Source organism: Plantactinospora sp. WMMC1484, assembly GCF_049315195.1.
In the GTDB taxonomy this organism is placed as follows: domain Bacteria; phylum Actinomycetota; class Actinomycetes; order Mycobacteriales; family Micromonosporaceae; genus Plantactinospora.
Map to the genome: position 1 here is coordinate 5,022,513 of NZ_CP186055.1, position 230,686 is coordinate 5,253,198.

The following is a 230,686-nucleotide window of genomic DNA, read 5'->3' on the forward strand; positions in this document are numbered from 1 at the left end:
GCTGGACCAACCGCCCGCCCGGCAGCCGGGACGGGGTGCCGCCCGCCTCGGCGGTACGCCCGGCGCTGCGTCGGGTGCCGCTGCGCGAGCACGCCCTCGACGGTCTGGCCGGGCTGGAGGCGGGCGACGGCATGGACCGCGGCGCCACCTACGCCATCCTGTTCGGTCGTGGTGACGGCCCCGGTGAACTACTCACCGGCGGTGAGGCGCTCTCCGCGCTGCTGCTGCACGCCGTCGTGCAGGGCCTTGCCACCGCCCCGCTGACCGACCCGATCGAGCTGGAATGGCCGCGCTGGCTGCTGCGCAACCTGCTCGCGGACGTCGGTGAACCGTACGTGGTGGTCCGGCTGGGTTTCGTCGCCGACCCGAGCCCGCCGCCGCAGGTGCCCCGGCGCGACGCGGCGGACGTTGTCGAGTTCGCGGACTAACGGGCCAGCGCCGGAGACCACCGACAGATTCTCTCGTCTTAACAGCTGGAATCCTTTTTTCAGCAAGGGCGTGTCTCCAGCAAGGCGTGCTGATCGGCAGCTACGAGCCGGCGGGCGAGATCGTCCTCGGCCCGTTCGGGCAGGGCTGACCGGGAACCTGGCGGTGCCGGCACCGCACCGGCAGGTTCACCGGTCGGGAGCGGTCCGGTGTGCGACGCGACTATCCGGGTAGGCGGGCCGGGACAGCCGCACCGGCAGAGCGGAGCGACCGATGAACGTGTCCCATCTTCCGCTGCGCGCCGCGATCGGCGCCTTTGTCCTGAATTCCGGGCTCTCGAAGTGGAACCTGGAGGGCGAGGCCGCAGAGGGCATGCACGGGATGGCCGTCGGCGCGATTCCGCCGCTCCGGCGTATCGGACCGGGGCAGTTCGCCCGGTTGCTGGCCGGAACCGAAGTGACCCTCGGCAGCGCCCTGCTGCTGCCGCTCATCCCGTCCGCCCTGGTCGGCCTCGGGCTGGTCGGTTTCGGCGGTGGCCTGCTCCGGTTGTACTGGGCGACCCCCGGCATGCACGAGCCCGGCAGTGTCCGGCCGACCCAGCAGGGTGTGCCGATCGCCAAGGACAGCTGGCTGGTCGGCGCCGGCCTGACCCTGCTCCTCGACGACCTGTTCGGGCGGATGGCCGGCAAGGGCCGCGGGGCGGGGCGGCGGAGCAGGCGGCGCGGTGCCAAGTGCCGCGGCTGACCGTGCCGCGACCGGCGTGGGACGGGACGGCGACTCTCGAGGAAGGGCGACGCCATGGCAGGAATCCTGATGCGCAGCCAGGCCTTCAACGACCACGACCGGTTGCCGGACCGGTTCTCGCGGGACGGCGGCAACGTCTCGCCACCTCTGGAATGGTCGGACATCCCGGCGGAGGCGACCGAGTTGGTCCTGCTCGTCGAGGACCGGGACGCGGGAAGGACACCGTTCCTGCACTGGCTCGTGACAGGAATCGAGGCGACCTCCGGCGGTGTTTCCGAGGGCGAGAACCCGCCCGGCGGCCGGGCCTGGCCGAACGGCTTCGGCACGGCGGGCTGGGGCGGCCCGCATCCGCCGATGGACGACGATCCGCACCGGTACTTCTTCCGGCTCTACGCGGTGAACCGTCCACTGGAGCTGCCCGGCGCCCCGCAGCCGCCCGACGTGCACGCCACGCTGCGGAAGCTCGAGCTGGCCAGCGGCAACATGGTCGGCACGTTCGCCCGCTGACCGGCGGATAATCCGGAGGCGGAGGTGACCGTCGGCGGGTTGGATGCTCGGCATGCGGTTGCCTCCCGGTTGGTCGGTGCGCCGGCCCGGCCTCGACGACGTGCCGGCGATCCTCGCCGTCGTACAGGCCAGCGACATCGCCGCCCTCGGCCATCCCGACTTCGGTGCGGACGACGTACGCGAGGCGTTGACCTCGCCGGACCTCGATCCGGAGCGGGACAGCTGGCTCGCGCTCGGGCCGGACGGCGAGGTGCGCGGCTGGTCCTATCTGGAGGACTCACACCGGGGTCCCCGGGAGACCGTCCAGGTGTACGTGCACCCGGAGCGGGGACTGCCGGCCCAGGTGCCGCTGCTGACGATGCAGCTCGCCCGCTCCGCCGAACGTGCCGCGGAGTTCGGCCACGCCGGGATGACCGTACGCGCCCTCGCGCTGCCCGGCGAGGAACGCTGGATCGGCGTCCTGCGTGACGCCGACTTCGCGCTCGTCAAGCGTTACGCCCGGATGCGCCGGTCGCTGGCCGGGGTGCCGGCCAGCCCACCGTCCCCGCCACCGGGGGTGCTGGTCCGGCCGGTGGTGGCGACCGACGACGCCGAGCTGCGCACCTTCCACCAGATCCTGGACTCCGCCTTCCGGGACACCCCGGACTACCAGCCGGCAAGCTACGAGCAGTGGCGTGCGCAGGTGGCCGCGCTGCCGAGCGTCGCCTGGGACGAGTGGTTCGTGGCGGAGATCGACGGCGAGCCGGTCGGCATCCTGCAATCCGCCGACCAGACCCTCGACCAGGCGGAGGGCTGGGTGAAACAGCTCGCGGTGCTGCGGGCGTACCGGCGCCGGGGCGTGGGCACGGCGCTGCTGGCCCGGGCCTTCGCGTGCTACGCCGGGAAGGGCCGGAGGTACGCCGGACTCGGCGTGGACCTGAGCAACCCGGTAGAGCCGGTCCGGCTCTACCGGTCGGTCGGAATGAGGCCGATCTACGAGGCGATCGTGTTCGAACGGAGCATCGCCGCCGCCAGCGACGGCTAGGGTGCCGGACGCTCCGGGCGGGCGCACTGTGCAGGCTCCGTGCGCGGAGGTCAGGCGTCGACCAGGTCGTCGACGACCTCGGCCCGGTCCAGGGAGCCGAGGAAGCGGCAGTCGTACCAGTCGACTCCGATCGCGTCGGCGGTGGCGTAGCAGCCGATCACCCGGCCGGTGAAGCCGCCGGCGACCTCGGTGGAGAGATAGCGCCCGTCGAGTTCGGCGAGGAGGACGAACTCGCCGTGCGGGGTCTCGTAGCCGAGCCGCACCATGTCCGGCTCCTGCCGGGGATGGTCCATGCCCGGCCCCGAGGACCACGTCTCGACGCGCAACACGACCGGGCCGGTGACCGGCCGGCTGTTGATCCGCTGGGCCAGCGGCCCGATCCGGGCCCGCACGCAGACCTCGCCGCCGCCGAGCTCCACCGCGTAGTGGTGCGCCTCGTCGAGGCGTACGGCCAGGCCGCCCCGGCCCACACCGGGGTCGACCATGGCGCGTACCCGGACGTCGTGCCGCTCCTGGCGGCGCCCCACGAAGGTCACGGCCGGGTCGTCGAGCGACCCGCCCCTGGCCCGCAGGGTCAGCCAGCCGGGGCGCTCGCGCAGCGAGACATCCTCCGGCGGGCGGCTCCGCAGGGAGATCCACCGGGGGTGCAGCTCGGCGGCGTCGAAGTCGTCCCGCGCCGACGCGGCACCCGTCGGCGCGGGGGACATGGCGGAGGTACGCGGCGCCGCGACGGTGGGCCCGATCACCGGCCAGCCGTCCGACCAGGTGACCGGGGCGAGGAAGGTCTCCCGGCCGAGCACGTGCCAGCCGGGTGTGCCGCCCCGGGTGCGTACCCCGAGGAAGACCAGCCACCACGAACCGTCCGCGGCCTGCACGAGATCGCCGTGCCCGGTGTTCTGGATGGCGTGGTCGGTGCTGCGGTGGCTGAGGATCGGGTTGGCCGGGCAGGGCTCGAACGGCCCGTCCGGGGCCGGGGCCCGGGCCACTGAGATGCCGTGACCACGCTCGGTGCCGCCCTCGGCAATCAACAGATACCAGGTGCCGTCGATCTGGTAGAGGTGCGGAGCCTCGGGTGCCTGCGCGCCCGGGGTGCCGGACCAGATCCGTTGCGGCCGGCTCAGCGCCGTCCCGGACAGCGGGTCGATCCGCAGTTGGTCGATGCCGGCGACGGTGCACCAGCAGGTCCCGCCGTCGTCCCAGGCGAGATCCGGGTCGATGCCTAGCACGTGGGGCAGGCGGACCGGCTCCGACCAGCAGCCGGCGGGATCCTCGGTGGTGACCAGCAGGGTGCCCCCGTGGGGCACGTTCGACGTGATCAACCAGAATCGGCCGGCGTGGTAGCGGAGGGTGGGCGCGTAGACCCCGCCGGAGGCGGGCGTGTTGGGTGGCAGGGCGAGCTGGCTGGGCCGGTCGAGGACGTTGCCGATCTGGGTCCAGCTCAGCAGATCGCGGCTGTGGAAGATCGGCACCCCGGGAAAGTATTCGAAGCTCGAACAGGCGAGGTAGTAGTCGTCGCCGGCCCGGCAGACACTGGGATCCGGATGGAAACCCGGGATGACCGGTTCGCCGGAGATCTCCATCAGAGTGGTGAGGCCGGGGTCGTGGCGGCGGGACGGGGCACCCACATAGACGATCCTCTCCGGCGTAAACTTTCCGGAATTGTTCCGTAACTCGATCGGAACGTTATGACCCGCCGTGCGGTCAGTCAACCCCGAGTGTGGGGCAAAATACTGGGAGGGCGCGCGACGGACACCGGTACAGCCTCGAAATAGTTTCGGTCGTAGGCTGAGGCCACAACGAAGGAGCTGCCTCGTGACGGTCGACGAAGGACGCAGGATCACCATCACCGCCATCGCCCAGGAGGCCGGCGTGTCGGTGCCGACGGTCTCCCGGGTGCTCAACGGCCGCAACGACGTGGCGCCGCAGACCCGGGAGCGGGTGGAGGAACTCCTCCGTCGGCACGGCTACCGGCGCCGGGCCACCCGGCCACGGGCCGGGGCGAGCCTGATCGACCTCATCTTCAACGACCTGGACAGTCCCTGGGCCGTCGAGATCATCCGAGGGGTCGAGGACGTCGCGCACGCCGCCGGGGTCGGCACCGTGGTCTCGGCGATCCACCGCCGGTCGACCTCGACCCGGCAGTGGTTACAGAACCTGCGCACCCGGGCCACCGACGGGGTGATCCTGGTCGCCAGCGACCTCGCCCCACCGGTGCACGCCGAGCTGCGTCGGCTGAACGTGCCGATGGTGCTGGTCGACCCCGCCGGCGTGCCCAACCTGGACATCCCGACGATCGGCGCGACGAACTGGGCCGGCGGGTTGCGGGCCACCGAGCACCTGCTCTCGCTCGGGCACCGCCGGATCGGCTTCATCGCCGGCCCGCCGCGACTGCTCTGCAGCCGGGCCCGCCTCGACGGCTACCGCGCCGCGCTGGACGCCGCCGGCATCCCGCTGCGCGACGAGCTGATCGTCCCCGGCGACTTCTACCACGAGTCCGGATACTCCGGCGGCGCCGCGCTGCTCGACCTCGACGAGCCGCCGACGGCGATCTTCGCCTCCAGCGACCAGATGGCGTTCGGGGCGTACGAGGCGGTCCGGCGGCGCGGGCTCAGGGTGCCGGACGACGTCAGCGTGGTCGGCTTCGACGACCTGCCGGAGGCGCGCTGGGCGTCGCCGCCGCTCACCACCGTGCGCCAGCCACTCGCCGAGATGGGGCTGCTGGCCGCCCGGACCATGCTCCGACTGGCACAGGGCGAACCGCTCGACACGCCAAGGGTCGAACTCTCCACCGACCTGGTCGTCCGGGACAGTTCGGCGCCGTACGCCAGCCGCTGAGCTGCGCGCTTTCCCGCCCCGAGCCAGTACCACCCGACCGGCAGGCCAGGTGGGACGCCACAATTACCGGGAGGTTTCCGGTACGGGGAATTGACCCGGGCCGCTTCGTCTGGCCGCGCCGGGCGGGTCGACGGCGCTCGCCCGGCCGCCGAGTGTCGGGTGGTGTGCCGGGGCGGCCGTCACCACACTGGTCGCGAATCACGCCACGGCGGGAGCGGACCGGTTTGCCGGGTTAGAGGTGATCGGGCGCGGGGTACCAGCATCCGCGTAGCGACGCCCGGGACGATCAGACCCGGGCGCTGGATCCGAGGGAGCACCGAATGAGACTGGACGACGACGATATCCGGAGCACCGGTGGCGGCGGAGGGGAGGGCCCGGCCGACGGTGGGGCCAATCCGATGGGCCGGGACGGCGGCGCCGACGGTGCCGCCGAGGGTCCGGCCGACGCCGGGGCCACGCCGGGGCAGCACGACGGCGGCGCCGACGGCGCGGCGGAGGGTCCGGCCGACGGCGGCGCGACCCCGGGGCAGCACGACGGCGGCGCCGACGGCGCGGCAGAGGGTCCGGCCGATGCGGGTGCGGCCCCCGGCCAGCAGGACGGCGGCGCAGACAGCGCCGCCCGGTGAGCCCGACCCCATGACCGAGTACGACGGATCGGCCGGCACGGTGCCGGAGCACGCGACCGGTAACCCGGCGACCGGCAGTTCGGGAGCCGGCGATCCTGCTCCGGCCGGCATGCCGGGAGATCTGGGAACGGAACCGACGACCGGGTCGGGCGGCGCCGGCCGCCCGACCCGCGCCGCCGGCGGAGCATCGGAGAGCCGTTCCGGCCCCGCCCACCGGCCGGCCCTGGCCCGCTGCGTCGCGGTCGAACCGGCGAAGTTCGCCGCCGCCCACTGGGGGCGGGCGCCCCTGCTCTCCCGGGCGGCCGAACTCGGCAACCCGGACGGGTTCCGCGACCTGCTCAGCCCGGCGGACGCCGACGAACTGCTGAGCCGGCGTGGGCTGCGTACCCCGTTCCTGCGGGTCGCGCAGAACGGGCAGGTCCGGCCGGCGGGGCAGTACACCGGCGGTGGCGGGGCCGGGGCCGAGATCACCGATCAGGTCCTGGACGAGCGGGTCCTCGCGCTCTACGCCGACGGCGCCACCCTGGTGCTCCAGGGTCTGCACCGGACCTGGCCACCGCTTATCGACTTCACTCGCGAGCTGAGCCTGCTCCTCGGCCAGCCGCTCCAGGTGAACGCCTATCTGACCCCGCCCGGAAACCAGGGCTTCGCCACCCACTACGACACGCACGACGTCTTCGTGCTCCAGGTCGACGGGCACAAGCACTGGCAGGTGCACGAGCCGGTGCTGCCCGATCCGTTGGAGCGGCAGCCGTGGGGCGGCCGGGCGGACGAGGTCGCCGCGGTCGCCGACGGACCGGCCGCCCTGGACGTGCTGCTCGGGCCCGGCGACGCGCTCTACCTGCCTCGAGGATGGCTGCACAGCGCCCGGGCGCAGGACGAGAGCAGCCTGCACCTGACCGTCGGCGTCCGGGCAGTGACCAGGTACGCGATGGTCGAGGCGCTGCTGGACCTCGCCGCCGAGGATCCGCGACTGCGTGCCTCGCTGCCGTTCGGGGTGGACGTCGCCGAGGTCGACCAGGTCGAACCGGAGCTGACCGAGACGGTCGACGCACTACGGGACTGGCTGTTGCGGGCCGATCCGGCCGCCGTCGCCGCCCGGCTGCGTGCCCGGGCCTGGCCGGCGGCCCGACCCGCGCCGATCCGCCCGCTCGCCCAGGCGGCGGCGATCGCCTCGGTGGACGCCGACACCCGGCTCGCACCACGGGACGGGCTGCGCTGGCAGTTGACCGCGGAGCCGCCCGCCCCCGGCGCCGACGGCGTCGACGGCGCCGGCCGGGTCGCGCTCGCACTCTTCGACCGCACCGTCACCTTCCCGGGCCAGTGCGCCCTGGCGCTGCGGGCGTTCCTCTCCGGCGCTGTGCAGCGGGTCGGCGACCTGCCCGGGCTGGACGACGACGTCGACCGGATCGTGCTGGCCCGCCGCCTCCTCCGCGAGGCGATCGCGGTTCCGGTGTGAGGCGGGGGCCCTTCTTATACAGAAAGCGATAAGAAGGGCCCCCGCCTTGCACGTCTCAGCGGAGCAGGCCGAAGAGGGCTGCGGTGGTGACCAGGCCGGCTACCACGACCACCAGGACCGCCCGCACATCCAGGCCGGCGTGCCGGCGGTCGGCGAGTACCCGCGCCGGTGCCAGCCCGACGACCGGACCGAGCAGCGTCACCAGCAGCCCGAGCACCGGCATGGCGACCGCCAGATCACCTCCGTAGCGATCGCCGACGGCACGGGCGGCGAGCCCGAGGGCGTACGCGGCGGCGGCGCCGAGCACGCCGAAGAGCGCCAGCAACGGCCCGGTCGCGGGGGCCAGCTCACCGGGCCGGCGGGCCCGCTCCAGCAGCTCGCGTACCCCGTCGAGCAGTGCCTCGACGTCGGCCGGTTCGCCGTTGCGCGGTACCGGCGGTTCACCGATGCGCCGGTCCGTGCCGAGCTGCCCGCGCAGGATGCTCCAGAGGTGGATCGACTCCGCCTCGGTGCGGTCGACCTCCTCCCGGGCCTCCGCCACCTCCGCCTCGGCCCGGCGTACCCCCTGCTCCGCGTCGCGTACCGCCCGGTCGGCGGCGGCCAGCTGGCGGGCGTACCAGGCTTCCGCCTCGGCACGTTCCTTTTCGGCCCGCCCGGTCAGCTCGGCGAGCCGGCGGATGGCCCGGGCGTAGTTCAGATCCGGTTCCAGGTCACCGCTCATCGTGGCGGTCCATAAGGGATGATCACCTGACCCGTGCGGTGTACCGAGCGGTCGAAGAAGAGTCCACGCCACGGCCTCGGGTACCAGTCGGGACCGCCGCCGGCGCCGGGGTAGAGCGCGGAGGTGAGCTCCGCGCCCTGCACGTCGAGCGCGACCCAGGCGCCGATCTGGTCGGTCCGGGAGGCAGGGCCGCCGAGGTCCGCCCGCATCCGGGCCACCCCCCGCCACCAGGCCAGGGTGTGGGTACGCCGCTCCGGCCCGTTGTGCAGGACGTGCCGGAGGTGGTCCAGCCCGGAGCGCCCGGCGATGGCGGTGCCGAGCTGGCCGGTCGCCGCGTCCACGGCGTACAGCAGGAGGTAGTGCGGTTCGCCGGGGGCACCGGCGGTGCCGAGCCCGGTCGCCGTCTCGGCCATCAGTTCGCCGATGTCCTCCTCGGAGTACCAGGCGGCGTCCGGGCCGAGCGCCTCGTAGAGCGTGCGGGCGGCGGAGTCGGCGTCCGGGTCGAGGCAGGCGATCGAGAAGCGCGCGCTGCCGGGCCGGTGCTGGCGGCGCAGCGACCGGGCGGCCGCGTCCAGCACCGCGCAGGCCTCGTCGACGCCGGTGCCGAGTACCGCCAGGTTCCGTCCCGGCGCCCGGGGGAGCCGCATTCCCGCAGACCGCGCCTGCACGTCGATGATCTCGCCGAGCAGCGCCACCGGCCCCCGGGCGCCGGCACCGGTCCGCTCCGTGCCGGCACCGGTCCGCTCCGTGCCGGCGCTGCCGCCGGTCCGCCCGGCACCGGCACGGTCACCGCCGGCCGGTGCCGGGGCACCGCCGGCCGACGCGGCGCTCCGCTCCGGGCCGACCCCCTCGGGCCAGATCGCCACGCCGGTCGCCCGGTCGGCGGAAACGCCGACCGGGATCGGCTCGCCCGGCGGGCGCAGCGCGACGAAGTCGGGTGCCTCGTCCAGCCGGGGGATCGCGTCACCGTCGAAGAGCCGGGCCGGCGCCGCGTCCGGCGGCCGCATCCGCCACAGCCGGTGTTGCAGGTCGCTCCAGGTGCCCCAGTCGCTGGCGGCCGGGATCCGGGCCACCTGGTTGCCCTCGACCATCCCGGACTCGGCGTTGACGATCGCGTGGTGCCGGGGCAGCACCTGCGCGGCGTCGTTGCGCTCGGCGAGGATGCGCAGCGCCTTGGGCAGCGCGATCCGCAGGGTGAACTGGGCGACCAGCGCCGGCCGCCCCCAGAGCGCCTCGATGCCCCGGACGTCCTGTGAGGCGAGCACCAGGTGGATGCCCTGGGAGCGCCCCCGCCGGGCCAGGTCCTCGAGGAGGTCGGCGGCCTCCCTGGCGACCGCGTCCCGGCCGGCCAGCAGCATCTGGAACTCGTCGACCACGGCGACGATCCGGGGCCAGCGCCCGCCCGGGTCCACGGCGCGCAGCTCGGCGAGCTTGGTCACCTCGTGCCGCTTGGCCGCGTCTGCCCGGCGGCGCAACTCCTCGGCGAGGAAGCGCAGCAGGGCGAGACCGAACTCGCGGTCGGTGTTGACGTTGATCCCGACCAGGCGCATGTGCGGCAGCCAGCTCGGGTCGCGGCGTCCCTGCGCGAACCGGGCGAACGACACCCCCTCCTTGAAGTCGAGCAGATAGAACTCCAGCTCGCTGGGGGAGTAGCGGGCGGCGAGCGAGCCGATCCAGGCGAAGATCAGGTTGGTCTTGCCGGTGCCGGAGGGGCCGCCGATCAGCGCGTGCGGCGGGTAGTCGCCGAGGGTCAGCGTCACCGGCCGGCCCTGCGGGCCGTCCCCGATCGGCGCCACCAGGCCGGCGGCGGAGTCCTCCCGCCACATCTCGTCGGCCGGTGGCAGCAGGTCGGTGAAGGGCGTCGGCGGCGGGCCCGCATTGACCAGAGTGGCGATCTGCCGGCAGGTTTCGGTGACCAGTCCGGGCGGCGGCGCCGGATCGGGGTCGACGGCGAGCCCGGGGCAACTGGAGAGCCGGGTCGCGTCGGCGTCGACCACCACCCGGTGCACGTGCCGCTCGTCGGGCAGCTCGATGCCGCGTACCACCAGGTGCACGCCGCAGGCGGCGCCGGTCCGGGCCACCCGGTCGAGCTGGCCCCGTTCGTGTCGGGAGAGCTCGTCGCCGCCGAGCAGCACCGCCACCCGCCACGGCTCCGGGCGCCGGCCGGTCGCCGCCGCCAGCTCGCGCAGCGACGCGTACTCGCCGGCCAGCACCGTCTCGTTGATCCGACGGATCTGGTCGACGAGGTCGTCGAGGAGCCGGGCCAGGCCGCCCGGCCCGACGAAGGTCAGCAGCCCGGCGGTGGAGAGCGGGGCGAAGCCGGCCAGGCCGCCACCGAGGTGCTCGGGGTCGTAGCCGACCAGCCGGACCGAGCCGGGATCGGCCCGGCCGACGGCCCGCAGCAGCAGCGCGGCGACGACCGCGTCGCAGCCGCTCCGGTCGGCCCCGGAGAGGTGTACGTGACCGGCGTCGAGCAGCGGCACCAGGGCCGGTACGGGCGGGCTGCCCGGCAGCCGTACCGTGCCGATCCGCAGCGGACCCGGTGCCTCGCCCCGGACGACTGGAGTGGGGCGCCAGCCGGACCAGTCGGCACCGGCGGCACCGGGTGCCTCCCGGGTTGCTGCCTCGGCGGCCCGGGAGGCGAGCCGGACGATTTCCGCGCCGTACCGGTCGGCCAGCTCGGTGACCCGGCGGTCCCGTTCCGCGCCTACCCGCTCCGGCACCCGGGCGGCCGCCTCCCGGATCCGGCGCAGCCGGTCCTCGGCGCCGCCGAGTTCGGTCCGGGCGCCCGCGAGCCGGGCCCGGGAGGCGCCCAGGGCGTGCGACAGCATGGTGCGGACCCGGGTGACGAGCTGGGTCCTCAGATCAGGCATGGGTTTCCCGGGGGCGGCGTGCGGTGACGGGGCGCTGGTCGAGGCCGAGCCGACGCATCAGCAGGCCGGTGAGGACCCCTGCGGCGACCGCCGGGTCGGCGGGATGGGGCTGCTCCGCCGGCTCCTTCGGCGGCGGCATCCGGCAGACCCGGCTGAGTAGCGTGTCGAGCACCCCGGGCGGCAGGTTGGGCACCAGGTCCCGGACCTGCCCGGTCACCTCCCGGCGCAGCCTCGGCAGGTCCGCGGCCCGGGGCGGGTGGCCGAGCAGTTTGCCCGCCAGGTCACGCAGCATCGGCGGGGCCACCGAGGCGAGCCCCAGCCCGACGTTCGCCTCCACCGCGCGCAGTTCGGTGTGCAGCCGGCTCCGGTCGCCGGAGCGGACGCCCGTGGTGACCCGACGGAGCAACTCCTCGGCGTCGGTGACCTGCTGGTCCGGCTCTGGCGCCGGGGTGTCCCGCGAGTCGAAGAGCTCGGCGACCCGGACCGACCACCAGCCGCCGGTCGCCGCCGGAGCGACCCGCCGGGCCGGCCCGGACGGTTCGTCGGCGATCCGGGCCGCGGGCCCGTCGGGTGGTCGCTGCGGTCCGGCCGTCGGCGGGCCGGCGGGGCCCAGGCCGATCGCCGCCAGGTAGGCGGCGAACTGGTCCTGGGCGAGCCGCAGGGCGTGTCCGGCGGTCTCCAGGTGCTCGGTGGCGGCCGACAGTTCGGGTACGCCCATCGGGTCGGCGGACTCCTGGCGTACCCAGCGCAGCCGCTCCGAGGCGGTCTTGAGCGAGTCGAGTCCCTTGATCACCAGCTCGACCGGCAGTTCGTCACAGGCCGCCCGGACCCGGGCCCCCAGCTCCTCGATGATGGACATCCGCTGCTCTACAGCGTCGAGACGTAGAGCTGGGCGTGTTCGACGGCGGCGAGTGTCGCGGCCAGGCACTCCTCCAACTCCTGCGCAGCCTGGGAGAGCGACGCCTGGGCGGCGTCGACGGTGGAGTGTCCGCTGCCCTCCAGCGCGCCGGCCAGGGTCTGCTGCGCCTCGGCGAGCTTGTCGCCGGCGGCCTGCACGGCGGCCTGGCTCTCGCCGATCTGCTGCAGCGCGGCGTCGATGGCCGCTTTCAGCTCGGCGACACTCGCCACGGCGAAACCTCCTGGGGGCGGGGAGGGCTCTAATTAGAGCTTATCCCGTTGGGCGGTCCGCGGCGCCCTGGGTGTTTGCTGCCCGGCTGTCCGTTCCCGGTTGATCAGGTCGGTGCCGGCCGGAGGCCGCCCATCCTCCTACTTTGCGTCACCGGGACGTCACTCAGTCGGATCTCCGACACTAGTCTGGTCGACTACCCGGAAGACCTGCTCAGGTGTGCAACTTCCAGCCGTGGTCTCACTCCTCCGCCGTCCGGTCCGGTGGGGCGACGAGCCAGCGTGGTCCGCGTACCTGCGCACCCAGCGCGGTGACCCGGTCCCGCAGTGCCCGATCGGCGGTGACCACGACGCAGCTGCGGCCGGCGGGGCACTCCGCCCGGAGCAGGCCGACGATCGCGTCGTCGCCGGAGCCCTCCGCCGCGACCACCCGAACCCCCTCGGTGGTCCCGACCCGGCGGGCGGCACCCTCCACGACCAGGACCACCTCGACCGGCGGCACCAGGCCGGGCAGGCCGTGCCGGCGGATCGGCGCCAGCCGGTCGCGCAGCCGGGCGGTGGCGCCGGCCCGGTCCCGCCACCAGCCGTCCGGCCGGGATCCCACCACGTTGGCGGCGTCGACGACGAGCAGCGGTTCCTCGGCCATGGGCATCCGCCCAGCCTGCCATCCCGGCCGTTCCAACGCGGCGTCGCCGCGACCGGTGCGGGTGGCGTCGCCACGACCGGTGCGGGTGGCGTCGCCACGACCGGCGCGGATGGGCCGCGCCGGGTGTGGCTGCTGTGGTTACGCGGTGTTTGTCGCTGCTGCGGCCGGGTAGCCGAGGCGATGCCAGTGTCCGCGCCCGTGAGGGGGACGAAAGATGACGCAGGGACCCGGCGACCTCGGCCCCGACCCGTGGGACGAGTTCCTGGCCCGGTACTTCGGCCGGGGGGAGAGCCGCCGGCAGGGGCAGCGGGTGGACATCACGAGGCTGATGACCGCGGACGCGCGGGAGATGCTCGCCGACGCGGCGCGGCGGGCGGCGCAGGCGAACAGCAGTGACCTGGACACCGACCACCTGCTCTGGGCCGCGTTGCAGCGGGAGCCGCTGCGGGACCTGCTCAGCCGGGCCGGCGCCGACCCGGACGCCCTGCTCGGTGCGCTCGGCGGCGAGCAGCGGGTGGAGCGACCGGCCACGCACGGCCAGGTGCCGTCGAACATGTCCCTCACCCCGGCGGCGAAGCGGGCGCTGCTCGACGCGCACCAGCTCTCCCGGGCGATGGGCGCCTCGTACATCGGGCCGGAGCACATTCTGATGGCGCTGCCGCTCAACCCCGAGTCGCCGGCCGGCCGGATGCTGGCGGCGGGCCGGATCCAGCCGCAGTCGTTGCAGGCCGCCAGCGCCAGCGGCGGTGGCGGGAACGGCGGGGGCAGGCCGGACCGGGGCACCCCCACCCTCGACCAGTACGGCCAGGACCTCACCGACCTGGCCCGGGCCGACGAGATCGACCCGGTGATCGGCCGGACGGACGAGATCGAGCAGGCGGTGGAGATCCTCTCCCGGCGGACCAAGAACAACCCGGTGCTGATCGGCGAGGCCGGGGTGGGCAAGACCGCGATCGTCGAAGGGCTCGCCGAGCGGATCTGCGACGGGGACGTGCCGCAGACGCTTGTCGGCAAGCGGGTGGTGCAGTTGGACCTCGCCGGCCTGGTCGCCGGCACCCGCTACCGGGGCGACTTCGAGGAGCGCCTGAAGAAGGTCATCGACGAGATCCGGGCGCACGGCGACGAGCTGATCATCTTTCTGGACGAGCTGCACACCCTGGTCGGTGCGGGCGGCGCCGGTGCCGAGGGCGGGATGGACGCCAGCAACATGCTCAAGCCCGCGCTGGCCCGGGGCGACATGCGGGTGATCGGCGCGACGACGCTCAACGAGTACCGCCGCAACATCGAGAAGGACGCGGCGCTGGCCCGGCGGTTCCAGCCGGTGCTGGTGCCGGAGCCGACAGTGGAGGACACCGTCGCCATCCTGCACGGGCTGCGGGACCGGTACGAGGCGCACCACCAGGTGCGCTTCACCGACGAGGCGCTGGTCGCCGCCGCCGAGCTCGCCGACCGGTACGTCACCGACCGGTTCCTGCCGGACAAGGCGATCGACGTGCTCGACCAGGCCGGTGCCCGGGTGCGGCTGCGTACCCGGACGCCGGCCGGGGACGTGCGGGAGCTGGAGCGCCAACTGGAGGAGGTCCGGCGGGAGAAGGACCAGGCGGTCGCCGACGAGCAGTACGAGCGCGCCTCGGAACTGCGCGACCGGCTCCAGGAGGTACGCGAGCGGCTCTCGGCGGCGAACGGCAACGGCGACCAACCGGCGGTGCCGGAGGTGGGCACCCAGGAGATCGCCGAGGTGGTCTCCAGGTCCACCGGCATCCCGGTGAGCCAGCTCACCGAGGAGGAGCGGGACCGGCTGCTCCGGCTGGAGGGATATCTGCACGAGCGGGTGGTGGGCCAGGACGACGCGGTGAGCGCGGTCGCCGAGGCGGTGCGGCGGTCTCGTACCGGGTTGGCCGACCCGGACCGGCCGATGGGGAGCTTCCTCTTCCTCGGCCCGACCGGGGTCGGCAAGACCGAGCTGGCCCGGGCGCTGGCCGAGGCGCTCTTCGGCGAGCAGGACCGGATGGTCCGGCTGGACATGAGCGAGTTCCAGGAGCGGCACACGGTGAGCCGGCTCGTCGGCGCCCCGCCCGGCTACGTCGGGTACGAGGAGGCGGGACAGCTCACCGAGGCGGTGCGGCGCCGCCCGTACGCTGTGGTGCTGCTCGACGAGATCGAGAAGGCGCACCCGGACGTCTTCAACATCCTGTTGCAGGTATTCGACGACGGACGGCTCACCGACAGCCAGGGCCGGACGGTCAACTTCCGGAACAGCGTACTGATCATGACCAGCAACCTTGGCTCCGAGCTGATCACCGGTACGCAGCGCAGCGTCGGCTTCGGCGGCGGTGCCGGAGGCGCCGGCGATGACGAGAACAACGAACTGCGGGACCGGCTGATGCGCCGGCTCCAGGAGCAGTTCCGCCCGGAGTTCCTCAACCGGATCGACGAGGTGATCATCTTCCGCCGGCTGGAGACCGAGCAGCTGCGGCAGATCACCGAACTCCTGTTGGGCGAGACCCGGCGACGGATGCACGCTCAGGACATCGGGGTAGACTTCACCACAGAAGGGGTGGATTGGATCGCCGAGCACGGCTACGAGCCGCAGTTCGGTGCCCGCCCGTTGCGCCGGACGATCCAGCGGGAGGTCGACAACCGGCTCTCCCGGATGTTGCTCGACGGGACCGTCCAGCCCGGACAGCGCGTCATGGTCGGCGCCCGGGACGGCGAGCTGACCTTCGAGGTGTCGGCGGGAGATCGGCCGGGCGGCCGCAGCCGGGCCACCACCACCCACGGCCGGTGAACCACCGGAAGGAGAATGGGAGAGTGACGTGAGTCAGCCCGAGGAGAATCGCGAGAAGAGCGCGAAGACCGACGCCGTACTGCGACCGCCGGCCGCGCCCGGCCCGGCCCGGCCCCGTCCACCGGCGGGGCGCCCGAACCGCGGTGCGGACGAGCCGGCGCGGCCCGCGTCGCCGCCAGAGGAGGAGGCGTGATGGCGCGACAGCAACGGGTGGAACCCGAGGTGGAGCAGCTGTGGCAGGAGTTCCACGCCCGGGTCAACGTCTCGTCGGAGCAGCTCCGCAGCTGGCTGCTCACCCAGGGGTCGGGGGAGCAGGCGTTCGGCGCCGACCCGGATCTCGGGTTGCCGGAGCCGGGCCGGCAGATCCTCGCCATCCTCGGCAAGCGCAAGGTCGATCTGACCGGCGGGGACATCCAGGTCATGCGGGAAACCGTCGACGAGATCCGGGATCTGATCGACAGCCGCCCGGACGGCGGCGCGACCGACGAGAACTGGCGGCGCTCCCTGCTCGACCTCGGCCACGACCCGCTGATCGAGCGGTAGTCGCCGGGCCGCTGATCGAGCGGTGGCCCGGGGGCGCCCCGGAGGAGCCGGACGTCCCGGGCGCCCCGGGGGAAGCGCCGGGCGCGCTGCCGCCGGCCCCGCCGGCCCGCCGGCTACGCGCCGCCGACGGTCGGCACGCCGAGTCCGGCCGCCTCGGCGGCGTCGGTCCGCTCGGTGCGCAGCGCCTCCTCCCGGGCCAGCAGGGCCGCGTACTCGGCGATGTCCGTAGCGGTCGGCACCTCCGGTATCCGGCGCAGGAAGGCCTCCACGTCGCGGGAGGCGGCGGTGTGTGCGGCGGCGACCCGGCGTACGGTCTCACCGTCGTTCTCGGGTGGGATCAGGTCGGTCATGCCGGTACCGGTACCCGCTTCCGGCCGGGATATCGCGGCGGACCGCCCCGGGCTCCCCGTGGGGAGCCCGGGGCGGTCCGCCGACCGGTCGATCCTCAGGGCGCCGAGGCGCCGAGGCTGTAGCTGCCCGATCCGCTGTAGGCGTGCACGGCGTACCGGTAGTAGCCGGCGGAGCCGTTGTACGAGACCGTCTCGTCCGGCCCCGGGGAGGTGCCCTGGGCCACGGTCACCCAGCTGCTGCCGCTCCACCGCTGCAGGTAGAGGTCGAAGTCCACCCCGGACGGTCCGTCGAGGCAGCCACGGTGGGTGCCGGAGCGGGTGGTCTGGTAGTAGCTCCCGTTCGGCTGGTACTGCACGGCGCCGGAGGAGAGCGAGCCGGTGAAGGTGCTGGCGTAGCCGCTGCAGGCACCGCCCGGCGGTGGCGGTTCCGGATCCCCGCCGCCGCTGCCGGTACGCAGCGTCAGCCCGTACACCGAGAGGATCTCGTTGACCGGCTGGAAGTAGGTGGTGCCGCCGGACGAGCAGTTGCCCGAGCCGCCGGAGGTGACGCCCTGGGCCTGCTGGCCGGAGAGCCACGAGCCGCCCGAGTCACCCGGTTCGGCGCAGGCGTTGGTCCGGGTCAGACCGCTGACCGACCCCTCGGCGTAGTTGACGGTCTGGTTCTTCGCCTGCACGGTGCCGCACCGCCAGCCGGTGGTCGAACCCGAGCGGCAGATCGCCGCGCCCACCGCGGACTCGGTGGAGCCGGCCACCGTCACGTTTCCGCCCGCGTAGTTGTTGACCCACGGCTGCGGCGTCCAGTTGCTGTTGGTCTGCACCCAGGCATAGTCGTTGCCCGGGAAGGAGGAGCCGCGGAAGGTGCCCTGGGCGACCTGGTTGTAGCCCTGGGTCGCGGTGCCGCTCCGGCCGCAGTGGCCGGCCGTGACGAAGCCGCCGGTGACGGAGAAGCCGACCGAGCAGCGGCCGCCCATGTAGTAGGCGTCGCCGCCCCGGACGTCGTAGTAGAGCTGGGGCGCCTCGGTCGTCGCCACGATCCGTACCGCGGCGGCGTCCACGCCGCTGGCCGTGACGAAGGTGCTCGCGGCGGCCGTACCGCCGTTGGCGAGCACCACCACGCTGTTGGTGGCGACGTCGACGTACCAGCCGGGGACCGACCGGGCCGGTGCCTTGGCGGCGGCGCGGTCGAGCCCGGACTTCACCCCGTCGAGCTGGGCGGCGCTGCGGCTGACCAGCTTCGCCTCGGCGCCGGCCGCCGTGACCCGGGCGGCCTGCGACCGGTCGGTGACCGCGACCGTCAGTTTGCCGTCCGCCTGGGAGATCCACCCGCCGGCGTACGCCCGGCCGAGCGACTTGCGCAGCCCGGCGTCGGCGAGGCTGGCCTTCTCGTCCCGGCTGATCCGCGCGCGGGCCTGCGCGGCGGTGAGCCCGAGGTCGCGCTGCATGGCGGCGAGCATCTCGGGGGATGCGGCGTCGGCGGTGGCCGGAGCCGCGCCCGGGGTTCCGGGGTCCGGCGCCGCGGCGGCAGGTGGGGCCACGGCGCCGAGGATCCCCACCGGCAGCAGGGTCACCGCCGCCAGTGTGGCGAGTCTTCGCTTCATCCGGTGTCTCCTTCGTGGAACAGACTTCGACGGGGGTAGGGACGTGCCGGCCACGGCCCGGCCCCACCGACCTGCCCCCGCCGCCGATCTCCTGCCCAGGGGGCGGGGCAGGACGTACGGCTGTCGTGGCGCGCGCCGACCGACCCGTGGGACGACTCGGCAGGGCTCGAGAGACGGGGGTGGGACGGGAGAACCGGGGCGGCCCGTGCGCCGCCCGGCCCGGAACCGGACGGCACACGGTGGCCGTTGCCCCGCCGACCGGGGGTCAGCCCCGCCGGCCCGTGGCGATGTCGACGGTCGCCGTCGGTACCGGCGGTTCTGGATCGGGCAGGGCATGGTTAAGGTAGCCGGCCATAATCGACCCAGGTATATCCCGCCTAGCTCATACCGCGCCGCGCCCGGCGGGCACTCCACCAGCCCGGAGCGGGCAGCCGCCACCGGCGGTCGGGCCCGGGAGGGCCGGGTGTCGTCCGTGCGAGGGCTGTCGGTGCGGGCGTCAGGCGGCGGCGAGGTCCTGCGGCCCGAAGGTGGGGTTTCGGGCCAGCCAGGCGAGATAGGTCGGGTTGCGGGAGAGCGAGTCGGTGTAGGCGGAGATGGCGTGCCCGAGCACCCGGTCGGCGATGCCGGCGGCCGGGGCGTCCGGATGCCAGCCGAGCAGCAGCCGCCAGCGCAGCGGCGTGTTCGCCAGCGGACGGGTGACCAGCCCGGAGACCGGCCGGAAGGTGGCCTGGGCGAGTGCGATCGCCTCGCCCGCCTCGACCAGGTCGATACAGCTGCGGATGTCGGTCTCGTAGATCTTCGCCGGGGTGAAGCCGGCCCGGGAGCAGGCCGCGACGAAGCAGTCGGCGAAGCAGCCGTCGCCCGGGGCAGCCGCCCACCGTTCCGCGGCGAGGGCGGCCAGGTGCACCTCGTCGTTCGCCGCCAGCGGATGAGCCTCCGGCAGCAGTACGAAGACGGCGTCCACCGCCACGGCCCGCCAGGTCAGCCCGAACTCCGCCGACGGCACGGCGTCGCCGCAGACGCCTGAGAGGACGAAGTCGAGACGGCCGCTGAGCACCATCTGGGCCAGCTCGTCCACCGACCACGAGGCGTGGGTGCTGATCTGCGCGTGCGGCTGGTCGGCCGCCAGCCGGTGCACCAGTCCACCGAGGATGGGGCTGTTCACGCCGCCGAACCGGAACCGGGTCATCGTCGAGCCCGTTCCGGCGAGCCGGGCCGCCTCGTCCTGCAGCCCCTTCATCGCGGGCAGCAGCACGCGGGCCCGGGCCAACACCAGCTCGCCCAGCGCGGTCGGTCGGGCGCCGCGCCGGTCCCGCTCGAAGAGCGGACCGCCGAGCGTGCGCTCGATGCGCTGGAGCTGTGCGGTCAGCGCAGGCTGTGCCAGGCCCAGGGTCGACGCCGCCTTCGTCACGCTGCCAGTCTCCGCGATCGCGCAGACCACCTTGAGGTGCCGCAGCTCCAGGTTCATAGCGTGACGGTAGGACCCGAAAGGGATCCACGGGAAGACCTTTGGCCAGTGAAAGATCCCCCAAAGGAAACCCAAACTGCGACCGAACGGACACCTATTTCTGACGGGCAGCCCAGAGGAGCCCCCGTTCGGTGATCGTCCGGACAGGTGGGAGGGTCAGGTCCGCCAGCCGGTGGCCGACCGTCGAGACGAAGACCCGGCCGCTGCCCCAGGTTCTGGTCCAGACCGCCGGCAGGGTGACCGAGCGGTCCCACGGCGTCGGCTCCGCCGTGCCGGCCCCGTCCGGTCCTGGGTCGAAGGTCACCGTCGCGAGGACGTCGTTGAGCGGATCGGTCAGCACCCAGTACTTCTCGGTGTGCAGCCGTACCTGGCCGACGCCCCGGACGATCGGATGGCCGGCCCGGTCCGGGCAGACCGTCAGGTCGTGGTCCACGAAGCCCGGTGGATGGTGCACGAAGACCCCGCCGGTGAGCTGCGCGTACGCGTTGTGGTGGAAGGCGGCGACGATCCCGCCGTGCCAGCCCGCGAATCCGGTGCCCGCGCGGACCGCCGCGACCAGACCTGCCGCCTGCTCGTCGCTGATGCTCCCCATCGACCAGCACTGCACCACCAGGTCGGCGGCGGCCATCCGGTCCGGGTCGGCGTAGACCGCCAGGTTCTCGTGCACCTCCACCCGAAAACCGGCGTCCCGGAGGAACGGGAGGAACAACTCGGTCGCCGCCACCGGTATGTGGCCCTCCCAGCCACCCCGGACCACCAACGCGTCTCGCACCGCCATCCTCCGTCCACCAGCGCCGTACCCGGGCAGGACCGTACCCCGGGGCGGGCCGCCCCGCGTCACGCGACGATCATCACACCGCGGGAGGCGCGGGTCACCGCGCAGGGAGGACCCGCGTGCCGTGCCCTGACCGCGCGCGGGGCAGCGTCAGGGCGCGGCCGGGGGAGTGAGGTCGTCGACGTACGTCCGCCGGCCGCTCACCGCGTCCCGTACCTTGTCGACGACGCCGAGCGCCGGTTCGACGACCCGGTTCCACGGCGGCGTGGCGGGCGCGTCCGGGTGCGGCCGGGTGGGTGCCGCCTCCTCGGCGATCTCCACCCGGTTGCCCAGCCGGATCAGGTCGGCGTCGCTGGCCGTTGCCCGCAACGCGGGGTAGATCTCCGTCGAGGCCGTCGAGGCGTGCCGGCGGAGTTGGCCGGTGACCTCGTCGGCGAGCTGGTCGAAGCGGGGCTCGCCGGGCGTGACGTGCTCGAGTTCGCGCAGCGTACGCAGCAGCTCGGTGTCTGCCGCGATCTCCCGGTCGGCCAGCGGACCGCCGTCGGGAAGCGCGCTGCGCACGGTCGGGTAGAGGTACTGCTCCTCGCCGGAGAGGTGGCGGGCAACGGTCGCGGTCAGCACCTCGGCGACCTGGCTGCGTCGCTCCGGGGTGGCGCCGTCGGTCAGCTCGCCGCAGAGCGCGGCGATCTGGTCGTGCTCCTCGGCGAGCAGCTCCACCATGCTGCGCCCGGCGGGCCGGTAGTCCTCGTCCTCACCGGTCGGGGGCAGCGGGGGCAGTGGCACGCTCACGATTGGCCTCCTCACTGGGCTGGTCCGCCGCTGCGGCGCCGGACCATCGACCGGCACCGTTCGCGGACATCCGCAGGTACCCTCCGGCCCGGATCGCGAAACCCGCCACCGGACGGGGGAGGCGCCGGCCCCGGAGCCGGGCTGGTATGAAGAACCGCATGAGTAGCCAGTCCGCGTCCCCGCTCCCGGGCGCCACCGACGAGGTCGTCGAGCTGTGCCGGGACCTGCTCCGGATCGACACCAGCAACACCGGGGACCCCGCGACCACCGCCGGCGAGCGGGTCGCCGCCGAGTACGTGGCGGAGAAGCTCGCCGAGGTGGGTGTCGAGGCGCAGCTGCGCGAGTCGGCGCCGGGCCGGGCCAGCGTGGTGGCCCGGATCCCCGGCACCGACCCGGGCCGGGGCGCCCTGCTCGTGCACGGGCACCTGGACGTCGTGCCGGCCGACGCGGGCGAGTGGTCGGTGCCGCCGTTCTCCGGTGAGATCGCCGACGGCTACCTCTGGGGTCGGGGCGCCATCGACATGAAGGACTTCGACGCCATGGTGCTCGCGGTGGTCCGGCACTGGCGGCGCACCGGGGTACGCCCGCCGCGCGACCTGGTGCTGGCCTTCACCGCCGACGAGGAGGCCGGCGGCGAGTACGGCGCGCACTTCCTGGTGGACCGGCACCCCGACCTGCTGGAGGGGTGCACCGAGGCGATCGGCGAGGTCGGTGGCTTCTCCTACACCGTCAGCCAGGATCTCCGGCTCTATCTGATCGAGACGGCGGAGAAGGGCCTCGAATGGCTGCGCCTGCACGCCCGGGGCCGTCCGGGGCACGGCTCGATGGTGCACGACGACAACGCGGTCACCGCGCTCGCCGAGGCGGTCGCCCGGGTCGGCCGGCACCGCTTCCCGGTCGTGGTCACCCCGACCGTGCGGGCCTTCCTGGAGCAGCTCTCCGAGGCGCTCGGCATCGAGCTGGACCCGGACGACCCGGAGCTGGCCATCGCCAAGCTGGGCCCGATCGCCAACCTGATCGGCGCGACGATCCGGAACACCGCCAACCCCACCCGGTTGGCCGCCGGCTACAAGGACAACGTGATCCCGAGCCGGGCCAGCGCCACCGTCGACTGCCGGAGCCTGCCGGGCCAGTCCGAACTGCTGATGGAGCAGTTGCGCGAGGTGATCGGGCCGGACATCGAGATCGAGCACATCCAGCGACAGCCCGCGCTCGAGACCACTTTCGACGGAGATCTGGTGGACGCGATGGCGGCGGCGCTGCGTGCCGAGGACCCGGGCGCACGGGCGGTGCCGTACATGCTCTCCGGCGGCACCGACGCCAAGGCGTTCGCCAAGCTCGGCATCCGCTGCTTCGGCTTCGCGCCGCTGCGGCTGCCGGCCGACCTGAACTTTTCCGCGCTCTTCCACGGCATTGACGAGCGGGTGCCGGTCGACGGACTACAGTTCGGCGTGCGCGTGCTCGACCGGTTCCTCCGCCAGAGCTGACCACCCGTCCGCCTGGCAGGCCGGCCGGCACTCGTCTACGGTGCCCCGGTTGATCCATCTACTTCCGGTCCATCCATCCCGGCCCGTGCGGGCGTCGACCAGACCGCCCGCACGGCAGTCGGCCGGTGGGCCGGCAACAATCGCACTGAAGGGACAGGCCACACCATGACCGACCAGCACGCCGAGCTGGACGCCGCCCTGGAGCGGGTCATCGAGACCGCCCGGGCGCATCTCGCCGCGGTCCGGGCCGCCGATGGCCGGATCGACGACGATGCCGTCTGGCAGGCGTACGTCGAGCTCAACAACGCGTCGTACGAGTACGACGAGCAACTGCTCGACGCCTTCGGCGAGGTCACGCCCTGGGACGTGGAGGCGATCGACCCCGACGAGGCGGACGAGCGCTTCGGGGTGGGGCTGGGTGGCGTCGACGGCGCCGAGCCGGACGACCCGCATCCGCTGGTCCTCTCCGTCCGGCACCGCCGGGACTACCGGGTGCCCAGCGTCGCCGCGCTGCTCCGGGTGGCCCAGGCCGCACGGCGGGCCGCCGTGCCGGCCGAGGAGGAGTCGCCGGCCGTGGAGGGTGTCGGCGAGGCGGTGCTGGAGCTCCTGCAGACCGGGGACGGTTCGCTCGGGGCCCTGGACATCCCGGAACTGGAGCCGCTCGACGGCGTGGTGATGGTGAGCGAGGTCTCGGTCCCGCTCGACCTCGAGTCCTTCGACGACGAGGACAGCAGCGGGCCGTTCACGCCCGGTGCCGACGACCGGCTCGTCGGCCGGCTCGACGAGCACCCGTTCCTCTCCGAGGGTGACGAGGAGACCGAGGAGGCCCGGTAACCGAGCGCCGGGCGGGGGAGGGGCCGGATCCTCAGTAGGAGAGGCCCGGTTGCGACTGGTTGACCACGCGGCGACGCAGCATCACCTGCCGCGTACCGTCGCGGAACAGTCGCACCCGGGCCAGCTCCCAGCCGGAGAACTCGGCCTGGATCGCCAGTTGCGCCATTGCGGCCGTCCGGTCGACATTCGGCGGTAACCGCAATGGCGCGTATTCGTAGTCCATGTCCTCTATCCTGCCCACCTCGCCGGGGCGACACCAGTCCTTCTCCCGGTGAGCGGAGGCCCGGCATCCCGACCCGGTCGGCTCGCCGACCGGCCGCCGTCCGTACGCGAGTTCGTCGGCGCCGACCGTCCCCGATCGGATCAGCCGTCCCGTTCCGGGTAGCCGACCGGCACGGACGACACGTCGTCGAGGGCCCGGGCGATCTCGCCCGGCAGTGTCATGCGCTCCACCTGGAGGGCGCCGAGCAGTTGGCCGACGGTGCGGGCGCCGAGGATCGGGGCGACCACCCCGGGCCGATCCCGTACCCAGGCGAGGGCGACCTCCAGCGGTGACACGCCGAGGCCGCCGGCCGCGGTGGCCACCGCCTCGACAATGCTCGAGCAGCGTGGCTCCAGGTAGCGGGCGACGAAGGGCTCGAAGTGTGCCGAGGCGGCCCGGGAGTCCGCCGGCCGACCGTGCCGGTATTTGCCGGTCAGCACCCCGCGCCCCAGCGGCGACCAGGGCAGCACGCCGAGCCCGAGGCCCGCGCAGGCCGGCAGCACCTCCCGTTCGATGCCGCGTTCGAGCAGCGAGTACTCCACCTGGGCGGCGACCACCGGCGCCCGGCCGGGAACCGCGGCCTGCCAGGTGGCGGCCTGGGCGGTCTGCCAGCCGGAGAAGTTGGAGACCCCGACGTAGCGGACCCGGCCGCTGCTCACGGCGTGGTCCAGTGCGGAGAGCGTCTCCTCCATCGGGGTCGCCGGGTCGTATCCGTGCACCTGCCACAGGTCGACGTGGTCGGTGCCGAGCCGGCGCAGCGACGCGTCCAGGGTGCGCAGCAGGTGCCCGCGGGAGGTGTCCCGCCGGCGGCCGGCACCCGGCCGCAGCCCCGCCTTGGTCGCGATCAGCACGTCGTCGCGGGGGACCAGCGTGCCGAGCAGGGAGCCGATCACCGCCTCGGCGTCTCCGTCGCCGTAGACGTCGGCCGTGTCGACGAGGTTGCCCCCCGCGTCCAGATAACTCTTCAGTTGCGCGGCAGCGTCGTCGGCATCCGTGTCCCGACCCCAGGACATGGTGCCGAGCGCGAGCCGGGAGACCGCCAGCCCGCTTCGGCCGAGCGGTCGCTGCTGCATGGCTTGAACTCTATTCAGAACATCGCGCCGCCGATATCCTCGCTCCCGCCATGGCCGTCCGGGTTTATCGGCACAAAGCAGACGTCGGGGCACGGGTCCGGCATCGGCGGGTCAGCGGAGAGCTTCCGGGGATCATTGCGTACCCTGATGCGACTTGCGGACGGATGGGGAGAAGGACCAGTGCGACTCGGGCTCAGCCTCGGCTACCAGACGGCGTGGAGCACCCCCGCGGACCATTTGGCGCTCGCCCGGGAGGCGGACCGGCTCGGCTACTCGGTGGTCTGGGCCGCGGAGGCGTACGGCTCGGACTCGCCCAGCATGCTGGCGTGGCTGGCCGGCCAGACCGAGCGGATCGACCTCGGCTCGGCGGTGATGCAGATCCCGGCCCGCAGCCCGGCGGCGACCGCGATGACGGCGGCCACCATCGACGCCCTCTCCGGCGGCCGCTTCCGGCTCGGCCTCGGCGTCTCCGGCCCGCAGGTCTCCGAGGGCTGGCACGGGGTCCGGTTCGCCAAACCGCTGGCCCGGACCCGGGAGTACGTCGACATCGTCAGACTCGCCGTCGGCCGCAAGCAGGTGGAGTACGCCGGCAACCACTACCGCCTGCCCCTGCCGGACGGGCCCGGCAAGCCGCTCCGGCTCGGCTTCCATCCGCCGCGCGAGGAGATCCCGATCTACCTGGCCGCGGTCGGCCCGAAGAACCTGGAGCTGGCCGGCGAGATTGCCGACGGCTGGCTGGCGATCTTCTTCGCGCCCGACCTCGCCGCCGAGCAGCTCGACACGGTGCGCGCCGGTCGGGCCCGGGCCGGCAGGGAGCTGGCCGGCTTCGACGTGGTGCCCAGCGTGCCGGTGGTGGTCGGCGACGACGTCGCCACCTGTGCCGAGCTGGTCCGCTGGTACGCCGCCCTCTACGTCGGTGGGATGGGCAGCCGGGAGCAGAACTTCTACAACCAGCTCGCCACCCGGATGGGCTACGGCGACGCCGCCCGGGAGGTCCAGGACCTCTACCTGGCCAGGCGGCCACGCGAGGCCGCGGCGGCCGTCCCGCTGGAGTTCATCGACCGGACGTCCCTGCTCGGGCCGAAGGAGCGGATCGCCGACCGGATGCGTGAGTACGCGGCGGCCGGCGTCACCACGCTCTCGGTGACCCTCTTCGCGGCCGACGCCGACAGCGGCATCCAGACCCTGCGCACCTGCGTCGAGGCGCTGGAACTCGCCGGGGTGGGCGAGTGATCCCGGCGGAACCCGCCGGCAGTGTGGCGATGAGCTGGATCGAGGCCATCGTGCTCGGCCTGGTGCAGGGGCTGACCGAGTTCCTGCCGATCAGTTCCTCCGGACATCTGCGGATCACCTCGGCGATCTTCTTCGAGCAGGACGCCGGAGCGTCCTTCACCGCCGTCACCCAGCTCGGCACCGAGGCCGCGGTGCTGCTCTACTTCGCCAAGGACATCTGGCGGATCACCCGGGTCTGGGTCGTCGGGATCTGGGACAGCTCGGTGCGGTCGAGCCTCGACTACCGGATGGGCTGGTACGTCATCATCGGGTCGATCCCGATCGGCGTCTTCGGCTTCCTCTTCAAGGACCAGATCCGCACCGCCGCCCGGAACCTCTGGCTGGTCGCCACCACGTTGATCCTCTTCGCCTTCGTGCTCGCCTTCGCGGAATACTGGGGCCGGCAGACCCGCCGGCTCGAGAACTTCACCCTCCGGGACGGCATCGTGATGGGCTTCGCCCAGGCGATGGCGCTGATCCCCGGCGTGTCCCGGTCCGGTGGCACCCTGACGGCGGGGCTCTTCCTCAACCTGACCCGCGAGGCGGCGGCCCGGTACTCCTTCCTGCTGGCCATCCCGGCGGTGGTGATGTCCGGCGTCTTCAGCCTGCCGGACGTCTTCGACACCAGCGGGGGCGGCTCGATCCCGTCCCCGGCCCAGATGGTGGTGGCGACGATCATCGCCTTCGGGGTCGGCTACGCCGCCATCGCCTGGCTGCTCCGCTTCGTCGCGCATCACACCCTCTACGTCTTCGTCCTCTACCGGGTGGCGCTGGGCAGCCTGGTGCTGGCGCTGCTGCTGACCGGGACGATCAGCGCCACCTGATCCGGACGGCTCCGCCGAGCGGGCCGGCGGCCGGGCCGTAGGGTGTGGTCGTGGCGACCCTTCTGCTCCTCCGGCACGGCCGGACCACGGCGAACGCCGACGGCGGCCTGGCCGGACGGCAGCCCGTCGAACTCGACGAGACCGGCCGGGCCCAGGCGACCGCGGTGGGCGGCCGACTCCGGGCGGTGACGCTGGCGGCGGTGGTGACCAGCCCGCTGGTCCGGTGCCGGCAGACCCTGGACCTTGCCCTACCGGACGCCGTGCCGGTGGTCGAGGAGGACCTCATCGAGTGTGACTACGGGGCGTGGCAGGGCCAGCCGCTGAAGAAGCTGGCCAAGGATCCACTGTGGCAGGTGGTGCAGCAGCACCCGAGCGCCGCCGTCTTTCCCGACGGCGAGTCGATGGCCGGGATGGCGGCCCGCGCGGTCGCCGCGGTACGCCGCTGGGACGCCCGGATCACCGCCGAGCACGGGCCGGAGGCGGTCTGGCTGGCGTGCAGCCACGGGGATGTGATCAAGGCCATCGTGGCCGACGCGATGGGGGTACATCTGGACCAGTTCCAGCGGATCGTGGCCGATCCGGGCTCGGTGACCGGGATCCGCTACACCCCGGTCCGCCCGTTCGTCCTGCGGCTCAACGACACCGGCGGCGATCTGTCCGGCCTCGTCCCGCCGCCCCCGGACCGGCGCCGCCGCTCCCGTGCGGTCTCCTCGGACGCCCCGGTCGGCGGTGGGGTCGGTGCGGCCGAGGCCGGATCGGACCCGGCCCAGGTCGAATCGGACCCAGCCGAGGTCGGGGCGGACGCCGCCCAGGTCGGGGCGGGTGCCGACGGGGCCGGATCCGGCCCGGCCGGGGGCGGGTCGGCTCGCGGTGCCGGCAGGGGTGACCGGACCCCGGAACGGGGCGTATGGTGATTCGGGTCGGTGGGCTGCGCGCTGTGGTATCCGGCCGGATAGGGTCGTGGGTATGACCCACCAGGTGCACGCATTCGAGCCGCCCGAGCGGTTCGTCGCCGGAACTGTGGGTCCGCCGGGTGAGCGGACGTTCTTCCTCCAGGCGCGCGGCGGAGGCCGACTGGTCAGCGTGGCCTTGGAGAAGGTTCAGGTCTCGTTGCTGGCCGAGAAGCTCGAGGAGCTGTTGACCGAAGCACATCGGCGGTTCGGCGTCGAGTTGCCCGAGCCGCCCCCGGTCACCTCCGACAACGAGCCGCTGGACACGCCGGTCGACGAGGAGTTCCGCGTCGGCACCCTCGGCCTGGCCTTCGACGTCGACACCGCCACGGTGGTGATCGAGGCGATCGCCGCCGGTGAAGCCGAGGCGGAGGTCGAGCTCGCCGGCGGCGAGGAGGAGATCGACGAGGAGGAGCCCGACGACGACCTCGACCGGCTGCGGGTCCGGTTGACCCCACAGGCCGCCCGCGAGTTCATCGAACGAGCCCGGCGGGTGGTGGCGGCGGGCCGGCCGCCGTGCCCGCTCTGCGGCCAGCCGCTCGACCCCGCCGGCCACCTCTGTCCGCGGCACAACGGCTACCACCGGTGACCGTCGCCGTCCGCCGTCCGGGACCGACCCGGTGACCTCCGCCGAACTGCGACCGGCGCTGGACGAGAGCGATGCCCTCAGGCTGCTGCGGGGAGGCGAGTTCGAGCTGGAGGGCCGGCTGGTGGACGCCTCCAACACGACCCTGCGCGGATTCCTGACCCTGGACGGGGTCACGGCCCGCTGCGTCTACAAGCCGGTCCGGGGTGAACGGCCGCTCTGGGACTTTCCGGACGGGACCCTGGCCGGGCGGGAGGTCTCGGCGTACCTGCTCTCCCGGGCCACCGGATGGGACCTGATCCCGCCCACGGTGCTCCGGGACGGGCCGCTCGGCACCGGAGCCTGTCAGCTCTGGATCGACGAACCGGAGCAGGTGGAGCCGCTGGTGGGCTTCGTGCCGGCCCGGAGCCTGCCGGCCCGGTGGTTCCGGGTAGCGGCCGCCCGCGACGAGGAGGGCGCTCCGTACGCCCTCGCGCACGCCGACGACCCCCGGCTGGCCCGGCTCGCCGTGCTCGACGCCGTGATCAACAACGCGGACCGCAAGGGCGGGCACGTGCTGGTCGGGCCGGACGACCGGATCTACGGCGTCGACCACGGGGTCTCCTTCCACGTGGAGGACAAGCTGCGGACCGTGCTCTGGGGCTGGTCCCGGCGGGACCTGCCGCCGGACGCGCTGGAGATGCTCGCCGATCTGGCCCGGGGGTTGGCCGGCCCGCTGGGCGAAGATCTCGCCGAGCACCTGACCGTCGGCGAGGTCGCCGCGACGGCACGCCGGGTGGAGAGGCTGCTGGGGACGGCCCGCTTTCCGGAGCCCTCCGAGGAGTGGCCGGCCATCCCCTGGCCGCCGATCTGATCACCTCGACCAGCTGTCGATCCGATCACCTCGACTGCCGGCCGGGCAACGAGGATTCGCCGGCTGGCTAGGGTGGTGACCATGGACACCTGGGTGGGTCACGAGATTCCGCGGCTGCCGGGCAGGGGACCGCGGCTCGCTCTGTACGACTCGGCGCGCCGCGCGGTGCACTCGACCCGGCCCTCCGGGCCGGCGACGATGTACGTCTGCGGCATCACCCCGTACGACGCGACCCATCTGGGACACGCGGCCACGATGATCACCTTTGACCTCGTACAGCGGGTCTGGCGGGACGGCGGCCATCCGGTCAGCTACGTGCAGAACGTCACCGACATCGACGACCCCCTGCTGGAGCGGGCCGAGCGGGACGGCGAGGACTGGGTCGTCCTGGCGATGCGGGAGACGGCGCTGTTCCGGGAGGACATGGAGGCGCTGCGGATGATCCCGCCTGCGCACTACGTCGGCGCGGTCGAGTCGATCCCGGCGATCGCGGAGAAGGTCCGGGCGCTGCTCGACGACGGTGCCGCGTACCGGCTCGACGACGGCACCGGGGACGTCTATTTCGACGTCGCCGCCGCGCCCCGGTTCGGTTACGAGTCCAACCTCTCCCGGGACCAGATGCTCGGATACTTCGCCGAGCGCGGCGGCGACCCGGACCGGGCCGGCAAACGGGACCGGCTCGACCCGCTGCTCTGGCGCGGTGCCCGGGACGGCGAGCCGGCCTGGGACGGCGGGCCGCTCGGTCCGGGGCGGCCGGGATGGCACATCGAGTGTGCGGTGATCGCGATGGCGCTGCTCGGGGAGACCATCGACGTCCAGGGCGGCGGCAACGACCTGCTCTTCCCACACCACGAGTGCTCGGCGGCGCACGCCGAGCGGCTGACCGGTGCGGAGCCGTTCGCCCGGCACTACGTACACGCCGGGATGATCGGCCTGGACGGCGAGAAGATGTCGAAGTCGAAGGGAAACCTCGTCTTCGTCTCCCGGCTGCGGGCCGACCACGTGGATCCGATGGCGGTGCGGCTGGCGCTGCTCGCCGGTCACTACCGGGCCGACCGCGAGTGGACCGACGACCTGCTCAAGGAGGGCACGCAGCGGCTGGCCCGCTGGCGGGAGGCCGCCGCCGCGCCGGCCGGACCCGCCGGCCCGGAGCTGCTGGCAGGGGTACGCGAACGGCTCGCCGACGACCTCGACACGCCGGGTGCGCTGGCCCTGCTGGACGGCTGGGTGGACGCCGCGCTGGCCCGTACCGGCACCGATCCGGCGGCGCCGGACCTGATGGCCGCCACCGTCGACGCGCTGCTCGGCATCAGGCTCTGAGCCGCCGGGCATAGGGGCGGCGGACGCCGGACGGCGCTCCGTGGCGGTGCGCACCGATGCGACGGCTGTCAGCCGAGCACGAGGCCGGGGTCCGGGTCGGCGTCGGGCGTGGGGCCGGGGACCTGATACTGCTCGGTGAGCGTGGTCATCGGGCCCGGCCAGGTCGCCTGGGCCACCTCGATCGGCCGGTGGGCGGCGTCGTAGGCGACGTGCAGCAGGTGCAGCACCGGGGTGTCCGGCCGGATCTGCAGGATCTCGGCCTCCTCCCGGCTCGGCTGGCGGGCGCTGATCTGGTCGGTCGCCGAGACGTAGCGCCGGCCGATCGCCTCCTCCGCCTCCTGGTAGAGCGGTCGGCCGTACGCCTCCATCCGCTCCAGGCTGGTGCCGGCGGCGTCGTCGGTGCGGAACCAGGAGGCGCCGACCTCGACCGGCACCTCCTCGGTGCGTACCAGGTGCCGGCGGACGACCAGCTCGGTGCCGTCCGGCACGCCGAACGCGTCGGCCACCTCGGGCGGCGCCGGTGCCCGGCCGACCTGCACCAACTGTTGCCGGTACCGGGCGGCCAGGTCGGCGTGGTAGCCGCGGTGCCCGCCGTACCGGCCCCGGGAGAGCCGGTTGAGGCGGCGGCGGGTGCCCCGGACGTATGTCCCGGAGCCCGGCTTGGTGATCAGGACGCCCTCGACCCGGAGCTGGTCGATGGCGCGCTGGACGGTCTGCTTCGCCACCCCGAACATCTCGGCGATGGCTGGGATGGAGGGGAGCCGGTCGCCGGCCGCCCAGTCGCCGTTGCGGATCCGCGCCCGCAACTGCGCGGCGATCTGCCGGTGAGGAAACTCGGCCGCTCCCGGGTTGATCTGCACCGACACCTCCTGCGTCAGAACATGACACTAGGTTCCTAGGATGCCGTACGGGGTGTGCGCCGGGCAACCGCAACACGCCCTCGGCGCCGGAGAGCCGATGAGGAGCCCTCAGCTTTCGGGGGATGCCGGCCATGGTGTGACAGGCGACCCATGGTGTGACAGGCGACCGTGCTGGTCAGCGCCGGCTGGAGCGTCGGACGCTCACGACGGGCGCAAGCCGACGAGCGCCCGACGCGCGCAAGCCGACCAGCGCCCGCCAGCCGCGGCCGTTGCTTGCGAGCCGGCCGTTGGCTACCCGGAGCCGGTTACCAGGAACCGGCGGTCGGACCGGCCGAGCCGCCGCGACGGCGCAGGTACTTCTCGAACTCCTGGGCGATCTCGTCGCCGGTCAGCGGCTGGATGCCGGCGTCGCCGACCCGTTCCTCCAGCTCACGCACGTATTCGCCAAGCTCCGCGTCCTGCTCGGCGGCGGTGCGGACGCGCTGCTCCCACTCGGCGGCCTCCTCGGCCAGCTCCGACATCGGCACCGGCAGGTCGAGCACGTCCTCGACCCGGTGCAGCAGCGCCAGGGTGGCCTTCGGGCAGGGCGGGTTGTTGGCGTAGTGCGGCACGTGCACCCAGAACGACACGGCTTCGAGCTCGGCCCGGGTCGCGGCGTCGTGCAGCACCCCGACGATGCCGGTCGGGCCGTCGTAACGGGTCGGGGTGAGCTGGTAGCGCTCGGCGGCGCCCTTGTCCGAGGCGCTGCCGCTGATCGGCAGCGGCCGGGTGTACGGCACGTCGGCCAGCAGCGCACCGAGCAGCACGATCCGGTTGATCTCCAGGCTGTGGCAGAGCTCCAGCACCTGTTCACAGAAGGTGCGCCAGCGCATGCTGGGCTCGATGCCCCGGATCAGCACCACGTCCCGGTCGGTACCGTCCGGGCTGGCCCGCATGAACCGCGTGGTCGGCCACTCGACCCGGCGGGTCTCGCCGTCGGCCATCGTGATCGTCGGTCGGCTCACCTGGAAGTCGTAGAAGTCCTCCGGGTCCAGTTCGGTGATCTGGCGCGCCTGCCACACCTGTTCGAGGTGCTCGACCGCGGCCGTGGAGGCGTCCGCCGCGTCGTTCCATCCCTCGAAGGCCGCGATCGCGACCGGCGAGCGCAGCATGGGCAGCCCGTCGAACTCGGTCACGCCCTACCCCCAGCGTGCGTGCCGCGGCCGAGCCGTGCGGCCCGGTGCCGTGCGGCTGTTTCCCCGATGTGCCTGGTACTGCCGTCCCTGTTGTCCCTCACGTCCGTCAGCCTACGTCCCTGACCCGGATGCGGCCCGCCGGCCGCGCCGGCTCCGCCCCGCCCGGCGACGGAAACCCGGCAGGCCGACCATCGCCCCGACGGTCGGGACAACCCGCACGGAACGGGTGATTGGCGGAGGACTTGCGTGTGGTGAGCGCCGGTGCGCCGTCGTGCAGGTGTCGGCGGCGACCTGCGGCGGGGTGTTCGCCATCCACCGGGCCAGTGAGATGTCCTCGAACCGGGGTGCAGGCCGACGGCGGCGGGGATGGCGAGACACGCCACGACCAGCACCAGCAGCGTCCACAGTGGTGCGCCGCCCAGCGCGGCGCCGATGGTCAGCAGGGTGAGAGCCGCGAGGTTGCGCCGGACCCGTCCCAACGGCACGATCATCGGAAAGACCTCCTCCCGGTCGCCGGTCGGCGGGGTGCGCGGGTCGCCGCGGAGAGGATCTAGCCGAAAACCGGGGCGCCAATCTCACGTGATCGCGGGAAACGCATCGTCCGTCGGCGACCGCGGCCCGGGGGCGGGTGGTGGTGGCGGGGTTTGACCCGGTCACCGCCCTGGGAAGTGTTCTGCTGCGTCGACCGAGTGGGAGGCCCCCGATGCGCGGTACCGACCGGTTCTGGCGGCTGATCGCGCTGATGGCGGTGCTGGTCGCCGCGGTCGCCTGCGCGTTCGGCGGACCGGACCCGCAGGACGATCGGGGCGCCTCCGGCGAGAACGATGCGACCAGGGCCGACGGCACCATGACGGTGGAGGAGTTCCGCAGAGACATCGACGGTGCCGTACAGGTCGCCGAGGAGTACTGGACCCAGCGGTTCGAGGCGTCGGGGGAGCGGTTCCAGCCGATCCGCCGAATCGTCGGGTACCAGCGGGAGGGCGAGGTGGCCTGCGCCGGGCAGGGGCTGCCCCGCAACAACGCCGTCTACTGCTCGGCGGGCGACTTCATCGCGTACGACGTCAACTGGGCGGTCGCCGCCTTCCGCCAGGTCGGCGACGCGTTCCTCTATTACCTGCTGGGCCACGAGTACGCGCACGGCGTGCAGGTGCGGCTCGGCATCCGGTACGACTTCACCATCCAGCAGGAGTTGCAGGCCGACTGCATGGCCGGTGCCTACCTCGGCGACTCGGTGCGGTCGGGGGCGCTCACCATCGAGGAGGGCGACCTCGACGAGCTGGCCGCCGGTCTGCGGGCGGTCGCCGACGATCCGGACCAGCCGTGGTTCGCGGAGGGGGCGCACGGCAGCGCCGAGCAGCGCACCGACGCCTTCTTCGGCGGCTACGAGCGCTCGCTGGAGGCCTGCGGCCTCCGCTGACCGTGACCGCCGGCCGGGCCGGGTCGGTGCTGAGGCATCCGCCACACTTGCCCACCGGCCCGGCGACGGTGACCGGCGGCGTTGGCAGGATCGGTCCCGCCGGGCCACGTCGGCTACGGTCCGGGTCGTGTCCTAGTCCGGGAGGAACCCCTGAACAGGCAGCATCCCGCCGCGGTGCTCTTCGACATGGACGGCACGCTCGTCGACAGCGAGCGGTTGTGGGACGTGGGGCTCCAGGAGCTTGCCGCGCACTACGGCGGGACGCTCTCCGAGGAGGCCCGGCTGGCGATGGTCGGCACCAGCATGGGCGTCTCGATGGAGATCCTGCACACCGACCTGGCCCAGCCGTGGCGGGATCCGGCGGTCAGTGCTGCCTGGCTCGACCGCCGGGTCAGCGAGATGTTCCTCACCGACCTGGTCTGGCGGCCCGGTGCGCTCGCCCTGGTCACGGCGGTACGCGCCGCGTCGGTGCCGGCCGCGTTGGTCACCTCGACCCGGCGCGCGGTGGTCGAGATCGCGTTGGAGACGCTCGGCCGGGACACCTTCGAGGTGGTGGTCTGCGGTGACGAGGTGGCCGCCCCCAAGCCGGACCCGGAGCCGTACCTGACCGCGGCCCGGCTGCTGGACGTGCCGATCGCACGCTGCGTGGCGATCGAGGACTCGCCGGCCGGGGTGGCCAGTGCGCTCGCCGCCGGTGCCGCAGTGCTCGCGGTGCCGCACGCGGTGCCGATCGACCCGGCCGACGGCGTACGCCTGCTGGAGACGCTGACCGGCGTGGACCTGGAACTGCTCGCCGACCTGCTGGCCCCGCTCGACCTGCCGCGCCGACCGGATGCCGGCTCGCCCGGGACCCGCCTGCCGGCGGCGCCCGGGCCGGACCGCCCGTAGCCGCCGGGGGTGGCGCCCCGTCCCGACGCCACCCCCGGCTCCGTCGCCCACGGCCACCCCCACGGCCGTGGGCGGGCCCTCACTCGTGCGCGATCGCGCCGAGCACGTTCAGCCGGGCGGCACGGATCGCCGGCAGTACCGCCGCGACCACCCCGACCACCGCCGCCAGGCCGAGGAAGAGTCCCATCTCGGTCCAGGGCAGCACCAGGTTGCTGATCCCCTCGTCCCGCAGCGCCCGGACCACGGCCGCGCCGAGGCCGGCGCCGACGGCCACCCCCAGCAGGGCACCGAAGACCGAGATCACCACCGCCTCGACCGTGATCATCCGCATCGTCTGGGCACGCCGCAGCCCGATGGCCCGCAGCAGACCCAGCTCCCGGGTCCGCTCCAGCACCGACAGGGCCAGCGTGTTCACGATGCCGAGCACGGCGATCAGGATCGCCAGCGCCAGCAGGATCTGGATCATCGTCAGCAGCCCGTCGAGCTGGCTGGTCTGCTGCTCGATGAAGTCCGCCCGGTCGGCGACCGACACCTCGGGGCTCTCCGCGAGCAGCGCCTCGACCCGGGGTAGCACGTCGTCGACCGAGGCGCCCGGGGCCAGCTTCAGGTACGCCTGCGTCGGCTGCGGCATCGCGAAGTCGGTCGCCGCCCCCACCGGCAGCAGGAAGCCGCCGAACAGGTCGGACTCGGCGTATATCCCGGTCACCGTGTAGGTCTGCGCCTCACCCCGGGACAGTTGCACCGGCACGGTGTCGCCAACCGCCAGGCCGCGGTCCTGGGCGGTCCCGGAGTCGACCAGGAGTTGGTGCGGCCCGAGCGTGTCGATGCTGCCGGCGGTCGGGGTGGCCTGATAGATCTCCCGCAGCGCCGTCACGTCACTGGTCGCGGTGATCCAGCCCTGCTCGCCGCCGACCAGCGCCCGGTCGCCGTAGATTCCGGCGACCATGGCGACCCCGGGCAGCGCGGCGGCCTGGTCCAGCACCGCCGGGTCGAAGCTCGGTGGCCGGGGACCGGACTGCGCCCCGGAGATCACCAGCTCGGCCTGGATGGTCTCCTCGGCCAGCGCGGTGATGCTGCTCTTGGCCGAGTCGAGGATCACCGTCACTCCGGTGACGAGAGCGATGCCGACCATCAGCGCGGCGGCGGTGATCGCGGTCCGCCGCGGGTTGCGTCCCGAGTTCAGCCGGCCCAGCTTGCCCGGCACCGACCAGGAGAAGAGCCGGCCGAGCAGCCCGACCACCGGGCGGCTGATCAGTGGCGTCAGCAGCGCCACCCCGACGAAGGAGAGCAGGACGCCACCGAGGATGGTCAGCAGGGTGTTGTCCCCGGTGTTGCCGCTCAGGCCGAGCGCCATCAGGGTGCCGCCGACCGCGGTCACCACCGCGCCGGCGGCCGAGATCTTCGTCAGCGGCCGGTCCGGGGTCGCCACGTCCTGCATGGCGGCGACCGGAGGGATCCGGGACGCCCGCATCGCCGGGAGCACCGCGGCGACGACCGTGACGATCAGGCCGACCGCGAAGGAGCTGATCACCGCGGCCGGTGGTACGCCGAGCCCGGCGAGCTGCAGCCCACCGGCGGTCTGCCCGAAGACGTACGCCAGCAGCGCGCCCACGCCGATGCCGGCGCCGAGGCCGAGTACCGAGGCGAGCAGGCCGATCGCGACGGCCTCGACCAGCACCGAACCGATCACCTGGCGGCGGCCCGCGCCGATCGCCCGCAGCAGCGCGAGTTCCCGGGTCCGCTGGGCGACGATGATCGAGAAGGTGTTCAGGATCAGGAAGATGCCGACGAAGAGGGCGACCCCGGCGAAGCCGAGCAGGATGTTGTTGAAGAAGCCGAGGCCCTCCTTCAGCCCGGCGGAGGCGTCCGCGGAGAGCTGCTCGCCGGTCTTGACCACGTAGCCGTCGCCGAGGGTGGCCGCGATGTCGTCGCGCAGCGTCGCCGGGGCGACCCCGTCGGCCGCCTCGACGCTCAGCTCGGAGTAGACACCTGGCTGGCCCAGCATCAGCTCCTGGGCGACCGGCTCGGTGAACGCCACCTCCTGGGCGCCGCCCAGGCTGTCCCGGTCGCCGCTGTAGCCGAAGATCCCGACGACGGTGAAGTCGCGCCTCGGCTGGAGGGTCAGGATCCCGACCCGGTCGCCGACGGCGAGCTTGCCGGCCTTGGCCACCGCCGCGTTGACCACCACCTCGTCCGCGGCGGTCGGCCCGCGCCCCTCGCGCAACCGCACCAGGTCGCTCTCGCCGGTCCAGTTCGAGCCGAACTGGGGTGGGCCGAACGAGGTCAGCACCTTGCCGTTGCTGCCGATCACCCGGGCGCCGTCGGCGGCGGCCACGCCGGTGACGCCGGCCACCCCCGGCACCGCGCGCACCTGGTCCAGGGCGCTGGCCGGGAACGGAGCGGCGATCTGCTCGCCCTCCATCTCGGCCACCTCGATCTTCGGCTTGGCGCTGACGCCGACGTCGGTTCCGGCGTACGCGTCGTTGAAGATGGTGTCGAAGGAGCGGCCCAGGGTGTCGGTGAGGACGAAGGCGCCGGAGACGAACATCACGCCCAGCACGACGGCCAGGCCGGAGGCGACCAGCCTGGCCTTGCGGGCGAGCAGGCTCTTCAGGGTGGCGCGCAGCATCAGAGTCCCGCCTCGGCGAGCCCGTCGAGCTTCTTCATCGTGTCCAGCACGGTCTCCGGGGTCGGTTCGACGAGTTCGGAGACGATCTGGCCGTCGGCGAGGAAGATGACCCGGCCAGAGTACGAGGCGGCGACGGGGTCGTGGGTGACCATGACGATGGTCTGCCCGTACTCGGTGACGGAGCGGCGCAGGAAGCCGAGCACCTCCGCACCGGCCCGGGAGTCGAGGTTTCCGGTCGGCTCGTCGGCGAAGATCACCTCGGGGCGGGAGGCGAGCGCCCGGGCACAGGCGACCCGCTGCTGCTGCCCGCCGGAGAGCTGTGCCGGGCGGTGGCCCAGCCGGTCCCGCAGCCCGACGGTGTCGATGACGGTGTCCAGCCATTCCTGATCGGGCTTGCGGCCGGCGATCGAGAGCGGAAGCAGAATGTTTTCCAGTGCGGTCAGCGTCGGCAGCAGATTGAATTGCTGGAAGATGAAACCAATTTTGTCCCGGCGCAGTTTGGTGAGACCCGCGTCACCGAGTCCGGTGACGGCGGTGTCGCCGATATGGATGCTCCCCCTGGTTACCGAGTCGAGGCCGGCAAGGCAGTGCATCAGGGTGGACTTGCCGGATCCGGACGGGCCCATGATGGCGGTGAATCGGGCCTGTTCGAATTCCGCATTGATGCCGCGCAGGGCGACGACCTGTGCCTCGCCGCTGCCGTACACCTTCCACACGTCGCTGGCCCGGGCCGCCGTTCGCGCACCTCGGGCTACCGTCGCGGTCACCTTCATCTCCCCCTAGACAAATTGTGGTCCGGCCGGACCCGTGATCCGGCCGGCAGCATCCATGGTCCGTGACGCGGGCGGGCCCGACGTCCGACCCGCGACGGATTTCGACGCGGATAATCCGCTGCGGGTGGGCCCTGACAACGGATCAGGGTTGTCCCTGACTGATATGTGTCGGCGTCGTTAACTGTGCGGCGTCGCCGTTACCGAAGGGACCGCCCGTCGTCCCGGCTTCCGTCGGCGGGGGATCCCGCCGCCATCGCCGGCTACCTCTGAAACGATAGGCCGGGCAAGCGGTGGCGCCGTCGTGCGCCGGGATGGTCTTCGGGTACGCCCTCCGTCCGGCCCGCTCCTCCGGCAGTACGACCCGGGGACCCGCCGGTCGTACGCCTCCGGTGCCTGCGGCGTACGCCGGAAGGGGTAGGCGGGGCGGCCTCCGCGGCGAGGCGGGGCGGCGGCGAGGTCAGGCGCCGGGGCGGACGAGGCCGGTCTCGTAGGCCAGCACCACCGCCTGGACCCGGTCGCGGAGCCCGAGCTTGGTCAGCACGTGCCCGACGTGGGTCTTGATGGTGGTCTCGCTCACCGTCAGCACTCGGGCGATCTCCGCGTTGGAGAGTCCCCGGGCCACCTGGACCAGGACCTCCCGCTCCCGCTCGGTGAGCACACCGATCGCCTTCGGCGGCGCCGCCTCCGGATCCGGCAGCGACTCCGCGAACCGGTCCAGCAGGCGCTTGAGGATGCGCGGCGCGACCACCGCCTCGCCGACGGCGACGGTACGGATGGCGGTGACCAGGTCCTCTGCCGGCACGTCCTTGGCCAGGAAGCCGCTCGCCCCGGCGCGGAGCGCCCCGACGACGTACTCGTCGAGGTCGAAGGTGGTCAGGATGAGCACCCGCACCGGCAGCCGGGCGTCGATGATCGCCCGGGTGGCGGCGACGCCGTCCATCCGGGGCATCCGGATGTCCATCAGCACCACGTCGGGGAGAAGCCGCCGGGCCAGGTCCACCGCCTCCACGCCGTCGCCGGCCTCGCCGACGATGTCGAGGTCGTCCTCGGCACCCAGCACCATCCGGAAGCCGGTACGCAGCAGCGGCTGGTCGTCGGCGAGGAGGACGCGTACCGGCCGGGTCGACTCCCTGCCGTCGCCGGTGTCCCTGCCGTCGCTCATGCCGCCCCCTTGTCCATCGGCGCACCCAACTGCTCCATCGGCATCTTGGCGTAGACCCGGTAGCCGCCGCCGGGGCGGGGACCGGTGCGCAGGGTTCCACCGTAGAGGGCCATCCGCTCCCGCATCCCCACCAGGCCGTGCCCGACCCGGCCGCTCTCCGGGGGCGGCCCCCGGCCGGTGTCGGAGATTTCGACGATCAGCCAGTAGATCCCGAAGCTGAGCCGCACCTGCGCGGTTGCCGTGCCGGCGTGCTTGAGGGTGTTGGTCAGCGCCTCCTGGACGATCCGGAACACGGTCAACGCCACTCCCGGGTCCAGCGGGCCCGGGGTGCCGTCGACCCGCAGGGTCACCGGCAGTCCCGCCTCCCGGACCTGCTCCACCAACGCCTCGATGCCGGCGAGTCCGGGCTGCGGGGCGAGTTCCGCGGCCGGTTCGGTGTCGGTGCGCAACACGTCCAGCAGCCGGCGTAGCTCGCGCAGGGTCGTCCGGCTGGTCTCCTCGATGCTGCCCAGCGCCCCGTCGGTGGCCGCCGGGTCCCGGTGCAGCACCCGGCGCGCTCCGGTGGCCAGCACGCCCATCACGCTGACGTGGTGGGCGACCACGTCGTGCAGCTCCCGGGCGATCCGCCGGCGCTCGTCGGCGACCGCCTGGTCGGCCAGGGACCGCTGGTTCTCCTCGGCGGCCCGGGCCCGCTCCTCCAGCGCCCGGATGGTGGCCCGCCGCGCGTGCACGGTGCGCCCGACGAAGAAGCAGACCAGCGCGAGCAGCACCTGGGTGAAGACCAGGTAGGCCGGGGAGGGTTCGGTGAAGTCGGGCGGAGGCGGTTCGAGCAGGGCGACGGTGATCGAGGGTGCCCAGATCGTCGCGGCGGCGAGTGCGGCCTCGCGGAGGGGGAGCAGCGCGGCGGTGCTGTAGGTCAGCAGCACGAAGGTGGCACCGGCGGCGACCGGCTGCGCGCCGACCAGGACCGAGGCGACGAAGGCCGGGACCGCCAGACCCACCGCCGACCAGGGCGCGGCCCGGCGCAGCGCGATCGGGGCGGCGCAGAGGACGCTCCAGACGAGCAGCCCCGGCCAGCCCTGCGGCGCCAGTCCGGTCGGCGCGGTGCCGACGAGCGTCACCTCCAGCGCGACGGCCGCCACCGCCAGCAGCCCGTCCCGGATCAGCCACCGCCGCTGCTCCGGCGTGGGCCGGAAGCGGCGCCGGCCGCCGATGTCCCGGCCGCCGGCCGGGCGGGCGGCGGCATCGGTACGGGTCATGCTGGCGACGCTAGCCGGTCTGTGGCGCGACAGGTCGTCGCCGACGGCGAGCCTGCACTCCTCCTTCAGGAGGAGGTTGCCTCCTCCGGCTCAGGAATTGGCGCCGCCGCCCGGTGGCACCGGGAGGTCCCGGGCCGGCCCGACCGGATGCGACCCGGTCGGCTGGACGGGCACCGCCAGGCCGCCCCCCACGCTCACCGGAGCCGGAGCGGCTCCGGGCCGGGCCGGTGGTGCGGCCGGTGCCGACGGATCTGCCGGCGCCGTCGGCTCCGGAAACGGCGGGGGCGTCCCGCCGAAGGCGGGACAGTGCGCCTGGTGACTGCACCAGTCACAGAGCCGGCTCGGCTTGGGCCGGAACTCGCGGGCCCGGGTCGCCTGCTCGATGGCGCGCCAGAGCGCCAGCACGGTGCGCTCGAACCGGACGAGCTCCTCGGCGTCGGGGGTGTAGTCGCAGACCTCGGCGTCCTTGAGATAGAGCAGCCGCAGCACCCGGGGCACCACGCCCCGGGTGCGCCAGAGCACCAGGGCGTAGAACTTGAGCTGGAACAGCGCCCGGGCCTCGAACGCCTCGCGGGGCGCGCCACCGGTCTTGTAGTCGACCACCCGCAGCGCGCCGTCGGGGGCGACGTCCAGCCGGTCGATGTAGCCCCGGATGAGCAACTGGTCGTCGACGACGGTGGAGACGAGGCTCTCCCGCTCGGCCGGCTCCAGCCGGCGCGGATCCTCCACGGTGAAGTAGCCGTCGAGCAACTCACGGGCCGAGGCCAGGAAGCCGGTCGGGTCCTGGTCACCGCCGGTGAAGAGTGCGGCCAGCTCCGCCTGCTCGGCCACCAGCCGGTCCCACTGCGGCGCCACCAGCTCGGCCGCGGCGGCCGGCGTCCGCTGCTCGGCGGGCAGGTCGAAGAGACGCTCCAGCACCGCGTGCACCAGCGTGCCCCGGGCCTGCTCGACGCTGGCCCGCTCCGGCAGCCGGTCGATGCTGCGCAGCCGGTAGAGCAGGGGACAGGTCTTGAAGTCGGCCGCCCGGGACGGCGAGAGCGAGGCGGTGACCTGCGGGACGGGCGGAGTGTCGGCCGGCGGATCCGCCGGGCCGTGCGAGGCTGTCTGCGATGTCACCGTCTCCGCCGCCATGTCCGGAAGGCTATGTCACGGGTACGACCGAACCGGGCCCGCCCGCCCCGCCACGCGTACCGGCCCCGACCGGCCGCACCGGCGGACCTGTCCGGCGGAAAGTTCCGTAGCATCGGACCGGTGGAGGAAAACTCGCGACCACGGCCCGCCCCGTCCCGACGGCCCGGGCTCACCGTCGGCCGGGTCTTCGGCGTGCCGGTCTACCTCAACCCCTCCATGCTGCTGCTGGTGGCCCTGATCACCGTCATGTACGGCGAGTTCGTCCGGCAGCAACTCGAGCTCTCCCCACTCGCCGGCTATCTGGTCGGCTTCGGCTTCGTGGTCTTCCTGCTCGGCTCGGTGTTGCTGCACGAGTTGGGGCACGCGCTGACCGCCCGCAGGTTCGGCATCGGGGTCCGGGGCATCACCCTGGAACTACTCGGCGGCTACACCGAGATGGAGCGGGACGCGCCGACGCCCCGGGTGGACCTCTTCGTCTCCCTCGCCGGTCCGGCGGTCTCGCTGGTGCTCGGGCTGGTCGGTGTCGCCGCCACCCTCGCCCTGCCCGACGGCACCCTGGCCAACCAGGTCGCCTTCCAACTCGCCGCGAGCAACGTGCTGGTCGCGGTCTTCAACATCCTGCCCGGACTGCCGCTGGACGGTGGCCGGGCGCTGCGGGCCGGGGTCTGGGCGCTCACCCGGGACCGGCACCTCGCCACCGAGGTGGCCGGCTGGTTCGGCCGGGCCGTCGCCATCGGCACCGCCGTGCTCTTCACGCTGCTGACCTGGCTGGGCGGGCTGCCGTGGCTGGGACTCGGGCTGGTGCTGCTGGTCGCCTTCACTCTCTGGCAGGGTGCCGGGCAGACGATCCGGGCGGCCCGGATCAGCCGGCGGTTCCCCCTGATCGACCTGGCCCGGCTGGCCCGGCCGGTCTTCTCGGTGCCCACCGGCACGCCGCTGGCCGAGGCGCAGCGCCGGGGCGCTGACGCCGGCCGGAGCGGCTCCGCGCTCGGAGTGGCGGACTCGTCGGGCCGGCTGGTGGCACTGGTCGACCGGGGTGCCGCCGACGCCGTACCGGTGGAACGGCGGCCGTGGGTGGCGGTGGACGCGGTCGCCCGGGGCGTGGACGCGGTGCCCAGTCTCGCCGTCGGGCTCGGCGGGGAGCAGGTGGTGCACGCCGTGCAGGCACACCCGGGCACGCAGTACCTGGTGACGTCAGGCGAAGATGTGGTCGGCGTTCTGCACATCGCCGACCTGGCGCAGCTCCTGGAGCCGAAACGAAAGATGACTCAGTGACCGCACAGCCCACCGCCGTACCCGCCGCCCCGCCCGCACCGGTGCCGGCCCGCCGTGGCCCGTTCCGCCCCGGTGACCGGGTCCAGCTCACCGACCCGAAGGGGCGGATGCACACCGTCACGCTGGAGCCCGGTCGCGCGTTCCACACCCACCGCGGGGCGCTGGAGCACGACGCGTTGATCGGGCTGCCGGAGGGGAGCGTGGTCACCTCGACCGGCGGTACGGCGTACCTGGCGCTGCGACCGCTGCTGGCCGACTACGTCCTCTCGATGCCGCGCGGCGCCCAGGTGATCTATCCCAAGGACGCCGCGCAGATCGTGACGATGGGAGACATCTTCCCTGGCGCGAAGGTGCTGGAGGCCGGCGCCGGCTCCGGCGCGTTGACCTGTTCGCTGCTGCGGGCCGTCGGTCCGGACGGCGAGGTGCATTCTTACGAACTGCGCGAGGACTTCTCCGAGATCGCGCGCAGAAATGTGGAATCCTTCTTCGGTGGACCACATCCAGCCTGGACACTCCGGGTGGGCGACGTGGGGACCTGCCAGGAGTCCGGTTTCGACCGGATCATCCTTGACCTCCTCACCCCCTGGGAGGCACTCGACCTGGTCGAACGCGCGCTGGTGCCGGGCGGGGTCTTCATCGGCTACGTCGCCACCACGCCCCAGCTCTCCGAGCTGGTCGAGGCGCTGCGGGAGCGTGGCGGGTTCACCGAGCCGCGCGCCTGGGAGTCGCTGGTGCGGGACTGGCACGCCGACGGGCTCGCCGTACGCCCGGACCACCGCATGATCGCGCACACCGCCTTCCTCGTCTCGAGCCGCCGGCTCGCGCCCGGGGTCACCGCGCCGCCGCGCCGGCGCAAGCCCAGCAAGGGCGCCGAGGCGTACGCGCTGCGCCGCCAGGCGCGGCTGGACGAGGCGACTTCGGGGCGGGCCGCGGAATGACCCCTTTCCGCCGGAGTCGACGCATCAGCGGGCGTGCCGAGCGCGGCGAGGAGACGGCATGAGTCGGCCGGCGTTCGGCGGGGGAGATCTGCCGGCCGTCTTCCCGGACTGGTCGCCCTACCAGGATCTGGAGTCGGCCGCCCGGGCTTACCTGCGCGATCCGGACGTCGCGATGGAGGCGTTGAACGGCGTGCTGAAGGGCGCCGCGGTGCTCGGCTTCACCCTGGAGCGGTTCGTCAACGAGGTGAACGGGGTCTGGCAGGAGGTCGCGATCTGCGACGGCAGCCGGCTGATTCTCTGGCACGGCGAGGACGTGCCGCCCGACGACGGCCCGGCCGGCTCGATGACCTCGTCGTTGCGGGTGGTGCCGGTCTCGACGGTGAGCGAGGTGGGCTGCCGGCGGCGGCTGAGCCGCACGCAGAACGGCCAGATCCGGGTCGACAGCATCGACGTCTACCTGCTGCTCAGCTCCCTCGACGAGGGCGTGCCCGGCGACGAGGCGCACCTGCCGCCCCGGCACGACGCGCTGCGGTTCGGCAAGACGCTCGACGACGGCGGCGCGGGGCAGATCGCCCGGCTGGAGGAGTTCGCCCGGCTGGTCGCCTCGGTGGTCGGCCGTCCCACCCTCTGACCACCGGTGCCGGGATGCCCGGAAAGTGGCCTACATTACGGTTTTCACCTGCCGCTCCGGCTTCCCGGGCATCGGGCCGGCGCGCGATAACGACCGGGGGTAGCCTTGCGGCACCGTTGCGTGACTCTGTCCCGACCGCCGCACGGTCGGGCCCGTCGGGGGCGGAGTGCCTGGTCAGGAAGGGCTTCCCGGTCGACGGCGGTCGGCGTGCCGCGGCCCGGGTGCGGGCGGCGCGGGCCGGTCCGAACGGTGCAGGAGCGCCGCGACGCCACCGCCGTCGGTCGGCCCGGAGCTTGTCGCGGTGATCAAGCTTCGGCGACGAGGGTGTTGCGTGGAACCGAATCAGCGTCATAGCGGTTAGTGTTAGGGCAGAACGTTCAAGCCCCCGGGGAGGTGGGACGTGGCACGCAGCGACGACGCGGACTCGCGCGCCGCACGGTGGGAGAAGGAGGCCCACGATCTCTCCACCCAGGTCGCGTTTCTTCAAGAGGAACTCGCTCTGGTGCGGCGCAAGTTGACCGAAAGCCCTCGACACGTCCGGCAGCTTGAGGAACGGCTGGCGGCGACACAGGCGCAGCTGGCTCGACTCACGGAGAACAACGAGCGGCTCGTGAACACCCTCAAGGAAGCACGCGCCCAGATCGTCACTCTCAAAGAGGAGATTGACCGGCTGGCGCAGCCGCCGAGCGGTTACGGTGTCTTCCTGGCCCGGCACGACGACGGCACCGTCGACGTCTTCACGGGTGGTCGCAAGCTCCGGGTGGCGGTGTCACCCTCGCTCGACGTGGCGGAGTTGCGGCGTGGGCAGGAGGTCCTGCTCAACGACGCACTCAACATCGTCGACGCGTTCGGCTACGAGCGGGTCGGCGAGGTCGTCATGCTCAAGGAGGTGCTGGACAGCCCCTCCGGCGGCGTCGGCGACCGGGCGCTGGTGATCTCCCACGCCGACGAGGAGCGGATCGTCCACCTCGCGGAGACTCTCATCGGCGCGCCGCTGCGGGCCGGTGACTCGCTCATGATCGAGCCGCGCTCGGCGTACGCGTACGAGCGGATTCCGAAGAGCGAGGTCGAGGAGCTGGTCCTGGAGGAGGTGCCGGACGTCGACTACACCGACATCGGCGGCCTGCAGGCCCAGATCGAGCAGATCAGGGACGCGGTCGAGCTGCCCTTCCTGCACGCCGACCTGTTCCGGGAGCACCAGCTCCGGCCGCCGAAGGGGATCCTCCTCTACGGCCCGCCGGGCTGCGGCAAGACGCTGATCGCCAAGGCGGTGGCGAACTCGCTGGCCAAGAAGATCGCCGAGCGACGGGGCGAGGAGAAGCACACCAGCTTCTTCCTCAACATCAAGGGTCCGGAGCTGCTCAACAAGTACGTCGGCGAGACCGAGCGGCACATCCGGCTGATCTTCCAGCGGGCTCGGGAGAAGGCCGGCGAGGGCACTCCGGTCATCGTCTTCTTCGACGAGATGGACTCGGTCTTCCGGACCCGGGGCTCCGGCGTCTCCTCCGACGTGGAGAACACCATCGTCCCGCAGCTGCTCAGCGAGATCGACGGTGTCGAGGGCCTGGAGAACGTGATCGTGATCGGCGCCTCCAACCGGGAGGACATGATCGACCCGGCAATCCTCCGGCCCGGCCGGCTCGACGTGAAGATCAAGATCGAGCGGCCGGACGCCGAGGCGGCGAAGGACATCTTCTCCAAGTACATCCTCACCGGACTGCCGCTGCACCCGGACGACCTGACCGAGCACGGCGACGACCCGCAGTCCACGGTCGCCGCCATGATCGAGGCGGTCGTGCTGCGGATGTACTCGGAGACCGAGGAGAACCGCTTCCTCGAGGTCACCTACGCCAACGGCGACAAGGAAGTCCTCTACTTCAAGGACTTCAACTCCGGCGCGATGATCCAGAACATCGTCGACCGGGGCAAGAAGATGGCGATCAAGGAGTTCCTCTCCTCCGGGCGCAAGGGGCTGCGGTTGCAGCACCTCCTCGACGCCTGCGTCGACGAGTTCCGGGAGAACGAGGACCTGCCCAACACCACCAACCCGGACGACTGGGCCCGGATCTCCGGCAAGAAGGGGGAGCGGATCGTCTACATCCGTACCCTCGTCTCCGGCGGCAAGGGCGCGGAGGCCGGCCGGTCCATCGAGACCGCCAGCAACACCGGCCAGTACCTGTAACGTGCGACGGCATCTGTGGGCGCCGCGATCGCGGCGCCCACAGTGCTGTTCCGGGGACCCCGCCGGGCGCCGGGATCCCCGACACCGGAGCGAGGATGTCGGCACCGGAACGGGCAAAGGGGCGTTGAGGGCGTACCGTGGCCGTGTCGACACACCGGGCGAACAACCCGGCGACGGTGCGGACTAGGCTCGACAGCATGGGTGAGCGGAGCGAGGCGGCGGCATGAGCGTACGGCGGATCATGGGCACCGAGGTGGAGTACGGCATCTCCGTGCCCGGCCAGGCCGGAGCGAACCCGATGGTGACCTCCTCGCAGGTGGTGAACGCCTACGGCGCCCGCCCGGAGCTGGCCCGGGGTGGTCGGGCCCGGTGGGACTACGAGGAGGAGTCGCCGCTGCGGGACGCCCGCGGCTTCACCTACTCCGGTGCCGCCTACGACCCGGCGGAGGCCCTCGCTGACGAGGATCTCGGGCTGGCCAACGTCATACTGACCAACGGCGCCCGGCTCTACGTCGACCACGCCCACCCGGAATACTCCACCCCGGAGGTGACCAACCCGCTCGACCTGGTCCGCTGGGACAAGGCGGGCGAGCGGGTGATGGCCGAGGCGTCCCGGCGCGCCGCCACCATCCCGGGCACGCACCCGATCCACCTCTACAAGAACAACACCGACAACAAGGGTGCCAGCTACGGCGCGCACGAGAACTACCTGATGCGCCGGCAGACCCCGTTCGCCGACATCGTGGCGTACCTGACCCCGTTCTTCGTGACCCGGCAGATCGTCTGCGGTGCCGGCCGGGTCGGCATCGGCCAGGACGGCTCGCAGCCCGGCTTCCAGATCTCCCAGCGAGCGGACTTCTTCGAGGTCGAGGTCGGCTTGGAGACGACGCTGAAGCGGCCGATCATCAACACCCGGGACGAGCCGCACGCGGACGCCGACAAATACCGCCGGCTGCACGTCATCATCGGCGACGCGAACCTGTCGGAGATCTCCACCTATCTCAAGGTCGGCACCACCGCCCTGGTCCTTACCATGATCGAGGAGAAGGCGCTCAGCCCCGACCTGGCGATCGCCGACCCGGTGGGCGAGCTCAAGGCGGTCAGCCACGACCCCTCGCTGGCGCACCGGCTCCGACTCCGCGACGGCCGCCGGCTCACCGCACTCGACCTGCAGTGGGCGTACCTCGAACGGGCCCGTTCCTTTGTGGACGACAGGTATGGCGACGACGTCGACCCCGACACCGCCGACGTGCTCGACCGCTGGGAGAGCGTGCTGGACCGGCTCGGCCGGGACGCGATGCTCTGCGCCGGCGAGCTGGACTGGGTGGCGAAGCTGCGCCTGCTGGAGGGCTACCGGGAGCGGGAGAAGCTCGGCTGGGCGTCGCACAAGCTGCAACTGGTCGACCTGCAGTATTCCGACGTACGCCCGGAGAAGGGCCTCTACCACCGGCTGGTCAGCCGGGGTTCGATGGCGACACTGTTGCCCGACGAGCTGACCCGCTCGGCGATGACCGAGCCGCCGGAGGACACCCGGGCCTACTTCCGGGGCCGCTGCCTCGCCCAGTACGCCTCCGAGGTGGTGGCGGCGAGTTGGGACTCGGTCATCTTCGACGTCGGTCGGGAGTCGCTGGTGCGGGTGCCGATGATGGAGCCCGAGCGCGGCACCCGCAAGCACGTCGGCGCGCTCTTCGACAGGTGCGCGAGCGCGAAGGACCTGCTGGAGACCATCACCGGTGGCTGAGCCGGGCCGGTCGGCCGGCGGCCGGGGCGGTGCCGGCCGATTCGTCGGCCATCCGAGGTAAGTTTTCCCCAGGCGATCGTGGAGGAGGCAGCAGCATGGCTACCCGTGACACCGGCGGTCAGTCGCAGTCCGGCAAGGCACGCCGCGACCAGGAGGTCGACGAGGTCACCACCGAGGCGAACCCGGAGGTCGCCGAGCGGCACGCGGAGATCACCGAGGACGTCGACGACCTGCTGGACGAGATCGACTCGGTACTCGAGGAGAACGCGGAGGAATTCGTCCGGGGCTACGTCCAGAAGGGCGGAGAGTAGCCATCCTCCCGGCAGGTGCGGTCGCATCGTGCCGGGCGGGCGGGGTCCGAGCCGGCCGCATCGGCCGGCTCGTCGGCGCTGGCGCAACACGGTGGTGGCGATCATCGCGCTGCGGAGATCCGGAGGATACTCTGCTTCAACCGCAACGGTGGCCTCGCCCCGGCTCCCGCTGACGTGGGATTCCGGGCGACGTGACGAGAGAGAGCTGAAAGGAAGCACGTGGCAGCGGCTTTTGATCCAACCGGGCGTCTACCCGACGCGTTCCTCAACGTGGGGACGTCCTCGTTCAGCCAGTTCCTGAGCGCGGCAGCCCCCGACCTGCTGCCCGGTCGCCGCCCGCTGCCGCCCGGATCCGCCAGCGACCTCGTGCCGCACGCCACCACCATCGTCGCGCTGACCACCGCCGAGGGCGTGCTGATGGCCGGCGACCGGCGCGGCACGATGGGCAACCTGATCTCCAGCCGGGACATCCGCAAGGTGCACCCGGCCGACGAATACTCCCTGGTCGGCTTCGCCGGCACGGCGGGCATCGCCCTGGAGATGGTGCGACTCTTCCAGGTGGAGTTGGAGCACTACGAGAAGATCGAGGGAGCGATGCTCTCCCTCGACGGCAAGGCCAACCGACTGGCCGCGATGATCCGGGGCAACCTCGGCGCGGCGATGCAGGGGCTGGCGGTGATCCCGCTCTTCGCCGGCTTCGACCTGGCCGCCACCGACCCGGCCAGGGCCGGCCGGATCTTCAGCTTCGACGTGGCTGGCGGGCCGTACGAGGAAACCGGATTCGACGGGATCGGCTCCGGCTCGCTCTTCGCCAAGGCCGCGCTGAAGAAGCGGTACCGGCCCGGCCTCAGCACCGCGGACGCCGTCCGGATCGCCGTCGAGGCACTCTACGACGCCGCCGACGACGACAGCGCCACCGGCGGCCCCGACCTGAGTCGCCGCATCTATCCGGTGGTGATGACGGCGACCGCGGAGGGCACCAACCGGCTCTCCGACGCCGAGGCGGCCGAGGTCGCCGAGGCGGTGGTCGCCGCCCGGATGGAGAACCCGGGCGGCTGAGCCGCCGTCACAATTCCGCAAACCGCCGTCGCCAGCAGAACCGGACAGGAGAACCGCCGCCGTGGCCATGCAGTTCTACGCCTCACCCGAGCAGATCATGCGCGACCGCTCGGAGCTGGCCCGCAAGGGCATCGCGCGCGGCCGGAGCGCCGTGACGCTCAGCTACTCCGGCGGCGTGCTCTTCGTGGCGGAAAACCTCTCCAGCGCCCTGCACAAGGTCAGCGAGATCTACGACCGGGTCGCCTTCGCCGCCGTCGGCCGCTACAACGAGTTCGAGAACCTGCGCCGGGCTGGCGTCCGGATGGCGGACGCCATCGGGCTGAGCTTCGACCGGCGGGACGTCACCGGCCGGGCGCTGGCCAACGCGTACGCCCAGACGCTCGGTGCGATCTTCACCGAGCAGTCCAAGCCCTTCGAGGTGGAGATCTGCGTCGCCGAGGTGGGCGTCACGCCGGAGGCCGACGAGCTCTACCGAATCACCTACGACGGCTCGGTCAGCGACGAGCCGGGCCGGATGGCGATGGGCGGCCAGGCCGAGGCGGTCACCGGGGCGCTGCGCGAGGAGCACCGGCCGGACATGTCGCTCGACGACGCGGTCCGTTTGGTGGTCCGGGCGCTGGGCAGCGTCGGCGGCGACGGCGGCGCCCCCCGGACCATCGCGGCGAGCCAGCTCGAGGTGGCGATCCTCGACCGGCGGCGGGTCGGTCGCACCTTCCGCCGGATCACCGGTGCCGCGCTGGACTCGCTGCTCGGTGGGGCACCGGCCTCGGCCGACGGCGGGAAGGAGCCGCCGACCGAGCCGAAGGCACCGGCTCGCGGTCCGGACAAGCCGGCCGAGTCCGCCGGTTCGGCGGACCTGGAGGGCAAGGGCAAGGGGAAGCAGAAGCCGGCCGGCGGCACCGGCGAGGAGAAGCCGAAGTAGGACCGGCCGGCCGGGGCGAGCCGCTACCTCCGCGATCCGGCCGCCGCCCGCTTCTCGCCGGCCGGTACCGGCTGCACCGCCCGGGTGGCGGCGCGGAGCGCTCCGCCGGGTTGAAACGCCTCGGCGAGCATCGACCGCCACTCCGCCAGCGGCGGCAGGCCCGCCCGTGACCAGCCGCCGTGCCCGAGGACGCTGTAGCCGGGGCGACGGGCCGGGCGGGGGAAGCGGTCACTGCCGACGGGCCGGATCCGGTCGGGGTCGAGTCCCGTGCGGGCGAAGATCTCGCGGGCCAGGCCGTACCAGCTGGTCTGGCCGGTGGCCGTGCCGTGGTAGGTCCCGGCCGGTGCGGCGCCCCGCCAACCGGCCGCACCGAGGTCGGCCAGCCGCTCCGCGAGCGCGTACGACCAGGTCGGCTGCCCGGTCTGGTCGTCCACCACGTCGAGGTGGTGACGCTGCGCCGCCAGCCGGAGCATGGTGGCGACGAAGTTGGGACCGTGCGCCCCGTAGAGCCAGGCGGTCCGGACCAGGTAGCCGGTCTCCGGCAGCAGCCGGCGCACGGCGAGTTCCCCGGCGAGTTTGCTGCGCCCGTACGCGTTGACCGGGGCGGTCGGGGCGTCCTCCGGATAGGGCCGGTCGGCGTCGCCGGCGAAGACGTAGTCGGTCGAGACGTGCAGCAGCCGGGCACCGGCCTCGGCACAGGCTGCGGCCAGGTTGGCCACGCCTGCGCCGTTGACCTCGGTGGCGGCCGCCTCATCCCGCTCCGCGCCGTCCACGTCGGTCCAGCCGGCCGCGTTCACCACGAGCTGGTGGCCGGCGACGGCGGCCCGGACCGCGGCCCGGTCGGTCACGTCGAGCTCGGCCCGGGTGGCGGCGGTGACCCGCCCCGCGTGCCGGGCCGAGAGCACGGCCACCAGGTCCCGCCCCAACATCCCGCCGGCACCTGTCACCAGCCAGCGCGGCGGCTCCGCTCCCCGCCGCCCGGTCACGGTACGCCCGGTCACGGTACGCCCGGTCACGGTACGCCCGGTCACGGTACGCCCGGTCACGGTACGCCCGGACCGGAGTGGCCGATCTCGGCACCGGTGAGCCGCGCCTTGAGCGGCTCCCACCAGGCCCGGTTCTCCCGATACCAGGCGACGGTCTCGGCGAGGCCGCGGTCGAGGTCGATGCTGGGCGCGTACCCGAGCTCTTCGCTGATCTTGGTGATGTCCAGCGAGTAGCGGCGGTCGTGCCCCATCCGGTCGGCGACCGGCCTGACCCGGTCCCAGCCGGCGCCGCAGGCGGCGAGCAACCGCCCGGTCAGCTCGCGGTTGGTCAGCTCGGTGCCGCCACCGATGTGGTAGACCTCGCCCGGCCGCCCCTTGTCCTGCACCAGGGCCACGCCGACGCAGTGGTCGTGCACGTGCAGCCAGTCCCGGACGTTGCCGCCGTCGCCGTAGAGCGGCACGGTGCCGCCGTCGAGCAGGTTGGTGACGAAGAGCGGAATGACCTTCTCCGGGAACTGGTACGGCCCGTAGTTGTTGGAGCAGCGGGTCAGCACCACGTCCATCCCGTAGGTGCGGTGGTAGGCCAGGGCGAGCAGGTCGGAGCCGGCCTTCGCCGCCGAGTAGGGGGAGTTCGGCGCCAGCGGCGTCGTCTCGGTCCAGGAGCCCCGCTCGATCGAGCCGTAGACCTCGTCGGTGGAGACGTGCACGAACCGGCCGACCCGGTGCCGCAGCGCGGCCTCCAGCAGGGTCTGCGTGCCGAGCACGTTGGTGGTGACGAAGGGCGCGGCGCGGTGGATGGAGCGGTCGACGTGGGACTCGGCCGCGAAGTGCACGACGACGTCGTGGCCGGCCATCACCTCGTCGACCAGGGCCGGGTCGCAGATGTCCCCGACCACCACCCGGAGCCGGGGGTCGGCGCGTACCGGGTCGAGGTTGGCCAGGTTGCCGGAGTAGGTGAGCTTGTCCAGCACGGTGACCGCGCCCGGGGCGAGCCGGGGAGCGGTCCCGGTCAGCAGCATGCGTACGTATTCAGAACCGATAAATCCGGCTCCACCGGTCACGAGGATCCTCATGATTCGGAAAGTCTACGCGCCGCGGGGCGGCCACGGCGGTAGCCGGCACTGTCGGCGAATTGACTTTCGGGCGGGTCCATCCCCGGTAACCTGCGCAAATGCGCGGAATCCTGCTGGCGGGCGGCACCGGATCACGACTCTGGCCGATCACCCAGGCCGTCTCGAAACAGCTCATGCCGATTTTCGACAAACCGATGATCTACTATCCGCTCTCCACTCTGGTGATGGCCGGAATACGGGAAATACTCATCATCACCACCCCTGACGACCAGGCACAGTTCCGGCGCCTGCTGGGTGACGGCGCCCAGTGGGGGCTTGCCCTGGAATACGTCGCCCAACCGAACCCGGACGGCATCGCACAGGCGTTTCTTCTCGGCGAGGAGTTCCTGGCCGGGGACTCGGTCGCGCTGATTCTCGGCGACAACATCTTCTACGGTGCAGGGCTGGGTAGGAGCCTGGCCCGCAACGGTGACCCGGAGGGCGGCCGGATCTTCGCCTATCCGGTGGCGAACTGCGAGGGATACGGAATTGTCGAGTTCGACTCCGACGGGCGCGCGTTGTCGATCGAGGAGAAGCCGGAGAAGCCCAAGTCGCGGTATGCCGTGCCCGGCCTGTACTTCTACGCCAACGACGTGGTGGAGATCGCCAGAGGGCTGATCCCGAGCGACCGGGGCGAGCTGGAGATCACCGCGGTGAACCAGACGTACCTGTCGGCGGGACGGCTCCAGGTCACCACCCTGGACCGGGGCACCGCCTGGCTGGACACCGGCACCTTCACCTCGCTGGTCCAGGCCGGCGAGTTCGTCCGGGTGATCGAGGAGCGGCAGGGCCTGAAGGTGGGGTGTATCGAGGAGGTGGCCTGGCGTAGCGGACTCATCTCCGACGACGAACTCCGTGAGTTGGCCGAGCCGCTGTGCCGGAGTGGCTACGGCGAGTACCTCTTCGGCATCCTCGAAGATCCCGGACGGTGACCCGTGCGGCGCGTTGGGTGGCTCGATTCCCGGGCAACTCCGCGACCCGACAGTGACCAACTCCGGCTCCGGGCGACTAATCTCCAAGCATGGAGCGGCGAATCTTCGGCCTTGAAACCGAGTACGGTGTCACCTGCACCTACCGCGGCCAACGGCGGCTGTCCCCGGACGAGGTCGCCCGTTACCTCTTCCGCCGGGTGGTCTCCTGGGGGCGCTCGAGCAACGTGTTCCTGCGCAACGGCGCCCGGCTCTACCTCGACGTCGGCTCCCACCCGGAGTACGCCACCCCCGAGTGTGACTCGGTCTCCGACCTGGTCGCCCACGACCGGGCCGGCGAGCGGATCCTGGAGGGGCTGCTGGTCGACGCCGAGAAGCGGCTGCACGACGAGGGCATCGCCGGTGAGATCTACCTGTTCAAGAACAACACCGACTCGGCCGGCAACTCGTACGGCTGCCACGAGAACTACCTCGTCTCCCGGCACGGCGAGTTCGGCCGGCTGGCCGACGTGCTGATCCCGTTCCTGGTCACCCGGCAGCTCATCTGTGGCGCCGGCAAGGTGCTGCAGACCCCGCGCGGTGCCGTCTACTGCCTCTCGCAGCGCGCCGAGCACATCTGGGAGGGCGTCTCCTCGGCCACCACCCGCAGCCGGCCGATCATCAACACCCGGGACGAGCCGCACGCCGACGCCGAGCGCTACCGGCGGCTGCACGTCATCGTCGGGGACTCGAACATGAACGAGGTCACCACCCTGCTCAAGGTGGGCAGCGCCGACATCGTGCTGCGGATGATCGAGGCCGGGGTGGTGATGCGCGATCTGTCCCTGGAGAACCCGATCCGGGCGATCCGGGAGGTCTCGCACGACATCACCGGGCGGCGCAAGGTCCGGCTCGCCTCCAACAAGGAGATCAGCGCGCTGGAGATCCAGCAGGAATACCTGGCCAAGGCGACCGAGTTCGTCGAGCGGCGCGGTGGCGACCAGACCGCGAAGCGGGTGGTCGAACTCTGGGGTCGGGTGCTGCGTGCGGTCGAGACCGGCGACCTGGACCCGGTGGCCCGGGAGATCGACTGGGTCACCAAGCTCCAGCTCATCGAGCGCTACCAGCGCAAGAACGACCTGCCGCTCTCGCACCCGCGGATCGCCCAGATGGACCTCGCCTACCACGACCTGCGCCGGGGGCGCGGCCTCTACGCACTGCTGGAGCGGCGCAAGCAGGTGGACCGGATCGCCACCGATCCGGAGATCTTCGAGGCGAAGGAGACCCCGCCGCAGACCACCCGGGCCCGGCTGCGCGGCGAGTTCATCCGGCACGCCCAGGAGAAGCGCCGGGACTTCACCGTCGACTGGGTGCACCTCAAGCTCAACGACCAGGCCCAGCGCACGGTGCTCTGCAAGGACCCCTTCCGGGCGTACGACGAGCGGGTCGAGCGGCTCATCGCGAGCATGTGAGCCGGCGCGGCCGGTGCGCGGCCGGTGCCCGGCGCGATTGGTTAGGCTGACCCCCGCTATGACGCATCCGACGGGCCCGAACGACGACGACGAGCACCGCCGCCCCGATCTGATCCGGCAGAACCGGGTCGAGCGGCGGCGGGCGAAGATCCGCGAGGAGATCGAGCGCAACCGGCGGGGCGAGTACACCGTGCCCACCTGGGTGCTGACGCTCATCCTCGTGCTGGTCGTCGCCGGCTGGCTGGCACTGGTCTTCCTGAGCTGACCGGCGCGGGGGTCCGCTCGGGCGAGGGATCAGCGCAGGCTGGCGGCGTGCCGGCCGGCGGCGGCCGCGGCCAGGAAGTAGGCGTGCTCCTCGGCCAGCCCTCGACCCATCGTCGAGAGGGTGACCGGTGCCGCCCGCAGCGCCTCGTCGAGCCCGTGCACCGGCACCCGGACGATCCGGTGCCGGTCGGCGAGCGGGGCCACAGCGGGCTCGACCAGCGCGGCCAGCTCCGGCGGCAGCTCCGCCGGCAGGACCAGGTCGGCGGCGGCCAGCGCCACCCGGCCGTACGCGGTGGCGCTGTGGTGCGAGAGCCCGCGATGCCGCTCCCGGGGGTCGGCGCCGGAGATCCGCAGCGAGCCGACCGGCCGGCCACCGAGCGCCGCGACCGCGTTGACCGCCTCGCCGACGGCCACCCCGGAGAAGCCCCACCGGGTGCCGGTGCCGAGGTTGCCCGGCCCCTGCGCCACGATCGCCACCTCGGCGCCGAGCACGTGCCGGGCGGCGAGCAGCCCGCTGTGCAGGTTGGTCGCCTCCAGGTCACCGCCGAACGCCTGGCCCACGGTGACCGTGCCGGCGAGCTGCCCGCGCAGCCCGTCCAGGGTGCGGGAGAACCAGGCCGGCAGCGCGCCGCCGTCGGTCATCAGGTAACCGATCCGGGCGTCGGGCGCGTCGGCCCGGATTCCGGCCACGATCGCCGGCAGCGCCGAGTGCAGGTCGGCGGTGACCACCGGCAGCCCCGCGAGGTGGTCGGCGTCGACCAGTGCCGCCCGGTGCGGGGAGGCCTCCTCGTCGACGCCGAGCACGATCGGTTGCAGCGGCGTGTAACGGGCCTTGACCAGGTGCCCGGCGTCTCGGGTGGCGACGGTCTGCGGCGGGTCGGGCGGCAGCCGGTCCGGTAGCGCCACCACCAGGGCGTACCCGCCGGTGCCGAGCCCCATCAGCAGCGCGCCGACGTTGATCAGCACCCGGTCGCCGGGCCGCGGGTCGCCGACCAGCTCCGGATAGGCCAGCGCCCGCACCGGGGTGCCGTCGGCCTGCCGGACCTCCAGCTCGACGGCGCCGCGCCAGTGCCGCCGCAGCGCCGTGACCGTGCCGGACCGCCATCGCACCATGGCCGGCAGGGTAGCCGGCTACGGCTGGCCGGTCCGGGTCGGGTCGAGGAAGACGTACCGGATGTGCGGGAAGCGCCCGACCAGCCGCCGCTCGGCCTCCTCGGCACCGGCCTCGATGTCGGCGCCGGTCGCCTCGTCCCGGAAGTCGACCTTCGCCGCGACCAGGATGTCGTCCGGGCCCAGGTGCATGGTGAGCAGGGTGTCGACGCGCTCCACGGTGGGCAGCGCCGACAGCTCGCGGTGGATCTGGTCGTACATCGCCTGCGGCACCGCCCGGCCGACCAACAGCGAGATGTTGCTCCGGGCCAGGATGGTGGCGACCGCCAGCAGCAGCAGGCCGATCACGATCGAGGCGACCCCGTCCCAGAGCTCGCTACCGGTGGCCTGGGAGAGGGCGAGTCCGGCCGCGGCCACCGAGATCCCGATCAGCGCGGCGGTGTCCTCCAGGAAGACCGCCTTGACCGTGGTGTCCGCGGTGTTGCGCAGGTAGCGGGCCCCGCTGATCCCGCGTTCCCGGGAGGCCCGGCGGATCTGCCGGACCGCCCGGGTCAGCGAGACCGTCTCGATCAGAAACGAGATCACCAGTACGACGTACGCGACCAGGAACTCCCCGGTGTGCTCACCGGACCGGATCGTGTTCACCCCGTGCGTGATCGAGAACCCGGCGCCGACCACGAAGGTGAAGACCGCGGCGATGAACGCCCAGACGTAGCTCTCCTTGCCGTAGCCGAACGGATGCACCCGGTCGGCGGGCCGGGCACCCCGGCGCAGCGCGGTGAAGAGCAGCACCTCGGTGGTGGTGTCGGCGATCGAGTGCGCGCCCTCGGAGAGCATCGCGGCCGAGCCGGAGATCACCCCGGCGACCAGCTTGGCCAGCGCGATCGCCAGGTTGGCCAGCCCGGCCACCACGACCGTGCCGACGCTCTCCGAGGTGCCGCTCCGTTCGGCCATGGCGCCAGCCTAGGAGCCGGCCGCCGCTGGTGGGCCTGCAGACCGGCCGTCACCCGCCGCGCGGGTACCCGCTTCGTGATCCGACACTGCTAGCGTCTGTGTCGTGTCGCGGACCCGTACCGAACGCCTGGTCAACCTGGTGATCTGTCTGCTCTCCACGCGACGGTTCCTGACCGCCGCGCAGATCGCCGCGACCGTGCCGGGCTACGAGCATGATCCGGACGATCCACGTGACCACGAGGCCTTCCAGCGCAAGTTCGAGCGGGACAAGGCCGAGCTGCGGGAGCTGGGGGTGCCACTGGAGACCGGCACGGCCAGCGCCTTCGACGCCGAGCCGGGCTACCGGATCGCGCACCGGGAGTACGCGCTGCCGGAGATCCCGCTGGAGCCGGACGAGGCGGCGGCGGTGGGGATCGCCGCCCGACTCTGGCGGCACGCCGGGCTGGCCGCGGCGGCCTCCTCCGGGCTGGCCAAGCTCCGCGCCGCCGGCGTCGACGTCGACCCGCAGGCCACCCTCGGGATGGAGCCGGTGGTCACCGTCGATCCGGCCTTCGCGCCGCTGACCGCCGCCGCCCGGGAGCGGCGCACGGTCCGCTTCGACTACCGGGTTCCCGACGGCGACGCCCCGACCAGCCGCCGCCTGCAACCGTGGGGTGTGGTCTGCTGGCGCGCCCGCTGGTACGTGGTCGGGCACGACCTCGACCGCGACGCACCCCGCTGCTTCCGGCTCTCCCGGATCGTCGGCGGTGCCGTCCGGATGCTCGACGGCCCCGACGCGTTCGCGCCGCCGGCCGGCGTCGACCTGATCAGCCACGTGGCGAGGTGGTCCGGCCCGGTGGAGCGGACCGGCCGGGCCACCGTGCTGGTCCGGCCGGGCCGGGCCGCCGGGCTGCGCCGGTGGGCCGAGGAGGTGACCAGCGGTCCGGACGGCGACCGGCTGGTGCTGCCGTACGCCGACGCCGAGTCGCTGGCCGGTAGGCTCGTCGGCTACGGCCCGGATCTCCGGGTGCTCGAGCCGCCGGAGATCCGGGACGCCGTCATCCAGCGACTCAAGGAGATCACCGCCCGGTACGACGAGCTGGCCACCGCCCGGGCGTCGACGTAGGCGGGGGGAGCGGGGCTGGGGGCCCCGGGACTGAACCAGAGGGGGGAGCCGGCGTGACTCGTCCGGCGCAACGGTCCGGCGGCGGCGCACGGACCTCGGTCGATCGGCTGGCCCGACTGCTGAATCTCGTGCCGTACCTGCTGGCCCGGCCCGGGATCGAGCTGGCCGAGGCGGCGGCCGACCTCGGGGTGACCGAGCGGCAGCTCCGCGAGGACCTGGAGCTGCTCTGGGTCTGCGGCCTGCCCGGATACGGCCCGGGCGACCTGATCGACATGGCCTTCGACGGCGACCGGGTGACAATCACCTACGACGCCGGGATCGACCGGCCGCTGCGACTCACCCCGGACGAGGCGCTGGCGCTGGTGGTGGCGCTGCGGATGCTCGCCGAGACGCCGGGGATGGCGAACCGGGACGCGATCGAACGGGCCCTCGCCAAGATCGAAAACGCGGCCGGCGAACTCGCCGACGCTCCCGTCGCGGTGCGGATGCCCGGCGACAGCGACCGGGTCGCGGCGCTGCGCGGCGCGGTGCAGCGGGGCCGGGCGTTGCGGATCACCTACTACGCCGCGACCCGGGACGAGACCACCGAACGCACGATCGACCCGATCCGGGTACTGATGGTCGGCGGCCTCGCCTACCTGGAGGCGTGGTGCCGGCGGGCGGAGTCGATGCGGCTGTTCCGGGCCGACCGGATCGACGCGCTCGTCGAGCTCGACGACCCGGCCGCACCGCCCCCGCAGGCTCGGCTGCACGACCTGAGCGCCGGCATCTTCCGGCCCGACCAGGACCTGCCGCTGGTGACCCTGCGGGTCGGCCGGGCCAGCCGGTGGATCACCGAGTACTACCCGTGCGAACGGGTCGAGCCGGATCCCGGCTCCGTCGCCGGGTCGCGGGACGCCGACCGGCCCGGCCAGGAGTGGCTGGTGTCGTTGCGGGTGACCGACCTGGCCTGGGCCCGCCGCTTTGTGCTCGGGCTCGGACCGGACGTCACCGTGGTCGCCCCGCCGGAACTCGCCGACCAGGTCCGCGACCGGGCCGCCGCCGCCCTCGACGCGTACGCCAGCCCGCCGCCGGAGGGCGCAGCCCACGACCCGGGGTCGGACGTCGGGTTGGTACCCGGTGCCGCGGCGCTGCCGGGCGCCGAACCGGCGGCCCCGGCCGGCAGCCACTAGGCTGGCCGACGTGGTGAAGTGGATCGTGCTCGCGGCCCTGGTGGCCGGGCTGCTGGTGCTCGGGTTGGCGGTTCGCCGGGTGCTGATCCGGCTGCCCCGGCTGCGCCGGGCCGCCCTGGCGTTGCAGCGCCGGCAGGAGCAGGCCGAGGATCTCCAGCGCGTCGCCCTGTCGGTGCAGGACCGGGCGGAGGCCATGCAGCAGCAGGTCGAGGTGCTCCAGCAGCGGCTCGTGCTGATCCGGGCGAAGCGCGGGGGCGAGGAATAGCCCCTGTTGACGGATGCCCGGCGTTGGTCAAGACTTCACCAGCCGGCCGGAAAGACACCAGCCTGGCAGGTGGCAGTACCTCCCGACGCACGTACGATGGGCCAGGACACCCCATCACCGGACGAACATCGAACTGGAGCTTCCATGGGCGCCCTCAAGCCGTGGCACATCTTCGTACTCGTCGCTGTGCTGATCCTGCTCTTCGGCGCGAAGCGGCTTCCGGACGCGGCCCGCTCGCTCGGCCGCTCGCTGCGGATCATCAAGGCCGAGACCAAGAGTCTCTCCGAGGACGACAAGGACCTGGCGGAGAAGGCCGACGCGCAGGCGGGACGGCAGCCGTTGCCGGGTGACTCCGCGGTCCACCCGACCAGCGTGCACCAGCCTGGTTACCAGCCGCCCGCGCCGCCGGTCAACGACCCGGTGCAGCGCGTCCGCGACAACTGACCGGGGCCGGTCGCCGTGGCCTTCGCCCTGCGCCGGCGTGGTTCGAGCAAGTTCGAGCGAGCCGCCGACGGCTCGATGACGCTCATCGAGCACATCCGGGAGCTGCGTGACCGGCTCTTCCGGGCCTCCATCGGCATCGTGGTCGGCTTCGGGCTCGGCATCTGGCTGGCCCGGCCGGTCCGCAGCCTGCTCCAGGAGCCGTACTGCCAGCTCGACGGCTCGGTCGTGGACGGCAAGTGCCAGTTCACCCAGCTCGGCCCGGCGGACGTCCTGCTGCTCGACCTGAAGATCGCGCTCTGGGTCGGACTCATCATCGCCGCACCGGTCTGGCTCTACCAGCTCTGGGCGTTCATCGCCCCGGGCCTGCACCGGCACGAGCGGAAGTACGCCTACATCTTCACCGCGCTGGCCGCCCCGCTCTTCGCGGCCGGCGCCGTGCTGGCCTTCTTCGTGGTCTCCAAGGGGCTCGAATTCCTGGTGGGGATCGCCGGCGAGGACGTGGCGAACACGCTGGAGATCACCCGGTACATCTCCTTCGTCACGAACATGATCCTGATGTTCGGGGTGGCGTTCGAGTTCCCGCTGATCGTCCTGATGCTCAACTTCGTCGGCCTGGTCAGCGGCCGCAAGATGCTCGGCTGGTGGCGGATCGCCGTCTTCATCTTCTTCCTCTTCGCCGCGATCGTCACGCCCACGCCCGACCCGTTCGGCATGACCGCGCTGGCCATCTGCCTCTGCGCCCTCTACTTCGCGGCGGTCGGGGTGGCGATGCTCAACGACCGGCGGCGGGGACGCGGCCGGGAGATCTACGCCGGGCTGGACGACGACGAGGTCTCCCCGCTGGACACCGAGCCGGAGCCGGTGACCGCCGGTGGGCGGGTCGACGCCAGCGAGCCGATCACCGGCCCGGAACCGGTCGCGGCGCCGCAGCCGATCGAGCGGCGCTACGACGACATGACCTGAGTCGGTCTGTCGGAGCCGGGCCCGGCGGCGGTACGGTGCACGCCGTGACCGCCGATGATCAGCTACCCGGATCCGTCCCCGCTGGTCGGCCCGGCGACGGGCCCGTGGCGGTGCTGGCCAACCCCACCGCCGGGCGGGGGCGTTACCGAGGGCTGCTGCCGGCTGTCCTGGAGCGGCTCGGCGCGGCGGGACTGCCGGTGCGGCTGCTCGACGCGGAGAGCGTCGCGCGGGCCGGCGCGGCCTGCCGAGCCGCCGTCGCCGAGGGCGCGACCGCGCTGGTGACGGTCGGCGGCGACGGCACCGTGCACCTGGCGTTGCAGGCGGTCGCCGGCACCGGGGTCGCGTTCGGCCCGGTGCCGGCCGGCACCGGCAACGACTTCGCGGCCGGCACGGGTTTCCCGGCCGACCCGCTCGACGCGGTCGAGGTGATCGCCGCCGCGCTCGCCGCCGGCCGGACACGACCCGCGGATCTGGCCCGGATGACCGGGGTGGACGGCACCGTCCGGTGGTACGGCGCGGTGCTGGCGGCCGGCTTCGACGCGCTCGTGAACGAGCGGGCCAACCGGATGTCCTGGCCGCGCGGTCCGCGCCGCTACGACCTCGCCATCCTGGTCGAGCTGGCCCGCCTCCGGCCCCGCCGCTACCTGCTCCGCCTCGACGGCGAGCCGGTCGAGGTCGACGGGGTCCTCGTGGCGGTGGGCAACTGTCCCAGCTACGGCGGCGGGATGCGGATCTGCCCGACCGCCGATCCGGCCGACGGACTGCTCGACGTGGTCTACGCCGGCCCGGTCGGCCGGGCGACGCTGGTCCGGATCAAGCCCCGGGTGTACCAGGGCAGTCACCTCGACCATCCGATGGTGCACACCCGGCGGGCGCGCACCATCGAGCTGGTCGCCGAGGACATCGTCGGATACGCCGACGGCGAGCGTGCCCTTCCGCTTCCGGTCACCGTGACCGCCGTCCCCGGCGCCGTACGCCTGCTCCGCTGAGCCCTTCGCCGCACCGTGTTCACGGGCCGGGCGCCGTGTTCAGCGGCCGTCCGCGGTCGCCAGGTCCACGGCGGCGGCGAGCCCGTTCACCTGTCCCGCCTCGGCCGCCGGCAACACCAGCGCGGCGCAGCCGGCGCGTACCGCACCGGCGTCGGCGGGCGTGTCGCCGACCATCAGGGCCCGCTCCGGGTCCACCGAGAGCAGGCCGCAGGCGCGGTAGAAGATTGCCGGATCGGGCTTGCAGCGTCCTACCTCGTAGGAGAGCACGAAGGCGTCGACCAGATCGGCGAGACCCCAGGCGGCGAAGAGGGGTCGGATGTCGAAGCCGACGTTGCTCACCACCGCCACCGGCACCTTCGCCGCCCGCAGCGCGTGCAGTGTCGCCGCCGCGTCGGCGTACGGGAGCCAGCCCTCCGGCACGAGGAGCCGCTCGTAGAGCGCCTCGGCCAGGCCATCCACACCGCTGTCGACGGTGGCGGCCAGCCCGACGTAGGCGGCCCGGTGGGCGGGGGCGTAGAGGTCGCGTTCCGCCCACACCTCGGCCAGGTGCGGCGGGACGCGGGACGGCAGCGGGCCACCGGCCCGGCCCGCCATGACCAGACGGTCGGCCAGCGCGGTGGCCCGGGTGCGTTCCAGGGGTGCCCCGCAGGACTCGGCGGCGGCCAGTACCCAGGCGACCGGGTCCTCCACCTGGGCGAGGGTGCCGTGGAAGTCGAAGAGCACCGCGTCGACCGGCCGCCGGCGCGGCTGTCCGGGGGCGGCGTCGGCGATGCCGCTCGGCGTGGCGGGCGTGGGCGGTTCGGCATGGTCCGGCACGTCGTGCACCCTACCGACCGGCTTCCGGGGGGCCGCTCTACGGCCTGCCGCCGTGTGACCACCCGACACGCACTAATCTTGGATTCATGTCGAGCCCCGCCGAGCGGTACGCCGCGGCGCGCCGCCGGGCCGCGCAGGCCAGCATGTTCCCCGCACTCGACGAGTTCGCCCAACAGCTCGGGTTCGACCTCGACGACTTCCAGCGGGAGGCATGCCAGGCGCTGGAGCGGGGCAGTGGCGTCCTGGTCTGCGCGCCGACCGGCGCCGGCAAGACCGCCGTCGGCGAGTTCGCCGTGCACCTGGCGCTGCGCACCGGGGCCGACCCCGGCGGGGCGACCCGGAAGTGCTTCTACACCACCCCGATCAAGGCGCTTTCCAACCAGAAGTACCACGACCTGGTGGAGCGGTACGGCTCGGAGCAGGTGGGGCTGCTCACCGGGGACAACGCGATAAACGGGGACGCGCCGGTGGTGGTGATGACCACCGAGGTGCTGCGGAACATGCTCTACGCGGGCTCGTCGAGCCTGGCCGGCCTCGCCTACGTCGTCATGGACGAGGTGCACTACCTCGCCGACCGCTTCCGGGGCGGCGTCTGGGAAGAGGTGATCATCCACCTGCCGGAGTCGGTGACCCTGGTCTCGCTCTCCGCGACCGTCTCCAACGCCGAGGAGTTCGCCGACTGGCTGGTCACCGTGCGCGGTGAGACCGAGGTGGTGGTCAGCGAGCACCGTCCGGTGCCGCTCTGGCAGCACATGCTGGTCAACCGGCGGATGTTCGACCTCTTCCACGACGCCGACGCGGCCCGCAAGCACGACGTGCATCCGGAACTGCTCCGCTACACCCGCGAGATGATGCGCCGGCTCGAACTCGGCGACGGCCGCACCCACGGGCCGGGATGGGGGCGCGGCGGTCCCCGGGGCCCACGCTGGCGCGGCCCGCTCCGGGCCGACATCGTGGAGCGGCTGGACCGGGAGGGGCTGCTGCCGGCGATCCTCTTCATCTTCAGCCGGGCCGGCTGCGACGCGGCGGTGCAGCAGTGCCTCGCCGCCGGGCTGCGGCTGACCGGTCCGGAGGAGCGGGCCGAGATCCGCCGGGTGGTGGAGGCCCGGATCACCAGCGTGCCCGCCGAGGACCTCGCCGTGCTCGGCTACTGGGAGTGGCTCGACGGGCTGGAGCGCGGCCTCGCCGCCCATCACGCCGGGATGTTGCCGGCGTTCAAGGAGGTGGTCGAGGAGCTTTTCGTACGCGGTCTGGTGAAGGCGGTCTTCGCCACCGAGACCCTGGCGCTGGGGATCAACATGCCGGCCCGCTGCGTGGTGCTGGAGCGGTTGGTGAAGTTCAACGGCGAGGCGCACGTCGACCTGACGCCGGGGGAGTACACCCAGCTCACCGGCAGGGCCGGCCGGCGGGGGATCGACGTGGAGGGGCACGCCGTCGTGGTCTGGTCGCCGGAGGTCGACCCCCGGCACGTGGCCGGGCTCGCCTCGACGCGTACCTATCCGCTGCGGTCGAGCTTCCGACCGTCGTACAACATGGCGGTCAACCTGGTCGGGTCGGTCGGCGCGGCGCCGGCCCGGGAGCTGCTGGAGTCGTCGTTCGCGCAGTTCCAGGCGGACCGGTCGGTGGTCGGGCTGGCCCGGCAGGTGCAGCGCAACGTCGAGACGATCGAGGCGTACGGCGCGGAGACCCGCTGCCACCTCGGGGACTTCGACGAGTACTTCGGGCTGCGGATGGCGATCGCCGACCGGGAGCAGACGTTGGCCCGGCAGGGGCAGAGCCAGCGGCGGGCGGCGACACTGTCCGCGCTGGAGCGGCTGCGCGTCGGTGACGTGATCCGGGTGCCGTCGGGCCGGCGGGCCGGGCTGGCGGTGGTGCTCGATCCCGGCGTCGGCGGCTTCGGCGAGCCCCGGCCGCTGGTGCTGACCCAGGACCGCTGGGCCGGCCGGATCACGCCGGGCGACTTCACCACCCCGGCGGAGGTGCTGGCCCGGATCCGGGTCCCGAAGCACTTCAACCACCGGTCGCCGGCCGCCCGGCGGGACCTGGCGGCGGCGGTCAGCGGCACCGGGCTGGACCGGCACGGCGGGCGGCGCGGCCGTAACCGGGGTGGGGGCGGTGAGGACGAGCGGCTCACCCAGCTCCGTGCCGAGCTGCGCCGGCACTCCTGCCACGCCTGCCCGGACCGCGAGGAGCACGCCCGCTGGGCCGAACGCCGCCGCCGCCTCGAACGGGACACGGCGGAGCTGCGCCAGCGGGTGGCCGGGCGTACCGGATCGCTGACCCGCACCTTCGACCGGGTCTGCGGCATCCTCACCGCCCGCGGCTATCTGACCGAGGCGGGCGAGGTGACCGACGCCGGCCGGATGCTGGGCCGGATCTGGACCGAGGCCGACCTGCTGGTGGCGGAGTGCCTGCGCCGGGGGGTCTGGGCGGGGCTCTCCCCGGCCGAGCTGGCCGCGGCGGTCTCGGTGGTGGTCTACGAGGCGCGCCGGGACGCCGACGAGCGGGCCTCGGTGCCCCGGGGCCCGGTCTCGGACGCCGTCGGCGAGACGCTGAAGATCTGGGCCGAGCTGGAGGCCGACGAGGCGGAGCGCGGGCTGGAGGCGACCCGGGAGCCCGATCTCGGCTTCGTCTGGCCGGTCTACCGGTGGGCTCGGGGCGAGGCGCTGGCGAAGGTGCTGGCCAGCGGCCACAACCTCGACGGAGACATGCCGGCCGGCGACTTCGTGCGCTGGGCCCGGCAGGTGGTGGACCTGCTCGGGCAGGTCGCCGACTCCACCGGTGCTTCCGTGGAGGTACGCGGCACCGCACGGCAGGCGATGGCGACGATCAACCGGGGTGTGCTCGCGTACCACGGCGCGACCTGACGGGTTGATCGGCACTCGGCTGTTCAGTCAGCCGATCTTCTCCATCGGTCGGCCGCCGCTCCTCCGGTGATGATCTTTCCGGTCACCCCGACCACGGTCCGTCGGTCGCCAGATGCGCCCGAACGCACCGTTGTGGCTGTTCGTGCCTCAAGTGATCATCGTGCCGGGCGCGGAACCCGCCGTGTCGACGGCCCGAGGAGACGGTCAGCATGGCCCACATCAACCACTTCCAGTACGGCTGGATCACGCCCGCGCTGAGCTACGGACTCTCCGTCCTCGGCTCGTTCCTGGGGCTGCTCTGCGCCGTACGGGTCCGGGAGGCACAGTCCCTGGGACGCCGAATCTGGTGGCTCGTCCTCGCCGCCTGGGCGATCGGCGGTACGGCGATCTGGACCATGCACTTCACCGCCATGCTCGGGTTCAGCGTCTCCGGCAGCCAGATCCGCTACGACGTGCCGTTGACCGTGGCAAGCGCCCTGATCGCCATCCTCACCGTCGGGGTCGGGCTGGTCGTCGCGGTGTTCGGGCAGGCCGGCTGGGCGCGGATCCTGCTCGGCGGGGTCTTCGCCGGGTTCGGCGTGGCCGCCATGCACTACATGGGCATGGCGGCGATGCGGCTGCGGGGCAGGATCGACTACGAGGGTTCGCTGGTGGCGGCGTCGGTACTGATCGGGGTGATCGCCGCGACCGCCGCGCTCTGGTTGGCCGTCACCGTACGCGGCACCCGGGCGGTGACCGGTGCGGCGTTCGTGATGGGGTTCGCGGTCAGCGGCATGCACTACACCGGGATGGCCGCGATGTCGGTGCAGGCCCGGCCCTCGGCTCCGGCGCCGACCGGTGCCGGCGGGGCGACCCTGCTGCTGCCGATCATGTTGATCGTCGTCTTCGTGGCGTTCGTGCTCTTCTACGCCCTGCTCGCCACCCCGACCGAGGACGACCGCGCCGCCTCGGCGTACCTGGCGGACCGCGCGGCCGAGCGGCTCGCCGCTGACCGTGCCGCCGCTGACCGTGCTGCCGCCGAGCGGGTGGTCGATCCCGGTGCGGACCGCACCGCCCCGCCGGCCGGCCCGCAGCGGCGCTTCCAGCTCCGCCAACCCTTCTGACACCGGCCCTGTGAAGCCTGCCGGTGCTCAGGCGGAGACGGTGTTGCCGGCGAGGGCGTCGACGAGGCGGCGGCACGGACCGGCGAGGTTCCACTGCTCGGCCAGGGCGAGCAGCCGGTCGGCGTCGACCGGCGCCGCCGGCAGCGTGCTGGTCAGCGGCGGCAGCGGCACGTCCAGGGCGACCCGGACCACCGTCGGCGCGACGGCCAGGTAGTCCCGGGCGGCCTCCAGCTTGCTCCGCAGCCCGGGGGCGAAGCCGGCGGCCGGGTCGTCGAGCGCGGCGAGGATGCCGTCCAGGCTGCCGTACCGCTCGACCAGCCGGGCCGCGGTCTTGTCGCCCACGCCGGCCACCCCGGGCAGCCCGTCGCTGGGGTCACCGCGCAGCGCGGCGAAGTCGGCGTACCCGGCGGCCGGCACGCCGTACTTGGCGCGGACGGCGGCGTCGTCGCAGTCCTCCAGCTTCGCCACGCCACGCCCGCAGTAGAGCAGCCGCACCGGCCGGTCGTCGTCGACGAGCTGGAACAGGTCCCGATCGCCGGAGGCCACCTCCACGGGAGCGGGCTCGGTCACGGCCAGGGTGCCCAGGACGTCGTCGGCCTCGTAGCCGTCCACCCCGATCGCCGGGATACCGATCGCGGCGAGCACCTCGAGGATCAGCGGCACCTGCGGGGAGAGGGTGTCCGGCACCACCTCGCCACCCTCCGGGGCGACCCGGTGCGCCTTGTACGACGGCAGCAGCGCCACCCGCCAGGCCGGGCGCCAGTCGTGGTCCAGGGCGCAGACCAGCCGGTCCGGCCGGCGCGTGCGGATCAGCGTGGCGAGCATGTCCAGGAAGCCCCGGACGGCGTTGACCGGGCTGCCGTCCGGCGCCTTGGCGGCCGACTCCGGGATGCCGAAGTAGGCCCGGAAATAGAGGCTCGGCGCGTCGACGAGGAGCAGGGGGCGGCTGTCGTTCACCCGGACAGCCTGGCACAGCATCCGCCGGTTCCGGCACATGCCTCCGCCGTCGATTCCACCCGAACGACCGTTAAGCTATTCCCGTGGGTGACGAAGACCTCTATCCCCCGGAGCGGCTGGCGGCGGCCCAGCAGGCCACCGTCGAGGCGGGGCTGGACGCCCTGCTCCTGCCGCCCGGTTCCGACCTGCGCTATCTGACCGGCTACCACGCGCACGCGCTCGAACGGCTCACCTGCCTGGTGCTGCCGGCGACCGGTCGACCGACCCTGATCGTGCCGACCCTGGAACGCCCCGCCGCCGAGGCGTCGCCGGCGCCGCGCACCGGCGTACGCATCGTCGACCACCCGGACGGCACCGACCCGTACCCGCTGGTGGTGCGGGCCCTCGGCGGGCCGGTCGGCGCGGTCGGCCTCGGCGACCGGATGTGGGCCGAGCAGGTGCTCGCGCTGCGGGCCGCGCTGCCCGGGGCCAGCCAGCGGCTGGCCGGGGAGGTGCTGCGGCCGCTGCGGCTGCGCAAGTCGGCGGCGGAGGTGGCGGCGCTGCGCGAGGCCGGCGCCGCGATCGACGCGGTGCACGCCCGGATGGCCGAATGGCTGCGCCCCGGCCGCACCGAGGCGCAGGTGGCCGCGGACATCTCCGCCGCCATCCTGGAGGCCGGCCACGCCACCGCCGCCTTCGCCATCGTCGCCGCCGGCCCGAACGGGGCCAGCCCGCACCACGAGACGTCGGACCGGATGATCGGGGCCGGCGAGCCGGTCGTCGTCGACATCGGCGGGACGATGCCCTCCGGCTACTGCTCCGACTCCACCCGGTGCTACGTGGTCGGTACGCCGCCGCCGGAGTTCGTCGACTACTACCAGGTGCTCTTCGAGGCGCAGCGGGCCGCGGTCGGCGCGGTCCGGCCCGGGGTCAGCGCGGCGGCGGTGGACGGGGTCGCCCGCGAGGTGATCGGCGAGGCCGGCTACGGCGCCGCCTTCCTGCACCGCACCGGGCACGGCATCGGGCTGGACGGACACGAGGACCCCTACCTGGTCGCCGGCAACGAGCTGCCGCTGGAGCCGGGGATGGCCTTCTCGATCGAGCCGGGGATCTATCTCGCCGGCCGGCACGGCGCCCGGATCGAGGACATCGTGGTCTGCACCCCGGACGGGGCGGAGCGGCTCAACACCATCCACCGAGAGCTGGTGCTGCTATGACGGTCGACCGGATCCTGCCCAGCGACGAGGCGTACGACCTGCTCGACCTCGTCACCGAGCTGGCCGACCGGGAACTGGCGCCCCGGGCGGGCGACTTCGAGCAGCGGGGCGTCTTCCCCCGCGAGCTGCTGCGCACCCTCGGCCGCGCCGGGCTGCTCGGCCTGCCCTACCCGGAGGAGCACGGCGGGGCGGCCCAACCGTACGAGGTCTACCTCCAGGTGCTGGAGATCCTCGCCAGCCGCTGGCTCGCGGTGGCCGAGGCGGTCAGTGTGCACACCCTCTCCTGCCACCCGGTAGCCACCTTCGGCGGTGAGCAGGTCCGCAAGCTGCTCCCCGACATGATCGGCGGCGAGCTGCTCGGAGCGTACTGCCTCTCGGAGCCGCAGGGCGGCTCGGACGCGGCAGCGCTGACCACCCGGGCGGTCCCGGACGGCGGCGACTACGTCGTCTCCGGCACCAAGGCCTGGATCACCCACGCCGGCAACGCCGACTTCTACAACATCTTCTGCCGCACCGGTGGCCCCGGCGCGCGGGGCATCTCCTGCCTGCTCGCCGACGCCGGCACGCCCGGGATCGTGCCGCAGGCGGCGGAGCGGACCATGGGGCTGCGCGCCTCACCGGTCGCGCAGATCGCCTTCGACGAGGCGCGGGTGCCGACCGACCGGCTGGTCGGTGCCGAGGGGGAGGGGTTCCGGATCGCGCTTTCCGCACTGGACAGTGGCCGGCTGGGCATCGCCGCCTGTGCGGTGGGGCTGGCCCAGGCCGCCCTCGACTACGCGACCGACTACGCCCGGCAGCGGGAACAGTTCGGTCGGCCGATCATCGACTTCCAGGGGCTCGGCTTCCTCCTGGCCGACCTCGCCACCCAGGTCTCGGCGGCCCGGGCGCTGATGCTGGCCGCCGCCCGGCTGCGCGACGCGGGCCGGCCGTACTCGACCGAGGCGGCCAAGGCGAAGCTCTTCGCCACCGACACCGCGATGCGGGTCACCACCGACGCGGTGCAGGTGCTCGGCGGTGCCGGCTACGTGGCGGACCACCCGGTCGAGCGGTACATGCGGGAGGCGAAGGTGTTGCAGATCGTCGAGGGGACCAACCAGATCCAGCGCCTGGTGATCTCCCGCTCGCTGGCCCGCTGACCGGCGCGTCACCGGCCCCGCCCGCCGGGGCACCGCCATCGGCCGTCCACCGGCGGTCGCCGGGCCGGCGCCAGTTATCGACCTGATAACGTGCGGTGACGACGCGACGGGTTCGGCGTCGTCCCGCCCACTATCTACCGGTAGGTTGCAGGCCGTGGAGGAGACCGATCGGGCCATCGTGGCGGCCCTGGCCGCCGACGGGCGGCTGTCATACACGGATCTGGCCGAGCGGGTGGGGCTGTCGGTCTCCGCGGTGCACCAGCGGGTCCGCCGGCTTGAGCAGCGCGGTGTGATCAAGGGGTATGCCGCGCGGATCTCGTTCGAGGCGCTCGACCTGCCGTTGAGCGCGTTCGTGGCGATCCGGCCGTTCGATCCGTCGCAGCCGGACGACGCGCCGGAGCGGCTGGCCCACCTGCCGGAGATCGATTCCTGCTACTCGGTGGCGGGGGAGGACTTCTATCTGCTGCTGGTCCGGGTGGCCAGCCCGGTGGACCTGGAGCGGGTGCTCCAGGAGATTCGCACCGCGGCGAACGTCACCACGCGGACGACGGTGGTGCTCTCCATCCCGTACGAGAGCCGCCCGCCGAAGCTGCGTCCCGAGCCGAAGCTCAGGACGGAGTCGGGGACGGCTCAGCTCCGGGCGCTGCCGCCCGACCCGGCGAGTTCCAGCGCAGGATGACCGGACGGCCGTGTTCGTGACCGAGGACGGAGACGGTGGCGGTGTCCAGGCGCAGCCGGCCACCGTCGCCGGCCGGTAGGCCGATCCAGCGCGCTCCCGCCACCCGCAGGCTGTGCCCGTGGGCGACCAGGGCCACGTCGCCGTCGTCGAGGAACGCGGTCGCCCGGGCCAGCACCCGGTCGAGCCGGGTGCCCACCTGTTCCGGTTGCTCGCCGCCGGGGCAGCCGTCCGTCCAGAGCAGCCAGTCCGGGCGTTCCTGCCGGATCTGCGCGGTGGTCAGTCCCTCGTACTCGCCGTAGTTCCACTCGCCGAGGTCCTCGTCGACGGCGGTGACGGCCAGGCCGGCGAGTTCGGCGGTGCGCAGGGCACGCAGCCGAGGGCTGGAGAGCACCGCGGCGAAGCGGCGCGCACCGAGCTCCCCGGTGATCTCCCGGGCCTGCCGCTCGCCCTCCGGGGTGAGCGGCAGGTCGGTGTACGAGGTGTGCCGGTGGCTGGCGCTCCAGGTGGTCTCGCCGTGCCGGACGAGGACGATCTCGGCCATCTCCCCAGTCAACCACCTCGTTCCCGGCACTCGCCCCCGGCACCCGCCCGGCGTTCCCACCTGTGGTCTAGCATCCTAGGAAGCTCTTACGCGATGTGCGCATCACCTCAGGCCACAGCTCGCAGACAGCTCCGACGACCGAGAGCCAGGCTTTTGCCTGTTCGAAGGCTTTCGGGGCGATTAGCCGGGTTTTATCTCGGGCATGTCGGGCAAGCTACCTGCGACAGCCGCCGCCACGTGCGGGGGCGACGAAGGAGAGGTGCGACATGAGTGCCATGGACAAGATGCGCAACAAGGCCGAGGAGCTGAAGGGCGCCGCCAAGGAGCGGATGGGCGACCGCACCGACAACGAGCAGATGCGCGGCGAGGGCGCCAGCGAGCGGACGCAGGCCAAGGCGAAGCAGGCCGGTTCGAACGTCAAGGAGGCGGGTCGCAACGTCCGGGAGACCTTCGACCGTTGACGGTGAGGACGTGTCGTTGTGGGGCCGTACGCCGAGAGCTGTTGTTCCGTCCTCAGCGGGCGGCCCGGGTGCCGTGCCGGGCCCACCAGGCCCGGCCGGCGTCCGGCAGGCTGTCGATCGGATCGTAGTAGGCGTACCGCCGGTCCAGGGCGGCTTCGTCTGCCGACTCGATCGACGTGCGGTAGTTCTTGGTCCAGTATGAGATGCCGCGTTCGCGGTCGTACTCGGTGACCATGTGCACCCAGCGCTTGCCGACGAAGGGCACGTCGCAGACGATCCGTGGGGTGGCGTAGCCGGGCAGGTAGCCCATCAGGTCGTGCTGGAGCCGCTGGGCGTGCCAGACCGGGAGCCGCCAGTGCTCGGCGTTCGGGATCATGTCGCACATGTAGAAGTAGTACGGCAGGATGCCGGCCTCGCCCTGGAGCGCGAAGCAGAGGTCGAGCAGGTCGGTGGTTGTCGCGTTGACCCCGCGCATCAGCACGCCCTGGTTGCGCACGTCGCGGACGCCGACCTCCAGCGCCGTCTGCGCGGCGCGGGCGACCAGCGGGGTGAGCGTCTGGGCGTGGTTGACGTGCGTGTGGATGGCGAGGTTGACGCCGCGTCGGGCGGCGGTCCGGGCGACCCGTTCGAGGCCCTCCACGACGTCCGGCTGTAGCCAGTGCTGGGGAAGCCCGGCCAGTGCCTTGGTGGCGAGCCGGATGTCCCGGATCGTTTCGATCTCCAGCAGTCGCATCAGGTACGACTCGAGGTGCCGCCAGGGCACGTTGGCGACGTCGCCGCCGGAGACGACCACGTCCCGTACGCCGGGGTGGGCGCGGAGGTACCTGACGTGTGCGTCGTACCGGTCGTGGGGTTTGAGGCTGAGCCGGAGTTTGTCGACGGTCGGGGTGGAGTTGCCGACGAGGTCCATCCGGGTGCAGTGCCCGCAGTACTGCGGGCAGGTGGCGAGCAATTCGGCGAGGACCTTGGTGGGGTAGCGGTGGGTGAGCCCCTCGGCGACCCACATGTCGTGTTCGTGCAGCGAGTCGCGGCTGGCGTAGGGGTGTGAGGGCCAGTCGGTGCGCCGGTCGCCGGCGAGCGGCAGCATGTAGCGGCGGATCGGGTCGGCCCGGAAGGCGTCGGTGGTGATCGGGGCGTCCGGCACCATCGTGTTGAGCATCTGCGGCGGGACCAGCATGGACATGGTGGCCAGGTTGGTCTGGTCGGTGGTGAGGTCGGTGTAGCAGTCGTCGTCGACGGTGTCGCCGAGGACGGCGCGGAGTTGCCGGACGTTCTTGACGCAGTTGGCGCGCTGCCACTGTGCCGATTCCCACTGGTCGCGGGTCACCTGCCGCCAGCCCGGGAAGCGGGTCCAGTCGGGTTCGACCAGGGGGCGGCGGCGGTATTCGTAGGGCTGCCCGGCCGTGGGCTGTTCCGGCGCGCCGGCGGCGTGGGCCGGCGCGGCCGGGTCGAGCGCGGCGATGGCCGGTTCGACCTGTGTCACGGCGTCGACCTGTGTCACGGTGCCTCCTCCATTTCGATTGCCCGTGGCGGCAGCTGGCGGGTGCCGGTAGTACCTCTGGACCTTGAACGCTACTGGAGGATTTCCCGCAAAGGAAATATCCTGCCGTAAGTTTTCCTGTTCGAGAGCGGATGCGAGCGGTAATGCGCGCCGCTGTGCCTGGGGTGTCCGGAGGAGGCGGGATGGGGTCGTCCAGCGGTGCGACGGTGGTGTCGGCGGTGGGGATGCGCCGGGTGGTCGAGCCGGCCGGGGTGTTGCCGCAGGCGGCGTACCGGCTGGACGCCCGGGGTGAGATCGCCGCCGACGAGGTCCGGGTCCGGCTGGAGCGGCTGAACCTGGACGCGGCGAGCTTCCGGCAGTTGGCGGAGAAGCACGGCGGGGACGGTGCGGCGGTGCGGGCGGAGGTGCTGTCGATCATCCAGGACCGGGGCAAGATGCATAATCCGGTCACGGGGTCGGGTGGGATGCTGATCGGCACGGTGGCCGAGGTCGGCCCGGAGTCACCGCTGCCGGTGAGGCCGGGCGACCGGGTGGCGACGCTGGTGTCGCTGACCCTGACGCCCCTGGCGGTCACCGACGGGCTCGCCGGCTGGGACGGTCGCGGCGAGCAGGTGCCGTGCGCCGGGCACGCGATCCTCTTCGCCCGGTCGGTGGTGGCGGTGCTGCCGGACGATCTCGATCCCCGGCTGAGCCTGGCGGTGCTGGACGTCTGCGGCGCGCCCGCGCTGACCGCCCGCACGGTGCACGGGTATGCCGAGCCGCCGACGGTGGCGGTGCTCGGCGGTGCCGGCAAGAGCGGGTCGCTGGCCCTGGCCGCCGCCCGGCAGGCCGGCGCGGCCCGCACGGTCGGGGTGGTGCCGGTGCCGGCCGAGCGGGACCGGCTGCTCGCCGCCGGGCTCGCCACCGAGGTGGTACTCGCCGACGCCCGGGACCCGGTGGGGCTGGCGGCGTCGGTTGCCGGGGCGCTGGGCGGGCCGGCGGACGTGACGGTGGTCTGCGTCGACGTGCCCGGCTGCGAGCACGGGGCGATCCTGGCCACCGCCGACGGCGGGACGGTGGTCTTCTTCTCGATGGCGACGAGTTTCGCTGCCGCGGCGCTCGGCGCGGAGGGTCTGGCCGCCGACGTGACGATGCTGATCGGCAACGGCTACCTGCCGGGGCATGCCGAGTACGCGCTGTCGTTGCTGCGTACGGTGCCGGGAGTGCGGGCGCTCTTCGCCGAGCGGCTGGCGGCAGACTGAGGCCATGACGAACCCCTCGATTCTCTACCGTGGCGGCCGGTTGTTCTGTCCGGCCGATCCGCGGGCGACCGCGCTACTGGTCCGGGACGGCCGGATCGACTGGCTCGGCGGCGACGGTGACGCCCCGTCCGCCGACCGGGTGGTGGAGTTGGACGGCGCGCTGGTGACCCCGGCGTTCGTGGACGCGCACGTGCACGCCACCGACACCGGTCTGGCGCTGTCCGGGCTGGATCTGTCCGGGGCGCGGTCGGCCGCCGACGTGCTGGCGGCGGTGGCCGGGTTCGCGGCGGGGCTGCCGGCCGACGCGGTGGTGCTGGGGCACGGCTGGGACGAGTCGGCGTGGCCGGACCGGCGGGTGCCGGCGGCGGCGGAGCTGGACCGGGCGGCCGGGGGCCGGCGGGTGTATCTGTCGCAGGCGTCGATCCATTCGGCGCTCTGTTCGGTGGCGCTGCTGGCGGCGGTGCCGGAGGTGGTCGGGGCGCCGGGCTACGACGCGTCGGGGTGGCTGCGCCGGGACGCCCATCATCTGGTGCGGGAGCTGGCGATGGGGTCGGTGATGCCGGCGCAGCGGCGGGCGGCGCAGCGGGTGGCGTTGGACCGGGCGGCGTCCCTGGGTATCGCGGCGGTGCACGAGTGCGGCGGCCCGGAGATCTCCAGCGAGGAGGACTTCACCGCTCTGCTCGCCCTCTCCGGTGCCGGCGCCCCGGAGGTGTACGGCTACTGGGGCGAGTTGATGGGTGCGCGGCGGGCCCGGGAGCTGGGTGCGGTCGGTGCGGGTGGGGATCTGTTCGCGGACGGGGCGCTGGGTGCGCGTACGGCGCATCTGTCGGTGCCGTACGCCGACGGTGAGCCGGGTGGCTGCGGGCACGGCTATCTGACGGCGGAGCAGGTCCGGGACCATCTGCTGGACTGTGCGGCGCACGACGTGCAGGGCGGGTTCCACGCGATCGGGGACGCGGCGATCGGCACGGTGCTGGCCGGGTTCGCTGGTGCGGCCGAGGTGCTGGGGGTGGAGCGACTGCGCGCGGCCGGGCATCGGGTCGAGCATGCCGAGATCATGGAGAAGCGCCTGATCGCCGGCTTCGTCGAGTACGGGATCGTGGCTAGCATGCAGCCGGCGTTCGACCGGTTGTGGGGCGGCGAGCGGCAGATGTATGCGTCGCGGCTCGGGGTCGGGCGGTCGCTGGAGTCGAACCCGATGGGTGCGATGCACGGGGTGGGGGTGACGCTGGCGTTCGGGTCGGACTCGCCGGTGACGCCGTTGGATCCGTGGGGTTCGGTGCGGGCGGCGGTGGCGCACTTCAATCCGGCGCAGCGGCTGAGTGTGCGGGCGGCGTTCGCCGCGCATACCCGGGGTGGCTGGCGGGCGGTGCCGGCGGGTGCGGGTGGCCGGGATCCGCGGCTTGCGGAGGGGGCGCTGGTGCCGGGGGCGGCGGCGACGTTCGCGGTCTGGTCGACGCCGGCCGGGGTGGGTGACGGTGGCCTGCCGGTGCTGGTGTCGGAGGTGCCTGAGTTGCGGGGGTCGGACGATCCGACGCCGTTGCCGGTCTGCCGGCGGACGGTGTTGCGCGGGTCGGTGATCTACGACGTGGACGGCGACGACGAGGGTGGCGCGGTGGGTGCGTCGTGACCGGGCAGTGGGAGGCCGCCGATGACGGAGGGTAGTGGGATGCTGGATCGTCCGCTGTCCCGGACAGGCGCCGGAGGCGGCGCCGGCAGCGCTGGAGGAGCCGGAATCGCCGGCAAGCTGGCGCTGGATCCGGTGCTGGTGCGGCGGGCGCGGGAGTTGGCGCGCCGGGCCGGGCAGCCGGTGGTGGAGCTGGCCCGCAGCCACACGACGGTGTCGGTGGAGCGGGCGGTCGTGCGGCTGGCCGGGGTGTCGGGTGCGGATCCGGACGGGATTCCGTGGGTGAACCGGCTGGTCGACGCGGTGGTCGCGGAGGTGGGGCTGTCGCACGGGGTGGCGGTGCCGGTCTTCGACGCGTTGCTGCGGGAGCTGGGTGCGGCGCCGGCCGCCGCCGATGTCGGTGCCGCGGTGACGTTGCTGGCGCAGAAGGCGGCGGCGGGGTCGGTCCGGTTCGAGGTGCCGGCGGGCCGGCGGGCGCGGTCGGCCCGGGCGGCGGCGCGGCGGGCGGTCGGCGCGGGTCTGCGCCGGGTCGACCGCCGTCGGGCGGAGCGGGACCGGATGGTACGCCGGCACGGCGACCCCGCGCAGCGGCCGTGGATCTATCTGATCGTGGCGACCGGTGACATCCACGAGGACATTCCGCAGGCGCAGGCGGCGGCGCGGGCCGGGGCGGACGTGATCGCGGTGATCCGGTCGACGGGGCAGTCGCTGCTGGACTACGTGCCGGAGGGGGCGACCCGGGAGGGGTTCGCGGGCACCTACGCGACGCAGGAGAACTTCCGGCTGATGCGGGCGGCGTTGGACGACTCGTCGCGGGAGCTGGGCCGGTACGTGCGGTTGACGAACTACGCCTCCGGGTTGTGCATGCCGGAGATGGCGGTGCTGGCCGGCCTGGAGCGGCTGGACATGATGTTGAACGACTCGATGTACGGGATCCTGTTCCGGGACATCAACCCGGTGCGGACCTTCGTGGACCAGCGGTTCTCCCGGCAGGTGCACGCGCGGGCCGGGATCGTCATCAACACGGGTGAGGACAACTACCTGACGACGGCGGACGCGGTCGACGAGGCGCACACGGTGACGGTGTCGCAGTTGCTCAACGAGTATTTCGCGCACGAGGCGGGGTTGCCGGACGCGCAGTTGGGGCTGGGGCACGCCTTCGAGATAGATCCGGATCTGCCGGAGTCGTTCCGGCTGGAGTTGGCGCACGCGCTGCTGGCCCGGGAGTTGTTTCCGGACGCGCCGCTGAAGTGGATGCCGCCGACCCGGCACATGACCGGGGACGTGTTCCGGGGCAACCTGCTCGACGGGTTCTTCAACCTGGCGGGGGCGATGACGGGGCAGGGCATCCTGCTGGTCGGGATGATGACGGAGGCGGTGGTGACGCCGTGGCTGTCGGACCGGGACATCGCCCTGCAGAACGTCCGGTACGTGTTGGGGGCGGCGGGCGGGCTGCACGAGGATTTCGTACCGGCGCCGGGCGGGTTCATCCAGCGGCGGGCGGCGACGGTGCTCGGCGAGGCGGTGGCGTTGCTGGAGCGGATCGTCGACGGCGGGTTGTTGCCGGTGATCGCGGACGGCACCTTCGGGATCATGAAGCGGCCGGCGGACCGGGGTCGGGGCCTGTCCGGGGTGGCGGCGCACGCCGCCGACTACTACAACCCGGCGACGGAGCTGCTGGAGGCGGGCTCGTGAGCGGCGGGCCGGTGGTGCGGCCGTACGGGGACGCGACCGGGGACGGGATGGTGCAGGTGTCGTTCACCCTGCCGGTGCCGCACGACAAGCGGGCGGAGGGGGCGGCGCTGCAGTTGGCGGCGAAGATGGGGCTGGATCCGGCGATGCTGGTGCACGCCCGGCAGATGGGTGACGGGTTCACCTTCTTCGTCGTCTACGGCCGGGTGGGCCATCTGGTGGATCTGGCGGCGGTCCGGGTGGTGGAGCGGGACTTCCCGCTGCTGCCGGCGAAGGAGGTCAACGCGCTGATCCGGCGGCGGCTGCGCCGCAAGCTGTCGGTGGTGGGGGCGTGCATCGGCACGGACGCGCACACGGTCGGGATCGACGCGATTCTGAACGTGAAGGGGATCGCCGGGGAGAAGGGCCTGGAGTACTACCGGGAGTTGCGGGTGACGAACCTGGGTGCCCAGGTGAGTGTGCCGGAGCTGGTGGCGGCGGCGAGGGCGGAGCGGGCGGACGCGGTGCTGGTGTCGCAGGTGGTGACGCAGCGGGACGCGCACCTGCACAACGTCCGGGAGATGTCGGCGGCGTTCCGGGAGGCGATGCCGGCGGGCCGGCGTCCGCTGCTGGTCGTCGGTGGTCCCCGGTTCGACGAGTTGATGGCCGGTGAGCTGGGGGTGGACCGGATCTTCGGCCGGGGGACCACGCCTGGCGAGGTGGCGAGCTATCTGGTGCACCGGCTGGTCGGCGCCGCGGCGGCTGGCCGGGGTGATCGGGATCGGTCACCAGCCGGGGAGGCGGCGGAGGTGCCGGGATGACCACAGGTGCCGGGATGATCGGAGGGGACGGGGTGGCGGATCCGCGGCTGGGGCTGGCGGTGCTGCACCGCCGCTATGTGCCGTACTCGCACGCGCACTACGCCGGCAACCTCGTCGACGGGGCGTACGTGCTGGGGTTGTTCGGTGACGTGGCGACCGAGGTGTGCATCCGGACCGACGGTGACGAGGGGCTGTTCGCCGGCTATGCGGAGGTGCGGTTCCGGGCGCCGGTGCGCGCCGGTGACGTGCTCGAGGTGGCGGCGACGGTGGTCCGGGTCGGCAGCCGCAGCCGCACCTGCGAGTTCGAGTGCCGGGTGGTGTGCCGGGGGCGGCCGGATCGGGGCGACTCGGCGGCGGAGGTGCTCGATCCGCCGCTGGTGGCGGTGACCGCCGTCGGCACCGTCGTGCTGCCGGTCGCCGACGCGGGCGGGCCCGCCCCTGCGGCACCGCCCGACGCCGGCCCGGTCTCGACCGCCGGGCCGGCGTGACCCCGTACGCGGTCTGCGCCGACGTCGGCTCCACCTGGACGAAGGTGGCGGTGGTGGATCTCGCCGACGGCGCACTGCTCGGCTCGGCGGCCGCGGCGACCACCGCCGGCACCGACGTGCTGCACGGCCTGGACGAGGCGGTGGCGGCGGCGACCGTCGGACTTCCCGGGGCGGCGTCGGCGCCCTGGTACGTCTGTTCGTCGGCGGGTGGCGGGCTGCGGCTGGCGGTGCTCGGCTACGAGAAGCTGGTCACGGCCCGGGCCGGTCACCAGGTCGGGTTGTCGGCCGGGGCCCGGGTGGTGCACGTCGGCGCCGGCCGGCTGGACGGGGCGGGTCTGGCGGCGCTGCGGGCCGCCCGGCCGGACGTGGTGCTGCTGGTCGGCGGGACCGACGGCGGGGACGCGGAGGTGTTGACCGGGAATGCCGGCCGGCTGGCCCGGGCCCGCTGGCGGGTGCCGGTGGTGGTGGCCGGCAACGCGGAGGCCGCCGGTGCGGTGCGGGAGCTGCTGGCCGGGCGGGGTGTGCCGGTGACGGTGACCGGCAACGTGCTGCCCCGGATCGGCGTACTGGCGGCGCGGCCGGCCCGGGCGGCGATCCGGGAGGTGTTCCTGCGGCACGTGATCGGCGGCAAGCGGCTGTCCCGAGGGTCGCGGTTCGCCCGGCTGGTCCGGGCGGCGACTCCGGACGCGGTGCTGGCCGGGGTCGAGGTGCTCGCCGACGGGGTCGGCGGGGATCTGCTGGTGGTGGATGTCGGCGGCGCCACCACCGACGTGTACTCGGTGCTGGTGCCGGACGAGCGGGCCGGTGGTCCGGGGCGGCCGGCCGCCGGGACGCTGTGGCGGGCCCGGACGGTCGAGGGGGATCTGGGGATGCGCTGGAGCGCGCCGGGGGTGGTCGACGCGGCGGCGGGGGAGCGGCTGCTGGCGCCGGGCGAGCGGGAGCAGTTGGCGGCGGTGGCGGCGGGGCTGGCGGCGGATCCGGGCCGGCTGGTGCCCGGCGGGGCGGAGCGCTCGGCGGAGCAGCGGATCGCCGCGCTCGCCGCCGTGGTGGCGGTACGCCGGCACGCCCGGGGCGGCGGTGCGGCCGGGCAGCCGGCCCGGGACCTGCGGGACGTGCGGCTGCTGGTCGGCTCCGGCGGGGTGCTCCGGCATGCCGGAGGGGCGGCGGTGGCCGGGGTGCTCGACGCGGTGTTGACCGATCACGCCGGCGGCTGGCCGCTGCCTCGGGCGGCCCGGCCGGTCGTCGACGTCCGGTACGTGTTGGCGGCCGCGGGCCTGCTCGCGGAGCCGCATCCGGCGGCGGCGGCCGGCCTGCTGCGCCGGTACCTGTGCACCGGTTGACCGGGCTGGCTGGTCCATTGACCGGGCCGGCTGGTCCATTGACCGGGCCGGCTGGTCCATTGACCGGGCCGGCTGGTCCGTTGACCGGGCCGGCTGGTCCGTTGACCGGGCCGGCTGGTCCGTTGACCGGGCCGGCTGGTCCCGGCCACTGGCCGCGGTGTCCGGGCGGCTGCGGCGTGCCGGTCGCGGCCCGCGACGACGACCCGGGTCGATCGGTGCGGTGGCCGGGACGGTGTCGGGTGGGCGAACCGGAGGCGAACGGGGTGTGGCGCGGCGCGCCGGCTCCGACACGCCGCATCGAACGGGACGACTGGCCGGAGGGCGGTTGACAGTGCCCGGGGTGTACCACGTACCGTCTTTGAGTCCTACAACGGGAAGCGGCTGTTGTTCGCTTCGTCCCTTCGTCCGCTGGCCGAGCGACATGTGTTGGTGTCGTCGCAACGGCCAGGTCCAGCGGGCGGGGGTCGGCGGGGCGGCGCGAACCGGCTGCGGTTACCGGTGCTCGGGCAGGGTGGTGCAGGCGGCCAGTAGACAACGGCTCGACGCGGGACAGCCAGTTCGCGTCCGGTCGGTCCGAAGGTCGTGCTGCGGTGCCCTACCGCACCGGCCGGGGAGGGCCTGGGAGCATCGGGGCGCGGCGACAAGCCGCGCCCCGATTTTCGTTTCCCGGCCGTCCCGGCCCGGCGGTCCGGGCCGGTAGCCTTCGTGGCGCAGGCGGGTCCGCCCCGCCGCCGGCGCTGCCGGTGGGCATCGAGGAGACGTGAGGCGCGCGTGACAGTGGTGGACACGGCCGGGACGACGGGCGCCGTCGAGGGTGGTGGTCGGCCCGCCGCGCCGGCCGGCCGGGCGGTGCCGTTGAGGCTGGCGCTGCCGGCGGCGGCGCTCGCCGGGGTGGCGCTGCTGCTGGCGTTCCCGCCGTACGGGGTGTGGTGGCTGGCACCGGTCGGGGTGGCGCTGCTGGCGGTGGCGGTGCACCGGCGGCGGCTGCGTGCCGGGTTCGGCCTCGGCACGGTCGCCGGGTTGGTGCTGTTCCTGCCGATGTTGAGTTGGACGAACCTCTACACCGGGAACCTGCCGTGGCTGCTGTTGTCCGGTTTGCAGGCGACCTATCTGGGGCTGTTGGGACTGGGTGTGGCGCTGACCAGCCCGCTGGTCGACCGCTGGCGGTGGTCGTGGCCGCTGGTCAGCGGGGTGTTGTGGGTGGCGCAGGAGGCGCTGCGGGACCGGACGCCGTTCGGTGGGTTCCCGTGGGGGCGGTTGGCGTTCAGCCAGGGTGACTCGCCGATGCTGCGGCTGGCCGCGTACGGGGGTGCGCCGCTGGTCACCTTCGGGGTGGCGGTCGTCGGCGGGCTGCTGGTGGTGGCGGTGTGGCGGCCGTGGCGGCGGCTGCCGGTGGCCGGCCGGCTGCGCGGGGTCGCGTTCGTTGCCGGTGCGGTCGCGTTGGCGCTGCTGGGGCTGCTGGTGCCGGTGGGCGCCGCCGGCCCGGACGGCGGCACCGCGCAGGTGGCGATCGTGCAGGGCAACGTGCCCCGGATGGGGCTGGACTTCAACGCGCAGCGGCAGGCGGTGCTGGACAACCATGTCAACGCCACGATCGCGCTGGCCCGCCAGGTCGCGGCCGGCGAGGCGGAGCAGCCCGACCTGGTGGTCTGGCCGGAGAACTCCAGCGACGTGGACCCGACCCGCAGCGCGTCGGCGGGGCGGGCGATCTCGGCGGCGGCGGACGCGATCGGGGCGCCGATCCTGGTCGGCGCGGTGCTGCTCGGGCCGGGCGAGGGGCAGGTGCGCAACGCGGGGCTGGTGTGGCTGCCGCAGACCGGCCTGGACGGGTCGCAGCAGTACGTCAAGCGGCATCCGGTGCCGTTCGCCGAGTACGTGCCGCTACGCGGGATCGCCCGGATGGTCAGCAAGGAGGTCGACCGGATCCGCAACGACTTCGTCGCCGGCACCGAACCGGGGGTGCTGCGGGTCGGCGGGGTGACCCTCGGCGACGTGATCTGTTTCGAGGTCGCCTACGACGGGGTGGTCCGGGACACCGTGACCGGTGGGGCGCAGGTGCTGGTGGTGCAGACCAACAACGCGACCTTCAACGTGGCCGAGGCCGAGCAGCAGTTGGCGATGGTGCGGCTGCGGGCGGTCGAGCACGGCCGGGAGTCGTTGATGGCCTCGACCGTCGGCGTTTCCGGGTTCGTCGGGGCCGATGGGCGGGTAACCGGGGCGACCGGGTTCAACACCAGGGCGGTGGTGACCCGGCAGATGCACCTCGGGGAGACCCGTACGGTCGCCACCCGGGTCGGTGTGTGGCCGGAGCTGGCGCTGCTGGCGATGGCCGTGGCGGCGCTGGCCGCCGCGACGCTGGTCCGGCGGCGTCCGCTTCCCGGGGTCGGTACGGCGACGGCCGGCGACCCGGCGGATGCGGAGGAGCGGTGAATGCAGGATCTGCGGCGGAGGACCGGTTCGCGCCGGAGGAGCACGCGGGCGGCTACCCGGGGGTGGGCCGGGTGCTGGTGGTGGTGCCCACCTACAACGAGGCCGACAACCTTCCGGTGATCGCCGACCGGGTCCGCCGGGCGGTGCCGCCGGTGGAGATCCTGGTCGTCGACGACAACAGCCCGGACGGCACGGGTGCGGTCGCGGACCGGCTGGCACGGGAGGATCCCGGGGTGCACGTCCTGCACCGGGCCGGTAAGCAGGGGCTCGGCGCGGCGTACGTGGCAGGGTTCGGCTGGGCGGCCGAACGGGGCTACGACGCCGTGGTGGAGATGGACGCGGACGGCTCGCACGCGCCGGAGGAGCTGCCCCGGCTGCTGGACGCGGCCCGGGACGCCGACGTGGTGATCGGCTCCCGCTGGACGTCGGGCGGTCAGGTGGTGAACTGGCCGTGGCACCGGCAGCTGCTGTCCCGGGGCGGCAACCTCTACACCCGGGTGGCGTTGGGGATGCCGCTGTCGGACGCGACCGGCGGGTTCCGGGTGTACCGGGTGCCGGCGCTGGCCCGGCTGGACCTCGACTCGGTCGCCTCGCAGGGGTACTCGTTCCAGGTGGAGCTCTCCTGGCGGGCGCACCGGGCCGGGCTACGGACGGTGGAGGTGCCGATCACGTTCGCCGAGCGGGAGCGCGGGACCAGCAAGATGAGCCCGGTGATCATCGGTGAGGCGTTGTGGCGGGTCACGCTCTGGTCGGTGACGGATCGGCGGGTGGCGCCGGGTCGTGGGCGGCGCGACGGCGTCGGTGACGAGCGGGTCCGGTGGCCGTGACCGGTGGCGTGTCATGCTGGATGGGCGGGGTTGGTGGACCCGACGTCCGGATGGGGTGACATGCGCCGAGGATTGAGATTCGTGCCGCTGGCACTACTGCTGACCGGGATCGTGGAGATTGCCCTCTTCGTGCTGCTCGGCCGCGCGATCGGGTTCGGCTGGACGGTGCTGCTGGTGCTGGCGGCCTCGCTGCTGGGGCTGGCGCTGCTGCGTCGGGAGGGGATGCGGGCCTGGCGGAGCCTGCGGGCCGCCGTGGAGAGCGGCCGCCCGCCGGGCCGTGAGGTCAGTGACGGGCTGGTCGGGCTGCTCGCCGGCCTGTTGCTCGCCATGCCCGGCCTGGTCACCGGGGCGGCCGGGCTGCTGCTGACGGCGCCGCTGGTGCGGCGGCTGGTCCGGGGCCAGGTGCAGCGGGTGGCCGAGCGCCGGGTCTCCGCCCAGGTTGCCGGGGACTTCTTCGGTCCGCGCCGGGTGCGGGTGCGCCGGGGCGAGCCGCGCCCGGACGCCGGTCCGGGCGATGGTGCGGCGCCGACGGCCGGGCCGACGGCCGGGCCGACCACCGGGCCGACCACCGGGCCGGCCGGCGGCAGCGGGCCGGCGTCGGCGATCGAGGGTGAGATCGTGGAGCCGCGACCGCAGTGATCCCGGCTCGCGGGCGGGTGCCGGCACGGGTGACGGTCGAGACGACTCCGCCCCCACGGCGTCGCCGTGGGGGCGGAGTGACGATCTGCTGCGCCGGTCGGGTCAGGCCCGACCGCGCCGGGTCCGCACCTCTTCGAGCCGTTCGGCGAGGATGCTCTCCAGTTCGGCGATCGAGCGTCGCTCCAGCAGCATGTCCCAGTGGGTACGCGGCGGCTTGGCCTTCTTCTGCTCGGGCTCACTGCCGTCGACCAGCCGGGCGACACTGCCGTCGAACTTGCATTCCCAGGTCATCGGCACTTCGGCATCGACGGCGAAGGGCACCTCGAACTGGTGGCCCTTGGCGCAGAGGTACTCTCGGGTCTGTCGCGGGGCAAGCTCGGTGTTGCGGTCGGACTCGTAGCTGACTGCTCCCAGACGGCTCCCGCGCAGCATGCGCTCGCCCATGATCGGCTTTCCCCTCGGTCGTGATGGTGGTTCTTATCGGTGTAACGACAGGTGCCAGGTGGGCGATTCCCGCCCGCCGGCAGAAAACGTACAGGCGGTCGAACGTGCAAGCGGTCAAACCTACAAGTGGTCAAACGCTCCGAGCGTAGCCGGATCTCGTCGCCCGTGATCGGTATCACTCCTGGCGCCGGCGAATTGTCGGGTCATGTCGTGTTGCTCCGGTCTGCCGCGCCGGGCGGGGCCGGTCCGGCAGGCCGACCGCCACCGTCGACGTCGCCGGGCGCGTTGCGCGGCCGTGGCGGTGGGATCGCGGCGGCGGCCCGGGCGCCGAGGCCGGCCAGGGCGGCGGCGAGGTCGCTGACCTGGGTGGAGAGCTGACCGGCCCGCTCCCGGGCCGCGTCGCGTTCGGCTTCGGCCGTCGCCAGGCGTACCGCCGACTCGGTGAGCCGGGCCTCGGCGGTGGCCGAGGCGTCCCGCGCGGCCTGCAGCTCGGCCCGCACCCGCTCCAACTCGCCGGTGGTGGCGGCGGTCGCGGCGCGGGCCTCGGCGACGTCTGCCGTGGCCCGCTCGGCCTCGGCACGGGCCCGGAGCGTCTCCTGCGCGGCGGCCTGCCCGGCGGACCGGGACCGGGTCGCCTCGGCGCGGAACCGTTCCGCCTCGCCGCGGGCCTCGGCGGCGGACCGGGCGGCCTGGGCGGCCTCGGTCCGGGCGGCGTTCCGGTCCCGGACCAGGTCGGCGTGCTCCCGGGTCAGCTCGGCCAGCCGCCGCCGGTCGGCGTCCGCCTCGGCACGCAGCGCCCGCAGCTCGTTGCGGGCCGCGTCACGGTCCTGTTCCGCCTGGGTACGCAGCGCGACCGCCGCGCTCTCCGCCTGCTGCGCCGCGTCCCGGGCGGCGACGGCGGCGGCGGTCTCGGCGCGGGCCTGCTCGGCGGTAATGGCGGCCCGGTCGGACTCCTCCCGGGCGGCGGCCCGGTCGGCGACGGCCGCGGTCGCCGCCTGCTGCGCCTGGTGCAGCGTGGCCGCCGCCGCCTCCACCTCCCGGCGCGCCTCGTCGCGTTCGGTCTGCGCCGCCGCGATCTGGGTGGCGGCCTCGGCGCGGATCTCGGCGAGCCGGCGTTCCACTCCGGCCGGCGACAGCTCGGCGTGCAGCGCCTCGGCGAGCGCGTCGGTGACCTGGTCGAGCCGGTCGACCACCTCCCAGGCGCGGGCCACCTGGCCGGCCAGCCCGGGGGCGTTGCGGTGCCGCATCCGCTGGTTGCGGGAGGCCCGCTGGCAGGCGCCGTCGTTGTCGCGGCAGTACCGGAACGGCCGTCCCGCTGCGGCCCGCTGCGGCACCGGCCGTCCACAGTGGGCACACGGTCGGCTCTCCGTCGAGGGTTCCGAGGCCGGGGTGGGGGTCTGCGCGTCCATCGCCGGGGAAGTCTAGTGCGGGCCGGCGGAGGTAAATGCGGTGCCGGTCCCGGGCCGGGCGGGTGATACTGGCGCGCGCCCGACGACGGCCGCGAGGCAGGGCCGGTCGGGGCGCGACCAGACAGGGAGGACGGATGTCGGCGCAGCAACCCGACTGGTGGCCCGACGAACTCGTCCACGCCGGCCCGGAACACCTCGACCCGGCGTACGTCGACGGCTACGACCGCAAGGCCGGGCACGATCCGCAGCCCGACCTCGACCTGCTCCGCCGGCACGGGCTGGACGCCGACGCCACGCTTGTCGACCTCGGTGCCGGCACCGGCCGGCTCGCCCTGGCCGCCGCGCCACGGTGCCGGCGGGTCGTCGCGGTGGACGTCTCGGCGGCGATGCTGGCCCGGCTGCGGGCCGGTGCCGACCGGGCCGGACTGGCCAACGTCGAGGTCGTCCGGGCCGGGTTTCTCAGCTACGCGCACCAGGGGCCGCCGGCCGACGTCGTGCACAGCCGGCACGCGCTGCACCAGGTGCCGGATCTCTGGAAGGCGGTCGCGCTGACCCGGGTCGCCGGGATGCTGCGGCCCGGCGGGGTCCTGCTGCTGCGCGACCTGATCTACAGCTTCGATCCGGCGCAGCTGGGGGAGCAGGTCGAGACCTGGCTGTCGGGGGCGTCCGCCTCCACCGCCGACGGCTGGACCCGGGCGGAGCTCGCCACCCACGTCCGCGAGGAACACAGCACCTTCAGCTGGCTGCTCGAACCGATGCTGGCCAGGGCCGGCTTCCGGATCGTGGCGGTGACGGCGAGCCGGGATCCGGCCACGTACGCCAGTTATCTCTGCGTCCGGACCTGACCCGGACCTGACCCGGAACGGTCACCGGCCGGCCGGGACGCTGCGGTCATCCGCCGACGGTGCGGCTGCGGTCACCGGCCGGCCGGGACGCCGAAGAGCAGGTCGAGGTGGGCGTCGAGGGCGGCCACCGCCTCCTCCGGGGGGTGGTGCCGCCCGAGCAGCTGGATGCCGAGCCCGTCGACGAGGGCGAGCAGGGTGGTGGCGGCGTGCGCGGGATCGATCCGGGGTGCGGTGGCGGCCGTGGCCTGGGTCGCACGGATCTGGTCGGCGACGAAGCTCCGCATCTGGTCGGCGTCGCGGTGCAGCCCGTCGGCGATCTGCGGCTTCACGGCGGCGTAGGCGAGGAACGCGAGGATGACGTGGCCCTCCCGACGCCGGGTCTCGTCCAGCGGCAGGATCTCGATCATCAGGGTACGGACCAGCTCGGCGGGGGTCAGGGTCCGGCCGGCGGCGGCGATCACGGCCCCGATCCGCTCCTCGGCGTTGCGCATCACCACGTCGAGGGCGAAGAGCATCATCTCGTCCTTGGTGCGGAAGTAGTGCTGCACCATGCCGGTCGAGACGCCTGCCTCGGCCGCGACGTGCCGGAGGCTGACGGCCTCCAGGCCCTGGCTGGCGGCGAGCCGCAGCAGGGCGTCGGCGAGCTGCCGGCGGCGGGCGAGGTGGTCGGCTCTCCGGGGCACCCCGCCACTTTACATTGCAGTCGTATTGACATGGGAGTGCCGCACCGTTTACATTTCAGTCGTATTGGAATGAGGTGGTCCCGAGGTGGAGAGGTGCCCGAGGTGAACGTGATCCCGCTGGCCGCGACGTCGGCCGGCATGACGGAACTCGTCGGCGGCAAGGCCACCGGGCTCGGTGAACTGATCAGGATCGGCGAGCGGGTGCCGGACGGCTTCTGCCTGACCACCGCCGCCTACGACCTGGGGGAGGTCCCCGAGGCCGAGGTCGTGGCGGCGTACCGGGCGCTGGGCGGGGGACCGGTCGCGGTCCGGTCCAGCGCGACGGCGGAGGACCTGCCGCAGGCGAGCTTCGCCGGCCAGCAGGAGAGCTTCCTCGGCGTCACCGGCGCCGACGAGCTGCTCGACGCCGTCGCCAAGTGCTGGGGCTCGCTGCACAGCGTGCGGGCCGTCGCCTACCGGGACGCCAACGAGATCGACCAGGGGGCCGTCCGGATGGCGGTGGTGGTGCAGCGCATGGTCGACGCCACCGTCGCCGGAGTGCTGTTCACCGCCAACCCGCTCACCGGCCGCCGTACCGAGATGGTCGTCGACGCCGCACCCGGGCCCGGCACCGCCGTGGTCGACGGCACCGTGGCAGCCGACCACTACCTGCTCGACGGCGCCGGGCACGACGACCGGGGCTGCCTCACCCCGACCCAACTGGCCGAGTTGCGCGCCGCCGGCGAACGGATCCAGGCACACTTCGGCCACCCGCAGGACATCGAGTGGGCGTACGACGCCGACGGTGTCCTCTGGCTGCTGCAGTCCCGGCCGATCACGACGCTGTTCCCGCTGCCGCCGGAGACCGACCGGCCGCAGCCGCGGCTCTACCTGGAGTTCGGCCACGTGCAGGGCATGCTCGCGCCGGTCACCCCGATGGGGATGTCGACGCTGAAGGCGACGATCGCCGGCATGCTCGCCTCGTTCGGGATCCGGGCCGAGATCGTCGACGTCGGCGGCCGGCTCTACGGCGACCTCACCGACCTGGTGCGCCACCCGACCACCCGCAAGCGGCTGGTGAAGCTGATGGCGGTCGACTTCGGACCCCGCGCCCAGGCGGTGGTGGAGCACATCCTGAGCGACCCCCGGTTCGCACCCGTACCCGGTGGCCGGGCCGGCACCGCCCACGCGCTCGGCCCCGCACTGCGCACCGCGCCACGTGCGGCCGCCGGGATCGTGGCCGCGCTGGCCCGGCCCGAGAGGGCCCGGATCCGGCTCTTCGAGGAGATCGACCGGCTCCGGGAGCGGGCCGCCGCCGGGCCGGCCGGGCTGCGTACCGCCGGGCAGCGGCTGGACTTCGTCGAGGCACAGGACGTCTCCACCCGCTACGACCGGATCGTCTGGCCGATCGTCGCCGGCATGCTCACCGCCGCGCTCCCGGCCGGGCTGCTTCGGGGGATCGCCAGCCAGTCCGAGATCCACACCGTGCTGGCCGGGATGCCGCACAACGTCACCATCGAGATGGACCTGGCGTTGTGGCGGGTCGCCGCGCGGGCCGCCACACACCGGGAACTGCTGCTGACCACGCCCCCGGACGACCTCGCCGCACGGTACCGGGCCGGCACCCTGCCGGACATCGGCCTCGCGGCGTTCCTCGACACGTACGGGCACCGGGCCGCCGCCGAGGTCGACCTCGGGATGCCCCGCTGGGCCGAGGATCCGGCGCCGGTCTTCGCCGCGATCGCGAACTACCTGCGGGTCACCGACCCCGAGCAGGCCCCCGACCGGCGCTTCGCCAGGGCCGCCGCGCAGGCCGAGACGCACCTCGACGAGCTGGTCCGGCGGGCACGCCGGCAGCGCCCCGTCCGGGGCCGGATCGCCGGGTTCCTGCTCCGCCGGGCGAGGCTGCTGGCCGGGCTGCGCGAGGCCGGCAAGTTCGCCGGGCTGTACCCGCTGCGGGAGAGTCGCCGGCAACTCCTGCTGGTCGGGGCCGAACTCGCCGACGACGGCCGGCTGGCGCAGGCCGACGACATCATGTTCCTCACCCTCGCCGAGGCGCGCGCCGCGCTCGCCGGTACCGACCAGCGGGACCTGGTCGCCGCCCGCCGCGCCGAGTACCGGCGGGAGCGGCGCCGCCGGCACGTACCGGTCGCGCTGCTCTCCGACGGCACCGACGTCGAGGCCCTGCTCGCGGCCGGCCGGCCCACGCCGGCCGGGGCGCTGCGCGGCGTCGGCGCGGCACCCGGCACGGCGACCGGCCCGGCCCGGGTCGTACGCGACCCGGCGACCGCGCACGTCGAGCCCGGCGAGATCCTGGTCGCCCCGACCACCGACCCCGGCTGGACGCCGCTCTTCCTCACCGCTGCGGGACTGGTCACCGAGACCGGCGCGCCGATGGCACACGGCCCGACCGTGGCCCGCGAGTACGGCATCCCCGCCGTCATCTGCGTGCCCGGCGCCACGGAGACGATCAGTTCCGGTCAGCTCGTCACGATCGACGGTGCGGCCGGGACGGTGACCGTACACCGGGGAGAGTAGGCGCCGGCCCGGACGGTCTCGGTGCAGGATCCCGTCAGGTCGGGGCGAGGACGCAGAACTCGTTGCCCTCCGGGTCGGCGAGGACGATCCACGGGACATCGGCCTGGCCCACATCGGCGGGTGTCGCGCCGAGCTCCTTCAGGTGCGCGACCAACTCCGTCTGATGGGCCGCGGAGGTGGCGGCGAGATCGATGTGCACGCGGGTCTGCACTGTTTCGGGGTCCGGGACGGCGATGACATCGAGGCAGACGGCGGCGTCGGGGTCCGTCCAGACGAAGCCCACCGGCGCAACGCTTGTCGCACCGGCGCCCGAGCTGGAAAGGTTCCAGCCGAGCGCCTCCGCCCAGAACCGGCCCAGGGCCGAGTCGTCCCGAGCCTTGACGTTCACCTGAACAAGTCGTAGCGCCGTGCCGCCAACCCTAGGCGGTGGCGAGGTGGGCGGGGATCAGCGCGAATTGCTGGGCTCCGTCAGAGATCCGTAAGCTCTGGGTGACGTTCTGCCGAACAGGGCCTGCGGGCGGTTCGTGGTCCTGGGCTGCCTCGGGCGGTTCGTTGCTGTCGGCGGCGCTCCCCAGGTAGACACCTTGCGAGGCCGCCGACCTGATCCACGTGACCCTGCTCGGCCAGCGGATTCTGTCCCGGGCCCGCTGACGACACGGGGGGGTGCGCCGGTCCGGAGACCGGCGCCCCCCGTCGGAGCGGATCTGTGCGGGTGGTGATCAGGTTGGCCGTCGCGGGCGCCAGCGAGTAGTCGTTGCCGGCGGCGATCGCGGTGACCCTCTTGCCGGCGAGTGATGCCGGGACGGTCGCCTGCCCGTATTGGTCCCAGCCCCAGGCCGTGACGGTGCCGTCGTCGGTCAGCGCCAGCGAGTGTGCGCCGGAGGCGGCAACGGCGGTCACCCGCTTGCCGGTCAGCGAATCCGGAACGTCCCTCTGCCCATAGCCGTTGTAGCCCCAGCCGGTGATGGTGCCGTCTGCGGTCGGCGCCAGCGAGTGGTTGGAGCCGGCAGCGATCGCGGTCACGGTCTTGCCGGTCAGCGACTGCGGAACGATCGACTACCCGGAGGAGTCGGAGCCCCAGCCGGCGACGGTGCCGCCGACTCCCGAGGGTGGGACGCCGACCGGCGCCGCCGTGGCCACCGCGGTCCCCCCGACCATGACCAGCGCGCTGGCCGCCGTGGCCACGGTCGCCCGCAGCACCCGGAGCGACCGGTTCGCGGCGCCGGCACCCGGTGGCCCGATTGTCACCTTCACTGAAAATTCCTTTCCTTTGCGTCATACAGATTGGGTCACGTCGATCCCGAATGATCGGGGCCGTGGAGAGTACGGCGGACTACGACGTTGGCCCGACCGGATGGTGGAGGAGCAGCGAGTTGTCGTAACTGGCGTCGATCCGGACAACCCCACTGGCGGTCGGGCCGGTCGCCTGCCCCGCGCTGTCGGCGCCCCAGGCGGTGATGCTGCCGTCGGAGGTCAGTGCCAGGGTGAAGTGGCTGCCAGCGGTGATCGCGGCCACTGTCGTGCCGGTCAACCCTTTCGGGGCGGTCGTCTGCGCCCAATGGTCGCCACCCCAGCAGCCGATCTCGGTGTCCGTAATGTTCCATTCACTGGAGTCGCCCTCTATTCGTGTCACGGGGCTGTGACGGGGGAAAGTATGGGCGAACGCGGCAAGGGAGACTTGAGGAACGTCTGAGGATTGCCTTGGCAGATCATCAGATGCGGACGTGACCTGGCGCCACGAATCCCGGGGCGAAGGGGAGCGAACGGTGCCGACGCCGGCCATCAACGAGGTAGGAGCAGCCCCAGCGGAGGTATCTGGGCTGAACGGAGTCCCCGACCTCAGATGCGGCGCTCATCCTGCGAGATCCAGCGTCTCCGCGTCCGCGCTTGTGATCTTCAGAGGTCTGCGGCGCTGAATCTTCGTCGGTACTTGGCGCAGTGGGCGGCAGGGGCGGACGAAGATGGGAGATCGAGTAGCGGGAGCGGCCGTTCCCGGCCGAGGCCGCCCTCCAGTCACAGTTGAGCGACGATGCTTCCGGCGGCGTCGCGGCCGATGACGGCAGTGATGTCGGCGAGTTTCATGCCGTCGCGTTCGGGGCCGCTACGGGGAAGCCACACCGCGTAGGCGCCGACCCGGCGGTCACCGGTCGCAGGTAGCGGGTGAACGGTGCTTGTGGCGGTCTGACCGAACATGGTCACAGAGACGCTGGTGATGCCGCCGCGTACAGTTCCGACCAGGATGATCTCCTGCTCCTGCGGGTCCGGGGGCAGGGTGTAGGGCTGCGGCTTGTCGGGCAGTAGTGGTGGACCGATGGTGTCCAGAGCCGCTGGCGCCGGGTCGCAGAAGATCGTCTCGGTTACCCGGTCATCCCTGTGCCCGCCTGTGTGGGCGGCGCGTACGCAGAACGAGCCCTGGGCCGCCAACCAGGCGGAGGTCTCCCAACGTGCGCGTGTGTCCAGCACGACGGGCTGCCCGACGGCTGGCGGGTGGTGCTCCGGGGCTGATGGTTCCGCTGCTGTGCAGCCTTGCAGGGCTGATAGTGCTGCTGCGGCGACCAGGAGGATTCGAGAGCGCATATGCCCAATTATTCCGGTTGAAGGTCCCTGCGGCGGCCGGTGGCCGCCGCAGGGACCTGATGTCGTTTGTGTCAGCAGAAGCAGGCGTATTGCCAGCCGATGCGGTAGTTCAGCCAGACGCTGCTGGTCTCGTCCACGGGGCTCTGAAGGTGCTGGCGCCTGACGCGACGCGGAGGTCGTCATCGCCGCCAGCGCTGCCACCGTGCCATTCCACCTTGTGGTTCGACCGGCCCCACGTCACGTCCCAGCCGTCGTCACAGAGCTGCACGGTGTAGGTGATCTCGGTGTAACCCTTGGTCAGCTCCTTGCCGCCGCCGAGCACCCCGGTGCCCCAGCCGCGTGCCGTCCCGGAGCCTGCGCCGTACCAGGCATCGGGATCTGACGCCTGGACGTCGTAGAACTTGTAGCAGCCGGACCATTCGTAATCGGGGTCCGGGTAGTTGTCCTCGCTGTAGACGCAACCGGAGCCCAGTATTGGGGGCTCGGCGAGGAGATTCCCCCCTTGTCGTTGTGCCTCCTCCTTGGCGGGTTCTTACCAACGCCCCGATCTCACAGGGTCTGGGCAGCACCCCTCACCGGCAGCAGGCCGACCATCCGACGTGCTAGAGCTAGACGCAGCCGTACTCAGGCTGGCAGCGCCTTCTGTCGATGAGGCACCACAGCCGGCTGCACCAGCCGGCCGTAGGCCCGGCCGGACGTGGCGGCCGGCTCCTCGGCCGGCCCGGCGGGGCCGCAGCTCCACCTTGTGCGCTTGGCGCAACCTCACCAAACATGCGCAACAATTATCGTATTACTAATACCGGTATTCCGATAATCGGCCAAAACGCAGGAGAAGCCGGACTGAGGAGCCCCTTGCGCGGAGTACATCCTAATGACAGTTCTTGGGCGTAAGGCATGAGGATGGTGTAAGACTTCATCCTCGTTGCCGCCAGCGAGCCGGGCGGCGCGCTGCTGATGCGCTGCCGTACCGTGCGGGTCGAGCCGCCTTGGCCGTCGGCGGCTCGACCCGCACGTGCGCTTCTTGCTGCACCGGGCCGAGCGGGGGGCGCTGGCCACTCGGACTGCCGCCTCAGGGCCGGCAGCCTGCCGGATCTTTGCGGGTTGCGCCCCGCCGAGATGATGGGCGGTGGGTGTTACTTCTCGTCCGTGCCGGCGCTTCCGCTGATGGACTCCTGGTAGACGTCCGCATAGGTGCGCGAGTCCTTGACCAGGTCGTCGCAGAAGGCGGCGACGTCGTTGCCGATGAGTTGCAGAACCCCCTTGCCGGCCGCGACGCCCTCCTCGAAGAAGTCGACGATCCCGGGGAGCAGGCCGCCGTCAACCAGGTCGACCGGGCCGACCTTGAACAGGTATCTCTGCATCTCCTTGTAGACGATCTGGTAGTCCGGCGGGAGCGCCTTGACCCGGGCCACGTGCGCCCGCCACTGCTTCTTGCCCTCGATGATGTCCTGGATGCCCACGTCAGCCTCCCAGCCGGCCCAGTTTTCTTGCGACGTTTCTGTTCAACTGCTCGCGCCACCGGTCGCGATAGGTCCGGGCCCCCTTCCCGCCGGCCAGCGCCGTGCAGAAGCCCGGGATGTCGTCGCCGAACACGTCGTGGATGCTCTGCCCGTCCGCCGATGCTTCTTCGAGCAGCCCCAGGGCAGCGTCGAGGATCGGCATCAGGTTGCGCCCGGTGAAGTCTCCGTACGGGAAGAGGTGGCTGACGATCTGCCCCCACGCCGCCTGGTAGTCGGCCGGCAATGCCGCCGCCCGGGCTTCGAACGCCTTCCATTCCCTGGTGAGATCGCTGCCCGTGATCCGCTCCCAGAAGTTCATCGCCTGCCCTCCCTGAGCCTGTTGATGCGTGTTGAGACGTACTGCCATTTCGCCCAGAATGTTGCGAGTTCCTCGCGCCCCGCGTCGTTGAGCGCGTAGAACTTGCGCGGCGGGCCCACCTCGGATGGTCGTTTCGTCACCTGGACGAGTCCGTTCTTCTCCAGCCGCAACAGGATGGTGTAGACCGTCCCCTCGACGACATCGGCGAAGCCGAGCTCGTTCAGGCGGCGGGTGATGGCGTACCCGTAGGTCTCCTCGCCGCCGATGATCTCGAGCACGCAGCCCTCGAGCGTGCCCTTCAGCATCTCCGTCAGATCCTCCATCGCGGCTCCTCGTCGACCCTTCTGGTACCTCGTACCACCGAGTACCACTACACGGTATCACTGAGTAGCGCGTCGAGACCAGCCCCTCGGCCACCTGACCGCCGGATCGGCGGTCGGCGTCAATCCGGTGCGCGGCCGTAGCTGGCGCGGCCCTCGGCAACCTGCCGGGCCTGCCGTTCGCGCCACCGCTTCTGCGCGTCGGCGTTGCAGCGCCGGCAGACCCTGCGGTAGCGGCCGGTGCGGGCGTCCATCTCCCGGTCGTGTCCGTTGCGGCACCGAGGTTGCTGTCTGCGGCCGCGGCAGTTCTCGGCATGACCGACCTGGCGGAGGTGGGTCGGCTCGATGCAGTCCGGCACACCGCAGACGTGCACGACGTCCAACTCGGGATCGTAGTTGCCGACAAAGACAACATAGGCGGCGATGTGCGCCCAGGCCCGACCCGCCACCTTCTGCGGCACACCGCGCCGGCCGCCGTACCCACGCACGACGAGGCAGCCGTCCTGGCTGCGCGTCGAGCGGTCCAGCAGGTACGTCCGGAGCGTCTCCTCGGAGAAATGGCGGGACAGGCCCCTGATCTGGGAGAGCACGTCGGGAGGATATCGGGCACCTGTCCGGGCGCGCCTCGGCGCGAGGCCGCACATCACCTGAGAGGCTTTCTCGCATGCCGTCTTCCGAGGTCGTGCCCCGCCGGTCGAGCAGCCCCGCGCTGGCGGCCGCCGGATTCGTCGACTTCACCGAAGCCTGGCTGGAGAACCGGCGGCTCTCCGCCTACACCCGGGACGCGTACCGGCGGGACGTCGCCGGCTGGCTGAACTGGTGCGGGAGCCGGGACGTCGATCCGCTGCGGGCCACGTTCCTCGACGTCAACGCGTACGCCCGGCAGTTGGAGGCGACGCTGGGAGCCCGCAGCGGCCGCCCGCTGACCCCGGCGACGGTCGCCCGCCGGCTCTCCGCCCTGTCCAGTTGGTACGAGTTCCTGGTCAAGCTGCGCGCCGTCGACGCCAATCCGGTGGCCGCCGCCGACCGCCCGCGGGTCGACCGCGACCACTCCGCCACCGTCGGGTTGACCGCCGACGAGGTCGATGCGCTGGTGGCCGCGGCCGAGGCCGACACCGGACCGACCGCCATCCGGAACCGGGCCACCATCGCACTGCTGGCCGATCTGGGGCTGCGGGTCGGCGAGCTGATCTCGCTCGACCTGACCGACCTGGGAACCGAGCGTGGGCATCGCAGCATCCGCTTCGTCGGCAAGGGAGGCAAGGTCCGGCGCCGCGCCCTCACCCCCGGCACCGGGTACGCCCTGGACGCCTATCTGGCCGCCCGGGCCGCCGCCCAGGGGCTGGGCGTACCGGAGTTGACCGGTCCGCTGCTGGTCACTGCGACCGGTGCCCGGCTGGACCGCAATGCGGTGTTCCGGCTGGTCCGTCGGCTGGCCCGGGCAGCCGGCATCCAGGCCTGGGCGATGCTGTCACCGCACTCGCTGCGGCACGCGTTCGCCACCACCGCCCGAGCCGAAGGGGTGTCCCTGGAGGACGTGCAGGATGCGATGGGACACGCGGACCCGCGCACGACCCGCCGCTACGACCGGGACCGGCACAACCTCGACCGCGATCCCGCGTACGTCATCTGGTCGGCCCGGGCCCGGCGGCGCGGCTGACAGCACGGGATCGGCGCCTGCGCGGGCTGGAGTCGTTTCGCTCCTACCGGCCGGCCGCCGGCCCCGCCTCGGCGTCGCGCCCGGGTGTCAGCCCGGTCGCCCCAGCCTGACGACCTGTTTGAGGAAGACGACGCCGTCGATCATGTCGAGCTGGGCCGGGTCCAGGGGGAAATAGGCGAAGTCGTCGGAGACGCGCGGGGCGGGTGTGGTGACGGCCCGGGCCAGGCGGCGGGCGTCGACGAGAGAACGGTCCCACGGAAGCGTGCAGAGGATGCCCTCGACCGTGTCCGGGGACGGGATGTCGTCGCCGGTCGTGCCGAGGGCGGAGGCCAGGAAGGCGTAGCGGTCGCCCAGTTGCGTCGCGGCGATCGCTCCCGCGCTCCACCACTCCAGCCGCTGGTCACCGAAGGGCATGACGCTCCTGTGCCGTTGCAGGTGCAGGTTGGCGGCGTAGACCAGGGCCGGGCCGTGCGCGGCGACGGCACACAGGTTGGCGGCCATCATCGCGTCCCGCAGCGCCGACAGTCGGGTCCAGCGCGCCGGGGACGCGTCGGCCATCCAGTAGTGGTAGCGGAGCAGGCCGGTGGCGGTGCGGCCGTACAGCGCCGCCCGCTCCCGGTCGGCCGCGCTCAGCTGGGGCGCCTGCGTGTCGAGCAGCGCCACCAGGTCGTCGGCGACGAGTCGCAGTCGCTGGGCGTCGGCGGAGCGGCCGATCGACCGGGACGGATCCGTCGCCGTGGCCTCGTTCGACCACCGGTCGTCCGGGCCCAGCAACGCGTCGAGGGTCTCGCTGGTCACCACGGTCCGGGGAAGCGGGCCGTCGAGGAGGGCGTGGAGGCCGGTGAGTGCCTCGCGCGGGCTCGCCGCCCAGTACTCCAGCGGGCCGTCGAACCCGAAGAACCGTAGCTTCTCGTCATGGTCCTCGTTGTACGCCCGCATCCAGCGCACCAGGTCGCGGTTGGCCGGTGAGGTGCCGAAGCCGTGGCTGAAGCCGCGTTCCATGACGTCGTCGAGCGTGCCCGCGCCGGTCGTGAGGTAGTCGTCCACCGCGAGGCCCCTCAGACAGTCGCTCTCGATGGCGAACGACCGGTAGCCCTCGTGCTCGACCAGATACCGGAAGATCTCGTTGCGCAGCTCGCCCAGTTCCCCGACGAAGTGCCGGGCCTCGCCCAGGCCGAGCAGCAGGGGGCGGGCGGGAAGCGACTCCAGCAACGTCGAAACACCCGCGCCGTCGAGCGGCCGGGCCGTGTCCCTGATATCCATGCTGTCAACGCTATCGTTGAACCAACGGTGTAAAGTTTTCCGGAAAATCTCCGCTCCGAGCGCGATGGACCTTCAATCGGTGGTGTATCCATGAGGCCGGTGGACCTGGCGCGCGAGCACGGCCTTTCCACCCAGGCGGTCAGGAACTACGAGGACGCCGGCATCCTGCCCGCCGCCGCACGCACTCGCCACGGCTACCGCACCTACACGCCACTGCACGCGCAGGCGCTGCGCGCGTTCCTGGCGCTCGTGCCCGGGCACGGGCACCGGACGGCCACGTCGATCATGCAGGCCGTCAACCGGGGCGCCACCGAGGATGCGCTGCGGCTCATCGACACCAGCCACGGCCAGCTCCTCGACGACCGCGGCACCCTCCAGTCCGTCGAAGCCGCGCTCCGCGACCTGGCGCGTGTGCCCCAGGCACGCGGCGAGCGGGCACGCGGCGGCGACACGTTCATCGGCCCGCTGGCCAGGCGGCTCGGCATCCGCCCCGCCACCCTGCGCAAGTGGGAGAACGCCGGGCTGGTCCGGCCGCGCCGCGATCCGCAGACGGGCTACCGGGTCTACGGTGCGGCCGACGTACGGGACGTCCGGCTGGCCCACCAGCTCAGGCGGGGTGGCTACCTGCTGGAGCAGATCGCCCCGCTGATCGACCAGGTTCGCTCCGCCGGAGGCGTCGCACCCCTGGAGTCGATGCTGCGCGACTGGCACGCCCGCCTCTCGGCCCGCGGCCGCGCCATGCTCACCGGCGCCGCCGCGCTGGACACCTACCTCCGCTGCCGGGCCGTCGACGACGACCACGCCGGCTATGTTCCGGAGGGCGCCGATGCGGCAAGCTGGTGACCGTGAACGCCGGGGAAACGCGGAACGGCATGACAGCGGTCGATGGCGGCAGTCGTCCGCCGGCCACGGACGGCCCACCGGGGGAGGTTGTGAGCCTGCCGGCGGAGGGGCCGAGGACCATCGTGGTCGTCGGCTATCCCGGCGCCGAACTGCTGGACATCGCCTGCCTGACCAGCACCTTCGACTACGCGAACCGGGCCGGCCGGCACTACCGGATCCTGGTCGTGTCGCCCGGCGGGCAGCCGATGCCCTGCCAGTCCGGGCTGGTCCTGAATGCGCAGGCACCGATCGAGCGGCTGCGCGGCCCGATCGACACCATCATCGTCGCCGGTGGGGAGGGAGCGGTGGACGCCGCCGAGGACGATCGGCTGGTCGCGCACGTACGACGGCTGGCCCGGGAGACCCGGCGGATCGCCTCGGTCTGCACCGGCGCCTGGATCCTCGCCGCGACGGGACTGCTGGACGGTCGCCGGGCCACCACGCACTGGATGTTCGCCGACCTGTTCGCCGCCCGGTACCCCGCCGTCGAGGTCGATCCGGCGCCTATCTACCTGCGGGAGGGGGACGTCTCCACCGCCGCCGGGGTCACCAGCGCCCTCGACCTGGCGTTGGCCTTCGTCGAGGAGGACCTCGGCGGCGAGGTGGCCCGGCACGTGGCGCGCGGGCTGGTGACGTACCTGCAACGGCCGGGCAACCAGGCCCAGATGAGCATGTTCCTCGCGGCGCCGGCACCCGACGACGATCTGGTCCGCGACCTCGTCGCGCTGATCCGCGGGACACCCGACGCCGACCTCGGCCTTGCCGCGCTGGCAGCCCGGGCGTCGGTGAGCGAACGGCACCTCACCCGGCTCTTCGTCGCACACCTGGGGCAGACCCCGGCCCGGTACGTCCGGACGGTGCGCCTGGAAGCGGCGGCCCAGTTGCTGGTGTCGAGCCGGCTGCCGCTCGCCCGGGTCGCCGCCCGCTGCGGCTTCACCTCGGCCGAGGCGCTCCGGCAGGCCTTCGTCGACCGGTACGGTGTCACCCCGTCGCGCTACCGGGCGAGTTTCGCGACCGGGCCCGACCGGCGGCGATCCCCGAGCCGAGCGGGCGAACGGCGCGCCGGCCGCCGGCGGTCATCCGAGCGCCGCGAGGACCAGGAAGCCGAGGCCGAGCGGCACGTCCAGCAGCATGCAGGCCTCCGCCAGTGACTGCGGGACCACGGCGTTGCGCCGGAAGTGGACGGCGTCCCAGATGGCGTGGGCCGCGAGCACCAGGCCGACCAGTACCGCGCCGACGCGCGGGGCGAGGAGGAGACCGGTCACCGCGAGCCCGCCGTAGGCGGCCACCGCCGCCGTCTGCGCACCGAGGAGCGGGTACGACACCCGGCCGGCCAGACCCACGACCACCAGGACGGCCGCGGCGACGCCGGCGACGACCCACCAGGGCAGCTCGAACAGTGCGCTGGCGACCATCACCACGCTGAAGCCGGGGACCGCGGCCCAGGCGACCCAGGGCCGGGCCAACGCGGCGGCACCGAGATAGCAGAGGGCCGCCGCGCCGACGGTGATCGCCACGGTCTGCCGATCCGGCCCGGTGGCGAGGACGATGACGGCGGCGGCCAGCCCGAGCGCACTCGGCCAGCGGTGCGGGATCACCGACCGGTGCGACGTGCCACTGCGGGCAGCGGAGGATGTCGAGGAATGCATGCGCCTGACGGTCCCCGGCCGGACCGGCGGCGTCGAGGTCCCGGCCCTCGGCTGGTCCGGAATCCTGGGGTGCCGGTCCGGTTGCGCATCGGGTGCCGGTCCGGCCCCGCACCAAATCCCGTCGCCGCGGTGGTCGACGGTGGCTACGGTCATCTGGTGCCCGATGCGATCTTCGCCCACCCGCGTCTCGCACCCCTCTACGACGCCTTCGACGGCGAGCGCGACGACCTGGGCGCCTATCTCGCGATCGCCGACGAGGTGGCCGCGAACGTCGTGCTCGACGTCGGTTGCGGGACCGGATCCCTGGCGATACTGCTCGCCGGCAGCGGCCGTACGGTGGTGGGCGTCGACCCGGCCGAAGCGTCGCTGGCGGTCGCGAGGCGCAAGGATCCGGCGGGGAGGATCCGCTGGATCCACGGTGACGCCGCGGCGGTGCCGGCGCTCGACGTTGACCTGGTGACGATGACCGGCAACGTCGCCCAGGTATTCCTGACCGACGGCGACTGGGTGCGGACGCTCCGGGGCATCCACGCCGCGCTTCGCCCGGACGGCCATCTCGTCTTCGAGACCAGGCGGCCAGAACGTCGCGCCTGGCAGGAGTGGGCGGCGGAGACCGAGCCGATCACCGTCGACATTCCCGGCACCGGGCCGGTGGAACGCCGTCTCGAGGTCACCGACGTCAGCCCGCCCTTCGTCTCCTTCCGGTACACCTACCGGTTCCTGACCGACGGTGCGGTCGTCACGTCGGACTCCACCCTGCGGTTCCGGGGCCGCGACGAGGTCGAATCGAGCCTGTCCGGCACCGGCTACCGGGTTCTCGACGTACGGGAGGCAGCCGATCGCCCGGGTCGGGAGTTTGTCTTCGTCGCCGCGCGATCACCGGGCCACCGTCCCGGTCCAGCGACCCGACCGGCGTGACGCCAGGTCTCCCGGGTTCCCGCCGATATTCGTTGGACACCGGGCCGGCGGGGTCGCGATCGTGGGCGGCATGCGACAGGAGGAGATCTGGGACGCCGAGGCCGCCGAGCGCTACGACACCCCGGGCACCGGCATGTTCGCCCCCGAGGTGCTGGAGCCGGCGGTGGAGCGCCTCGCCGGACTCGCCGGCGGCGGCCCGGCACTGGAGTTCGCCATCGGGACCGGCCGGATCGCCGTCCCGCTCGCCGCACGCGGCGTGCCGGTCACCGGCATCGAACTGTCCCGGCCGATGGTCGAGCAGCTGCGGAGGAAGGCCGACGAGTCGACGATCCCCGTGATCATCGGCGACATGGCGACCGCCACCGCTCCGGGGGCGTACCCGCTCGTCTACCTGGTCTACAACACGATCTCCAACCTGCTCACCCAGGCCGAGCAGGTCGCGTGCTTCCGCAACGCCGCCCGTCACCTGCTGCCCGGCGGCCGGTTCGTCATCGAACTCTGGGTGCCCGAGCTGCGCAAGCTTCCGCCCGGCCAGTCGGCGGTGGTCTTCGGAACCGGGCCCGGCTACATCGGCCTGGACACCTACGACCCGCTGCGCCAGCAGGTGGTGTCGCACCACTTCGGCTTCGACGACAGCCGGCAGGCGCAGGTGTTCCGCAGCCCGCACCGCTACATCTGGCCGGCCGAACTGGACCTCATGGCCCAACTGGCCGGGCTCGAACTGGAGACCAGGCACGCCGACTGGGCCGGCACCGACTTCACCGCCGAGTCCCGGTCCCACGTCTCCGTCTACCGCCGGCTCCCGGAGCGCTGACCGGGGCGGCACTCAGGTCCTGCCGTTGACGCGGGACCGCTACGGCCGGGGATGCGCGTGCAGGAAGCGCCAGATCGTCTCCGTCGCGTCCAGCGCGGTGGATGGTTCGTCCAGGCCGAGCCGGCGGGCCACCGGACCCGGCGGCCGCGAACCGGGCCACTGGTGTCCGGCCCCGGCGATGGTGACCAGTTCCACGGCCCGCCCGTCCGGGCAGGTCGACACCGCGCGGGTGACCGGCCCGGACGTGCTGCGCTGCGGCGCGGCGCATCCGTCGACGCGGCGCCAGGTGTCGACCACGGTCGGGATCGGTGGGCCGTCGATCCTGGCCGGGTTCGGGCCGGTGCCGTCGTTGTCGCGCCGGCCCGGGCCGCCCCCGTACGGGATGGTGCGGTCCGCCGTGCCGTGAATGTGGATCACGGACGTGGGCGCGGGGTCGTCGCAGGGGCCGAGCATCGTCGCCGACACCACCCCGATCGCCGCGAACGGCTCCGTGTCGCAGGCCAGCCGGTAGGCGAGCATGCCGCCGTTGGAGATGCCGGCCGCGTAGACGCGGGTGGGGTCGACCGGCAGCCGGGCGGAGATGGTGTCGACCACCCGTGCGACGAACGCCACGTCGTCGACCCCGTCGCGGGCCGGTGGGCCGCAACAGCCGTCGCTGACCGCCCACGCGTGGTTGAGGCCGTCCGGGTAGGCGACCACGACGCCGTCCCGGTCCGCGACGGCGTTCCAGCCGTACGAGGACTCCGCCTGCCTGCCGCCGCCGAGCGCACCGTGCAGCATCACGACGAGCGGGACCGTTCCGGCGGAGGGCAGGGAGCCGGGCCGGTACACCCGGAACGTCCGCTCCCGCCCGTCCACCGTGATCGTGTGTGCCGACGAACCCTCCGGCAGGGGCGGCGACGGTGCAGGGTCCGGCCGCCCGGGGTCGCACCCCGAGCAGAGCAGGACCACGGCCGCCGCCGCCACCCAACGGAGACAGGTCATCTACAGTCCATGGTCAGCTTGAGCAGCTCCCAGCCGCCCTCCGGCACGTCGTCGTCCGGATCGGTGCGCAGGTTCATCGGGTTGGCCATGCCGAGATAGAGCGTGGAGCCGGAGGCCACCATGTTGCGGATGCCGTAGTTGAGGTAGTTGCCCAATCCTGCCTTGTCGACGGCCCGGGCCGGCCGGTGCGGCGAGTCGAAGACGTAGAGGTCACCGCCGTAGGTGGGAGGTGGCGCGTTCCCGCCGCCGGTGCCCTCGTTCATCTCCTTGGCCAGGTAGCTCCAGTCCATCGTGGCGACGAAGAGCTTCCCCTGCGCCACCACCATCTTCCAGGTGTAGTTGAGGAACCGCTCGCCGAAGCCGGACGGTCCGTACATCGGGGTGTATCCGGTCGGGGCGGCCGCCCACGCGCCCGCGCCGTCGGCGGCCGCCGGGTCGTACGCGGGCAGTTGTGCGGCGCCGTAGAGCAGATCGACCTTCTCCCTTCGGCCGCCGAGGTCCCGGCCGCGGAAGATGGAGATCGCCCGCTGGGTGTTCTCGATCGCGGCCCGGGTGCCGGCCTCGTCCTTCGGAGGGTAGAGGGTCATGTGCGTGGTGGTCGCCTTCAGCGGCACGTGCATGGTGCCCCAGTAGAGGTAGCCGCCGTAGGAGGCGAGCCCGCCCAGCGCGTAGGTGTGCGCCGTGACGATGTCGGGCTCGTACTCGGCCACCGACCACACCTGGGTCCACCCGTCGGCGTCCGCGGGGTTGAGGCCGGGCCGGCCGGCGGAGAGCGGCGGGCTCATCCACACGCTCGCGAGCCTGCTCGGTGCCGGGGCGTCGTCGGCGGCGGCGCCGGAGGCGGCCGGGCCGGGCCAGGTGCTGACGAAGATTCGACCGTCATGGACGGCCAGGTCGGCGGGCTGTGCGGGGAGGTCGGCCACGGAGACGAACGCGAACGGGTCGGACTTGCCGCCGGTCCACCGCAGCACGTGGCCACCCTCGCCGCCGTTGCCACCGACACCGACACCGGCGTACAGCGCGCCGCCGGTGACCAGGAAGTGCCGGATGTTGCCGTACTCCGGGAAGTTCTTCGCCCCGAGGAAGGCGCCGGTGTCGGCGTCGAAGGCGAACATGTTCATCGTGGCGTTGATCCCCGGACCGGCGAAGAAGACGACGCCCCGGTGGCTGCCGGCCGCCCGGATCCCGGCGGTGCCCTGCAGGAGCTGCAGTCCGGTCGGGGACGCGGTCGCCGCCGACGTCTTCTCGGTCAGCCTCCGGTGACGCAGGTCGTACTGGTACAACCGGGGCATGCGGTGGTCGCCGAGGTAGGGCGGCAGGTTCGGGTTGCGCTTGGCGATCTGGCTCTCGCCGTACTCGCAGACCCAGTCGTCGTTGAGGGAGGGGTTCTTGGCGTCGAGGGTCCGTCCACTGGTCAGGCAGTGCAGGTTCGCCCCGGTGCCGAACCACAGGTGGTTGCCGGTCAGCGTGATGCCCCAGACGTATGCCTGGTTCACCTTTGGCTGGCCCTCGGCGCAGGGCGGCCCGGCCGGGTAGGGCTGGCCGACGCCGTCGAAACACTCGTCCGGCTGGGCCTTCGCGAGCAGCTCGAACCGGAACTCGGGTGGTCGGCCGGCGGCGACCGGCGTGGCGCCGAGCGGAGTGACCACCAGGACGGTCACGACCGCGGCAAAGAGTCTCTTCAACGAATGTCCTCTCCTCAGACGTGTCACGGAACCAGGCATGTCGCGGAATCAGCGTGTGGCGGGATCAGGCGCGTACCGGGACACCGACACGGCCGGCCACCTGCGCGGCCCAGCCGTCGGGGTCGTCGAGCTCCAGGAACCGGCCCAGGCGGGTCAGCTCGGCCACGGGCGCCTCGACGAGGTCCTCGTAGCGCATCGTCAGCAGGTGTTCGGGTCGTGCGTCGCCGATCGCCTGCTCGGCCTGGGCGGTCATGAACGCGCAGAGGCCGAGGTAGCGGCGCACGTCGCGGCCCCGCTCGCGGAGTGCGTCGGCGGTCAGCCGCTCGGGCAGGTAGCGCTCCAACGCCGCCGGCACGGCGGTCTCCGGGGTGACCCGGAACGGGTCCAGCCCGTACCGGCCGAGCGACTCCACACGCAGCTGGATGAGCTGGAACGAGGGGTGCCGGCTCATCGACCGGGCCGTCTCCTCCCAGTTCCGGGTCAGGTGGACGACCTTCGCGCCGGGGAAGCTGCGGAGCAGGTACGGCGCCACGTAGCTGGACCCACCGGAGCGTTCCACCCACCGGCGCCGGCCGCCGAGCGTGGTGAGCAGGTCCAGGAACGCCTGATGGTGCCGCGAGACCCGTTGGCGGGGGAACGCCGGCACCCGCTCGGCGAGCGCGTCGAAGAGCCGGTCCGGATCGGCGGTGAGCTTCGAGAGGGTGATCGCGAGGATCCACGGCAGCCGGGTCAGGTCTGCGCCCCACCGGCCGCCGCTCGGGTAGTGCACCTCCTTCGGCGGCATGCCGATCCGGAACAGGGCGGCAAGGTCGGGTTTGGCGCAGCTCAGCAGCGCCCAGTAGTCGGCGCCGGAGACCTCCTCGTCGTCCGGCGCCAGCAGCGCGGCCGTCATGAAGAACTCCTGCACCGACAGCGTGCCCTGATCGGTGTGCAGCAGGTCGGAGAGGAGCGTCGACCCGCACCGGCCGGTGCTGATGATGATCGCGCGGTCCGGCGCCGTGGTCATCGCCCCACCTCCTGCGGGGTGTGCCGGAGCAGCCAGGGCAGCACCACCTCGCGTACCGTCTCCGGCCGGTCGACGAGGAGCGAGTGCCGTTCGCCGGGTACGACCACCACCTCGGCGTGCGGCAGCAGCCGCCGCACCTCCGGCGCCAGCTCGCCGACCCGGGAGTGACCGCCGTAGACGCAGAGCACCGGGCAGTCGATCGCGGCGATGCGCGCGTCGCCGGGCAGCCGGCTCGCCGGCAGCTCCCGGGCCACACTCGTGGTCCCGACGAAGTCACGGGCGGCCGCCAGCCGGCGGCCGGGCTGGGCGGCCTGGCTCAACCGGTACGCGATGCGGAGGAACCAGGCCTGCGTCGGCGGTGCGGACTCGATGGTGGTGATCGTGGCCACCGCCTCGGGTCGGCGGATCGCGTAGCCGAACGCGATCGTGCCGCCGAAGGAGTTGCCGAGCAGGTGGACCGGGCCGGTGACGTCGAGCGCCACCAGCAGCGCGTCCAGGTCGTCGACGAAGTCGTCCAGGGTGTAGCCGGTACGGGGCCGCTGGGTGCGCCCGTGCCCACGCAGGTCGTAGGTCACCACCCGCAGCCCTGCGTCGGCGACCGGCTTGGCCAGGGTGAAGTACCAGCTCGCCAGCGTGTCGCCGGCCATGCCGTGGATCATCACGGCCGTGGGCGGGGCGGGCCGGTCGCCGGCCGGCGGAAGCTGCGCGACGTGCACGGCGATCCCGTTGGCGCGGACGGAGTTCATGCCGGCACCCGGTCCGGGTCGGCTTCCGACAGCGCCTTGGCGATCACGTCGACGAGCTGACCGACCCGCAGGTCGCGTACCGATTCGATGTCGAGGGCGGCGACGAACTGCGCGAGGTTGACGGCGTTGCCGTAGCGGGCCTGGAGGCGTCCGGCGAGTGCGACGATGTCGATGCTCTCCATCTCCAGGTCGTACCGGAAGGTGGTCTCCATGGTGATGTCGTCCTCGGCGGCGTCGCCGAGGACCGCTCGCAGCATGTCGGCGACCTCCGCGAGGATGCTGGCCTGCTCCGCGCCCATCTGCACTCGTCCCTTCTGCTACTCACGACCGGTGGGGAGGGGTCCCCATGTCCAACCGACGGCGTACCGCCGGGGCGGCAGGTCGTCGGGGTTGTGCACGATGCGATGTCCGACCTGGTAGGCGTGTCCCGCCAGCTCGACGGTGAGCGCCTGCGGCGTCGCCGCCACGACCTGCGGCCGGCGCGGGCCTCCGGCGGGTTCGATGCCTCCGGCGGGTTCGATGCCTCCGGCCCTGCCGGCGGCCCGCTTGGCCACCCGGAAGCGGGCGAACCACTCCGCCGCGTCGCCGCCGAGGGAGGCCAGCAACGACCTCTCCTGCGCGGAGAGTGCGGTGTGGACGGTGTCGGCGGGGTGGTCGGCGATCTCGGCGACGTCGATCCCCACGCCCGGCGCTCCGGGCGGCGTGCCGGGCTCGCGCGCCCTGGCGATCGCCACCCCGATCTCGCCGGTGTAGGCCAGGGAGATGTCGCATGCCCGGTAGTCACGCATCGGCGACGTCCGCATCCGGGGTCGGCCGTCCGGTTCGTCGGTCACGGTCAGCTCGATCGGATAGACGGTGCGGTGGCCGTCCTCCCAGAGCCGGAACCGCACCGCGTCCTTGGCGGCGATCCGGCCCAGCAGCCACCCCTTGCGCTCGGCGGGCGGCTGCCGCTCGTAGTCGGCGTACCGCGCGTTGCCGAGGACGGCACGTGCCGCCATGCCCCGGGTGACCAGGTCGGTCCAGCAGTCGAACGCCATCGCCCAGCCCTCCGGTTGCCGTAGCGACATCGGATAGCGCTCGGGGAAGCGTTCGGCCGGCTTGGCGGTGTGGTGGCTGTCGAACCGCCGGTCGAGGATGCCGTCGATCTGCGCCCACACCCGTCCCTCGACCACGAGCTGCGCGGCGGCGACGATCTGGGCGTCGTCGATCGATTCGATCCGCGCCACGCACTCGACGAGGGTGCCTGCCGCCGGTGCCGGCCCGAAGAAGCGTACGTGGCCGAGGCCGACCGGCAGTGCGACGGTGCGGGAGTGCTGGGTGGCGACGAGCCAGTTGCCGATCACCTGGAGGGCGTTGTCGAGCAGGCCGCCCGGCGGGGTGGGCGTGGTGAGCAGGCCACGCACGTGTCGGTCGCCGAGCGCGTGTACGGCGGTGACGGCCTGGAAGAGCGGCCCGTGGAACATGAGGCGGTCGGCGTACATCTCGGCGGCGCTGACCGGGGTCGGCCACTCGGTGGCCGGGTCGTGCTCCCAGACCTCGGGCGGGACGGTCGGGTGGTCGGGGGCGACCTCGACCGTGGCGCGCGCGTACTGGCCGAGTTGCACCGACATCCGTCCCGGTCCGGTCGGCGTCACGGTGATCGTGATGTCCTGCGGCGGTGCGGCGATGATCCAGCGGTTGAACCGGGCGTCCCGGACGGCGACCGCCCGCTTCCCGGGTGCGGCCGCCTCCGCGGCGTCCATCATGTGCTGTACGACGGTGGTCGCGGGCACGACCGGCCACCGGTCCTCCAGGTCCGGCCAGTCGTCGGGCTGGACGAAGAAGCAGTGGTCCCGCAGGTACGGCATCGTCTCCACGCTGGCCCGCAGCACGGTGCGGTACGCCTGGGCCGGTGCCGCCGGTGCCGCCGGTGCCGCCGGTGCCGCCGCCGGCCCGGGCGCGGGCCGTGTCGGCCCGGGCGCGGGCCGTGTCGGCCCGGGCGCTTGCGGGGCCGGGGGGCGCGCCGCGGCCTCCAGCACGGTGACGGCGCTGCCGGCCGTGTCGCGCAGCAGGGCGGCCAGCTCGGCGGCGGCACTCGACCGGCCGGCGAGCCGGTCCAGCGTGGAGAGCGCCCCGTCCGCGACCGGCTCGCCAGTGCGCGCGGGCACCGGCTCGCCGGTGCGCGCCGGTGCCGGCCCCGTGGGGGACGCGGGCGGCGCGCCGCTGCCGAGCAGCCCGCTCGCACCCTCGCCGAGGGTGACCAGCGAGCCGCCGAGGTCGAGCGTGAGCACCGGACCCGTCCGGGCCGGACGCGCCGGCGTCGATGTCGGTGTCGGGTCGAGCGCGGCCAGGTCCGGGGCGGCGCCCTCGACCCAGAGCGCGGTCGCGACCCGGCGCAGCTGGTTGAGGCCGCTGCGGTGCGGCACGTTGACCGGCATCGCGAGATGGTCGCGCCCGCGCAGGTTGTCGGCGATCAGCGAGGCCAGCTGGCCGGTGCCGACCTGGAGGAACACCCGCACGCCCGCGTCGTACATGGCGGCGACCAGTGCGCGGAACCGTACCGGTTCGAGCATGTGCCGCACGAAGATCTCCTGGACCTGCTCCGGCTCGGGTGGGAACGGCGCCGCGACGGTGGCCGACCAGACCGGTACCCGGGGCCGGTGCACGTCGCTGCGGCGCAGCGCGTCACCGATCGCCCGCAGGCCGGTGGCGAACCTCGGGGTGTGGAACGCCGAGCGGAACGGCAGCTTCTGGCAGAGCACGTTCTCCGCGCGCAGCGCCTGCACGAGGCGGTCCACCTCGGGCTCGGGGCCGTTCACGATGCACTGCGAGGGCGTGTTGTCGTGCGAGAGCACCAGCTCGGAGTGCCGGTCGAGCAGCGGTCCGACCCGCTCCGCCGGTGCGCCGGCCACCGCGAACGCGTAGCCGGAGACCTCCACCGACGCCGCGTCGAAGAGCGCCAGGAACTCGTCCATCGACGATGCGCTGACCTGCCCGGTGGTGGCCGCCGCCGCCCATTCGCCGATGCTGTAGCCGGCGACCGCGTCCGGGCGAATGCCGATGCGGCCGAGCGCCTGGTCGAAGAGCTTGCCCACCTCGATGACGCCGGCGCCGTGCCGACCCAGGTCCAGCGCCGACCAGTCGCGGTCGGCGAGCCCGAAGCGGGCGGCGACGTCGCGGGTCCGGGGTGCGAACTCGGCCTCCAGGCCGGGGAAGACGAACGCCAGCCGGCCCGGCCCGGAATCGCCGAGCAGCGGTTCCGGGCTGAACCAGACGTCCCGGGCGCCGCGCCACGCGCTGCCCGTGGCGACCGCGCGGCGGGCGACGGCGAGCCGCCGCTCGTCCGGCCCGACCACACCGAGCCGGCACCGCCCGCCGGCGGTGACCGCCGCGCTCGCGCTCAGGCCGGCCCCACGCACCGCGGCGTCGTCGGCGTCGAGTAGCCGACCGAGCGCCGCCGGATCGGGCGCGGCCAGCCAGAGCACCTGGTCCGGCTCGTCGACGGCGACCCCGCCGGCGGGTACGCCCGCGCTGGAGCCCCGGCCGTTCGCGCTCTGCGGCGCCTGTTCGAGTACGACGTGCGCGTTGATCCCGCCGAAGCCGAACGCGTTGACGCCGGCCCGCCGGGGACCCGCAGACTCCCACGGCTGCGCGGCGGCGATCGGGGCGAACCGGGTCTGTTCCAGTTCCGGGCGCGGCGCGGCGCAGTGCAGGGTGGGAAGCAGCACGCCGTGGTGGATCGCGAGCGCCGCCTTGATCAGCCCGGCGATGCCGGCGGCCGGCATGGCGTGCCCGATCATCGACTTGACCGAGCCGATCACCGGCCGGGGTCCGCCCCGGTGGGGTCCGAAGACCTCGGCGACGGTGGCGAGTTCGGCGGCGTCCCCGGTGGGGGTCGCGGTGCCGTGCGCCTCCAGCAGCCCGAGCGCGTCGGGCGCGGCCGGGTCCAGGCCCGCCGCGGCCCAGGCCCGCCGGATCGCCAGCACCTGGCCGGCCGTGGCCGGGTTGAACATGCTCGCCGCGCGCCCGTCGCTGGAGGTGCCGCTGCCGCGTACCACCGCGTAGATCCGGTCGCCGTCGCGCACCGCGTCCGCCAGCCGCTTGAGGACGACGATCCCGGTCCCCTCGCCGATCAGCAGGCCGTCGGCCGAGGCGTCGAAGGGCCTGATCTGGCCGCGCCGGGAGAGGGCGCCGAGCTGGCTGAAGACCGACCAGAAGCTGATGTCGTGCGTGTGGTGGACGCCGCCGGCGAGGACCGCGTCCAGCCGCCCGCCGTCAAGCTCCCCGATCGCCTGGTCGACGGCGAGCAGTGACGAGGCGCAGGCGCCGTCGATGGTGTAGGCCGGGCCGCGCAGGTTGAGCCGGTTCGCGACCCGGGAGGCGGCCAGGTTCGGCACGATGCCGATGGTGCCCTCCGGCTGGTGCCGGCCGAGCCGCTCCTCGAACCGGCGCCGCACCAGGTCGATCCGCTCCGGCTCGACGTCGGGCAGGACCTCGCGGAGGACCTGGACGAGTTGGGTGGGCACCCGCACCCGGGTGGCGTACCGGGCCTGGGCCGGGCTGAGCGTGCCGCCCCGGCCGAGGATGACGCCCACCCGGTCACCGGCCGGCATCCGGTCCGGGCCGCCCGCGTCGTCGATGGCGGCGGCGGCGACCCGCAGCGCGATGAGCTGGTCGGGCTCGATGTCGCCGACCGACGCCGGCATGATCCCGAACCGGAGCGGGTCGAAGGTGGCCAGTTCGTCGACGAAGCCGCCGCGCCGGCAGTAGAGCCGGTCCGGCCGGTGTGCCTCGTCCGGGTCGTAGAACGCCGGATCCCAGCGCTGCGGCGGCACGTCGGTGATCGCGTCGACGCCGTCGACGAGGTTGCGCCAGTACGCCTCCAGCGTGCCCGCCGAAGGCATCAGCGCCGCCATCCCCACGATGGCGATCTGGTGTCCGGTCACTGTCCCGCCTCCGTCAGCGTCGCCTCGGTCACCAGAGCTCACCAGCCGGATGCCGTGTAGACGACCGAGGTGGTCGCCGGGTCGCCCCAGGCCAGCTCCCGCAGCAGGCAGAGCGCGCCCTCCTCGGGATCGATGAGCTTGATGCCGCGCCGGGCGTACTCCTTGCCGAGCTCGGCGGTGACCATCCCGCCGTGCCCGGCACCGGGCGCCCAGGGTCCCCAGTGGAGGGTCAGGCACCGGTTGCCGGTCTCCGTCGCCCAGCGCGCCCCGAGGGTGTCGAGCGCGTCGTTGGCGGCGGCGTAGTCGCCCTGACCCCGGTTGCCGTACGCCGCCGCGATGCTGCCGAAGAGCGCGACGAACCGCGGGGCGGGGGAGAGGCCGCCGAGAGCGCCGAGCACCGCCCGCGCGCCGTCGACCTTGGTGCCGAAGACCCGGGCGAACGACTCCGGGGTCTTGTCGGCGATCAGCTTGTCCTCGATGACACCGGCGGCATAGACGAGCCCGTCGATCCGGCCACGTTCGGCGTGCACCCGGGCGAGCAGGCGGCTCACCGCCGCCCCGTCGCGTACGTCCAGTGCGTGGTACCGCACGTCGCTGCCGAGTTCACGCAGCTCGCGCAGGGTCGCCTCGACCTCGCGGCCGGCCAGGACGGCCCGCGCGGCCCGCTCGATCTCGGCCGGGGAGCCGACCCCCCGGCGGGCCAGTGCGGCGCGCAGCTCGGCACCGTCCAGACCCGCCAGCTCCGGACTTTCCGCCTCGACCGGCAGCGGGGTGCGGCCGACCAGCTCGATTCGGCAGCCGGTGGCGGCGGCGAGCGCGCGACCGCACCACGGGGTGATCCCCCGGGCGCCGCCAACCATGACCAGGACCGAGTCCCGGTCGAGCCCGATCGCCCGTGCCTCCGCCACGCCGTCGCCGGCCGGTCCCGCGCCACCGACCGCCAGCGTGCCGAGCGCCTCCGGCGCCAGGTCGTAGGCGTACCGCCGGCCGTCCGCCCGGACGACGACCGGCGCGTCCCCGCCGCTGCACAGCTCGTCCACGATCGCGCTCGCCAGCCCGGCACCGGCGGGTTCGCCGTCGGACGCCGCGCCCTCGGTCAGCACGAGCCGCACCGTGCGGTCCGGGTACTCTCGGGCGGCCGTGCGGAAGAAGCCGCGCAGGCCGTCGCCGGCCGCCATCCCGGCGACCACCACGTCATCCGCTACTGCGTCGGCGGCAGCGGTCCCGTCGGCGGCAGCGGCGCCGACCGCTGTGTCGACGGCCGCGAGGAGCCAGCGGGCACCACCGGCGAGGGCGCTCTTGACGAGCGGAAACGCCCCCGGGAGCGCCGCTGCCTCGCCGAGCAGGATCAGGCCGTCGGCGGCGGCAGACGCCTCGTCGCTGGCCTCCCGCACCGTGGCACCGTGCCCGTCGAGCAGCTCGGCCATCCGCCGTACCGCCGTCGGGTCGCCGACCACGGCGAACGTCGCACCGGCGAGCGGGGCCGTCGGTCGGGCCGGGGCGTCGTCGAGCGGGACCAGCGTGCTGAGCATGCGCTCGGGCGCGACCCCGGTGGACTCGGATGGCGGGCCGGTCGAGTCCGGCCCCGCCGATAACGCCGCGACGCCCGCACCGCCGACCCCGTCCACCTTCGCGGTGAGCCAGGCGACCATGGCCCGTACCGTGCGTGCCCGGACCAGGTCCTCCAGTTCGGCCTCGTCGCCGTCGGCGGAGAGCCCGAGCCGGGACGCGACCTCGCCGGCCACCTCGGCGCGCTTGATGGAGTCGACGCTCAGGTCGGCCTCCAGGTCGAGGTCGAGGTCGATCAGGTCGACCGGGTAGCCGGTCCGCTCGCTGATCACCGCCAGCACGGATCCCTGGAAATCGATCCCGGCAGCCGCCACCGCCGGCAGCGACGCCGGTGCGGGCGCGGCGGCCGCCGCCGCGAGCGGCGCGACCGGTACGGGTGGTGCGGACGGCTCCTCCGCCACGGTCGTGACCGCCATGGAGATCGCGGGCGGCGCCGGAGCCGGGGCGGGCTGCCAGGTGAGCTGCCCGGCACCGAAGTACGCGAGCAGGACGTCGCGCTGGGACGCGATCATCTCGCGGCTGGTCCGCAGGAACTCGCTGAGCAGCTCGTCCCGGCTGTCCCGGCCGCCGTTGAATGCATCGACTCTGTCGGACCCGTTCACCGGCAACTCCTTGATGCGTCGAGGGGGTGCCATGCCACCGCGCAGGCTCGCCCCGTTGCTGTCCCGGACCAGCTGGCCGTCGACCGTCCACGTCGGCCGCCCGACCGGCTCGGCGATCGTGCCGGCCGCCGCGTCGCGGCCGTGGAAGAGCCAGCCGGGCCGCACCGGCACCCCGGCGCAGGCCAGCTCGGCGATGGCGGTGAGGAAGGCGCGCAGCCCCTCACCGGGGCCCTGCCGGCCGGGCTCGCGCGGCGCACCGTCGCAGGCCACCGCGAGATGCGGGCGCTCACCGAGCACCGCGCGGACGAGCCTGGTCAGCACCGTGCCCGGACCCGCCTCCACGAAGACCCGCGCGCCGTCGGCGTACATGGCCTCGATCTGGTCGACAAAGCGGACCGGTGCCCCGATCTGGGCCGCCAGCCCGGCGCGGACCGCTGCGGCGTCCGGCGCGTACGGTGTGGCTGTCCGGTTGGCCCAGACCGGGATCCCGGGCGCGCCCACCGGCTGGCCGGCGAGTACGGCGGCGAAGCGCTCCCCGCCAGCGGCCACGACCGGGCTGTGGAACGCGCAGGCGACCGGGATCGCCCGGGCGGCCAGCCCGGCCGCCTTCAGCGTGGCGGTCGCCGCCCGCACCGCCGGAGTGGGACCGGAGATCACCACCTGCGCCGGCCCGTTGTGGTTGGCCAGGACCACCTCACCGGCGAGCCCTGCGCCGGCGAGCACCTCCGCCACCTGGGCCGGTGTGGCGCCGACGGCGGCCATCGTGCCCGGGTCGTCGCCGGCGGCGGCGAGGATCGCGGCGGCCCGCTCCCGGCTGAGCGTGAGCAGGGTCGCCGGGTCGAACGCCCCGGCTACGGCGAGCGCTACCAGCTCGCCGTAGCTGTGCCCGCCGGCCATGTCCGGCCGGATGCCGAGCCGGCCGAGCAGGTGGTCGACCGCGAGGCCACCGATGCCCAGCACCGGCTGGGCGACCCGGGTGTCGCGTACCCGGTCGTCCTGCGCGCGGGCCACCTCCGGGTCGAAGGCGGAGGGCGGGAAGAGCGTGCCGACCCACTGGTCTCCGAGGTGGAGATAGCGGCGCAGCTCGGGGAAGGCCACGAAGAGTTCGGCGAGCGCGCCCGGCCGCTGGCTGCCCTGCCCGGGGAAGAGGAACGCCACCTTGCCGTCCGTCGGCGCGTCCGGCTGCACCAGCCCGTCGGCGGGCGCGTGCTCGCCGGCCAGGGCCCGGCGCAGCAGCCGGAGCAGCTCGTCGACATCCCGGGCGACGACCGCGACCTGCACCGGCCCGCTGCGCCGGTCCGACTCCAGGGCGAGCGCCGCAGCCAGGTCACGCAGCCGCCGGGACCGGCCCTCGGCCTGCTGGACGAGCCGCTCGACCGCGCGGTGCGCCGCGCTCCGGTCGGCACCGCGGAAGCAGAAGAGCTCGACCGGCCACTCGTCGCGGGCGTGCCGCGGCTCCGGCACACCCGGATGGGCGGCCAGCACCACGTGGTAGTTCGTGCCGCCGAAGCCGAACGCGCTCACCCCGGCGTACCGCCGGGTGTGCGCGGTGAGCCAGGGCCGGGGCTCGGTGTGGAAGACGAAGGGGCTGCGCTCGGGATCCCACGCCGGGTTGGGGCGGCTCAGGTTGCTGGTCGGCGGCTTGACTCCGGTCTGCAGCGCCAGCACCGCCTTGATGACGCCGGCCAGTCCGGCGGCGCACTTGGTGTGCCCGATCTGCGACTTCACCGAGCCCAGCACGCAGCTGCCGGGGTCGGCCCCGGCCTCGGTGAACTTCGTGGTGAGGGTCTCCAGCTCGGTGCGGTCGCCCACCACCGTGCCGGTGCCGTGCGCCTCCACCAGCTCCACGTCCCGGGGCGAGACGCCGCTGCGCTGGTACGCCCGGTCCAGCGCCCGGCGCTGCCCGGCGGGGCGCGGCGCGGTCAGGCCGAGCGCGCGCCCGTCGCTGGAGGCGCCGATGCCCTTGACGACCGCGTAGATCCGGTCGCCGTCGCGCTCGGCGTCGGCGAGCCGCTTGAGTACGAGGCAGGCGACACCCTCGCCGAGCGCGATCCCGTCGCCGGTGCTGTCGAAGGTGCGGCAGCGCCCGGTCGGCGACAGCGCGTGCGCCGAGGTGAACATCAGATAGTCGTTGATGCCGTTGTGCAGGTCGGCACCGCCACAGATCATCAGGTCGCTGCCACCCGCGACCAGCTCCTTGCAGGCGGCGTCGAGGGCTGCCAGCGACGAGGCGCAGGCGGCGTCGACGGTGAAGTTGGGCCCACCGAGATCGAGCCGGTTGGCGACCCGGCCGGCGATGACGTTCGCGAGGATGCCGGGGAACGAGTCCTCGGTGACCCTCGGCAGTTGCTCCTCCAGCCCGGCCGGCACCTCGCCGACGTACCCGGGCAGCATCGTCCGCAGCGTCTGCGCGTTCGCCATGTCGCTGCCCGCCTCGGCGCCGAATATCACCCCGGTGCGTGAGTGGTCGGCACCCGGCGCGTCGTACGGGTAACCGGCGTCGACCAGCGCCCGGTGCGACAGCTCCAGGGCGAGCAGTTGGGTCGGGTCGATGCTGGCCAGTGCCGCGGGCGGGATGCCGTACCGGATCGCGTCGAAGGGCACCGGGTCGAGGAAGCCGCCCCACTTGGAGACGCTGATCCGGCCGGCCTGTCCCGGGCCGACCTCCGGCGCGTAGTAGTGGTCGACGTCCCACCGGTCGGCCGGCACCTCGCTGATCGCGTCCCGGCCGTCGAGGATGGTCCGCCAGAACGAGGCCAGGTCCGGTGAGCCGGGGAAGACGCAGGACATGCCGACGATGGCGACGTCCAGCGGCGACGGCGCCTCGACGGCCGGACCTGCCGGTGCCAGCTCGTCGCGCAGGGACGCCACCCTGGCCTCGTGGAACTCCGCAGCCGCCGTTGTCACGCCGTGGTGCAGGTCGGCGACGGTGGTCCGGTCCGAGCGGAGCACCGCCACCTGGCCGGCCATGAAGAGGCCCTCGGTCTGCTGCACCGCCTCGTCCACGGCCACGATCCGGTCGCCCTCGCGCCGCAGCCCCTTGCTGGCGATGCGGAGACGGCCGACGTTGAGCACCTCCAGCTGCTCCCAGATCTGCCGGCTCTCCACGCCCGCCGTCTCCAGGTCGGTGCGCAGCTGGTGGAAGTCGTCGACGAACGGGCTGGGCAGGCAGCGGGTCGCGTGCCCGGGGGCGGTCTCCAGCAGCGCGGTGTGGGTGGCGTCCAGCGCCGCGCGCTGGAACAGCGGCCGTACCGCGCCGTGCTCGACCGCCTCCCGGGTGAACAGGTAGGCGGTGCCCATCAGCACGCCGACCTGCACCCCGCGCCGGGTCAGCGGCGCGGCCAGCGCGGCGACCATCGCGGCCGACCGCGCGTCGTGGATGCCTCCGGCGAAGAAGACCTGCACCTCGGCGGCGGCCTCGGCCGGCTGCTCGTCGAGGAACTCCGCCAGGACCGCCGACTGCGCCTCCCAGAGGGGGAAGCTGGTACGCGGCCCGACGTGCCCGCCGCACTCGGCGCCCTCGAAGACGAACCGGCGCGTGCCGGCCCGCAGGAACTGCCTGAGGAGGACGGGCGACGGCACGTGCAGGAACGCGGCGATGCCTTCGGCCTCCAGGGCCTTGGCCTGGGCCGGTCGACCGCCGGCGATGATGACGCAGTGCGGCCGTACCTCGCGGATCACCTCGACCTGGGCGGCGCGCAGCTCCTCCGGGGCGAAGCCGAGCACGCCCACGCCCCACGGCGTGTCGCCCAGCGCCTGGTTCGCCTCGGTGAGCATCCGGCGGGACTGCGCGGCGTCGGCCAGGGCCAGCGCGACGAACGGCAGGGCGCCGTCCGCCGCGACCGCCGCCGCGAATGCCGCCTCGTCGCTGACCCGGGTCATCGGCCCCTGAGCCACCGGGATCCGGAGGCCGAGCGCCCGCGCCAGCGGCGCGTCCGGCGCCAGCGTGCGAGCGGCGGCCTCGTCGTCCAGCACCGCAAGGATCGCCGCGCGGACCCCGCGTACCGCGGCGCGGGTGTCCCGCCACCGTTGCGCGAACGCGGTGGCGAGCCAGCCGTCGGGACCTATCGGTAGCAGGGCGTCGTCGACTCTCAGGCCACGCTGCTGGCCGTCGAGGACCGTTTCCGAGCCGTCCATCCGGCGTACCGCCGCGAGTACCTCGTCGGGTAGCTCGGACTCGGGCATCAGGGCGAGTTGGCTGTCCAGCACCACGCCGGCCGCGCCGCCGAGCACGCACGCCGCCGCGCTCTGCGGACCGATGCCGCCGGCGACCCAGACCGGCAGGTCCAGCGCCTCGTCGGCGAGCAACTGCTGGGTCAGCACGAAGGCGCTCAGCTCGCTGACCCGCCCGCCCGACTCCGCGCCACGGGCGATCAGGCCGTGCGCTCCAGCGACGGCGGCAGCGCGTGCCTCGGCGTGGCTGGTCACCTCGACGAGTACCCGGAACCGTCCGGCGGTCTCGGCCACCGCCCACGGGCTGTCCACCGGGAGCACGACAAGGTCGACCCGGCCGGCGCCGGCATGCTCTGTGTCGGACGGCATGGCCGTGCAGCCGGCGGGGACGCGGATCCCCACCGGCCCGGTCGCCGCCGCCGCGGAGATGGCCGCCAGTGCGCGGTCGCCGCCGCCGGCCAGATCGAGTACTCCCCGGCCGCCGCCGGCGCGGGCCGCGGTGACGAGGTGCGGACTAGGTTCGGTGCCACCGCTGGGAGTGAGAGCGATGACAAGATCGAACGGAACCCGGGCAGCAGGCATCGGAACCTCGTGGGTAGTGGGGGCTCTGACGTGCGGTCCAAGAGATGTCCAGATCGGACTTACGTGAGTCGATTTCACGTCCAGTGGCACGCTAAGTTCGTGGTGTTACCCGCCAGTTAAGTGCTCTTTTTCAACCGAAGAACATAAGTGGGGCGAAGAATGCTGCAGTGGACGTTTCCGCAGTTCACCGCCGAATACCTCCGCGCGCTATGACCCACCCGGGATGTCGCCGCGAGGTGTGGGCCCACCGCCGCCACGGCTCAGCTACGGCAGCGGCTCAGGAGGTGAGCGTTGATCTCGATCACGAGGTCCCCCAGGTCGCCGATCTCGACGACGTCGACCCCGCCCTGCCGGAGGGTCGCCACCCCGTCGCAGTCGGCGAAGAGCAGCGGCTCGCGCAGGGCCAGCACCACCCGCGCGACCCCGGCCGCGAGCAGCAGGCCGGTGCACGGATCCGGCCGCGACCTGCGGGCGGTGCAGGGTTCCATCGACGTGTAGAGGGTGGCCCCGACCAGATCCAGATCCTCCCGGGCGGCGAGCTTCGCCAGCGCGGCCTCCTCCGCGTGGTAGGAGGGGTCGGTCTCGCCCGTGTAGCCGGTCGCCAGCGGCACACCGTGCCGGTCCACCACGACCGCTCCGACGGCGTAGTGGCTCGGCGAGGGTGGTGAGAGCCGGGACAGTTCGATGGCCGCCCTGAGCCAGCGCCGATCCTCACCGGTCCCGTCGCGCACGGACGGATCTGCCGGGCAGGCGGCCGGTGTGGCAACCCGGAGCGGGGACGACGGCACACCCCGACCGTACTCCCGGCGGACAGGCTCACGGACCCGGCCGGCCCGGCAGTTCCGCCGGGGGGCGCAGCCGGTCGCGCCGACCCCACCGGCCGGCCCCGACCCCTCGAGCCCCGCTGGACGGGTGACCGGTGCGGCGTTGCGAGCCGGCGCTGCGGATACCTCTGTCCATACCACCGGGCGTACCATCGCGGTTATGGCCGACAAGGTGACCCTCAGCCTGAAGCCGGACACGCTCGCCCGGGCCCGGGCCGCGGCGAAGCAGGACGGTCTCTCCCTCTCCGCCTGGATCGACCGGGCGGCCCGCAAGGAGGCCCTCCGCGCGGCGGCGCACCAGCACGAGGCGTGGCTCGCCGCCAACCCGGAGGTCCGGGACGAGCTCGACGCCTTCGACCGCTATGCCGACCAGGTCGACGCGGACTGGTCGGACCTGGCCGGCGCCGCGTGAACCGGGGCGAGATCTGGACCGTCGGCGACCCCGCCCAGCAGGCCCGGCACCGGGTCGTCGTGCTCTCCGGCGACGCGCACAACGATCGGCCCTCCGCCTCCCCGTACTGCGCGCCGATCGTCCGGCAACGCGGCAGCACCGAACTGCCGCCGTTCGTGGTGCCGCTGGCCGAGACCGATCCGGTGACCGGGGTCGTGGTGGTCAACCGGCTGCGCCGGGTGCCGGCGGCGGTCGCGGTGGAGCGGGTCGGGATGGCGACCGGGGCGAGCATGGCCCGGATCGGCGCCGCCCTGGCGGACCTCTTCGAGCTCTGACAGTCGGCCGGGGCCCCGGTGCCGGTCGGGCTGCCGGCGCGGGACGTGGTGTCAGGGGGTGGACGGCCGCTCTGCGGCGATCATGACCCGGCGCAGCGTCGGCGAGGGTGCGCTCGTCGGCGGTGAGTGCGCCGAGCAGCCGGTATTCCTCGTGACCGAGGACGTCCATCGCGCCGAGCCAGGCGGCACGGCCCTGCTCGGTCAACTCGATGCGCGGGCGCTCTACGCCCGACAGGGCTACCGGGAGGTCCCCGCCTACTCGGTGGACCCGTACGCCGAGCACTGGTTCGAGAAACGCCTCGGCGGACTTGACGGCGGAGCCGGACAGGAGGTAATAAGGAGGAGGAGTTGAGTCACCCAGACTCAACTTGAGCCTTCGGCCCAGGAGAACCGAGGAGGATCGACGATGTTGATGCGCACCGACCCGTTCCGTGAGATCGACCGGATCGCCGAGCAGTTCTTCGGCACCACCAGCCGGCCGGCGGTCATGCACCTGGACGCCTACCGGGACGGCGACTACTTCTACGCCGCCTTCGACCTGCCCGGCGTCGACCCGGACAGCATCGAGTGCACCGTGGAGCGCAACGTGCTCACCGTGCGCGCCGAGCGCCGCCGCCCCACCGGTGACCAGATCGAACTCGTCGCCGCCGAGCGGCCGATGGGAGTCTTCACCCGGCAGCTGTTCCTCGGCGACACCCTCGACACCGACAAGCTCGAAGCCGGCTACGAGGCCGGGGTGCTGACCCTGCGCATCCCGGTGGCCGAGCGGGCCAAGCCGCGCCGGGTCGAGGTGACCGTCTCCGGCGGCGGCCCTCGCCAGATCAGGTCCTGACCCCCTCGACGACCCGCCGTCACACCACGCCGTACCGGGGCGCCAGCGCGCCCCGGTACTTTCGTCGCTCAGCCGACGTTTCATCGCGTGGCCGACGCCGGGCGCGTCATCACGATCTGGGGCGCCCGATCTGAGAGCCTTTTTCGCGTGTCCCGATCCATCCTGGTGCGCCGGGCGGCGACCCGGCCGGTGCCGCCGCACACCCCGGCCGACTTCACCGAGGCATGGCTGCGTAACCGCCGGCTCTCCGAGCACACCCGGGCCGCGTACCGGCGGGATGTCGCCGGCTGGCTGGCCTGGTGCGCCGACGGGGAGATCGACCCGCTCGACGCCACGTTTCTGCACGTCAACACGTACGCCCGGGACCTGGAGGCCAGCGTCGACCGACGCAGCGGCCGCCCACTGACCCCGGCCACGGTGGCCCGGAAGCTCTCCGCGCTGTCGAGCTGGTACACCTTTCTCGGCCGGCTCGGGGCGGTGCCCGCCAACCCGGTCTCCGGGGCGGACCGGCCCCGGGTCGACCGCGACCACTCCGCCACCGTCGGCCTCACCCCCGACGAGGTCGACGCGCTGCTCGTGGCCGCCGAGGCGGACACCGGGCCGAACGCGCTGCGCAACCGGGTCGTGCTGGTGCTCCTGGCCGACCTGGGGCTGCGGGTCGGCGAACTCGTCTCGCTGGACCTGACCGACCTCGGCAACGAGCGGGGGCATCGCAGCCTGCGCTTCGTCGGCAAGGGCGGCCGGGCCCGCCGCCGGGCACTGACCCCCGGTTCGGCGTACGCGGTGGACGCCTACCTCGCCGCGCGGGCGACCGCGGCGGGACGACCGGTGGCGCAGTTGACCGGCGCGCTGCTGGTGACCGCCACCGGCAACCGGCTCGACCGGCACGCGGTCTTCCGGCTGGTGCGGCGGCTGGCCAGGGTGGCCGGTATCCCGGCCTGGGAACGACTCTCCCCGCACTCGTTGCGGCACGCCTTCGCCACCTCGGCCCGCGCCGAGGGAGTGCCGCTGGAGGACGTGCAGGACGCGATGGGGCACGCCGACCCGCGTACCACCCGGCGCTACGACCGGGACCGGCACAACCTGGACCGGGACCCGGCGTACGCCATCTGGGCGGCCCGGACCCGTCGGCGCGGCTGACTGCCGCGGTTCTTCGCGGCGCCGGTCAGCAGAGCACGTCCAGCTCGTGATGGGCATCCGCCGCGATGTCGGCGCCGCGCAGCCAGCGTCGCGCCCAGAGCCGGGCGGCCACCTCCGCCGTCTCGTCGCCGCCGCCGGCCGCCTGCTCGACCAGCAGGGCGGTGGCCAGCGCGTACGCCATCCGCAGTGCCAGCCCGCGCGCCCCGGCCAGGACCGCGTCCGACTCCGGTCCGGCGGCCACCTCGGCGAGCGAGTCCCGCAGCTGCGCCGTCGCGGCGCCGAGCGCGTCGGCCAGCGCCGGGTGCAGGCGCCGGGCGGTGTCGGTGGCCGCGTCGAGCCGGTCCAGCAGCGGCGCGGCGGCGTCCTCCCGCAGCACGGCCCGGAGCACGTCCAGGGCCAGCACGTTCGTGGTGCCCTCCCAGATCGGCAGCACCTGGGCGTCGCGCAGCAGCCGGGGCACGCCGGTGTCCTCGACGTACCCGGCGCCGCCGAACGCCTCGACGTACTCGCTGGCCGACGAGACCGCCAGCCGCCCGGTGGCGAGCTTGGCCAGCGGCGCCACGATCCGCAGCTCGGCGGCGGCGACCGGATCCGCCCCGATCTCGACCCGGCCGAGCAGCGCGAAGGCGTGCCCGGCGAGCACGAACGCGCCGGCCGCGTCCACCGCCAGGGTGCCGAGGATGGCCCGGTGCAGGGGTGCGGCGATCAGCCGTCCGCCGGCCACCTGCCGGGCGTCGGCGTACACCCGCGCGTACCCGAGCCCCCGGCGCATGCCGGCGGCGGCCGCCGCCGCGTTGTGCAACCGGGTCACCACGACCAGGGTCATCGCCCGGCTCAGCCCCGGCCCGGCCGGGTCGCCCAGCGGCCAGCCGTACGCGTCGTGCAGCCCGATCTCGGCGGTCGGCAGCGCCCGGGTGCCGAGCTTGTCCTTGAGCCGGCGCACGGTGACCCCGGGAGCCGGAGCCGCCGGATCGGCGCCCGGCGCGGCCAGCGGCGAGTCGGCGGCGTAGCGGGGGACGAGGAACGGCACCAGGACCCGGCTGCCCGGCCCGGCGCCCTCCGGGCGGGCCAGCGCGACCGCCAGCTCCGCGTCGGCGGCCGAGCAGAACCACTTCTCCCCGGTGAGCCGCCACGCCCCGTCGCCGGCCGGTCGTGCGGTGGTGGTCGAGCGGGCCAGGTCGGAGCCGCCCTGCGACTCCGTCATCCACTGCCCGCTGTTGACCACCTCCGCCGGATCGGTGGCGGTGAGCCGGGGCAGCCAGGCGTCCCGGACCGCCGGGTCGACCTCGGGGCGGGCGAGCAGCGCTGCGGCGCCGTCGCTCATCGCCACCGGGCAGGAGAAGGTGGCCGACTCCGGACCGTAGAGGTGCAGCAGGGCGTGCTGGACGACCCGGGCCGCCGCCCCCCAGGTGCCGCGGGCCTGCGGCAGGTAGGGGAGCGCGACCACGGCGTGCCGGGCCGCCGCCGCCCGCTGGGCCCGCCATCCGGCGGAGGTCTCGATCCGGTCGATCCTGGCTCCCCACGGCCCGTACCGGACCAGGGCCGGCGGATGCGCCTCGGCGTCGGCGTGTGCGGCCCGCAGCGGCCCGGTGACGTCCGTGGCGAGCGCGGCCAGCCGCTCCGCCGCCGCGCGGTGCCCGTCCCGGCCGAGCTGGCGGTCCAGCCACGAGCGCAGCAGCCGGTCGCCGAAGTACGGGTCGGCGGGTACGGGCGCCGCCTGGACGTAGCGCTGCATGCTCTGGTCCTCGAGGGGTCGGGGCCGGCCGGTGGGTCGGCGGAGCTGACGGGGATGATCCCGACGGTAGACGACGCCTGGCGACGTGTCGTCCACGGGCGGCGCCGGACGGCCGGAACCCCCGTTCGGCGCCGCCGGTCACCGCCGGTTATCTACCGTCGGTGCATGGGGTACGAGCTGCCCAGCCGGCGCACCGGGCGGCCACCGCGCCGGTTCCGTGGCGTGCTGTCGCTGGTCGCGGCCGGCCTCTTCGTCTGCTGCGTCGGCGCGGCCGGGCTCGGTGCCTGGAACTACCAGCACGTCCGGCAGTCCTCCGGCGCGGCCCGGGAGGCGGCGGAGGCGTTTCTACGCGACGTGACCAACGGCGACCCGGCCGGCGCCTACGATCGGCTCTGTGTCGACACCCGCGAGCGGTGGAGCCGGGAGGAGTTCGAGCGGCGGTTGGCCGTGCCGCCGACGATCAGCCGGTACGCCGTCGACGACGTCGAGGTCGCCAGCGACCAGGGGCAGCTCCGGGGCACCGTCACCGCGACGCTGACCCGCCGCTCCGGGGCGACGGACCGCCGGGAGATGCCGATGGTCAGGGACGGCGACCAGTGGCGGGTCTGCGGCGACCCGTTCTGACCCGCCCGGCGCCGTCGGCGACCTGATCGCCCGACGTCGTCAGCGGTTGTCGCCCAGGTCGCCGGAGCGGAAGTGGCGCCGGCAGAGCACCTGGTAGCGCACCTCGGCCGCCTCGACGGTGTCCCCGATGACCACCTGCTCACCCTCCCTGGCGACCGCACCGCCGACCACCCGGGCGTTCAACTGCCCCGGCCGTCCGCACCAGCAGAGCACCTCGACCTGGATCCGGCACACCTCGTCGGCGAGTTCGAACAGCCGCTGGGCGGCCGGGAAGAGGCACGACCTGAAGTCGCTGGCCAGACCGAACGCGAAGACGTCCACGTCGTAGCAGTCGACCAGTTCGGCCATCTGCTCCACGTGCCGGACGGTGTAGAAGCAGGCCTCGTCACAGATCAGATAGTCGAGCCGGTCGCCGTCGGCCCAGCGGGACCGGACGAGTGCACAGAGGTCGAGGTCGTCGGTGACCTCGACCGCCTCGTGCGCCAGGCCGATCCGGGTGGTGATCTGCGGGCCGAGCGACCGGTCGATCCGGGTGGTCACCAGCCCGCGCCGCCCCTGCCGGGCGTGGTTGTAGTTCATCTGCAGCGCCATCGTCGACTTGCCACAGTCCATCGGTCCCCAGAAGAACTTGAGGGCCGCACCGTGTCGGAGCCGCCCGTCGCCGGCGGCGAAACACGCCTGGGCGAGGGCGGACTCGTCTCCGGTGGACAGGATTCGGCTGCTGCGGCTCTCGTCGGTCACGGTGGGGGAGCCTAGGCCACCGGGCACGAGCATGGAGATCCTGCTCAGAACCTCCGCGCGCCGTGACACCAGCCTTACCAATCGTCAACTCGACGAGCACCGGAGTGCCACGTCGGGTGATCAACCATCCGTGCCCGAAGTCATCCGCAGTGCGGCAGCAGTCTGGTGCAGCCGGTCGCGGAAACGGCCGGGGTCGAGCCGCCGTGCCGTTGAGGGTTGGCTTCTCAGCTCGCCGGGCCGCCGTCCCGGCCGGGCGCCGGCAGCCGGCCCGTCGCCCGCGCCTGCTCGTCGGTCGAGAGGGCCGGCACGAGATGCCGGTCGACGAGGTCGCGCAGTTCGGCGGCGAGGGTCCGGTCGTCGCCGGTCAACTCCCGCAGCCGCAGCCGCCAGGTGTCGGCCAGGGTGCGCTCCAGGGCCGGGTCGTCGGCCTGGCGGGCGGCGAGCACCTCGGCGCGTACCTCGGCCAGCTCGGTCGCCACGTCGTCCGCCTCCGCCGGCCGGACCCGCCGCCAGAACGCGACAAGCTCGGCCCGGGCCGCCGGCCAGCCCTGCCCGGCCATCGCACCGACCAGCGCCGTGCCGGCCACCGCCTCGATCGGCTCCGCCATCCCACACGCCCCCTGCCCAGATGTTCGGCCTCCGGCCCACCCTAGACAGTCAACCGGAGCTGCGGGGAGGTCACGGCTCGCTTCGGTCATCGAGCCAGTGCCGGCCGACCGTCCAGCCCAGCAGGCGGCGGCCCGGTCCACCGGCACCGTCCGGCCCGAGATCACCGCCGGCGACGACGTGGTCCAGACCGGCCAGCACGGGGCGGAGCCGGTCCCGGACGTGCGTCGGGGTGGTCTCCAGATCACGTCGGAAGACGTCGACGACCGCGGCGGGATCGTCGACGTCCGGCATGGAGAGGTGGAAGACGAGCTGCCGCCAGGCGTATCAGAGCCGTTCCGGCAGGGTGTTCCCGGCGGCGACGACCGCCCGGCGCATCGGCACGGCGGCCAGCAGCACGAAGCCGATCACGAAGAACGCCAGCAGCGAGATGATCGCCACCCGGTAGCTCTCGGTCATCCCGTACGCGAGGCCGAAGAGCAGCGGCCCGAGCCAGCTCGTACCCTTGTCGGAGATCTCGTAGAGGCCGAAGTACTCGGCCTCCTTCCCCTTCGGGATCAGCTGGCTGAACAGCGACCGGCTCAGTGCCTGGCTGCCGCCGAGCACGATGCCGATCCCGCCGCCGAGCAGCACGAACGGCAGCGCCTGGTTGGCCGGCAGCCGGAACGCGATCGCCAGCACGACGGTCCAGAGGACCAGGCTGATCAGCACCGTCTTCCAGGCGCCGATCCGCTTCGCCAGCGCACCCATGCCGAGCGCCCCGGCGAAGGCGAGGAACTGCACCATCAGGATCGTCGGCACCAGCACGTCGTCGGAGAGGTTCAGCTCCTCGGTGCCGTAGACCGCCGACAGCGAGATCACCGTCTGGATGCCGTCGTTGTAGACGAGGTAGGCGACGAGGAAGAAGAGCGTCAACGGGTACGCCTTGAGGCTGCGCAGCGTGTGCCAGAGCTGCCGGAAGCCGTCGAGCAGCAGCGGCCCCTGCGCCGGGCCGGCGACCGGTGGCCGGTTGCGCAGCCGCACCAGCGGGATGGTGGTGAACGCCGCCCACCACACGCCGGCCGAGACGAGGCTGTAGCGGGCGACGTCGCCGGTGTCCAGCCCGAGCGAGTCCTTGAAGAGCACCGCCGCGACGTTTATCGCCAGCAGCGAGCCGCCGCCGACGTAGCCGATCGCCCAGCCGATGCTGGAGACGCTGTCCCGCTGGTCCGGGCCGGCGATCTGCGGCAGGAAGGAGTGGTAGACGACGATGCTGGCCCCGTAGGAGATGTTGGCGACCAGGAAGAGGCCGGCGCCGAGCAGGTAGCGGTCGCCGGTGAGGAAGAGCATCCCGACGGTGGCCGCCGAGCCGATGTAGGCGTAGAGCGCCAGCATCTCCTTCTTCCGCGCCGACCGGTCGGCGACGGCGCCGACCAACGGCAGCACGAAGACGGTAAGGAAGACCGAGAGCGACACCATGTACGGGAAGAGCGAGCCGGGTGCGATGTCGAGGCCGAGCAGGCTGATCCGCTGCCCCCGGCACGGGTCGTCGGAGGCGCAGCCGGCGGCGGCCTTCGCGATCGATGTCAGGTACGGGCCGAGGAAGACCGTGATGACGGTGGTCGGGAAGGCCGAGTTCGCCCAGTCGTAGAAGTACCAGCCGACCCGCTCCTGCCGGGTACTGGGTGGCGCCTCCGGCGCCGTCGCGGGGATGGTCTCGGCCATGGCGGTCCTTCGGTCGGGGTCGGGCGGGCTGGTTCCGGCCGACCTACCGATCGGACGGCCAGTGGCCGCGGCTCTGGTACGCCTCGCGCAGCACGTCGACGTGATCGGTCATGATGCCATCCACCCCGAGGTCAAGTAACTCGTTCATCTCGGTGACATCGTCGATGGTCCAGACGTGCACCTGCAGACCGAGCCGGTGCACGTAGTCGACGAACCGCCGGTCGACCACCCGGACCCCCCGGTAGCGGACCGGCACCTGGGCGGCGACCACCGACGGCGGCAGCACCAGCCGGCGGTTGGCCAGGGACGCCAGCCGCAGCCGGGCCACCCCGCGCAGCCCGAGCGAGGTGGCGATCCGCGGGCCGGCCATGAGCCGCAGCCGGGCCAGCCGGGCGTCGCTGAACGAGGCGAGCAGCACCCGGTCGCCGGCGCCGGCCCGGTCGACGGTCCGGACGGTCGCGGCGACCGCGCCGTCGGCCTTCACGTCGACGTTGAACCGCACCTGCGGCCAGGCGCCGAGCACCTCGTCGAGCCGGGGTACCGCCGCCGCGCCGCCGACCCGGATCGTCTGCAGGTCCGCCCAGCGCAGCCCGGCGATCCGGCCAGGTTCGCCGGTCATCCGGTGCAGCGTCGCGTCGTGGAAGATCACCGGTATCGCGTCGGCGGTGGCGTGCACGTCGGTCTCGACGTACCGGTAGCCGAGCCGGACCGCCCGGGCGAACGCCTCGGCGGTGTTCTCGTCACCGCGGGCGGCGCCGCCCCGGTGCGCGAACGCCAGCGGGGTCGGGGCGTCGAGGTAGGCGAAGTCCCGGATCACGCCGCGAGTATGCCCGCCCCGGTTGACCTTCCGGTGACCGGTGGGCGGCGCCTTGCCGTCGGACGGGAACTCCCCGCCGACAGTAGGGTGCTGGCCATGCGGCTGCTCGCCATCGACTTCGGCACCTCGCACACCGTGGCCGTGGCGCGCGGCGCCGACGGCCGGGCCCGGCCGCTGCTCTTCGACGGCACGCCGCTGCTGCCGTCGGCGGTCTTCCTCGCTCCGGACGGCGTACCGCTGGTGGGCCGGGACGCGCAGCGGGCCGCCCGGGTCGATCCGGCCCGGTTCGAGCCGCATCCGAAGCGGCGCGTCGACGACGGGACCGTGCTGCTCGGCGACCGGGAGCTGCCGGTGACCGAGCTGGTCGGCGCGGTGCTGCGACGGGTCGCGGCCGAGGCGGAGCGGCAGCTCGGCGGGGTGGACGAGCTGCGGCTGACCCATCCGGCGCGGTGGGGTGAGCGCCGCCGGGCGGTGCTGGTCGCCGCCGCCCGTGCCGCCGGGCTGCCGGTACCCTCGCTGGTCGCCGAGCCGGTCGCGGCGGCAGCGTACTATCCGGCGCTGCTCGGCGCGGCCCTGCCGCCCGGCCGGGCGCTGGCCGTCTACGACCTCGGCGGCGGCACCTTCGACGCCGCCGTGGTACGCCGCACCGCCGCCGGCTTCGACGTGCTGGCCGAGTCGGGCCTGACCGACCTCGGCGGACTCGACTTCGACCAGGCCCTGGTCGACCACCTCGGCCAGGGCTACGCCCCGGGCCGGACCGGAGCCTGGCAGGCTCTGCTGAGCCCGGCCGGGCCGGGGCAGCGCCGGGCGCGGGAACTCCTCTACGACGACGTCCGGGCGGCCAAGGAGCTGCTCTCCCGGGCCGCCAGCGCCGAGCTGCACCTGCCGGGGCTGGAGCTGCGGGCACACCTGACCCGGGAGGAGTTGGAGGAGCTGATCCGCCGGCCGCTGCTGCAGACGGTCAGCTGCCTGGCCGCGACGATCGCCGCCGCCCGGCTGGACCCGACCGACCTGGCCGGGATCTTCCTGGTCGGCGGCTCCAGCCGGATCCCGCTGGCCGCCCGGCTGATCCACACCGAACTCGGTGTCGCCCCGACCGCGCTGGAACAGCCGGAGACGGTGGTCGCCGAGGGAGCCCTCCGGCTCGACGGCCGCCCGGCCGGCAGCGGTGGCGGCCTCCGTGACGCTGCTGGTGTCGCCCGGCCCGGCCCGGCTCCGGCCACCGCCGCCCGGTCGTCGGCGTCGTCGGGGCCGGCGGCGGCCACATCCGGCCGAGGTGTCCCGGTGCCGACCGGGGCCGCCGCTCCGGCCGGCCGCTTCTGGACCGGCACGGCCGGGCTGGTCTGGACCGGGACGCTGGCCCTGCTGGTACTCGTCGCGCTCGCCGTCCTGGTCGCGGTCGTCAGCGCCGGACCCGACTGACCGGCCGGGCCTGGCACCGGGAGCCGGGCCAGGCCGGATATGCCGCTCCGGCAGCGGCGCCGGTCAGGCCGGTGACTCGGTACGGTCGCCCGCCCACCGGGTGTGGAAGCTGCCCTCGGCGTCCACCCGCTGGTAGGTGTGCGCGCCGAAGTTGTCCCGCAGCCCCTGGATCAGTGCGGCCGGCAGCCGGTCGCGGCGCAGCCCGTCGAAATAGGCCAGCGACGAGGCGAAGGCGGGGGCCGGCACCCCGGACTGCGCGGCGTAGCCGACGACCCGGCGCCAGCTCGCGACGCTGTCGGCGACACCCCGCACGAAGTACGGCGCGACCAGCAGCGTCGGCAGCTGCTGGTCGGCGTCGTACGCCTCGCGGATGCGGTTGAGGAACCGGGCCCGGATGATGCAGCCGCCGCGCCAGATGGTGGCCAGCGCCGCCGGGTCGATGTCCCAGCCGTACTCCTGGCTGCCGGCCCGGATCTGGTCGAAGCCCTGCGCGTAGGCAACGATCTTGGAGGCGTAGAGCGCCTTGCGGACGTCCTCCACGAAGGCGTCCCGGTCCACGTCACCGGTCGGCGCCGCACCGCCCGCGCCCGCGTACGCCCGCGCCGCGGCGGCCCGCTGGTCGGCGTGCCCGGAGAGCGACCGGGCGAACGTCGCCTCGGCGATCCCGGTGATCGGCACGCCCAGGTCGAGGGCGCTCTGCACCGTCCACCGGCCGGTGCCCTTCTGCTCGGCCCGGTCCTGGACGATGTCGACGAACGCCTTGCCGGTGCCGGCGTCGACGTGCCCGAGTACGTCCGCGGTGATCTCGATCAGGAACGACTCCAGATCGCCCTCGTTCCAGCCGGCGAAGATCTTGCCGATCTCGGCCGGCGTGGCGCCGAGCCGCTCCCTGAGCAGGTCGTACGCCTCGGCGATGAGCTGCATGTCGGCGTACTCGATGCCGTTGTGCACCATCTTGACGAAGTGCCCGGCGCCGTCCGGCCCGATGTGTGCGCAGCACGCCACCCCGTCGACCTGCGCGGCGATCGACTCGAAGATCGGCCCGAGCTTCCGGTACGCCTCGACCGAGCCGCCGGGCATGATGCTCGGCCCGAGCAGCGCACCCTCCTCACCGCCGGAGACACCGGTGCCGACGAAGTGCAGCCCGTGCTCGCGCAGTGCCTCCTCCCGGCGCCGGGTGTCGACGAAGTGCGCGTTGCCGCAGTCGATGACGATGTCGTCGGGTTCGAGCAGCGGCACCAGCTCGTCGATGACGTCGTCGGTCGGCTTACCCGCCTTGACCATGACGATCACCGCACGCGGGCGCTCCAGCGAGGCGACGAAGTCGGCCAGCGACTCGCTCGGCACGAACGTCCCCTCGTCACCGTGCTCGGCGACCAGACTCCGGGTCCGCTCCGGCGACCGGTTGTGCACCGCCACCCGATGACCGTGCCGGGCCAGGTTACGGGCCAGGTTGCGGCCCATCACCGCCAGCCCGGTCACGCCGATCTGCGCCGTGGCGCCGGTGGGGTCGGTCTGCTCCGCCATCTGCTGCTTCCTCTCGTCGGGCCGGAGGTGGGCCGGTTGCCAGTGTTCGCGCTCCGGTACCGGAGGAACGCCTCGGAACCCCGCAGCAGGGCAGGGCGGACGGCCCGGCGTTCGTCAGCGCTCCTCAGGAGACCAGAACCGGGCAAGCGTACTCGTCGCCGGGTCGTCGGAGGCGGCCAGCGCCGCCCACGGGTCGCCGTCGACCGGCAGCTCCGTGCCGGCGTACCCGGCCAGCTCCTCCGGGCCGACGGTGCCGTCCGGCCCGGGCGGGGTCGCCGTCGACGCGTCGACCGGGGTGCCGAGCAGGGCCGGGTCGGTCCACGGGAAGCCGTCGACCGGCTCCGGGGGCGCGCCGAGCTCCGGCAGGTCGGGCGGAATCGTCCAGGCCGGCCCGGTGTCGGCGTACGGGTCGAGGTCGGGGTCGGCGCCGAACGGCGGATCCGCCGCGCCGAAGCCGACCTCGGCGGGCACCTCCGGATAGGTGTCCGCCCCGAACCCTTCCTGCGTCTCCGGTCCGGCGTGCGGATACGGCTCGCGGGGCGCCTCGGCCGGCAGGTCGTCGTAGCCGAGCGGCATCGGCGGGCCCCCCGGCAGCTCGTCCGGGTTGCCGGGCAGCTCGTCCGGGTTGCCGGGCAGCTCGTCCGGGTCCGCGGCGCCGAACCCCTCGACCGGGTAGCCGCCGTCGCCGGCCTGGTCGCCGCCGAGGTCGGCGAGCTCACCTGACTGCCCGGCCTCGTCCGCCGGGCCGCCGAATTCCGGTTCGTCGGCGGACCAGCCGCCCCAGTAGTCAGTCATCTTCCCGCCTCGATGCCTCCGTCGGCGGCGCCGGCGCCAGCACCCGGGCCCGGGTCAGCACCTCGTCGACCTGCTTGACCCGGGCCCGGACCGTTTCCCGTTCCTGCTGGGTCGCGGCGCGGCGGCGGGCCCGCACAGCGGTGTCCTCGGCCGCCGCCGCGTCGATCTCGGCGATCTGCTCGTCGAGCTGCCGCAGCCGGCGCTCGATCGCGTCGTCGAGGGCGAGGGTCAGCGCGTACTGCAGGTCCGTGAACCGGTTGGTGATCTCGTCCGAGAGGGCGGCCCGGGCGTCGGCGACCACCTCTCGCAGCCAGATCCGGGCCTGCTGCCGGTCGGTGTGGACCCGCCGCCGGTACAGGATGAAACCGCCGGCGGCCAGCCCGAGGCCGAGCCCGGCGAACGGGATCAGCAGGCCGCCGCCGACCAGCGCGCCCGCGCCGAGCGCGGAGGCGCCGGCCATCGCGCTGCGGCCGGCCAGGAACGCCATCGACCCGGCCGACATCGCGATCATCATGTTGTCCGGCCCGCCGCCGTCGCGGCGCGGTTTGCTGGCCAGCGCGTGCCGCAGGGTCGCGTTGAGCCGGCCGAGCACGAACCGCAGCTCCGTGGGCTGGAACACCTCGGCGAGCACCCGCTCGCCGACCTGTCGGAACCGGCCCTCCAGATCATCCGACAGCCGCACCGACAGCGCGTGCAGCGCCTCGTCGACCTGCTGCGGCAGCCCCTTGAGGTCGTCGCCGCGGGCCCGGTCGATCCGGTTGAGGAACTCCCCCTGGAGCCCGCCGACGTAGCCCCGCAGCAGCCCCGTCGCCTCGACCCGGGCCCGCTGCGTCTCGGTGCTCAGCGCCAGCGACCACTGCCGCGACTCGGTCCGCTTGCGCGCCGCCAGCGCGGCCCGGTCCTGCTTGATCCGGGCCAGGTCGGCCGGGTCGGGGTCGGTGGCCCGCAGCCGGTCACCGAGGTGCAGGTCGTGGCGGACGAGCTCGCTGCGGACCGTACGCAGCAGGTTCGCCTGCCGCAACAGGTGTCCCCGGCCGGCCAGCCCGACCAGGGCGTGCTGCAGCTCGGCGATCCGGGACTGCCGGACCAGCTCGCCGGCCGCCTCGGCCGGCATCGTCCGGGCCAGCTCGGCCAGCCTGGCCGAGACCGGGAACCACGGTGCGGACCCGAACCGGGGGGCGTGAGCCTGCACCTGTGCCCGGTTGTCGGCGAGGATCGTCCGCCACCCCGGGTACGCGTCCGTCTTGGTCAGCGCGAAGACCACCAGATTGACCCGCTTGCTCGCCTCGATCAGGAAGTCGAGCTCCGGTTGGGCGAACGGGGCGGCGGCGTCGACCACGAAGAGCAGGGCGGTGGCCCGGGCCGCCGCGTCCAGGGCGATCCGGGCGTGTGTCGGGTCGAGGCCACCGGTGCCCGGCGTGTCGACCAGGCTCAGGTACTGCAGCAGCGGCGCCGGATGGGTCACCTCGATCCGCCGGGGCGGCCGCTGGTCGTCCGGCAGCCGGCCCAGCGGGGTGGCCCAGTCCCGCAGCTGGGACAGGCGCAGCGGCAGCGGGTCGGCCCGGCCCGGCACCCAGGCGCGGGCCGCGGCCTCGGCGCCGGGCACCAGCTCCAGATAGCAGGCGGTGGCGACCGCCACGTCGACCGGCGACAGGTCGGGAACCCCGACCAGCGCGTTGACCAGTGAACTCTTCCCCCGCTTCGTTTCGCCGACCACCACCACCGACGGGCGGGTCACCACCTGCCGGCGCAGCATGTCGACCTCGGCCGCCGCGTCGGGAGCGACCGTGCGCAGGAACGCGAGCCCACCGTCGACGGCACCGGTGAACGCCGCACCGAGCGCCGCCTCCTGCCGTCCCGGATCGCTCGCGCCGCCACGCGCCGCCGGTGCGGTCGCACCGGCGCCGGTGGCCGTATGGCCGGCGGTCACCGCAGGCTCCCGCGTACCCGCTGGGAGAGCAGGAAGAAGCCGCGGTGCGCGACCTGCGCCACCCGGGACTGCGCCGGACTCGCCCCGGCGACCGCGTAGACCCGCCACCGGGTGGCGGCGTCCAGCGCGGCCCGGACCAGCTGCTCCGGCGCGGCGGCCGGCAGGCTCAGGATCCACCGCGGGTCGGTGGAGAGCGCCAACCGGGTCAGCTCCTGCTCCATCGGCTCCGGCAGCTCCACCGACCCGGAGCTGACCAGCTGGACCACCTCCAGCAGCCGCAGCCGGTGGTACTCCGGCTGTTGCAGCACCTGCTCGATCGCGTCCCGGAGCAGTTCCCGTTCGTCGGGCCCGCCCGCGTGGCTGGCCAACTTCTCCAGGCTGGAGAGCGCCCAGCCCGCCTTGATCGCATCCGTGCGCCACCGGAACGCCTGGTCGAGGGTGTTGCGCAGCCGGGGAAAGCCGGAGGCGGCGAAGAGCAGCCGGACCAGGTCACCGCTGGCCAACTGCGGCTCGGCGGCGAACTGGGCGATGGCGAAGCCGACACCGTAGAGGTCGAGCAGCCGCAGCAGCCGCTCCCGCTGCTCCCGGGGCACCGGGCAGTCCCGGGACGCGAACAGGTCGACCGAGGCGAGCAGCAGCGCCCGCTCGTCGGCCGGCAGCCGGGCCATCGTCCGCAGCGCCTCGCAGTCGGCGGCGGTGAGCCGGCCGGCCTCGGTCGTCTCGGCCAGCAGCCCGACCACCGGCACCACCTCGGAGACCACCCGGCGCAGCACCGCGGTCTGGTCGGCGGCGAGCGGACCCGCCACCGGCCACGGGTCCGCCGCGCCGCCGACCAGCTTGTCGACCTTGTTGAACAGGCCCAGCGAGTTGATCGGATTGCTGGCCAGCCGGGCCGAGACCGACCGGAACGCCTCCAGCGCCGCCACGTCGTCGTCGCGCACCGACTGGGTGAAGACGTAGACGATCGCCTCCGCGCCGGCGACCGCGCCGGCCGAGTCGTCGTCGATATTGTCGTCGAACGGGGCGGTCGCGGCCTCGAAGAGGAACCGGCGGGCACCCGTGCTGACCGCGCTGTTCGTCGACGCCAGGCCGGGGGTGTCCAGCACGGTCAGGTCGCGCAGGTGGTCGCTGGTCAGGGTGACGTCGACGAAGGAGACCTCGGCGCGCGGCACGCCGAGCCGCTGCGGGATCATGCCGGCGTCGTCGAGCGGCAGGCTGAGCCGGCTGCCGTCCCGGCGTACCACGTCGACCCGGTCGGCGGTGCCGTAGCGGAACTGGGTCACGATCCGGGTGCACTCGCCCACCTCGGTCGGCGCCACCCGCCGGCCGATCAGCGCGTTGACCAGTGTCGACTTTCCGGCTTTGAGGCGGCCGGCGATCGCCACCCGCAGCGGCTCGTCGAGCCGGCGGCGGATCCCCAGCACCTGGTTCCCGGTCGCGGCTCCGAGTCGCGGGCCGACCTCGTCGCAGAGGCCGGCGACCCGGGCGCTGAGCGGACCTGCCCCCATGGCTCGTCAGCGGGCGGTGCGGTCGGTGACAATGGGAGCAACCCGGTGGTGGTGGAGCACGCTCATCTCGTCCGCTGTCCTTCCGGCACGACGGCGGGGGCGGGCTTGCCCCTGCCGGACACCACACTACGAATATCCTGCCGGCGCAGGATCCCATGTTCGTGCCACCGTCTGCCACGGTGGCGAGGCGTCGACCCGGGCGGGGAGGACGAGTGCGGCACGCGTCGGTCGGCGATCTGCCCGACCAGTATCGGCCCGCGGACCGGCCGGGCAACGGCCCGGCGCCGGAGACCGCGCCAGCCGACGCGCACGGCGCCGCTGCGCCGGACGTCGTCGCGGTCGGCTCCGCCCTGCTGGCCACGCCCGGCCTGGTGGTGCTGCACAGTGGACCGGGCGGCGGTCGCAGCACCGCGCTCGCCCGGCTCGGCACCGCCTTCCGGGGGCCGGTCTTCACCGGCGGCGGCCTGGCGAGCCTGCCCGCCGAACCGGCGTTCGCGCTGGCCCGCGCGGTCCGGGTCCGGCTGCCCGGCCACGATCCGGCGCTGCTCGCCGAGGCGGTCCGGTCCCGGGTACGCGCCGGCCTGCTGCTCCTGGACGATCTCCAGTGGGTCGATCCGGCCACCCTCGCCGCCCTGGTGCCGCTCGCCGCGCACTGCCGGGTCGCGGTGGCGCTGCGTACCCCGCACCGGCTGCCGCCGCCGACGGTCGCGGCGCTGCGGTCGGTGGCGGCGGGCTGGCTGGCGGTGCCGCCGCTGACCGCCGAGGCGGCGGCCGCCCTCGCCGGGCGGATCGCTCCCGGCCTGGGCCCGGCGACCGTCGCCGACCTGGCCCGCCGCTCCGGCGGGGTGCCGCTGGCGGTGGTGACCCTGGCCCGCCGGGCCGCGCAGCACCGTCCGCCGGCCGCGTCCCGCCCCGACGCCGTCGGCCGGCGCCCGGAGCTGCCGCCCGTCGACCGCGACGCCGACCAGGTCGGCTACGCGGTGGCGGCGGCCCTGGCCGACCTGACCCGGCCGGCCCGCACCACGATGGCCGCGCTCGGGCTGCTGGGCCGCCCCGCCCCGGCGCGCGTCCTCGGTGCCGGGGTCGACGAACTCGTCGCCGCGGGCCTGGTCACGGCCGCGCCCGCCGGGGTCGACGAACTCGCCGCTGGCCCGATCAGGTCGGCGCCGGCTGGCGACGCGCCGGTCGCCCCGGTCTCACCGTACGTCGCCGAGGTCGCTGCCGGCCTGCTCGACGAGGCCGGCCGGCGGGCGCTGCACCGGCGTCTCGCCGACCTCGTCCCTCCGGCGGAGGCGGTCCGGCACCTGGCCGAGGCCGGTGACGGCGCGGCCGCGTACCGGCGGGCGCTGGAGGCGGCGGCCGGCTCCGGCACGACCGGCGGCCGAGCCGACCTGCTGCTGCTCGCCTGCGCGCTGCCCGGTGTCGAGCCGGGGCCGGCCGTCCGGGTCGACGCCGCCCGGGCCGCGCTCGCCTGCGGCCGACCCCGGGCGGCGGTCCGGGTGCTGACCACGACCGCGCCGCTCGGCGTCGATCCGGACCTGGTGCGGGCGGAGGCACTGGTCCAGCTCGGCGACCTGCCGGCGGCCCGGGCGGTGGCGGCCCCGATACCAGGCTCGGCCGCCCCGGAGCAGCTCGCCGTCCGGGACCGGATCCTGCTCCTCGCCCAGCTCGGCAGCGACCCGGCCGAGGCGACCCGCACGGCGGCCCGGATCACCGCCCGGCACGGACCGGAACCGGCACATCCGGGACTGCGGGCCGCGCTGGCGGCGGTACGCGCCGCGAACCGCACCCCGGGCTGGGAGGCGGCACTGGCCTCGGCCGCCTCGGCGGCGGGTACGGCCGGCGACGCACTCTCCGCCCGGTGGAGCGCCTGGCTGCTGGTCGAGACGTTGCTCGCCGAGGGCCGGCTGGCCGAGGCGGGGCAGGCGGCCGAGGCGGCCGAGCGGGCCTGTGCCGCCGATCTGGCCTACAGCTGGCAGACCCGCTTCCTGTCGGCCCGGCTGTGGTGTGCGGCGCTGCGCGGCGGGCCGCCCACGCAGGGCGGCGACGGGGCCCTCGACCCCGACGAGGCGCTGCGCCGCGCGGCCGACCTGACCGACCGCACCCTGCCGCAGCTCGCCCGCCACTACGCGGTGGCCGCCGCCAGCCTGGTCGAGGCAGACGGCGGCCTGCTCGGCCCGGCCCGGGACCGGCTCGCCGCCGCGACCGGCGGCACCGCCGGCGGCACCGCCCTGCTCGACTGGGTCGGCCAGGAGGCGGCCTGGCTCGACGGTCAGCCCGAGCACGCCACCGGACCGGACTCCGGCGCCGTGTCGCTGGTCGACGGGCTGCGGCAGATCACCGCCCGCTGGGCGGCCCACGACAGCACCGGAGCCCCACCGCCCGCCGCGCCACCCACCGACCCTGTGCCACCCACCGACCCTGTGCCGCCTGCCGTACCGGCCGGCCCGGCGCCGGTCTGGCAGCAGACGCTCGCCGCCTGGGACAACCCCGGCGGCGACCCGGCCGGCTTCATCCGGGCTGCCGACGGCTGGCACGACCTGGCGGCCCGCGAGGAGGTCCGCTGCCTGCTCGCCGCCGGCCTGCACGAGCCCGACCCGGCCCGCAGCGTCGCGGCGCTGCTCGCCGCCGAGGAGCGCGCCGAACGGGCCGGGCTGGTCGTGCTGCTCGGCCGGATCCGCCGAGGACTGCGCCGGCACGCGGTGCGCCGCGACATCCGGGGCGCCCGGGCCGGCGGTGACCTCACCGACCGGGAACGTGAGGTGCTGCGGCTGGTCGCGGCCGGTGAACCAACCCGACGCATCGCCGGCCAACTGGGTATATCAGCCGAGACGGTGGAGACCCACGTCCGGTCCGGGATGCGCAAGCTCGGCGCCCGCACCCGTACCGAAGCCGCGGCCCTCGCTCTGGAGGTGCTGTGACTGGTGCTGGAGGTGCAGCGTGATCGATCATCCGCCGCGCTACGTCGTACCGTCGGCTACGGAGGCGACCACGGTGCTGCGCCGACTCGCCAGGGAAGGCTGGTCGACCCGGGAGGGGTTCGCGGTCGCCGAACCCGGCTGGGACCTCGCCCCGACCCGGCTGGTGCTCTTCGGTCGGGTGCCGGACATCGAGACGGTCCGGTTGGCGGTGCTCGCCGCCGCCCGGGGCGCCGGGGTGGTGGCCATCGCGGACCCGACCGGTGACCTCGGTCGGGCCCTCGTCGACGACCTGAGCCGGCTCGGGCCGGTGCACCGGGATCCGGACGAGATGCCGGAGTCCGCGCCCGAGTCGGCGGTGAGCCGGCTCGTCCCGGAGCAGCGGGCACTCCTGGAACGGCTCGCCGACGGCGAGACGATCGCCGCTGCGGCGGCGGCGGAGTTCCTGTCACTGCGCACCGCGAACCGGCGGATCGCCCAGGCCCGGGAGGCGCTCGGGGTGCGGACCACCCGGGAGGCTGTTCTCGCCTACGTACGCCAGCGCCGCCCGGGACGGCGGGACGCCGACTGTTGACCCACGGTCGAGGTTCGGGCTCCGGGCGGCACGATAGCGTCCGCGCCACCACCGCCGCGTCACGTGGCGACCGCGCCAGGGACTCAGGTCTCGGCGCGGCCGATGCGCCAGTACCCCATGAAGGCGACCAGGTGGCGGTCCCAGCCGCGGTCGGCGACGAGGTGGCGGCGGAGGGTCTTGACGACGCCGGCCTCGCCGGCGAGCCAGGCGTAGGGGCCGGTCGCCGTCGTCGACGGGTCCGGCACCTCCCAGAGGATGGCGGTGTCCACGTCGACCTCCTCCAGCGCCTGCGGCGCCGGCCGCCCGGCGGGGGCCAGCTCGCCTGCGGCGGCGACCACGGCGGGCACGAGGTGGGTGCCGGGGGCCGCGCCGTCCCGGGCCAGCCAGGTCACCGTCACGCCGGGCGGCGCGGCCAGGTCGAGGACGTCCTCGACGTGCGGGACTTCGAGGAAAGCGGTGCCCCGGGCGCCGGCCGGCAGGCCGCCGAGGATCGACGCGATGGCGGGCACCGCGGTCTCGTCACCGGCCAGCAGCAGCGGTGCGTCGCCGTGGTGTGGGTGGAACTCGACACCGCCGGTGTCGCCGGCGTAGCGGGCGTTCGGACCGATGAGCACGATCCGGTCACCGACGGCGGCACGGTTGGCCCACCGGGTGGCGGGGCCGCCGTCGCCGTGCCGCACCATGTCGACGTCCACCTCGCGGCGGTGCTGCCGGACGGCACGGACCGTGTAGGTGCGGATCGGCGGCTGCTGCCGCTCGGCCAGCTCGCGCCAGCGGGCGTACCAGTCCGGGCCGGTCGGCAGGTGGTCGAGGCCGCCGTCGGCGGCGGGCAGGACCAGCTTGATGCGTTGGTCGCGGCCGCCGTCGGCGAAGGCGTCGAGGTCGTCGCCGGTGAACGTGACCCGCAGGAACGACGGGCTGAGCCGGGTCAGGGCGCGTACGGCGACCGCGAAGTGCCGGTAGGGGTGTTCCATCTCATCCGCCAATCGTGTCATCTACCGTTCGCCCGGGCGCGGGTGCGCCACAGGAGCCAGACGAAGTACGGGGCACCGACCATCGCCGTCACCAGGCCGGCAGGGATCTGCGCCGGTGCGAGCACGGTGCGGCCGAGGGTGTCGGCGAGGCTGACCAGCAGCGCGCCGAGCAACGCCGCCACCGGCAGCACCCTGGCGTGCCGGCCGCCGACGAGCGCGCGGGCGGCGTGTGGGGCGACCAGGCCGACGAAGCCGATGACGCCGACGGCGGAGACCGCCGTGGAGGTCAGCAGCGCCGCCGCGACGAGGATGACGAGGCGGGTGCGTTCCAGCCGCACGCCGAGCACCCGGGGGGTGTCGTCGTCGAGAGCGAGCAGGTCGAGCCGGCGGGTCTGCCCGGCCACCAGCGGTGTGAGCAGAAGCAGCGCCGCGGCGACCGGGACGACCTGGGCGGCGGTACGCCCGTAGGTGGAGCCGGACAACCAGGTGAGCGCCTTGCCGGTGTTCCACGGATCGGTGGCGATGATGATGAACGTGATCACGGCGGTGCCGGCGGTGAAGACACCGACACCGATCAGGATCAGCCGGTCGGAGGCGAGCCCGCCGCGCCAGGCGAGGCCGTACACGATGGCGAACGCGAGCAGTGCGCCGCCGCCGGCAACGGCCGACATGGCCACCAGCCCGGTCGCGGGGAACATCGTGATCAGGGTGACGGCGCCGACGCCGGCACCGGCGGTGACCCCGAGGATGCCGGGCTCGGCGAGCGGGTTGCGGCAGGTCGCCTGCACGGCCGTGCCGGCGACGGCGAGCGCGGCACCGGCCAGCAGCGCGGCCAGGACCCGCGGGTACCGCTGGTCGAGCACGTACGTGACGGCCGGGCCGGACCGGCCGGCGAGCCAGTTGGCCACGTCGCCGGTGAGCAGCCAGGCGTCCCCGGCGAGCAGGCCGAGCACGGCGGCGGCGACCACCAGCACGCCGCTGGCGGCCACCACGACGCGGACGAATCCGGCCGCCCGCACCCGGGCCAGTGCGGTGCTGCCCGCGCCGCGGGTCGGGCCGGCGTCGCGGTGGCGGCGGGCCAGCCAGACCAGCAGGACCGCGCCGAAGATGGAGGTGACCACGCCGGTCGGCACGTCGACGCCGGCCTGGGCGCCCATGACCAGCCGCAGCAGGACGTCCGAGCCGAGCACCACGACGACACCGGCGACCGCGGAGAAGGGCATGAGCAGCCCGTGCCGGTACAGCCCGGGTACGGCCGGTGCGACCAGCCGCACCAGGACCGGGGCGCAGAGCCCGACGAAGCCGACCGGCCCGGCGATCACGACGGCGGCGGTGGAGAGCAGCACGGCCAGGACCGTGCCGGTCAGTCGGGTGCGGCGCACGTGCAGGCCGAGCACGGCCGCGGTGTCGTCGCCCAGGGCGAGGACGTCGAGTCGACGGCCGAGGGCGAGGCAGCCGGCGATGCCGACCACGATGACCGGGGCCATCTGGGTGACCGCCCTCAGGTCGCCCTGGACGAGGGTGCCGTTGCCCCACGAGTAGTAGCCGACCGTCTCGCGCTGGAACAGCAGCATGAGCAGAACGGTGCAGGCGTGCAGCGCGAACGCGGTGGCGGTGCCGGCGAGGATCAGCCGGGTCGGGCCGGCGGTGCCGCCGGCCGACAGCATCAGCACGAACGCGGCGGCGCCCAACCCGCCGAGGAACGCCAGCCCGCCGGACGGGATCACCGGCAGCGCCAGGCCGGTTGCGGCCGCGGCGACGACCGCGAGGTGCGCGCCGGCGTTGACCGCGAGCGTGTCCGGTGAGGCGAGCGGGTTGCGGGCCAGCGACTGCAGGACCGCACCCGCGACGCCCAGCGCCACGCCGACCGCCACCCCGGCGAGCAGCCGGGGGAGCCGGGAGGCGACCAGCACCCGCCAGGTGTCCTCGTCGGCGCGCAGCCCCAGCAGATGCAGGGCGCCGATCTCGCTGGTGCCCTGGGTCAGGTGCACCGCGGCGAGCACGACCAGGCCGGCAAGTGAGACGGTGGTGAGCAGCGCCAGCCGGACCGGCCGGACCGGTGGCGGCGGTGGCGCCACCGGTCCCGGGGTCGGTGGCGCCACCGTGAGGACGTGGCTCACAAGGTGTAGACCTTCACCAGTTCGTCGAGGTACTGCCGGCACGACAGCGGCCCGCCGAAGGTCCAGATGCCGTCGGGCATCCGGTGCAGCCGGTTCTGCTGCACGAAGGGCAGCGACTTCCAGATGGCGTTGTCCTTGAGTCCGGTCGCGAAGACGTCGGTGCCGTCCGAGGCGTTGTAGAAGAAGTGCAGGTCCTTGTCCTGGAGCACCTTGAGGCCTTCGACGTCGGTCTGGCCGAGGCCCCAGGCCGGGTCGACCTCGCCGGTCCAGGCGTTCTGTAGGCCGAGGGCGATGCCGACCTGGGAGACGAGCGCACCGCTGCCGAACATGCGGATGTTGACCGCGCTGCCCTCCATCCAGCCGTCGGCGATGGCGAAATACCTCCCGGCGGCACCCGCGTCGGCGATCTTCTGCCTGCCGGCGGCGACCGCCGCGTCGAAGTCGGCGAGGACCTGCGTGGCGGTGTCGGTCTTGCCGACCGCGGTCGCGATGAGGTTGAGATCGTCCTTCATCCGGTCGAGGTTGCGGCTGGCGTCGCTGCCCTTGGTCACCAGCACCGGCGCGAACTTCTCCAACTGCGCCGCTGCCGTGCCGGCCAGGTCCGAGCCCATCACCACCAGGTCGGGCTTGAGCGCGGCGATCGAGTCGATGCTCGGCTCGCCGCGGGTGCCGACGTCCTTGGCGGTTCCGTCGAGCTTCGCCGCGGTGTTCCAGGTGTTGTACCCCTTGATGTCGGCGACGCCGACGGGCTGGACGCCGAGCGTCACGAGCATCTCGACCTCGCCCCACTCGAGGCCGACGACCCTGGTGGCGGGCGTGTCGAGGGTGACGGACTTGCCGCGGGCGTCGGTGTACGTCACCGGGCCACTGGTGGCGGTCGCGCCGCTGGCGGTGCCGCCGGCCGGCTCCTCGGTCGTGCCGCAGCCGGTCAGCAGTGCCGCGGCCACCGCGGCGGCGGCGAGGGCGCCGGTGATTCTCTTCATGATCGGTTATCCGTTCGATGTGTCATGGCTGGTTGTCCGTTCGATGTGATGGTGAGAGGGCGTGGACGGCGGGTGTGCCGCCCGACCGGGCGGATGGTGACCACGCCGCTCTCCGGCTCGACCACCACCTCGACCGGGATGCCGTACACGGCGGTCAGCCGTTCGGGGGTGAAGACCTCCAGCGGGGCGCCGCTGGCGACGACCGTCCCGCCGTGCAGCAGCACCACGTGGTCGGCGACGGCGGCGGCCTGGTTGAGGTCGTGCAGGACGACGCCGACCGCGACGCCGTACTCGTCGGCGAGATCGCGTACCAGGTCCAGGATCTCCACCTGGTACCGCAGGTCGAGAAAGGTCGTCGGCTCGTCCAGCATCAGCACACGGGTGTCCTGGGCCAGGCAGGTGGCCAGCCAGACCCGCTGCAGCTCGCCGCCGGAGAGTTCGTCGACCGGTCGCGCCGCCATCGGCTCGACACCGGTTACCGACATCGCCCAGCCGATCGCGCGCGGCCCGTCCGGATCGTCGCCGCGCCAGCCGCCCCGGTACGGGTGGCGCCCGTAGCCGACGACGTCGCGTACGGTGACGCCGCTCGGCGTGGGGCGGTGCTGGGCCAGCAGCGTCACCCGCCGCGCGAACTCCTTCGACGAGAGCCCCAGCGCGGCCGCGCCGTCCGCGAGCACGATGTCGCCGACCACCGGCCTGTGCAGGCGGGCGAGCGCGCGCAGCAGCGTGGACTTGCCGCTGCCGTTCGGCCCGGCCAGGACGGTGACCGCACCCGCGGTCAGCGCGATCGACGCGTCGCGCACCACGTCGGTTCCGTGGTAACCCAGAATCAGCCCGGTGCCCTGAAGCCCGGCGGGAGAGGTAGCGGTACCTGACACGCGGTTAGGTTAGCCTACCCTCCCTATCTCTGATCAAGGGGCATCTGCAGGTCAACCGCGAGATGGCCGCCCAGCCACGGGATGGCCGGTCGGCTACGGATCCCAGTCAGTCGCGGGCTGGTCCGTCCGGCCGGGTACGTCGGTGCCGTCGGCGGTTCTCGGTCGGCCGGGTCGGGTCGACGAACCGGGGCCGCTCGGGTTCGTCGGGACGCAGGAGCACGAGGGCGTCGGAGAGCGCGTCGATGATGGCGCCGGTGGCCCGGGCGGCCGCGCCGGGGCTGGTCGGGTCGATCCCGGTCAGGTCCACGGGGGGCCCGAAGTGGACCCGCACCACCGGCCGCCGGACGACGGCCCGACCGAGCGCCCGTAGCAGCCCGCGCGGTGCGGCGTACGGCAGCACCTCGTGCGCGCCCCACTGGGCGACCGGCACCACGGTGGCGCCGCTGGCGAAGGCGAGCCGGGCGGTGCCGGTCTTGCCCCGCTCGGGCCACATGCCGGGGTCGAGCCCCATCCGGCCCTCCGGATAGACCAGCACCACCGAGCCGCCGGCGACGGCGGCTGCCGCGTGCTCCAGGGCGAGCCCGACGCCCGGGGTCCGCCGGTCGACCCGGATGTGTCCGCAAGCCCGCATGGCGGCACCGACCACCGGTGCCCGGAACACCCCGCCGGTGGCCATGATCCGGGGCGCGATCCGGCGTACCCGGCAGGCGGCGGTCAGCGCGACCGGGTCGAACGGGTTGATGTGATTGGCGGCCAGGATCAGCGGGCCGTGCCGTAGCGCCTCGGGTACGTCCCCGGTGACCCGCAGCCGGGCGATCATCCCGACGACGCCCCGGGCGAGCACCTGGAGGAAGAGCCAGAAGCGCGGGGCCCGCCAGGGTTGGGTAGTGGTGGTCTCCATCAGCGGTCGATCGTCGCACGCCCCGCCGACACCGCCGCCGCGTGGGGCGGGGGAGACCGGGATCGACGCCCGCGCCCTCCGCCGCCGGACGTGATCGACCTCCCACGTCCACCGTCTACGACGCCAGGTAGTATTTACTACGTCCAGTAGTAAATACCTGGGGGGTACGCGCGTGGACGCGCTCGACGTCGCCCGGTGGCAGTTCGGTGTCACCACCGTCTACCACTTCCTCTTCGTGCCGCTGACCATCGGGCTCTCCGTGCTCGTCGCGATCCTGCAGACCCGCTGGCACCGCACGGGGGACCCCCGCTACCTGCGGCTGACGAGGTTCTACGGCAAACTCTTCCTGATCAACTTCGCCATGGGCGTGGTCACCGGCATCGTCCAGGAGTTCCAGTTCGGGATGAACTGGAGCGACTACTCCCGCTTCGTCGGCGACGTCTTCGGCGCCCCGCTGGCCATCGAGGCGCTGCTCGCCTTCTTCCTCGAGTCGACCTTCCTCGGCCTGTGGATCTTCGGATGGGACCGACTGCCCCGCCGCATCCACCTCGCCACCATCTGGGCCGCCGCGATCGGCTCCACGCTGAGCGCGTACTTCATCCTGGCCGCGAACTCCTGGATGCAGAACCCGGTCGGCTACCGGATCAACCCCGACACCGGCCGGGCGGAACTCACCGACATCGTCGCCGTGCTGACCAACAAGGTCACCCTGGTCACCTTCCCGCACACCCTCGCCGGCTGCTTCCTGGTCGCCGGCTCGCTGATGGTCGCGGTCGCCCTCTGGCACCTGCGCGGCCCGGCGACGCCGCCGGCCGCCGGAACGGTGCCGGCCGCCGGAACAGCACCGCGGAGTGCCGACGTGGGGGAGGACGCCACCGCTGAGCGGCGGCGCACCGCCGAGGAGGATCGCTCCGCCTACCGGTTCGCGGCCCGGTTCGGCGCCTGGGTCACCCTCGCCGCCGCCGTCGCCGTCGTCCTCACCGGCGACCTCCAGGGCAAGATCATGACCCAGGTGCAGCCGATGAAAATGGCCGCCGCCGAGGCGCTCTACACCACCGAACAACCCGCCTCGTTCTCCGTCCTCACCGTCGGCAGCCTGGACGGCAGCCGGGAACTCTTCGCCATCAAGATCCCGTACCTGCTCTCGGTCCTCGGCACCGGCGACCCGAACGGCGAGGTGCGGGGCATCGACGACCTCCAGGCCCAGTACGTCGCCGAGTACGGCCCCGGCAGCTACACCCCGGTCATCCCGGTCACCTACTGGAGCTTCCGCTTCATGATCGGCTTCGGGTTGGCCGCCGCCGCCATCGCCGCGCTCGTGCTCTGGGCGCAGCGGCGCGGCCGTACCCCGCGCTCCCGCTGGCTGGTCCGCGCCGGCCTGGTCATGCCGATCCTGCCGCTCGCCGCCAACTGCTTCGGCTGGATCTTCACCGAGATGGGACGGCAGCCCTGGGTCGTCTTCGGCGAGATGCTCACCCGCGACGGCGTCTCCCGCAGCGTCTCGCTGGCCGAGGTCCTCACCTCGTTCACCGCCTTCACCCTGATCTACGCCACCCTCGCCGTCGTCGAGGTCCGGCTGCTGCTCCGCTACGCCCGCGCCGGCCTGCCAGACACCACGCCGGCACCGGAACCCGAGCCCGGCACCGACGACGAGAACCGCCCGCTCGCCTTCGCCTACTGACCTTGCCCACCGACCTTTGACCTCGCCCACCGACCTTCGCCTACCGACCGACCGGAGTCCACCGTGGAGCTGCCCACCCTCTGGTTCCTGCTCATCGCCGTCCTCTTCACCGGCTACTTCATCCTGGAGGGCTTCGACTTCGGCGTCGGCATCCTGCTGCCCCTGCTCGGCCGCGACGACCGCGAACGCCGGGTCCTGATCAACACCATCGGCCCGGTCTGGGACGGCAACGAGGTCTGGCTGATCACCGCCGCCGGCGCCCTCTTCGCCGCCTTCCCCGGCTGGTACGCCAGCCTCTTCTCCGGCCTCTACCTGCCGATGCTGCTCGTCCTGGTAGCACTGATCTTTCGGGGCGTCGCCTTCGAATACCGGCACAAGCGCCCGGAGGCACGCTGGAAGGCGCGCTGGGACACCGCCATCGTCCTCGGCTCCCTGCTCCCGGCCGCCGTGTGGGGGATCGTCCTCGGCAACCTGCTGCGCGGCGTACCGCTGAACGCCGCACACGACTACACCGGCGGCCTGCTCGACCTGCTCAACCCGTACGCGCTGCTCGGCGGCGCGACCACGACGGCGCTCTTCGTCACCCACGGCGCCGTCTTCCTCGCCCTCAAGACCAGTGGCGAGATCCGGGTCCGGGCCGGCCGGCTCGCCGCCCGCACCGCGCCGGCCACCGCCGGCGCCGCCGGCGCCTTCCTCGCCACCGGCCTCGCCATCCGGAACACCCCGGCCGCCGTCGGGCTCGCCGCCGCGGCCGCCGTCGCCCTCGTCGGGATGCTGGCCGCCACCCGGGTACGCCGGGAGGGCTGGGCCTTCGCCGGCACCGCCGCCGCGATCGGGCTGACCGTCACCACCGTCTTCGCCGCCCTCTTCCCGACCGTGCTGCCCTCCACCGCCGACCCGGCCGGCACCCTCACCGTCGACAACGCCGCCTCCAGCCCCTACACCCTGACGGTGCTGACCTGGGTGGCGGTCTTCTTCGCCCCGGTCGTCCTCGCCTACCAGGGCTGGACCTACTGGGTGTTCCGCAAGCGGATCGGGGTCGCCAACATCCCGGACTGACGACCGCCGCGTCAGCCCGCGTCGCGCAACTCCGCCAACCGCGCCTCGATCTCCGCCAGCTCCGCCCGCAGCTTCTCCGCCTGCTGCTCGGCCTCCCGTCGCTCCGCCGCCATGATCTGCTCCACCGCCTCGTGCACCCCCGGCACGTCGATCAACGCGACCATCTTCAACGCCTCCGCCGGCTTGATCACGTACGGCTTCGCCAGCGACTTCGTCCCCTGCGTCGCCGCCAGCATCCACTCGCCGTCGGCGTACGTCAGGGTGACCGTCAATCCCGCCGGTCCCTTCGGTTTCGTCGCCTTGGTCGCCCGCCGGGTCGGCCTCGCCTCGCCCTCGCCGTCCGCCGGGCCGGCCGGGGGAGTCTCCACTGCGGTCACTGCTGCCTCCCTACGGGGCGCCGGAGCCGGCTCCCTGACGATCTTGAACTCTGGCTCGACGACCGGCTCCGGCTCCGGCCGGCCCGCCGTTCGCCGGCCCGTCGCACCCTTCGGCGTGATCGCCAGGTCGGTGGGGGAGAACGGCAACTCGTCCCGGCCGAACCTCACCACCACCCACTCCTCGGAGACCTCCGGATCGGTCAACTCCACCACCTGGCCGAGCTGGCCGGCAATCTGCCCCGCCGACTCGGTGAACGTCACCCTCGGCTTGCGACCAGCCGCCAACGCGTCCCGGATCTGCTGCAACTCCTCGGTGGACAAGCCCTGCTCGGCGGTACGCGCGGCAGCCATCGAACCCCTCTTCCGTACACCTGTCTGAACCCTGACTTACTACCAGGCCGGCCCGACAACGTCGAGACGGACACACCGATCCGAGATCAACAACCGGATCCCGAGCCGACGAACGTACCGGCCACCCCCCGCCACACCGACGCCAGATGACAGGATCGCGAGGAATCCGCACCGGGGAAGACGACGACCGAGAGGGCGAGACCATGACTCCCGTGACAGTGGTGACCGGCGGTAGCCGGGGAATCGGTGCCGCGACCGTACGGCAACTCGCCGCCGCCGGACACGACGTGCTCTTCTGCTACCGCAGCGACACCGCCGCCGCCGACACGGTGGTCCGCGACGTCACCGCCACCGGACGCCGATGCCTGGCCGTCCGCGCCGACACCACCGACCCCGACCAGGTGGAACGTCTCTTCGACGCGGCCGGCGAGCTCGGCGGACTGACCGGCCTGGTCAACAACGCCGGCGTCACCAGCCCGATCGGCCCGTTCACCGACCTCACCGTCGCCGACCTGCGCCACGTCGTCGACGTCAATCTCATCGGGTACGTCCTCTGCGCCCAACAGGCCGCCCGCCGCATGCCGCCCGGCGGCGCCATCGTCAACGTCTCCTCGGGCGCCGCCACCCTCGGCAGCCCCGGCGAGTACGTGCACTACGCCGCCGTCAAGGCCGCCACCGACACCCTCACCATCGGCCTGGCCAAGGAACTCGGCCCTCGCGGCATCCGGGTCAACGCCGTCGCCCCCGGCATCATCCGCACCGAGATCCACGCCCGCGCCGGTCAACCCGACCGCCCCGAACAGGCCGCCGCCGGCATCCCACTGGGCCGCCCCGGCGAACCCGACGAGGTCGCCGCCGCCATCACCTGGCTGCTCGGCCCCGGCGCCAGCTACACCACCGGCACCGTGCTCCGGGTCGCCGGCGGCCGTTGACCCGCCACCAACCCGGACGACGGCCAACCCGGACGACGGCCAACCCGAGAAACGCGAAAACCAGGACAAAACCGTCCGGAGGCCCTGCCTGCCTGGGCAACGTCCGGCCCGCCATGGCACGATCGCCCACGTGACCAGCACTCCCGCCATGGCACAGCACCTGCGCGACCTGACGCGACTGCGCCGCGTCCGCGACCGCATCGACCGGGAGTACGCACAGCCGCTGAACGTCGAGGCGCTCGCCCACGGGGTGAACATGTCCGCCGGACACCTCAGCCGGCAGTTCCGGCAGGTCTACGGAGAATCGCCCTACGCGTACCTGATGACCCGGCGCATCGAACGGGCAATGGCACTACTGCGCCGCGGCGACCTCAGCGTCACCGACGTCTGTTTCGCGGTCGGCTGCGCCTCCCTGGGCACCTTCAGCACCCGCTTCACCGAACTGGTCGGCGTACCGCCGAGCACCTACCGGGCCCAGAGCGCCGGCACGACCGCCGAGATGCCGTCGTGCCTGGCGAAACAGGTCACCCGACCGACGAGGAACCGGGTCAGGAATCAAGAAGCGCCGGGCATCCGGCCGCAACTAGCCTGACCGCCATGGACATCAGCATTCACCACGCCTTCCTGCCGCACACCGACGCGGACGCCGCCCTGGCCTTCTACCGCGACACCCTCGGATTCGAGGTCCGCAACGACGTCGGATACGACGGGATGCGCTGGCTCACCGTCGGCCCCGCCAACCAGCCCGGCACCTCCATCGTCCTGCACCCGCCGGCCACCGACCCCGGCCTCACCGACGACGAGCGCCGCACCATCCTCGAACTGATCGCCAAGGGCAGCTACACCGCGATCACCCTGGCCAGCAAGGACCTCGACGCCGTCTTCGAACGGCTGCAGGCCAGCGGCGCCGACGTCGTCCAGGAACCCACCGAGCAGCCGTACGGGGTCCGGGACTGCGCCTTCCGCGACCCCGCCGGCAACCTGATCCGGATCAACGAACTGCGCTGAGCCGTGCCGGTGACCGCCGACGCCCGCCGCCGCGCCCACACCGCCGGCACAGCGGGCATCGGCTGGCATCGGCTCACCCGCGACACCGACGCAGACCGCACGCCCCAGGAGATGGAGACACGATGAACACCGTTACGAGGACAGATCCGCGGTCGGCGACGCCGCAGAGCGCCGACAGCCACGACCTGATCCGCGTACAGGGCGCGCGCGAGAACAATCTCAAGGACGTCAACGTCGAGATCCCGAAGCGCCGGCTGACCGTCTTCACCGGGGTCTCCGGCTCCGGCAAGAGTTCGCTGGTCTTCGGCACCATCGCCGCCGAGTCGCAGCGGCTGATCAACGAAACCTACAGCGCCTTCCTGCAGGGCTTCATGCCGACGCTGTCCCGGCCCGAGGTCGACATGCTCGACGGACTGACGACCGCGATCATCGTCGACCAGGAGCGGATGGGCGCCAACCCGCGCTCCACCGTCGGCACCGCCACCGACGCCAACGCCATGCTGCGGATCCTCTTCAGCCGGCTCGGCAAACCGCACATCGGCTCGCCCAACGCATACTCGTTCAACGTCCCCTCGGTGAAGGCCAGCGGTGCGATCACCGTCGAACGCGGCGCCGGCAAGACGAAGACCGAGAAGGCGACCTTCACCCGCCTCGGCGGCATGTGCCCACGCTGTGAAGGCATGGGCTCGGTCACCGACTTCGACCTGGCAGCGCTCTACGACGACAGCCTCTCGCTCAACGAGGGCGCCCTCACCATCCCCGGCTACAGCATGGACGGCTGGTACGGCCGCATCTACCGGGGCAGCGGCTTCTTCGACCCGGACAAGCCAATCCGCAGGTACACGAAGAAGGAACTGTACGACCTGCTCCACAAGGAACCCACCAAGATCAAGGTCGACGGGATCAACCTGACGTACGAGGGACTGATCCCCAAGATCCAGAAGTCCTTCCTCTCCAAGGACGTCGACACGCTGCAACCACACATCCGCACCTTCGTGGAACGGGCGGTGACCTTCACGACCTGCCCCGAGTGTGCCGGCACCCGCCTGAGCGCGGAGGCCCGGTCGTCGAAGATCAGGGGAAAGAACATCGCCGACGTCTGCGCCATGCAGATCAGCGACCTGGCCGACTGGATCCGCGGCCTCGACGAACCGTCGGTCGCCCCGCTCCTCACCGGCCTGCAGCACCTCCTCGACTCGTTCGCCGAAATCGGACTCGGATACCTCTCCCTCGACCGGCCCTCCGGCACCCTCTCCGGGGGAGAGGCACAGCGCACGAAGATGATCCGCCACCTCGGCTCCGCCCTCACCGACGTCACCTACGTCTTCGACGAACCGACGATCGGACTGCATCCCCACGACATCCAACGGATGAACGACCTACTGCTGCGACTGCGAGACAAGGGCAACACCGTACTCGTCGTGGAGCACAAGCCCGAGACGATCGCGATCGCCGACCACGTCATCGACCTCGGCCCCGGCGCCGGCACCAACGGCGGCACCGTCTGCTTCGAGGGCACCGTGGCAGGGCTACGCACCAGCGACACCATCACCGGCCGCCACCTCGACGACCGTGCCACCCTCAAGGAATCGGTACGCCCACCGGCCGGCACCCTACCGATCCGCGGCGCGGCGACACACAACCTCCGCAACGTGGACGTCGACATCCCGCTCGGAGTGCTCTGCGTGGTCACCGGCGTCGCCGGCTCCGGCAAGAGCTCACTGATCCACGGCTCGGTCGCCAACCGGGACGGGGTGATCTCGATCGACCAGGGCGGAATCCGCGGCTCACGACGCAGCAACCCGGCCACCTACACCGGACTGCTCGACCCGATCCGCAAGGCCTTCGCCAAGGCCAACGGCGTCAAGCCGGCACTGTTCAGCGCCAACTCCGAGGGCGCCTGCCCCACCTGCAACGGCGCCGGCGTGATCTACACCGACCTGGGCGTCATGGCCACCGTCGAATCCACCTGCGAGGAGTGCGAAGGCCGACGGTTCCAGGCCTCGGTGCTGGAATACACCCTCGGCGGCCGCAACATCGCCGAGGTGCTCGCCATGTCCGTGACCGAAGCCGAGGAGTTCTTCGGCACCGGCGACGCGAAGACACCGGCCGCGCACACCGTCCTCGACCGGCTCGCCGACGTCGGGCTCGGCTACCTCAGCCTCGGCCAGCCACTCACCACCCTCTCCGGCGGCGAGCGGCAGCGGCTCAAACTGGCCACCCACATGGGCGCCAAGGGCGGCATCTACATCCTCGACGAGCCGACCACCGGCCTGCACCTCGCCGACGTCGAACAACTGCTCGGCCTGCTCGACCGGCTCGTCGACTCCGGCAAGTCGGTCATCGTCATCGAGCACCACCAGGCGGTCATGGCACACGCCGACTGGATCATCGACCTCGGCCCCGGCGCCGGCCACGACGGCGGCCGGATCGTCTTCGAGGGCACCCCGGCCGACCTCGTCGCCGCCCGCACCACCCTCACCGGCGAACACCTGGCCGCCTACGTCGGCCGCTGAGGGGAAGGAGGCCACCCGCGCACTCCGGGTGCCATCCGAGAGCCCGCCACAGGACCACCCGACTCCGGGCTGATACCGGGGGCCGGCCCGCGTCGGGGGCCGGCCCCCGACGGTCAACCCTCGGTGACGGTCAGGGTGAGTGGGCCCCCCGGCATGGCCTCGCCCTCCGGGCCGTACGTGACGCTCAACCGACTGGCATCGCCGAGCGTGAAACCGTACGTGTACACGCCGGGCGCGATGCCCCACGGCAGGTACCCGTAGATGGTGAGCCGCCCGTCCGGGCCGGTACGGCAGCCGCCGCCCTGCTGGGCCACCATCCGACCGTCGGCTCCGTACAGGTAGAGCGAGCAGCTACTCAACGGTGCGACAGGGGCGGCGACGGTCATCGTGACGACCGGCGTCGTGTCCGCCGCCGCGCTGCCAGCCACCGTGGTCGGCGTCAACGCCACGTCGCTCGCGGTCGGTGGGGTCGTGTTGACCAGCTGGGTGATGGTGAGATTCGGGTCCGGTGCGCCGTAGCGGCTGCCGTAAAGCGCCAGGGCACCAGCGCCGTCGCGGAGCGCGATGCCGGTCACGGTGCACCTCTGCGTGGTGGTGTGCACCCGTACCGGTACGCTCACCGTGCCGTCGCTCCGGAGCGACGGCGTCGTCGAGGTCTGCAGACAGCCGTGGTCGTCGAAGTCGAGCAGGATCTCCCGGACGTCGTCCCTCGCACCGGTGACGGTCATGCCCACCTGGACCTCGACCGTGCTCCGCCAGTTGTCCACTGGGTTCGGGGTGGCCACGAAGTCCCCGGCGCTCAACACCTCGTTTGAGGTGACTTCGATCGACTCCAGGCCGTGATCGGTGACGACACCCCGGTTGCCGGCGTTGTCGGTCAGCGCCAGCTCCGTGACCCGCCAGGTCCCGGACGCCGCGTCCGCCGGGATACGCACCTCGACGTTGCAGCTCGGGTAGTGGGGGTCGTTGGCCGTGTACGACCCACAGTGGGGGTCCGCCCGGTGAAAGTCCGCCTCGAACCGACCCACGGCGGTGTGACCGTCCGGACCGGCAAGGATCAGGCTGCCCTTCCAGAATCCTGACTCGGTGTCGGTGAGCGAGAGGTCGTAGCGCAACAGTGCCTCGTGGCCACCTACATAGGCGTACGGCCGGGCGCCATTGATCGGCTCCAGATAACCCCAGCTCAGGGACGGGGCGGTCGAGTCGACCAGGGTCTCGGCGGTCAGCTTGCCGCCGTACTCGTTCCGCAGTACGGCCGGGCCGACGACGAGCGAACCTCCGCGCTCGTCGCGCGCCTCGAAGCGGGTCACCAGCCAGCGGGCGGAGGTGCTGGCCGCGTGTCGCGGCACCACGAAGTCGTACTGGTAGGTCGACATCTGCGGGGTGCCGGACAACCAGTGTGCCTTGGCGTACCAGGTCTCGTTGAATCGGAAGTCGACCTCGTACGTCTGCCCGACGTAGCTGCCGCGGGTGGGACCGGCCTGCTGGATCAGGAGAGTGCCGTACATGTCCTGGGCGGCATCGTCGCCGTTGTGCACAGTGAAGGTCAGCGGCACAACGGCGATGTCGCCACGGGCGTCCACTGTGGCGGGCGAGAACTGGAGTGCCTGAAGGCCGAGCGTGCGGGCCGCGGCGGCGGCCGGTGGTGCGGCGGCGGCCACCGCAGCCACCGAGGTGACGACCGCGAGCGCGGTACGGGCCAGCATGCCGATGGAGGCGTTTGACATGCAGGGTGTATAGCAGCCCGCCTCAGGTTTCGTTGCCCCTCGTACCCATCCCTCGCCGTCAGGTCGATAAGAGACATTATGTCAACCAGTCGGCCTCCCGGGGGTCTGCTTTCGTCGGCGGGAAACCACAACCCGGTGATTCGCCGCCCAGGGCGCTCCCCACCCCACCGGTACGCCTGCCCTGCCGGCCGAAACTCGATCCGGGGGCACCGGAGCGACCGGCACATCGGTAGTTCGCGCTGGCCGACCGGTCCGGGAGTTCATGCGGCGGTCGCGGGTACGTCGCCACGTCCTGCGCCGCGGGAGCAGCCGACGCGGCGCCCCGGTCGTGGCGTCCATCCCCTCTCTCGGGTGCCGTCGCGGTCGCAACCCGGCCGATCCCCGGGACACCGTGAAGGTCGTTCGAACTATCCGGTTCACCCGAAATCATGCATAATATTCGTTATGCAGGACAAAGAGGACTTTCTGCTACTCCCCCTCGTCGAGCAGTTCCTGAGCGCCCGGGCCACCCGCAAGCCCTCCCCGCACACGCTGGCGGCATACCGGCGCGACCTGCTGGCGGTCGCCGGGCTGGTCGCCGCCGATCCCGCCACTCCCCTCCCCCTGGCCAGGCTGCCGATCCGGGCCCTGACCGCCCGGTCGTTGCGGGCAGCGTTCGCCCGGTACGCCGCTCCCCGGGCTGCCGCCTCCATCTACCGGGCCTGGTCCACCTGGAACGGCTTCTTCGACTTCCTCGTCGCCGAGCGGGTGGTGTCCGGCAATGTGATGCCCGCCGTGGACAAGCCCAGGGTGCCGCCCGCACCGCCGAAGCCGCTGCGGGGCGAGGAGACGCCGGAGCAGTTGTTGACCGGGGTCGCCCGGGCCGACGAGCGGCAGCGGGATCCGTGGCCGGAGCGCGATCTGGCCGTGCTGGCCCTGGCGCTCTGTGCGGGTCTGCGCCTGGCCGAGTTGCTGGCGCTGCGTACGGGGTCGCTGGTCGGCCGGCCCGGCGAGCGCCGGGTCGAGGTGACCGGCAAGGGCAGCCGCTCCCGGTTGATTCCGGTGGAGCCGGAGCTCGACCGGGTGCTCGGGGACTATCTGGAGAGCCGACGCCGGCGTTTCGGGTCCCGCACCGTCGGGCCGGACTCGGCGCTGTTGGTCGACCGGCAGGGTGCGCCGTTGCGCCGGGGTGGCCTGCAGTATCTGGTGGAGTCCTGCTATCGGCGGGCGGGGATCACCGACCGGGTGCCGGCGGGGGCGCGGTTGCACGCGCTGCGGCACACCTTCGCGACCCGGTTGGCCGAGGACGGTGCGAGCGCGCCGGAGATCATGCGATTGCTGGGGCACGCGAGCCTGGCGACGAGCCAGAGCTACATCGAGGTGACCGCCGAGCAGGAGCGGGCGGCGGTGCGGGCGAACCGTACGAACCGTTCGTTGGGCCGGCTGCTGGCGCAGCACCCGACGGTGGAGGGGTCCGCTGACCGTGGCTGGTGAGGCTTCCGGGGGTGTCGCGGCTTCGGATCAGGCGAGGTCGACGACGAGTGGCCGGTGGTCGGAGATGGTGGCGATCGGGGCGTCGCTGGCGGTGACGGCGGGCAGGGGGTGGCCGTCGCGCGGGTCGGCGAGGATGTGGTCGAGTTGGACCCGGGGTTGTCTGGCCGGGTAGGTGGGGCGGCGGGCCAGGGAGCGCCAACCGGAGACGAGGGTGGCGAGCCCGGCGGGGAGGTTGAGGTCGCCGAGGAGGATCCGGGGTGGGGGCAGGGTGCGTAGGGCGCGGACGACCTGGCGGAGTTGCCGGATGTTCCAGCCGGGGACGAAGGAGAGGTGGGTGGCGGCGGCGGTGATCTGTCCGTAGGGGGTGTCGAGGATGGCGGCGAGGACGACCCGGGGTTCGTCGCGGAGCAGGATGATGCCGCCGCCGGGGCCGGGGTCGAGGACCGGGGAGCGTACGGGCACCGGGGCGAGGCGGGTGACCTGCCAGGAGCGGACGGGATAGCGGCTGACCAGGCCGATGCCGTAGAGGGGTTCGCCGTGCCCGTCGTCGTCGTGGGTGAGGGGTCGGAACTGCTCGCCGGGGGTGCCGACGACGGCGGCGGCGAAGCGGTGTTCGGGTGCCTTCATCGCCTGGGCGGCGATGGCGGTGAGGTCGAGGTGGTTGCTGCGGGACTGGTCCCGGTCGACTTCCTGCAGGGCGAGGATGTCGGCGTCGAGGGTGGCGACCGCGGTGGCGAGCCGGGTCTCGTCGACGAGGCCGTCGTGCGGGGATCGGCCGTGTAGGAGGTTGAAGGTTGCCAGGCGCACGTGCACACCTTACGGCGGGATGTGCGACAGTTTTGGCGTGATCTTCAAAGCGCTGTGTTGTTCCGTGTTGCTGTTCGTGGTGTTGGGTGCGGTGGGTGTGTGGTTGCGGCGCCGGCGGGGTCGTTGAAGCCGTCGGCGGTGCGGCGGTTGTCGGCCGGCGCCACGGCGGGGCTACCGGTCGGGGGTGGCGAAGCGGCCGGCGCGGATGTCGCGTAGGGCGCGGCGGCGGGTCTCGCCGCGGAGGGTGTCGACGTAGAGCCGTCCGGCGAGGTGGTCGGTCTCGTGCTGCAGGGCGCGGGCGAGGAAGTCGCTGCCGGTGATGGTGCGGGGTTCGCCGTGCTGGTCGAAGCCGTGGGCGGTGGCGTGCCGGGCGCGGGGGGTCGGGAAGTGGAGGCCGGGGATGGAGAGGCAGCCTTCGTCGTCGTCCTGTTGTTCGGTGGAGAGTTCGAGGGTGGGGTTGATCAGGTGGCCGCGGTGGCCGTCGGCGTCGTAGACGAAGACCTGGGCGCTGATGCCGATCTGCGGTGCGGCGACTCCGGCTCGGCCGGGTGCGCCGAGGAGGGTGTCCATGAGGTCGGTGACCAGGTCGCGTAGTTCGGTGTCGAAGCTGGTGACCGGCTCGCAGGGGGTGCGGAGCACCGGGTCTCCGATGATCCGGATGGGCCGCATCGTCATGACCGGAACCCTACCGGTTCGTTACGTATTCGGGCGGGCGCGGCGCGGGCGGTGCCGTGGTGCGTCAGGGTCGCGGTTGGCCGGCGAGGGCGGCGCGGACCGGGCGGGCCTTGGCGGCTGCCTCGGCGACTTCGGCGGCCGGGTCGCTGCCCCAGGTGATCCCGCCGCCGGCCCAGACGTGGATCCGGTCGGGGTCGGCGGCGGCGGTCCGGATGGTGAGGCCGAGGTCGAGCCGATCGGGGCCGATCCAGCCGAGTCCGCCCATGCTGGCGCCGCGTCCGACGGGTTCCAGGGTGGCGATCCGGGTCAGGGCGGCGAGTTTGGGTGCGCCGGTGACGGAGCCGCCGGGGCAGACGGCGCGGAGCAGGTCGGCGAGGCTGCGGCCGGCGGCGGGGGTGGCGGAGATGGTGGACTCGGCCTGCCAGAGGTCGGACCAGCGGCGGATGGTGTAGAGCTGGTCGACGCGTACGGTGCCGGTGCGGGCGATCCGGGCGAGGTCGTTGCGTTCCAGGTCGACGATCATGATGTGTTCGGCGCGTTCCTTGGCGGATTCCAGGAGTTCGCGGCGGCCGGGGCCGGTCGCCGGCCGGGTGCCCTTGATCGGCCGGGTGTAGATGGTGCCGCCGGTCACCTCGACCAGGGTTTCCGGGGAGGCGCAGCCGATGGCCCAGCCGGTGCCGGTGAGGATGCCGCCGTACCGGGCGCCGGGTAGCCGGGTGAGCCGGTGCAGTGCCGGCAGTGGGTTTCCGGTGTATTCGGCGCTGCCGTGTCCGACGAGGTTGACCTGGTAGATGTCGCCGGCGGCGATGGCGTGCCGGGCCTGGCGTACGGCGTCGGCGTGCTGGTGGGGGGTCCAGCTTTCGGTCCAGGGGCCGAGGTGCCAGCCGGGGGTGGCTGGGTGGGGCCGGCCGGGGGGCGTGGGGCTGGTGGGGTGGTCGTGGTGCCGGTAGACGACGGCGGCCAGGTCGGGGACGGCGGGTGCCGGGCTGGCGGGGCCGGTGGGTGCGCCGGCCATCCGGGCTCCGGCGGCGGCGGAGACGAAGACGGCGGCGCCGCAGACGGTGCCGGGTGCCGGGCCGGTGGGGTGGGTGCCGGGCCGGGTGAGGTCGCGTACCGGGAGGTCGTGTCGGGCGAGGAAGTCTTCCAGGAGGGTGGCGGGGTCGTCGGCCGCGTCGGCCCACCACTGCAGCCGGTCGTGCTCCACGAGTCGGGGTACGCAGTTCGCCGGCGCTCCCGGCGGCGCGTATGGGAGCGCTTCCAATACGTACGGCTCGATCTGCCTCATCCGAAAAGTGGATTTCCTCGGTCAGAGACGGATACCCGCTCGTCATCACTGGGTGTGAGGGAGTACCGTCCGTCATCGGTCATGTGAACCATGCCACAGCGCCCCCATAGTCCGGAGAACCCGATGTGCCAGCACGAACCGATCTGCCCCACCGCGGAGGCGACCGACCGGGAAGCCGCCCGCGTCGTCGCCTGCTTTCGGGAGCAGGGATGGAGCCTGCTCTGCAATGGCGTCATCCTCTTCGAGGACACCGGCGAGCTGCTGCCCGACGGCAGCACCATAGCGCCGCACCGTGGCCCGGCCCGGCACGCCCTGGTCGGCTGACTCCTCACAGAGCGTGACCGGCCGGCGTCGGCGCCCGGCCGGTCAGACTCCGGTCCGCCGTCGTCGCCGGCCCGGATCCACACGATCGCTCAGTTCTCGTACGACTCCGGGGGCGGGCAGGCGCAGACCAGGTTCCGGTCCCCGTACGCGCCGTCGATGCGGCGCACCGGCGGCCAGTACTTCGCCCGCCGGTCCACCCCGGCCGGGTAGCCGGCGACCGACCTCGGGTACGGGTGGCTCCACTCGTCCCCGGTGACCATCGTCGCGGTGTGCGGGGCGTTCGCCAGCGGGTTGTCTCCCTTCGGCCACTCCCCGGCCCCGACCCGGTCGATCTCGGCCCGGATCGCGATCATCGCCGCACAGAACCGGTCGAGTTCGGCGAGGTCCTCGCTCTCGGTCGGCTCCACCATCAGGGTGCCGGCGACCGGGAACGACATCGTCGGGGCGTGGAACCCGTAGTCGATCAGCCGCTTCGCGACGTCGTCGACGCTGACCCCGGTCGCCTTCGTCAGCGGCCGCAGGTCGAGGATGCACTCGTGTGCGACGAGGCCCTTGTTGCCGGCGTAGAGCACCGGGTAGTGGCCGCGCAGCCGGGCCGCGACGTAGTTGGCGGCCAGTACCGCCGTCCCGGTCGCCCGGCGCAGCCCGTCCGGCCCCATCAGCCGCAGGTACGTCCACGGGATCGGCAGGATCCCGGCCGAGCCGTACCGGGCGGCGGAGATCGCCGGCCGCCCCTCGGCCGCCAGCGGGTCGCCGGGCAGGTACGCCGCCAGGTGTGCCCGGACCGCGACCGGCCCGACGCCGGGCCCGCCGCCGCCGTGCGGGATGCAGAACGTCTTGTGCAGGTTCAGGTGTGACACGTCGGCGCCGAACCGGCCCGGCTTGGCGTAGCCGAGCAGCGCGTTGAGGTTGGCGCCGTCGACGTAGACCTGGCCGCCGGCGTCGTGCACCTTGGCGCAGAGCGCGGCGATGCCGCCCTCGTACACCCCGTGCGTGGACGGGTAGGTGACCATGATCGCGGCGAGGGTGTCCCGGTGCGCCTCGATCGTGCGGTCGAGGTCGGCGAGGTCGATGTCGCCGTCGGCGTCGCAGCCGACCACCACCACCCGCATCCCGGCCATCACCGCGCTGGCGGCGTTGGTGCCGTGCGCCGACGACGGGATCAGGCAGACGTCGCGGTGCGCCTCGCCCCGGTCGCGGTGGTAGCCGCGGATCGCCAGCAGGCCGGCGAGTTCGCCCTGCGAGCCGGCGTTCGGCTGGACGCTGACGGCGTCGTAGCCGGTGACCTCGGCGAGCCAGCCTTCGAGGGTGCCGACGAGGTCGCGGTAGCCGGCGGTCTGGCCGGCCGGGGCGAAGGGGTGCACGTCGGCGAACTCCGGCCAGCTGACCGGCTCCATCTCGGTGGTCGCGTTCAGCTTCATCGTGCACGACCCGAGCGGGATCATGCCCCGGTCGAGGGCGTAGTCGGCGTCGGCGAGCCGACGCAGGTAGCGCAGCATCGCGGTCTCGGAGTGGTGGGCGGAGAAGACCGGATGGGTCAGGTAGTCGCTGGTCCGTTCCAGCGCCGCCGGCAGCGCCGGAGTGGCCGGGGTGGCCGGGGCGGTGACCGGCCGGCCGGTGACGGCGGCGACGGCGTCCCAGACGGTCCGCAGGTGCGCCTCGGTGGTGGTCTCGTCGCAGGCGATCCCGACCCGGTCGGTGTCGACCGGGCGCAGGTTGACACCGCGCCGCTCCGCCTCGGCGACCACCTCGGCGGCCTGGCCGGGGATCCGGGCGAGGACGGTGTCGAAGAACGCGTCGTGCACGACCTCGACCCCGTCGACGGTGCGCAGCCCGGCGGCGAGGGTGGCGGCCCGGCCGGCGGTCCGTTCGGCGATCGCCCGCAGCCCGGCCGGGCCGTGGTAGACGGCGTACATGCCGGCCAGCACGGCGAGCAGCACCTGGGCGGTGCAGATGTTGCTTGTCGCCTTCTCCCGGCGGATGTGCTGCTCCCGGGTCTGCAGCGCCAGCCGGTAGGCGGGGTCGCCGGCCGCGTCCCGGGAGACCCCGACGAGCCGGCCGGGCAGCATCCGCTCCAGGCCGGCGCGGACGGCGAGGTAGCCGGCGTGCGGGCCGCCGAAGCCCATCGGCACGCCGAACCGCTGGGTGGTGCCGGCGGCGATGTCGGCGCCGATCTCGCCGGGTGGGCGCAGCAGGGTCAGCGCGAGCAGGTCGGCGGCGACCGTGACCAGGGCACCGGCGGCGTGCGCGGCCTCGACCAGCGGGGCGTGGTCGCGGACCGCGCCGGAGGCGCCCGGGTACTGCAGGTGCAGTCCGAAGAACTCCGCCGGCAGCGGCCCGGCGTCCAGGTCGACCACCCGCACCTCGATGCCGAGCGGTTCGGCCCGGGTGGCCAGCACGGCGACGGTCTGCGGCAGGGTGTCGGCGTCGACGACGTACACGCTGCTCTTGCTCCGCCCGGCGCGACGGGCCAGGGTCATCGCCTCGGCCGCGGCGGTGCCCTCGTCGAGCAGGGAGGCGTTCGCGGTGGCCAGCCCGGTCAGGTCGGTGACCATGGTCTGGAAGTTCAGCAGCGCCTCCAGGCGGCCCTGGCTGATCTCCGGCTGGTACGGGGTGTAGGCGGTGTACCAGGCCGGGTTCTCCAGCACGTTGCGGCGGATCACCGCCGGGGTGTGTGTGCCGGAGTAGCCGAGGCCGATCATGGAGACGGCGACGGTGTTCCGGGCGGCCAGCGCCCGCAGCTCGGCGATCACCTCCGGCTCGGTGCCGGCCGGCGGCAGGTCGAGCCCGCCGGACCAGCGGATCGCCTCCGGGATCGCCGCGTCGAGCAGGTCGTCGACCGAGGAGTAGCCGACGGTCTCCAGCATCCGGCGTTCGGCGTCGGCGTCCGGGCCGATGTGCCGGTCGGCGAAACGCCCGACGTCACGGGCGGGGTACTGCGCTGTGGTCATGGGGACAACTCCCGGGCGAGGTCGACGCTGCAACCTCCCCCTCTGTCACGCACCGCGGCGTCGCGGGCGCTCCACAGTCGCCTGCCCGCAAGCTCCTTTTGCCTGAGAGGTTCCGGGGAGGATTTGCCCCTTCGGCGCCGACCGGCGGGTGCCGGGCGGTCTCTCGCTCGCGGGTGATGTCGGCGTTGGCAACGGTACCAGTGATCGGGTTTCCCGCACGTTTCGGCCGCTGGGCCGCCCGGTCACTCCCCCGGCCGGTGATCTCCGCCGCCCGTGGCGGCGGTGGCGGTGACGGTGACCTTGCCGTCCGCGAGTCGGTAGAACATGCCGACGACGTCGCAGCGGCCGCCGGCGACCGCGTCGGCAAGCGCCGTCCCGGGCCGGGTCACCAGATCCACCGTACGCCCGATATGTACCCCGGCGACCTCGGCGTCCCCGGTGATCCGGCGGGCCTCCGCCGCCTCGACGCTCGGGGTGACCCGCTCCACGATCGCCCCCAGGTTACGGCCGGGCAGCCGGCCTCCGTCCCGGACAGCCCTGGTCGCCTGGATGGCGCCGCAGGAGTCGTGGCCGAGGACGACGACCAGCGGTGCGCCGAGCACCACCACCCCGTACTCGATGCTGGCGGTCACCTCCGCGCCGACGATGTGTCCGGCGGTGCGGACCACGAACAGGTCACCGAGCCCTCGATCGAAGATGATCTCGGCGGCGAGTCGGGAGTCGGAGCAGCCGAAGACGACCGCGAACGGTCGCTGCGCGGCGGCGACCACCGCCCGGTGCTCCGCGTCCTGGTGCGGATGGATCCGGGTGCCGGCGACGAACCGCTCGTTGCCGGCGAGCAGCTCGTCGAGCGCCTCGGCCGGGGTGACCGGCCGGTGGTCCAGGTATGCCATGACGTCCCTTTCGACGGCGCCACCGGTGCGGTGGCGGGCGAGGTCGGTCGGCGCCTTCGGCGACCCGATACCCGATCAGATACCACGGAACCCGCCGCCACCCCAGCCCGACCGGCCGGAGGTGATCGACGAAACACCGGATGTGGACACCACGGGCACCGCCGGACCTCGCCGACACACGGGCGCAGGCCCCTCATCGACATGCTGTGCAGGTTACGGCCGGCGCCGTGCCGGATCGGTGCGACGCGGCCCTGCCGCGATCAATAGGGTGGCAGCGTGACCTACCTTGCCGCGGAGAACCGCTACGACACCATGACCTACCGGCGCGCCGGCCGCAGCGGCCTCCGGCTCCCCGCCATCTCACTCGGCCTGTGGCAGAACTTCGGCGACGGGCGACCGTGGCAGCCGCAGCGGGACATCTGCCGGCGGGCGTTCGACCTCGGGGTGACCCACTTCGACCTGGCCAACAACTACGGGCCGCCGCCCGGCTCGGCCGAGGCGAACCTCGGCCGGATCCTCGCCACCGACCTCGGCCCGTACCGCGACGAACTCGTCATCTCCACCAAGGCCGGCTACTACATGTGGCCCGGCCCGTACGGCGAATGGGGCTCCCGGAAGTACCTGGTCTCCTCCCTCGACCAGTCGCTGCGCCGGATGGGCCTCGACTACGTCGACATCTTCTACCACCACCGGCCCGACCCGGACACGCCACTGGAGGAGACGATGGCGGCGCTGGACGCGGTCGTCCGGACCGGCAAGGCCCTCTACGTCGGGCTGTCGAACTACACCTCGGAGCAGACCCGGCAGGCGGCGGCGATCCTGGAGCGGCTCGGCACCCCGATGCTGATCTCCCAGCCGTCGTACTCGATGTTCAACCGCTGGATCGAGCCGGACGGGCTGCTCGACACCCTGGAACAGGTCGGCGCCGGCTGCATCGCCTACAGCCCGCTCGCCCAGGGCCTGCTCACCGACCGCTACCTCGACGGCATCCCCGCCGACTCCCGGGTACGCACCAGCGTCTTCCTCGACGAGAGCGCCCTGAACGAGTCGACCATGACCACCGTACGGGCCCTGCACGCCCTCGCCGGACGGCGCGGCCAGTCCCTCGCCCAACTCGCCCTCGCCTGGGCGCTGCGGGACACCCGGATGACCAGCCTGATCATCGGCGCGAGCAGCGTCGCCCAGCTGGAGACGAACGTGGCCGCGCTGGACAACCTCGTCCTCACCGACACCGAACTCGCCGAGATCGACGGCCACCTGGCCGGTCGCTGACCGTTGACCGCCGGCGGCCGACCACCACCCCCAGGTGGTGATCAGCCGCCGGCCGGTGTGGCCGGCGGCTCACCTCTGGCGCTGATGCTCCGGATGCGGCGGCAGGGCCGGCCGCGTCGAGCCGCCCGCAGCCGCTGCGGTCACCCCCGCCCCCGCCTCCCGGGCGATCCGGTCCATCGTCCGGGCCAGATGCTCGCTGCCGTCGTCCAGATGCCGTGCCGCCGCCTGCATGTGCGAGATCATCATCTCGCCGAAGATCCGCAACGCCTCCCGGGTCGCGACCGTGTCGTCGAAACTCGACCCGGCCGACGCCCGGTAGTCCTGCACCGCCCGCTCCGCCTCGTTGCGGGCATCCTCGGCCGCCGCCCGCAGATAGTTCTCGTACTGCACCCGGGCGTACTCGGCGACCCGGCGGGCGTAGTCGTGCGCCTGGGCGATGATCTGCTCCGCCTCCCGCTGCGCCGCCGACAGCAGGTTCACCTCCTTCGCCCCCGGCAACTGCGGCCGGCCGCTGGCACTCGGCAACACCCCGTGCCGGTGCAGCTCCACATGGTCGTGCAGCCGCTCGTTCTCGGCCCGCAGGTCCGCCAGCTGGGTCGCCAACAGGTCCAGCTCGTCGGCGACCTGGTGCCGGAACCGGTCCACGTCCCGGTCGTCGTAACCACGCCGGGTGAACGACGACGAACCGAACTCCCACCGCCGGACCCGGTCCGCGGTGATCCGGACCCGGGGACTCGGACCGGACACCGCCGTGGTGCGGTCGTACTCGCTGATCGGGCTGGCGCTCACTGCGTACCTCCGTCTGCCGGCCTCTGCTCCTGCACCTCGGCGGTCCGCCGTCCGGGCGAATACCACTGCCCACCCAACGCCTCGTAGTGCAGCTGCCCGGCGTGATAACCCGCCTGCGTCAACCCGTTGACGGCGCCCGACACCATCGGATCGGACCCGCAGACGAAGACGTGCCGGTTGCGCCAGTCGCCGTCGGCGAGGGCGCGATCCACCACCTGGACGAACTCTCCGGGCCGCGCCGGGTCACCGTTGACCACGTACGTCACCCGCAACCACGGATACGACGCCACCAGCTTCTCGGTCGCCTCGACGTCGTAGAACTCCGTACGGGACCGGGCGCCGACGTAGACGTCGACCCGCCGCCCCCCACCGGACGCCGCCACCTGCTCGACCAGCGCCTTCAACGGCGCCCAGCCGGTCCCGCCCGCCAGCAGCAGCAGATCACCGCCACCGGCGGCCCGCCGCAACGTCAACCGCTCCCCCACCGGGGCCGCCAGGTGCAGCTGGTCACCGACGCTCGTGCCATACACCAGCCGGGAACTCACCGCACCACCCGGCGCCGCCCGCACGTGCAACTCCAGCGTGCCGTCGGTGCGGGCCGCGTTCGCCGGCGAGTAGTAGCGCCACGCCCGCGTCGCCGGGCTCGACACCCCGATCGACTGACCCGCCTCGAACGGCAGCAGGTACTGCGGGCGCAGCGTCAGCACCGCGATGTCGAACGTCCGCGGCTCGTGCGCGACGACCTCGCCGACCCACCACGGCGGGCTGACGTTCTCCGCCGCCGCCGCACCGTCGACCATCACCTTCGCGACCAGCCCGTACGCCGCGGTCCAGTCCTGTGCCAACTCCTCGGTCCAGCGCTCGCCGAGAAAGTGCGCCAGGGTTGCCAACAGCGCCTCCCCGACCGCCGGATAGTGCTCCGCCCGGACCGCGAACTTGCGGTGGTCGGCGCCGAGCGACTGCAGGAACCCGACGAGCTGGTCCGCCTGATCCACATGGGACACGATGTGGCCCAGTGCGGTGACCAGCCGATCCCGCTGGCCGGCCATGTTCGTCGGGAACATCTGCCGGACCTCGGGATGGGCGAGGAAGAGAGTCGAGTAGAAGTAGAGCGGCACCTGGTCGCCGTGCCCGGCGACCAGGTGCCAGCTCTGCTTGAGACGAGCGACGTCCACGGTCAAACGCCCGCCGAGGTGCCGCTCGACACCACCTGGTCGCGCACCGAGACCAACGTCGCCCGCACGTCGTCGATGATGTCGCCGGGCACGCCGAGCCCGGCCAGCGTGTCGACCAGGTGCGCGCCGACCCGGGCGTAGTGTTCGGCCGGAATCTCCAGCGGCTGGTGCGCCTCCGCCAGGCCACGGCCGGCGTAGTTGTTCGGCCCGCCGAGCACCACGGTCAGCATCAGCACCATGTGCCGCCGCTGCTCCTCCATGTTCAGCTCGGTGAAGTAGCCGGCCAGCTCGGGGTCGGCGAGCACCCGGTCGTAGAACAGCCGCACGGCCGCCTTGACCGACTCCGCACCACCGATCCGCTCGTAGTGCGACGGCTGCGCCGTAGCACCGTCACCGATGGTGCCGACACCGTCCGAGGAGGACGACAGGGCGCTGTCTTCTGGATCCGTCACGGTCTTCCTTCCGGCGCGAGGGGAGATTCGCGCGGCATTCTGAGGGCGTGGGAACGGCGGTGCCGTCCCGGTGGGCAGGCGGACGGCCGACGGGCGGCACTGGGTGGGGACACTACCGCGCCCAGCCGTACCGTGTCATCCATCCCGAATCGGTGTCATCCGGACCCGAACGGTTCCGCGGCTGTCGACAGCTGACCGGTCCGCGGGTTCTCGGTTCCGAACCGGACCATCATCCCCATCCGAACCCGTTCCGGCCACCCCGGCCACCCCGGTCACCGTGAGCGACACCTCAGTCCCGGAGCGCCTCCCGGACTCCCGGCTCCGCCGGACCGAGGAAGACCGGATCCCGGCCGCTGACCACGTCGACGACCGCCTTCACCGCCGCGAAACGCTCCCGGAACCCGCCCCACCGCCAGGCCCGTTCGAACCGGCGCACCGACTCGTCCCCGACACCGACCGCGTCCACACCGACCCGTCGGCACACCGCCACCGCCCGGTCGATGTGGAAACTCTGGGTGACCACAATGGCGCGATCCACCCCGAAGACCCGCCGCGCCCGCGAACACGAGTCGTACGTGTCGAACCCCGCGTGGTCCTGGACCACCTTCCGGTCCGGCACCCCCCGCTCCACCAGCCACCGGCGCATCGCACCCGGCTCGTCGTACTCCCAACGCCCGTGATCGCCGGAGACCAGGATCGCCCGCACCTTCCCGGCGCCCAGCAGCTCCCTGGCCAGGCTGAGCCGGGCCGCCAGAAACGGCGACGGAGTGCCGTCCGGATACACCTGGGCGCCGAGCACCAGCGCGACCGGCGCCGCCGGCACCTCGGCCAACGGATAGACGTGCTCCTCGGCCGAGCGTCGCACCCAGAACCCGCTGCCGACCACCGCCACCGGCACCAGCAGCAGCCCGACCAGGAGCCCGACCCCGGCCCGACAACCCCACCGGCGCACACCGGCCCGGCGCAGACGACCGGACCTCGGCGGCATCGGCGACTGCGGCGACGAACCAGGCGACTGCGGTGACGAGCCAGAGGGCATGGCACCAATTATGCGGTAAAGATCATGACGACGGGCGCCGCGATCCGGGCCCTGCCGACGAGCGGACGTTCAGCCCGCACGCCGCCGGGCACGGCGGGCCGCCAACTCGTCGCCCGCGTCCACCACGACCGCCTCGCCGGCCGGCGACGGCTCACCGGCCGGTTCCGCCGGCAGATGCGACAGCGAGCCCTGGACCTCCTTGAACGCCCCACCGATGGCGATTCCGAAGACCCCCTGCCCGCCCTGCAACAGGTCGACGACCTCCTCCGGCGACCGGCACTCGTAGACCGTCGTCCCGTCCGAGATCAGCGTGATACCGGCCAGATCCGCCACCCCACGCGACCGCAGCGTCTCGATCGCCCGCCGGATGTTCTGCAGCGAGACCCCCGCGTCCAGCAGCCGCTTGACCACCTTCAGCACCACCAGGTCACGGAACGAGTAGAGCCGCTGCGTCCCCGACCCCGACGCGTCCCGCACACTCGGCACCACCAGCCCGGTACGCGCCCAGTAGTCCAACTGCCGGTAGCTGATCCCGACCGCGTGGCACGCCGTCACACCCCGGTAGCCGACCGCACCATCCTCCACCGACGCCCCGGCCTGCTCCGCCACGAGGGGAAGCGGCGTACCAGGATCAGGATCCCGTGGCTCATGCATCGGACAACCTCCCCGCCCGTGGGCGACACGTCGTTTCCGGGACGTGCACCCCTCGACAGGCCCAACCCTATAGCCCGGCTGGAGGGTTACCCGGCAGCATCTGTCGCGACACGCCGCACTCGGGGATCACCCCAGGGTTACCCGGCGGCCGAGTCGATCGTTATCCCGGACGGCGTCACGTTTCGTGCAGCAGAAGAGGCCCGGTGACGGTCAGCCGGCGAAGTCCTCCGGGCGGACCTGCTCCAGGAACTCCCGGAACTTCTCCACCTCGTCCTCCTGCTCGTCCGGAATGATGATCCCGGCCTCGGTCAGGACCTGCTCCGCACAGCGGATCGGCGCACCCACCCGCAACGCCAACGCGATCGAATCCGACGGCCGCGCCGACACCCGCAGACCGTCGCCGATCAGCAGATCGGCGTAGAAGACGTTCTCCTTCAACTCCACGATCTCCACCGCCCGCAGCGGAGCCTGCAACGCGGCCAGAACGTCCCGGAGCAGGTCGTGGGTGAGCGGCCGCGCCGGCTTCACCCCCTGCTGCTCGTAGGCGATCGCGGTAGCCTCCACCGCCCCGATCCAGATCGGCAGATAACGGTCGCCCTCGACCTCTCTGAGCAGGACGATCGGCTGGTTGGTGGGTAGCTCCACCCGAACCCCGACCACGCTCAGCTCGCGCACCGCCGCCTCCGTGTCGTTGTCGTCGTCCCCACCACCGTCCTGCGGCGGCCGATGCTACCCGCCGCCAGGGCCGGGATGCCCCTTCCCTGCACGGTACACGGGCCCGGATCCCACCGCCCCACGCGCGCCGCCCGCACCCGCCTGCACCGCACGGGTTACCCCCGGAACACTACGCCACGCCCACCGCCGCAGATCTTTCCCGCCGGACCAGTGCACCAGGCCACACACACCAACCGACGAGCGCGGCCAGGCCACACCAACCCCAACCGCAATCCGCCGGACCAGAAACCCGCACGGCACCACCGGCAGTCACCGGCGCCGGTCAGCGCCCCACCGTCCCGCGCAGCCCCACCCGGACCAGCGCCGCGTGCAGCCGCTGCGACAGACCCACCAACTCCCGCGCCGCCTCCGCCGCCCGCGCCCGGGCCGCCGGATCGTTCTGCCGCACCAGCGGCGCCAGCAACTGGGCGAACAACCCCACCTCGCGATCCGCCGCCGTCCGGTAACCACGCAGGTGCCGCGGCTCCAGCCCGTACGCCGCCAACCCCGCCACCGCCTCCGCGACCAGCAGCGCGTCCGCGTCGTACCAGCCCGACGGCTGGGGCACCACCAGCCCCATCCGCTCCAACTCCGCCAGCAACGAGTCACCGAGACCGCTGCGGGACAACAACTCGGCCCGACCGAGCCGCACATCCGACGACTCGCCAACCGTCCCGGCACCGTCCCGTCCCGGCACCACGCCGTCCGGCCCCACCGCCACCAACGACGGCCGCGACCGCTCCAACCCCGCCAGCCCGTCCCGGTCCGCGGCCGCGAGCTGCTCCCGGATCACCCGCAACGGCAGATACTGGTCCCGCTGCGCGGTCAACACGAACCGCAGCCGCGCCACATCGTCCCAGCTGTACTTGCGGTAACCCGCCGGCGTGCGTTGCGGCTCGACCAGACCCTCGGACTCAAGAAAGCGCAGCTTGGAAATTGTCGTGTCCGGAAACTCCACCCGTAGCTGCGCCAGCACCTCACCGATACTCATCAGTGGCTGGCCCCGAGCGGCCGCCCCCGACCCGGGAACAGCCGCCGCCGCACGCTCACTCACCCCCGGCCGGCCCCCTCCTCCGCACGCGGACCGGCGATGAAGACCAGCCGGAACTTGCCGACCTGGACCTCGTCGCCGTTGCTCAGCGTCGCCGCCTCGACCCGCTCCCGATTCACGTACGTCCCGTTCAGGCTCCCCACGTCCCGCACCGTGAACGTGCCACCGTCCCGGTGGAACTCGGCGTGCCGACGGGAGACCGTCACGTCGTCGAGGAAAATGTCACTGTCGGGATGCCGACCGCTCGTTGTCACGTCGTGATCCAACAGGAACCGGGCACCGGCATTGGGACCACGCCGAACCACCAGCAACGCCATCCCCGGAGGCAGCGAACCTGACATCCGGCTCGGCACGACATCGGTCTCGGGCCCCTCCAACATCTCGTCGAGAGAACCGAGGTTCAGCGTCGAAGTGACGTCGAGCGGGGGAAACTCGTCGTCTGGGCGCGTCATTGGGACCACCTCACGGATCTGTTCGGTCGGCGTCGGGTGTTACGGGTCTGGCCGCCGGGCACCCACGAGGCCCAGCGGCTGGCTCCCCCGTGCCCGGGAAGGCATTTCCGCAACGCGCAACTATTGGTTCTCGGTCGACTGGGCGAGCCTAGCCAGCGCCGAAATACAGGGCAACCAGACGCGCGGACACAACCACGCGCCGACGTCACCACAATCAGCTCTCGGTCAGCTCCCGATACGCGTCCGCGGAGAGCAGGCCCGCCACCGCCGAGGCGTCACCGGGCACGATCTCCACCAGCCACCCCGCACCGTACGGGTCGCTGTTGATCACCTCGGGAGTGTCCACGAGCTGCTCGTTGCGCGCCACCACCGTGCCGGACAGCGGCGCGTAGATCTCCGAGACACTCTTGGTCGACTCGACCTCGCCGAACGATTCGCCGGCCTGCACCGTCGCACCCTCGTCGGGAAGCTGCACATACACGATGTCACCCAGCGCGTCCTGGGCGAAGTGGGTGATGCCCACCCGCACCGGTCCGCTGCCGTCGCCAGCCACCCACTCGTGCTCGGCGGTATACCGCAGGTCCTCAGGAATCACCAGACGCGTCCTTCTCCGTCACACCAGCCAGAGCCGGGACGCCCGATCGCCGCCCCGACCGCGCCCGGTCACGAGACCGGACGCGCATGTTGCAGGTCCTTCGGCGGGCTGAGGGCCGTCACGTCGACCACCTCCCGCTCCTCGATCGCCACGTTACCGCCGTCCCCACTCACCGATGCCACCACCCCGCCCGGGATGTTCAGCGCGGTTTGCATGGTCTTCGGATCACCGATCACCGAGATCCGGTACGGCCCGGTGAGCCGGCGCCCGCCCACCGAGATGCCACCGTCCGCGTCGAGGAAGTACGTCGACGCGATGATCCGCACCGTCGCACCGTCGCCACCGGAAATCTGCATCGCCTCCGCCCCCGCGCCGCGCAGCTCCTGCACCGCGTCCAGCACCCGCGACGCCGCCACCGGCTTGGTCACCCGTGCGAAGGTCACCGCCAACCCCGGTCCCCGGGCCGGCAACGTCCCCGCCAGAATCCCCAACTCGTCGGCCCGGCGGGCCGCCTCCTCCAGGGCCGCCTGCCGCCCCTCCGCACCGGAGTTCAACTGCCGCTGACTCTCCTCCAGCACCGCGATGTCCTGCCGGACCCGCTCCTCCTGCGCCTCCAGGTCCGACAGGATCCGCACCAGGTCCTCCTGCCGCGCCGAGGCCAGCGACGCGTCCGTGGAATTCGTCCGCACCTGCACCACGAGAGTGAAGCCGAGCAACGCCAGCAGCACCGCGATCATCGCGTTCGCCGCCGTCACCCGGGACAGCGCCCGCCGGACCGGCGACACCCGCCGGCCGGGCGCCACCGCCTCGTCCACCACCGCCTCGCCGGCCGGCAGCGGCACGGTCGGCCCGTCGGCCAGCTCCGGCCCGCCGTCGCCCGTCAGCGGCACCGTAGGCCCGTCAGTCACCGACCCCGCGGCATGCTCCGCGGGCGGCGCCTCCGCCCGTCCGGGCGCATCCGAGTCCGTCGCACCGGCGCCGGTGCGGTCCGCGCCCTCCGCCGCCCCGGCCGACGCCGGGTCAGGCCCCACCGGTGCGCCACCGGCCGCCCCGCCCGGCGCCTTCTCCTCGTTCGCGTCCGCCATCGCTACGAACCTACGCCCGAAACAGGTGCCGGCGAATAGCCGCCACGTTGCCGAAGATCCGCACGCCGAGCACCACCACCACACCGGTGGACAACTGCCCGCCGACGCCGAGCTGGTCACCCAGGTAGACGATGATCCCGGCGACCAACACGTTCGAGATGAACGAGATCACGAACTGCTTGTCGTCGAAGATGCCGTCCAGCTTCGCCCGTACCCCGCCGAACACCGCATCCAGCGCCGCCACCACGGCGATCGGCAGATACGGCAGGAGCGCCGACGGAACCGTCGGATCCAGCCAGACGCCGAGCAGCACCCCGGCGAGCAACGCGAGCACAGCGATCATCGGCCGCCTCCATGCGGACTGGGGGATCCCCCGGTACCGGCCGACGACCCGGACGACGCCGGAGCAGTGGGCCGGGGCGAGGGTGTGGCATAGCGCAGCCGCGGCTCGGTCGCGGCCGGCAGGGTCAGATCGTCGACACCACGGAACTCGAACGACGTTCCGTACTCCTCGGAAACGCTCTCCATCAGCCGGGCCGCCGCGCTGTCCCGGAACCGCCGCTCCAACTGGCCCGGACCGATCGCGGACACCTCGTACGGGCCGATCACCGGCTTGAAGTCGACCAGGATCGCCCCACCCGCCGCCCGGATCGTCGACATGGCCGTCAACCGCTGCCCGTTGATGGCGATCGCCTCCGCCCCGGCGCTCCACAGCGCGTTCGCGATGTCCTGCAGATCCCGGTCGAGCACCCGACCCAGGTTCGTCCCACCGGCGCCCGTGACCGCGTCCGACGTGACCGGCGCGTCGGCGACCCGCACCACCAGCCCGTCACCGCGCACCCGACCCAACCCGGTGGCCGCCTCCAGGTTCCGCAGATTCGCCGCCGCGCTCCCGGAGAGCGCGGCGTCGCGCTGTCGCGCCACCTCCGCGCGCAACCCGTCCGCCCGGGCGGTCAGCGCCGCGTTCTCCGCCTCCCGCTGCTTGATCTGCTCCACCAGGCCGGCCCGGGCATTGCTGCGACTCGGCTCCGCCGCCATCGTCTGGCGATAGGCCACCGACAGCAGCAGGCCGAGCACGACCAGGGTCAGCAGGCTCACCGCCCGCGGCACCGAACGCCGCCAGCCGGTCGCCGGGCCGCTGTCCGCCCGGCGCGCCGCGGCGTCGACATATCCGGCGTCGAGCGGATTCCGGAACAGCTCGGTGAGGAAATCCGGCGTGTACGTCCGTTTGCCCTGCTCGGTCATCCCACCTCCGCCCGTGCGAACCGGGCCCGGATCAGCCGAGCCGTCTGGATCAGGTACAACCCGCCGGCCAACCAGTAGAGGCCCAGGCCCCACAGGGCCAGCCCCCAGCCGATCGCCCCGGCCACGGCCGACGCCCCGGGCACCGTGGCCGCCAGCAACAGCACCGGAAACGCGGCCAGCAGCACGAATGTCGCCGTCTTGCCCAGATAGTGCACCGGTGGCGGACGGTATCCATAGCTGCGCAGCACCGCGAGGTTCGCGGTCATCAGGACATCCCTGGCCAGCAGCGCGATGGCGAACTGCCACGGCACTACGTCACGCACGGTCAGCGCGACCAGCGTGGCCAGGATGTAGAGCCGGTCCGCGACCGGGTCGAGCAGCTCGCCCAACCGACTGACCTGACCCAACCGGCGGGCCACGAAGCCGTCCACCCAGTCGCTCAGGCTCCCCACGGCCAGCACGACCACCGCCGCGACCTCCTGCTCGGCGACCAGGAGGAGATAGAGGAAGAGCGGCACACCGAGCAGCCGGACGAAGCTGATCAGGTTCGGGACGGTGAAGATCCGCCCCGGCGAGCCGACGGGCTCGGCGGCGGCGTCACCGGTTGGCTGGGCATCACTCGCCCGCGCCGGCCGACGCGACACCGAACCTCCCTCCGCGCCACGGTCCGGCGCCCGCACGACGGCGCGGGACGGTCCGGGAACCGATGCGCGCTCGGGCCGGCTCCTCCCCCGGAGACAGCTGTCGTTCCGGACGGCAGCCGGCGACTGCCCCAGCCCCGGTCCCGGTGCTTTCGGCCCCCGTGGCTGCTCAATTGCCGTGCCACTATATCGGGCTCGCTTTTCGTGTGGCTCTTCGTGGCGCGCGTCGGTGGGATCTTCCGGTCCATGTGTGGTGATGGCCACTCGCTGTACTGCATCCTAGGATGCTAGACCGAAGGTGGGTGACCGGGCCGGCGGTGGCACCGCTCAGCGGCGGACGTCGATGCGGACGCAGCGGCTCAGCCGCTCAGGCCGGCCCGGCCGAACAGCGGGGCGTAGCCGGAGGGCAACTGGGTCAGCACGTCGTTGAGTTCACCGCCGGAGACCGCCTCGGCCACGGTGCAGAGCACCGCGCTGGCGTCCCACTCGGCGGTACGCGCCGTCGCCCCCGCCCCGGTGGCGACCCGACCGAGGAACTCCCGTGCCCCGAAGGAGCCCGCGGCGCCCTGCCCGGCCGAGATCAGCGTCGCGGCCAGCGGTCCCGGCAGCTGGGCGGCGAGGTCCTCGGCCTCGTCCGGATGCAGCCGCTGCGCCAGGATGCCGAGCACCAGGTGGGTCACCCGCTCCGCCTCCGCCGGGTCGGCGTACTCGCCGCGCTCCCGCACCTTGGCGACGAACTCGTCGTACCGCACTCCCCCACCCCCCGTGACAGACCTCCGGACCGCCGTTACCCGCCGGCACACCGATGATGCGTGCCCGCGGGTGACGGCGGTCCGGTCAGACCCGGGTGACCCGGATCGCGTCGGCGATCACGTATCCGCTGGCCCCGCTCCACCGACTCACCCCGACGACGTTCTTGTCGCCGGCGGTCAGCGTGAAGGTGCCCAGTGTCCGCCACGCGCCCCCGCCGGTGCTCTGGTCCACCACCACGGTCTGGTTGCCGCCCTTGGCCACCACGATGTAAGGGGTGGCGGTGTTGTAACCGGCGATGCCCGGATACCAGGCGTCGATCCGGTAGCTCCCCTCCGCCGGGATGGCCACCTGGTAGTAGGCCACGTCGCTGATCGCGGCCGGGTTGGCGTACCGGTAGTCGGCGCCGTAGCGCTCCGTCGAGTACGACGAGGTGAGCCAGTTGGCGCTGGCGGTGAAGCGACCGCTGGTGGTGTTGTCGACGATGGCGCTGAAGGTAGGAGGCGGGGTGCCGCCACCGGTGAGCGCGTCGGCCACGTCGGCGCGCAGTTGCGGAAGCATGCCGTAGAGCACGTTGCCCGGGCAGGCGGTGGCGACGTAGTCCCGGTGCCCGTAGATGCGGGAGGCGGCGATGCCGTACTGGTCGCAGATGTACGCGCAGAACTGCACCAGGCTGTCCCAGAGTGCGGCCGGTGGGGTGGCGCTGGTGTAGGTGCCCTCGTTCTCGATCCCGATGCCCTTGTCGTTCTGGCCGGGACAGTGCGCGCCGACCACCATGCCGCTGCCGGCGCGCAGCCGGGACAGGCTGTTGTGCCGGCCCTCCATGACGTAGCCGCCCCGGCTGATGGTGAAGTGCTGGCCCGAGTCGGACCAGCCGTTTCCGTCCATGTGGAAGTTCTGGATGCTGCGGGCCATCGCGAAGGCGTGCGCCTGGGTGTAGTTCGTGCTGTTCGCACCGGCGGTGTGGTGGATCACGATCTTGTCGGGCGAGGAGGAGATCACGCTGAGCGATCCCGGGGCACGTGCTCCCCAGGTGGCGCAGCTGGCGATGGTGGGGACGGGCACGGCGAGCGCGGCGTCGTCCGGCGCGGCCAGGGCCGGCGGCGGGCCGGCGAGCGACAGGCCGCCGGTCGCGGCGCCGACGCCGAGGAAGACGGCGCCGCGTACCAGGTCACGGCGGGAGAGGGGGTTGCCGGTCACGGTGGACCTCCAGGGAAAGCGGGGGTTGAAGGTTTCTTTGATGACGGCGATCCAGATTGAAGGAATTCTTACCAGAGGATCGGCGTCCACCGCTAGATCCCGTTCTGGTTGCGCGAGATGGAGGCCACGGAGCCGCGCCGGGCTCAGCCGGTGGCGGCCGCCTCGCCCGACTCCGCGACCTCGTGGTGGATCCGGCCGGCCGCCGTCGAGAGCGGGACGCCGCTGCCACCCCAGCGACCCGCGACGATCTCCGCGGCAATGCTCACCGCGGTCTCCTCGGGGGTCCGCGCCCCCAGGTCGAGCCCGAGCGGGGCGGCGAGCCGGCTGAGCTCCTCGTCGGTGAGGCCGGCCGAGCGCAGCCGCGTGAACCGGTCCTCGGTGGTACGCCGCGAGCCCATCGCACCGACATAACCGAGCGGCAGCCGCAGTGCCACCTCCAGCACCGGCACGTCGAACTTGGGATCGTGGGTCAGGACGCAGACCACGGTCCGCCCGTCCACGCGTCCCGCCTCCGCCTCGGCCCGCAGATAGCGGTGCGGCCAGTCCACCACGACCTCGTGCGCGTCCGGCAACCGACGCGGGGTGGCGAAGACCGGCCGGGCGTCGCAGACCGTCACCCGGTAGCCGAGGAAGGAGCCGACCCGGGCCAGCGCCGCGGCGAAGTCGATCGCCCCGAACACGATCATGCGGGGCGGCGCGGCGTACGTGGCGACGAACAGCAGCAGATCGTCACCGCGGCGCTGGCCGTCGTAGCCGTACCGGAGCGTGCCGGTGCGGCCGGCGGCGAGCAGGCCGCGGGTGTCGTCCACGGCCGCCGCGTCCAGCCGGGCGGCGCCGAGGCTGCCCGCCGTGCGGTCCGGCCAGACGATCAGGCGGCGACCGGTCCGGCCGGCCGGGTCCGGCTCCCCGGCAGACACGCAGGTCACCACCGCCACCGGCGCACCGGCCCGGATCGAGGCCGCCACCTCGGCGAACTCGCCGAACCCCGCCGGGTCGATCCGCTCGACGTAGACGTCGAGTACGCCGCCGCAGGTCAGACCGACCGCGAACGCGTCGTCGTCGGAGACGCCGTACCGCTGCAGTGCCGGCTCCCCGCTCGTGGTGACCTGCCGGGCCAGATCGTAGACCGCGCCCTCGACGCAGCCGCCCGAGACGCTGCCCACCGCCGCACCGTCCGGGCCGACCAGCATGGTGGCCCCGGCCTGCCGGGGCGCCGAGTGCCAGGTGGCGACCACGGTCGCCACCCCGACCGGTTCGCCGGCCCGCCACCACCGGTCCAACTCGTCCAGCACGTCACGCATGGCCGCTTCACCCGTACCCGTCCCGCCCTGCCCGTCGGCCGGCAACGACCCGTTCGCGGTGATCGGCGGCCCGTTGCCGACGGCCCGGCGTCATCCACCGATCGTCCCATATGTCCGATCACTCGTGCCGACCGCCCCCCGGCCCCCTCTGTTCCGAGACCGCCGGACGCGCGATAACTCGTCGGGCGCGTACGCACCCTCGCACTGCGAGGTTACGCGGCTGCCGGCGCCGGTTCGGGCCGTCATGCCCGCGAATGGCCCGGACCCGGGCGGGTAGACCGGCGGGGACGGGTGCCGACACGACGGGAGACAGCGCCATGCCAGGACCACGGCCGGGCAGCAACGCGTACGACGTGGAACGCGCGCGGCTGCGCAAACGCATCGACAACTCGGGCCGCCGCGCCAACGACGACAAGGCCGGTGACGCCGCCAACCGGTACCTGCAGGACGAGCGCGACCGGCCCGGTTTCGTCCGGGGCGAACGCGGGCTGGGCCCGAAGGGCGAACGGGGCCCCGGAGAGCCGAAATGACCGGGGTCGCGGGCCTACTCGACGGGTCACGAATCGGCCGGGTACGACGTGACGGGCGGCTCGGCGGGGCGGTCGACGGGCTGATCGCCGGCGCGGTCGGCAGCGTCGCGCTGAACGTCGTCACCTACCTGGACATCACGCTGAGGGCCAGGCCAGCCAGTGGTAGCCCGGAGCAGAGCGCCCAGGCGCTGGTGGAGAAGCTGCACATCGGTCTGGGGCCCGAGGACCGCGCGGCGAACCGCCGCTCGGGCCTCGGGCCCCTGCTCGGCTACGCAACGGGCGTACTCTCCGGTGCCGCGCTCACCCTGGTCGGGCTACGCCACCTTCCGAAGCCGGTGGCGGCCGGGCTCTTCGGCGCCGGCGCGATGCTCGCCTCCGACGGCGCGATGACCGCACTGGGCGTCACCGACCCGCGCCGGTGGAGCCCGAAGGACTGGCTCTCCGACATCGTGCCGCACCTCGCCTACGGGCTGGCGGCCGTGGAGACGCTCGGACACCTGCAGCGGGTCCGTCGCCGCCACTGAGTTCGCCGGCTCACACACCAGGGTCACGGGCTCACCTGGCCACCGGTCGCTCACTCCACCGGGCGCGCCTCGCTCCGGCCGGCTTCCCTGGCGTCGGGATCCTCGGCGACCGGGCGGGCCGACGGACCGTACGGGGAGACCTGGTCGGGCGGGACCGGCCGGCCACCACCGCCCCGGTTTCCGGTCGGGTCGCCCGGGCGCGGGCCCTTGGCGTCCTGTACCAGCGGGTTGTTCTCGTTGCGGCGCATCTCCGGCTGCTGCACGTTCGGCATGACCGTCCCTTCCGTTCGTCGTGGGCGATATGGGCGCCGGCCGGCGGTGCTCCGCCGGCCGGCCGCGTGCCCCGGGGGTCCGCGACCGTCCGCTTCGCCGGACGCGCCACACACGCCCGGGCACCCCATCGGCGTACCCCGTGCGGGTAGCGCCATTCCGCCCGAGCCCGGATACCTGGCCGGGCGACCGGGTAAGGCGGGGGGATGGAGCGTGACCGTGCACTGGCCCGGGTGTTGCTGGACCGGCAGGGCCGGACGTACGCCGACGAGGCGGGCATCCGGCTGGCCGACAAGCCCGGGCCGCTCTACCAGTTGCTGGTCCTCACCACCCTGCTCAGCGCCCGGATCCGGGCCGGGGTGGCGGTGGCCGCCGCCCGGGAACTCTTCGCCGCCGGCTGCCGTACTCCCCAGGGCACGGCGTCGCGGAGCTGGCAGGACCTGGTCGACGCGCTGGGGCGGGGACACTACCGGCGCTACGACGAACGGACCGCGACGATGCTGGGCAATGCTGCACGGCTCTGCCTGGAACGGTGGAACGGCGACCTGCGCCGGTTGCACCGGGAGGCCGGCAACGACCCCTCGGCGCTGCGCCGGGAACTGACCCGCTTTCCCGGTGTCGGACCGACCGGCGCGGACATCTTCCTCCGGGAGGTCCAGGTGGCCTGGCCGGAGCTGCGCCCCTACGCCGACCGCAAGGTGGCCGACGCCGCCAGGCGGCTCGACCTGCCGTCCACCCCGGAGAAGCTGGCCAGCCTGGCCGGCCCCGCCGACTTCCCACGCCTGGTCTCCGCACTGGTCCGGGTCTCGCTCGGGCAGCAGTCGATCACCGAGCTCAACCGCGCGGCGGCAGCCCGGTGACGGTCAGCTCACCGGCTTGCCCGAGGTGGGTCTGGTCAGGTACCAGACGGTCAGGCCGGCGGCGACCGCCAGCAGCAGGACGGTGTTGGTGACGCCGTCTCCCTCCTGCCCGGTGCTGCCGAAGTAGATGACGGCGAGTGCCGCGCCGACCGAGAGCAGGGTCCGCAGTCCCTTGTTCTTCACGTTTAACAGGCTAATCCGTATATAGGATGTGATTCTGACATTTGGCCGACAAGCTTCCTCCGGGGGTTTCTGGCCTGCGGCTTCGTGCCGGGGCCGGAGCGTGCGCCGCGGCGGATGGTCGTACAGTTCCGCCGTGACCGAAATCCGGACCGCCGTCGAGCTGCGCCACCCCCCGGAGCGGGTCTGGCGGGCCCTCACCGACCGCGAGCTGCTGCCGAAGTGGTTCGCCTCGGTCGAACCCCGCCCCTCGTCGATCAGTCGGTTCGAGCTGCGTCCGGTGGACCTGGCGGAACTGCCCGAGCTGATCGTCATCGAGCTGGTCGAGCTCGACCCGCCACATCGGATGGTGCTCCGATGGCCGGAGGAGGGCCGGTCGACCCGGCTGGAGTGTGAGCTTGTGCCCACCGCGGAGGGGTGCCGGCTGACCGTGGTGCAGTCCGGCGACACCGAGCCCTGGCTGCCGGACGATCCGGACGGGCGGGCGGAATGCCACCGGCGGCTGCTGGAGAGCCGGCTGCCCGCCGTACTCGACTGGCTGGCGTTCCGGGAGGTGGACCTGCCCGCCGAGACCGCGGTCCTCGGCGCCGTTGCGGCCGGTCGCCCGGGATCGGGCCGGCGCTCCCGACGCCGGCTCGTCGCCGCGCTGGCCGTGCTGGCCCTGGCCCTCGGCGCCGGAGTCGTGGTCGCCGGCCTGGCCGGCGGCCGCAGCGGCGGCGTGCCCTCCGGCGCGCCGGCCCCCCTCACCAGCACCACGCCGGGCACGCCGCCGGGCACGGCCGCGCCGACCGGCCCGACCCCGGAGGCCGGGCCCACCGCCAGCCAACCGGGCCGGCCGGCCCGGCCCAGCACGCCCGCCCGGCGCACGTCCACCACCGCCGCCGGGGCCAACCCGCCGAAGACCGGCCAGCCGAGGCTCACCGCCCGATACAGCACCGTCAGCAGCCGGCTCCTCGGCTATCAGGGCGAGGTGGTGGTGACCAACGAGGGCACCGCGGCCGCGACGGGGTGGACGGTGGTGGTCACGCTCTCCGGCAGCGCCCAGGTCGCCGACGCCAGCGGCGCGGAGGGCTACCGGCAGGAGGGTCAGGAGGTCACCTTCACCGGCGCTCCGCTCGCGGCCAACCGGTCGGCGACCATCCGGTTCGACGTGGAGCGCGACACCACCCTCACCCAGAAACGGCCGACGAGCTGTGTCGTGGGCACCGAGCCCTGTGCCGGCCTGTGAGGACGGACGTGCGGCGGCGACGCCGCCCTCGCCCGCCAGCAGGGCGGGACCGTCTCGGCGGTGGATGACTTTCAGTAGAGCAGGTACGGCCGCCGGCGGCGGTCGAACTCCGCCAGCTCCGCCGACCAGGCCCCGACCACGTCGGACACCTCCGCGCCGGCGTCGATCATCGTCCGCAGGCGGGTGGAACCGGTGAGCTTGTCGATCCAGTACGGCCGGGCCGCGTCCCAGCTGTCGGCCCGCCAGGCGAACGCCGGATATTTCCGGGCCTCGACCAGCATCGCCACCCCGGTGCGCACCGGATCGAACCGGGGCGCGTCGACGACCTTCACCTCCACTCCGGCGCAGAGCTTGTTGAGCAGGTCCGGCTTCTGACCCGCCGCGGTCGGCGAGACGCCTCCCGGAACTCGACCCCGGGCAGGTCCCGGGCGGCGAGCCGGTCCACCAGGTGGTAGTCGAAGTCGGTGGCCAAACCACCGACCAGCTCGAACGGCCGGGTGGTGCCGCGCCCCTCGGTCATCGAGGCCACCCCCTCGAACATGCAGGTGCCCGGATAGACCAGCGCGGTGTCCGGGGTCGGCATGTTGGGGCTGGGCAGCACCCACGGCACCCCGGTGTCGGCGGCGAAGTCACCGCGCCGCCAGCCCCGGCACCTGATCACCTCCAGCTCCACCGGGCGGCCCGCCTCGGCCGGCAGGAACTCCCCGTTGTAGAACCGGGCCAGTTCGCCGACCGTCATGCCGTGCTGTTGCACGATCTCCTTCTTGCCGACGCCGGAGGTGAACGGGGTGGTCATCATCGGCCCGTACGCCCGCCCACCGATCGGGTTGGGACGGTCGAGGACGACGTACCGGCGCCCGAGCCGGGCCGCCGCGACCATGGAGTCGTAGAGGGTCCAGATGTAGGTGTAGAAGCGGGCGCCGACGTCCTGGATGTCGAAGACGACGGTGTCGACGCCGGCCTCGGTGATCAGTTCGCCCCACGTCGCCTGCGACGCGCCGTACGCGTCGTAGACGGTGATCCCGGTGCGGGCGTCGATCCCGGTCCCCTCGCTGCCACCGGCCTGTGCGGAACCCCGGAAGCCGTGCTCCGGCCCGAACGCGGCGGTGAGCCGGACCCGCCCGGAGCCGTGCATCAGGTCGACCAGGTGCCGGTAGCGGGCGTCCACCCCGGTCGGGTTGGACAACACCCCGACCGTTTGCCCGGCGAGGGCGGCGAACCTGGAGTCGACCAGCACGTCGAGTCCGGTACGCACCCGCCGGCCGGGCCCGCCGCCGTGCCCGTGCCCTCCGTTGCCAGCGCCGTCGTCCGGGGCGGCGGAGGCGGAAGCCGCGCCGAGGGTGCCGACCGTGGCGCCCAGGGCGCTGGCGGCGGCGGTGCTGGCAAGGAATGCTCTGCGGTGCACGGCGGCCTCCCGGGGGCGGGGCGGGGCGGGCTGCGGGCGGAAGCCCTCTCGGAAGTTACCTACGCCACAACGGTTGGTCAAGAAGAAAAACTACGGGCGGTCGGAAGGGCGGGTCAGAGCTCCTCCGCCACCAGGTCGCCGAGTTCGATGTTCTGGATCATCAGCCACCGGGCCAGCGCCGGCATCCCGTAGAGCCACAGCGGGGCGGATTCGGTGGTGCCGTTGGTCGCATAGATGGCGAACCGCAGGTCGGGAGCGTGGATCGCCTCGATCCGCCACCGCTGGTTCTTGTCCCGCCAGATGGCGGATGGGTCCATGCCCCCACGGTAGTGCGCCCGCCGCGACCGCGGGGCTGAACCGCCGCCACCCGGTACGCCGGTCATGGGGTCACCGGAGATGACGACGCCGTTCACCGGAGACGGAGGAGCGCCGGTCACGGGTCGCCGGAGACCGGGGCGGTCGTCGGCGTGGCGAGCGGCGGCAGGGCGGGTCCCGGGGTCGTCCTGACCGGCAGCCGGACGGCGAACCGGGCGCCCCGGCCGGGGTGGCTACGGGCGTCGATGGTGCCACCGTGCCCGGTGACCACCTCGCGCAGCAGCGCCAGGCCGAGTCCGGTGTGCCGCTTCTCCGGGCCGGCCCCGCTGTAGAACCGGTCGAAGATGCGATCGGCCGGGTCGAACCCGTCGCCGGTGTCGGCGACGATCAGCTCGGCGACATCGGCCGCGGGCCGGCGTACGGTCACGTCGATCCGCCCGCCGCCCGGCGTGTGCGTCAGGGCGTTGGTCAGCAGTTCACTGATCACGCGACGCAGTGCCGACTCCACCCCGGAGACCGGGACCGGCACGTCCGGGCGGCTGAGGGTGAGCGTCACGCCCTGTTCACCGGCGCGGTCGGTCTCGGCGACCACGGCGGCCTCGGCGAGCGCGGCCAGATCCACCGGGGCGGCGGCCGGCCGGTCGCCGGGCGCGACTGCCAGCCGGGCGGAGAGCAGCAGGTCGTTGACGACCTCGCCGAGCCGCCGGGTGGTCCCTATCAGGCGGTTCAGCTCGGACTGGTAGTCGGCGGGTAACCCGGCGGCACCGGCCCGACGAGCCAGCACCTGTGCCCGGGTGTGCACCTGCGCGATCGGCGTACGCAGTTCGTGGCTGACGTCGGCGATGAACCGGCGCTGCCGGGCGAGCGAGTCGGCCAGCGGCGCGACGGCGAGCCGGCCCACCACCGATCCGCTGGCGACGGCGGCGATCAGCCCGAGCAGTTCCGCGACGGCGAGGGCGAGCAGCAGGTGGCGGCGGTCGGCGAGCTGGTACCGGGCATCGAAGATGGCCTGCACCACGTCCTCGCCACGGGTCTGGGTGAGGACGAAGTAGACGGTGCCGTCGCGCTCGATCGTGGTCTCCGTCGGGACGCCGGTGGCTGCTGTGGCGGTCATCGCCCCCGCCAGCGGGAATCCGGCCGGCGACGGCACGGCACCGCCGGTGATCTGGCCGTCGTGGAGCAGGAAGAGCCAGGTGCAGCCGGGTGGACCGGACGGGTCGCCACGGCCGGCCGTGTAGGCGAGTTCCCGGGTGATCTGGCGCTCCTGGCCGCGTACCAGCATGCCGTAGGAGAGGCCGCCGACCACCGAGACCAGGACGGTCACCGCGAGCCCGACCAGCAGGCCGACCCGGCGGCGGGCCCGGGCGACCACGACACGCTCGGCCGCCATCCAGGAGACTCCCGCCGACGTCGGCACCTCGCGCGCCGACCTCACAGTTCACCGAGCCGGTAGCCGAGGCCGTGCACGGTACGGACCGCCGCCCGGCCGAGCTTGCGGCGCAGGTAGTACACGTATGTGTCCACGATGGACGACGCGGCGGCCGCGTCGAAGACCCGCCGGCGCAGCTCGGCCCGGGAATGCACCGCCCGCGGGCGTACGGCGAGCACGCGGAGCAGCTCGAACTCCCGGGCGGAGAGTGCCACCCGGGAGCCGTCCGGGAGCACCACGTCGCGCAGGCCGAGGTCGAGCCGGCCGGCACCGATCGGCAGCGCCTCGGCGCCGTCCGAGGTACGTCTGCAGAGGGCTCTGATCCTGGCGCTCAACTCGTCCAGGTCGAACGGCTTGATCAGGTAGTCGTCGGCGCCCGCGTCCAGGCCGGCGACCCGGTCGTCGACGGTGCCGAGGGCGGTGAGCAGCAACGCGCGGGCACCGATCGCGCGGGAGCGCAACCGGGTCAGCAGGTTCAGCCCGTCGAGCGCCGGCAGCAGCCGGTCGATCACCATCACGTCGTAGGTCCGGGTGAGTCCGAGATGCAGTCCCCGCTGCCCGTCCCGGGCCACGTCGACCTGGTATCCCTCGTCGGCCAGTACCTCGGTGAGCATGTCCGCGAGTTCCGTGTCGTCCTCGACCAGAAGCAGACGGTGCACGGCCGGTGACGCTTCGATTGCCTGTAGCACACGTCGAGAATCCCACACCAATTCAGCGACATCGACTGTGACCGATATCTCTATGTGGTGTCGACCGACGTTTGAACCGGCACCACCGGATCCTTCGTGCGATCCAGGACGGGACTCTTCGCCTCGCGCCGCTCGATCCAGGTCAGCAGCGGGGTGGTCATCAACGTGGTGACGAGCGCGACCAGCACCAGCGCGGTGAAGAGAGTGGTGTTGACGATGCCCGCCGCCATACCGACGTTGATCGCGATCAACTGCATCAGGCCGCGGGCGTTCATAAGCGCGCCGACCCGCACCGCGACGCCCTGCGGTTCACCCCGTAGCCGGGCCGCCGCCCAGCAGGCGCCGAACTTGCCGACCACGGCGACCGCCACACAGCCGAGCGCGAAGAGCAGCACCGACGGCTCGCCGAGCAGACCGAACTGGGTGTGCAGGCCCGAATAGGTGAAGAAGAGCGGCAGGAAGACCACCTGACAGACCGGGGTGACGGTGGCGACCATCCGGTCGGTACGGTCGACGTGCGGCATGACCGCGCCGACGGAGAAGGCACCGAAGACGGCGTACAGGCCGATCTCGTCGGTGTACCAGGCCACCGCGAAGAGGAGTGCGACCAGGCCGAGCAGCCGGGACTGGTCACCGAGCCGGTCGCTGCCGACCAGCGCGGCTGCGAGGGGGCGGCCGATCGCCCAGAGCAGCAGTCCGAACAGGAGCGCCCCACCGACGGTCACGAACGCCGGCCCGGAGCGGCCCGACGCGGTGGCGAGGACGACGGCGAGCAGGATCCAGGCGACCACGTCGTCGAGCGCGCCGCTGGCCAGGGCGAGCGACCCGTGCCGGGTACCGGCCTGCCCCCGTTCGGTGATGATCCGGGCCAGCATCGGAAAGGCGGTGATGGCGAGGGCGACCCCGACGAAGGCGGCGGAGGTGGTCAGGGACGCGCCATCGGCGAGCACCGGCACGTGCCCGGCGGTGGCGAGCACCAGCAGCGTGCCGAGGGCCAGCGGCGCGACGACCCCGGCCAGCGACACCGCACCGGCGGTGCCGGCGAGCCCGGTCAGCGGATGCGAGGTGAAGGCGTACCCGGCCTGGAACATGAAGATGACCAGACCGACCTGGCCCACGACGTAGAGCACCGGATAGAGCTGCTGCGGGAAGAGCGCCTCCTGGACGCCCGGGGCCAGCAGCCCGAGCAGCGACGGTCCGAGCAGGACCCCGGCCACCATCTCGCTCACCACCGGTGGCTGGCCGACCTTGCCGAGCAACCACGCCACCGCCCGGCAGACGAGCAGGATCACCGCGACGGCGATGAAGAACCGTGGCGCCAGCTCGACCGGGCTCATCCCGCCCCACCTCTCGTGGTCATTGCCGAACCTCCTCGAAGTAGCTCGCGCAGAGGCGCTGGCGCCGGGCGTCGAGCACCATCCAGGTGCCGAACACGAGTTGGACGAGGCTGCGCCACACGTCGGCCCAGCGGTCGCCCCAACGCATCACCGACAGCCGGACCGGTGCGGGCGGTCGGGCGCCGGCCGGGACGAGGAAGCAGGGCCCGCGGTTCGGCAGCGACCGGGTGTGCCGCACGGTGGAGACCAGGACGTACCGGCGCAGCACCTCCCGGGTCACCGCGCGCATCATCACCGGGGCGACGCCGCGCGCCGGGCAGGCCCGGTTGGCGGTGACACCGAACGGGACGAAGTGCGCGTCACCGCGGTCCAGGGCCAGCCAGCGGGCCGGCGCGAAGGTGTCGTCGGCCGCCGGTCCGGTGCGCTGGTAGGCGAGGTAGTTGAAGAGCAGGACCGAGCCGGCCGGGATGGTGACCGACGCGTCGACCTCGATCGGGGCGGACGTGATCCGGTGCGCCACCCCGAAGAGCGGGTGCACCCGCAGCGTCTCGTCGATCACCCGGTCGAGGGCGCGGTCTCCCTCGCCGTCGGGGTCGTCGAGGGTGGCGACCAGGTCGCGCTGGACCGCCGGGTGCTGCGCGACGGCGAGCAGGAGGTGCGCCATCGCCTCCGACATCTGCACGACCGCGGTGTTGAAGAAGGTGCCCTGGAGATACCACGTCGTCTCCTCGGCGGTGAAGGGCTCCGGCAGGGTCACCGGCGCCGTACCGGCCTCGACCCGGGCCCGCAGGTAACGGGTGAGCCGGTCCCGCCGGTCCAGGTGCCGCAGCCCGCAGCACTTGAGCGCGGTGACCACGTCGTCGGCGTTCGCCACGATCAGGGCCCGGACCTCCGGCGGGCACGCCGTGCCGAAGACGAGTTCGTAGTAGACCTCGGCCCAGATCGGCATCATCAGGTCCCGGAGCCGGACCTGACTCGTCCGTCCGGCCGGCAGCTCGTCGAGGACCCGGCGGGTCGCCGCACCGGCCAGCTCGGTCGCGCGCCGGTGCGACACCGCCACCACCCGCCGGGTCGTCCGGGCGACCGCGCGGTAGCGCTCCCCCGGCTCCAGATGCTCCTGGTGCATCTGTGGGCCGGGCGCCAGCCAGTACCAGAAGAGGTCGGAGAGGCCGGCGCCCCGGCTGCGCCCGCTGGCCGCCGGATGCGCGTAGACCCGGGTGAAGTGTTCGGGCCCGACCAGGGGGCCGGGCACCGGGATCCCCTCGGCACCGTTCACCTGCCGGAAGATCCACTCCCGGAGCCGGACCACCGCCGGCGGCAGCCGGCGCGGCAGCAGCCATGTCACGGCCACCGCGCCCGCCAGGCAGCAGAGCAGGACGAGTGGGCCGGTCACCTGGGCACCCGTGTCACGATCATGTCGGGGGTGAGGTCGGCCGGGCGGACCGCACCGGCGAGCGTCATCGCCCGGGCCAGGTCGGCACGGAGCAGGTCGAGAAGCTGCCGTACGCCGGACTCGCCCCGGGCCGCCAGCCCCCAGACGACCGGCCGGCCGATCCCGACCGCGACCGCGCCGAGCGCCAGCGCGGTGAGGATGTCGCTTCCCCGGCGGATCCCACCGTCGAGCAGCACCGGGATCCGGCTCCCGACCGCCTCGACCACCGCCGGCAGCGCGTCGATGCTCGCCGGTACGCCGTCGAGCTGCCTCCCCCCGTGGTTGGAGACCAGTACGGCGTCGACGCCGTGCGCGACCGCGAGACGGGCGTCGGCGGGATGCAGGATCCCCTTGAGCACGATCGGCAGCCGGGTGGTCTCGCGCAGCCAGCCGATCCGGGTCCAGTCGAGGGTGGCGTCCATGACGATCTCCCGGATCCGCCCGGTTTCCGGATCCCGCATGTTCTCGCAGCAGAGCCCGGCCGGCAGGTCGAGGAAGCCGTTGCGCAGGTCACGCTCGCGGCGGCCGAAGACCGGCGAGTCGACCGTGACCACCAGGGCGCGGCAGCCGGCCGCCTCCGCCCGCCCGATCAGCGAGGCGGTGAAGCCGAGATCCGGCTGCGGATAGAGCTGGAACCAGAGCCGTGCCGGCCCGCCGGAGGTGCCGGCCACCGCCTCGATCGGCGTGGTAGCCGCCATACTCACCACCAACACGGTGCCGGCCGCCCCGACCGCCCGGGCCGTCGCCGCCTCCCCCTCCGGGTGCGCCAGCCGGTGGAAGGCGGTCGGGGAGACCAGCACCGGCATCGGCAGCGTCTCGCCGAGCAACTCGGTCCGCAGGTCGCGCTCGCCGCCGCCGCGCAGCACCCGGGGCAGGATCCGGTACGCGTCGAAGGCCGTCTCGTTCGCCCGCAGCGTCCGCTCGTCACCGGCACCACCGGCGAAGAAGTCCCGGTGCACCGGATCGAGCCGGCGTCCCGCCTCCGCCTGCAGATCGGCGAGGCTGAACAGGAGATCCGGGGATTGCGAAAGGTCCGGGGATTGCAGGGGGCCCGCGCCGGCCGTGGGTGTGCGGCGCGGGCCCGCCTGGTCCGTCACCGAGGGCATGGTCAGCCCACGGTCGTCGTGAGGCAGCGGTCCAGGAAGGCGACCAGCGGCGCGCGGTGCACCTCCGGTTTGTTCCACTGGTTCTCCAGGTTCTCCGCCAGGTGGTGGACCGCCACCACCCGGCCGCCCCGGTGATGGCGCACCACCGGGTGCAGGTACGCCGCGTCGTGCGCCTGGCCGGCCGTGTCCTGGGCGATCCGGCTCACCGACATGTCGAAGGGGTCGACCTGGTCGTGGTCGGGGCCGTACTCGAGGGTGACGACGAAGGCGTGTTCCACCGGATGGTCGGCGGTGGCGAGCCCGACCTGCCCGAAGTAGTCGACCGGCACCTCCTCGTGGTAGCGGGCGTCCGACCCGGCTACGGTGAGCACGTCGGCGAGCACCCCGAACTGCTGCCAGAGCCCGGAGGAGCGGTTGACCCGCTCGATGATCGCGTCGGCCGCCGACTCGGCGGTGGCGTCGAGCTTCTCGGCCGGCCAGGGGTTGTCGTGGTAGCGGCGTTCCAGGATGCGGTGCAGCGCCCGGACGGCGTACCGGAAACCGTGGATGAACCCGTTCGTCGACTTCTTGAAGTCGCGCTCCTGGGTCAGCGTGCCGGCGAAGAAGAGGCCCGGGACGTTCACCGACTCGAACGCCGGGGTCTGGGCCGGGAAGCGATCGTTGATCACGAGCGCCGGACGGCACCCCTCGGCGAAGATCGACGGGTCGAAGCGGAAGCCGGTGCAGGCCAGTACGCGGTCGTAGCGCAGCTCCTTGGTGACCTCGTTGGCCCGGGAGAAGCTGAAGGTGACCCGGTAGCCGTCGCCGTCCCGCTCGATGCCGCGGACGTGCCCGTCCAGGATCGCGTTCGCCGACTTGAGCTGGTAGGTGTCGAGGAAGTTGTTGTTCACCGCCCGCAGATGCCCGACGTAGTGGGTGCGCCACGCCATCCGGACCGAACTCGGCCCCGCCACGTGCACCAGCGTGGTGGTCTCCATCAGGTTGTCCGCCGTCTCGAAGGCGGAGTTGCCCTTCCCGATCACCAACACCCGCTGGTCGAGGAAGTCGCGCGGGTCGACCGGCATCTCGTCGTACCGCTCCGCCAGCTCGATGCCGGGGATCGGCGCGACGTACGGCCGGGAGACCCCGGTCGCCACGACGACCCTGCGCGCCCGGTGCGTCGTACCCGCCGCGTCGGTGACCTCGAAGCCGTCGCCGCCGCTGACATCGCCGCCCCCGCTGCCGTTGCCGGTTCGGGCGACCCGGACCACCCGGCTGCGGTAGCGGACCCGGATCCCGGTGGCCGCCGCGAAGTCGGCCAGGTAGCGGAGCATCACGTCCGCGTCCGGAAAGTAGCGCTCGGTGTAACGGGTGAACCGCAACGTCGGGTCGTCGACGAGCAGCGAGTTCCAGTCCAGTCGAAGGTTCAGCTCCGGGTCGTCGGATCCGGTGTGCGGCTTGTTGATGGAGATGAGCTGACGGTGCCGGGGGAACCGGGCGAAGAAGGCGCCCGGGGCGTCGGCGGACTCGAGTACCAGGTAGTCCCGCCGGCCGTCACGTTCGAGGAGTGCCGCGAGCTGGAGTCCGGCCGGCCCCGCCCCGATGATCAGATAGTCGAGCATCTCTCCGGTCACGAGGAGGAACGTACGAAGGCAAAATCAGAGAAAAATCAGCTCTGCACCGCGATCAGGTGAGGTTGGCGAAGCGTTCGACGTCCCGGGTCTTGCCGGCCACGATGAGGACGTCCCCGCGGTAGACGGCGGTGCCCGGGGTGGCGTACGAGAAGTCCTCTCCCGGGCGTTTGATCGAGACCACCGTGACGTGGTATCGGCTACGCAGGGCGGAGTCGGCGAGGCTCTGGTCGACGACCGGCTCCGGGGCGAGGGTCTTCACGAGCGCATAGTCGTCCTCGAACTCGATGAAGTTGAGGATCCGTCCGGTCACCAGGTGGGCGACGCGTTCGCCCATCTCGTGCTCGGGCAGCACGACGTGGTGGACGCCGACGCGCTGCAGGATCGTGCCGTGTTGTCGACTCACGGCCTTGGCCCAGATGTTCGGGATGCCGAAGTCGGAGAGGAGTGCGGCGGTCAGGATGCTGGCCTCGCGTTCGGTGCCGATGCCGACGACGGCGTGGACCATCTCGGGCACCCCGAGCTGCCGGAGCGCCTCCTCGTCGGTGGTGTCGGCCACCACCACGTGGGTGAGCTTGTCCGCGAAGCTCTGCACCACCCGAGGGGTGGCGTCGACCCCGAGCACCTCCCAGCCCTGACGCATCAGTTCCATCGCCAGTGAACCGCCGAAGCGGCCCAGACCGAGCACGACGATGCGGTTGTCGATCTTCCTAGCCAACGATGGGTCGCTCCTCCGGTAGCTCGTAGCGGCGGCTCCGTTCCCGCAGCGCCAGCGCGGTGGCCGCGGTGATCGGGCCGAGACGGCCGATGAACATCAGCAGCACGAGGATGACCTGGCCCGCCGTGCCGACCTGCGCGGTGATCCCGGTCGAGAGGCCGACCGTCGCGAACGCCGAGGTTACCTCGAAGAGCACCTGGTCCAGGGTGAACGGGGTCAACGCCAGCAGCAGCAGTGTGCTGCACCCGACCGCGGCGATGCCGAGCAGCACGATGGTCAGCGCTTGGCGGTGGATGCCCGCCGGTAGCCGCCGGCCCAGCGCGTGCACGCTCGGCTCGCCGCGGATCTCCGCGAGGATCACGAATCCGAGCAGGGCGAAGGTGGTGACCTTGATCCCTCCGGCGGTACCGGCGCTGCCGCCCCCGATGAACATCAGCACATCGTTGACCAGCAACGTGAGGTCACGCATCTGTGCCACGTCGAGGCTGTTGAACCCGGCGGTGCGCGGCATCACCGCATGGAAGAACCCGGCGAGCAGCTTCCCGCCGACCCCCAACCGGCCCAGCGTGCCGGAGTTGGTCCACTCGGCTGCCGTGATCAGCAGCCAACCGATCCCCAGCAGGACCGCCGTGGTGGCGACTGTGATCTTGGTGTGCAGTGACCATCGGCGCGGGGTCCGCAGATGCCGGCGTAGCTCGAACAGCACCGGGAAGCCCAGCCCGCCGACGATGACGGCGAGCGCGATCGGCCCGCAGACCAACGGATCGTCGACGAAACGCATCAGGTTGTCCGGGTAGAGGCTGAACCCGGCGTTGTTGAACGCCGACACGGCATGGAAGATCCCCTGGTATGACGCCTGCCCCCAGGGTTGCCCGTACCCGGCGGCGAAGCGCCACGCCAGGAGCACCGCCACCGCGACCTCGAAGAGCACGGTGATCCGCAGTACCCCGAAGACGACCTGGCGGACCTCGCCCACGCCGAAGCTCCTCGTCTCGGCCTGGGCGCCGAGCTGCAGCCGGATCCGCAGCCGTCGAGCCACCAGCAGACCCAGCAACGACGCCAGGGTCATGATCCCGAACCCGCCCACCTGGATCAGTCCGAGGATCACCGCCTGCCCGAACCCCGACCAGTAGGTGCCGGTGTCCACCACCGCCAGCCCGGTGACACAGACCGCCGACGTCGCGGTGAAGAGCGCCGTCACCAGACCAGCGCCCTCGCCGCCGCGAGCCGCCACCGGGAGCAGCAACAACAGCGTGCCGACCAGCACCGCGCCGGCGAAACCCAACACCACCAACCGGGCGGGGTGCCGGACGACCGCCGCCGCCCGACCGACGACCGGCCCCGACGAACGCGCCGCCCGCCGCACCCCGACCCGGAACCCCTCGGCCAGCCGCCGCCACCCCGATCGGAGCCACCCGGCACGCCCGTCCGCCCGCCGCGACCGCGACGGCTGGCCCCGCAGCGGTGTCCAGGCCAGCACCGCCACGCCCAGGACGATGGTCAGGAAGAACCCGCCCACCAGCAGCAGCCCCAGCACGAGCTGCATCCAGGTCGAATCCACCGGCCCATCATTCCCGGCCACCACCGCACAGGTCGGGACCGGGTCCCGCACCGTACCCCAGTGGTCACCCCTAACCGGTCAGCAGATCGAGCAGGTCGGCGGCGCGGAGCACGTCCGCGTCGAGCGGCCGGTCCGGGTCGATCGCCGGCACGATCTCCACGAGCCGCTCCAGCATGTCGGCGCAGGCCGGCGCGGTCGGGGTACGCGCACCGACGTGTACCGCCTGGCGCAGCCCGACCGCGAGCGTGCCGCAGAGCAGCCGCAGCAGCCGGGCCTGGTCCACGGCGCGCAGCGCGGCCTGGGTGCCGAACGGGACGACGTCCTGGTTGTGCAGGTTCGTCGGCAGGCTCTGCATGCCGGCCGGAGTGGCCTGCCGGCGGATCTCCGCGACGATCGCGGTCGAGGCGAGCTGTGCGCCCTGCAGCCCGTGCTGTCGTCCCGGCCCGGCCGCCAGCATCGGTGGCAGCCCGCCGTTGCGCACCGGATCGACCAGCAGGTCGAGCTGGCGCTCGACGAGGTTGCCGAGCTGGGCGGCGACCGTCGCCAGCACGTCGGCCGCGAAGGCCGCCGGCTGACCGAAGAAGTTGCCGCCGTGCAGCACCAGGTCGTCGTCGGGGATGAAGAGCGGGTTGTCGCTGACACTACGCAGGTCCGACTCCACCACGCCGTCGACATACCGCAGGGCGTCCTCGGCCGCGCCGAGCAGTTGCGGGGTGCAGCGGATGCTGTACGCCTCCTGAAGCGGGCGCCCACCGGAGGGCGCCGCACCGGCGAGGCGCTCCCGCATCCGGGCGGCGACGTCGACCGCGCCGGGGTGCCCGTAGGCGGCGAGCAGCCGGGGGTGCAGGAACTGGCCCGGGTCACAGCCGAGCACGTCGACGAGGAGGCAGCTCAGCAGTTGGGCGGCCCGGTGCGAACGGCGGATGCCGTCCAGGGCGAGCGCGGTGGCGGCGGTGGTCAGCGAGGTGCCGTTCACCAGCGCCAGCGCGTCCCGGCCGTCCAGGACCAGCGGCGTCAGGCCGACCGTGGCCAGCGCCTCGGCGGCGGGCACCCGGACACCGTCCAGGTAGGCCCAGCCCTGGCCGCGCAGCGACTGGGTGGCGTAGGCGAGCGGGATGAGGTCGCCGCTGGCCCCGACCGATCCGAGGCGCGGCATAGCCGGCACGAAGGTCGTGCCGAGCATCGCGGCGAGCCCCTCGACGACCCGGACCGAGACGCCGGAGGCGCCCTGGGCCAGCGACCAGACCCGGACCAGCATCGCTGCGCGAGCCACCTCCGGATCGATGTCCGGGCCCTGGCCGGCGCCGAGATGGGCGAGCGTGTTGTCGCACTGGTCGGCGTCGTCGTCCCGGCCGGCGAACCCGACGAGCGCACCGAACCCGGTGGTGGCACCGTAGACCTGCCGGTCGTCGCCGAGGACGGTCCGCAGGTGGTCGCGGGAGCGTTGCACCCGGTCGCGTACCGGAGCGGTGACGTCGATGCGGATCTCGGCCGCGGCCCGGCGCAGGTCCGGCACCCGCAGCGGCGCGGCCAGGTCGATGGGAGCGGCCGCGGCGGGCGCGGTCTGGGTGGTCATCGCTCCGACCGTAGCCACGGATTCTCAAAGCGGTCTGAGTTATCTCTGATGACCGGGCGCTACCGTCCGGCGCATGACGCACGACTACCTGATCATCGGTGCCGGGCCGGCGGGACTGCAACTCGGCGCCCTGCTGGAACGCGACGGTCATGACTACGTCGTCCTGGAGGCCGGTACGGCGCCCGGCACCTTTTTCGGCAGCTACCCGCGACACCGCCAACTGATCTCCATCAACAAGGTCTACACCGGCTCCGACGATCCGGAGTTCAACCTGCGGATGGACTGGAACTCGCTGCTCAGCGACGATCCGGGGCTGCTCTTCGGCCGGTACAGCCAGCGATACTTCCCGGCCGCCGACGACCTGCTGCGGTACCTCGCCGACTTCGCCACCGCGACCGGGGTGCGGGTGCACTACCGGACCCGGGTGGTCCGGATCGGCCGCGACGGCGAGGGCTTCCACGCCGTCGACGCCGACGGCCGCACCTGGCGGGGGCGCCGGCTGGTCGTCGCGACCGGCGTCTCCCAGATGTACGTACCGGCGATCGACGGAATCGAGACCGCCGAACGCTACGACACGGTCAGCGTCGACCCGGCCGACTTCGTCAACCAACGCGTCATGATCATCGGCAAGGGCAACTCCGGTTTCGAGACCGCCGACGCGCTGATGGAGACCGCCGCCGTGGTGCACGTGGCCGGTCCCCGCTCGGTCCGGTTCGCCTGGCAGTCGCACTACGTCGGCCACCTGCGGGCGGTGAACAACAACTTCCTCGACACCTATCAGTTGAAGTCGCAGAACGCCGTGCTCGACGGCACGGTGCAGAGCATCCGGCGCCGGCCGGAGGGCGGCTACCTGGTCCGCTTCCGGTACGCCCGCACCGTCGAGGCGATCCGGGAGATCCGGTACGACCGGGTGATCGCCTGCACCGGATTCCGCTTCGATGCCAGCATCTTCGACGAGGGCTGCCGGCCACGGCTGGTGATCAACGACCGCTTCCCGGAGCAGAATCCGGCCTACGAGTCGACCTCCGTCCCCGACCTCTACTTCGCCGGCACCCTCACCCAGCAGCGCGACTTCAAGAAGTCGACGAGCGGCTTCATCCACGGCTTCCGGTACGGGGTACGGGCGCTGCACCGCATCCTCAACTCCCGCTACCACGGCGCCGGCTGGCCGGCCACCGAACTGGAGGCGACCCCCGAAGCGATCACCGACGCGATCGTCGCCCGGATCAACCGCTCCTCGGCGCTCTGGCAGCAGTTCGGGGTGCTCGGCGACGTCGTGGTGGTACGCGGCGGCACCGCGTACCACCACGAGGAGGTGCCGGTGGCGTACCTCGCCGAGGGTGGACTGGGCGGCGGCTCCGCACTCGCGGTCACCCTCGAGTACGGCGCGGACCACGACGCCGTCGACCCGTTCGACGTCTCGGTGCCCCGGGTCGCGGAGAACGACGCGCACGCCGCGCACCGGGCCACGTACCTGCACCCGGTCGTCCGGCACTTCCGGGACGGGCAGGTGGTGGCCGTGCACCACATGGCGGAGAACCTGGAGAACGAGTGGAACCTGCCCACCGTCCACCAGCAGCCGCTGGCCGTCTTCGTCAAGGAGTGCCTGGCCGAGGGCGACGCCGCGCAGGGGCGTGCGGGTGACGACGGGAGCTGAGCCGGGCTATCCGCAGTCCGTCCTCGACCTGCTGGGCAGCGGCCGGGACCGGCCGGTCTTCGCGCACGGTACGCGTGTCGTCGGCGCCGACGAGATGTCCGAGCTGATCGCCCGCGTCGCCGCCGGCCTCCGGGCGGCGGGGATCGGCCCCGGTGCGGGGGTGGCGGTGGTGCTCGGGGTGTCGCCGGAGGCGTTCGCCGCGGTCGTCGCGGCGCAGGTGGTCGGCGCCCGGGTCGCCGGGGTACGCCCCGGGCTGACCCCCGACCAGCTCCGGCACCTGCTCGGCCACCGGATCGCGGCGGTGCTGGCCGACCCGTCGACCGCGAGCCCGCAGCTGCGGTCCGCCGCCGCCGGCCTTCCGCTGCTCGGGATCGGCCCGGTCGACGGGGCGCCCGACCTGACCGCCGCACGGGTGGACGTGACGCCGCCGATCCCCGCCGGGCGGCCGGACGACGTCGCCCGGGTCATCTACACCAGCGGCAGCACCGGCAACCCGAAGGGCTGCCTCCAGACGTACGCGGCGCTCGGTGCCGCCTGGGCCGCGTACCCGGACCGGTGGCCGCCGGCGGTGCGCGACCTCGCCGCCAACCTCGACCGCTACCTGGTCTTCGGCTCGCTGAGCAGCCAGGTGATGCTGGAGTACGGCATCCTCACCCTGGCCGCCGGCGGCACCATGGTGGTCGCCGAGCCGCCCCGGGGCGGGGAACCGTTCTTCCCCGGTGCGCTCGTCCGGCACCGGGCCACCGCCAGCGTGATCACCGTGCCCCGGTTGGCGAAGCTGGTCGCCGCGCAGCGCGCCGCACCGGTCGACCTCGGCGCGCTGCGTGCCCTGCTGGTCTCCGGATCGCCGCTGCACCCGGCCCGGCTAGCCGAGGCGCTCGCCGTGCTCGGGCCGGTCGTCTACCACGGCTACGGGCAGACCGAGACCGGCATGATCTCCATGCTGACCCCGGCGGAGATGACCGCCGACCCGGCCCGGCTCGGCTCGGTGGGCCGCCCGCCGGCCCAGGTCGAGGTGCAGGTCCGCGACGCCGACGGCCGGCCGGTGCCGGCCGGGGTCGAGGGGGAATTCTTCGTCCGCACCCCGGCCCAGGCGGTCGGCTACTGGGCCGACCCGACGGAGACCGCCGAGGTCTTCACCGACGGCTGGGTACGCACCCGCGACCTCGGCCGGCTCGACGGCGACGGCTACCTCCACCTGCTGGGGCGGGCCCGGGACGTGGTCATCGTCAACGCCGACCTCCAGTACGCCGGCCCGATCGAACGCGTCCTGGCCAGCTCCACCGACGTCGCCGAGGCGTACGTGGTGGCCGTACCCGACGAGGAGACCGGGGAGGCGGTGCACGCCTTCGTCGTCCCCGCCCCGGGATGCGAGCCGGATCCGGAGGTGCTGCGGGGGCTGGTCCGCGAGCGGCTCGGTGCGCCCAGCGTCCCCCGGGAGGTGACCGTCATCGCCGAGGTGCCGGTCTCGGCCGCCGGTAAGCCCGACAAGCGACGGCTGACGGGCTTTGCCCGGGAGCGGGGTGCGGGCGGATGACTGGAAGTCCGCGGCACCGAATGCATTAGGTACGGGTGCCGGTTGGCGGAGGGGACGTGAGGCGCAGCGCTGCGTGGAGTGGATCCCTGCCGAGGTCGACGGCCGCGTCGATGGCATCACCGTAGGCGACGGCCCGCTGCTCGCATGCAATGCCATCCGGAGTCGCTGAAGGGCCGGATCTCGGTCGAACGCCGCCCACTGCGCCTCGTCGTCAGCCGGCAATACTTTCAGAATGAAATGCCGCCAGAGCCGACAGACTAGAAGCGGGATAGGGAACCCATCTTCTTCCTTCAGGATCAGCCATCAGACGATTGCGGACTAGGGAAATCCTCGAAACTGTTGGAAATGGAGCGTTTCGGCCACCTTGAAGGTGGCGTAGAACGTCGTCAGCCTGCGGCGCTGCGTTGGATCGAAGGTGTTCACGCACATGCCGAGCAGGGTCTGGTCCATCGCGTCAACCTCGGCGACCGAGCGGCTCTGAACATACTGAAAAATCTGATTGAATGCCGTGTTGTCATCAAGTTGTGACCACTGACCAACCACCATGCCATAGGCGGCACCTTGGGCGACGTCGGCCACACCATGCAAGAGTCGCTGCCAATCCATGGAAGATCCCCCTCAGCCGCAATCGAGCTATCCGCTAGTCTGAGCGCTGGGTCAGCAGCATTAGAACCCGCACATCGGATGCCCGAACAGCGCTGGATCGGATTATTGACAGTAGCGCCGTACCAAGCAGCTAAAAGGACATTCAACAGTGGCCGATTTTCCGATATCGGTGCTCTCCACTGCGGTTGTTCGGCGGGCAGAAGGTGCGCGGGCTGAGCGGGACGCGAGCCCAACCCTCGAGGGCTTAGGCGTGCACCGATCCAGGCAGCACGATCCGGACGTCGTCGGGGAGCCGCCGGGTGGCGCCGCGTCGGTCCAGCAGTTCCAGCAGCGGGACGGCGACCCGCCGGGTCGTGCCGAGCGCCTGCCGGGCGGCGCTGAGGGTGAAGGGTTGCGGCAGCCCGGCCAGGACCCGGATCGCCCGCTCGGGGGCGTCCGGCAGCAGCACGACGTTCCCGGCCAGCCGGAGCAGCGCGCCGGCCCGTACCGCGGCGCCGATCTCGCGCTGCCCGAGCCCGTAGTCGGCGAGCCGGTCCGCCTCCGGGGCGGCGAACGGCCGCTCGGCCAGCTCCGCGCCGAGCCGGCGTACCGCACGGGCGACCTGCTCGGGCAGCGCATCGACCGCCCCACGCTGGCCGATCCGACCGTCGCGGGCCACCAGCGGTGCGCCGACCAGCGCCTCGACCAGGGCGCGGTCCGGAAGGCCGAGCAGCCGGCGCAGGGTGTCGACCGGCGCTGCCGGCTCCAGCGGGTGCTCCGCCGCCCACCGGGCCACCTCGTCGACGAGGCGCCGGCGCAGCTCGGTCCAGTGTGCGGGGTCGGCGTGCCACTCCCCCGCCACCGGCGCGGTCGTCACCGGCACGCCCATCCGCTCCAGGTCGCCGCGTCGGGCCAGACCGCGTCGGGCCAGCTCGCTGCGCTCGTCGGGCCGGCCGTCCAGCCCGGCCAGCACCGTCGCCCGGGCGGCCGCCGCGCCGCGCCGGGCCAGTTTCGGCGGTACGACGTCGAGCACCGTCACCCCACCGGCCACGTGTCGCCGGCCGGGGTCGCGCAGCAGTGCCCGGTCACCGACGCGCAGCGGCAGCGGCCGGTCCAGCCGCAGCCGGGCGGTGTCCGGGCCGAGTGGGCGTACCCGGGCGGTCACCGCCGCCGAGCCGACGTGCAGGGTGACCTCCGCCGGCAGCTCAGCGACCGGGTCTCCGGCGAGCCGGACGTCGAGCAGGTCGGTCTGCTGGAACCGCCCGGGGGTGAGCAGCGCGTCGCCCCGGGCCACCTGCTCGCGGGCGACGCCGCGCAGGTTGACCGCGACCCGGGCCACCCCGGTGACCTCGGGGACCGGGTCGCCCAGCGTCTGGAGCCCCCGGATCCGGACCCGCTGCCCGGTGCCGCTGCGCTCCAGTTCGTCCCCGCCGCGCAGGGTGCCGGCGCCGAGGGTGCCGGTGAGCACCGTGCCGCTGCCCCGGATGGTGAAGGCCCGGTCCACCCAGAGCCGCACCGGGGCGGTCGGCTCCGGCACCGGCAGCCGGGCGGCCAGCCGGTCCAGCGCGGCCCGCAGCTCCGGCAGGCCGGCACCGGTCCGCGCGCTGACCGCGACCGTCTCGACCTCGCCGAGCGAGGTGGCGGCGATCTCGTCCCGGGCCCGCGCGGTCGCCCCGGCGGGATCGGCCAGGTCGGTCCGGGTCACCACGAGCAGCCCGTGCCGGACCCCGAGCGCGTGCAGCGCGGCCAGATGCTCCGCCGACTGCGGCATCCAGCCCTCGTCGGCGGCGACCACGAGGAGCGCGGCCGGCGCCGGCCCGACCCCGGCCAGCATGTTCGGGACGAAGCGCTCGTGCCCGGGTACGTCGACGAACGCCACCACCGCCCCGGACGGCAGCGTGGTCCAGGCGAAGCCGAGGTCGATGGTCATCCCCCGGCGCCGCTCCTCGGCCCAGCGGTCCGGTTCCATTCCGGTCAGGGCCCGCACCAGCGTCGACTTGCCGTGGTCGACGTGACCGGCGGTCGCGACGACCTGCACGTGGTCACTCCTTCCGTCAGGTGCCGGGCACCCGGACGATCGCGGCCCGGACCGCCTCGTCCCGGTCGGCCGGCACGCAGCGCAGGTCGAGCAGGAGCCGGCCCCGCTCCAGCCGGCCGAGCAGCGGCGGGCCGCCGAGGCGCAGCGGTTCGGCGTACTCCTCGGGGAGGGCGAGGGCCCACGACTCGAGGGTGACCTCCGGCGCGCCACCGCCACCGACCACGGCGGCCGTCGCAACCACCTCGGCGGGCACGCCGTCGGCGGCGAGCCGGTCGCGCAGCCGTTCGGTGCGCAGCCGCAGCGCGGGCGGGGTGGCCCGCAACGCCCGCCAGGTCGGCGTCTCCGGCCCGGTCAGGGTCGCCTCCAGCGCGGCCAGGGTCAGCTTGTCCACCCGCAGCGCCCGGGCCAGCGGATGCCGGCGCAGCCGCTCGACCAGGTCGGCGTCGCCGAGCAGCAGTCCGGCCTGCGGCCCGCCGAGCAGCTTGTCGCCGCTGGCGGTGACAAGCGCCGCCCCGGCCCGCAGCGCCGAGGCGGCGTCCGGTTCGTCCGGCAGCAGCGGGTCCGGTGCCAGCAGCCCGGAGCCGATGTCCACCACCACCGGTACGCCGAGGGAGCCCAGCCGCTCGACCGGAACGGCGGCGGTGAAGCCCCGGACGACGAAGTTGGACGGATGCACCTTGAGCACGAAGGCGGTGGCCGGGCCCACCGCCGCCGCGTAGTCGGCCAGGGTGGTGCGGTTGGTGGTGCCGACCTCGCGGAGGGTGGCGCCGGTGCTGGCGAGCAGGTCCGGCAGCCGGAACCCGTCGCCGATCTCCACCAGCTCACCCCGGCTGACGACGATCTCCCGTCCGACTGCGGTGCCGCCGGTCGGTTCGTCGGGGGCGGGCGCCGTGAGCGCGGTCGCGGCCAGGGCGAGCGCGGCGGCACCGTTGTTCACCACGTGCACGGCGGCGGCGTCCGGTACGGCTGCGGCGAGGGCGGCCAGGGCGGAACGCCCGCGCCGGGCCCGGCGGCCGGTGCGCAGGTCGAGTTCCACGTCGGTGTGCCCGGCGGCGGCGACCACGGCGTCGACGGCCGCCGGGGAGAGCGCCGCCCGGCCCAGGTTGGTGTGCAGCACCACCCCGGTGGCGTTGAGCACCGGACGCAGCCCGGCGGCGGTCTCCGGCAGCGCGGCCAGGGTGGCCGGGACGACCTCCTCGGGCCGGATCTCACCACGCCGGACCCGGTCCTGGGCGGTGCCGAGCAGGGCCTTGAGCCGGCCGCGGCCGAGGGCGGCCTCGGCGGCGGCGAGGCGCGGGTCGGCGAGCAGCACGTCGGTACGCGGCACCCGTCGCCGGGGATCGGCCGCCCCGTCCATCGCCACCTCGCTCCCGCCTCCTCCACCGGCACTTAACCACATCGGCTTCACCTGCGCTCGGGCACGTCCCGGTCGTACGCCGCGAGCATCTGCTCCGCTCCCCCGGCCGGGGTGAGGGAGCCGTCCAGGACCCGCTGTTCGACGTCCTCGGCGGTGGCGCGTACTCGCGGATGCGCGTGGAAGCGGCTCAGCACGGAGTCCCGAGCCATCGACCACATCCAGCCGACCTGCTGCCGCCGTCGGCGTTCGACCAGCTCGCCACTTGACGCCAGGCGCGCGCGATGCGCAACCAACCGGGACCAGACGTCCGCCACGCCGGTCCCCTCCTGGGCGCTACACGTGAGGACAGGCGTCACCACGGACCGCGGTTCGCCGCGGTGCAGCAGTCGGAGCGCATCGGTCAGCTCCCGCGCCGCGCGTCGCGCCTCGGCGGCGTGCGGGCCGTCGGCCTTGTTGATCGCGATCACGTCGGCGAGTTCGAGGATGCCCTTCTTGATGCCCTGCAGCCGGTCGCCGGTACGGGCCACGGCCAGCAGCAGGAACGTGTCCACCATCTCCGCGACCGTGGCCTCGGACTGGCCCACGCCGACCGTCTCCACCACGACGACGTCGTAGCGGGCGGCCTCCACCACCACGATCGCCTCCCGGGTCGCTTTCGTGACACCGCCCAGGGTGCCGGCGGTGGGCGACGGCCGGACGTACGCGCCGGGCGCGGCGGCCAGCCGGGCCATCCGGGTCTTGTCGCCGAGGATGCTGCCCCGCCCCAGGGTCGAGGACGGGTCCACGGCGAGCACCGCGACCCGGTGGCCGGCGGCGATCAGCTCGCAGCCCAGTGCGTCGATGAAGGTGGACTTGCCGGCGCCGGGAATTCCGCTGACGCCGACCCGGTGCGCCCCGCCCGCGTGCGGGGTGAGCGTTGCCAGGAGCTGCTGCGCCGCGGCCTGATGGTCGCCTCGGGTGGACTCGACGAGCGTGATGGCCCGGCCCACCCATGCCGGAGTGCCGGCGAGCACCCCGGCCGCCATCGCCGCGACGTCGACGCCCGCCGGGGCCACTACGCGGGTACCGGATGACCGAGCCGGCCGGACAGGTCGGCGAGCAGGTCCAGCGCCGCGTCGGCAAGGACGGTGCCCGGCGAGAAGATCGCGGCGGCGCCTGCGGCGCGTAACGCCTCGTGGTCCTGCGGCGGGACGACACCACCCACGATGATCATCAGATCCGGCCGGCCCTGGGCGGCGAGTTCGTCCCGCAGCGCGGGCACGAGGGTGAGGTGGCCGGCGGCCAGCGAACTGATGCCGACGATGTGCACGTCGGCCTCGACCGCCTGCCGGGCGACCTCGGCCGGGGTGGCGAACAGCGGGCCCACGTCGACGTCGAAGCCGAGGTCGGCGAAGGCGGTGGCGACCACCTTCTGCCCCCGGTCGTGACCGTCCTGTCCCACCTTGGCGACCAGAATCCGCGGCTGGCGCCCCTCGGCCTCGGCGAAGGCCGCCGAGGCCGCCCGGGCGCGCTCGATGTTGCCCACCTGGCCGGCCTCCTGCCGGTACACCCCGGAGACGGTCTGGATCCGGGCGGTGTGGCGTCCGTACACCTTCTCCAGGGCTGCGGAGATCTCACCCACGGTCGCCCGAGCCCGGGCGGCGTCGACCGACAGGGCGAGCAGGTTCTGGGCAAGACCGGGCGCCCGCGTTCCGTCGCGCTCGGCCTCGGCGGCGCGGGTCAGCGCGTCCAGCGCGCGACGGTACGCGACCGGGTCGCGTTCCTCCCGCAACCGGCGCAGGTTGCGCACCTGGTTGGCCCGTACCTCGGCGTTGTCGACCCGGAGCACGTCGATCGCCTCGTCGGTGCCGAGCCGGTACTTGTTGACGCCGATCACCGACTGGCGGCGCGAGTCGATCCGGGCCTGGGTACGGGTGGCCGACTCCTCCACCCGCAGTTTCGGGATCCCCTCGGCGATCGCCCGGGCCATCCCACCGACCGCCTCCACCTCGGTGATGTGCTCCCAGGCACGGTCCGCCAGGTCACGGGTCAGCCGCTCGACGTAGCCGCTGCCACCCCACGGATCGATGGCCCGGGTGGTGCCGGACTCCTGTTGGATCAGTAGCTGGGTGTTGCGGGCGATCCGGGCGGAGAAGTCGGTGGGCAGTGCCAGCGCCTCGTCGAGGGCGTTGGTGTGCAGCGACTGGGTGTGCCCCTGGGTGGCCGCCATCGCCTCGACACAGGTACGCATGACGTTGTTGAACACGTCCCGGGCGGTCAGCGACCAGCCGGAGGTCTGGCTGTGCGCGCGCAGGCTCAGCGAACGCGGGTCCCTGGGCTCGAACTCGCCGACCAGCCTGGCCCAGAGCAGCCGGGCGGCGCGGAGCTTCGCCACCTCCATGAAGAAGTTCATGCCGATGCCCCAGAAGAACGACAGGCGGGGGGCGAACGCGTCGATGTCGAGCCCGGCGTCCCGGCCGGCACGGAGATACTCCACGCCGTCGGCGAGGGTGTAGGCGAGTTCCAGGTCGGCGGTCGCACCCGCCTCCTGGATGTGGTAGCCGGAGATGGAGATGGAGTTGAAGCGCGGCATCCGCCGCGAGGTGTACGCGAAGATGTCCGAGATGATCCGCATGGACGGCGCCGGCGGGTAGATGTAGGTGTTGCGCACCATGAATTCTTTGAGGATGTCGTTCTGGATCGTGCCGGACAGCCGCTCCGGCGCGACTCCCTGCTCCTCCGCCGCGACGATGTAGAACGCCAGCACCGGCAGGACGGCGCCGTTCATCGTCATCGACACGCTCATCCGGTCCAGCGGGATGCCGGCGAACAGTTCCCGCATGTCGTCGACGGAGTCGATGGCGACACCGGCCATCCCCACGTCACCCGTGACCCGCGGATGGTCGGAGTCGTAGCCCCGGTGGGTGGGCAGGTCGAAGGCGACCGACAGTCCTCGCTGGCCGGATGCCAGGTTGCGGCGGTAGAAGGCGTTGGACTCCTCGGCGGTGGAGAACCCCGCGTACTGGCGGACGGTCCAGGGCTGGTTGACGTACATCGTCGGATAGGGACCGCGCAGGTAGGGGGCGACGCCCGGATAGCTGTCGAGGAAGTCGAGCCCGGACAGGTCGGCGTCGGTGAACAGCGGCGGCACGGGGATGCCCTCCGGCGTACGCCAGGTCAGCTCGTCGGCGGACACGCCGGTCTCGGCCAGCACCGCAGACCGCCAGGCGGCCTCGGCGTCCGGCATCGGTGCCGGCGTCGGCGCCGTGAGTTCCGCCGTCGTGAAGTCGGGAATCACTCCGGCACCCCCAGGTCGGCCAGTGTGGTGGTGAGCACCGCGACGGCGTCGCACCGGGCGTGCAGGCAGTCGTCGGCGCCGGAGTGCTCGTCCCGGCCGGCCAGCCAGACGCGTCGCGCCCCGGCGGCCCGCAGCGACTTGACCACGTACTCGGCCTCCTCGGGGTACGCCCGGTCCGGACCGCACACGCAGGCGACCGGTGACCCGCCGACGACGAACGCCTCGGCCAGGGCCTCCGGCGCGTCGGCGGGAGCGGTGGACACGGCGATGCCGCCAGCGGCGAACAGGTTGGTCGCGAAGGTCACCCCCGGGCCGTACTCGGCGGGTGAGCCGAGGGTGGCGAGCAGGACGGTGGGCCGGCGGCCGGTGACGTCGCGATGGGCGTCGCTGCGGTCGCGCAGCCGCTCGTACGCCGCCGCGTAGCGCCGACGAGGCAGACCGCCGCCCACCGGCGTCGCGCCCGGCCGGCGCGGTGGCAGCTCCTCGTCGAGGTCGGGAAACTCGCTGACCCCGGTGATCGGGTCCCGGCGGTCCGCGATCGCGGACTCCCGCCGCCGCCAGGTCCCCTCCAGCCGGTCGGCGACCAGGCCGCTGTCCAGGGCGGCGGCGAGACCGCCAGCCTTCTCGATGTCGGTGAACCACTGCCACGCGGCGTGCGCCAGGTCCTCGGTGTACCGCTCGACGTACCAGGAGCCGCCCGCCGGATCGAGGACCCGGGCCACCTGGGCTTCGTCGACGAGCAGGGCCTGGGTGTTCCGGGCCAACCGCCGGGAGAACGCGTCCGGCCGGCCGAGCGCGTGGTCGAAGGGCAGGACGGTCAACGCGTCCGCCCCGCCGACGCCGGCAGCGAAGGCGGCCACCGTGGTCCGGAGCAGGTTCACCCAACGGTCCCGGGCGGTCATCATGGCCGCCGACGTCACCGCGTGCTGTCGCTGCGCGCCGGCACCCGACGCGCCGCACATCTCCGCGATCCGCGCCCAGATCCGGCGGGCGGCCCGCAGCTTGACGATGGTGGCGAACTGGGCGGCCGTAGCGGCGTAGCGGAACTCCAACTGGCCGAGGGCCGCCGGCACGGACAGGCCCGCGTCGGTCAGCGCCCGCAGGTACCCGACGCCGGCGGCCGCCGCACAGCCCAGCTCCTCGGCGTCGGAGCCACCGGCGTCGTGGTATACGGTCGCGTCCACGGTGATCGCCCGGAATCCGGCCGCGTCGGTCACGCACCGGGTCGCCAGCGAGGCCGCGTCCCGCACGGCGCCGGCGAGGGCGGTCGCGTCACCGGTGCGGGCCCGCCATCCGAGCGGGTCGGCGCCGAGGTTGCCGACGGCCCGGGACGGCTCGACGTCCCGGGCGGCGAGCAGGTCGAACCAGGCCCCGGCCGCGGCGACGACGTGTTCACCCGGATCCAGCACGACCCCGGCAGTGTCCAGGTGGACCCCGTCGAGGGCGGCCGGCAGGGCGTCGACCGGCAGGGCCTCGCGGCCGATCGTCAGCCAGACCGAGGTCGCCCCGTTCGCCAGGTCGTCGAGGACCGCCGCCCGGACCTCGGCCGGCTCCGTTTCGCAGTGGTGCTGCCGTACGTCCCACCCGGCGACCAGGCCACCCGACGCACGGGCGCCCCGGACGTACGGCGGCTGTCCCGGCAGGCCGGACAGCGTCGTCCCGCTGCCCGGGGTGTGCAAGGCCGCGAGCCACAGACCGTCGTAGGTCGAGGTGGCCAGCAGGTCCGCCACCAGTTCCGGCGGCGTGTTCTCGTCGGCGTCACCCGATCTGCGAAGCGCGGCGAGAGCCAGGTCGCGCCACTGCTCCGCGGTGGACGCTGTCATGGCCTTCCGTCCTTCCGGTCGCTCGTCCCGATGCACAACATGCCTGCGGCAACGAATGGCTGGCTACCCCAGTCCTTCGGTTACGGGCGACGGAATAGGGGTGCCGGTACGACTTCGCGCCGTGACACCGTCGGGCCGACGTCGCGCGGGAAGAAGACGCGGCCGGGCCGAATGGGAGTCGATGTCGACCGTCCCCGCCTCGGGCCGCCTGGCAGCGACTACTCGGCCATCTTCGTACGCATGGTCCAGCGGTAGACCGGCGCGGTGGTGTCGGTGCCGGCCTCGCGTTCGAAGTGCTCGTACCCACCCAAGTGAATGATCTTGATTTTGTCGATCTCGTCGTGCCGACCGATCGTCGCCGTCGCCGGGGCATCCGAGGGGCCACCGACGAGCTGCGCCTCGACGTGTTCCGGTCTGTCCATTGAATGCACCTCCCGTGCTGCCTGCCGACAATGCTGGTGCCGTACGCCTGCCGTGGGCACCCGTATCCGACCCCCTACCGACCCCAGACCGGGTTGACGAGATCGGCCCGACGGTACGGCGTTCCGACCTCCTCACCCGGTCAGGTGGAGCCGCGCGACACCGCTCTCACCCGGTCAGGTGGAGCCGCGCGACACCGCTGGTGGCGGTGCCGCGATGGGGCAGGGCCGGCGTCACTGCCCGGCACACCAGCGCAGCAGGCAGGCTCCCAGCGACATGCCGCCGCCGAACCCGGCCAGCAGCACCAGATCGCCGCGCCTGAAACGACCGTCCCGGTTGGCCTGGTCGAGGGTCAGCGGTATCGACGCGCTCCCCGTGTTGCCGTACTGCTCGACGGTGCGATGGATCTGCGCGCCGGCCAGTCCGACGGTCTTCGCCAGGTCGTCGAGCATGACCCCGTTGGCCTGATGCGGAACGAAGTGATCGATCTCCGAGGTCATCGTGCCGTGCATGCGCAGCAGGTCCGACAGGATCGGCGGCACGTGGTCGGTGACGAACCGGCGCACGTCCCGGCCACGCATCCGGAAGTAGTGCAACCCGGCATCCAGCGTGCCGACGCTCGCCGGTGCACGGCTGCCCCCGGCATGCACCCCGACCAGATCGTGCTCGGATCCGTTGCTCCGCAGTTCGGTGCCGATGATGCCCACAGCCTCCGGGCAGGGCCCCACCACGACCGCGCCGGCGCCGTCACCGAACAGGACCACGCTGGCCCGGTCGGCCGGGTCGACTATCCGCGAGTAGATGTCCGCCCCCACGACGAGTGCGTGGCCGCCCGGGCGCATGGCCAGCAGACCCCGCGCGACCTCCAGCCCGTACACGAAGCCGCTACAGACGACATTGATGTCCAGGCACACCGCCCCGCTGGCGCCGAGCGCGTGCTGGACCAGGTACGACGTCGGCGGCTGGGGATGGTCGGGCGTCGAGGTGGCCAGCACGAGGAAGTCCACCTCGTTCGCCGCGAGCCCCGCGTTCGCCAGTGCCTGCGCAGCGGCCCGCACGGCCAGGTCCGACGTCGCCTCCTCCGGCGCGGCATACCGCCGGGACCGGATCTGCGTTCGGACGGTGATCCAGTCGGAGGTCACCCCGGCGGGGCCGGCGACCTCCGCGTTCGATACCACACGGGCGGGAGCATAAGAACCGGTGCCGAGCACCCCGACATTCTGTGCCACTGACCCACTCCAGACTGGAGGCCCATACTGTCTGTGCTCGCAACCTAGGGCGCGGATGCCCCCTAGCCTCAACCCCTAGGGGCTCCGAACAGGACCGCCGGCCGGGGGCGGTCACCGCGGGATGTTGCCGTGGTGGCCGCGTCGATCGCCGCCACGATGTGCCGGCTGCCGACACCGCCGATGGAACCGGCCGTCCGGGTCGCGTCCGTGCAGTAGACCGTGGTGCTCGGGCGGTCGAGCCCGACGTTGAGGACGCTAGAGAGGCGCCGACCGGTGGACAACCCCAGAGCTACCCCTGTCGGGCCGACACACCCCAGCACAGCCCCGATCCTGTCGTCGGGGCCCTGGTACCGCTCCGGCGGCTCGGGCATCCTGGCACCCGTGACCACGATCGCCACGGGTGCCTGGATCCGCCGGTTCCATCCAGCGGCAGCGGACGCGCCACGCCTGGTCTGCGTGCCGCACGCCGGCGGCAGCGCCAGCTTCTACTTCCCGCACTCCGCCGACCTGGCGCCCGCCGTCGCGGTCCTCGCCGTGCAGTACCCCGGTCGCCAGGACCGGCGCCACGAGCCGTTCGCCGCCTCCGTCGCCGAGCTCGCCGAGGGAGTCGTCGCGGCGCTCGCCGCCCTGCCCGACCTCGGCGACGACGTCTCGCTCTTCGGGCACAGCATGGGCGCGACGGTCGCCTTCGAGGTGGCACGTCGGCTGGAGGACCGGCTGGGGCTCACTCCCCGCCGGCTCTTCGCCTCCGGCCGCCGCGCTCCGTCCCGGCAGCGCGACGAGCGCGTACACACCCTGGGCGACGACGGCGTCATCGCCGAACTGGCGGCACTCAACGGCTCCGACAGCCGGATCTTCGCCGACCCGGAGATGCGGGCGCTGCTGCTCCCGGCGATCCGCCACGACTACCGTGCGATCGAGACCTACCGGTGTGCTCGGGATGTCACGATCTCGGCCCCGGTGACGGTCCTGACCGGCGTCGCGGACCCGAAGACCACCCCGGAAGAGGCCGACGCGTGGCGCCGGCACACCACGGCCGACGTCACCGTCCACACGATGACCGGCGGGCACTTCTTCCTCAACGAGCACCACCCGGCTGTCATCGACGTCATCGTCCGGTCGCTCACCACGCGCCACGACCCGTCCGGCCGGTGAGGCGAGGACGAGGCTTGTCAGCTTGTCGGCACGCGGTTGCGTGCGGCGGCGATCTCGGGCCAGTTCCGCACCGCCCACTCGGCGAGTCCTGACAGCGGTTCGAGCAGGCTCTGCCCCAGCGGAGTGAGACCGTACTCGACGCTGGGCGGGACGGTCGGGCGCACCTGACGCAGCACCAGGCCGGACGACTCCAGACCGCGCAGGGTGCGGGTGAGCATGCGCTGGCTGATGCCGTCGATGCTGCGATGCAGCTCGTTGAAGCGGTGCGACCGGCGGCCGAGCAGCACCAGGACGACCATCGACCACTTGTCGCTCATCAGCCGCACCACGTCCGTGACGGGACAGCTGTCGTACTCCTCGGCGGGCACGGGCATCGGCAGAGCCGCGCTCGCCAGGGACGTGACGTCGGTGTTCGGTGCGGACATGAGAAAGCCTTCTTCCCTCGAGCGCGAGACACGAAGAGGACGGTTCTCTCCACTCTCGGTGACGTGCCTGCTGTGGCGCCATGTTAGCCGCCGATCGCTGTCGGCAAGGATCCGACGTGCGCCCCGAGGCCGGATCCCGCCGCTGCCGGGACCGGCCCCCGGCTTTCGCAGATCTCAACCCGAGTAACCGAACTCGTCGTTGATGAAGCCGAGCACCTCGTCCAGCGACGCCGACTCCAGGTCGATGGCGCCGTTCTCCGCCGCCTGCCGTGGGAACCGTGCCTCCCAGGCCCGCAGTAGCTGTTCGAGGCGCCGGGCGATCCCCGCCGCATGCTCCGGATCGCCCGGCTCGGCTTTGCCCAGCGCCCCGGCGATCCGGTCCAGCTCGGAGGTCAGGTCCAGTGGGCCGGCCTCGGGCGTCGGCACCGGGAACAGCTCCCGGAGCTGCGCCGCGAGTTCGGCCGGGGACGGATGGTCGAACACCACGGTCGCCGACAGCCGCTGCCCCGTCTCCACGGCCAGCCGGTTACGCAGCTCCACCGCCGTCAACGAGTCGAGGCCCTGCTCCAGGAAGCCACGGTCCGGGTCGACCGCCCCCGGGCCGGGGTGACCCAGCACCGTGGCGGTGCAGGTCCGGACCAGGTCGAGAACCGCCCGGTCCCGGTCGGCGGCGGACAGCCCGGCCAGCCGGTCGGCGAAGGAGACGGCCGCCGTGGGTCGCGGGGTACCGTCCGCGCCGGCCTCGGTCGGGGCGTACGGCGCCAGGCCGCGCAGCGGAGGGCTGACCGGCGCGGTCCGTGCGGCGACGCGCAGCGCCGCCACGTCGAGCCGGACCGGCACCAGGGCCGGTTCGCCGACGCGCAGGGCCAGGTCGAACAGGGCGAGACCGTCGGCGGTGTCCAGCGGCGCGATACCGCTCCGGCGCATCCGGCGCAGGTCCGCGTCGGTGAGCTTGCCCGCCATCCCGGCGCGTTCCCGCCACAGGCCCCAGGCCAGCGAGATCGCGGGCAGGCCCCGGGCCGCGCGATGGTGGGCGAACGCGTCCAGGAACGCGTTCGCGGCCGCGTAGTTGCCCTGGCCCGGCCCGCCGAGGATGCCGGAGGCCGAGGAGAAGACGACGAACGCCCCGAGCACCGCGTCCGCCGTCGCCTCGTGCAGGTTGAGCACCGCGTCGACCTTGGCGCGGAACACCTCGTCGACCTGCTCGTCCGTCATCGCGGCGATAACGCTGTCCCGGTTGATTCCGGCGGCGTGCACGACCGCCGTCAGCGGATGCGCGGCAGGGATCGCGGCGATCAGTTCACGCACCCGGTCCGGGTCGGCGAGATCACACGCTGCCACGGTCACCTCGGCGCCAAGGCCGCCCAGTTCGTCCCGCAGCTCGGCGGCGCCCGGTGCCGCCGCTCCCCGCCGGCCCACCAGGAGCAGGTGGCGCACCCCCGCCGAAACGACCAGGTGCCGGGCGAGTTCGCGGCCGAGGCCGCCGGTGCCGCCGCTGACCAGGACCGTCCCGGCCGGGTCGAAAGGATACCCGGGTACCGTCGCCGTCGCCGTCGCGGTCGCCGTCGCTGTCGCCGGCACCACCGCCGGAGCGAGCCGGGGTACGAACGCCTGCCTGCCCCGCAGCACCAACTGCGGTTCGGGTCCGGCGAGCGCGGCCGCCAGATCGTGCGCGGCCACCGTGTCGTCGACGTCGACCAGCACGAAACGGTCGGGCTGCTCGGCCTGGGCCGCCCGGATCAGCCCCCATACCGCGGCGTGCGTCGGGTCGACCGGGCCGCCGGGGACGTACGGCACGGCCTCGCGGGTGAGTACGACCAGAGTGGTGTTGGCGCGGGCGTCGTCCGCGAGCCACTGCCGGACCACGGACAGCACCCCGACAGTCGCCTCGCGCGCCGACATCGCGTCAGGCGTCCGCGCCCGCGTTCCGACCGACAGGACGACCGGGCCGGGCAGATCCGGTTCGAGCGCCGAGAGCCCGGGTACGGCCACCGCCGCCAGCCCGCGTAGCGCCGGGAACGTCTCCGGGTCCCCCAACACCGCGATCGGGAACGTCCCGACAGGCTCCGGAAGCCGGTACGGGACCAGGCTCATCCGATACAGCCACTCCTGCCGATCGTCGGCGTGGTCCGCGAGCGGTCCCGGCTCCGCGAAGGTCACCCGGGCCGCCCGCAACAGGAGCCGACCGGCGGCGTCCGACAGTTCCACGTCGGCGGCGTCGGCGCCGTCGATCCGGAACCGCAGGCGCTCCGGTGAACCGGCGGAGAGGCGGTCCAGCCCGTGCCAGGCTCCTACCGTGCCGTGGCCGGTCAACGGGGGCAGCGCGGCGAGGGCGGCTCCGGGAGCGCTGCCCGGTGTCGGGGTCAGCTCCGCGTACACGTGGTCGTCGGCGCGCCACAGTGCGGAGACCACCCGCTGTGCGGGACCGTACGCCACGCCCTGCTCCGCCAGCCGGTCGTACTGGCCGTCCGCCGACACCGGCTCGGCGTCGGCGGGCAGCCACCCGGACGAGGTGACGGCCGCCGGGTCACCGGTGCAGGCCCGGCCGTGGGCGTACTCGGTCCAGTCGTCCCGACCGCTCCGGCGGGCGTGCAGGGTGACCGCGCGGCAGCCGTCCCCGTCCTGCTCTCCTACCCGGACCTGCAGGTCGACGCTGCCCCGGGCGGGCAGCACGAGCGGCCCGCCGAGCGTCAGCTCGGTGAAGCCGGTGCAACCGCAGCCGGTGGCCGCGTACAGCAGCGCGTCGGTGATCGCGGTGCCCGGCAGCACCGGCCGGCCGGCGACGGTGTGGTCGGCGAGCCAGGAATCGTCCCGCGCGGTGACCCGGCCGGTGTGCACGGCACCCCCGCCGGCCAGCGCGACGGTCGCGCCGAGCAGCGGATGTCCGGCCGGATCCGGTCCGTCGGCACCCGGCAGCAGCCAGAAGTGCTCCCGGCGGAACGCGTACGTCGGCACCGGCACGAGATCCGCGTCGGGCAGGACGGCGTCGGCGTCCACCGGCACACCGTGCGCCCACAACCGGCCAACCGCCTCGGCGACGGCGACACTGTCCGGCCGGTCCGCCCGCAGCATCGGCAGCACCAGCCGCTGCGTGCTGCCGGGCTCGTCGTCCAGACACTCCGCCGCCATCGGGGTGAGCACCGCGCCGGGACCGATCTCCAGGAAGACGTCCACCCCGTGGTCGCGCAGGGCACCGACGCCGTCGGCGAAGCGGACCGCGTGCCGGATGTGCCGGACCCAGTAGTCGGCGGTCGTGAGATCACCCGGACCCGCGATCGTACCGGTGAGGTTGGAGACGACCGGGATCTGCGGCTCGGCGTACGAGACGCTCTCGGCCACCCGACGGAACTCCTCGAGGATCGGGTCCATCTGCACCGAGTGGAACGCGTGGCTCACGGTGAGCCGCTTGGTCTTGTGCCCGGCCGCGGTCAGCCGCTCCGCGACCCGCAGCACCGCCTCCTCGTCGCCGGAGAGCACGACTGCCGAGGGGGCGTTGACCGCCGCGACACTCACCCGTGGGTCGTCGGCGATCAGGGTGCGGGCCTCGTCCTCGCCGGCCTGGACCGCGACCATCGCGCCGCCGGGCGGCAACTGCTGCATCAGCCGGCCCCGGGCGGCGACCAGCCGGACGGCGTCCCGCAGGTTCAGCACCCCGGCGACGTGCGCGGCGGCCAGTTCGCCGATCGAGTGGCCGACGAGGTGCCCGGGCAGCACGCCCCAGGACTCGACCAGCCGGTAGAGGGCGACCTCGACGGCGAACAGGGCCGCCTGGGTGTACACCGTCTGATGCAGCAGGGCGGCGTCGTCGGGCTGCTCGGCGAAGATCACCGTACGCAGCGGCAGGTCCAGGAGGTCGTCGAAGCCGGCGCAGACCTCGTCCAGGGTACGGGCGTAGACCGGATAGCCGGCGTACAGCTCGCTGGTCATGCCGGGACGCTGCGAGCCCTGGCCGGAGAAGAGGACGGCCACCCGGGCACCGGTGGGGGTGGCGCCCCGACCGGCGCGGGCCAGGGTGCGCAGGCCGTCGAGCAGGGTGTCGCGGTCAGCGGCGGCGATCGCGGCGCGCCGGTCGAACGCGGAGCGGGCGAGCGCGAGGGTACGGGCGACGCCGGGCAGCGGCAGGTCGGGCCGGGCCAGCAGATGGCGGTGCAGGCGGTCGGCCTGGGCACGCAGCGCGTCGTCGGTGCGGGCGGACAACAGCACCGGCACCGGCCGGTCGATCACGATCTCGGGCTCCGGTGCCGTCGATGCCGCCCGTGCGTCGAGTGCCTCGGGCGGCTCCGGTGCCTCGGGCGCCTCCTCGATGATGACGTGCGCGTTCGTGCCGCTGATCCCGAACGAGGAGACGCCGGCCCGGCGGGGGTGACCGGCACGCCGCCACGGCTGAACCTCGGTCAACAACCGCACCGCCCCCGCCGACCAGTCCACCTCCGGCGTCGGCTCGTCCACATGCAACGTCCTCGGCAACACGCCCTGACGCATCGCCAACACCATCTTGATCACACCAGCCACACCCGCAGCCGCCTGCGTATGCCCGATATTCGACTTCACCGACCCCAACCACAACGGCCGAACACGATCCCGCCCATACGTGGCCAACAACGCCTGCGCCTCGATCGGATCACCCAGACGGGTACCCGTACCGTGCGCCTCGACCACATCCACACCCCCCGCCTCGACACCCGCATCCGCCAACGCCCGCCGAATCACCCGCTGCTGACTCGGACCATTCGGCGCGGTCAGACCATTGGAGGCACCGTCCTGGTTCACCGCCGAGCCACGCACCACCGCCAACACACGCCGACCATGCCGGCGAGCATCCGAAAGCCGCTCCAACACCAGCACACCGACCCCCTCACCCCAACCCGTACCGTCAGCGCCCGCCGCGAACGCCTTGCACCGACCATCCGCAGCCAACCCCCGCTGACGGCTGAAGTCGACGAACGGCTCTGGTGAGGACATCACCGTGACACCGCCGGCCAGGGCGAGGCGGCACTCGCCGCGCAGCAGCGCCTGCGCGGCCAGGTGGATCGCGACAAGCGAGGAGGAGCAGGCGGTGTCGATGGTGATCGCCGGCCCCTCCAGGCCCAGCGTGTAGGCGACCCGGCCGGAGGCCACGCTGGCGGAGTTGCCGGTACCGAGGTAGCCCTCGACCTCCGGCGGCACGTTCCGCAGCCGCGCGGCGTAGTGGCCGCCGTTGGTACCGGCGAACACGCCGGTGTCGGTACCGCGCAGCGTCATCGGGTCGATGCCCGCCTGCTCGACTGCCTCCCAGGCGGTCTCCAGCAGCACCCGCTGCTGCGGGTCCATCGCGATCGCCTCACGCGGCGAGACACCGAAGAAGCCCGCGTCGAACTCGCCCGCACCGGACAGGAAGCCACCCACGGTGGTGTACGTCGTGCCGTGGTGCTCGGGATCCGGGTCGAACAGCGCGTCGAGATCCCAACCACGGTCGGCCGGGAAGGGCACCATGGCGTCGCCGCCGGAATTCAGCAGAGCCCAGAACTCGTCCGGGGTACGCACGCCACCCGGGAAGTGGCACGCCATGCCGACGATCGCGACGGGCTCGTCGACCGGCGCCGTGCTGGCCGGACTCGCCGCCGCAGGGCCGCCCGCCGCCTCGCCGTGCAGGAAACCCGCCAGCGACGCGGGCGTCGGGTAATCGAAGACGAGGGTCGTGGGCAGCGCCCTGCCGAGCGCCGCCGCGAGCCGGTTGCGTAGTTCCACGGCGGTCAGCGAGTCGAAGCCGATCTCCTGGAACGCCCGGTTCGGGTCCACCTCACCGGCGCCGCCGTGCCCGAGCACCGCGGCGACCTCGGTCCGTACCAGATTCGTCAGCGCGGCGGCCGTCTCGGCTGGCGGTGTCGCCGCGAGGACGGATCCGGCGGGCGGCGCCGTGTGGGCCTCCACCGGCGGGACCAGTTCGCTGAGCAGCGGGCTCGGCCGCACCACGGTGAACGACGCAGCGAACCGGTCCAGGTCGAGGTCGGCGACCACGGTCGACGGGCCTCCCGAGCGCACGAGCCGCTCCAGCAGCGCCAGCGCGCGTTCGGGTGGCATCGGCCGGACCCCGTCCCGGGCCAGCCGCTCGCCGACCGCACCCGCCGCCATGCCGGCCCCGGCCCACGGTCCCCACGCGACGGCGGTGGCGGGCAGGCCGTCCGCACGGCGCTGCTCGGCCAGGGCGTCCAGGTAGGCGTTCGCGGCGGCGTAGTTCGCCTGCCCCGCCCCACCGACGGCGCCGGCGAACGAGGAGAACAGGACGAACCCGCCCACGCCCGTCCCGGCGGTCAGCTCGTGCAGGTTCCGGGCACCGTCCACCTTGACCCGCAGCACACCGGCCAGACGCTCGGGGGTGAGCGAGGTGATCACGCCGTCGTCGAGGACACCTGCGGCGTGCACCACCGCGACCAGCGGGCGGTCCGCAGGCACCGCCGCCAGCAGGCTGGCGAGCGCCACCCGGTCGGCCACGTCGCAGGCGGCGACGGTCACCCCGACGGCCCCGAGCGCGGTCAGCTCCGTGCGCAGCTCGACCGCGCCGGGCGCGGCCTCGCCGGAGCGGCTGACCAGCATCAGGTGCTGGGTACTGTGCGCGGCGAGGCGACGCGCGAGCTGGGCGCCGAGTCCGCCGGTGCCGCCGGTGATCAGGATGGTGCCCTGCACCGACCGTTTCGGACGGGCGGCGGAGGCCGGCTCCTCGTTCGGAAGGGCGGCCGCGCGGACAAGCCGGCGGCCGAAGACGCCGGCGTCGCGGACCGCGACCTGGTCCTCGCCACCCCGGCCGGTCACGACGGCGGCGAGCCGCTGCCACGCCCGCTCCCCGGGCGTGGCGGGCAGATCGACCACCCCGCCCCACAGCCCGGGAAGCTCGAGGGCCGCGACCCGGGCCAGTCCCCAGAGCTGGGCCGCCACCGGGTCGGCGAGCCGGTCGGCGGCGCCCACGGAGACCGCGCCGTGCGTCAGCGCCCAGACCGGCGCGGTGCGACCGGCGTCGTGCAGCGCCTGCACCAGGGCCACGGTCGACGCCAGGTCCAACGCGCACAGCACGCCGGCCAGCGGTTCGTCGCCGGCAGCGGCCAGAAACTCCGGGAAACCGGCGTTCGCCGCCAGGGCCGGGGAACCGGCGTTCGCCGCCAGGGCCGGGGAACCGGGGCCGGCCGCCACCTGCACCACCCGGGCGCCCCGCGCGGTCAGTGCCCGCGCGGCGGGGGCCAGCGCGTCGTCGGCGGCGACGACCAGCCAGGTCCCCCCGGCGGGGCCGGCGGCCGGTTCGGGCAGCGGGCGCCAGACCGCCTGGTAACACCACGGCTCGCTCTCCGCCGCTCCGGGGCGGGGCGCGGCGGCGGTCAGGGTTTCGATCGGCCACCAGTAGCGGCGGCGCTGGAACGGGTACGTCGGCAGCCGTACCGGCCGCGCGCCGAGCCCGTCGAACGCCGCCTCGTGGTTCCAGGCGTAGCCGTGCACGTACAGCCGGGCCAGCGCGGCCGCGAAGGCGAGGTCCTCCGGCTGCCTGCGGTGCTGGCTGGGTACGACCACGGCCGGTTCCGCACCCGTCAGGCACGCGCCGGCCGTGCCGGACAGCGCCGCGTCCGGGCCGACCTCGACGAACGCGCGTACGCCCTCGGCCTCGGCAGTCCGCACCGCGTCGGCGAACCGGACAGCCTCCCGCAGGTGCCGCGTCCAGTAGTCTGCGGACCGCAGGTCGCCGTCGGTAGCGCGGCGGCCGGTGAGGGTGGAAACGATCGGGACGTTCGGCTCGGCGTAGCCGACGGTCTCCGCGACACGCCGGAACTCCTCGCTGATTTCGTCCATGTGCCAGGAGTGGAAGGCGTGGCTGACCCGCAGCCGTCGGGTACGCCGGCCGCGTCCAGCCCAGAGCGCGACGACCGACTCGACCACGTCGCTGTCACCGGACACGACGACGGACTCCGGGCCGTTGACCGCCGCGACGTCCGCCCGCGGCGGCAACTCGGCGAGGATCTCCTGCTCGGTCGCTGCCACCGAAGCCATCGCCCCGACCCGGTCGAGCCGCTGCATCAGCCGGCCACGAGTCGTGACCAGCAGGGCGGCGTCGGCGAGGGAGAGTACCCCGGCCACGTGCGCCGCCGCGAACTCGCCGACCGAGTGCCCCGCCAGCAGGGCCGGTCGTACGCCGAGCCACTCCAGCAGCCGGAACAGCGCGACCTCGAACGCGAAGATCGCCGGCTGGGTGTAGCCGGTCTCGTCCAGCAGCGCCGCCTGGCTCGACCCCTCGGCGGCGAACATCAGCTCGCGTAGCGGCCGGTCGAGGTGCTCGTCCAACTGGGCCAGCACCTCGTCCAGTGCGGCGGCGAAGACGGGATGGGCGTCGGCCAGTGCCCGGCCCATGCCCGGACGCTGGCTGCCCTGCCCGGTGAACAGGAAAGCCAGCGGTCCGGGATCCTCGGCGACACCGGTCAGCACCGCGGCGGTCGTCTCGCCACGAGCGAGCGCCATGAGCCCGGCCCGGTAGCCGTCGCCGTCCGGCGCGGTCACCGCCGCGCGATGCCGCAGGGCGGTGCGCGTGGTGGCCAGGGCCAGCGCGACGTCGACCGGGCGGTACGGGCTGTCCGGGCCGGCGTACGCGAGCAGACCTCGCGCCTGGTCCCGCAGCGCCGCCGGCGTCGCCGCCGACAACACCCAGGGCAGCGGCCGGTCCGCCGCCCCGGGACCGACCTGTACGTCCTCGGCGGGGCCGGCCGCTTCGAGGATCTCGGCCGGACCGGCCTGTTCGAGGATCACGTGGGCGTTCGTACCGCTGATGCCGAAGGACGACACTGCGGCCCGGCGCGGGCGTCCGGTCTCGGGCCACGGCGCGGCCTCGCCGAGCAGCGTGACCGCGCCGGCCGACCAGTCGACATGCGGGGTCGGCTCGTCCACGTGCAACGTCTTGGGCAGCAGGCCGTGCTCCAACGCCAGCACCATCTTGATGACACCGGCCACGCCCGCCGCAGCCTGCGTGTGACCGATGTTCGACTTGACCGACCCCAGCCGCAGCGGCCGGTCCGCCGGCCGGTCCTGCCCGTACGTGGCGAGCAGCGCCTGCGCTTCGATCGGATCCCCGAGGACGGTGGCCGTACCGTGCGCCTCGACGGCGTCCACGTCGGCGGTGGTGAGGCCGGCGTTCGCCAGCGCCTGCCGGATCACCCGCTGCTGGCTGGGTCCGCTCGGCGCGGTCAGACCGTTCGACGCGCCGTCCTGGTTGACCGCCGAACCCCGCAGCAGCGCCAGAACCCGATGGCCGCGCCGCCGCGCGTCCGACAGGCGCTCCACGAGCAGGATTCCGGCGCCCTCGCCCCAGCCGGTGCCGTCGGCGGCGGCGGCGAAGGCTTTGCACCGGCCGTCGGGCGCGAGACCCCCCTGCCGGCTGAACTCGATGAACGCGCCGGGCGTCGACAGGACGGTGACGCCACCGGCCACGGCCAGATCGCACTCGCCGGCCCGCAGCGCCTGGGCGGCCAGGTGCAGGGCAACCAGCGACGACGAACACGCGGTGTCCACGGTGACCGCCGGCCCCTCCAGGCCGAGCTGGTAGGCGATGCGCCCGGACATCACGCTGGTGGCGCTGCCGGTGATCAGGTAGCCCTCGCCGCCACGCTCGGCGCCCTGCATCAGGGTCACGTAGTCCTGGCCGTTGGCGCCGACGAACACGCCCGTACGACTGCCCCGCAGCGTCGCCGGGTCGATGCCGGCCCGCTCGACGGTTTCCCAGGCAGTCTCCAGCAGAATCCGCTGCTGCGGGTCCATGGCAGTGGCCTCGCGGGGCGAGATGCCGAAGAACTCCGCGTCGAACTCCGCAGCGTCGTACAGAAACGCGCCGGCCCGCGTCGTGGTCGTGCCGGGGCGCCCCGGGTCGCCCGACCAGAGATTGTCCAGGTCCCAGCCCCGGTCGGCGGGGAATCCACCGACCGTGTCCACACCCTCGGCCAACACCTGCCAGAACTCCTCCGGCGACCGGATCCCGCCGGGGAACCGGCAGCCGACCGCGACGACCGCGATCGGGTCCGCTGCGTCCACCGCGGCGACGGGCACCGGGGCGGCGGCGTCGGCGGTCAGCTCGCCGGTCAGCTCCCGCAGCAGATGGGTGGCGAGCGCCTCCCCGGTCGGATGGTCGAAGACGAGGGTCGTACCCAGGTTGAGGCCGGTGACGGCGCGCAGCCGGTTACGCAACTGGATGCCGGTCAGCGAGTCGAAGCCCAGGTCCTTGAACGCCCGGGCGAGCGACAGCCGACGCGGCGAGTCGTGCCCCAGTACCGCCGCCGCCTGCTCGCGGACCAGTTCCTCGACCTGAGCCCGCCGCTCCGCCGCCGGCAGCGCCGCGAGCCGGTCCGCCAGGGCCGAACCGCTCCCGGAGCCGGTGTCCGAGCGGGTTGCCGCAGCCCGCCGGGCGCGGGCCCCGACGAGATCACGCAGTACCACGGGCAGCGTCCCGGCGGCCGCCTGGCCGCGCAGCGCGGCCAGGTCGAAGTCCGCGGCGACGACGACCGGCTCGTCGCCGGCCCGGGCCGCGCGCAGCAACGCCAGGCCGTCCCCGGCGGCCAGCGGGGCGATGCCGCCGCCCCCGATCCGGCGCAGCTCCGCCTCGGCGAGGTGGCTGGTCAGCTCGCTGCGCTCGGCCCAGAGCCCCCACGGCACCGCGAGCGCCGCAAGGCCCTGCCGGCGGCGGGCGCGGGCCAGCGCGTCGAGGAAAGCGTTCGCGGCGGCGTAGTTGGCCTGCCCGGCGGTGCCGACCGTACCCGCGATCGAGGAGAAGAGTACGAACTCCCGCAGGCCGAGCCCGGCGGTCAGCTCGTGCAGGTGCAGCGCGCCGTCGACCTTGGCACGCAGCACCGCGTCGACCCGCGCGGGGGTCAGGGCGCTGACCACACCGTCGTCCAGGGCCCCGGCCGCGTGCACCACGACGGTCAGCGGATGCGCGGCGGGGATGTCCGCGATGGCGGCGGCCAGTGCCTCGCGGTCCGCCGCGTCGGCCCGGACCAGGGTGACGCCGACGCCGAGGGCTTCCAGTTCCGCCGCCAGCTCACCCGCGCCGGGGGCGTCGGCGCCACGACGGCCCACCAGCAGCAGGTGACCGACCTCGCCCCGGGTCGCCAGGTCCCGGGCGACCAGGCGGCCGAGCGCACCGGTGCCGCCGGTGATCAGCGCGGTCCCGCCGACCGGCTCCGGCTCGCCGGTCGCCGGCACCGGGACCAGGCGCGGCACGCTCAGGACACCGTCGCGGACGGCCAGTTGCGGCTCACCGGTGGCCACCCCGGCACGCAGCACCGCTGCGGAAGCGGGGGCGTCGTCGGTGTCCACGAGCACGAACCGGCCCGGCTCCTCCGACTGCGCCGAGCGCAGCAGGCCGCGTACGGCTGCGCCGGGCAGGTCCCGCTCCTCAGCGTCGTGGGTCAGCACGACCAGCGGTACGGCCTCGGTCCGCCGGTCGGCCAGCCACGCCTGAACCACTCGCAGCGTTTCGTGCACAGCAGCCCGGACGGCGGCAGCCGTGTCGGTGTCCGCCCGGCGCGGCACGTCGAGCAGCGCGGGGTTGGGCAGTTCCGTCGCGGGCTCGGCGAGCAGGGCGAGCATTTCGTCCACGGTCGCCACCGTCGGCGGTTCGCCGGGCATCGCCTCCGGCAGGACGTCCCAGGCCAGGCGGTACAGGCCCCGGCGGGTCGGGGCGGAGTACGTGGCGGGGTCGGGGGTGGTCAGTCGTAGCACCCCGGCCGTGAGCACCGGGGCACCCGTACCGTCGGCGGCGACGAGCGTCAGCGTGCCCGCCGGCCCCGGCGTGAGCCGTACCCGCAACTCGGTCGCGCCGGTGGCATGCAGGACCACGTCCTGCCAGTCGGTCGCCAGGACCGACGGCTCCGGTGTTGCGGCCCGTACGGCGGCCGCGAGCAGGTCCGGGTGGATGCCGAAGCCGCCCGCCGGCTCCGCGTCGTCCGCAAGACGCACTTCCGCCCACGTGGTGTCGCCCCGCCGCCACACCCCGCCCGGCTCGGCACGAGCGGATTGTGGCGGCCAGACGGTCAGTTCCGCGTCCGGGTGTCCGGTCGTACGCCGCTCCGCCGTCCCGTGGGCGAGCCGGATCCACGACGGATCGTCGTCACGCCGGGCGAAGATCTCCACGGTACGGCGGCCGTCGGCATCGGACCCTGCCACCGTCACCTGCACCCGGGTCGCGGTCGACGGTGACAGCGGCAGTGGCGCCTCGACGGTGAGCCTGCCGAGCCGTTCGCAGCCGGCCTCGTCGCAGCCGCGCAGGGCGAGTTCGACGAGGACCTCGGCGGGCGGCGGCTCCGCGCCCGCGTACAGCCACGGATGGGTCGCGGCCGACAGCCGGCCGGTCAGCAGCACGCCGCCTCCGCCGCCCTGTTCGACGGCCGCGCCCAGCAACGGGTGTCCGGCGGGCGCCAGACCCAGCCCGGCCGCGTCGCCGGCCGACGGCGTCGGCAGCAGCCAGTAGTCGCGTCGCTGGAAGGCGTAGGTGGGCAGGTCCACCGGGCGGGCGTCCGGCCCGAAGAGCGGGGTCCAGTCGACGTCGACGCTGGCGACCTCCGCCTCGGCCAGTGCGGTGGTCATCCGGGACAGGCCGCCGACGTCACGCTGGAGCGTGCTCAGCACCGACCCGCGCACTCCGGCGTCGTCCAGCACCGACTCGATCGACGCGTGCAGCACCGGGTGGGTGCTGATCTCGAGGTAGGTGGTGATCCCCTCGGCGGCCAGCGCCCGCACGGCCGGGTCGAACTCCACGATCTGCCGCATGTTGCGGTACCAGTAGTCGCCGTCGAGCGTGCCGGTGTCGAGGAGCCCACCGGTCACCGTGGAGTAGAACGGCACCGTGGCGGCGGCGGGCGCGACCGGGGCGAGCACCCGCAGCAGTTCCTCCCGCACCGCGTCGACCTGCGCGGAGTGCGCGGCGAGGTCGATGCCGTGGATCCGTCGGGTGCGGATTCCGTCCGCCTCCAGAGCCGTCTCCAACTCGGTGAGCGCGGCCCGGTCGCCGGAGACGGTCACGGTCGCCGGACCGTTGATCGCCGCGATCGACAGCCGGCCCGCCCAGCGCGGCAGCCGCCGCTCCAGTTCCTGTCGGGACGCCAGGACCGAGGTCATACCGCCCGCACCGGCCATCGCCCGCTGCGCGGCCTGACTGCGCAGTGCGATGATCCGGGCGGCGTCGCGCAGGGTCAGGCCCCCGGCGACGTACGCCGCCGCGATCTCGCCCTGGCTGTGCCCGACCACGGCGACCGGCTCCACGCCGAAGGAACGCCAGAGTGCGGCCAGCGACACCATGGTGGTGAAGAGCACGGGCTGGACCACGTCCGTGCGCTCCATCGACGGCGCGCCCGGCACGCCCGCGAGCAGATCCAGAACGGACCAGTCCTGGAACTCCCACAGTGCGGCGTCGCACTCCTGCACACTCGCGCGGAACACCGGCGAGGTCTCCAGCAGCTCCGCCACCATGCCCGGCCACTGGGTACCCTGGCCCGGGAAGACGAAGGCGACCGGGGTCCGGAGCGCGGTGCCGCCGGTGACCACGTTCGGCGCCTCGGTGCCGTCCGCCAACGCCCGCAGCCCCGCGACCAGGTCCGCGCGGTCGTGACCGACCACCACGGCTCGGCTCTCCAGCCGGGCCCGGGTGGTGGCCAGCGACAGGCCCACGTCGGCGGGCTCCGGAGACCGGGTCTCCACGTACCCGGCCAGCCGCTCCGCCTGCGCCTGCAGCGCCTCGGGCGAGCGCCCGGAGAGTACCCAGGCGACCGGCCCGACCGGCCCGACCGGCTCGGGACGCGGCTCCGGGCTCGCGGCATCGGCGGCTGGATCTCGCTCGCGGCCCCGCAACTCCCCGAGACCGGCACCGTCCTGCGGCGCCTGTTCGAGGATGACGTGCGCGTCGGTGCCGCCGAGCCCGCTGGCATCGTCCTGCGGCGCCTGTTCGAGGATGACGTGCGCGTTGGTGCCGCTGACCCCGAAGGAGGAGACCCCGGCACGCCGTGGACCGCCGGTGACCGGCCACGGAACGGTCTCGGGCAGCAGCTCGACGGTGCCGGCGGACCAGTCGACGTACGGTGTGGGCGCGTCGTGGTTGAGGGTTCGTGGCAGCAGCCCGTGCCGCATTCCGAGGACCATCTTGATCACGCCGGCCACACCGGCGGCGGCCTGGGTGTGACCGATGTTCGCCTTGATGGAGCCGAGCCGCAGCGGCCGGTCCGCCGGCCGGTCCCGCCCGTACGCGGCGATGAGCGCCTCGGCCTCGATCGGATCGCCGAGGCGGGTGCCGGTGCCGTGCGCCTCCACGGCGTCGACGTCCGCCGCAGCCAACCCGGCGCTGGCCAGCGCCCGCCGGATCACCCGGGCCTGCGCGGGTCCGTTCGGCGCGGTCAGCCCGTTGCTGGCGCCGTCCTGGTTGACCGCCGAGCCGCGCAGTATCGCGAGGACCGGATGGCCGTGCCGCCGCGCGTCGCCGAGCCGTTCGAGAACGAGCATGCCCGCGCCCTCGCCCCAGGCGGTGCCGTCGGCCGCCGCCGCGAACGGCTTGCACCGGCCGTCGGCGGCGAGTGCGCGCTGACGGCTGAACTCCAGGAACGGGGCGGGCGTCGCCATCACGGCCACACCGCCGGCCAGCGCGATCGAGCATTCGCCCTGCCGCAGCGCCTGGGCGGCCAGGTGGAGCGCGACCAGCGACGACGAGCAGGCGGTGTCCACTGTGACAGCCGGACCCTCCAACCCGAACGCGTAGGCGATTCGGCCGGACAGCACGCTGCCCGCGGTACCGGTGCCGATGAAGCCCTCCACGTCCTCGGGTACCCGGTCCAGCCGGGTGGCGTAGTCGTGGAACATGGCCCCGGCGAACACCCCGATCGCGTCGCCGCGGCGGCTCACGGGGTCGATCCGGGCGCGCTCGAACGCCTCCCAGGCGATCTCCAACAGCAGCCGCTGCTGCGGATCCATGGCGAGGGCCTCGCGGGGCGAGATGCCGAACAGTTCGGCGTCGAAGGCGGCGGCGGAGGTCAGGAATCCACCGGTACGCACGTAGCTGGTGCCCGGGCTGTCCGGATCGGGGTGGTAGAGCGCCTCGACGTCCCAGCCCCGGTCGCCGGGGAAGCTCGTCATCGCGTCCCGGCCCTCGACGACCAGGTCCCACAGTTGTTCGGGCGAGTCGATCCCGCCGGGATAGCGGCAGCTCATCGCGACGATCGCGATCGGTTCCCCCGGGTCCGCCACGGGCTCGTCGGCGGGGCGCGGGGCAGACTCGGCCCCGGACAGCCCGGCCGCCAGGTGCCGGGCGAGCACCCGGGGGGACGGATGATCGAACGCCGCCGTCGCCGCGAGCGGGTGCCCGGTCGCGGCGACCAGCCGGTTCCGCAACTCCACCGAGGTGGCGGAGGTGAAGCCGAGATCCTGGAAGGACCGCTCGGGCGGTACGTCCGCCGGCCCGGGCAGGCCGAGTACGGCGGCCGACTCGGTCAGCACGATGGTGAGGATGCGCTGCTCGCGCTCGCGGCCGGACAACCCGTGGAGCCGGTCCGTCGTCGTGGCGCGGGGAGCCAGGGCCCGCAGGACCGGTGGTGTCCCGGCGCCGCCGAGGGCCGCGATGTCGATGTCGATCGGCAGCAGCTCCGGTGCGCCGGCCGTCATGGAGACGGAGAGCAGTGGCAGGGCTTGCTCGGGCGCGAGCGGGAGGCATCCCCTCGGCCAGCCGGACAGGTCGTCGGCGTGCGCCGGCCCCCAGGCCAGGTTGACCGTGCTCAGGCCCATGGCCCGGCGGTGGGCGGCCACGGCGGTGCAGAAGCCGGCCGCTGCCGCCCGCGTCGATTCCACCGGTACGCCGAGGGCCGGTCCCGCCGTGGTGAAGAGCACCAGCGCCGGCGCTCCCGGCTCGGTGCTCGCCTCGTGTAGCTGCCACACGCCGTCGGGATCCTCGTCGGCGGAGGTGTGCACGATCGCCGCCAACGGTCGCCTCGCCCCGGGCCCGGTGTGGATGTCGAGCGGTGTAGCGGCGCCGTTCGTGGCGGGCAGCGCCGTGAGAGTGGCACCGAGGTCGGCGAGGGCCTCGGCCAGTCCGTCCTGCTCGCCGGGGACAGCCAGGTGGCGTACACCGTGCCGGGCAGCCAGACGCAGCGCGACCTCCCGGGGCCGGGCTCCGGTGACAAGCACCGCCGCGTCCGGCGCGAACGAGGGGATGCCGTCGGCGGCGGCCCGCGTCAGGCGTGGCACGTGGACGCGTCCGGAGCGGACGGCCAGGCGTGGTTCGCCGCCGTACCCGGCGACCACTGCCGCGACCGCTGCCGCGCCGGGCTCGTCGGTGTCGAACACGACGATCCGGCCGTCGCCCGCGCCGGCGCGGGCGACGGCCATGGCGTGCACCGCAGCGGCTGTGGGCTCGGGCAGTTCTCCGGGCAGCACGGCGATCGCGCCACGGGTCAGCACGACCACCGGGCCGGTGGTTTCGGTGAGCCGCTCTTCCAGCAGACCGGCAGCCTGCCGGACCGCGGCGCGCACCCCGGCCGGGTCGGGCCGCGGTGTGAGATCGAGGACGGCGCCGTCTCCGGACGTCGCGCCGGCCGGGTCCGAGCCGACCGTGGCCGGGTCGACCGGGGGCCAGGTCAGGCGGAACAGCGCATCCGTGCGGCCGTGCACGCCGAGCAGCCGCGCGGGCGTACCGCCCAGCCGGTGCCGGGTGATCTTCCCGGAGGCGGTGCGCGGGATCTCGGCCACCGCGTACAGCGCGACCGGCACCTTGTAGTAGGACAGCCGCGCGCCCAGGACCGCAAAGGCCGCTGTCACGTCGAACGCCTCCGCCGGGTCGAGCACGACGTAACCGACCGGCTGCTCGCCGAGCACCTCGTCGGGCTCCCCGGCCGCTGCGGCATCGGTCACGCCGCCGAGCCCACGCAACACCTCGTCGATCTCGCCGGGATGGATGTTCTCCCCACCTCGGATGATCAGGTCCTTGATCCGGCCACTGATCGTCAGGTGCCCGGCGGTGTCGCGGCGGGCCAGGTCACCGGTGCGGTACCAGCCGTCGCGCAGCGCCTCGACCGTCGCCTCGGGCCGTCCGTGGTACCCGAGCATCAGGCTGGGGCCACGGACCCACACCTCGCCCTCGGTGCCGGGCGGTACCTCGGCGCCGGTACCCGGGTCGGTGATCCGCACGTCGAGTCCTGGTACCGGCAGCCCGCAGGACCCGTCGGGCAACGGCCGGTCCGGCGGGGACATGGTGATCGCGCCGCAGGTCTCGGTGCTGCCGTAGCTGTCGAGCAGCCGGACGCCCACCGCATCCAGGAACGCGGCACGCAGCGAGGCACCGGCCACCGCGCCCGTGCACAGACAGACCCGCAGGCTGTCTGTGCGCACCGCACCACGCCGGGCCTCCCGGGCCAGGTGGTGGTACATCGTCGGCACTCCGACCAGGACCGTGTAGCCACCGGTCGTCAGCTCGTCGGCGACCTGTTCGGCGGCGAAGCCGGGCAGAATCCGCGCCGACGCGCCGACCGCGGTCACGCCGACCACCGCGAGGATGTGCGAGAGACTGTGGAACAGCGGCAGCGGCCACAGCAGGTGGTCGTCGGGCCGCAGGCCCAGCAACGGCTCGTACGAGGCCCCGATTGACCACAGGCAACTGCGCTGGGTAGAGAGCACTCCCTTGGGCCGGCCGGTGGTTCCCGAGGTGTAGAGCATCCAGGCCGCCTCGTCCAGGCCGAGGTCGTCGCGGGGCGCGGGGCCGGGTTCGCTGCTCGCCAGCCGCTCGAACGAGAGTTCGCCGTGCTGCCCGGCGCCGCCGGCCACGACGGTCACGTCGGCTGGCAGGACGGCACGCATCTCCGCGACCCGGGTCGCGTCGGCGATCACCAGCCGGGCGCCGCTGTCCGCGACCAGGTACGCCAGCTCGTCCGCCGTCGCGAGCGGGTTCACCGGCACCCCGACCGCGGCGGCGCGCAGCACGGCCAGGTACGACTCGACCTGCTCGACGGTGTTGCCGAGCATCAGCACCGCCCGGTCGCCGCGACCGAGTCCAAGGGTTGCGAGGTGACCCGCGAGCCGACCGGTACGCAGCGCCAGCTCCGGGTAGCCGACACTGCGCGAGTCGTCGCGGTACGCCGCCTTGCCGGTAAAGCGCTCGGCGTTTGCCAGCAGCAGCTCCGGCAACGCTCGGATCGGCTCGGAAAGTGGCACCTGCGTCTCCCTGTCCTCGTCCGGCGGGCCGGTTCCCGCGCACGCCGTCGTCCCGGTTCCGGGGCGTCGTTCGTCTCCGGTAAGCGCGTTCGTCTCCGTCCGCGCGGTCGGCTCGGTGCGTGCCGTCGACTCAGCGCACGTCGTCGACTCAGCGCACGTCGTCGTTGAGGAAGCTGCTGCCGCGCACGATGTTGGCACGCAGCATCCTCGTGCCGTTCACGCCCTTGCGGGTACGGCGCAGGGCGAGCAGCAGCGGGTTGGCGCGCTGCATCATCCGGGCCGTGGAGTGGATGCGCTTGGCGCGCGGCCGGCGGATCTGCTCGTAGCGGCGTAGCGCGAGTGCCGGGTCGTCGGCCGCGGCGGTTGTCCGGCTGAGCACCCAGGCATCCTCGAGCGCCTGGTTGACGCCCATGCCGATACGGGGGGGCACCACGTGTGCCGCGTCGCCGACGAGCGTGACCCGGCCCCGACCCCACTGACCGGCAACGCGGTGCAGCAGGTGCGGCGCGACGGCGATGTCGTCCTCGGTCAGCGCGTCCAGCAACTCCCGTACGGGCGGGGCCCAGTCGCCGAAGCCCTTGCGCAGGGCGGCGAGCCGGGATCCGGCGACCGGCCCTTCGGCGGCGTCGGCCGTCTCCGCTCCGGCGGGGATGTGCCGCAGCGCGCCCGTCCACGGCACCTCGAACGCCCAGTGGATCAGGCCCTGCCCGACCGGGTGGATGGTGCAGAGCCCGACTCGGCCGTAGTACGTCGGCACGACGTGCTCGGATCCCAGCCGGATGGGCACCTGGGTGGTCCCGTGCCACGAGGCGAGTCCCATCGCCCGGGGCAGCACGTCGCCGACCAGGTGGCGCCGTACGACCGACCGGTACCCGTCCGCGCCGACCAACACGTCGCCGTTCGCCGTCGTACCGTCGTCGAAGTGCGCCACGACGCCGGAGCCGACCTCCTCGATCCGGACGCATTTCCGACCGAACCGCAGCACACCGGGCGGCAGCGCCTCGACGGCACGCTCCATGACCTGACCCCGCATGACGCCCAGCCCCGGCGTACCCAGCTCGTCGGCGATCTCGGCCATGTCGGTACGCATCAGCGGCCGCCCGTCGTACGACCAGACGTCGGCGGCGTCGATGCGCTGGCCCAGCCCGTCCAGCCGCAGCCCCAGGTCCTTCATGATGCCGGTGCCGTTGTGCCAGACCATCACACCGTTGCCGCCGTCCCGCAACTGTGGCGCACGCTCGTAGATCTCCACGTCGTGCCCGGCCCGGGCCAACCCGACCGCCGTCAGCGTCCCGCTGACGCCGGCGCCGATGATTACCGCCTTCATCGTGTCTCTCCAGGGTGCTCGACCGGATCGCCGCGCCCCTGCGGCGCGGCCGGTGGATCAGGATTGCGAGGTGTCCATCGCCCGCTGGATCAGTGCGGCGACGTCGAGGTCGTCGATGGCCGTGGAATCGCCGTCCGACTCGGCAGACGCGAGGACCTCGTCCGGGGCGGCGGCGAGGCTCATGATCGCGTCGTAAAGGCCGGCCTGGTGGAAGCGTTGCAACGGGATCGCCCGCAGCACGCGGTGGAACTCGGCGCCGGCCGGATCCTCGTCGGTGGCACCGGGCTCGTCCGGCCGCAGTTCGCGGCTCAGTAAGGCGGCGAGCGCGGCGGGGCTGGGATTGTCGAAGACCAGGGTCGCGGGCAGGCGCAACCCGGTGGCGGTGGTGAGCCGGTTGCGCAGCTCCACCGCCGTCAGCGAGTCGAACCCGAGATCCTTGAAGGCCCGGTCGGTACCGATCTCGGTGCTGTCGGCGTGGCCGAGCACCGCGGCGGCCGAGGACCGGACCAGGTCCAGCAGTGCCCGGTCCCGCTCGGCGGGCGCCAGGGCGAGGTAGCGCTGCCCGGGGGTCTCGGCCGGACCTCCCGGGTCGGCGACCCGGGCCGCAGGTCGTGCCGCGGCACCGGCGAGGCCGCGCAGCAGCGCCGGGACGACACCGGGGCCCGAACCGGCGCGCAGGGCCCCGGTGTCGACACGCATCGGTGCCAGCACCGGATCGGCGTGGCGCAGCGCGGCGTCCCACAGCCGCAGTCCCTCGTCACTGCGCAGCGGCGCCACCCCGCCTCGGGCGAGACGGCCCAGATCGGTGTCGCCGAGATGCCCGGTCATCGCGCTGCGCTGCGCCCACAGGCTCCAGGCGAGCGAGGTCGCCGGCAGGCCCGCCGCC

194 protein-coding genes, 4 pseudogenes and 1 riboswitch (2 of these 199 only partly in view) are annotated in these 230,686 nt (G+C 73.3%); of the genes and pseudogenes, 84 read left to right on the plus strand and 114 right to left on the minus strand.

Annotation, left to right across the window (positions count from 1 at the left end):
* The 4 genes from ACN28C_RS21955 to ACN28C_RS21970 form a co-directional block, all read left to right on the plus strand.
* On the plus strand, positions 1–428 hold the 3' end of the coding sequence (locus ACN28C_RS21955) for an Acg family FMN-binding oxidoreductase (RefSeq protein ID WP_422769417.1). Its footprint begins 601 nt before the window's first position; the window shows 428 of its 1,029 coding nt (coding positions 602–1,029); the start codon falls outside the window, past its left edge; it ends in the stop codon at positions 426–428.
* A gap of 271 nt (positions 429–699) precedes the next feature.
* Entirely contained in the window at positions 700–1,170 is a 471-nt protein-coding gene (locus tag ACN28C_RS21960) for a hypothetical protein (RefSeq protein WP_422769418.1), read from the plus strand.
* A gap of 54 nt (positions 1,171–1,224) precedes the next feature.
* Positions 1,225–1,677 carry a YbhB/YbcL family Raf kinase inhibitor-like protein gene (locus ACN28C_RS21965; RefSeq protein WP_422769419.1) on the plus strand — a complete coding sequence of 151 codons (453 nt, stop codon included), beginning with the start codon at positions 1,225–1,227 and terminating at the stop codon, positions 1,675–1,677.
* Positions 1,678–1,729: 52 nt separating this feature from the next.
* On the plus strand, positions 1,730–2,701 hold the full coding sequence (locus tag ACN28C_RS21970) for a GNAT family N-acetyltransferase (RefSeq protein WP_422769420.1): 972 nt from the start codon (positions 1,730–1,732) through the stop codon (positions 2,699–2,701).
* A gap of 50 nt (positions 2,702–2,751) precedes the next feature.
* On the opposite strand, the gene ACN28C_RS21975 is transcribed toward ACN28C_RS21970, so the two are convergent.
* Positions 2,752–4,326 (minus strand): glycoside hydrolase family 43 protein, encoded by a 1,575-nt coding sequence (locus ACN28C_RS21975; RefSeq protein ID WP_422769421.1) that lies wholly within the window; start codon positions 4,324–4,326, stop codon positions 2,752–2,754.
* 187 nt (positions 4,327–4,513) lie between these two features.
* On the opposite strand from ACN28C_RS21975, the gene ACN28C_RS21980 reads away from it, so the two are divergent.
* The 3 genes from ACN28C_RS21980 to ACN28C_RS21990 all read left to right on the plus strand — a co-directional run bounded on the left by ACN28C_RS21980 (position 4,514) and on the right by ACN28C_RS21990 (position 7,621).
* Positions 4,514–5,536, plus strand: coding sequence for a LacI family DNA-binding transcriptional regulator (locus ACN28C_RS21980; protein ID WP_422769422.1), 1,023 nt, complete (start codon positions 4,514–4,516; stop codon positions 5,534–5,536).
* 320 nt (positions 5,537–5,856) lie between these two features.
* Complete coding sequence (locus ACN28C_RS21985) at positions 5,857–6,162, plus strand: hypothetical protein (RefSeq protein WP_422769423.1); 306 nt, start codon at positions 5,857–5,859, stop codon at positions 6,160–6,162.
* 109 nt (positions 6,163–6,271) lie between these two features.
* Positions 6,272–7,621: a cupin domain-containing protein gene (locus ACN28C_RS21990; RefSeq protein ID WP_422774762.1), complete on the plus strand. Its 1,350-nt coding sequence runs from the start codon at positions 6,272–6,274 to the stop codon at positions 7,619–7,621.
* 55 nt (positions 7,622–7,676) lie between these two features.
* Here ACN28C_RS21990 and ACN28C_RS21995 read toward each other — a convergent pair whose 3' ends face one another.
* From ACN28C_RS21995 to ACN28C_RS22015, 5 genes are all read right to left on the minus strand, one after another.
* On the minus strand, positions 7,677–8,342 hold the full coding sequence (locus ACN28C_RS21995; protein WP_422769424.1) for a hypothetical protein: 666 nt from the start codon (positions 8,340–8,342) through the stop codon (positions 7,677–7,679).
* Complete coding sequence (locus tag ACN28C_RS22000) at positions 8,339–10,825, minus strand: FtsK/SpoIIIE domain-containing protein (protein WP_422774763.1); 2,487 nt, start codon at positions 10,823–10,825, stop codon at positions 8,339–8,341. The genes ACN28C_RS21995 and ACN28C_RS22000 overlap by 4 nt, the downstream gene beginning before the upstream one ends.
* A 382-nt stretch (positions 10,826–11,207) precedes the next feature.
* On the minus strand, positions 11,208–12,074 hold the full coding sequence (locus ACN28C_RS22005) for a hypothetical protein (RefSeq protein WP_422769425.1): 867 nt from the start codon (positions 12,072–12,074) through the stop codon (positions 11,208–11,210).
* A gap of 8 nt (positions 12,075–12,082) precedes the next feature.
* Entirely contained in the window at positions 12,083–12,343 is a 261-nt protein-coding gene (locus ACN28C_RS22010) for a hypothetical protein (RefSeq protein WP_421493001.1), read from the minus strand.
* Between the two features lie 238 nt (positions 12,344–12,581).
* Positions 12,582–12,986: a hypothetical protein gene (locus ACN28C_RS22015; RefSeq protein ID WP_422774764.1), complete on the minus strand. Its 405-nt coding sequence runs from the start codon at positions 12,984–12,986 to the stop codon at positions 12,582–12,584.
* A 214-nt stretch (positions 12,987–13,200) separates the two neighbouring features.
* Here ACN28C_RS22015 and ACN28C_RS22020 point away from each other — a divergent pair, with 214 nt between their 5' ends.
* Genes ACN28C_RS22020 through ACN28C_RS22030 form a run of 3 tightly spaced genes read left to right on the plus strand, consistent with a single transcriptional unit; the run spans position 13,201 to position 16,317 of the window.
* Positions 13,201–15,774: an ATP-dependent Clp protease ATP-binding subunit gene (locus ACN28C_RS22020; RefSeq protein WP_422769426.1), complete on the plus strand. Its 2,574-nt coding sequence runs from the start codon at positions 13,201–13,203 to the stop codon at positions 15,772–15,774.
* 28 nt (positions 15,775–15,802) lie between these two features.
* The gene (locus ACN28C_RS22025) at positions 15,803–15,967 is read left to right on the plus strand and encodes a hypothetical protein (RefSeq protein ID WP_422769427.1); all 165 of its coding nucleotides are present in this window, start codon (positions 15,803–15,805) and stop codon (positions 15,965–15,967) included.
* Entirely contained in the window at positions 15,967–16,317 is a 351-nt protein-coding gene (locus ACN28C_RS22030) for a DUF3140 domain-containing protein (RefSeq protein WP_422769428.1), read from the plus strand. Before ACN28C_RS22025 ends, ACN28C_RS22030 begins: the two co-directional genes overlap by 1 nt.
* A gap of 113 nt (positions 16,318–16,430) precedes the next feature.
* On the opposite strand, the gene ACN28C_RS22035 is transcribed toward ACN28C_RS22030, so the two are convergent.
* The 5 genes from ACN28C_RS22035 to ACN28C_RS22055 form a co-directional block, all read right to left on the minus strand.
* Positions 16,431–16,667 carry a hypothetical protein gene (locus ACN28C_RS22035; RefSeq protein WP_422769429.1) on the minus strand — a complete coding sequence of 79 codons (237 nt, stop codon included), beginning with the start codon at positions 16,665–16,667 and terminating at the stop codon, positions 16,431–16,433.
* A gap of 95 nt (positions 16,668–16,762) precedes the next feature.
* Complete coding sequence (locus ACN28C_RS22040; RefSeq protein WP_422769430.1) at positions 16,763–18,265, minus strand: S1 family peptidase; 1,503 nt, start codon at positions 18,263–18,265, stop codon at positions 16,763–16,765.
* A 496-nt stretch (positions 18,266–18,761) separates the two neighbouring features.
* Positions 18,762–19,733: a LysR family transcriptional regulator gene (locus tag ACN28C_RS22045; RefSeq protein ID WP_422769431.1), complete on the minus strand. Its 972-nt coding sequence runs from the start codon at positions 19,731–19,733 to the stop codon at positions 18,762–18,764.
* 94 nt (positions 19,734–19,827) lie between these two features.
* On the minus strand, positions 19,828–20,511 hold the full coding sequence (locus tag ACN28C_RS22050; protein ID WP_422769432.1) for a ThuA domain-containing protein: 684 nt from the start codon (positions 20,509–20,511) through the stop codon (positions 19,828–19,830).
* A gap of 147 nt (positions 20,512–20,658) precedes the next feature.
* Positions 20,659–21,297 carry a hemerythrin domain-containing protein gene (locus ACN28C_RS22055; protein WP_422769433.1) on the minus strand — a complete coding sequence of 213 codons (639 nt, stop codon included), beginning with the start codon at positions 21,295–21,297 and terminating at the stop codon, positions 20,659–20,661.
* Between the two features lie 158 nt (positions 21,298–21,455).
* On the opposite strand from ACN28C_RS22055, the gene ACN28C_RS22060 reads away from it, so the two are divergent.
* Both ACN28C_RS22060 and ACN28C_RS22065 read left to right on the plus strand, forming a co-directional pair.
* Positions 21,456–22,784, plus strand: coding sequence for a M20/M25/M40 family metallo-hydrolase (locus tag ACN28C_RS22060; RefSeq protein WP_422769434.1), 1,329 nt, complete (start codon positions 21,456–21,458; stop codon positions 22,782–22,784).
* A 165-nt stretch (positions 22,785–22,949) separates the two neighbouring features.
* Positions 22,950–23,618 (plus strand): hypothetical protein, encoded by a 669-nt coding sequence (locus ACN28C_RS22065; protein WP_422769435.1) that lies wholly within the window; start codon positions 22,950–22,952, stop codon positions 23,616–23,618.
* Positions 23,619–23,649: 31 nt separating this feature from the next.
* Here the strand turns inward: ACN28C_RS22065 and ACN28C_RS22070 are convergent, their stop codons facing one another.
* Together ACN28C_RS22070 and ACN28C_RS22075 are read right to left on the minus strand one after the other, a co-directional pair.
* Positions 23,650–23,841 (minus strand): DUF5703 family protein, encoded by a 192-nt coding sequence (locus ACN28C_RS22070; protein WP_422769436.1) that lies wholly within the window; start codon positions 23,839–23,841, stop codon positions 23,650–23,652.
* A 140-nt stretch (positions 23,842–23,981) separates the two neighbouring features.
* Entirely contained in the window at positions 23,982–24,953 is a 972-nt protein-coding gene (locus ACN28C_RS22075) for an aldo/keto reductase (protein ID WP_422769437.1), read from the minus strand.
* A 180-nt stretch (positions 24,954–25,133) separates the two neighbouring features.
* Here ACN28C_RS22075 and ACN28C_RS22080 point away from each other — a divergent pair, with 180 nt between their 5' ends.
* The 6 genes and pseudogenes from ACN28C_RS22080 (at position 25,134) to mshC (ending at position 30,758) form a co-directional block, all read left to right on the plus strand.
* Complete coding sequence (locus ACN28C_RS22080) at positions 25,134–26,186, plus strand: LLM class F420-dependent oxidoreductase (protein WP_422769438.1); 1,053 nt, start codon at positions 25,134–25,136, stop codon at positions 26,184–26,186.
* Positions 26,187–26,215: 29 nt separating this feature from the next.
* Positions 26,216–27,049: an undecaprenyl-diphosphate phosphatase gene (locus ACN28C_RS22085; protein ID WP_422774765.1), complete on the plus strand. Its 834-nt coding sequence runs from the start codon at positions 26,216–26,218 to the stop codon at positions 27,047–27,049.
* Between the two features lie 50 nt (positions 27,050–27,099).
* Positions 27,100–27,792, plus strand: a pseudogene (locus ACN28C_RS22090) (MSMEG_4193 family putative phosphomutase); the annotation flags it as partial.
* Positions 27,793–28,015: 223 nt separating this feature from the next.
* Positions 28,016–28,588 (plus strand): DUF3090 domain-containing protein, encoded by a 573-nt coding sequence (locus tag ACN28C_RS22095; RefSeq protein WP_422769439.1) that lies wholly within the window; start codon positions 28,016–28,018, stop codon positions 28,586–28,588.
* A gap of 31 nt (positions 28,589–28,619) precedes the next feature.
* Complete coding sequence (locus tag ACN28C_RS22100; RefSeq protein ID WP_422769440.1) at positions 28,620–29,438, plus strand: SCO1664 family protein; 819 nt, start codon at positions 28,620–28,622, stop codon at positions 29,436–29,438.
* Between the two features lie 81 nt (positions 29,439–29,519).
* Positions 29,520–30,758 carry a cysteine--1-D-myo-inosityl 2-amino-2-deoxy-alpha-D-glucopyranoside ligase gene (gene mshC / locus ACN28C_RS22105; protein ID WP_422769441.1) on the plus strand — a complete coding sequence of 413 codons (1,239 nt, stop codon included), beginning with the start codon at positions 29,520–29,522 and terminating at the stop codon, positions 30,756–30,758.
* A gap of 68 nt (positions 30,759–30,826) precedes the next feature.
* Here mshC and ACN28C_RS22110 read toward each other — a convergent pair whose 3' ends face one another.
* Together ACN28C_RS22110 and ACN28C_RS22115 are read right to left on the minus strand one after the other, a co-directional pair.
* On the minus strand, positions 30,827–31,618 hold the full coding sequence (locus tag ACN28C_RS22110) for a GntR family transcriptional regulator (protein ID WP_422769442.1): 792 nt from the start codon (positions 31,616–31,618) through the stop codon (positions 30,827–30,829).
* 305 nt (positions 31,619–31,923) lie between these two features.
* Positions 31,924–32,793 carry a PAC2 family protein gene (locus ACN28C_RS22115; protein ID WP_422769443.1) on the minus strand — a complete coding sequence of 290 codons (870 nt, stop codon included), beginning with the start codon at positions 32,791–32,793 and terminating at the stop codon, positions 31,924–31,926.
* A gap of 703 nt (positions 32,794–33,496) precedes the next feature.
* Between ACN28C_RS22115 and ACN28C_RS22120 the strand changes: the two genes are divergently transcribed.
* Both ACN28C_RS22120 and ACN28C_RS22125 read left to right on the plus strand, forming a co-directional pair.
* Entirely contained in the window at positions 33,497–34,210 is a 714-nt protein-coding gene (locus tag ACN28C_RS22120; protein ID WP_422769444.1) for a neutral zinc metallopeptidase, read from the plus strand.
* A gap of 174 nt (positions 34,211–34,384) precedes the next feature.
* On the plus strand, positions 34,385–35,098 hold the full coding sequence (locus ACN28C_RS22125) for an HAD family hydrolase (protein WP_422769445.1): 714 nt from the start codon (positions 34,385–34,387) through the stop codon (positions 35,096–35,098).
* A gap of 79 nt (positions 35,099–35,177) precedes the next feature.
* Here ACN28C_RS22125 and ACN28C_RS22130 read toward each other — a convergent pair whose 3' ends face one another.
* The 5 genes and pseudogenes from ACN28C_RS22130 to ACN28C_RS22150 all read right to left on the minus strand — a co-directional run.
* On the minus strand, positions 35,178–37,727 hold the full coding sequence (locus ACN28C_RS22130; RefSeq protein WP_422769446.1) for an ABC transporter permease: 2,550 nt from the start codon (positions 37,725–37,727) through the stop codon (positions 35,178–35,180).
* Positions 37,727–38,494, minus strand: a complete 768-nt coding sequence (locus tag ACN28C_RS22135) for an ABC transporter ATP-binding protein (RefSeq protein WP_422769447.1) — start codon at positions 38,492–38,494, stop codon at positions 37,727–37,729. The genes ACN28C_RS22130 and ACN28C_RS22135 overlap by 1 nt, the downstream gene beginning before the upstream one ends.
* Before the next feature lie 463 nt (positions 38,495–38,957).
* Positions 38,958–39,662, minus strand: coding sequence for a response regulator (locus tag ACN28C_RS22140; RefSeq protein WP_422769448.1), 705 nt, complete (start codon positions 39,660–39,662; stop codon positions 38,958–38,960).
* Positions 39,659–40,921 (minus strand): sensor histidine kinase, encoded by a 1,263-nt coding sequence (locus ACN28C_RS22145; RefSeq protein WP_422769449.1) that lies wholly within the window; start codon positions 40,919–40,921, stop codon positions 39,659–39,661. The genes ACN28C_RS22140 and ACN28C_RS22145 overlap by 4 nt, the downstream gene beginning before the upstream one ends.
* 210 nt (positions 40,922–41,131) lie before the next feature.
* Positions 41,132–42,052: pseudogene (locus tag ACN28C_RS22150) on the minus strand (RecB family exonuclease); the annotation flags it as partial.
* Between the two features lie 216 nt (positions 42,053–42,268).
* Between ACN28C_RS22150 and ACN28C_RS22155 the strand changes: the two are divergent.
* The 8 genes from ACN28C_RS22155 (at position 42,269) to prcA (ending at position 51,111) form a co-directional block, all read left to right on the plus strand.
* On the plus strand, positions 42,269–43,327 hold the full coding sequence (locus tag ACN28C_RS22155) for a M50 family metallopeptidase (RefSeq protein WP_422774766.1): 1,059 nt from the start codon (positions 42,269–42,271) through the stop codon (positions 43,325–43,327).
* Positions 43,324–44,265: a tRNA (adenine-N1)-methyltransferase gene (locus ACN28C_RS22160; RefSeq protein ID WP_422769450.1), complete on the plus strand. Its 942-nt coding sequence runs from the start codon at positions 43,324–43,326 to the stop codon at positions 44,263–44,265. The genes ACN28C_RS22155 and ACN28C_RS22160 overlap by 4 nt, the downstream gene beginning before the upstream one ends.
* Before the next feature lie 58 nt (positions 44,266–44,323).
* The gene (locus ACN28C_RS22165) at positions 44,324–44,896 is read left to right on the plus strand and encodes a hypothetical protein (RefSeq protein WP_422769451.1); all 573 of its coding nucleotides are present in this window, start codon (positions 44,324–44,326) and stop codon (positions 44,894–44,896) included.
* A gap of 400 nt (positions 44,897–45,296) precedes the next feature.
* The gene (arc, locus tag ACN28C_RS22170; protein WP_422769452.1) at positions 45,297–47,078 is read left to right on the plus strand and encodes a proteasome ATPase; all 1,782 of its coding nucleotides are present in this window, start codon (positions 45,297–45,299) and stop codon (positions 47,076–47,078) included.
* 223 nt (positions 47,079–47,301) lie between these two features.
* The gene (gene dop / locus ACN28C_RS22175) at positions 47,302–48,819 is read left to right on the plus strand and encodes a depupylase/deamidase Dop (RefSeq protein WP_422769453.1); all 1,518 of its coding nucleotides are present in this window, start codon (positions 47,302–47,304) and stop codon (positions 48,817–48,819) included.
* Between the two features lie 95 nt (positions 48,820–48,914).
* Positions 48,915–49,130, plus strand: a complete 216-nt coding sequence (locus tag ACN28C_RS22180) for a ubiquitin-like protein Pup (protein WP_422769454.1) — start codon at positions 48,915–48,917, stop codon at positions 49,128–49,130.
* Positions 49,131–49,349: 219 nt separating this feature from the next.
* On the plus strand, positions 49,350–50,189 hold the full coding sequence (gene prcB, locus ACN28C_RS22185; protein ID WP_422769455.1) for a proteasome subunit beta: 840 nt from the start codon (positions 49,350–49,352) through the stop codon (positions 50,187–50,189).
* A gap of 61 nt (positions 50,190–50,250) precedes the next feature.
* Entirely contained in the window at positions 50,251–51,111 is an 861-nt protein-coding gene (gene prcA / locus ACN28C_RS22190) for a proteasome subunit alpha (protein WP_422769456.1), read from the plus strand.
* A gap of 23 nt (positions 51,112–51,134) precedes the next feature.
* Here prcA and rfbD read toward each other — a convergent pair whose 3' ends face one another.
* Both rfbD and rfbB read right to left on the minus strand, forming a co-directional pair.
* Positions 51,135–52,058, minus strand: coding sequence for a dTDP-4-dehydrorhamnose reductase (rfbD, locus tag ACN28C_RS22195; protein WP_422774767.1), 924 nt, complete (start codon positions 52,056–52,058; stop codon positions 51,135–51,137).
* A 95-nt stretch (positions 52,059–52,153) separates the two neighbouring features.
* Positions 52,154–53,170: a dTDP-glucose 4,6-dehydratase gene (gene rfbB, locus ACN28C_RS22200; protein ID WP_422769457.1), complete on the minus strand. Its 1,017-nt coding sequence runs from the start codon at positions 53,168–53,170 to the stop codon at positions 52,154–52,156.
* 98 nt (positions 53,171–53,268) lie between these two features.
* Here rfbB and rfbA point away from each other — a divergent pair, with 98 nt between their 5' ends.
* The 3 genes from rfbA (at position 53,269) to ACN28C_RS22215 (ending at position 55,854) form a co-directional block, all read left to right on the plus strand.
* Positions 53,269–54,141, plus strand: a complete 873-nt coding sequence (gene rfbA, locus ACN28C_RS22205; RefSeq protein WP_422769458.1) for a glucose-1-phosphate thymidylyltransferase RfbA — start codon at positions 53,269–53,271, stop codon at positions 54,139–54,141.
* A gap of 89 nt (positions 54,142–54,230) precedes the next feature.
* Positions 54,231–55,589 carry a Pup--protein ligase gene (pafA, locus tag ACN28C_RS22210; protein WP_422769459.1) on the plus strand — a complete coding sequence of 453 codons (1,359 nt, stop codon included), beginning with the start codon at positions 54,231–54,233 and terminating at the stop codon, positions 55,587–55,589.
* A 58-nt stretch (positions 55,590–55,647) separates the two neighbouring features.
* Positions 55,648–55,854: a hypothetical protein gene (locus tag ACN28C_RS22215; protein WP_422769460.1), complete on the plus strand. Its 207-nt coding sequence runs from the start codon at positions 55,648–55,650 to the stop codon at positions 55,852–55,854.
* 29 nt (positions 55,855–55,883) lie between these two features.
* On the opposite strand, the gene ACN28C_RS22220 is transcribed toward ACN28C_RS22215, so the two are convergent.
* Both ACN28C_RS22220 and ACN28C_RS22225 read right to left on the minus strand, forming a co-directional pair.
* A complete protein-coding gene (locus tag ACN28C_RS22220) occupies positions 55,884–56,966 on the minus strand; it encodes a DUF3866 family protein (protein ID WP_422769461.1) in 1,083 nt (360 codons plus the stop codon).
* An 18-nt stretch (positions 56,967–56,984) separates the two neighbouring features.
* On the minus strand, positions 56,985–57,917 hold the full coding sequence (locus tag ACN28C_RS22225; protein ID WP_422769462.1) for a cation diffusion facilitator family transporter: 933 nt from the start codon (positions 57,915–57,917) through the stop codon (positions 56,985–56,987).
* Positions 57,918–58,020: 103 nt separating this feature from the next.
* On the opposite strand from ACN28C_RS22225, the gene ACN28C_RS22230 reads away from it, so the two are divergent.
* From ACN28C_RS22230 to ACN28C_RS22255, 6 genes are all read left to right on the plus strand, one after another.
* Entirely contained in the window at positions 58,021–59,022 is a 1,002-nt protein-coding gene (locus ACN28C_RS22230; protein ID WP_422769463.1) for a helix-turn-helix transcriptional regulator, read from the plus strand.
* Positions 59,023–59,075: 53 nt separating this feature from the next.
* Positions 59,076–60,194, plus strand: a complete 1,119-nt coding sequence (locus tag ACN28C_RS22235; RefSeq protein ID WP_422769464.1) for a helix-turn-helix transcriptional regulator — start codon at positions 59,076–59,078, stop codon at positions 60,192–60,194.
* 10 nt (positions 60,195–60,204) lie between these two features.
* Positions 60,205–60,459, plus strand: a complete 255-nt coding sequence (locus tag ACN28C_RS22240; protein ID WP_422769465.1) for a hypothetical protein — start codon at positions 60,205–60,207, stop codon at positions 60,457–60,459.
* 144 nt (positions 60,460–60,603) lie between these two features.
* Positions 60,604–60,903: a Sec-independent protein translocase subunit TatA gene (gene tatA, locus ACN28C_RS22245; protein WP_422769466.1), complete on the plus strand. Its 300-nt coding sequence runs from the start codon at positions 60,604–60,606 to the stop codon at positions 60,901–60,903.
* 15 nt (positions 60,904–60,918) lie between these two features.
* Complete coding sequence (gene tatC, locus ACN28C_RS22250; protein ID WP_422769467.1) at positions 60,919–61,866, plus strand: twin-arginine translocase subunit TatC; 948 nt, start codon at positions 60,919–60,921, stop codon at positions 61,864–61,866.
* 35 nt (positions 61,867–61,901) lie between these two features.
* The gene (locus ACN28C_RS22255; protein ID WP_422769468.1) at positions 61,902–62,855 is read left to right on the plus strand and encodes a diacylglycerol kinase family protein; all 954 of its coding nucleotides are present in this window, start codon (positions 61,902–61,904) and stop codon (positions 62,853–62,855) included.
* Positions 62,856–62,894: 39 nt separating this feature from the next.
* Here ACN28C_RS22255 and ACN28C_RS22260 read toward each other — a convergent pair whose 3' ends face one another.
* Positions 62,895–63,671 carry an HAD family hydrolase gene (locus ACN28C_RS22260; RefSeq protein ID WP_422769469.1) on the minus strand — a complete coding sequence of 259 codons (777 nt, stop codon included), beginning with the start codon at positions 63,669–63,671 and terminating at the stop codon, positions 62,895–62,897.
* Positions 63,672–63,757: 86 nt separating this feature from the next.
* Between ACN28C_RS22260 and ACN28C_RS22265 the strand changes: the two genes are divergently transcribed.
* Together ACN28C_RS22265 and ACN28C_RS22270 are read left to right on the plus strand one after the other, a co-directional pair.
* Positions 63,758–66,538: a DEAD/DEAH box helicase gene (locus ACN28C_RS22265; RefSeq protein ID WP_422769470.1), complete on the plus strand. Its 2,781-nt coding sequence runs from the start codon at positions 63,758–63,760 to the stop codon at positions 66,536–66,538.
* A 209-nt stretch (positions 66,539–66,747) separates the two neighbouring features.
* Positions 66,748–67,641 carry an MHYT domain-containing protein gene (locus ACN28C_RS22270; RefSeq protein ID WP_422769471.1) on the plus strand — a complete coding sequence of 298 codons (894 nt, stop codon included), beginning with the start codon at positions 66,748–66,750 and terminating at the stop codon, positions 67,639–67,641.
* A 27-nt stretch (positions 67,642–67,668) separates the two neighbouring features.
* Here ACN28C_RS22270 and ACN28C_RS22275 read toward each other — a convergent pair whose 3' ends face one another.
* Positions 67,669–68,598 (minus strand): 5'-3' exonuclease, encoded by a 930-nt coding sequence (locus ACN28C_RS22275; protein ID WP_422769472.1) that lies wholly within the window; start codon positions 68,596–68,598, stop codon positions 67,669–67,671.
* 77 nt (positions 68,599–68,675) lie between these two features.
* On the opposite strand from ACN28C_RS22275, the gene ACN28C_RS22280 reads away from it, so the two are divergent.
* From ACN28C_RS22280 to ACN28C_RS22290, 3 genes are all read left to right on the plus strand, one after another.
* Positions 68,676–69,794, plus strand: a complete 1,119-nt coding sequence (locus tag ACN28C_RS22280; protein ID WP_422774768.1) for a M24 family metallopeptidase — start codon at positions 68,676–68,678, stop codon at positions 69,792–69,794.
* Entirely contained in the window at positions 69,791–70,930 is a 1,140-nt protein-coding gene (locus ACN28C_RS22285; RefSeq protein WP_422769473.1) for an acyl-CoA dehydrogenase family protein, read from the plus strand. Before ACN28C_RS22280 ends, ACN28C_RS22285 begins: the two co-directional genes overlap by 4 nt.
* Positions 70,931–71,084: 154 nt before the next feature.
* Positions 71,085–71,609: an Lrp/AsnC family transcriptional regulator gene (locus ACN28C_RS22290; protein WP_422769474.1), complete on the plus strand. Its 525-nt coding sequence runs from the start codon at positions 71,085–71,087 to the stop codon at positions 71,607–71,609.
* Here the strand turns inward: ACN28C_RS22290 and ACN28C_RS22295 are convergent.
* Positions 71,539–72,150 carry a histidine phosphatase family protein gene (locus tag ACN28C_RS22295; protein ID WP_422769475.1) on the minus strand — a complete coding sequence of 204 codons (612 nt, stop codon included), beginning with the start codon at positions 72,148–72,150 and terminating at the stop codon, positions 71,539–71,541. The two genes, ACN28C_RS22290 and ACN28C_RS22295, sit on opposite strands and share 71 nt — an antisense overlap.
* 266 nt (positions 72,151–72,416) lie before the next feature.
* Here ACN28C_RS22295 and ACN28C_RS22300 point away from each other — a divergent pair, with 266 nt between their 5' ends.
* Positions 72,417–72,611 carry a CsbD family protein gene (locus ACN28C_RS22300; protein WP_421492952.1) on the plus strand — a complete coding sequence of 65 codons (195 nt, stop codon included), beginning with the start codon at positions 72,417–72,419 and terminating at the stop codon, positions 72,609–72,611.
* Positions 72,612–72,663: 52 nt separating this feature from the next.
* On the opposite strand, the gene ACN28C_RS22305 is transcribed toward ACN28C_RS22300, so the two are convergent.
* Positions 72,664–74,094 carry a KamA family radical SAM protein gene (locus ACN28C_RS22305; protein WP_422774769.1) on the minus strand — a complete coding sequence of 477 codons (1,431 nt, stop codon included), beginning with the start codon at positions 74,092–74,094 and terminating at the stop codon, positions 72,664–72,666.
* A 242-nt stretch (positions 74,095–74,336) separates the two neighbouring features.
* Between ACN28C_RS22305 and ACN28C_RS22310 the strand changes: the two genes are divergently transcribed.
* The 9 genes and pseudogenes from ACN28C_RS22310 to ACN28C_RS22350 all read left to right on the plus strand — a co-directional run bounded on the left by ACN28C_RS22310 (position 74,337) and on the right by ACN28C_RS22350 (position 85,196).
* Positions 74,337–75,353, plus strand: a complete 1,017-nt coding sequence (locus tag ACN28C_RS22310; protein ID WP_422774770.1) for a zinc-binding alcohol dehydrogenase — start codon at positions 74,337–74,339, stop codon at positions 75,351–75,353.
* 4 nt (positions 75,354–75,357) lie between these two features.
* On the plus strand, positions 75,358–76,983 hold the full coding sequence (locus ACN28C_RS22315) for an amidohydrolase (RefSeq protein WP_422769476.1): 1,626 nt from the start codon (positions 75,358–75,360) through the stop codon (positions 76,981–76,983).
* A 105-nt stretch (positions 76,984–77,088) separates the two neighbouring features.
* Complete coding sequence (locus tag ACN28C_RS22320) at positions 77,089–78,675, plus strand: lysine 5,6-aminomutase subunit alpha TIM-barrel domain-containing protein (RefSeq protein ID WP_422774771.1); 1,587 nt, start codon at positions 77,089–77,091, stop codon at positions 78,673–78,675.
* The gene (locus ACN28C_RS22325; RefSeq protein ID WP_422769477.1) at positions 78,672–79,472 is read left to right on the plus strand and encodes an OAM dimerization domain-containing protein; all 801 of its coding nucleotides are present in this window, start codon (positions 78,672–78,674) and stop codon (positions 79,470–79,472) included. The genes ACN28C_RS22320 and ACN28C_RS22325 overlap by 4 nt, the downstream gene beginning before the upstream one ends.
* A gap of 32 nt (positions 79,473–79,504) precedes the next feature.
* Positions 79,505–79,885 (plus strand): annotated as a pseudogene (locus ACN28C_RS22330) (hotdog domain-containing protein); the annotation flags it as partial.
* Between the two features lie 71 nt (positions 79,886–79,956).
* Entirely contained in the window at positions 79,957–81,300 is a 1,344-nt protein-coding gene (locus tag ACN28C_RS22335) for a glutamate mutase L (RefSeq protein WP_422769478.1), read from the plus strand.
* A gap of 771 nt (positions 81,301–82,071) precedes the next feature.
* The gene (gene lnt / locus ACN28C_RS22340; RefSeq protein WP_422769479.1) at positions 82,072–83,730 is read left to right on the plus strand and encodes an apolipoprotein N-acyltransferase; all 1,659 of its coding nucleotides are present in this window, start codon (positions 82,072–82,074) and stop codon (positions 83,728–83,730) included.
* Positions 83,727–84,557, plus strand: a complete 831-nt coding sequence (locus ACN28C_RS22345) for a polyprenol monophosphomannose synthase (protein ID WP_422769480.1) — start codon at positions 83,727–83,729, stop codon at positions 84,555–84,557. The genes lnt and ACN28C_RS22345 overlap by 4 nt, the downstream gene beginning before the upstream one ends.
* Before the next feature lie 60 nt (positions 84,558–84,617).
* Positions 84,618–85,196, plus strand: a complete 579-nt coding sequence (locus ACN28C_RS22350; RefSeq protein WP_422769481.1) for an FxsA family protein — start codon at positions 84,618–84,620, stop codon at positions 85,194–85,196.
* Positions 85,197–85,298: 102 nt separating this feature from the next.
* Here the strand turns inward: ACN28C_RS22350 and ACN28C_RS22355 are convergent, their stop codons facing one another.
* A complete protein-coding gene (locus ACN28C_RS22355; RefSeq protein ID WP_101366032.1) occupies positions 85,299–85,640 on the minus strand; it encodes an RNA polymerase-binding protein RbpA in 342 nt (113 codons plus the stop codon).
* Between the two features lie 203 nt (positions 85,641–85,843).
* Positions 85,844–87,049, minus strand: a complete 1,206-nt coding sequence (locus tag ACN28C_RS22360; protein ID WP_422769482.1) for a hypothetical protein — start codon at positions 87,047–87,049, stop codon at positions 85,844–85,846.
* Between the two features lie 134 nt (positions 87,050–87,183).
* On the opposite strand from ACN28C_RS22360, the gene ACN28C_RS22365 reads away from it, so the two are divergent.
* Positions 87,184–87,894 (plus strand): class I SAM-dependent methyltransferase, encoded by a 711-nt coding sequence (locus tag ACN28C_RS22365; RefSeq protein ID WP_422769483.1) that lies wholly within the window; start codon positions 87,184–87,186, stop codon positions 87,892–87,894.
* A gap of 71 nt (positions 87,895–87,965) precedes the next feature.
* Here the strand turns inward: ACN28C_RS22365 and ACN28C_RS22370 are convergent, their stop codons facing one another.
* Positions 87,966–88,577 carry a TetR/AcrR family transcriptional regulator gene (locus tag ACN28C_RS22370; RefSeq protein ID WP_422769484.1) on the minus strand — a complete coding sequence of 204 codons (612 nt, stop codon included), beginning with the start codon at positions 88,575–88,577 and terminating at the stop codon, positions 87,966–87,968.
* 93 nt (positions 88,578–88,670) lie between these two features.
* Here ACN28C_RS22370 and ACN28C_RS22375 point away from each other — a divergent pair, with 93 nt between their 5' ends.
* Positions 88,671–91,094, plus strand: a complete 2,424-nt coding sequence (locus ACN28C_RS22375) for a PEP/pyruvate-binding domain-containing protein (protein WP_422769485.1) — start codon at positions 88,671–88,673, stop codon at positions 91,092–91,094.
* Between the two features lie 34 nt (positions 91,095–91,128).
* Here ACN28C_RS22375 and ACN28C_RS22380 read toward each other — a convergent pair whose 3' ends face one another.
* The 9 genes from ACN28C_RS22380 to ACN28C_RS22420 form a co-directional block, all read right to left on the minus strand.
* Entirely contained in the window at positions 91,129–91,482 is a 354-nt protein-coding gene (locus ACN28C_RS22380) for a VOC family protein (RefSeq protein WP_422769486.1), read from the minus strand.
* Positions 91,483–91,562: 80 nt separating this feature from the next.
* Positions 91,563–92,117 carry a hypothetical protein gene (locus ACN28C_RS22385; RefSeq protein WP_422769487.1) on the minus strand — a complete coding sequence of 185 codons (555 nt, stop codon included), beginning with the start codon at positions 92,115–92,117 and terminating at the stop codon, positions 91,563–91,565.
* Between the two features lie 33 nt (positions 92,118–92,150).
* Positions 92,151–92,348: a hypothetical protein gene (locus ACN28C_RS22390; RefSeq protein ID WP_422769488.1), complete on the minus strand. Its 198-nt coding sequence runs from the start codon at positions 92,346–92,348 to the stop codon at positions 92,151–92,153.
* A 79-nt stretch (positions 92,349–92,427) separates the two neighbouring features.
* On the minus strand, positions 92,428–92,625 hold the full coding sequence (locus ACN28C_RS22395; protein WP_422769489.1) for an RCC1-like domain-containing protein: 198 nt from the start codon (positions 92,623–92,625) through the stop codon (positions 92,428–92,430).
* Between the two features lie 482 nt (positions 92,626–93,107).
* The gene (locus ACN28C_RS22400; protein WP_422769490.1) at positions 93,108–93,557 is read right to left on the minus strand and encodes a hypothetical protein; all 450 of its coding nucleotides are present in this window, start codon (positions 93,555–93,557) and stop codon (positions 93,108–93,110) included.
* 1,247 nt (positions 93,558–94,804) lie between these two features.
* Entirely contained in the window at positions 94,805–95,131 is a 327-nt protein-coding gene (locus ACN28C_RS22405) for a DUF1048 domain-containing protein (RefSeq protein ID WP_422769491.1), read from the minus strand.
* Position 95,132: 1 nt separating this feature from the next.
* Entirely contained in the window at positions 95,133–95,537 is a 405-nt protein-coding gene (locus tag ACN28C_RS22410; RefSeq protein WP_422769492.1) for a DUF1048 domain-containing protein, read from the minus strand.
* Positions 95,486–95,812, minus strand: a complete 327-nt coding sequence (locus tag ACN28C_RS22415) for a PadR family transcriptional regulator (RefSeq protein WP_422769493.1) — start codon at positions 95,810–95,812, stop codon at positions 95,486–95,488. The genes ACN28C_RS22410 and ACN28C_RS22415 overlap by 52 nt, the downstream gene beginning before the upstream one ends.
* A gap of 119 nt (positions 95,813–95,931) precedes the next feature.
* A complete protein-coding gene (locus ACN28C_RS22420) occupies positions 95,932–96,399 on the minus strand; it encodes an HNH endonuclease (protein ID WP_422769494.1) in 468 nt (155 codons plus the stop codon).
* Between the two features lie 74 nt (positions 96,400–96,473).
* On the opposite strand from ACN28C_RS22420, the gene ACN28C_RS22425 reads away from it, so the two are divergent.
* Positions 96,474–97,469, plus strand: a complete 996-nt coding sequence (locus ACN28C_RS22425) for a tyrosine-type recombinase/integrase (protein ID WP_422769495.1) — start codon at positions 96,474–96,476, stop codon at positions 97,467–97,469.
* 87 nt (positions 97,470–97,556) lie between these two features.
* Here ACN28C_RS22425 and ACN28C_RS22430 read toward each other — a convergent pair whose 3' ends face one another.
* Complete coding sequence (locus ACN28C_RS22430) at positions 97,557–98,732, minus strand: erythromycin esterase family protein (protein ID WP_422769496.1); 1,176 nt, start codon at positions 98,730–98,732, stop codon at positions 97,557–97,559.
* 90 nt (positions 98,733–98,822) lie between these two features.
* Here ACN28C_RS22430 and ACN28C_RS22435 point away from each other — a divergent pair, with 90 nt between their 5' ends.
* Positions 98,823–99,575, plus strand: coding sequence for a TioE family transcriptional regulator (locus ACN28C_RS22435; protein ID WP_422769497.1), 753 nt, complete (start codon positions 98,823–98,825; stop codon positions 99,573–99,575).
* Between the two features lie 89 nt (positions 99,576–99,664).
* A complete protein-coding gene (locus ACN28C_RS22440; RefSeq protein ID WP_422769498.1) occupies positions 99,665–100,765 on the plus strand; it encodes a GlxA family transcriptional regulator in 1,101 nt (366 codons plus the stop codon).
* On the opposite strand, the gene ACN28C_RS22445 is transcribed toward ACN28C_RS22440, so the two are convergent.
* Entirely contained in the window at positions 100,691–101,263 is a 573-nt protein-coding gene (locus ACN28C_RS22445) for a hypothetical protein (protein ID WP_422769499.1), read from the minus strand. The genes ACN28C_RS22440 and ACN28C_RS22445 overlap by 75 nt on opposite strands.
* Positions 101,264–101,419: 156 nt before the next feature.
* Here ACN28C_RS22445 and ACN28C_RS22450 point away from each other — a divergent pair, with 156 nt between their 5' ends.
* Positions 101,420–102,181 (plus strand): class I SAM-dependent methyltransferase, encoded by a 762-nt coding sequence (locus ACN28C_RS22450; RefSeq protein WP_422769500.1) that lies wholly within the window; start codon positions 101,420–101,422, stop codon positions 102,179–102,181.
* 70 nt (positions 102,182–102,251) lie between these two features.
* On the plus strand, positions 102,252–102,995 hold the full coding sequence (locus ACN28C_RS22455) for a class I SAM-dependent DNA methyltransferase (protein WP_422769501.1): 744 nt from the start codon (positions 102,252–102,254) through the stop codon (positions 102,993–102,995).
* Between the two features lie 39 nt (positions 102,996–103,034).
* Here ACN28C_RS22455 and ACN28C_RS22460 read toward each other — a convergent pair whose 3' ends face one another.
* The 8 genes from ACN28C_RS22460 to ACN28C_RS22495 form a co-directional block, all read right to left on the minus strand.
* Entirely contained in the window at positions 103,035–103,979 is a 945-nt protein-coding gene (locus ACN28C_RS22460) for an alpha/beta hydrolase family esterase (RefSeq protein ID WP_422769502.1), read from the minus strand.
* Positions 103,976–105,664: a hypothetical protein gene (locus ACN28C_RS22465; protein WP_422769503.1), complete on the minus strand. Its 1,689-nt coding sequence runs from the start codon at positions 105,662–105,664 to the stop codon at positions 103,976–103,978. The genes ACN28C_RS22460 and ACN28C_RS22465 overlap by 4 nt, the downstream gene beginning before the upstream one ends.
* Positions 105,665–105,728: 64 nt before the next feature.
* Entirely contained in the window at positions 105,729–106,670 is a 942-nt protein-coding gene (locus ACN28C_RS22470; RefSeq protein ID WP_422769504.1) for a hypothetical protein, read from the minus strand.
* Positions 106,667–107,416, minus strand: coding sequence for an alpha/beta fold hydrolase (locus tag ACN28C_RS22475; RefSeq protein WP_422769505.1), 750 nt, complete (start codon positions 107,414–107,416; stop codon positions 106,667–106,669). Before ACN28C_RS22475 ends, ACN28C_RS22470 begins: the two co-directional genes overlap by 4 nt.
* Positions 107,413–107,715 (minus strand): acyl carrier protein, encoded by a 303-nt coding sequence (locus tag ACN28C_RS22480; protein ID WP_422769506.1) that lies wholly within the window; start codon positions 107,713–107,715, stop codon positions 107,413–107,415. Before ACN28C_RS22480 ends, ACN28C_RS22475 begins: the two co-directional genes overlap by 4 nt.
* An 18-nt stretch (positions 107,716–107,733) precedes the next feature.
* Entirely contained in the window at positions 107,734–112,341 is a 4,608-nt protein-coding gene (locus ACN28C_RS22485) for a beta-ketoacyl synthase N-terminal-like domain-containing protein (RefSeq protein WP_422769507.1), read from the minus strand.
* 38 nt (positions 112,342–112,379) lie between these two features.
* Positions 112,380–119,267, minus strand: a complete 6,888-nt coding sequence (locus ACN28C_RS22490) for an SDR family oxidoreductase (RefSeq protein ID WP_422769508.1) — start codon at positions 119,265–119,267, stop codon at positions 112,380–112,382.
* A gap of 260 nt (positions 119,268–119,527) precedes the next feature.
* The gene (locus ACN28C_RS22495) at positions 119,528–119,998 is read right to left on the minus strand and encodes a dCMP deaminase (protein ID WP_422769509.1); all 471 of its coding nucleotides are present in this window, start codon (positions 119,996–119,998) and stop codon (positions 119,528–119,530) included.
* 253 nt (positions 119,999–120,251) lie between these two features.
* On the opposite strand from ACN28C_RS22495, the gene ACN28C_RS22500 reads away from it, so the two are divergent.
* The 5 genes from ACN28C_RS22500 (at position 120,252) to ACN28C_RS22520 (ending at position 122,789) form a co-directional block, all read left to right on the plus strand.
* Positions 120,252–120,503, plus strand: a complete 252-nt coding sequence (locus ACN28C_RS22500) for a hypothetical protein (RefSeq protein ID WP_422769510.1) — start codon at positions 120,252–120,254, stop codon at positions 120,501–120,503.
* The gene (locus tag ACN28C_RS22505) at positions 120,500–120,817 is read left to right on the plus strand and encodes a type II toxin-antitoxin system PemK/MazF family toxin (protein WP_421492913.1); all 318 of its coding nucleotides are present in this window, start codon (positions 120,500–120,502) and stop codon (positions 120,815–120,817) included. The genes ACN28C_RS22500 and ACN28C_RS22505 overlap by 4 nt, the downstream gene beginning before the upstream one ends.
* A gap of 58 nt (positions 120,818–120,875) precedes the next feature.
* Positions 120,876–121,169, plus strand: a complete 294-nt coding sequence (locus ACN28C_RS22510; protein WP_422769511.1) for a hypothetical protein — start codon at positions 120,876–120,878, stop codon at positions 121,167–121,169.
* Positions 121,170–121,223: 54 nt separating this feature from the next.
* A complete protein-coding gene (locus ACN28C_RS22515; protein ID WP_421492909.1) occupies positions 121,224–121,649 on the plus strand; it encodes an Hsp20/alpha crystallin family protein in 426 nt (141 codons plus the stop codon).
* Between the two features lie 147 nt (positions 121,650–121,796).
* Positions 121,797–122,789, plus strand: a complete 993-nt coding sequence (locus tag ACN28C_RS22520; protein WP_422769512.1) for a tyrosine-type recombinase/integrase — start codon at positions 121,797–121,799, stop codon at positions 122,787–122,789.
* Between the two features lie 25 nt (positions 122,790–122,814).
* Here the strand turns inward: ACN28C_RS22520 and ACN28C_RS22525 are convergent, their stop codons facing one another.
* Positions 122,815–124,524: an acyl-CoA dehydrogenase family protein gene (locus tag ACN28C_RS22525; RefSeq protein ID WP_422769513.1), complete on the minus strand. Its 1,710-nt coding sequence runs from the start codon at positions 124,522–124,524 to the stop codon at positions 122,815–122,817.
* Positions 124,525–124,689: 165 nt separating this feature from the next.
* On the opposite strand from ACN28C_RS22525, the gene ACN28C_RS22530 reads away from it, so the two are divergent.
* A complete protein-coding gene (locus ACN28C_RS22530; RefSeq protein WP_422769514.1) occupies positions 124,690–125,148 on the plus strand; it encodes a hypothetical protein in 459 nt (152 codons plus the stop codon).
* 39 nt (positions 125,149–125,187) lie between these two features.
* Here the strand turns inward: ACN28C_RS22530 and ACN28C_RS22535 are convergent, their stop codons facing one another.
* From ACN28C_RS22535 to ACN28C_RS22555, 5 genes are all read right to left on the minus strand, one after another.
* Positions 125,188–125,862: a thymidine kinase gene (locus ACN28C_RS22535; RefSeq protein WP_422774772.1), complete on the minus strand. Its 675-nt coding sequence runs from the start codon at positions 125,860–125,862 to the stop codon at positions 125,188–125,190.
* 251 nt (positions 125,863–126,113) lie between these two features.
* Positions 126,114–126,497, minus strand: a complete 384-nt coding sequence (locus ACN28C_RS22540; protein WP_422769515.1) for a hypothetical protein — start codon at positions 126,495–126,497, stop codon at positions 126,114–126,116.
* A gap of 70 nt (positions 126,498–126,567) precedes the next feature.
* The gene (locus tag ACN28C_RS22545; RefSeq protein WP_422769516.1) at positions 126,568–126,789 is read right to left on the minus strand and encodes a hypothetical protein; all 222 of its coding nucleotides are present in this window, start codon (positions 126,787–126,789) and stop codon (positions 126,568–126,570) included.
* A gap of 33 nt (positions 126,790–126,822) precedes the next feature.
* Positions 126,823–128,199 (minus strand): MFS transporter, encoded by a 1,377-nt coding sequence (locus ACN28C_RS22550; protein WP_422769517.1) that lies wholly within the window; start codon positions 128,197–128,199, stop codon positions 126,823–126,825.
* Between the two features lie 43 nt (positions 128,200–128,242).
* A complete protein-coding gene (locus ACN28C_RS22555; RefSeq protein WP_422769518.1) occupies positions 128,243–129,016 on the minus strand; it encodes a glycerophosphodiester phosphodiesterase in 774 nt (257 codons plus the stop codon).
* A gap of 96 nt (positions 129,017–129,112) precedes the next feature.
* On the opposite strand from ACN28C_RS22555, the gene ACN28C_RS22560 reads away from it, so the two are divergent.
* Complete coding sequence (locus ACN28C_RS22560; RefSeq protein WP_422769519.1) at positions 129,113–130,438, plus strand: Hsp70 family protein; 1,326 nt, start codon at positions 129,113–129,115, stop codon at positions 130,436–130,438.
* A gap of 63 nt (positions 130,439–130,501) precedes the next feature.
* Here the strand turns inward: ACN28C_RS22560 and gndA are convergent, their stop codons facing one another.
* The 4 genes from gndA to ACN28C_RS22580 form a co-directional block, all read right to left on the minus strand.
* On the minus strand, positions 130,502–131,965 hold the full coding sequence (gndA, locus tag ACN28C_RS22565; RefSeq protein ID WP_422769520.1) for an NADP-dependent phosphogluconate dehydrogenase: 1,464 nt from the start codon (positions 131,963–131,965) through the stop codon (positions 130,502–130,504).
* A gap of 114 nt (positions 131,966–132,079) precedes the next feature.
* Positions 132,080–132,760 carry a hypothetical protein gene (locus tag ACN28C_RS22570; RefSeq protein ID WP_422769521.1) on the minus strand — a complete coding sequence of 227 codons (681 nt, stop codon included), beginning with the start codon at positions 132,758–132,760 and terminating at the stop codon, positions 132,080–132,082.
* On the minus strand, positions 132,753–134,690 hold the full coding sequence (locus ACN28C_RS22575; RefSeq protein ID WP_422769522.1) for a dynamin family protein: 1,938 nt from the start codon (positions 134,688–134,690) through the stop codon (positions 132,753–132,755). Before ACN28C_RS22575 ends, ACN28C_RS22570 begins: the two co-directional genes overlap by 8 nt.
* Positions 134,687–136,198 (minus strand): dynamin family protein, encoded by a 1,512-nt coding sequence (locus ACN28C_RS22580; protein ID WP_422769523.1) that lies wholly within the window; start codon positions 136,196–136,198, stop codon positions 134,687–134,689. The genes ACN28C_RS22575 and ACN28C_RS22580 overlap by 4 nt, the downstream gene beginning before the upstream one ends.
* Positions 136,199–136,410: 212 nt before the next feature.
* On the opposite strand from ACN28C_RS22580, the gene ACN28C_RS22585 reads away from it, so the two are divergent.
* On the plus strand, positions 136,411–139,119 hold the full coding sequence (locus tag ACN28C_RS22585; protein ID WP_422769524.1) for a LuxR C-terminal-related transcriptional regulator: 2,709 nt from the start codon (positions 136,411–136,413) through the stop codon (positions 139,117–139,119).
* Between the two features lie 19 nt (positions 139,120–139,138).
* A complete protein-coding gene (locus tag ACN28C_RS22590) occupies positions 139,139–139,690 on the plus strand; it encodes a LuxR family transcriptional regulator (protein ID WP_422769525.1) in 552 nt (183 codons plus the stop codon).
* Between the two features lie 83 nt (positions 139,691–139,773).
* On the opposite strand, the gene ACN28C_RS22595 is transcribed toward ACN28C_RS22590, so the two are convergent.
* From ACN28C_RS22595 to ACN28C_RS22615, 5 genes are all read right to left on the minus strand, one after another.
* Positions 139,774–140,664 (minus strand): siderophore-interacting protein, encoded by an 891-nt coding sequence (locus tag ACN28C_RS22595; protein WP_422769526.1) that lies wholly within the window; start codon positions 140,662–140,664, stop codon positions 139,774–139,776.
* A gap of 17 nt (positions 140,665–140,681) precedes the next feature.
* Positions 140,682–142,784, minus strand: coding sequence for an iron ABC transporter permease (locus ACN28C_RS22600; protein ID WP_422769527.1), 2,103 nt, complete (start codon positions 142,782–142,784; stop codon positions 140,682–140,684).
* A complete protein-coding gene (locus ACN28C_RS22605) occupies positions 142,781–143,767 on the minus strand; it encodes an ABC transporter substrate-binding protein (RefSeq protein ID WP_422769528.1) in 987 nt (328 codons plus the stop codon). The genes ACN28C_RS22600 and ACN28C_RS22605 overlap by 4 nt, the downstream gene beginning before the upstream one ends.
* Positions 143,764–144,645 (minus strand): ABC transporter ATP-binding protein, encoded by an 882-nt coding sequence (locus tag ACN28C_RS22610; RefSeq protein ID WP_422769529.1) that lies wholly within the window; start codon positions 144,643–144,645, stop codon positions 143,764–143,766. Before ACN28C_RS22610 ends, ACN28C_RS22605 begins: the two co-directional genes overlap by 4 nt.
* 106 nt (positions 144,646–144,751) lie before the next feature.
* Positions 144,752–145,546 (minus strand): lysophospholipid acyltransferase family protein, encoded by a 795-nt coding sequence (locus ACN28C_RS22615; RefSeq protein ID WP_422769530.1) that lies wholly within the window; start codon positions 145,544–145,546, stop codon positions 144,752–144,754.
* 172 nt (positions 145,547–145,718) lie between these two features.
* Between ACN28C_RS22615 and ACN28C_RS22620 the strand changes: the two genes are divergently transcribed.
* Together ACN28C_RS22620 and cydB are read left to right on the plus strand one after the other, a co-directional pair.
* Positions 145,719–147,227, plus strand: coding sequence for a cytochrome ubiquinol oxidase subunit I (locus ACN28C_RS22620; protein ID WP_422769531.1), 1,509 nt, complete (start codon positions 145,719–145,721; stop codon positions 147,225–147,227).
* 63 nt (positions 147,228–147,290) lie between these two features.
* Entirely contained in the window at positions 147,291–148,286 is a 996-nt protein-coding gene (gene cydB, locus ACN28C_RS22625) for a cytochrome d ubiquinol oxidase subunit II (protein WP_422769532.1), read from the plus strand.
* 11 nt (positions 148,287–148,297) lie between these two features.
* Here cydB and ACN28C_RS22630 read toward each other — a convergent pair whose 3' ends face one another.
* The gene (locus ACN28C_RS22630; protein WP_422769533.1) at positions 148,298–149,014 is read right to left on the minus strand and encodes a hypothetical protein; all 717 of its coding nucleotides are present in this window, start codon (positions 149,012–149,014) and stop codon (positions 148,298–148,300) included.
* A gap of 203 nt (positions 149,015–149,217) precedes the next feature.
* Between ACN28C_RS22630 and ACN28C_RS22635 the strand changes: the two genes are divergently transcribed.
* The 4 genes from ACN28C_RS22635 to ACN28C_RS22650 all read left to right on the plus strand — a co-directional run bounded on the left by ACN28C_RS22635 (position 149,218) and on the right by ACN28C_RS22650 (position 153,470).
* Positions 149,218–149,946: an SDR family oxidoreductase gene (locus tag ACN28C_RS22635; protein ID WP_422769534.1), complete on the plus strand. Its 729-nt coding sequence runs from the start codon at positions 149,218–149,220 to the stop codon at positions 149,944–149,946.
* 148 nt (positions 149,947–150,094) lie between these two features.
* A complete protein-coding gene (locus ACN28C_RS22640; protein WP_422774773.1) occupies positions 150,095–150,538 on the plus strand; it encodes a helix-turn-helix transcriptional regulator in 444 nt (147 codons plus the stop codon).
* Between the two features lie 5 nt (positions 150,539–150,543).
* Positions 150,544–150,954 carry a VOC family protein gene (locus ACN28C_RS22645; RefSeq protein ID WP_422769535.1) on the plus strand — a complete coding sequence of 137 codons (411 nt, stop codon included), beginning with the start codon at positions 150,544–150,546 and terminating at the stop codon, positions 150,952–150,954.
* 122 nt (positions 150,955–151,076) lie between these two features.
* Positions 151,077–153,470, plus strand: coding sequence for an ATP-binding cassette domain-containing protein (locus ACN28C_RS22650; RefSeq protein WP_422769536.1), 2,394 nt, complete (start codon positions 151,077–151,079; stop codon positions 153,468–153,470).
* Between the two features lie 113 nt (positions 153,471–153,583).
* On the opposite strand, the gene ACN28C_RS22655 is transcribed toward ACN28C_RS22650, so the two are convergent.
* On the minus strand, positions 153,584–155,197 hold the full coding sequence (locus ACN28C_RS22655) for a hypothetical protein (RefSeq protein ID WP_422769537.1): 1,614 nt from the start codon (positions 155,195–155,197) through the stop codon (positions 153,584–153,586).
* A gap of 444 nt (positions 155,198–155,641) precedes the next feature.
* Here ACN28C_RS22655 and ACN28C_RS22660 point away from each other — a divergent pair, with 444 nt between their 5' ends.
* On the plus strand, positions 155,642–156,670 hold the full coding sequence (locus ACN28C_RS22660) for a tyrosine-type recombinase/integrase (RefSeq protein ID WP_422769538.1): 1,029 nt from the start codon (positions 155,642–155,644) through the stop codon (positions 156,668–156,670).
* 27 nt (positions 156,671–156,697) lie between these two features.
* On the opposite strand, the gene ACN28C_RS22665 is transcribed toward ACN28C_RS22660, so the two are convergent.
* From ACN28C_RS22665 to ACN28C_RS22675, 3 genes are all read right to left on the minus strand, one after another.
* Positions 156,698–157,477 (minus strand): endonuclease/exonuclease/phosphatase family protein, encoded by a 780-nt coding sequence (locus tag ACN28C_RS22665; RefSeq protein WP_422769539.1) that lies wholly within the window; start codon positions 157,475–157,477, stop codon positions 156,698–156,700.
* Positions 157,478–157,648: 171 nt separating this feature from the next.
* Positions 157,649–158,152 (minus strand): peptide deformylase, encoded by a 504-nt coding sequence (gene def, locus ACN28C_RS22670; RefSeq protein ID WP_422769540.1) that lies wholly within the window; start codon positions 158,150–158,152, stop codon positions 157,649–157,651.
* Between the two features lie 64 nt (positions 158,153–158,216).
* On the minus strand, positions 158,217–159,437 hold the full coding sequence (locus tag ACN28C_RS22675; protein ID WP_422769541.1) for a chorismate-binding protein: 1,221 nt from the start codon (positions 159,435–159,437) through the stop codon (positions 158,217–158,219).
* Positions 159,438–159,560: 123 nt separating this feature from the next.
* Between ACN28C_RS22675 and ACN28C_RS22680 the strand changes: the two genes are divergently transcribed.
* Positions 159,561–159,761 (plus strand): DUF5999 family protein, encoded by a 201-nt coding sequence (locus tag ACN28C_RS22680; RefSeq protein ID WP_422769542.1) that lies wholly within the window; start codon positions 159,561–159,563, stop codon positions 159,759–159,761.
* Between the two features lie 89 nt (positions 159,762–159,850).
* Here ACN28C_RS22680 and gcvP read toward each other — a convergent pair whose 3' ends face one another.
* Positions 159,851–162,712: an aminomethyl-transferring glycine dehydrogenase gene (gene gcvP / locus ACN28C_RS22685; RefSeq protein ID WP_422769543.1), complete on the minus strand. Its 2,862-nt coding sequence runs from the start codon at positions 162,710–162,712 to the stop codon at positions 159,851–159,853.
* Between the two features lie 80 nt (positions 162,713–162,792).
* Positions 162,793–162,890: riboswitch (glycine riboswitch) on the minus strand.
* Between the two features lie 64 nt (positions 162,891–162,954).
* Positions 162,955–163,605: a carbonic anhydrase gene (locus ACN28C_RS22690; RefSeq protein ID WP_422769544.1), complete on the minus strand. Its 651-nt coding sequence runs from the start codon at positions 163,603–163,605 to the stop codon at positions 162,955–162,957.
* Positions 163,606–163,881: 276 nt separating this feature from the next.
* On the opposite strand from ACN28C_RS22690, the gene mgrA reads away from it, so the two are divergent.
* The gene (mgrA, locus tag ACN28C_RS22695; RefSeq protein WP_422769545.1) at positions 163,882–164,877 is read left to right on the plus strand and encodes an L-glyceraldehyde 3-phosphate reductase; all 996 of its coding nucleotides are present in this window, start codon (positions 163,882–163,884) and stop codon (positions 164,875–164,877) included.
* Between the two features lie 69 nt (positions 164,878–164,946).
* Here the strand turns inward: mgrA and ACN28C_RS22700 are convergent, their stop codons facing one another.
* From ACN28C_RS22700 to ACN28C_RS22775, 16 genes are all read right to left on the minus strand, one after another.
* Positions 164,947–165,666: a DivIVA domain-containing protein gene (locus ACN28C_RS22700; protein WP_422769546.1), complete on the minus strand. Its 720-nt coding sequence runs from the start codon at positions 165,664–165,666 to the stop codon at positions 164,947–164,949.
* On the minus strand, positions 165,663–166,841 hold the full coding sequence (locus ACN28C_RS22705; RefSeq protein WP_422769547.1) for a globin domain-containing protein: 1,179 nt from the start codon (positions 166,839–166,841) through the stop codon (positions 165,663–165,665). Before ACN28C_RS22705 ends, ACN28C_RS22700 begins: the two co-directional genes overlap by 4 nt.
* Before the next feature lie 2 nt (positions 166,842–166,843).
* Positions 166,844–167,293, minus strand: coding sequence for a group I truncated hemoglobin (locus ACN28C_RS22710; RefSeq protein WP_422769548.1), 450 nt, complete (start codon positions 167,291–167,293; stop codon positions 166,844–166,846).
* A 289-nt stretch (positions 167,294–167,582) separates the two neighbouring features.
* Entirely contained in the window at positions 167,583–168,332 is a 750-nt protein-coding gene (locus ACN28C_RS22715; RefSeq protein ID WP_422769549.1) for a SanA/YdcF family protein, read from the minus strand.
* A 69-nt stretch (positions 168,333–168,401) separates the two neighbouring features.
* Complete coding sequence (locus tag ACN28C_RS22720) at positions 168,402–168,986, minus strand: MerR family transcriptional regulator (protein ID WP_422769550.1); 585 nt, start codon at positions 168,984–168,986, stop codon at positions 168,402–168,404.
* A 210-nt stretch (positions 168,987–169,196) separates the two neighbouring features.
* Positions 169,197–169,661: a bifunctional nuclease family protein gene (locus tag ACN28C_RS22725; protein WP_421492865.1), complete on the minus strand. Its 465-nt coding sequence runs from the start codon at positions 169,659–169,661 to the stop codon at positions 169,197–169,199.
* A 322-nt stretch (positions 169,662–169,983) separates the two neighbouring features.
* A complete protein-coding gene (locus tag ACN28C_RS22730) occupies positions 169,984–170,754 on the minus strand; it encodes a MerR family transcriptional regulator (RefSeq protein WP_422769551.1) in 771 nt (256 codons plus the stop codon).
* Positions 170,751–171,203: an oxoglutarate dehydrogenase inhibitor Odhl gene (gene odhI / locus ACN28C_RS22735; protein ID WP_422769552.1), complete on the minus strand. Its 453-nt coding sequence runs from the start codon at positions 171,201–171,203 to the stop codon at positions 170,751–170,753. The genes ACN28C_RS22730 and odhI overlap by 4 nt, the downstream gene beginning before the upstream one ends.
* A 214-nt stretch (positions 171,204–171,417) precedes the next feature.
* On the minus strand, positions 171,418–171,798 hold the full coding sequence (gcvH, locus tag ACN28C_RS22740) for a glycine cleavage system protein GcvH (RefSeq protein WP_422769553.1): 381 nt from the start codon (positions 171,796–171,798) through the stop codon (positions 171,418–171,420).
* 68 nt (positions 171,799–171,866) lie between these two features.
* Positions 171,867–172,883, minus strand: a complete 1,017-nt coding sequence (locus ACN28C_RS22745; protein WP_422769554.1) for a DUF881 domain-containing protein — start codon at positions 172,881–172,883, stop codon at positions 171,867–171,869.
* Positions 172,884–172,893: 10 nt separating this feature from the next.
* Positions 172,894–173,226 carry a small basic family protein gene (locus ACN28C_RS22750; RefSeq protein WP_421492860.1) on the minus strand — a complete coding sequence of 111 codons (333 nt, stop codon included), beginning with the start codon at positions 173,224–173,226 and terminating at the stop codon, positions 172,894–172,896.
* On the minus strand, positions 173,223–174,128 hold the full coding sequence (locus ACN28C_RS22755) for a DUF881 domain-containing protein (protein ID WP_422769555.1): 906 nt from the start codon (positions 174,126–174,128) through the stop codon (positions 173,223–173,225). Before ACN28C_RS22755 ends, ACN28C_RS22750 begins: the two co-directional genes overlap by 4 nt.
* Complete coding sequence (locus tag ACN28C_RS22760) at positions 174,125–174,772, minus strand: CDP-alcohol phosphatidyltransferase family protein (protein WP_422769556.1); 648 nt, start codon at positions 174,770–174,772, stop codon at positions 174,125–174,127. The genes ACN28C_RS22755 and ACN28C_RS22760 overlap by 4 nt, the downstream gene beginning before the upstream one ends.
* A 356-nt stretch (positions 174,773–175,128) precedes the next feature.
* The gene (locus ACN28C_RS22765; RefSeq protein ID WP_422769557.1) at positions 175,129–175,521 is read right to left on the minus strand and encodes a DUF2267 domain-containing protein; all 393 of its coding nucleotides are present in this window, start codon (positions 175,519–175,521) and stop codon (positions 175,129–175,131) included.
* 85 nt (positions 175,522–175,606) lie between these two features.
* Positions 175,607–176,719: an N-acetylmuramoyl-L-alanine amidase gene (locus ACN28C_RS22770; protein ID WP_422769558.1), complete on the minus strand. Its 1,113-nt coding sequence runs from the start codon at positions 176,717–176,719 to the stop codon at positions 175,607–175,609.
* A 143-nt stretch (positions 176,720–176,862) separates the two neighbouring features.
* Positions 176,863–178,020: an XdhC family protein gene (locus ACN28C_RS22775; protein ID WP_422769559.1), complete on the minus strand. Its 1,158-nt coding sequence runs from the start codon at positions 178,018–178,020 to the stop codon at positions 176,863–176,865.
* A gap of 317 nt (positions 178,021–178,337) precedes the next feature.
* Here ACN28C_RS22775 and ACN28C_RS22780 point away from each other — a divergent pair, with 317 nt between their 5' ends.
* Together ACN28C_RS22780 and ACN28C_RS22785 are read left to right on the plus strand one after the other, a co-directional pair.
* On the plus strand, positions 178,338–178,550 hold the full coding sequence (locus ACN28C_RS22780; RefSeq protein WP_422769560.1) for a phosphatidylethanolamine-binding protein: 213 nt from the start codon (positions 178,338–178,340) through the stop codon (positions 178,548–178,550).
* Positions 178,547–179,074, plus strand: coding sequence for a hypothetical protein (locus ACN28C_RS22785; protein WP_422769561.1), 528 nt, complete (start codon positions 178,547–178,549; stop codon positions 179,072–179,074). The genes ACN28C_RS22780 and ACN28C_RS22785 overlap by 4 nt, the downstream gene beginning before the upstream one ends.
* 50 nt (positions 179,075–179,124) lie before the next feature.
* Here the strand turns inward: ACN28C_RS22785 and ACN28C_RS22790 are convergent, their stop codons facing one another.
* Positions 179,125–179,346: a hypothetical protein gene (locus ACN28C_RS22790; RefSeq protein ID WP_422769562.1), complete on the minus strand. Its 222-nt coding sequence runs from the start codon at positions 179,344–179,346 to the stop codon at positions 179,125–179,127.
* 204 nt (positions 179,347–179,550) lie between these two features.
* Here ACN28C_RS22790 and ACN28C_RS22795 point away from each other — a divergent pair, with 204 nt between their 5' ends.
* Positions 179,551–180,204 (plus strand): hypothetical protein, encoded by a 654-nt coding sequence (locus tag ACN28C_RS22795; RefSeq protein WP_422769563.1) that lies wholly within the window; start codon positions 179,551–179,553, stop codon positions 180,202–180,204.
* A gap of 3 nt (positions 180,205–180,207) precedes the next feature.
* Here the strand turns inward: ACN28C_RS22795 and ACN28C_RS22800 are convergent, their stop codons facing one another.
* The gene (locus ACN28C_RS22800; protein WP_422774774.1) at positions 180,208–180,372 is read right to left on the minus strand and encodes an amidophosphoribosyltransferase; all 165 of its coding nucleotides are present in this window, start codon (positions 180,370–180,372) and stop codon (positions 180,208–180,210) included.
* Positions 180,373–180,520: 148 nt separating this feature from the next.
* Between ACN28C_RS22800 and ACN28C_RS22805 the strand changes: the two genes are divergently transcribed.
* Positions 180,521–181,612 carry an SRPBCC domain-containing protein gene (locus ACN28C_RS22805; protein ID WP_422769564.1) on the plus strand — a complete coding sequence of 364 codons (1,092 nt, stop codon included), beginning with the start codon at positions 180,521–180,523 and terminating at the stop codon, positions 181,610–181,612.
* Positions 181,613–181,683: 71 nt separating this feature from the next.
* Here ACN28C_RS22805 and ACN28C_RS22810 read toward each other — a convergent pair whose 3' ends face one another.
* The 12 genes from ACN28C_RS22810 to ACN28C_RS22865 all read right to left on the minus strand — a co-directional run bounded on the left by ACN28C_RS22810 (position 181,684) and on the right by ACN28C_RS22865 (position 194,790).
* A complete protein-coding gene (locus tag ACN28C_RS22810; RefSeq protein ID WP_422769565.1) occupies positions 181,684–181,944 on the minus strand; it encodes a hypothetical protein in 261 nt (86 codons plus the stop codon).
* Positions 181,941–183,017 carry an exo-beta-N-acetylmuramidase NamZ family protein gene (locus ACN28C_RS22815; protein ID WP_422769566.1) on the minus strand — a complete coding sequence of 359 codons (1,077 nt, stop codon included), beginning with the start codon at positions 183,015–183,017 and terminating at the stop codon, positions 181,941–181,943. Before ACN28C_RS22815 ends, ACN28C_RS22810 begins: the two co-directional genes overlap by 4 nt.
* A gap of 113 nt (positions 183,018–183,130) precedes the next feature.
* Positions 183,131–183,334 (minus strand): hypothetical protein, encoded by a 204-nt coding sequence (locus ACN28C_RS22820; RefSeq protein WP_422769567.1) that lies wholly within the window; start codon positions 183,332–183,334, stop codon positions 183,131–183,133.
* A 116-nt stretch (positions 183,335–183,450) separates the two neighbouring features.
* Positions 183,451–184,722, minus strand: coding sequence for a sensor histidine kinase (locus ACN28C_RS22825; protein ID WP_422769568.1), 1,272 nt, complete (start codon positions 184,720–184,722; stop codon positions 183,451–183,453).
* A 41-nt stretch (positions 184,723–184,763) separates the two neighbouring features.
* Positions 184,764–185,420 (minus strand): response regulator transcription factor, encoded by a 657-nt coding sequence (locus ACN28C_RS22830; RefSeq protein WP_422769569.1) that lies wholly within the window; start codon positions 185,418–185,420, stop codon positions 184,764–184,766.
* An 80-nt stretch (positions 185,421–185,500) separates the two neighbouring features.
* A complete protein-coding gene (locus ACN28C_RS22835; RefSeq protein ID WP_422769570.1) occupies positions 185,501–186,787 on the minus strand; it encodes a cation:proton antiporter in 1,287 nt (428 codons plus the stop codon).
* A gap of 19 nt (positions 186,788–186,806) precedes the next feature.
* Entirely contained in the window at positions 186,807–188,180 is a 1,374-nt protein-coding gene (locus ACN28C_RS22840) for a cytochrome P450 (RefSeq protein ID WP_422769571.1), read from the minus strand.
* On the minus strand, positions 188,177–189,316 hold the full coding sequence (locus ACN28C_RS22845; protein WP_422769572.1) for an alpha-hydroxy acid oxidase: 1,140 nt from the start codon (positions 189,314–189,316) through the stop codon (positions 188,177–188,179). The genes ACN28C_RS22840 and ACN28C_RS22845 overlap by 4 nt, the downstream gene beginning before the upstream one ends.
* Positions 189,317–189,327: 11 nt before the next feature.
* A complete protein-coding gene (locus ACN28C_RS22850; RefSeq protein ID WP_422769573.1) occupies positions 189,328–190,938 on the minus strand; it encodes an NAD(P)-binding domain-containing protein in 1,611 nt (536 codons plus the stop codon).
* A 52-nt stretch (positions 190,939–190,990) separates the two neighbouring features.
* Complete coding sequence (locus ACN28C_RS22855; RefSeq protein WP_422769574.1) at positions 190,991–191,653, minus strand: potassium channel family protein; 663 nt, start codon at positions 191,651–191,653, stop codon at positions 190,991–190,993.
* Positions 191,646–193,214, minus strand: coding sequence for a TrkH family potassium uptake protein (locus ACN28C_RS22860; protein WP_422769575.1), 1,569 nt, complete (start codon positions 193,212–193,214; stop codon positions 191,646–191,648). Before ACN28C_RS22860 ends, ACN28C_RS22855 begins: the two co-directional genes overlap by 8 nt.
* Positions 193,215–193,284: 70 nt before the next feature.
* Positions 193,285–194,790: an aromatic amino acid ammonia-lyase gene (locus ACN28C_RS22865; RefSeq protein ID WP_422769576.1), complete on the minus strand. Its 1,506-nt coding sequence runs from the start codon at positions 194,788–194,790 to the stop codon at positions 193,285–193,287.
* 73 nt (positions 194,791–194,863) lie between these two features.
* On the opposite strand from ACN28C_RS22865, the gene ACN28C_RS22870 reads away from it, so the two are divergent.
* Positions 194,864–196,447, plus strand: a complete 1,584-nt coding sequence (locus ACN28C_RS22870) for an NAD(P)-binding domain-containing protein (RefSeq protein WP_422769577.1) — start codon at positions 194,864–194,866, stop codon at positions 196,445–196,447.
* Positions 196,431–197,984, plus strand: a complete 1,554-nt coding sequence (locus ACN28C_RS22875) for a class I adenylate-forming enzyme family protein (protein ID WP_422769578.1) — start codon at positions 196,431–196,433, stop codon at positions 197,982–197,984. The genes ACN28C_RS22870 and ACN28C_RS22875 overlap by 17 nt, the downstream gene beginning before the upstream one ends.
* 318 nt (positions 197,985–198,302) lie before the next feature.
* Here ACN28C_RS22875 and ACN28C_RS22880 read toward each other — a convergent pair whose 3' ends face one another.
* From ACN28C_RS22880 to ACN28C_RS22915, 8 genes are all read right to left on the minus strand, one after another.
* Positions 198,303–198,590 carry a hypothetical protein gene (locus tag ACN28C_RS22880; protein ID WP_422769579.1) on the minus strand — a complete coding sequence of 96 codons (288 nt, stop codon included), beginning with the start codon at positions 198,588–198,590 and terminating at the stop codon, positions 198,303–198,305.
* A 244-nt stretch (positions 198,591–198,834) separates the two neighbouring features.
* The gene (gene selB, locus ACN28C_RS22885) at positions 198,835–200,607 is read right to left on the minus strand and encodes a selenocysteine-specific translation elongation factor (RefSeq protein ID WP_422769580.1); all 1,773 of its coding nucleotides are present in this window, start codon (positions 200,605–200,607) and stop codon (positions 198,835–198,837) included.
* 16 nt (positions 200,608–200,623) lie between these two features.
* Positions 200,624–201,964, minus strand: a complete 1,341-nt coding sequence (gene selA, locus ACN28C_RS22890; RefSeq protein WP_422774775.1) for an L-seryl-tRNA(Sec) selenium transferase — start codon at positions 201,962–201,964, stop codon at positions 200,624–200,626.
* A 47-nt stretch (positions 201,965–202,011) separates the two neighbouring features.
* On the minus strand, positions 202,012–203,019 hold the full coding sequence (meaB, locus tag ACN28C_RS22895; protein ID WP_422769581.1) for a methylmalonyl Co-A mutase-associated GTPase MeaB: 1,008 nt from the start codon (positions 203,017–203,019) through the stop codon (positions 202,012–202,014).
* Positions 203,019–205,190 carry a methylmalonyl-CoA mutase gene (scpA, locus tag ACN28C_RS22900; RefSeq protein ID WP_422774776.1) on the minus strand — a complete coding sequence of 724 codons (2,172 nt, stop codon included), beginning with the start codon at positions 205,188–205,190 and terminating at the stop codon, positions 203,019–203,021. The genes meaB and scpA overlap by 1 nt, the downstream gene beginning before the upstream one ends.
* Positions 205,191–205,237: 47 nt before the next feature.
* Entirely contained in the window at positions 205,238–207,064 is a 1,827-nt protein-coding gene (locus ACN28C_RS22905) for a methylmalonyl-CoA mutase family protein (protein WP_422769582.1), read from the minus strand.
* Positions 207,065–207,282: 218 nt separating this feature from the next.
* Positions 207,283–207,486 carry a DUF5988 family protein gene (locus ACN28C_RS22910; protein ID WP_422769583.1) on the minus strand — a complete coding sequence of 68 codons (204 nt, stop codon included), beginning with the start codon at positions 207,484–207,486 and terminating at the stop codon, positions 207,283–207,285.
* 231 nt (positions 207,487–207,717) lie between these two features.
* Positions 207,718–208,713 (minus strand): 3-oxoacyl-ACP synthase III family protein, encoded by a 996-nt coding sequence (locus ACN28C_RS22915; RefSeq protein ID WP_422769584.1) that lies wholly within the window; start codon positions 208,711–208,713, stop codon positions 207,718–207,720.
* A gap of 381 nt (positions 208,714–209,094) precedes the next feature.
* On the opposite strand from ACN28C_RS22915, the gene ACN28C_RS22920 reads away from it, so the two are divergent.
* The gene (locus ACN28C_RS22920) at positions 209,095–209,868 is read left to right on the plus strand and encodes a thioesterase II family protein (protein WP_422769585.1); all 774 of its coding nucleotides are present in this window, start codon (positions 209,095–209,097) and stop codon (positions 209,866–209,868) included.
* A gap of 17 nt (positions 209,869–209,885) precedes the next feature.
* Here ACN28C_RS22920 and ACN28C_RS22925 read toward each other — a convergent pair whose 3' ends face one another.
* The 4 genes and pseudogenes from ACN28C_RS22925 to ACN28C_RS22940 form a co-directional block, all read right to left on the minus strand.
* On the minus strand, positions 209,886–210,293 hold the full coding sequence (locus tag ACN28C_RS22925; protein WP_422769586.1) for a winged helix-turn-helix transcriptional regulator: 408 nt from the start codon (positions 210,291–210,293) through the stop codon (positions 209,886–209,888).
* A gap of 174 nt (positions 210,294–210,467) precedes the next feature.
* Positions 210,468–228,416: pseudogene (locus tag ACN28C_RS22930) on the minus strand (SDR family NAD(P)-dependent oxidoreductase); the annotation flags it as partial.
* Positions 228,417–228,621: 205 nt separating this feature from the next.
* A complete protein-coding gene (locus ACN28C_RS22935; RefSeq protein ID WP_422769587.1) occupies positions 228,622–229,800 on the minus strand; it encodes an FAD-dependent oxidoreductase in 1,179 nt (392 codons plus the stop codon).
* A gap of 57 nt (positions 229,801–229,857) precedes the next feature.
* Positions 229,858–230,686: the 3' portion of a type I polyketide synthase gene (locus tag ACN28C_RS22940; RefSeq protein ID WP_422774777.1), read on the minus strand. The gene runs 5,591 nt beyond the window's last position; the window shows 829 of its 6,420 coding nt (coding positions 5,592–6,420); its start codon lies off the right edge, out of view; the stop codon is at positions 229,858–229,860.

Excerpts from the sequence above, each read along its gene's own strand:
- ACN28C_RS21960 (WP_422769418.1), top strand. The coding sequence starts at position 700 with ATGAACGTGTCCCATCTTCCGCTGCGCGCCGCGATCGGCGCCTTTGTC.
- ACN28C_RS21965 (WP_422769419.1), top strand. The coding sequence starts at position 1,225 with ATGGCAGGAATCCTGATGCGCAGCCAGGCCTTCAACGACCACGACCGG.
- ACN28C_RS21970 (WP_422769420.1), top strand. The coding sequence starts at position 1,730 with ATGCGGTTGCCTCCCGGTTGGTCGGTGCGCCGGCCCGGCCTCGACGAC.
- ACN28C_RS21985 (WP_422769423.1), top strand. The coding sequence starts at position 5,857 with ATGAGACTGGACGACGACGATATCCGGAGCACCGGTGGCGGCGGAGGG.
- ACN28C_RS21990 (WP_422774762.1), top strand. The coding sequence starts at position 6,272 with ATGCCGGGAGATCTGGGAACGGAACCGACGACCGGGTCGGGCGGCGCC.
- ACN28C_RS21995 (WP_422769424.1), bottom strand. The coding sequence starts at position 8,342 with ATGAGCGGTGACCTGGAACCGGATCTGAACTACGCCCGGGCCATCCGC.
- ACN28C_RS22005 (WP_422769425.1), bottom strand. The coding sequence starts at position 12,074 with ATGTCCATCATCGAGGAGCTGGGGGCCCGGGTCCGGGCGGCCTGTGAC.
- ACN28C_RS22015 (WP_422774764.1), bottom strand. The coding sequence starts at position 12,986 with ATGGCCGAGGAACCGCTGCTCGTCGTCGACGCCGCCAACGTGGTGGGA.
- ACN28C_RS22020 (WP_422769426.1), top strand. The coding sequence starts at position 13,201 with ATGACGCAGGGACCCGGCGACCTCGGCCCCGACCCGTGGGACGAGTTC.
- ACN28C_RS22030 (WP_422769428.1), top strand. The coding sequence starts at position 15,967 with ATGGCGCGACAGCAACGGGTGGAACCCGAGGTGGAGCAGCTGTGGCAG.
- ACN28C_RS22035 (WP_422769429.1), bottom strand. The coding sequence starts at position 16,667 with ATGACCGACCTGATCCCACCCGAGAACGACGGTGAGACCGTACGCCGG.
- ACN28C_RS22040 (WP_422769430.1), bottom strand. The coding sequence starts at position 18,265 with ATGAAGCGAAGACTCGCCACACTGGCGGCGGTGACCCTGCTGCCGGTG.
- ACN28C_RS22045 (WP_422769431.1), bottom strand. The coding sequence starts at position 19,733 with ATGAACCTGGAGCTGCGGCACCTCAAGGTGGTCTGCGCGATCGCGGAG.
- ACN28C_RS22050 (WP_422769432.1), bottom strand. The coding sequence starts at position 20,511 with ATGGCGGTGCGAGACGCGTTGGTGGTCCGGGGTGGCTGGGAGGGCCAC.
- ACN28C_RS22060 (WP_422769434.1), top strand. The coding sequence starts at position 21,456 with ATGAGTAGCCAGTCCGCGTCCCCGCTCCCGGGCGCCACCGACGAGGTC.
- ACN28C_RS22065 (WP_422769435.1), top strand. The coding sequence starts at position 22,950 with ATGACCGACCAGCACGCCGAGCTGGACGCCGCCCTGGAGCGGGTCATC.
- ACN28C_RS22070 (WP_422769436.1), bottom strand. The coding sequence starts at position 23,841 with ATGGACTACGAATACGCGCCATTGCGGTTACCGCCGAATGTCGACCGG.
- ACN28C_RS22075 (WP_422769437.1), bottom strand. The coding sequence starts at position 24,953 with ATGCAGCAGCGACCGCTCGGCCGAAGCGGGCTGGCGGTCTCCCGGCTC.
- ACN28C_RS22085 (WP_422774765.1), top strand. The coding sequence starts at position 26,216 with ATGAGCTGGATCGAGGCCATCGTGCTCGGCCTGGTGCAGGGGCTGACC.
- ACN28C_RS22095 (WP_422769439.1), top strand. The coding sequence starts at position 28,016 with ATGACCCACCAGGTGCACGCATTCGAGCCGCCCGAGCGGTTCGTCGCC.
- mshC (WP_422769441.1), top strand. The coding sequence starts at position 29,520 with ATGGACACCTGGGTGGGTCACGAGATTCCGCGGCTGCCGGGCAGGGGA.
- ACN28C_RS22120 (WP_422769444.1), top strand. The coding sequence starts at position 33,497 with ATGCGCGGTACCGACCGGTTCTGGCGGCTGATCGCGCTGATGGCGGTG.
- ACN28C_RS22130 (WP_422769446.1), bottom strand. The coding sequence starts at position 37,727 with ATGCTGCGCGCCACCCTGAAGAGCCTGCTCGCCCGCAAGGCCAGGCTG.
- ACN28C_RS22140 (WP_422769448.1), bottom strand. The coding sequence starts at position 39,662 with ATGAGCGACGGCAGGGACACCGGCGACGGCAGGGAGTCGACCCGGCCG.
- ACN28C_RS22145 (WP_422769449.1), bottom strand. The coding sequence starts at position 40,921 with ATGACCCGTACCGATGCCGCCGCCCGCCCGGCCGGCGGCCGGGACATC.
- ACN28C_RS22155 (WP_422774766.1), top strand. The coding sequence starts at position 42,269 with ATGCTGCTGCTGGTGGCCCTGATCACCGTCATGTACGGCGAGTTCGTC.
- ACN28C_RS22165 (WP_422769451.1), top strand. The coding sequence starts at position 44,324 with ATGAGTCGGCCGGCGTTCGGCGGGGGAGATCTGCCGGCCGTCTTCCCG.
- dop (WP_422769453.1), top strand. The coding sequence starts at position 47,302 with ATGAGCGTACGGCGGATCATGGGCACCGAGGTGGAGTACGGCATCTCC.
- ACN28C_RS22180 (WP_422769454.1), top strand. The coding sequence starts at position 48,915 with ATGGCTACCCGTGACACCGGCGGTCAGTCGCAGTCCGGCAAGGCACGC.
- rfbB (WP_422769457.1), bottom strand. The coding sequence starts at position 53,170 with ATGAGGATCCTCGTGACCGGTGGAGCCGGATTTATCGGTTCTGAATAC.
- rfbA (WP_422769458.1), top strand. The coding sequence starts at position 53,269 with ATGCGCGGAATCCTGCTGGCGGGCGGCACCGGATCACGACTCTGGCCG.
- pafA (WP_422769459.1), top strand. The coding sequence starts at position 54,231 with ATGGAGCGGCGAATCTTCGGCCTTGAAACCGAGTACGGTGTCACCTGC.
- ACN28C_RS22215 (WP_422769460.1), top strand. The coding sequence starts at position 55,648 with ATGACGCATCCGACGGGCCCGAACGACGACGACGAGCACCGCCGCCCC.
- ACN28C_RS22220 (WP_422769461.1), bottom strand. The coding sequence starts at position 56,966 with ATGGTGCGATGGCGGTCCGGCACGGTCACGGCGCTGCGGCGGCACTGG.
- ACN28C_RS22225 (WP_422769462.1), bottom strand. The coding sequence starts at position 57,917 with ATGGCCGAACGGAGCGGCACCTCGGAGAGCGTCGGCACGGTCGTGGTG.
- tatA (WP_422769466.1), top strand. The coding sequence starts at position 60,604 with ATGGGCGCCCTCAAGCCGTGGCACATCTTCGTACTCGTCGCTGTGCTG.
- ACN28C_RS22265 (WP_422769470.1), top strand. The coding sequence starts at position 63,758 with ATGTCGAGCCCCGCCGAGCGGTACGCCGCGGCGCGCCGCCGGGCCGCG.
- ACN28C_RS22270 (WP_422769471.1), top strand. The coding sequence starts at position 66,748 with ATGGCCCACATCAACCACTTCCAGTACGGCTGGATCACGCCCGCGCTG.
- ACN28C_RS22285 (WP_422769473.1), top strand. The coding sequence starts at position 69,791 with ATGACGGTCGACCGGATCCTGCCCAGCGACGAGGCGTACGACCTGCTC.
- ACN28C_RS22295 (WP_422769475.1), bottom strand. The coding sequence starts at position 72,150 with ATGGCCGAGATCGTCCTCGTCCGGCACGGCGAGACCACCTGGAGCGCC.
- ACN28C_RS22300 (WP_421492952.1), top strand. The coding sequence starts at position 72,417 with ATGAGTGCCATGGACAAGATGCGCAACAAGGCCGAGGAGCTGAAGGGC.
- ACN28C_RS22310 (WP_422774770.1), top strand. The coding sequence starts at position 74,337 with ATGCGCCGGGTGGTCGAGCCGGCCGGGGTGTTGCCGCAGGCGGCGTAC.
- ACN28C_RS22315 (WP_422769476.1), top strand. The coding sequence starts at position 75,358 with ATGACGAACCCCTCGATTCTCTACCGTGGCGGCCGGTTGTTCTGTCCG.
- ACN28C_RS22350 (WP_422769481.1), top strand. The coding sequence starts at position 84,618 with ATGCGCCGAGGATTGAGATTCGTGCCGCTGGCACTACTGCTGACCGGG.
- ACN28C_RS22355 (WP_101366032.1), bottom strand. The coding sequence starts at position 85,640 with ATGGGCGAGCGCATGCTGCGCGGGAGCCGTCTGGGAGCAGTCAGCTAC.
- ACN28C_RS22360 (WP_422769482.1), bottom strand. The coding sequence starts at position 87,049 with ATGGACGCGCAGACCCCCACCCCGGCCTCGGAACCCTCGACGGAGAGC.
- ACN28C_RS22365 (WP_422769483.1), top strand. The coding sequence starts at position 87,184 with ATGTCGGCGCAGCAACCCGACTGGTGGCCCGACGAACTCGTCCACGCC.
- ACN28C_RS22410 (WP_422769492.1), bottom strand. The coding sequence starts at position 95,537 with ATGGCAGTACGTCTCAACACGCATCAACAGGCTCAGGGAGGGCAGGCG.
- ACN28C_RS22415 (WP_422769493.1), bottom strand. The coding sequence starts at position 95,812 with ATGGAGGATCTGACGGAGATGCTGAAGGGCACGCTCGAGGGCTGCGTG.
- ACN28C_RS22425 (WP_422769495.1), top strand. The coding sequence starts at position 96,474 with ATGCCGTCTTCCGAGGTCGTGCCCCGCCGGTCGAGCAGCCCCGCGCTG.
- ACN28C_RS22430 (WP_422769496.1), bottom strand. The coding sequence starts at position 98,732 with ATGGATATCAGGGACACGGCCCGGCCGCTCGACGGCGCGGGTGTTTCG.
- ACN28C_RS22435 (WP_422769497.1), top strand. The coding sequence starts at position 98,823 with ATGAGGCCGGTGGACCTGGCGCGCGAGCACGGCCTTTCCACCCAGGCG.
- ACN28C_RS22445 (WP_422769499.1), bottom strand. The coding sequence starts at position 101,263 with ATGCATTCCTCGACATCCTCCGCTGCCCGCAGTGGCACGTCGCACCGG.
- ACN28C_RS22455 (WP_422769501.1), top strand. The coding sequence starts at position 102,252 with ATGCGACAGGAGGAGATCTGGGACGCCGAGGCCGCCGAGCGCTACGAC.
- ACN28C_RS22460 (WP_422769502.1), bottom strand. The coding sequence starts at position 103,979 with ATGACCTGTCTCCGTTGGGTGGCGGCGGCGGCCGTGGTCCTGCTCTGC.
- ACN28C_RS22470 (WP_422769504.1), bottom strand. The coding sequence starts at position 106,670 with ATGACCACGGCGCCGGACCGCGCGATCATCATCAGCACCGGCCGGTGC.
- ACN28C_RS22475 (WP_422769505.1), bottom strand. The coding sequence starts at position 107,416 with ATGAACTCCGTCCGCGCCAACGGGATCGCCGTGCACGTCGCGCAGCTT.
- ACN28C_RS22480 (WP_422769506.1), bottom strand. The coding sequence starts at position 107,715 with ATGGGCGCGGAGCAGGCCAGCATCCTCGCGGAGGTCGCCGACATGCTG.
- ACN28C_RS22490 (WP_422769508.1), bottom strand. The coding sequence starts at position 119,267 with ATGCCTGCTGCCCGGGTTCCGTTCGATCTTGTCATCGCTCTCACTCCC.
- ACN28C_RS22500 (WP_422769510.1), top strand. The coding sequence starts at position 120,252 with ATGGCCGACAAGGTGACCCTCAGCCTGAAGCCGGACACGCTCGCCCGG.
- ACN28C_RS22515 (WP_421492909.1), top strand. The coding sequence starts at position 121,224 with ATGTTGATGCGCACCGACCCGTTCCGTGAGATCGACCGGATCGCCGAG.
- ACN28C_RS22525 (WP_422769513.1), bottom strand. The coding sequence starts at position 124,524 with ATGCAGCGCTACGTCCAGGCGGCGCCCGTACCCGCCGACCCGTACTTC.
- ACN28C_RS22530 (WP_422769514.1), top strand. The coding sequence starts at position 124,690 with ATGGGGTACGAGCTGCCCAGCCGGCGCACCGGGCGGCCACCGCGCCGG.
- ACN28C_RS22540 (WP_422769515.1), bottom strand. The coding sequence starts at position 126,497 with ATGGCGGAGCCGATCGAGGCGGTGGCCGGCACGGCGCTGGTCGGTGCG.
- ACN28C_RS22545 (WP_422769516.1), bottom strand. The coding sequence starts at position 126,789 with ATGCCGGACGTCGACGATCCCGCCGCGGTCGTCGACGTCTTCCGACGT.
- ACN28C_RS22550 (WP_422769517.1), bottom strand. The coding sequence starts at position 128,199 with ATGGCCGAGACCATCCCCGCGACGGCGCCGGAGGCGCCACCCAGTACC.
- ACN28C_RS22560 (WP_422769519.1), top strand. The coding sequence starts at position 129,113 with ATGCGGCTGCTCGCCATCGACTTCGGCACCTCGCACACCGTGGCCGTG.
- gndA (WP_422769520.1), bottom strand. The coding sequence starts at position 131,965 with ATGGCGGAGCAGACCGACCCCACCGGCGCCACGGCGCAGATCGGCGTG.
- ACN28C_RS22570 (WP_422769521.1), bottom strand. The coding sequence starts at position 132,760 with ATGACTGACTACTGGGGCGGCTGGTCCGCCGACGAACCGGAATTCGGC.
- ACN28C_RS22580 (WP_422769523.1), bottom strand. The coding sequence starts at position 136,198 with ATGGGGGCAGGTCCGCTCAGCGCCCGGGTCGCCGGCCTCTGCGACGAG.
- ACN28C_RS22595 (WP_422769526.1), bottom strand. The coding sequence starts at position 140,664 with ATGGAACACCCCTACCGGCACTTCGCGGTCGCCGTACGCGCCCTGACC.
- ACN28C_RS22605 (WP_422769528.1), bottom strand. The coding sequence starts at position 143,767 with ATGAAGAGAATCACCGGCGCCCTCGCCGCCGCCGCGGTGGCCGCGGCA.
- ACN28C_RS22615 (WP_422769530.1), bottom strand. The coding sequence starts at position 145,546 with ATGGAGACCACCACTACCCAACCCTGGCGGGCCCCGCGCTTCTGGCTC.
- ACN28C_RS22630 (WP_422769533.1), bottom strand. The coding sequence starts at position 149,014 with ATGGCTGCCGCGCGTACCGCCGAGCAGGGCTTGTCCACCGAGGAGTTG.
- ACN28C_RS22635 (WP_422769534.1), top strand. The coding sequence starts at position 149,218 with ATGACTCCCGTGACAGTGGTGACCGGCGGTAGCCGGGGAATCGGTGCC.
- ACN28C_RS22640 (WP_422774773.1), top strand. The coding sequence starts at position 150,095 with ATGGCACAGCACCTGCGCGACCTGACGCGACTGCGCCGCGTCCGCGAC.
- ACN28C_RS22645 (WP_422769535.1), top strand. The coding sequence starts at position 150,544 with ATGGACATCAGCATTCACCACGCCTTCCTGCCGCACACCGACGCGGAC.
- ACN28C_RS22650 (WP_422769536.1), top strand. The coding sequence starts at position 151,077 with ATGAACACCGTTACGAGGACAGATCCGCGGTCGGCGACGCCGCAGAGC.
- ACN28C_RS22655 (WP_422769537.1), bottom strand. The coding sequence starts at position 155,197 with ATGTCAAACGCCTCCATCGGCATGCTGGCCCGTACCGCGCTCGCGGTC.
- ACN28C_RS22660 (WP_422769538.1), top strand. The coding sequence starts at position 155,642 with ATGCAGGACAAAGAGGACTTTCTGCTACTCCCCCTCGTCGAGCAGTTC.
- def (WP_422769540.1), bottom strand. The coding sequence starts at position 158,152 with ATGACGATGCGGCCCATCCGGATCATCGGAGACCCGGTGCTCCGCACC.
- ACN28C_RS22675 (WP_422769541.1), bottom strand. The coding sequence starts at position 159,437 with ATGAGGCAGATCGAGCCGTACGTATTGGAAGCGCTCCCATACGCGCCG.
- ACN28C_RS22680 (WP_422769542.1), top strand. The coding sequence starts at position 159,561 with ATGTGCCAGCACGAACCGATCTGCCCCACCGCGGAGGCGACCGACCGG.
- gcvP (WP_422769543.1), bottom strand. The coding sequence starts at position 162,712 with ATGACCACAGCGCAGTACCCCGCCCGTGACGTCGGGCGTTTCGCCGAC.
- ACN28C_RS22690 (WP_422769544.1), bottom strand. The coding sequence starts at position 163,605 with ATGGCATACCTGGACCACCGGCCGGTCACCCCGGCCGAGGCGCTCGAC.
- ACN28C_RS22715 (WP_422769549.1), bottom strand. The coding sequence starts at position 168,332 with ATGCCCTCTGGCTCGTCACCGCAGTCGCCTGGTTCGTCGCCGCAGTCG.
- ACN28C_RS22720 (WP_422769550.1), bottom strand. The coding sequence starts at position 168,986 with ATGCATGAGCCACGGGATCCTGATCCTGGTACGCCGCTTCCCCTCGTG.
- odhI (WP_422769552.1), bottom strand. The coding sequence starts at position 171,203 with ATGACGCGCCCAGACGACGAGTTTCCCCCGCTCGACGTCACTTCGACG.
- ACN28C_RS22745 (WP_422769554.1), bottom strand. The coding sequence starts at position 172,883 with ATGGCGGACGCGAACGAGGAGAAGGCGCCGGGCGGGGCGGCCGGTGGC.
- ACN28C_RS22750 (WP_421492860.1), bottom strand. The coding sequence starts at position 173,226 with ATGATCGCTGTGCTCGCGTTGCTCGCCGGGGTGCTGCTCGGCGTCTGG.
- ACN28C_RS22755 (WP_422769555.1), bottom strand. The coding sequence starts at position 174,128 with ATGACCGAGCAGGGCAAACGGACGTACACGCCGGATTTCCTCACCGAG.
- ACN28C_RS22775 (WP_422769559.1), bottom strand. The coding sequence starts at position 178,020 with ATGCGTGACGTGCTGGACGAGTTGGACCGGTGGTGGCGGGCCGGCGAA.
- ACN28C_RS22780 (WP_422769560.1), top strand. The coding sequence starts at position 178,338 with ATGCCAGGACCACGGCCGGGCAGCAACGCGTACGACGTGGAACGCGCG.
- ACN28C_RS22785 (WP_422769561.1), top strand. The coding sequence starts at position 178,547 with ATGACCGGGGTCGCGGGCCTACTCGACGGGTCACGAATCGGCCGGGTA.
- ACN28C_RS22790 (WP_422769562.1), bottom strand. The coding sequence starts at position 179,346 with ATGCCGAACGTGCAGCAGCCGGAGATGCGCCGCAACGAGAACAACCCG.
- ACN28C_RS22795 (WP_422769563.1), top strand. The coding sequence starts at position 179,551 with ATGGAGCGTGACCGTGCACTGGCCCGGGTGTTGCTGGACCGGCAGGGC.
- ACN28C_RS22820 (WP_422769567.1), bottom strand. The coding sequence starts at position 183,334 with ATGGACCCATCCGCCATCTGGCGGGACAAGAACCAGCGGTGGCGGATC.
- ACN28C_RS22825 (WP_422769568.1), bottom strand. The coding sequence starts at position 184,722 with ATGGCGGCCGAGCGTGTCGTGGTCGCCCGGGCCCGCCGCCGGGTCGGC.
- ACN28C_RS22835 (WP_422769570.1), bottom strand. The coding sequence starts at position 186,787 with ATGAGCCCGGTCGAGCTGGCGCCACGGTTCTTCATCGCCGTCGCGGTG.
- ACN28C_RS22865 (WP_422769576.1), bottom strand. The coding sequence starts at position 194,790 with ATGACCACCCAGACCGCGCCCGCCGCGGCCGCTCCCATCGACCTGGCC.
- ACN28C_RS22870 (WP_422769577.1), top strand. The coding sequence starts at position 194,864 with ATGACGCACGACTACCTGATCATCGGTGCCGGGCCGGCGGGACTGCAA.
- ACN28C_RS22880 (WP_422769579.1), bottom strand. The coding sequence starts at position 198,590 with ATGGATTGGCAGCGACTCTTGCATGGTGTGGCCGACGTCGCCCAAGGT.
- selA (WP_422774775.1), bottom strand. The coding sequence starts at position 201,964 with ATGGACGGGGCGGCCGATCCCCGGCGACGGGTGCCGCGTACCGACGTG.
- scpA (WP_422774776.1), bottom strand. The coding sequence starts at position 205,190 with ATGCCGGACGCCGAGGCCGCCTGGCGGTCTGCGGTGCTGGCCGAGACC.
- ACN28C_RS22905 (WP_422769582.1), bottom strand. The coding sequence starts at position 207,064 with ATGACAGCGTCCACCGCGGAGCAGTGGCGCGACCTGGCTCTCGCCGCG.
- ACN28C_RS22910 (WP_422769583.1), bottom strand. The coding sequence starts at position 207,486 with ATGGACAGACCGGAACACGTCGAGGCGCAGCTCGTCGGTGGCCCCTCG.
- ACN28C_RS22925 (WP_422769586.1), bottom strand. The coding sequence starts at position 210,293 with ATGTCCGCACCGAACACCGACGTCACGTCCCTGGCGAGCGCGGCTCTG.
- ACN28C_RS22935 (WP_422769587.1), bottom strand. The coding sequence starts at position 229,800 with ATGAAGGCGGTAATCATCGGCGCCGGCGTCAGCGGGACGCTGACGGCG.